Origin of the sequence: Pantoea sp. UBA5035, assembly GCF_002415245.1 — a bacterium.
Lineage (GTDB): Bacteria > Pseudomonadota > Gammaproteobacteria > Enterobacterales > Enterobacteriaceae > Pantoea > Pantoea septica.
Genome location: NZ_DICD01000027.1, coordinates 1 through 225,739 on the forward strand (window position 1 = coordinate 1; position 225,739 = coordinate 225,739).

Below are 225,739 nucleotides of genomic sequence, written 5' to 3' on the forward strand. Positions count from 1 at the left end.
TGGATCAGACCGCCGCGCCGGACGCTGCCGCCGCACAGCCTGCGGATCAGTCTGCAACGCCCGACGCTGCCGCCGCGCAGCCTGCGGCTCAGTCCGCGACGCCTGATGCGGCGGCAGTGCAGCAGCCCGCAGAGGGGAGCGCGCCCTCGGACGCGGCCGCTCAGCCCGCCGATCAGCCAACTGTGGCAGGCGCTGCCGCCGATGCGCAATCCCAGGCGCAGACACCCGTGGCGGATGCCGCTGCCCAGCAGGCCAGCGCGCCGGCTGTTAGCGCTGCTGTTCAGGAAACGGCGCCCGTAGCCGATTCCGGCAGCGCTGCGCCTGCTGTGCCGTCGTCCACTCAGCCCGCCGGGAATGAGGAGCAAAGCGACTTCAGCGCAGGGGTAAAAGATTTCGGCGCCGCTTTTGATTTTGTACAGCAAGGGATTGAGCACCTGGGCACGGCGGCCAGAAAGGAGCTGTTCGAACTGGCGCGTAAATATCTCTAATGACTGAGCAGATAAGGCACTAAAAGGGGACAACGCGTCCCCTGTTTTTTATCACACGGGCGCTTCTGGCGGTGTAGCCTAAACGCTGCGCTAAAGAAGAGAAGGCGTATAAGCCAGATATCGAGAGGGTCAGGCACTACTTCCGAATATTCTTAAGGCGGCTTCGTTATATTCCACTACCTTTAATCATTCACGCGAGATATTTATTGGTTAAAACAGCAAAAGGAAAAACAGCATGAGTGATTCAGTGGAAACGAAAAGCAAAACTGACTACCTGCGCGATGTGACCTCGCAGCTGAAAGAGATGCGCCACTATGCGCAAACCAATACCGAGACGCTCTCCAGCCACTGGCTCGCGTTCGATGCCGGCGAATATAAAGATCCCGAGTTTGCCGGACGCATTGATGCGCTGCTAAACAAACAGGGCACGCTGCTGGATGATTTAGACGCCGCGATTCAGGATATCGAAATCGCCATTAACCACAGCGAGCAGGAGAAGTAATCCTGCTCTATCGGTGGTCGGCGCTTAGTCGGCCACCAGCCACATTTCCGCTTCGTCAAACATCTCTTCGACAATGCGCGCCACCGTAGCCTTATCGTTCTTGCTCAAATCGGTTTCGATGGCGTTTCGCTCCATCGGCTTTACGCGCACCTCAATTTCAGGGAAGACGCGCTGCACGCGCTTTTCCAGCTCCCGTAAAATCATCTCGCGCGCGCCTGGCAGGCCGGCTACGTTACGCTTATCGTAAATCAATTCCACAAACATACTGGTATTCCATACAGGGAAGAAATTCGCTGGCACATCATACTGTAAATCCAACCAGTGACAAGCCTCTCAGGCGCATTGAGCGCTTTTTTTTCGGCGTGATACGCAAATTCGTCTCAGATAACAAAACCGGGAAGATCAAGGGGGAGCAAGAAGGCGAAGAGAGCGAGAAAAAATCAAACCTCTGGAGGTGGAAATCCAGCAACACCTCCAGAGGCGGTGCAAGCGCACCATTCGTTCAAGGACAATCACGACCGAAGTCGTGCAGTAAAGTTATACAAGTTTTATCTGCTTGTACAATTTAATCCTGATTTATTTTACTGGTTGGAGGTGTTACCGCGATCGACCGCTTAAAGCTCGTTCTTAATACAGAACTCTTCCCAGGTCATCCCCAGCGATTCAGCATGCGATTTAAGATAGTTTTCAATGGCTTCGGCGGCCACCGCTTTATCTGGCTCGGCAAGCTGGATAGAGAAGATCATGCCGTCGAGATTTTTCTGGCGCAGGAAGGCGGCGTAAATACGTTCTGCATGCCATTCGCGCAGCTGGCGCAGCGACATATTGGCGTGGCGCGCGTCGCTCTCCGTTAGTTCATCGAGCGCGGCCTGAAAATCGGCATGGGCGGTAAAAAACATCTCGCGCGCCTGCGCGTAGTAGGCTTCTGGCGTTTTCATAAGGTTTCCTGAAAGATTAATTGCGGTGCAGCGCGCCAGTGTAACTCACCCTCCAGCCCTTGTCAGGACACCGTTAAACAGCAGCGTAGAGGAAAAAAAGTGGCCGTGCGTGGCGAAGCAGGGCGTAGATAGCTTGCGGAAAGCAGGCGAAAAATTATAACTTAGCCGCCATTGAAGCGATCTCAGGGATTAACGATGAAAAAGTGGATGCTGACGACGGCCGCGCTGGCGCTGGCCGGCTGTGCGCAAATCAACAGCTATCAGGACGCGGTGCAGACGCCGGCGCCCGCCAGCCTGCAGGGCACGTGGCAAACGGTCGGCCCGCAGAGCGGGTTGCGCAGCGATCGCGCGCTGGGCAGTCTGATCGTCAATGCGGACGGCAGTACGCTTGACTGCCGCCAGTGGATGCGCGTCATCGCCAAGCCAGGCAAGCTGACGCTGCTCAGCGGCGATTACGTTAACGTCAACCGCCAGTCGCGCGTCATGCCTTTAGAGCTGGATGGTAGTGAGCTGCGCTATGACGGGCTGACGCTGCGTAAGGTCGAGCGTCCGACGGTAGAGTGCCAGCAGGCGCTGGATGAAGTGGCGAAACAGCCGAACGCGGCCGTTATCCAGAATATCGAACCGGAAATCCTGAAGTCCGCCATCACTCAGGCGAACGAAAACAAGCAGTAATCTCGCCGCGCCTTATTCCGTCAGCTGCGATGGAATAAGGCGCGTCATGTTACTCCGCCAGCACCCAGACGCTGACGCTGCCGCCGTTGCAGCGCACTAGGACCGTGCCCTGTTCATCAGCGGTAAGGATCTCGTCGCGATGACCTAAATAGTCGCGCCACGCTTTACCGGCAAAGCCGTCGCCCATCGCCACGCTTTTCTCGCCTTCTTCGCCGTTCGACATAATGACGATGCAGCCCGGCTGCTCAGCGGTGCCGCTGCGGCTGAACGCGACGCAGTTAGGATGATCGAAATAGTCGGTTTGCGCGCCCCAGCCATAAGCCTGGCGAGCGCGGATCAGCGCTTCCAGCTCTGGAATGGCGGGCATCTCGACGCGGTGGGTTTCGCCGTCGCCGCCTTCATCTTCGTAGCTGGCGCCAAACAGGTCGGGATAAAACACCGTCGGCACCCCTTGCTCGCGCAGCAAAATTAGCGCGTAGGCGAGCGGCTTGAACCAGGCCTCGACCGGGGCCTCCAGCGACTGCAGCGGCTGCGTGTCGTGGTTGGCGACGATGGTGACCGCATGCCAGGGATCGGCCTGAACCAGCGAGTTGGCGAAGATCTGACTGAGATCGTAGTCGCTGCCCTGAGTGGAAGCCTGATGAAAATTCATATGCAGCGGCGCGTCGAACAGCAGGGTTTTGCCCTCGACCTGCTGGATATACTCCAGCAGCTTATCGGTCTCGAACGACCAGTACTCGGCGACGATAAACATCGGCTCGTCGGCGACCTCCTGAATGTGCTCGATCCACTCTTTGTAGAACCAGGCGGGAATATGCTTGACCGCATCCAGGCGGAATCCGGTGCAGGGCAGCTGTTCCCTGACCCAACGCGCCCAATATTTCAGCTCTTCGCGCACGGCGTTGTTGCGGAAGTCGATATTGGCGCCCATCAGGTAATCAAAATTGCCCAGCTCGCTATCGACCTGATCGTTCCAGCCGTCGGCGGTGTAGTCGTTAACGATCTTGAAGACGCCGTTTTCATCCGGGTTTTCGATATGGTCGACGCCGCTAAAGCATTTGTAGTCCCAGACGAATTTGGAATATTTGCCCGCGCGCGCCGGGAAGCTAAAGCGCGTCCAGGCTTCGCATTCGATGACCTCATCGCTGATTTCGTCGCGGTTGTCGGGGTTGACGCGGTTAACGCGCACGCGCTCTTTCTCGTCGGCGCCCATTTTGTGGTTCACCACCACGTCCAGCAGCACGCCGAGGTTGTGGGCGCGCAATGCCTCCACGGCCGCCAGCAGCTGTTGCTTATCGCCATATTTGGTGGCGACGCTGCCTTTCTGATCGAATTCGCCCAGGTCGAAGAGATCGTAGCTGTCGTATCCCACGGAATAGCCGCCTGATTCGCCTTTATAAGCAGGCGGCAGCCAGGTCATGGTAATGCCGATCTCGCTCAGCCAGGCCGCTTTTTCAGCGACTTCAGGCCAGAGCTGGCCGCCATCCGGGTAATACCAGTGAAAAAATTGCAATAACGTCGGGTTGTGCATCTGCTGCGCTCCAGCGGGAAGGAAAAGCAAGTATGGAGCACGGCGAAAAAAAGACGCACCGGCAGAACAAATCTTTTGTTCTTCGCGGTGCGTTTCAGAATCAGGAGAGCGGCTGGGTTTCCATCGGCACCATCACGCTGCCCTGCTTGCCGTAGGCGCTGAGCACCGATTTCTGACGGGTGTTCTGGTTAACCAGCGTGGAGAGCTCGTTCATGCGTTCCTGCAGCAGGCGCTTCACTTCACCTTCGTTATCAAGAATATGGCGCAGTACCGGACGCAGCTGCTCCTGCGCCTGCACGGAAGGCGAGGCGGCTTCGGTCGATCGCGCCAGCCGTTGCACCGCGCTGACGTAATCAACTTCCTTTTTGATCAAATCATCCCATTCGCCCTCGGCCGCAAGACGCAGCATTTGCTGGCTGAGATCGAGTAACTGCTGGTAAATGGTAATCAGTTGCGGTGCTAGTATCATTAAACGGCGTCCTGAATCAGAGGTTGAGGCTGGGCGATTTCTTTCCATGCGTCAGCGATATTGCGCAGCAGCGCTTCGACCTCGACAATGGCCTCCACGTCGTTGCGTAAGTTCGCCTGCAGGAGTCGCCGCACCATGTAGGCGTAAAGCGAAATCAAGTTGGTGGTGAGCTCGTCGCCGCTCTCTTCTGCGAGACCCTGCTTAAGCCCGTTTTCAATAATATTAATGGCCTTCGAAAGGGAAAGACCTTTCCCCTCAATGTTGCCGTCCTGCATAAACAGGCGGGCGCGCACCAGCGCGCTCAGCGCGCCGTCGAACAGCATATTGACCAGCTGATGCGGATTCGCGCTCATGACGGCGCTCTCGACGCCGATTTTTGCATAGGCCTGAATGCCGTTTGCGGTGTACATGATCACTCCTTATTAAAATCAGCTTTTGGAGCTGGAGTTCGAGGTGTCGAACTGCTGCGTCAGGTAGCTGCTGGTCTGATTAAGCGAACTCATCACCACGTCGAGCTGCGTGAACTGGGCTTTCAGACGCGTAATCGTGTCGTTGATACGATCGTTGACCGAATTGTACTGGACGGTCAGGGCGTTAAGCGTCTTGCTGACGCCGTCGGTGGCGGACTGCACGATGCCGGTGCTGGAGAGCCAGCTGGTCAGGTTGCTGGAGACGGTGGTGGCGATGCCGGTGGTTTTGCCGTCGCCGATAATCATCTCTTTCACGTCCGACATATTGTTTTTCAGGCTTTTGCTCAGCTTGTCAGAGTCGACTTCCAGCTGCCCGGTGGTCGGGTTGGAGGTCACGCCGATTTGCGCCATGGTTTTGAACGTCGAGGAGCTGGCGGCATTGGTCAGCAGGCTCTTCAGCTGGTTCTGGATGGTACGCAAGGTGCTGTCGCCCAGCAGCGCGCCGTTGCTGCTGTCCTGCGAATCGGTGCCCACATCCACCGCGGTATATTTGGTCAGGCTGGAAAAGGTGTCCTGCAGGGTGTTGTAGGCAGAGACCCAGCCGGTGATAGCGGCATTAGCTTTGGTGGTATCGGAGGCGATCGTCAGCGTCTGAGTGCCGCTGGTGACGTCGCTGAGATTCAGCGTAATGCCTTCCAGCGCGTCGCTGATAGTGTTGCTGCTGCTCTCGATAGCGACGTTATTGACCGTCAGCTTCGCATTCTGCGCCGTGACGCTTTCGGTCATCCCATTGCTGGTGGCGCTGGCGTCGTAGCCGACAATGCCCGCAAGCGTATCGTCGCCGGTGACTTTAATGGTGCTGACGGCTTTGCTTGATCCGCTCTCGTTCGCGCTGACGGAAAGGCGATAGCTGCCGTCCGAGACCTTGATAATGCTGGCGCTGACGCCCGCGTTGGCGCCGTTGATGGCGTCGCGCATGCCGGTCAGCGAGGTCTGCGCGCTGGTCAGGGTAATGTCTTTGCTGGAGCCGTCCGCCAGCGCGATGCTCAGCGTGCGGCTGCTGGCCGAGCTGTCGCCCAGCGCGGCGGTGTTGCTGCTCTGTACCGCCGAGGTCAGGGTTTGCGCCTGCGCCAGCTGCGTTACGCTAATAGTGTACTTGCCTGCCGCAACGGAACTGCCGGAGGTGGTGGCGCTGAAGGCGCTTGAAGTGCTGGTTGCCGTCGTGGCGCTAAACAGGCTGGCGTTATTCAGCGTGGTATTCGCCGTCTGAAAGGTGGTCAGCGCGCTTTTCAGCGTCGCGTAGGCGCTCAGTTTAGCGGTATAGGATGACTGCTGTTTAGAAATCGGGGTCAGCGCGGCTTTTTCCGCCGTCTGCATACTGTCTAAGATATCGCTTAAGTTAAGGCCTGAACCGACACCCAGGTTAGTGATACTTGCCATGTTTGTTTCCTTATCATGTCGACACGGAGAGTGAATACCGGGGTTATCGGCTGCGAATAAGGAAAGTTTAAAGTTATTCATCACTGCGCGATAAAGCGAATAGCGTATATAGAGAAGGGTATTTCAACGGCTAGAAAGGAAGTGATTTTCTTCTAAAGAAGTGGCGGGCGAGGGCGATAAAGATAAGCGTGACAGGTTGAAGGAAAAAAATTTCACCTGGTACTAAAAAAATTCTAAAGGTTGTTTAAGGGCAGACGATAACAACTTTGACGGCGCTGAAGCCGGCGGGTTGAAGCCCACACCTTAACCGAAAGACTTGATTAACAGGAATATTTATCATGGCCCAAGTCATTAATACCAACAGCCTCTCGCTGATCACTCAGAACAACATCAACAAGAACCAGTCTGCTCTGTCTACCTCTATCGAGCGTCTGTCTTCTGGTCTTCGTATCAACAGCGCGAAAGATGACGCTGCTGGTCAGGCGATTGCCAACCGTTTCCAGTCCAACATCAAAGGCCTGACTCAGGCTGCACGTAACGCCAACGACGGTATCTCTGCTGCGCAGACTACTGAAGGCGCGCTGTCAGAAATCAACAACAACCTGCAGCGTATCCGTGAACTGACTGTTCAGGCGCAGAACGGCACCAACTCTGATTCTGACAAATCTTCAATCCAGGACGAAATCAAATCTCGCCTGAGCGAAATCGACCGCGTATCTGGTCAGACTCAGTTCAACGGCGTGAACGTACTGGCTAAAGACGGCAAAATGTCTATCCAGGTTGGCGCGAACGATGGCGAAACCATCGACATCGACCTGAAAAAAATCGACTCTTCTACGTTGAAGCTGGACACCCTGAACGTGACTGGCCCACAGGGCGCGAAGAATGCTGCCGTTGCTGCTGACTTCCAGAAAGTCTACGGCACCACCAGTAACGTTTCTAAGGCAACCGTAGCGGAATCAGGCACAACTGACGACCTGTCAACCCGTCTGGGCCTGGCAGCTGGCGGCGCGAAATTAGATGGCACCAACGTGTACACAGACGACAACGGCAACATGTTCGCGAAAGTGACCATCAAGTCTACTTCTCCGGCAGAAACCAACAACCTGAAAGCGAACGGTTTCGACATCGCTAACGGTGCAAGCCAGGACTTCTACATCGCTGTTGATCCTCAGGCGGCAACCACCACTGCAGGCGGCAATACCGCAGCGTTCACCATCGACACCAAAAACATCAACCTGTCTGATTTGTCAACCGGTGCAACCTCTGACCCGTTATCAAAAATTGACAGCGCGATCGCCAGCGTAGACAAATTCCGTTCTTCACTGGGTGCGATTCAGAACCGTCTGGATTCAGCGGTAACTAACCTGAACAACACCACCACTAACCTGTCTGAAGCACAGTCTCGTATTCAGGATGCTGACTACGCGACCGAAGTTTCAAACATGTCTAAAGCGCAGATCATCCAGCAGGCGGGTAACTCCGTGTTGGCGAAAGCTAACCAGGTTCCGCAGCAGGTTCTGTCTCTGCTGCAGGGCTAATCGCCCTCTGGTGAAATACCTGAAAACCCCGCTTCGGCGGGGTTTTTTTATGCCTGAGAAAAAGCCAGGAAAGCCGCTGTGTTATCTGCATTGCAGTCTCTGAACTGCTGATAAGCTGGTCGCTGTCGTTGTGTTTTTGCCGTTTTAACGCCATCAGCAGGTAAGATCATGAAAGAGATTTCTGTAGTTGAACCGCTGTTTTTCAGCGAATTTAAGTGCGCCGGCAGCGCGTGCCTGGACCACTGCTGTAAAGGCTGGGATATCTATTTAGATAAGCCCACGGTCAACCGCTATTTGAAGAGCGGGGACATTGCGGTGCGCCAGCTTGCGGAAGAAAATATTATCAAAACCAAAAAAAGTTTTGATAACTGGGGCACCATGAAGTTCTCCGCGAATGGGAACTGCGCTTTCCTCGATGAGAACAGCCTTTGCAGCATCCACAAAAAAATGGGTGCAAAGGCGCTGAGCCCCACCTGTTCCAGCTACCCACGCTCGCAGAAAAAAACCAAGTATGAGATCAGGAACAGCCTGACGCTCTCCTGTCCGGAAGCGGTAAAAGGGCTGTTGGCCAGCCCTGAGGCGATGCTGCTTAATGAAAAGAAAGCGTTGCGTATTTCAGCGCTGAACGCGCCGGAAGTCGATCAGGCGTCGCGATTTATCAATCTGATGTGCAGCAATTTGCTGCTGGCCAGCGGCGCCAACATCGAGCAGGGGCTTTACGGCATTGCGATGCTGTTTCTTTTTGCCGAGAAAGCAGGCGACAGCGTGGATAACTATACCCGGCTTGAAGAGTACTTTTTCTCAGTTCTGAATCTGATCGAACAGGGAGAAATGGCAGCGAATATCGACAGCATCAAGCCTGACTACCAGCTGCAGTGGGCCTTGCTGTTGCGTCTACAGGCTTACCTGGGCAGCCACAAGGCGATTCGCGGATCGGGGACGCTTATCCACTATGTCAATAAGCTGATTTACATCCAGAGCGACCTGGCTGAGGGCAACGACGTCACGGTATCGATGAAGCGTCTGGCGGCCGTCTGGCAGGATAAGCTGAAACCCTGGCTGGCGGAGCGCCCGCATATTATGGGCAATTATCTGCAGTACCGGATGTATCACGACGGCTTCCCTTCCCACAGCGGGCAGAGCGCACTCGCTAATCTCTATCTGCTAACGGCGGAGTGGTTCCTGCTGAGATCGCTACTCTCAGCCAGCCTGGAGCTGGTGGGCACCATCAGTGAAAACGACGTTATCAATATTATTTACAGCTATCACTCCGTGACGAAACACGATCAGATTTCCGATAAAGCTTTTATGCATGAAATTGAAAAAAGCAAAGTTAACGACGATCTCTCGCTGCTTCATCTGCTGCGCTAAGTAAGGCGGGCGTACTGGTTCGCCTGGAACAGTACGCCTGACCTTCGCCGCTCCTCTCTCCTGACGCCTGCATTTGCCTGTTGCGTTACAGATCCCCGCGCGCCTGCCGATAACTCCCTACAGAACAACACACGCATCTGGTTTGAATATTTTCTGGAGTGTCTATGCGCTTCAATTATGACTTGTTACCTGGCGAGCAGCTCACCTTCGACGAGATCGCGCTGCGCTACGCGCGGCAACATCCCGACGAAAAGGCGCTGACCGTACGCGGGTTGTTAAGCCCGTCCACCAGCTATCGCGCCTTGCGTATTCGCGCGGTGTTCGCTGGGGAAGAGAGCAACAGCCCGCTGGAGGATCTGCTGTTTATCTCCGACGATAACGAGCGCAAAAACTATCTGCGCCGGTTCGAGCACTATCTGAAGTCGCAGCAGCCCTTTGCCTATTTTCGCCGCAGCGGCGAGGCGCAGCGCGATAACCTCTGGCAGGTGATGGGCGAAAGCCGCGTCTACGCCATGATCGATCCTCATTCCGCCGCCGCGCAGAACCTGCTCGCCAGCCGCGGCTATCAGCTGGCGCTGATGCGCGAGGATGAGAACGAAGCCTGGTGGCAGCTTTTCGATCCCCAGGCGCGCCCCTGTTTTCCGCTCTCGCGTCCTGTCCAGTTCATCGTGGTGCTGAGCACGCCGCAGCATAAGGCGCCCACGGCGGTGATGCCGGGCATGGAGGTGGGACGGCGGGTCAAGGAGAGCCTGTTGCAGCGCGCCAGCCAGGCGGCGTTTTTGACGGCCGTAAAAGCGCGCTACGGCGGCTGCGTTATCACCGGCACGCGCCTGACCGATCGTCCTGTCTGGCCCTGGGTTGAGGCTTGTCATATCGATACGCGGGAAAACAGCGAAGGCGGCCTTGCGGATAACAGCGTTGATAACGGACTGTTTTTGCGCAGCGATCTGCAGCGTTTGTTTCTTAACAAACTGATAAGCATCGATGGTGAATCGGGCCAGATACGCTTTCATCCCGACGCGGAAACCGGGCAAAGCATAAGCCCCTGTTACCAGGCCCTTGAAGGCCAGGTGTGCGCTTTATGGGACGCGGTACCGCCCGCCACGCGGCAGCGGCTGCGCGCGTCAGATTAAGCGGCGTGATGAGAGCGGAGCGATCCGCTCTCTGACATAACAAAAATGAAATAACCTCGCTTTTGCCCGCCTATTCAGCCAATCGATCCCCCTACAGAATTGGATAATCCTGCCGATAACTTCATTAACGCAGGGTAGTCAACGTGAACGATTTCTATACCGCCGAAGGCGTGATGGATAAACATTCGCTCTGGCAGCGCTACGTGCCGCTGGTGCGCCATGAAGCGCTGCGTCTGCAGGTTCGTCTGCCAGCCAGCGTTGAGCTTGACGATCTGCTGCAGGCCGGCGGTATTGGCTTGCTGAACGCTGTAGAGCGTTACGACGCGCTGCAGGGAACGGCATTCACCACCTACGCCGTGCAGCGCATCCGAGGCGCAATGCTGGATGAGCTTCGCAGCCGGGACTGGGCGCCGCGCAGCGTGCGACGCAACGCGCGCGAAGTGGCGGGCGCGATGCACCAGGTCGAGCAGACGATGGGGCGTGCCGCCACCGAGCAGGAGGTAGCCGATCGGCTGAATGTTTCGATGGAAGAGTACCGGCAGATCCTGCTGGATACCAACAACAGCCAGCTCTTCTCCTACGACGAGTATCGGGAAGAACACGGCGACAGCGCGGAGCTGGTCACGGAAGGGCATGAAGAGGCCAACCCGTTGCATCAGCTGCTTGAAGGGAATCTGCGTGAACGCGTCATTGAAGCGATCGAAGCTTTACCCGATCGCGAAAAAATGGTGCTGACACTGTACTACCAGGAAGAACTGAACCTGAAAGAGATTGGAGCGGTACTCGACGTGGGAGAATCACGCGTCAGCCAACTGCACAGTCAGGCGATCAAACGCCTGCGTGCCCGACTTACGGGAGCGCGCTGACGGCCTCAGTTCCTGGCGATCTAAAAATAATAAAACCGGGGACTCAGCAATGGGAGCCAAATCCAAGGCCAGACCTTTAAGCCGTTATCTTAAAGACTACAAACATAGCCAGAGCCACTGTTCACACTGTGGCAAAGTACTGGACCGCATGGCGTTGGTCTTTCGCGGTCAGATCATCAATAAAGAGGCCATTGCGCGCATGGACCAAATGATTGATGAGCAGCTGTGGCTGAAATTACAGCCAGAACTGACCGCGCTGTGCCGTTTCTGTAGTGATATTTTTTGCAATACGCATCCTAATTACTTCGACATTATGGCATTCAAGCAGTATCTGTTTGAGCAGACGGAAATGAGCCACAGCACTATCCGCGAATATGTGGTACGGCTGCGTCGTCTGGACGATATGCTTAAGGCCAAAAATTTCCCGGCTGACCGTTTAAGCGGCAACAGCTGGCACGAGTGCCTGGAGAACGATCTGCCCGATGCGGGAAATAATAACTACCGCATCGCGCTGCGCAAATATGACCAGTTTTTGGGGTGGCAGCGCAGCTAGCTGCCGAAGCGCTGGCATTCTGAATCGTTCCACTCAGGAGGAAACGAGCCAGATAACGCCAGCAGCGCGTTAACCATCCGCCGCCGCGCACTCAGCAGGCGGCGGATGGCTGTGCAGGGGCGCTAAGACGCGCCCGGCCTGCGCCTGAGAGCGAGCGATTTTACATCAGGCTATTCCACTGCCTCTTTTACGCGCGATGTCAGATGATCCTTCGCGCAACTTCTGCAACACTGTAAAGATTACCGTGACTGCCCTGGAGGCCGCATTGTCTTTACATCTTGTTCATCACTATCCGCGTCTGGAACTGCTCGGCGCGCCCACGCCGCTGGAGCACCTGCCGCGCCTCTCCGATTACGTCGGCCGCGATATCTTTATTAAACGTGACGATGTCACGCCCATCGCCCTGGGCGGCAACAAACTGCGCAAGCTGGAGTTTCTGGCGGCGGATGCGCTGCGCGAAGGCGCAGATGTCTTGCTGACGGCGGGCGCCATTCAGTCTAACCATGTGCGTCAGACCGCCGCCGTCGCCGCGAAGCTCGGCCTGAAGTGCGTCGCGCTGCTGGAAAACCCGATCAATACCCAGGCGGAAAACTACCTCAGCAACGGCAACCGGCTGCTGCTGGATCTGTTCGACTGCGAAATCGTGCTGGTGGACGCGCTGGATAATCCGGCGGCGCAGCTGGCGGAGCAGGCGGAGCGCCTTGAGGCGCAGGGCTTTCGCCCCTATGTGGTGCCGGTCGGCGGTTCGAACTGGCTCGGCGCGCTCGGCTACATCGACTGCGCGCAGGAGATTGCGCACCAGAGCGAAGGCGTGGTTGACTACGCCGCGGTAGTGGTCGCGTCCGGCAGCGCCGGCACTCACGCCGGACTGGCGGTCGGCCTTGAGCAGCTGCTGCCGGAAACAGAGGTGATCGGCGTCACCGTCTCGCGCCACGCGGAGCAGCAGCTGCCGGTAGTGGATAGCCTGCGGCAGCAGCTGATCGCCAGACTGGAGTTAACCAGCACGGCTCCTGTGACCCTGTGGGACGATTACTTCGGCCCGCGCTACGGCGAGCCGAACCAGGAAGGTATGGAGGCGGTGAAGCTGCTGGCGCGGCTGGAAGGCATCCTGCTCGATCCGGTTTACACCGGCAAAGCGATGGCGGGACTGCTCGACGGCATCAACCAGAACCGTTTCCGCCGCGAAGGGCCGCTGCTGTTCGTCCACACCGGCGGCGCGCCAGCGTTATTTGCTTATCATCCTTCGGTCTGAGCAGTTGGAAAAAAAACGTTTATACTTCGCGGGTTATTACAGCAGTACCGGGCGGCGCGCAGGCGCGGCCTGACAACACACACATCACATACTAATAAATGGGGTAGATATGATTTTTTCTCGTGTTGGTCGCCATCTGGCGATGGGCGTGATGGCGGCGGCGCTGATTGCCGGCGTTAACCTGAAGACGCACGCGGCGGAAAACCTGCTGGCGCAGGTCAAAGACAAGGGCGAGCTGCGCGTCGGCCTGGAAGGTACCTATCCGCCGTTCAGCTTTCAGGATGAGAGCGGCAAGCTGACCGGATTCGAAGTGGAGTTCGCGCAGCAGCTGGCGCAGCATCTGGGCGTGAAGGCCAAACTGCAGCCGACCAAATGGGATGGCATGCTGGCGTCGCTGGACTCAAAACGCATCGACGTGGTGATCAATCAGGTAACCATCTCCGACGAGCGCAAGAAGAAGTATGACTTCTCTACGCCGTACACCATCTCTGGCGTACAGGCGCTGACGATGAAGGCGAAAGCGGGCACCATCAGCAAGCCGGAAGATCTGGCAGGTAAGAAAGTCGGCGTCGGCCTGGGCTCGAACTATGAGCAGTGGCTGCGCGACAACGTGAAAGGCGTCGATATCCGTACCTATGACGATGACCCGACCAAATATCAGGATCTGCGCTCTGGCCGTCTTGATGCGATCCTGGTGGATCGTCTCGCCGCGCTGGATCTGGTGAAGAAAACCGGCAACACCATGGCCGTAGCAGGCGCGCCGTTCTCACGTCTTGAGTCAGGCGTCGCGCTGCGTAAAGGCAACGACGATCTGCTTAACGCCGTCAATCAGGCGATCGCCGCCATGCAGAAAGATGGTTCCCTGACCAAACTCTCTGAAAAATGGTTCGGCGCGGATGTGACTAAGTAATGCAGGAAAGTCTTCAACTGGTGCTGGATTCAGCACCTTTTTTATTAAAAGGCGCGCTCTTTACGCTACAGCTCAGTATCGGCGGCATGTTTTTCGGGCTGGTGCTGGGCTTTGTGCTGGCGCTGATGCGGCTGTCGCGTTTCTGGCCCGTTAGCCTGCTCTCCCGCTTTTACGTGTCGGTGTTTCGCGGCACGCCGCTGATTGCGCAGCTGTTTATGATTTACTACGGCCTGCCGCAGTTCGGTATCGAGCTCGATCCCATTCCCTCCGCCATGATTGGCCTGTCGCTGAATACCGCCGCCTACGCGTCGGAGTCGCTGCGCGGCGCGATTGCGGCTATTGAGCGCGGCCAGTGGGAAGCGGCGGCGAGTATCGGCATGACCCGCTGGCAGACGCTGCGCCGCGTCATTTTGCCTCAGGCGGCGCGCACGGCGCTGCCGCCGCTCGGCAACAGCTTTATCAGCCTGGTGAAAGATACGTCGCTGGCGGCAACCATTCAGGTGCCGGAGCTGTTCCGTCAGGCGCAGCTGATTACCTCGCGCACGCTGGAGGTTTTCACCATGTACCTGGCGGCGTCGCTGATCTACTGGGTCATGGCGACCGTGCTGTCGGCGCTGCAAAACCGGCTGGAAAAACGGGTTAATCGTCAGGATGAGGAGGCGAAATGAGCGCCATCGAAATCAGCAAGCTGGTGAAAACCTTCAACGGCCAGACGGTGCTGCACGGCATCGACCTTGAGGTGGCTTCCGGCGAAGTGGTGGCGATTATCGGCCCCAGCGGCTCGGGTAAAACCACGCTGCTGCGCTGCATCAACCTGCTGGAAACGCCGGACAGCGGCACCATCAAGGTAGGGGAGATCGCTATCGACGCCCGGCTGGCGCAGACAAAGCAGAAAGAGCAGGTGCGTCAGCTGCGTCAGCAGGTCGGCTTTGTGTTCCAGAACTTCAATCTGTTTCCCCACCGCTCGGTGCTGGAAAACATTATTGAAGGACCGGTGATCGTCAAAGGCGAACCGAAAGGGGAAGCCGAAGCGCGTGCGCGTGCGCTGCTGGAGAAAGTGGGGCTGCAGGGCAGAGAGAGCAGTTTCCCGCGTCGGCTCTCCGGCGGCCAGCAGCAGCGCGTCGCTATCGCTCGCGCGCTGGCGATGCGTCCGCAGGTCATCCTGTTTGACGAGCCGACGTCGGCGCTCGATCCCGAGCTGGTGGGCGAGGTGCTCAGCACCATTCGCGCGCTGGCTCAGGAGAAGCGCACCATGGTCATCGTTACCCATGAGATGAGCTTTGCCCGCGACGTAGCGGATCGGGCGATTTTTATGGATCAGGGGCGCATCGTGGAGCAGGGCGCGGCGAAAGCGCTGTTCAGCAATCCCCAGCAGGCGCGCACCCGGCAGTTCCTCGACAAATTCCTCAACCAGTAATAAATACGCCTCTTCGGAGGCGTATTCCACTTTTCTGCTGCGCGCGCGCCACACCCGCAAATTATTCTCTTATTCGCTCTACCACAATTAATTATTTATGCTTAAACGATTTGGGGCAAAATATTTAAATATTTTCGCGCGCATCGAGCATTCTCTGGTTTTACCGCTTCAGGTTTACTCCTATTTACCTGCGTAAATAACTATTGCCGGTTTGACGCCTTTTTCCTGCTTAGTCGTTAACAGCTAACTAAAAAAGCCCTGCGCAAAAGAAATGTAAAGAAAAGGCGAGGCGAGTAAAGCATTGTTAATTCAGGGCCAGCTTAATACTTTTAAGACTTTCGCTAGAGTCAGCGGCAGGGGAATGGCGAATAATCGCCAGATAATCCTAAAAGTATCATTTCGTTTTTTCTCTTTTCCTCTTCAATTTCTGACCTACACAGCAGGAGTCAAATCATGAACAACGCTAAGTCAGATGAAATATCGTGGGTCAATACCCTTAAGGGGGCCTGCATATTGCTGGTGGTGCTGTATCACACCGTGCTGCCGGGCTTTGAAGGCACGCTGAAGTATCTTTCCGCAGGCTGGATCCCGGCGGAAATGTGGGTGCAGTTTAATACCGTGCTGTCGCCGCTGCGTATGCCCGCCTTTTTCTTTGTCTCCGGCCTGCTGGCCACTAACGGCATTCTTAATCGTCCCTGGAAACAGGTTTTCACCAGCCGCATTACCAATCTCTTTTATCTCTACATTCTGTGGGGCTTTATTCAGTGGTGGTCGATTGTCGGCATCTCGACTGAAATAACCGGCCAGCGCATCTCTCAAAATCTTAACGCCGCCTATGCCGGGTCGCTGTTTGAATTTTTAAAGCTGACTTTTCTGGCGATGAGCACCTCCTGGTATCTCTACGGGCTTGGCTTATATTTTCTCTGCGCCAAAATATTTCGTCAGCATAAAGTGGCCCTGCTGGCGGTAGCCGTGCTGCTTAATTACCTTGCGGTAGAGAAAATTATTCCCTTCTGGGGCCCGCAGAGCGTGGCGCAATATTTCCTGTTCTTCCTGCTGGGCGTGTTCTGGAGCCCGATAATGCTGCGCCTGAGCGAATGGCGGCGTGAAAATATGGTGCCCTGGGCGATACTGGCGGCGCTGGCGGGCATTCACGTTATTTTCGGCCTCGATAAGAGCCTGTTTATGTGCATTATCGCGGTGCTGGGGAGCGTGGCAGCCTGCCGCTGGCTCAATCAGCATTTCAGCATGAGCTACATGAACTGGATAGGGCGCAATACGCTGCAGATTTACGTTATCCACCGTATCTTTATCGAGTTCTTCGGCATGTCGGCGATTCTGTTCGCTCAGCGGCACCACCTGTTCGAGCACGCCTGGTTCTCGTTTCTGTGGGCCTGCCTCTATCCGGTGGCGATAGTTGGTCTCTGTTCACTCTGTTCTGTCGCGGTGTGGTCGGTGACCAATCGCGGTCTGGGGCAGTCGCTGTTTATCTTCCCGACGCTGATCGGTTTGAAGCGCGCCCGTTCCGCCGCCTGAAAAAAAGCCCCGCGCAGGCGGGGCTGATTCAATGCGCGGCAGCGGGCGGCAGGCCCGCTGTGGGCTTAGCTTTTCACGCGGTTGGCGAAGCTTTTACGCAGCTTCTGCAGCTTCGGCGGAATCACCGCCATGCAGTAGCCGTTGCGCTGGCCCGCGCCTTCCCAGTAATCCTGATGATAGGCCTCGGCCGGATACCACTCTTTCAGCGGTTCAATGGTCGTGACCACCGGATCCTGATGGTCCTGCTGCGCGCGCGCAATAGCGGCGACCGCCTCTGCTTCCTGCTCCGGAGTGGCCGGGAAGATGGCGGAGCGGTACTGCGTGCCGATGTCGTTGCCCTGGCGGTTAAGCTGCGTCGGATCGTGGGTGGCGAAACTGATATCCAGCAGATCGCCGTAGCTCACTTTTTCCGGATCGAATCCGATGCGGATCGCTTCTGCATGACCGGTTGCGCCGCTGCAGACCTGCTCATAGGTCGGATTAGGACGCGCGCCGCCGGTATAGCCGCTTTCAACCGACTCCACGCCGATCACATCTTTAAAAACCGCTTCGGTACACCAGAAACAGCCGCCTGCGATCACTGCGTATTCGATTGCCATAATGCTTAACTCCTGTCGAGGTCGAGTATGAGAGAGTAGGGACGGCTGCGCGCCTTTTCAACCCGCGCAGGGCAAGATTGGCCAGCGACAGGCTAAATCAGCATCTCAGGTTTAAACTGACCGCTGCGATCCAGCACCCGGTCGCCCATAATGGTAAAGCGGCCTTCGCCGGTATAGTGCAGCGTCGGCGGGAATTCCGGCTCGTCGGCGACGTGGGCTTTAACGATCTCGAAAATAAACAGGTTGTAGTTATCCACCATCGAATCGTCATAGAGCTGGCACTCAAAGCTGGCGAAACACTCATTAATCAGCGGAGCGTTCACCACGCTGGCCGGCTCGGCGGTAAGGCCAAACGCGTCGAACTTATCCAGCTTGTCGCCGTGGCTGTTGCCAATAGCGACCACCTTATCGATCAAATCCGCCGAGGGAACGTTTAGCACGCACTGCCCGCTGTCGCGGATCAACGCGTGACTGTGGTTCATGCTGGAAATCATGCAGCCGACCAGCGACGGCGAAAACTCCAGCACCGTATGCCAGCCGAGCGTCATGATGTCGCTGCGGGTGTCGAACTGCGAGCTGAGCAGCAGCACCGGGCCGGGCTCGAGATATTTACGCGCCTTGCTGACCGGAAAGGCGGTTTTGTGCAGACGTTGACTCATGGCATCTCCTTATTTCGGGGCGATGCCTTTAAGTGTAGAAGCTACAGGTCGATCACCAGCGCTTTACTGCGACTGCGCGAGCAGCAGAGCGCGATTTGTTGAAGCGGCGCAGACTTTTCCGTTTCGGTCTGCACGGTATCGCGATGATCCGCTTCCCCTGACACCACCGGCGTGAGACAGGCGCCGCACAGCCCCATTTCGCAGGAGAGCGGTACCTCGACACCGTTCTCCAGCAGCACGCGGGCGATGGTTTTATCCGCAGGCACCGGCCAGCTGGCGCCGGAAGAGGCCAGCGTGACGATAAAGCTTTCGTCGCCTGCCTGGGTCGGCGTCGGCGCGGCGGCGCTAAAGGTTTCGGTATGCAGCTGCTCCGCTCGCCAGCCGAGCGCCTGCGCCTGCTGCTGGATATGCGTCATAAAGCCCTGCGGTCCGCAGAGATAGAGATGCGTCCCGGGCTCAGGCGCGCGCAGCGCCTCAGGCAGATGCTGACGCGGGCTCTGGCCCTCGGCGCTGCACAGGATCTCGCCGTAGCCGTGGCGGAAGGGCTGCAGCAGCTGGCGCGTCAGGGCCGCATCCTGACGTTGCTTCACATAATAGTGCAGCGAAAAGGGCACGGCGTCCGCTTCAAGCTGCGCCGCCATCGCCAGCAGCGGCGTCAGGCCGATGCCGGCGGCGATAAGCACCACGCGCTGCGCCGCCACCAGCGGAAACAGGTTGCGCGGCGCAGAAATAGTCAGCCGCTGGCCCAGCCGCAGCTGCTGATGAATATAGCGCGAGCCGCCGCGCGAATCGGCGGCCAGCCCGACGCAAATCAGATAGCGATCCTGACGCAGCGGCGAACCGGTGAGCGAATATTGCCGCATCATGCCGTTGCCCAGCTGCAGATCGATATGCGCGCCCGCCTCCCAGCGCGGCAGCGGTTGGCCGTCGTCGCGCACCAGGCTCAGCGCGACGGCGTGGCGTCCCTGACGCGACAAACCATCGATAGTTACCGTAAAAGTCGTCATCTCATCTCCTCGCTACACCAGGAAAAAGTCGCCGTAGCCCTGTTTTTTCAGGCCGCGACGGTAGGCGATAGAGCTGCGGTCGGCGGGAATATGCGCCTCCAGCGTCAGATCGAGCGGCAGGCGCTCCGGCATCTGCGTCTCCACCATCAGCCGATCTTCCTCGAATACCCGATGGTTAAAGGCGTGCACCTCCTCGACCGGAATATGCAGGTCGAAGTTACGCGCGATGGGCGCGAACATCCGCGTTTTACGCGCCGAGACCGGCGAGGCGGCGTTCATAATCACTAAGCGCGCGGCATCGGGGAAATGCACCGTCAGCGTGGCGGTAAAGGGAAGATGCATCTCAAAATGGCGCAGCCACTGGAAGCCCTCCGGCGCCTGCTGATCGGAGCCCGCCGCGAAGTTGGAAACTGAGCTCCAGTAATCCACCGCAAAGCCATACTCCGTCTCGACCGGGTTGTAGGGCGGCACCTCCTGATTGCCGGGATCGGCGAAGGTTTCGCTGTGCACCCATGCGAAATGGGCGACGTCGAGAAACCCCTCGACCTGACGTCCGGCAAAGCCGGCGACGTCGAAAGGAGGACAGGTGATCTGCTGAAAACCGGCGTCGTCCCAGTGCGGCATCTGCGGCAGCGCGGCAGGGTTATCCGCATCCGGCGCGAGGCAGACCCATACCAGCCCAAAACGCACTTCCACGGGAAAGTTAATAAGATTGAGCTTGGCGGGTACCGGCTGGTTGGGGCTGGAGGGAATACGGTTACAGCGGCCATCCTCGCCGAAGCGCAGTCCGTGGTAAGGGCAGATAATGCCGTGCTCGTCGTGAAAGCCGAGCGTCAGCGGCACGCCGCGATGCGGGCAGACATCTTTCGCAGCGACAATCTGCTCATTAATGCGGTAGATCACCAGCTGCTCATCAAGCAGCACCGCTTTCATGGGCGCGGGGCCAACGTCGCACAGGCGCGCCACGGGATGCCAGCAGCGCGCCAGCCGCAGCCAGTCGTCAGGCTCAAAGGTGCAATGGGCGGGAGGCGAAGGTTGTTTCATGGCGATTACCTGTCTGAAGCGCAAGGGAAGATGCGAACATTGTGGACAGAGGTGGGTGCAACGATCCATCATCGTTTTTTCACTAAGGTGTTGCGTTAAACAGTACAGGTCCCTCATGCTCCCTTTTTCACGGTTCTCTCACTACTTTCTCGAGCTGGCGCGCAGCGGCAGCCTGCGCAAGGCGGCGGAACGGCTGCACGTCTCCGCCTCGGCGATTAACCGGCAGATCTTGCAGGCGGAAGAGGAGCTGGGCATGCGGCTGTTCGAGAGGCTGCCGGACGGCATGCGTCTGACCAGCGCCGGCGAGCTGCTGCTGGACGACCTGCGTCGCTGGCAGCGCGAGTACCAGCGCACCCGCCAGCGCTTCGATGAGATTCAGGGACTGCGGCGCGGCCACGTCAGCCTCGGACTGATTCAGGCGCTGAACGAAGGGGCGATTGCCGATGCGCTGTCGCAGATTGCGCAGACGCACCCCTGGCTGCGGCTTGACCTCAGCGTGCACGACAGCGCGCAGATCGGCGAGCAGGTGCGGCTGGCGGAGCTGGATGCCGGACTGGTACTCGATCCGCAGGCGCAGGCCGGGCTGAGCGTGATGGCCTTCGCCGAGCTGCCGATTGGCGTGGTGCTGCCCGCCGGCCACGCGCTCAGCGGGCGCGCGACGCTCTCTACCGGCCAGCTCAGCGCGGAGCGGCATATCATTCCCGGCGCGCCGCTGGTAGTGCATGAGCGGGTCGATATGCTCTACCAGAGGCACAGCCTGCAGCCGGAGAACGTCATTACCTGTAACGACATCCGCCTGATTAAATCGCTGATTAAGCAGGGCAGCGGCATCAGCATGTTGAGCCTGCTGGACGTGATGGATGAGGTGGAGCGGGGGACGCTGAGCTTTGTGCCGCTGCGCGACCCTAACGTGCGGCCGCTGACGCTGGCATTATGCTCCGCGCCGGCGCGTCAGCTGTCGCGCGCCGCTCAGCAGGTGATTCAACATTTGACCGGCGTGATCGAGTCGCTTAACGCGTCGCGCTAAGGTGAATATTTGTCTTAAAATCAGCGGATAGCGCGCGGTGGTCGCACTTTTTGTAAATTAACGTAAAGCGGAAGCCAGCCAGGTTTAGCGCAAAGCGTAATTAGGCTATAAGTCCTCTACCACGCCAACCTGCTTAGGGTTTCACCTTACACGATGATGACTCTGCGACCTCTGCTGACGCTTGTGTTAGCTTCCGCTTTTCTGCTTGGCGGCTGCTCGCGCCATTCTACTGATACCTCCGCACAGAACGATACGCAGGTCAGCGATGGGGGCCAGGGCGATCAGGGCGATCTCATTCCGGTCGTTGCCGCACTGCACGATCAAATGCATACCTGGCACGGCACGCAATATCAGTGGGGCGGCACCGAACTTTCCGGCGTCGACTGCTCCGGCTTTGTCTGGCGCACGCTGAAAGATCGCTTTAATCTGCCGATGGATCGCGTCACCACCACCGAACTGCTGAAGATGGGCAAGCGCATCGCGCCGCGCGATCTGCAGCCGGGCGACCTGGTCTTTTTCCGCATCAAAGGCGGCATGCACGTTGGCTTCTATGATACCGACCAGCACTTTTTCCACGCTTCGGTCAGCCAGGGCGTGGTGCGCTCCGAGCTCAATAATCCTTACTGGCAAAAAGTCTTCTATCAGGCGCGACGCCTGCCGAAAGAGTACAACGCGCAGATCACCCTTAATAAAGGCAGCGGCATGACGCTGGCGCGTAAGTAAGCCTCCTCACCGATCAGAACGCTGCCTTGTTTACCTGTTGGAAACATCATCACGTTAGGCTATGATGTTTCCAACAAGGAAAACGAGAAAGCAGGATGCACATCATCTCAAGAAAAATATTCCTCGAAGCGGCTATAAAGTTCCCAGCCTGTGCCGCCTCGCTGGATGCGACTTACAGGATGCTCAATGGCGGAGAGTTTGCCGATCCAGAGGAGCTGAAATCTTTTTTCCCCTCACTTGACCGGATGAAATATCGGGCTAAATGGTGGGTAATTGATGTTGGCGGCAATAATTTGAGAGTGATGTTTTTCGCTGATTTCGTCGCTAAAAGGATTTTTATCAAGCATATCGTGACACACGCTGAGTATGACAGGCTGGTAAAGCATTATCGGGAGAACAAAGAATGATCGCAGAAGCCATCCAGGCAACGAACGATTTGATCAAAATCGTCCCTTTTTTGGGCGCAAGTCCTTCAAAAGAGGATTACAAGCAGGCGCTGGAGCTGGTGGAGTATCTGGTTGAACATGAGCCGAACAGCCCCTTAATCGACATGCTGGCTGATAAAGTGGCGAAATATGAAAATAACGCGCCTGAATTTGCCGATTTTAATACCCGTACGGCTAATCTACCGGGCGGCGTTGCATTGCTGCGCGTGCTGATGGATCAGCACGGGCTTAATCAGTCATCCTTTGCTGAGGAGATCGGCCAGCGTTCATATGTGAGTCGTATCCTGAAAGGCGATCGCCAGTTGACCGATAAGCACAAAGCCGCGTTGGCAAAACGCTTCAATCTCCCATTCGAAGCGTTTTGCGATAGTTAATGTCGATCTCGCTCAGCAAGCCCGCCTCTCGGCGGGCTTTTCAATCAGTGCCGAACGGCGCAGCCGCACTGGCCCATTTCGCCCAGCGCCGCTTTGCCCTGATGAGAGTGGCGCACCCGCAGTTCGCCGCGACGCCAGGCGCCATCCTCTTCCGCGCGATTGAGCAGCAGACGGTTTAGCGCTTCCGTTACCCGCAGCGCGCGCGGCTGCGCCCAGCTCGTCAGATGCCAGGTCGAGGCGCCTGCCTCAATGCAATCACCAAATCCCACCACGGCGATATGCGCACCCTGACCAAAGTCCCGCACCGCCTGCAGCGCGCCGAACGCCAGCCGGTCGCTGTCGCAGAAGAGCGCCTGGATGCGCTCCGAGGCGCGGGCGCGCTTCAGGTAGGCGAGCATCGCCTGATAGCCGCTGTCGCGCTCATCGCCCGCGTCAGCGGCGATGAGCGACTGATCCAGGCGTTTATCCGCCGCCGCTAAAACGCTGCAGAAACCGTCGATGCGGGCGGGATCGGCGCAGCACGACTGTTGCAGATAGCCGAAACGCTGGTGGCCCTGCGCCAGCAGCAGCCGACCCATCTCCGCGCCGGCAACAAAGCCGTCCAGATTCAGCTCATCCAGCGCGAACAGCGGAATCGGCCCGGCAGCGGCGCGAAACGCATCGCTAAACGGACCGGAAAGATGCAGCGCGCCGCTCAGCAGCGGCGCCAGCTGGCGCGCGCGTTCATCGCCGGCGTCGACCAGCAGCGCCGCGCAGCCGCGCGCGTTAAGCTGCCGGTTCACTTCCTGCAGCAGCGCCGCCGTCTGCGGATGGCTGAAATCATGGCTCAGCACGCCAATGGTTTTACAGGTGTTGTTATACATTCAGAAGACCCTGTTGAGGTGAGTAGAGGTCTCTGTACCATAAAGGATGCGGCGCGTATTTCACAATGGCTCTGCGGCTGCCAGCTGCAGTTCGCGCCTGCCCAGCGTGCGGGTCGCCAGCACCGACTGCTGGGCGTACAGGCTCGCCTGCTCAACCGCCTGGCTAAGCGATGCCCCACCCAGCAGGCGGGCGGTCAGCTCGGCGGTAAAGAGATCGCCGGTGCCTTTGGGCGGATTATCGTAGCGCGGGTGCTCGGTGACGAAGGTCTCTTTCGCGGTCACGCAAAACACCTGCATGCTGTGACGCGTCTCGTCGTGCGTGGCGCTGGTCACCACCACCCATTGGGTTTGCGCGCCGAGCAGCGAACGCGCGGCGTCGATAATCTCGGCGTCGCTCTCCAGCGGCGCGTCGCACAGACAGCCCAGCTCAAAGCGGTTCGGCGTCAGGCCGGTCGCCAGCGGCGCAAGCTGTTGCCGATAGTGGAGCGCCAGCTGCGGATCGACGTAGAAACCGCTGTCGTCATCGCCCAGAACCGGATCGATAATCACCGGCATCTGCGGGTTTTTCTCACGCATCAGCCGCAGCCAGCGCGCCAGCGACGCCGCCTTATCGGTGGATTTCAGATAGCCCAGCACCACGGCGCGCGCGGCGCTATCCAGGTTCCGCTCGGCCAGCGCGGTCAAATAGCCTTCAAACCAGGGCTGAGGGATTTCGCCGCCGTAGCAGCTGGCATAGTGGGGCGTATTGCTCAACAGCACCGTAGGGACCGCTACGACCTCCAAGCCATGGCGTCGCAGCGCGGGGACGGCGATGCTGTTGCCTACGCTGCCGTAGACTACCTGAGACTGAACAGAGATGACGTCGATGATTTCGCCATCTGAGGCGTCGGAAACCTGAAACATATTGCGCTCCTTGTTAGCACTCTTCCGCCAGTATACCGCGTGTGAGACGGTCAGCGGCAGGCGGCTCCTCATCGCGCCGCTTCCCTTAGCTCCCTTCAGCCCTTGCCGGACAAAGAGCGGCGCAGTACTAAGCGAAGCGTTAAAAGCAGGATATTGTGCTAAGAACAGGCAAATAATGCCGCGTCGACTGGCAAATATGGCCAGGCCGTCTACACTTAATCGCGACGATGTTTTCAGTCAGGTTGATATGTCTGTGAAGGTTCTAAAACGTAGTGGCGTCTTATCTGAAGTGACTTGCTGGTATCCGCAGTTTTTGCCCTGCACTTTACCCCACGTTCAGCCGTTCCGGCTGTCGCTCCCGCAGACATTCATCCTCGCTAAAACATCCTGCAATGGCGCGTTGACGAGCCAGGCCTCTGACCTGACAAGCCGCGAATCGTACGCGCCCGGATCAACTACAGGAGAAGACACGTGACCCAAGCGGCGAATGAACATGCCTCGCTTCCTGCGCTAAGCGGCGGTCTTTATGCCTTCTTTTTTGACGTAGACGGCACCCTTGCCGCTATTCAGCCGCAGCCTGATGCCGTTTTCATCCCGGAAAAGGTGCGTCAGCAGCTGCAACAGCTTGCCTCTCTGTGTCACGGCGCGCTGGCGCTGGTGTCGGGGCGACCTGTTTCACAGCTCGACGCGCTGGCCGCGCCGTTAATTGCGCCCGCTGCGGGCGTTCACGGCGCAGAGCGTCGCGACGCGCAGGGCGAACAGCACCTTATCCGCCTGGATCCCACGGTCGCCGACGCCTTGCAGCAGCAGCTGCAAGAGGCGATGGCGCGTTGGCCAGGCACGCTACTCGAGGCCAAAGGCATGGCCTTTGCGCTGCATTACCGTCAGGCGATGCAGCATGAACAGGATGTACTTAATCTGGCCGAACAGGCCGTGAAACGCTTTCCGGCGCTGGCGCTTCAGCCGGGGAAATGCGTTGTGGAGATCAAACCGCAGGGAGTCGATAAAGGCGAAGCCGTACGCGCCTTTATGCGCGAAGCGCCCTTTGCCGGTCGTATCCCGGTATTTGTCGGAGACGATCTGACGGATGAGAAAGGATTTATCGCCGTAAACGCCATGCAGGGCATTTCCGTGAAGGTTGGACAAGGTTCCAGTCAGGCGCGCTATCGACTGCCAGACGTCGAGGCGGTTTACGCGTGGCTGGAGCGATTACTATTACAAATAAAACAAGACAATGTCGGTAAGGAGTAAAGGTTATGAGTCGTTTAGTGGTCGTATCTAACCGAATCGCCATTCCTGATGGGAAAAAAGCCAGCGCAGGCGGCCTCGCCGTCGGCATTCTTGACGCGCTGAAAAGCACCGGCGGCCTGTGGTTTGGCTGGAACGGAGAGATCAGCGAATTTTCCGGAGAAGAGGAAGACGAACTGGTACAGGTAGAGCATGACGGCATCTCCTACGCCGCGCTGCCGCTGAGCCAGAACGATTACGATCTGTATTACTGCCAGTTCTCTAATACCGTTATCTGGCCCGCGTTCCACTACCGCCTCGATCTGGTTCAGTTCCAGCGCGAAGCCTGGGACGGTTACTGCCGCGTCAACGAGATGCTGGCGCAGCGCCTGAAGCCGCTGATTAAGCCGGACGACACCCTGTGGATCCACGATTATCATCTGCTGCCGTTCGCCGCCGAACTGCGCAAGCAGGGCGTGAATAACCGCATCGGCTTCTTCCTGCATATCCCGTTCCCGACCCCGGAAATTTTCAACGCGCTGCCGCCGCATCAAGAGCTGCTGGAGATGCTGTGCGAATACGATCTGCTGGGCTTCCAGACCGAATCGGATCGCGTCGCCTTCCTCGACTGCCTCAGCCAGCTGACGCAGCTGCAGAATATGGGCGACAAAAAGCATCGCGCGTTCGGCAATACCTTTATGACCGAGGTCTATCCTATCGGCATTGAGCCGGACAGCATTAAAGAGATGGCCGAAGGTCCGCTGCCGCCGAAAATGGCGGCGATGAAACGCGAGCTGGGCGATGCGAAGAACATTATCGCCTGCGAGCGCCTCGACTATTCCAAAGGGCTGCCGGAGCGATTCCTGGCCTATGAGGCGCTGCTGGAGAACTTCCCCGAGCATCGCGGCAAAATCCGCTATTCGCAGATCGCGCCGACCTCGCGCGGGGACGTGCAGGCGTATCAGGACATCCGTCATCAGCTTGAAACCGAAGCTGGCCGCATCAACGGCAAGTACGGCACGCTGGGCTGGACGCCGCTCTACTATCTGAACCAGCACTTTGACCGCCGTCTGCTGATGAAGATCTTCCGTCTGACCGACGTTGGGCTGGTGACGCCGCTGCGCGACGGTATGAACCTGGTGGCGAAAGAGTATATCGCCGCGCAGGACCCGGACGATCCGGGCGTGCTGGTGCTGTCGCGCTTTGCCGGCGCCGCCAACGAGCTGACCTCGGCGCTGATTGTTAACCCTTACGATCGTGACGAAGTGGCGGCGGCGTTGAATAAGGCGCTGACCATGCCGCGCACCGAGCGTATTTCGCGCTACAACGACATGATGGCAGTGCTGCGTAAGCATGATATCACTCACTGGCGTGAGAGCTTCCTGAAGGATTTGTGGGCTATCCCGCCGCGCAGTGAAGATCACAGCACGGTCAATAAAGTGGCGACATTCCCGAAACTCGCCTGATTTTCACGGTGGCCCGTTTTGACGGGCCGCCGTTTATCATGCTCCTCTCTCTCCTGCCTCAGTCCAGTCCCGCTAAAGCTTTGGATTGTCACCTGACAATACCGACTGATCCGATTTGCCGTTTTAAACCGCAACTGAGAAAAAAAACGCTTTTTTTATGCACGCAGGCCTAAAGTCTGGCGGCGAAATGCCGATAGTTGTAAGTCGTAAAAGTGTCAAATGCACTATTCATTCATATCTCTAATGTAACACATTGTTACATCTGCTGCTCTCTGCTTTACGCCCACCGTTAAAGGTTAACGCTTCGTTGTTAAAACGCGACGAATGTGCGCCCTCTCTCTTTACGCTTCGCTTACTCACTCCAGGAAATATTTGCCCTAAGTAATTAATTTTCCAGAGATTAACAATGCGATTTTTTAGCATATTCTGCTGCTTTGTAGTGTGTCAGCAGCGCCTTGTAGGGTGTTAAAAGCAATGTTAAAAATAATCGATCGACTTTAAGCAGCGATGAAAGATATATCGGGTCCATAAGGGGAATAAGCCCTTTGTTAGGACGAAATATAAATGAAACAAAGCGAATTTGTGCAAAAAACAGACAAAGTAAAAGCGTCACTGAAGGGTTCAGGAAAAAATTTGCCTTAAAAGTGTGACGCAGATCACACTTTATCTAAAATTTCACGGTCCTGTCGTTGTATGTGTAAATCAGACGGGATAGATTTGCGTTGTTTTAGGAATAGTCTTAAAAAATGTAAAAAGACGTCACGGAAGAGCGCAATAATTTAAAAAAGAATGGCCCTGGGGTTTTGACTAACACTGTAAATATGTCGTTCAGGACATGAGGCAGACTTCAGAGTACGTTTGGTTTTTGGCTGTAAATTTTTGCCATCTTTAGATCTAACAACCAGCAACCCGTAACGCAGAGGGTTTTTCTGCGATGCTCTCACGTCGCGTCTGTCAGGATGGAAAAAATGGGTACATCTGATTTACTAAAACATATTTATGATATCAATCTGTCGTATTTACTGCTTGCACAGCGATTAATTAACCAGGAAAAAGCTTCTGCAATGTTTCGCCTCGGAATTGATGAAGAGATGGCTAACGCATTGTCGCAATTAACTCTGCCGGAAATGGTAAAGTTAGCGGAAACCAATCAGTTGGTTTGCCAGTTTCGCTTTAACGATCACGCTATTATTAATCGCCTGACGCAGGAATCTCGCGTGGATGATTTACAACAAATCCACACCGGAATTTTATTATCTAGCCGTTTACTGCGTAATGTTTCTAAAGATGAGACGCCGGCGAAGAAGAGGGCGATGTAAATGTCGGAAAAGAGCATTGTTCAGGAAGCGCGCGATATTCAACTCGCGATGGAATTAATTACGCTCGGCGCACGTTTGCAAATGCTGGAAAGCGAAACCCAGTTAAGTCGCGGCCGCTTAATTAAGCTTTATAAAGAGCTGCGCGGCAGTCCGCCGCCGAAGGGCATGCTGCCTTTTTCGACCGACTGGTTTATGACGTGGGAGCAGAATATCCACGCTTCTATGTTCTGCAACGCCTGGCAGTTTATGCTGAAAACCGGCATGGCGACCGGCGTTGACGCGGTAATCAAAGCTTACCGCCTCTATCTCGAACAGTGTCCGCAATCGGACGAGGGCCCGCTGTTGGCGCTGACGCGCGCCTGGACCCTGGTGCGATTCGTTGAAAGTAATATGCTCGAACTGGCCGACTGCAAAAGCTGCAACGGCAGTTTCATCAACCATGCGCATCAGCCGGTCGGCAGCTTTGTCTGCAGCCTGTGCCAGCCGCCGTCGCGCGCGGTAAAAAGACGTAAACTTTCTACAGATTCTGCCGATACCTTTCCACAACTGCTGGATGAACAGGTTAAACACGCCGTTTAAGTTTGTTCGCATCGTGGAAAGTCATCCAGCAGCGGGTATCCCCCGCTGCTTTTTTTTTGCCCACGATTTGAATAGCGCCTGCGGCTCTCTGGCTTAACTTCCACCAACACGTTACGGACGTAAGGATGTTCTAGTGCTGATCTTATTGGGTTATATCATTGTTGTCGCATCCGTGTTGGGCGGATATGCGCTGGTGGGTGGTCACCTGGGCGCGCTTTACCAGCCGTCAGAGCTGTTAATTATCGGCGGGGCCGCCCTTGGCGCTTTTTTCGTCGGCAACAACGGCAAGTCAATTAAAAAGACGGTAAAAGCGCTGCCGAAGCTGATGCGCGGCTCGAAATATAATAAATCCCTTTATATGGATTTAATGGCGCTGCTCTATCGCCTGATGGCCAAGTCGCGCCAGCAGGGCATGCTGTCGCTGGAGCGCGATATTGAAGATCCGGCACAGAGCGAAATTTTTGCTAATTATCCGCGTATTCTCGCCGATAAACAGCTGGTGGATTTTATTACCGATTATCTGCGTCTGATGGTCAGCGGCAACATGAACGCCTTTGAGATCGAGGCGCTGATGGATGAAGAGATTGAAACCTACGAACATGAATGCGAAGTGCCAGCGCAAAGTTTATCCGCCGTCGGCGACGGCCTGCCAGCCTTCGGCATCGTGGCGGCGGTAATGGGCGTGGTGCACGCGCTGGCCTCAGCGGACCGTCCGGCCGCCGAGCTGGGCGCGCTGGTGGCGCACGCGATGGTAGGGACCTTCCTCGGCATCCTGCTGGCGTACGGCTTTATCTCGCCGCTGGCGTCGGTGCTGCGCCAGAAATGCGCTGAAAACACCAAGATGATGCAGTGCATCAAGGTCACGCTGCTCTCCAGCCTGAACGGTTATGCGCCGCAGATCGCGGTGGAGTTTGGCCGTAAGACCCTTTACTCCGCGGAGCGTCCGTCGTTCAGCGAACTGGAGGAGCACGTACGTAACGCGAAGAACCCGGCGAAACAGACTTCGGACGAAACTGCATGAAGAACAGCAACCGTCCCATCATCGTCGTCAAAAAGCGCAAGCATAAAGGACACGAAGGCGGTCACGGCTCCTGGAAGATCGCCTATGCCGACTTTATGACGGCGATGATGGCCTTCTTTATGGTGATGTGGCTGCTCTCAATCTCCAGCCCGCAGGAGCTGGTGCAGATCGCCGAATATTTTAAAACGCCGCTGAAGGTCGCGATGACCGGCGGCAAACGCAGCAGCGACAGCGAAAGCCCGATTCCAGGCGGCGGCGACGACGCGACGCGCATAAAAGGCGAAGTGAAAAAGGTCGTCAATATGGATGAGCAGAAGCGCAAGCTCGACGAGATTCGCCTGAATCGCCTGCGCGAAAAGCTGGACCAGCTGATCGAAGCGGATCCTCGTCTGAAAACGCTGCGTCCGCATCTGATCATCAACATGGTGGAAGAGGGGTTGCGCATCCAGATTATCGACAGTCAGAACCGGCCGATGTTTAAAACCGGCAGCGCTGAAGTCGAGCCCTATATGCGCGATATCCTGCGCGGCATTGCGCCGCTGCTTAACGATATTCCAAACCGCATCAGCCTGGCGGGCCATACCGACGACTTTCAGTACGCGAATGGCGATCGCGGCTATAGCAACTGGGAGCTTTCCGCCGATCGCGCCAACGCCTCGCGTCGCGAGCTGGTAATGGGCGGGCTCGACGGCGGCAAAATACTGCGCGTGGTCGGCATGGCCGACACCATGAAACTGAAAAATCGCGTCGGTAACGATGCCGTAAACCGCCGCATTAGCCTGCTGGTGTTGAACCATGACACCGAAGCGGCGATTGAAAAAGAGAACGCCGAGAGCGACGCCGTACAGGTGAGCGATCCGGCGGCCATAGAAAAGATTACCGCGCCGCCTGTGCCGCAAGGCAGCAGCCCGGTAACCACAACAGCCCCCTCACAGCCGAGGTGATCCCGTGAGCATGGACATCAGCGATTTTTACCAGACGTTTTTCGATGAGGCCGATGAGCTGTTAGCTGATATGGAGCAGCATCTGCTGGGGCTCGATCCCCAGGAGCCAGACTCCGAGCAGCTAAATGCCATTTTCCGCGCCGCCCATTCGATAAAAGGCGGAGCCGGAACCTTTGGTTTTACGGTTTTGCAGGAAACTACCCACATTCTGGAAAATATTCTGGATGGTGCTCGTCGCGGCGAGATGCAGCTCAGCACCGACATCATCAACCTGTTTTTGGAAACCAAAGATATTATGCAGGAACAGCTCGATGCCTATAAAACCGCGCAGGAGCCTAACGCGGAAAGCTTTAACTACATCTGCGAAGCGCTGCGTCAGCTGGCGTTAGAAGCGAAAGGCCTGCCGGTCGCCGCACCGGCTGTTGCCGCCGCCGCGCCAGCCGTGCAGAGCGCGCCAGCCAGCAGCGGCCTGCGCGTGAAGCTGGTCGACCTGAAAGAGAAAGAGATCGATCTGATGCTGGAGGAGCTGGGCAATCTCGGCAGCCTGAGCAACGTGGTTAAAGGCAGCGATTTCCTTGAGGCGAGCATCGACGGCGTCAGCAAAGACGACATCGTGGCGGTGCTTTGCTTCGTGATCGAAGAGGCGCAGATCCGCTTCCCGGATGCTGACGCCGCGCCGGTCGCGGAGGTGGTGCCGGTCGCCGCGCCTGCGCCGGTCGCAGAAGCCGCGCCAGTGCAGAGCGCCAGCGTCAGCGAACTGCCGGTGGCGAAGCGTGAAGGCAAACGTGCCGCCGCGCCGGCTAAAACCAGCGAATCAAGCAGCATCCGCGTCGCGGTAGAGAAGGTCGATCAGCTGATCAACCTGGTCGGCGAACTGGTGATTACCCAGTCGATGCTGGCGCAGCGCTCGGGCGAACTTGATCCGGTGGCGCACGGCGACCTGCTGAATAGTATGGGCCAACTGGAGCGCAACGCGCGCGATCTGCAGGAATCGGTGATGTCGATCCGTATGATGCCGATGGAGTATGTCTTCAGCCGCTTCCCGCGCCTGGTGCGCGACCTGGCGAGCAAGCTGGGCAAAGAGGTGGAGCTGACGCTGCTCGGCAGCTCTACCGAACTCGACAAGAGCCTGATCGAACGCATTATCGATCCGTTAACGCATCTGGTGCGCAACAGCCTGGATCACGGCATCGAAGCGCCGGAAAAACGCCTGGCGGCGGGCAAGGTCGCCACCGGCAACCTGACGCTGTCGGCGGAACATCAGGGCGGCAACATCTGCATCGAAGTCTCTGACGACGGCGCCGGTCTGAACCGCGAGCGCATTCTCGCCAAAGCGCTCTCGTCCGGCCTGCCGGTCAGCGAAAACATGAGCGACGAAGAGGTCGGCATGCTGATCTTCGCCCCCGGCTTTTCCACCGCTGAGCAGGTCACCGACGTGTCGGGCCGCGGCGTTGGCATGGATGTGGTTAAGCGAAACATCCAGGAGATGGGCGGCCATGTGGAGATCGCCTCGAAGCAGGGCAAAGGCACCACTATCCGTATTCTGCTGCCGCTGACGCTGGCAATCCTCGACGGCATGTCGGTGCGCGTGGCGGACGAAGTCTTTATTCTGCCGCTTAACGCGGTGATGGAATCCCTGCAGCCGCGCGGCGAAGAGCTGAAGCCGCTGGCGGGCGGCGAATGCGTGCTGGAAGTGCGCGGCGAATACCTGCCGCTGGTCGAGCTGTGGAACGTGTTTGACGTGCAGGGCGCGAAAACCGAGGCGACGCAGGGCATCGTGGTGATCCTGCAGAGCGCCGGCAAACGCTACGCGCTGTTGGTCGATCAGCTTATTGGCCAGCATCAGGTGGTGGTGAAAAACCTCGAGAGCAACTATCGCAAGGTGCCTGGCATCTCTGCCGCCACCATCCTCGGCGACGGCAGCGTCGCGCTGATCGTTGACGTGTCGGCGCTGCAATCGCTCAACCGTGAAAAACGTGTGGCCGGCGCGGCCGCCTGACTGATAACAAAAGGGTAGAAACATGACTGGAATGGCAACCGTGACCAAAATCGCCGGCGAAACCGTCGGCCAGGAGTTCCTGGTATTTACGCTGGGAGACGAAGAGTACGGTATCGATATTCTTAAGGTGCAGGAGATCCGCGGCTACGATCAGGTCACGCGCATCGCCAACACGCCGGAGTTTATCAAGGGCGTTACCAATCTGCGCGGCGTCATCGTGCCGATTATCGATCTGCGCGTGAAGTTTTCCCAGCCGGATGTCGAGTACAACGACAACACCGTGGTGATCGTGCTGAATCTGGAGCATCGCGTGGTCGGCATCGTGGTGGACGGCGTCTCTGACGTGCTGTCGCTGACGCAGGATCAGATCCGTCCTTCGCCGGAATTCGCCGTGACCATGTCGACCGAGTACCTGACCGGTCTCGGCGCGCTCGGCGAGCGCATGCTGATTCTGGTGGACATCGAGAAGCTGCTGAGCAGCGAAGAGATGGCGCTGATGGATACGCTGCGCAGCGCGTAAGCCGCTTTTTCACGAGCCGGGATCAAGCCGGCTCGTTATTATTTGTTTTAAAAACAACAATATGCGCATTTTATTTATCCCGCCTTGCGCTAAATATATCCCGTGTTCTGCCGATACCTTTACTGCTTGATCTCCTACTTCTCCAGGGCTTCCTTATGCTAACCAAAATTCGTGTCGTCACCAGCTTGCTGCTGGTGTTATTGATGTTCGGCCTGTTCCAGGCATTCTCAGGGGCAGTGTTCTTCTCTGCATTGAGCGATGATAAAACCAGCTTCAACGTATCGCAGCTCGCCAGTAAAAATCTGCAGGCGCTTAACGACGCCTATATGAGCCTCAACCAGAGCCGCGTCGTGCTGACGCGTATTCAGCTGCGCATCGCCAACAGTAAGGTGGATGGCAGCACGCCGGATATCGCCTCGCTGTTTACCGACAGCCAGCATTTCCAGCAGGTTGCGGCGACCAATTTCGATCTGTTTAAAACCACGCCGGACACCCCGGGACAAGACGCGGCGCTCAACAACCGTCTGATGGACGCCTACGGCGCCTATGCGACCGCGCTGACCCAGCTGCAAGCCGCGCTGCAGGTTAACAATCTCGTCGAGGCGGGCAAGGCGCCGGTGGCGCCGAACCAGAACGCCTTCCTGCAGATCTATACCGACTGGCGCGCCAACCAGGCGCACCTTTCTGAACTGGGCGTGGAGAAAAACGCCAGCGCCTACACGCGCATGCTCTGGATCCTCGGCACCATCATGGCGCTGGTGGTGGTAGTTATCGCGCTCTGCTGGATTGGCCTGCGCCGCGTGCTGATCAATCCGCTGAACGCCAATATCGCCCACATCCAGCAGATTGCGCAGGGCGACCTGACGCAGCGGATCCACGCGGAAGGACGCAATGAGATGAGTCAGCTGGCCGCCAGCCTGCACGAGATGCAGCAGGCGCTGGTGCATACCGTCAGCAACGTGCGCGACGGCTCAGACGCCATCTTTACCGGCGCCAGCGAAATCTCCGCAGGCAACAACGATCTTTCCGCCCGCACTGAAGAGCAGGCGGCGTCGCTGGAGCAGACCGCCGCCAGCATGGAGCAGCTTACCGCCACGGTGAAACAGAACGCCGAGAACGCCCGCCAGGCGTCGCAGCTGGCGCTGAGCGCCTCGGAAACGGCGCAGAAAGGCGGCAGCGTGGTGGACGGGGTGGTGAAAACCATGAGCGACATCGCGGGCAGTTCGAAGAAGATCGCCGATATCACCAGCGTCATCGACGGCATCGCCTTCCAGACCAACATTCTGGCGCTGAACGCGGCGGTGGAAGCGGCGCGCGCGGGCGAACAGGGCCGCGGTTTCGCCGTGGTGGCGGGCGAAGTACGCAGCCTGGCGCAGCGCAGCGCGCAGGCGGCGAAAGAGATCAAATCGCTGATCGAAGACTCGGTAAACCGCGTCAATGCCGGCTCGCAGCTGGTGGGCACCGCGGGCGACACCATGAGCGAGATCGTCAGCGCGGTCACGCGCGTCACCGACATCATGGGCGAGATCGCCTCGGCGTCGGACGAGCAGAGCCGCGGCATCGACCAGGTCGGTCAGGCAGTGACGGAGATGGATCGCGTCACCCAGCAGAACGCCTCGCTGGTAGAGGAGTCCGCCGCCGCCGCCGCCTCGCTGGAGTCGCAGGCGAGCCGTCTGAGCCAGTCGGTGGCGGTCTTCAAGATCCCGCGCGCGGCGGCAGCGGCTGCTGGCACCCGACACGCCCAGATCGCGGCACCTGCGCTCAGCCCGGCCGCCGCGCCGCGCAAAGCGCTGGCCGCGCCAGGCAGCGACGCCAACTGGGAAACCTTCTGATCGGATACTCCGCTTAATATGCCGGGCAGCCGCCCGGCTTGTTACACCCTTCTACATTAAACCGCGCTTTAAAAACCTACATAACTGTAAAAACCGTTAAAGAGGCTCAGATCTGATGGCCGCGCGCCGATAGAGAGCCTGCACGTTTTTTTTATGACTCCCGGGAAAATATATGTTGAAACGAATCAAAGTGGTGACCAGCCTGATCGCCGTGCTGGCTATCTTTAGCCTGCTGCAGCTGACGTCGGGCGGGCTCTTCTGGTCCGCGCTGCAGAAAGATAAAGAGGCCTTCGCGCTGGCGCAGGTCTCCACCAGCAACGTCACGGCGATGACCGACGCCTGGATCGCGCTGAATCAGACGCGCATTACCCTCAACCGCGCCATGCTGCGGCTGCAGAGCAGCACGGCGGCCCAGATGAACGGCGGCCCGTTAGACGAGCTGGTGAAGCAGACCGAGCAGCAGCTGGCGCAGGCCGATCGCCATTTCAAAGTCTATTACGATCTTCCGTCGACGCCGGGTCTTGAGGTGGCGTTGCGCGACCGTCTTGAAGCGCAGTACGCCAGCTATCACGACGGCCTGGCCGGAATGCTGGAGCGCCTGAAGGCGCGCGATCTGCAGGGCATGTTCCGCTTCAATATCGAACAGACCCAGAACACGATGCAGGCGGCCTATGGCGAATGGCGCGCGAGGCAGACCACGCTCGCCGCCCAGGGCGCAGAGCAGAACCAGCGCGCCTTTACCCAGATGATGTGGCTGCTGGCGGCGGTAGCACTGCTGGTGATCGGCGTGGTCGTCGCCTGCTGGTTCGGCCTGCGTCACGTGCTGATCCAGCCGCTGCGCCAGCTGCTGATCCATATCCGTACCATTGCGGCGGGCGATCTCACCCAGCCAATTGCGGTGGAAGGGCGCAACGAGATGAGCCAGCTGGCGAATGGCCTGCAGGAGATGCAGCAGGCGCTGGTCAGCACCGTCAGCAACGTGCGCGACGGCTCCGACGCCATTCTGAGCGGCGCCAGCGAAATCGCGGCGGGCAACAACGATCTCTCCGCTCGCACCGAACAGCAGGCGGCGTCGCTGGAGCAGACCGCCGCCAGCATGGAGCAGCTTACCGCCACGGTGAAACAGAACGCCGAGAACGCGCGCCAGGCGTCCCAGCTGGCGCTGAGCGCCTCGGAAACCGCGCGCAAAGGCGGCAACGTGGTGGATGGCGTGGTGAAAACCATGAGCGACATCGCCGGCAGCTCGAAGAAGATCGCCGATATCACCGGCGTTATCGACGGCATCGCCTTCCAGACCAATATCCTGGCGCTGAACGCGGCGGTGGAAGCGGCGCGCGCGGGCGAGCAGGGCCGCGGCTTCGCCGTGGTGGCGGGCGAAGTGCGCAGCCTGGCGCAGCGCAGCGCCCAGGCGGCGAAAGAGATTAAATCGCTGATCGAAGACTCGGTGAACCGCGTCAATGCCGGCTCGCAGCTGGTGGGCACCGCAGGCGATACCATGAGCGAAATCGTCGGCGCGGTGACGCGCGTCACCGACATCATGGGTGAAATCGCCTCGGCGTCGGACGAGCAGAGCCGCGGCATCGACCAGGTCGGGCAGGCGGTGACGGAGATGGATCGCGTCACGCAGCAGAACGCCTCGCTGGTAGAGGAGTCCGCCTCGGCGGCCGCCTCGCTGGAAGATCAGGCGAGCCGCCTCAGCCAGTCGGTGGCGGTGTTTAACATTCCACGCGCTGCGCAGACGGTTCGCGCGGCGTCGCGCGCGGTGCCGGCTGCGCCGGTACGCAAGGCGCTGACCGCGCCAGCGAGCGGCGATAACTGGGAAACCTTTTAACCCGCAACACACTGCCCGCAGGGAAGCGGGCCTCTTCGATCCCGCCTGTTGCCGCGCCCATTTTCATTTTCACTCCAGCTGGTCCAACCCCGCGCTTCCTGCATAAAGATCCCCTCGCTGAGGCCGATAACTGGTGAGATCCGCCAACCAATGAGGTGTTTATGTTTAATCGAGTACGCGTTATCTCCGGGCTGCTGGGTGTGCTGGCGCTGTTTGTTCTGCTCCAGCTGGTTTCCGGAAGCGCTTTTTTCAATACGGTAAAAGCTGACAAAGAGAATTTTGCTTATAACCAGCGTCTCGCGACGCTACAGCAGGCGATGGGCACCTCATGGGTTTCCCTGGTACAGGCGCGCAACACCCTGAACCGGGCTGGCATCCGCTACCTGCTGGACAGCCAGCAGGCCGGCTCCGGCGCGACGGTGCAGGATCTGGTGGCGCTGGCCAACCAGGAGCTGAAGGTCGCCGATCAGGGCTTCGCCGACTTTAACGCCAACCTGTCGGAAAAGGGGAAAACCGCCGAGAACGTGCTGACGCTGCAGGCGAACTATAAAGCCTACCGCGACGCGCTGACCGAGCTGACCGGCTTCCTTGCCGCCGGTAACTTCAAGGGCTTTGTCGACCAGCCGACTCAGGGTTTTCAGGATAAGTTTGAAAACGATTACAACGCCTGGCAGAGCCATAACCAGCTGCTGGCGAAGCAGGGCATCGACGCCAATAACGCCGCTTACAATCACGCCATTCTCATGGCGATCGGCCTGGTGATCGCCTCGCTGCTGATCAGCCTGCTGGTCTGGACGGTCATGCGCGGCGCGCTGATCGGTCCGCTGAAGCTGAGCATCGAGCATATCCGCCATATCGCACGCGGCGACCTGACGCAGCCGATTACCTACAGCGTTCGTAACGAGCTGGGCGACCTGCTTGAGGCCCTGCAGGAGATGCAGCAGGAGCTGGCGCGCACCGTTTCCACCGTGCGCGACGGCGCGGACGCCATCTACACCGGCGCCAGCGAAATCGCCATCGGCAATAACGATCTCTCGTCCCGCACCGAAGAGCAGGCGGCGTCGCTGGAGCAGACCGCCGCCAGCATGGAGCAGCTTACCGCCACGGTGAAGCAGAACGCCGAGAACGCCCGTCAGGCGTCGCAGCTGGCGCTGAGCGCCTCGGAAACCGCGCAGAAGGGCGGCAAAGTGGTGGACGGCGTGGTGAAAACCATGAGCGACATCGCCGGCAGCTCGAAGAAAATCGCCGATATCACCAGCGTTATCGACGGCATCGCCTTCCAGACCAACATTCTGGCGCTGAACGCGGCGGTGGAAGCGGCGCGCGCGGGCGAGCAGGGCCGCGGATTCGCCGTGGTGGCGGGCGAAGTGCGCAGTCTGGCGCAGCGCAGCGCGCAGGCGGCGAAAGAGATTAAAGCGCTGATCGAGGACTCCGTGGCGCGCGTCGATACCGGCTCGGTGCTGGTAGAGAGCGCAGGCGAGACCATGCATGACATCGTCAGCGCGGTGACGCGCGTCACCGACATCATGGGCGAGATCGCCTCGGCGTCGGACGAGCAGAGCCGCGGCATCGATCAGGTCGGCCTCGCGGTGACGGAGATGGATCGCGTTACTCAGCAGAACGCCGCGCTGGTGGAAGAGTCCGCTTCGGCGGCCGCCTCGCTGGAAGATCAGGCCAGCCGACTGAAACAGGCGGTTTCTGTGTTCAATATTGGTAAAGAATTTGTCGCCCAGGCCGTTAACAGAACTACGGCGTCGAAAAGTTTACGACTGGACGCGCCGGCTGCGGCCTCCCGCGCGCCGGCTGTTCGCAGCGACGACAACTGGGAAACCTTTTAATCGCCTGGATGGTCGGGCCGGCGGCAACGCCGCCCGACATAGCAGCAGAATTTAATGAATTAAGTACAGTGCCAGGTGACCTGAAATGAAGAAATCGACGTTACTGGATCAAACCGAAGCGACCACGCTGCTCTCGCAGATGGTGCAGCGTCTGCCGCTTTCGGATACACACTTTCGTCGTATCAGCCAGCTGATCTATCAGCGCGCTGGCATTGTGCTGGCCGACCACAAGCGCGAAATGGTTTACAACCGCCTGGTGCGTCGTCTGCGCACGCTGAACATCGATGACTTCGGCCGCTATCTGGCGCTGCTGGAGAACGACGTCAACAGCGCAGAGTGGCAGGCCTTTATCAACGCGTTGACCACCAACCTGACGGCGTTTTTCCGCGAGGCGCACCACTTCCCCATTCTGGCGGAACACGCGCGCAAGCGCGCGGGCAGCTTCAACGTCTGGTGCGCCGCCGCCTCGACCGGTGAGGAGCCTTACTCGATCGCCATGACGCTGGCGGAAACGCTTGGCGCCGGACCGGGCAAGTTCCAGGTGCACGCCAGCGATATCGATACCCAGGTGCTGGAGAAGGCGATTTCCGGCGTCTATCGCCAGGAAGAGCTGCGTACGCTGTCGCAACAGCAGATGCAGCGCTTTTTCCTGCGCGGCACCGGCCCGCATGACGGCATGGTGCGAGTGCGTCCGGAACTGGCGAACAGCGTCAACTTCGCCCAGCTTAACCTGCTGGCGAACGAGTGGGCGCTGCCGGGGCCCTTCGATGCGATCTTCTGCCGCAACGTAATGATCTATTTCGATAAAGAGACGCAGGAAAAGATCCTGCGCCGTTTTGTTCCCCTGCTGAAGCCGGGCGGACTGCTGTTTGCCGGTCATTCAGAGAACTTTAGTCAGATCAGCAAAGAGTTCTGGCTGCGTGGACAAACCGTCTATGGACTGACGAAGGAAAGATGATGAGCAAAATCACCGTAATGTGCGTGGACGACTCCGCGCTGATGCGCCAGTTGATGACCGAAATCATCAACAGTCATCCCGATATGGAGATGGTGGCGACAGCGCCCGATCCGCTGGTCGCCCGCGATTTAATCAAGCAGTACAACCCGCAGGTGCTGACGCTGGATGTGGAGATGCCGCGCATGGACGGCCTCGACTTTCTCGAGAAGCTGATGCGTCTGCGTCCGATGCCGGTGGTGATGGTGTCGTCGCTGACCGGCAAAGGCTCGGAGATCACCCTGCGCGCGCTGGAGCTCGGGGCGGTGGATTTCGTCACCAAGCCGCAGCTCGGCATCCGCGAAGGGATGCTGGCCTACAGCCAGATGATCGCCGACAAGATCCGCGCGGCGGCGCGCGCGCAGCTGCACGCCCGTCCGATGATGCCGGCGCCGGTGACCCTAAAGGCTGGGCCGCTGCTGAGCAGCGAAAAGCTGATCGCCATCGGCTCTTCCACTGGCGGCACCGAAGCGATTCGCCACGTGCTGCAGCCGCTGCCGCCGACCAGTCCGGCGCTGATGATCACCCAGCATATGCCGCCGGGCTTTACCAAATCCTTCGCCGATCGCCTGAACAAGCTCTGTCAGATCACGGTGAAAGAGGCGGAGGACGGCGAGCGCATCCTGCCTGGTCACGCCTACATCGCCCCTGGCGCGATGCATATGGAGCTGGCGCGCAGCGGCGCCAACTATGTAGTGAAACTGAATGAAGGCCCGCCGGTGAACCGCCACAAACCCTCTGTGGACGTGCTGTTCAAATCGGTGGCCATCAACGCCGGACGTAACGCGGTGGGCGTCATCCTCACCGGCATGGGCAACGACGGCGCGGCGGGCATGCTGGAAATGCATCGCGCCGGCGCCTGGACCATCGCGCAGAGCGAAGCCTCCTGCGTGGTCTTTGGAATGCCGCGAGAAGCCATCGCCAGCGGCGGTGTGAGCGAAGTCGTGGATTTAGGCAACATCAGCCAGCATATGCTGGCAAAAATTAGCGCCGGACAGGCACTGCGTATTTAACAGGCCCGTCCTGCCGGGCGAGATAACACAGGAGTAATTATGGCTGATAAAAACATGCGCTTTTTGGTGGTGGACGACTTCAACACGATGCGTCGTATTGTGCGTAACCTGCTGAAAGAGCTGGGTTTCAATAACGTCGAAGAAGCGGAAGATGGCGTAGACGCTCTCGGCAAGCTGAAAGCGGGCGGTTTCGACTTCGTGATCTCCGACTGGAACATGCCGAACATGGATGGCCTGCAGCTGCTGCAGACCATTCGCGCCGACGCCGCGCTGGGCAAGCTGCCGGTGCTGATGGTGACCGCGGAAGCGAAGAAAGAGAACATTATCGCCGCCGCACAGGCTGGCGCCAGCGGCTACGTGGTGAAGCCTTTCACCGCTGCCACGCTGGAAGAGAAGTTAGGCAAGATCTTCGAAAAACTGGGCATGTAAGGAGATGTGATGAGCGACCTTCCGAAACCAACTGAGGATGCCTCGGCACACGATATCATTTCTCGCATTGGCTCTCTGACGCGCATGCTGCGCGACAGTTTGCGCGAGCTGGGGCTGGATAAAGCCATCGCCGATGCGGCTGAAGCCATTCCCGATGCGCGCGATCGTCTGGATTATGTGGTGCAGATGACGGCGCAGGCCGCCGACCGTGCGCTGAACTGCGTCGAAGCGGCGCAACCGCATCAGGATAAAATGGAAGCCGGGGCAACCCAGCTGAAAGGGCGTTGGGACCAATGGTTTGAAAACCCGATTGAACTGGCCGATGCGCGGGAGTTGGTGACGGATACGCGCGAATTCCTCAGCGAAGTGCCAGAGCATACCGCCTTTACCAACAAGCAGCTGCTTGAAATCATGATGGCGCAGGATTTCCAGGACCTGACCGGTCAGGTTATCAAGCGCATGATGGATGTGATCCAGGAGATTGAGCGCCAGCTGTTGATGGTGCTGCTGGAGAACATGCCGGAAGTCAGCGCCGAGAAGCGTCAGGAGGGCACCAGCCTGCTGAATGGTCCGCAGATTCACGCCGATGCGCCGGGCGTGGTGGCGAACCAGGATCAGGTTGACGACCTGCTGGATAGCTTAGGGTTCTGACCCTGCGTCGCCAGCCGCCAGGCTGGCGGCCTCTTGTGATAAGCGGGACCGCCCTCCAGCGGTCTCGTTCCCCTTTCCCAAACTCATCCGCCAAAGAACGCCTCTTTTCCCCGTTTTATCTTCGCTTTAACCAAAGCCAAATTTGGCATTCTATGCTCAGAATTCCTACCCACTGAGGTTTGTCGTGGCTGAAGAGAGCGACGAGGACAAAACAGAATCGCCCACACCCCACCGACTTGAAAAAGCGCGTGAAGAGGGGCAGATTCCGCGTTCGCGCGAGCTGACGTCGGTGCTGATGCTGCTGGCGGGACTGATGATCCTCTGGCTGGGCGGCACGCTGATGGCGCGCCAGCTGGCGGCGATGGTCGCCTCCGGGCTGCGTTTCGACCACAGCATGGTGAACGACAGCAAGCTGATTATCGGCCATATCAGCAGCCTGATCGGCCAGGCGGTTATGGCGCTGCTGCCGCTAATGGGCGGGCTGGTGCTGGTGGCGATCGCCGCGCCGATGCTGCTGGGCGGCATTGTCATCAGCGGCAAATCGATCAAGATGGACTTTAAAAAGCTCAATCCGCTGCCTGGCTTCGCCCGCATGTTCGCCGCGCAGGCCTGGACCGAGCTCTTCAAGGGCATCCTGAAGGCGATTCTGGTGGGCAGCGTCGGCGGCTGGTACATCTGGTCGCACTGGCCAGAGATGCTGCGGCTGATCAGCCAGTCTCCCACCAATGCGCTGATGCACGGGCTGGGGATGATCGCCGCCTGCTGCGCGCTGGTGATCCTCGGCCTGATCCCGATGGTGGGCTATGACGTTTTCTGGCAGCTCTACAGCTACTACAAAAAGCTGCGCATGTCGCGCCAGGAGATCCGCGACGAATTCAAACAGCAGGAAGGCGACCCGCACGTCAAAGGACGCATTCGCCAGGCGATGCGCGCCGCCGCGCGCCGCCGCATGATGTCCGATGTGCCTAAGGCGGACGTGATCGTGACCAACCCGACGCACTACTCGGTGGCGCTGCAGTACAACGAGAACAAGATGAGCGCGCCGAAAGTGGTGGCGAAAGGGGCGGGCGAGGTGGCGTTGAAGATCCGCGAAATCGCCGCAGAGCATCGCATTCCGCTGCTAGAGGCGCCGCCGCTGGCGCGCGCCCTCTACCGGCATACTGAAATCGGCCAGCAGATCCCCGGCGCGCTTTACGCGGCGGTAGCGGAAGTGCTGGCCTGGGTCTGGCAGCTGCGTCGCTGGAAGCGCGAAGGCGGCCTGATACCGAACAAACCGAAAAACCTGCCGGTCCCGGCAGAGATGGACTTTGCAGGAGAGAAGCGAAACGATGGCTAACCTGGCCGCAAAACTGCGTTTACCGAACAATCTGAAAGATACACAGTGGCAGGTGCTTGCCGGTCCCGTGTTGATCATGATGATCCTGTCGATGATGGTGCTGCCGTTGCCCGCCTTCATCCTCGATCTGCTGTTCACCTTTAATATCGCGCTCTCGATTATGGTGCTGCTGGTGGCGATGTTCACCCAGCGCACGCTGGAGTTCGCCGCCTTCCCGACCATTCTGCTCTTCTCGACGCTGCTGCGCCTGGCGCTGAACGTCGCCTCGACGCGTATCATTTTAATGGAAGGCCACACCGGCGCGGGCGCGGCGGGACGGGTGGTCGAGGCGTTCGGCCACTTCCTCGTCGGCGGCAACTTCGCCATCGGCATCGTGGTGTTCGTTATCCTGGTGGTGATCAACTTCATGGTTATCACCAAAGGCGCAGGGCGTATCGCGGAAGTGGGCGCGCGCTTCGTGCTTGACGGCATGCCGGGCAAACAGATGGCGATCGACGCCGACCTGAACGCCGGCCTGATCGGCGAACAGGAGGCGAAAACGCGCCGTAGCGAAGTGACGCAGGAAGCGGACTTCTACGGTTCGATGGACGGCGCCAGTAAGTTCGTGCGCGGCGACGCCATCGCCGGCATTCTCATTATGGTGATTAACGTGATCGGCGGGCTGCTGGTCGGCGTGGTGCAGCACGGCATGGACATTGGCCACGCCGCCGAGACCTATACGCTGCTGACCATCGGCGACGGTCTGGTGGCGCAGATCCCGGCTCTGGTGATCTCAACCGCGGCGGGCGTGATCGTCACCCGCGTCGGCACCGATCAGGATGTCGGCGAGCAGATGGTGGGGCAGCTGTTCAATAACCCGCGCGTCATGCTGCTCAGCGCCGGCGTGCTTGGCCTGCTTGGCATGGTGCCCGGCATGCCGAACTTCGTGTTTTTGCTGTTTACCGGCGCGCTGCTCGGCCTGGCCTGGTGGATGCGCGGCCGCGAGATGGAGGCGAAGAAGAATCCGGAAGCCGCCAGCAGCGCGGTGATGAAAGCGTCCGACACGCCAGCCAATACCGAAGCCTCGTGGACCGACGTGCAGCTGGAGGACACGCTGGGCATGGAGGTCGGCTATCGCCTGATCCCGATGGTGGACAGCACCCAGAACGGCGAGCTGCTGGGCCGTATCCGCAGCATCCGTAAAAAGGTGGCGCAGGATGTCGGCTTTCTGCCGCCGGTGGTGCATATCCGCGACAACATGGAGCTGCCGCCGGCGCGCTACCGCATTCTGATGAAAGGGGTCGAGATCGGCAGCGGCGATGCCTATCCAGGCCGCTGGATGGCGATCAACCCAGGCACGGCGGCGGGCACGCTGCCGGGCGAGGCGACGGTCGATCCGGCGTTCGGCCTGGCGGCCATCTGGATCGACAGCGCGCTGAAAGAGCAGGCGCAGATTCAGGGCTTTACCGTGGTTGAGGCGAGCACCGTGGTGGCGACGCATCTTAACCACCTGATTGGCCAGTACGCCAGCGAGCTGTTTGGTCGTCAGGAGGCGCAGCAGCTGCTCGATCGCGTCAGCCAGGAGATGCCGAAGCTGACGGAAGATCTGGTGCCAGGCGTTATCACCCTGACGACGCTGCACAAGGTGCTGCAAAACCTGCTGATCGAGCGCGTCTCGATCCGCGATATGCGCACCATTATCGAAACGCTGGCGGAACACGCGCCGGTGCAGAACGATCCGCAGGAGTTGACCAGCGTGGTCCGCGTAGCGCTGGGCCGCGCCATTACCCAGCAGTGGTTCCCGGGCAATGACGAAGTGCAGGTGATCGGCCTCGATACTACACTGGAGCGTCTGCTGCTGCAGGCGCTGCAGGGCGGAGGCGGGCTGGAGCCGGGCCTGGCCGACCGACTGCTGGAGCAGGCGCAGGCCGCGCTCCAGCGTCAGGAGATGCTGGGCGCGCCGCCGGTGCTGCTGGTCAATCATCCGCTGCGCGCGCTGCTGGCGCGTTTCCTGCGCCGCAATCTGCCGCAGCTGGTGGTGCTCTCTAATATGGAGCTGACCGACAATCGCCATATCCGTATGACCGCCACCATCGGAGGCAAATAATGCGTTACGGGCTGTGGGGACTGGCGCTGCTGTCGCTGACGGCGCTGCCGCTTTACGCCGCGTCGGGCGCGTGGCACGCCAGCGTTAGCGGTCCGCCGCTGAGCAACCGCGGCGCCTGGGTGAAGTCAAAGCCGCTGCGTGCGCCGCCGGGCGTTTCCGGCACGGTGAATCTGATTAACTGGCGCTATCAGCTTACCGGCGCGGCGCCGTCGGGATTGCAGGTGAAGCTCTGCGGCGCGCAGCGCTGCGCCTCGCTGGAGGGCGGCAGCGGCGCGACGCGCGAACTGGCCTCGCTGGACGCCAGCGAAACGCTCTATATGGTGTTCGGCGTGGCGGGCAGGGGAGCATTGCCGCCGGGTTTGCAGGTGCTGAGCAGCGAAGTGATGGTGAATTACCAGAATTAAAAAACCCCGCCGCGGCGGGGTTTTTTGTGGCTAAGGTGCAAACGCGGATAGCGTGGTCCGATCGCAAAGTCGCTCAAGGCATCCCTGCGCGCTCGGCCCGCGTGAATACGCACCTCATCCCTGAGGTGCGCCCGTAAACAGGCCAACGCGGTGCGTTGTTCAAAAACGCTCCCAGCGTTTTTGTCCATGTCGCGGGACGCTTTGCTCTTCGGTCCACGCTATCCACTCGTCAAGTCCGCTAGCCGTTTATTACATACGCTCGACGGTCTTGATGCCGAGGGTATCCAGACCCTGCTTGAGCGTCTTCGCCGTCAGCGCGGCCAGCTGCAGGCGGCTCTGGCGCGTCGCCTCGTCCTCTGCGCTGAGGATCGGGCAGTGCTCGTAGAAGCCGGAGAACAGACCCGCCAGATCGTAAAGATAGGCGCACATCACGTGCGGCGTGCCGTCGCGCGCCACCTGGGTAATGGTTTCTTCGAACTGCAGCAGGCGCGTCGCCAGCTGCGCTTCGCGATCCTCAGTAATCGCCAGCGGCGCGTCGATGCTGTCGACGTCGACGCCCGCTTTACGAAACACAGAGAGCACGCGGGTGTATGCGTACTGCATATAGGGCGCTGTATTGCCCTCGAACGCCAGCATATTGTCCCAGTCGAAAATGTAATCGGTGGTGCGGCTCTTCGACAGATCGGCATACTTCACCGCGCCGATGCCGACCACTTCCGCCAGCTGCTGCAGCTCCGCTTCGCTCATCTCCGGGTTCTTCTCGCGCACCAGCGCCAGCGCGCGATCGTGCGCCTCTTCCAGCAGATCGGCGAGCTTGATGGTGCCGCCGCTGCGGGTTTTGAACGGACGGCCGTCTTTGCCCAGCATCATGCCGAAGGCGTGATGCTCCAGCGGAACGGATTCCGGCACGTAGCCCGCTTTGCGCACGATAGTCCACGCCTGCTGCAGATGCTGATGCTGGCGTGAATCGATGTAGTAGAGCACGCGATCGGCCTTCAGCGTCTCATAACGATATTTGGCGCAGGCGATATCAGTGGTGGTGTAAAGGTAGCCGCCATCTTTCTTCTGGATGATGACCCCCATCGGTTCGCCTTCTTTATTTTTGAACTCGTCGAGGAACACCACGGTCGCGCCTTCGCTGGTCACCGCCAGCCCTTTGGCGCGCAGATCGTCGACGATGCCCGGCAGCATGTCGTTATAGAGGCTTTCTCCCATCACATCTTTGCGCGTCAGGGTCACGTTAAGGCGGTCGTAAATCAGCTGATTCTGGCCCATAGTGATATCGACCAGCTTCTTCCACATGGTGCGGCAATATTCGTCGCCGCCCTGCAGCTTGACCACATAGGCGCGCGCGCGCTCGGCGAAGGCTTCGTCTTCGTCGTAGGTGCGTTTCGCTTCGCGATAGAAGGCTTCGAGGTCGGCGAGCGCGATCTCTTCATGATGCTCGTTCTGTTGCTTTTCAAGATAGGCGATCAGCATGCCGAACTGCGTGCCCCAGTCGCCCACATGGTTAGCGCGGATCACGTTGTGGCCCAGAAACGACAGGGTGCGCACCGCGGCGTCGCCGATAATGGTGGAGCGGACGTGGCCGACATGCATCTCTTTCGCCACGTTCGGCGCGGAGTAGTCGACGACGATGGTTTGCGGCTCAACGGCGGCGACGCCCAGGCGCGGCTGCGTCAGCGCCTGCTTCGCCTGTGCGGCCAGCCAGTCGCGATCGAGAAAAATATTGATGAAGCCTGGCCCGGCGATCTCTGCCCTGCTGGCGATGCCTTTCAGGTCAAGATGCGTCATCACGCTTTCAGCCAGCTGTCGCGGCGCCTGACCCAGCTTTTTCGCGACGGCCATAATGCCGTTCGCCTGATAATCCCCAAACTGAACCTTGGCGGACTGGCGAACCTGGGGTTCACAGTCGGCCGGCGCACCGGCTAAAATCATCGCCTGACTGACTTTTTCGGAAAGAAGAGCCTGAATATTCACCGCATTACCTTCATGTGCTAAAAGGCTCGTCTGCCGTGCAGAGAGCCGTTGTCCTCACTCTGCCGACGCGCCCTGAGGCCGCGCAGAATGGAAAAAAGAAGAGGGGAAGTATACGTGAAATGTCACGTTGCGTCAGCAGCCGCCGCGCAAGAGAGCGTGCGGGGAAACGGCGTCAGGCCGGTTTCCCGAAACAGAGAGATTAGCGACGGCGAAGAGGGCGACGAGGATTTTTGACGCTTTTGTCTTCACGCACCTTCCAGTGGCGGGAAATTGCAAATCCCATCAGTGCGATCAGGACTGCGACAACAATGAGCATGAACATAGAGCCATTCCTTGTAGTTGTGTTAGGTCAAATTTATAAGAAAGGCGGTTTGGCTGCAATTGTTTGGCTGGCAAATAAGAGTTATCTTATTGTATAAATGAATATCATATTTTTCATGAAGTTAACTAACTTTCATCCAGCAACTGCTGGACCTGAAGAGGGGATAAATCCGAATTAAAAGGGTAATTTACGTGGTTTTCCGGCAAAATTACGGCCAAATCGGATGATTCCTAACATTTTATCGCGCCTGAAGCAGTGCTGGCGGGACTTTCCATTTATTAAAAAGCTTAAACTAACTGAGATGTTTTATGACTTCTTCCCCGATATTTCCCTCTGAATTACAGGACTTAGAGAGCGATCTGACGCGCTTCAGCGCGTCGCTGCAACAATTCGCCGATCGCCTCGGATTAAACTTAGCGGCGCTTGAGGCCGACCATATCGCGGTGCGCTGTCATCAGAACAGCACGGCGGAGCGCTGGAAGCAGGGACTATTGAAGATCGGGATGCAATTCTCTGAAGCGATCATCAACGGGCGTCCCATCTGCCTGTTTAAGCTGCATCAGCCTCTGCAACTAAACGGCTGGGCGCTGGACGTTATTGAACTTCCCTGGCCAGGAGAGAAGCGTTATCGCCATGAGGGCTTTGAGCATGTAGAAATCGTGCTGCGCGGCGATCATCAGACGCTGGGCATGCGCGCCATGGCGCTGCTCAGCGACGACGCGCTGGCGCAGCCGGGCATTTCGTTCAAAACCAGCTCGCCACAGGGCGAAAACGAGCGGCTGCCCAATCCGACGCTGGCCGTGACCGACGGGCAGACCACGATAAAATTTCATCCGTGGCGACTGGAGGAGATCGTCGCCAGCGAGGCGAGCTAAGCGCGCGCGGCGACGGCAGCGCGCAGCCGGTCAAGCGCCTCTTCCAGCGTGGCGTGGGTGCAGCCGAAATTAAAGCGCACAAAGCGATCGTCGCCGAAATCGCGTCCGGGCGAAAAGCCTAATCCCCGGTTTTCAAAATAGAGCGCCGGGCTGGCGACATCCAGCCCGCTGCAGTCTATCCAGCCCAGGTAGGTCGCTTCCGGGCTGGCCATCGACAGGCCCGGCAGCGCGTTAACGGCGGCGTGCAGACGATCGCGGCTGACGCGCAGATAGGCGAGCAGCGCCTCCAGCCACGCGTCGCCGCCGCGCCAGGCCGCTTCGGCGGCGACCAGCGCCAGAATATCGACCTCGGGCACGATACCGTAGCGCGCCTGCTTAAAGCGCGCCCGAAGTTCCGCGTTGGGAATAATCGCCAGCGACGCGCCGAGTCCGGCGATGTTGAAGGTTTTGGACGGCGAAATCAGGGTGACGCTGCGCTGGGCGGCATCTTCGCTCAGGCTGGCAAAGGGAATATGCCGGACGCCAGGCTCAAGCAGCAGATCGCAGTGGATCTCGTCGGAACAGACGATCAAATCGTGCTGGCGGGCAAAGGCCAGCTGCGCTTCCAGCTCGTCGCGGCGATAGACGGTGCCGCCGGGATTTTGCGGGTTGCAGAGCATCAACAGCTTCTCTTTGCCGCTAAGCAGGGCAGCGGCCTCGCTGAGGTCGACGACCCAGCGTCCCGACTGGAGCCTCAGCGGCAGGGCGATCTGCTCGCGCGCCGCCAGCTTCGCCGCGCCGCGAAAAGGGGGATAGATGGGTGAAGGAGAGATTGAGCGCTCGTCAGGCGCGGTAAGCGCGCGCACCGTCAAATTAAGTCCGCTCACCACGCCGGGCAGCACGACAATCCACTCCGGCTCTACTTTCCACTGGTAGCGCTGCTCGAAGCGCGCGATGGCGGCGTCGATCAATCCTGTCGGGCGGTCGCCGTAACCAAAAACGCCATGCCCGGCGCGGGTTTTTATCGCGTCGATAACGCAATCAGGCGAGCGAAAATCGGTGTCCGCGACCCATAAAGGAAGGACGTCTCGGTCACTATATTTGTTCCATTTGAGGCTATCGGTGTGACGACGGTCTATCCGTTGGTCAAAATTGAATGCCATGCGCTGGTTTCCACGTAAACTCATTGGGTAGTCAGACTAACTTATCGCCCTGTGTCGAGCCAGACGTCATGTAAAGGAGGAAGAGATGACCACACTGGAAATTTGCTGCTACGGCGTGGATTGCGCCATGACGGCGCAGCAGGCCGGCGCCGACCGCGTTGAGCTGTGCGCCGGACCGCGCGAAGGCGGCCTGACCCCGTCGTCCGGCTCGCTGGAAGCAGCACGCCGTGAAATATCGATTCCGGTTCATCCTATCGTCCGACCGCGCGGCGGCGACTTCTGCTACACCGCGCGCGAATTCGAGATTATGAAGTCCGACGTGGCGAAAATTCGCGAAATGGGTTTTCCCGGCCTGGTGATCGGCATGCTGGATGAGGAGGCGCATATCGACCGTTCGCGTATGCGGCAAATTATGGCGCTGTGCGACGGCATGCAGGTGACCTTTCATCGCGCCTTCGATCTTTGCCACAGTCCCAATCGCGCGCTGGATGAGTTAACCGCGCTAGGCGTGGCGCGCATCCTGACATCCGGCCAGCAGCAGAGCGCGGAAAATGGAATTGCATTATTAAGGGAACTTAATGAACAGAGCGAAGGTCCAATCATTATGGCTGGTGCTGGCGTACGCCTGAGCAACCTGCAAAAGTTCCTGGACAGCGGACTTAGCGAGGTTCACAGCTCCGCCAGCCGCCTCGTGACCTCACCGATGCGTTATCGTAAAGCCGGTGTCTCCATGTGTTCCGAAGCCGAAATGGATGAGTTCAGCCGCTACTGCGTGGATAGCGATGTGGTGGAAGCCATGAAAAGCGTGATGCAGCTTAATACCGTCAGGGTAGCCTGAATCACCACAGATTTTGCCGCGCAGCACGCCTTATGACGTGATGTTTGCAAGTACCAAACCCCAGTTATCTTGCTGGGGTTCTTTTTATCCGCAGAATTTTACCAGGCCGCGCCAGATGCCGCCAATACGGTTACACTCAGGTTATTGAGATCTCTGGGAGTTACACCATGAAACGCTCTCTGATTGCGGCGCTTGCGCTGGGTTCGCTGTTCGCCTCTCCCGCGCTGTGGGCCGCCGCCTGCGCTCCGCACAGTAAAGCCGTCGCCAGCAGCAACAGCTGGATTATGCTGGGCGGCAGCGCGAAAGGCGCGGTGCGACAGGTGATCGCCGGCGAGTTCGGCAAAGATGTCGATTCGCAAAAGCGCGTGCTTGGGCAGTTCGATCCCTGCGGCATTTTGCAGGTAGCTGACGTCACCTTCGATAAAAAAGAGCACAACGTCGTGCTGAGCATGGAGCAGCATATTGCGCGCGTGCAGGGCGGCTGGGTAGCGGAGTATGCATATCTGGTGAAGGTGCTGAAAGAGGGCAAAGAGCAGGTGGTCGATAACCGTCAGGGCACTATTAGCTGGCTCACCGGCCGGCACGGCAATATCGTCACCGCTTCTGATAAATTCACCAGCATGGGCAAAAGCGGCTTTACCGACACCACCTATCGTTACGACGCGCAGCTGCGGCTGACGAAAAGCGTTTCGCGCGGCACCGACGCCCTGACCAACGGCGAAAGCAGCTGGCGCTGGAACCCGCAGGGACAGGTGGTCAGCGCGATCACGGCGCGCAGCAAAGATCTCTATACCTACGATAAAGATTTTCGCGAATGGCAGCTGCACGGCACCGCGACTACGCCGGTCAGTTCGCTGCGTTCGGTCGACGAGTGTCAGTTATGGGACGAGGTCGGCAACTGCACGTTAAGCTATCTGCATGAAACGGAAGTATTCGATAAAGGCACTATCGAGCGCCATCTCAGCGCCGCCTATAAATATCAGTATTGGGATCGGCCTGCTGAGACGGAGTAGCGCGCAGAACTAGCGCGCCCTCGTTAAAAATTTGTTAAAGTGAGCGGCGCCATTTTCAGGGAGAAAATTATGACCGCTACGCTGCTGTTCTCGTTTTTATTCGCTATTACGCTTTTGACGCTGACGCCCGGTTTCGATACCGCGCTGGTGCTGCGCACCGCCGCCGCCCAGGGCTGGCGACGCGGTAGCGCCACGGCGCTGGGCATCAACCTCGGCTGTCTGGTATGGGGCGTCGCGGTGGGATGTGGTCTGGGCGCGCTGCTGCTGGCGTCGGAAATGGCCTACAACCTGCTGAAGTGGATCGGCGCGGCCTATTTGCTCTATCTTGGCGTCAGGCTGCTGCTCAGCCCGCGCACGCAGCCGCTGCATGAAGCGGCGGCGGAAATCGCGCCGCAAAGCTATCTGAGCTGCTTCAACCGCGGCCTGTTCGGCAATCTGCTCAATCCCAAAATGGGCGTGTTTTACGTCACTTTTCTGCCGCAGTTTATTCCGGCGGGGGCGTCGGTGCCGCTCTGGTGCAGCCTGCTGGCGCTGATGCATATTGCGATTGGGCTGTTGTGGAACGCCGTCCTGATTGGCGGCAGCCACTACTTCGCCGCGCACCTGCGCCGTCCGGCGGTGCTCAAGATGATGGACCGCCTGACGGGCATGGTGTTTATCGGCTTCGCGGCGAAGCTGGCGCTTTCGCGCCGCTAAGCGTCAGGGTTTGGTGGCGACCAGCACCGCGCGCAGCGGCGCCGGGTAGCCTTCCACCGTTTTGCTGGCGTCTTGCGGGTCGAGAAACTCGGCCAGCGATTCGCTGGTCATCCAGCTGGTGCGGCGCTGCTCGTCGGTAGAGGTCACCGCATAATCGACAATTTTCACGTCGACGAAGCCGCACTTCTCCAGCCAGCTTTTCAGCGCTGCGGCCGAAGGGATAAAATAGACGTTGCGCATCTGCGCGTAGCGTTCGCCCGGCACCAGCACATCCCGCTCATCTCCCTCGATCACCAGCGTTTCCAGCACCAGCTCGCCGCCGCTCACCAGCTGGTTTTTCAGCTGCAGCAGATGATCGAGCGGCGAACGGCGATGATAAAGCACGCCCATTGAGAAAACGGTGTCGAACGCCTGTAGCGTCGGCAGCTGTTCGATACCGAGCGGCAGCAGATGGGCGCGTCGGTCATCGCCCAGCAGCTTGCGCACCGCTTCGAACTGGCAGAGAAAGAGCTGCATCGGATCGATGCCGACCACCAGCTGCGCGCCGGCGCCGACCATGCGCCACATGTGATAGCCGCTGCCGCAGCCGACGTCCAGCACGGTTCGACCCGCCAGCGAGGAGATATGCGGCGCGACGCGCTGCCACTTCCAGTCGGAACGCCATTCGGTATCGATATCGGTGCCGTAGAGCGAGTAGGGGCCTTTACGCCAGGGCATCAGATTGCGCAGCAGTTTCTCGATGCCCTGACGCTGACGATCGCTGAGATCGTCGCGCTCTGCGCTGACGCTGTGCAGCAGGTCGAGCCGCTGCGGCTGCAGCAGCGGCAGATGCTCAACTGACTTCTCCCAGTTGCGAAACAGGCCATGCAGATTCTCTTTCTGCCAGGCGGCGATCTGCGCCGGCAGCACCTCCAGCCAGCTGGCGAGCGGGCCGGTGGCGATTTGCTGATAAAAACGGCCAAACTCAATCATTTCAACGCCACCAGCGAACCAAAGTTAAAGCACTGGAACCAGAGTTCCGCGTGAGAGAAGCCCGCCTGTTTCAGGCGCGCCTTGTGCGTCTCAACGCTGTCGGTCAGCATCACATTCTCCAGCATGCTGCGTTTCTGGCTGATCTCCAGCTCGCTGTAGCCGTTAGCGCGTTTGAAATCATGGTGCATATTGAACAGCAGTTCGCCGACCTCGGCGTCCTCGAAGCTGAACTTCTCCGACAGCACCAGCGCGCCGCCGGGATTCAGCCCCCGCCAGATCTTCTCCAGCAGCAGCAGCCGCGCAGGGGGATCGAGAAACTGCAGCGTGAAGTTCAACACCACCATCGAGGCGTTTTCGATGGCAATATCGCGGATATCGGCCTCGATGACGTTCACTGGCGTCTCGGCGCGAAAGGCGTCGATATGGCGGCGGCAGCGCTCGACCATCGCCGGCGAATTATCCACGGCGATAATGGCGCAGCCGGGCGCCTTGATATTGCGGCGCACCGAGAGCGTGGCGGCGCCAAGCGAGCAGCCCAGATCGTAAACCTGGCTTTCGGGCGTGACGAAGCGCTCGGCCAGCATGCCGATCATGGAGATGATATTCGAGTAGCCGGGCACGGAGCGCTGAATCATATCGGGGAAGACTTCAGCCACGCGCTCGTCAAAGGTCCAGTCGCCCAGCTTGTCGATGGGCGCGGAAAATAGCGTATCGCGGTCAGACATAATAAATCCGGAAAGACAACGGAAAGGGCGCTATTCTGGCAGAAAGTGCGGCGGGCTGCACCCTTTACCCCCGCAGCCGGTCAATGCAGCGTCAGCACCAGCTCCCAGGGCAGATAGATAAGGTTAAAGACCGCCATGCCGCACAGGGAGAACAGCGTCAGCATCATGCCATATTTGCGCCCGGCGAGCGCGCTGCGGCGCAGCCCCTGCGCGTGCAGCACCCGGCCGGCGAAAAAAAGCAGCGCGGTCAGATGCATCATCCACATATCGGCGCCGTTCATCTCCATCATCACCAGCAGCAATAGCGCCAGCGGAATGGTTTCGACCGCGTTGCCGTGAATGCGCATCGCCACGCGCAGATCGTGAAACCCGCCGTCGCCAAAGGCGACGCGATAGTGGCGACGGTAACGCACCACGTCCAGCGCGAACTTCATCACCATCAACACGCCCAGTACCACATATAACGCGCTTACCATGCTTATCCTCTTTCATCAGACATCAGAACAGCGACGCCTGCTGCGGCCAGGCAGGGCCGCTGCCGATACCGGCGTCGATCGCCTGCAGCTGCGGCCATAAACGCTGCACCAGCGGAAACACCTCGCCCATATCGGGCGTATGAATAAAAAACAGCGGGTCGCTTTCCGTCTGCCATTGTGCCAGTTTTTCGCGCCAGACCTGAAAAAATCGATCGCTCTGGTCTACGTCGTCGCTGCCGATAAAGCGCACCATCGGCCGCTCGCCGGTGCGCACCGCGTGAGGCGGCACGCGCGGCTTTTGCTGGCGCGCGTGCAGGGCGGCGGGGCTTTGCGAGGTTGAGGCGTGCGTCGGACGGCTGTCTAAGAATTCAACATTCCAATGATACACCTTCTAAGGCGTCGCTATTTCCGGTTTTCTTGCTGGTGGAACCGTTCAAGAGCTTCGTTAAACTTTGCTCTGCAATCAGCACACATCCACATTTCCATGTCTGGCTGATAATCCCCACATTTCGCAGTTGAATATGGGCCGAGTGCTTTTCCGCAACCACTTTGCAAGGCTAACTCCGCTTTACTGTATGAACTGAGATGCCCCATTGTTAACCACCTTATTCGGATTATTTTTCTCATGCATTTCGCATTAGAAAATGTACGATGAAAAGTTCTTGAAATATCTTGACAATGTTGAGATAATTTTCCTATAAACCAGAATCACGCATGACGATACGGCAGTTATCTTAACAGTTCTTTTAAGAGTTCTGTTGACAGTCTGGTCACCTAAACAGAACGCCTCTTCGCTACGCTTACCGAGTCTTATCGGTCGCTTGCTCCCTCTCTCTCTCTGAACAGTTCCACTTTACAGAATGCTGATCAGATTTCTTTACAGACCGAGCGAGTAAGCGAGCGTCAAAGCAACGATAAGGCAAAGCCAGTTGCAATCTGAACAGAACACCTGAACAGACCCCGTTACAACATCCCACCAGCCATTGTGACCCGTTTCAAAGCCTGTCTTAACATGACATCTTACTATGTATTAAAATACCCCCACCAAATTCTCGAAATTTCTCTGTAACTAACTCTATTCATTAAACTTTTCCGACTCTTTCCGGTTACAAATAAAACCACCCTGCACAGCACCTTTCGAGGCTCTGTGGAGTTTTGTTAAGCACATATTTATAAGGTTGTCAATAGTATTTATCTTGACAAATGTAGCAGAAATGTTAATATAACTTATCAGCTTAATAATCAGGATCAGATTTATGAATGAAGCAGCCCGCTAAAGCCAAGCGCTGCGCCCACTGCAAGAAGGTTTTTAAAGCATCCCGCTCATCAGTGCGTTACTGTTCATCCTCTTGCAGAGAAGCAGCCAAACGAAAAGAGTCAGACCCCGCAAAAGAACGCCGCCAGAAGTCACTCAAGCTCGCTAAGCACCCCCTGTATATCCTGCGTCAATCGAAATTCATAACCGACCTTCTACAGCAGATTGCCAGACACGGCTCTGTAGATTGCCTGTTAGATTTCCCGATTGAGGATCTTTACAGCTTATGGAAAGCACGTGGAAGACTGGCATTTAAAACGGGTACACAGGTACATATCGCACACCTTGTACCATGCTCACAGGGTGGGGCGTATCACCCGCTTAACCTGTCTCTGTTACCAGCAACGATTAACCAGAAGCAGGGCGCTCGTTTCAGATTCCCTAAAGGTATTGGCACAAAGTGGACATCTCAGCCTATCCAGCCATTCACTGGTGACCATGAACAACTCTGGACAGAACTGGTAAAGAAACACCGAACCAAGCTCACACTGTTCGCCAAGCGTCACTCAAAGATGGCAGGGACAGAACGTGTTCGAACCGCTCAGCGTCTCCTGAAAGCGCCAGAAACAGACATCCGCTATCTATCAACCGTGATGTCTATGGCAGCCGACAACCTGTCAGCACTATGCGAACGCCTGAGTATTGCAGAGGTACGCCAGTTAACCGGGACATCCACCGAAAACGAGTCAGAGAAATGGCCTGTCGTGATTATTCACATGTCCCATATCCAGCGCCTGAAGCAGTTCTATACAGAGCGCGGTAAACAGCACACTGACCGCTTTCTTAAAGTTCTGGCTGCATTCCCGTCAGACAAGCTACCGATGGACATTGTCGAAATTGCCTGCTGTGCCAGACCGGTAGAAGCCCTGAACACTCTGCTAGTTCACATCATCGCCAACGAGCACCAGCTCCCATTTTCCTACGAGGACATTATGATGACCTTACACACTGACGAAAACCTGTTCATCACCAGCGACCGTGATGGAAGCAACACGCACTCTCAGCACGTTAACCTTGACCACCAGAAGCAATTCCAGCGTGATGAAGACCTCCCAGCAGAAATGATCGCCATCCTTGATCGTATGGAAGCTGAACTCTTCGCCAAAGCTGATAAGAATGCTCGCCTTGCTCTAGCCCGATCAAAGAAAACAGGTCAGTCACCTGTCTATATTCTCGAACAGGCTGAACAGGCATTCTCAGGCAAACCAGCGCTGTTCACTCGCTCTATGTCCCGCCTAATGGACATTCTCCACGAGTCCAACTAACTATGTATTAAAATACCCCCACGAAAATCTGCAAATTCCTCTGTAACATCATGTATTAATTCATCTTTCCCGGATCTTCGCGGTTACAAATAAAAGTACCCTGCACACAAGGTATCCCATCCAATGTACGAACTCTCACCCACACCAGAAGTGCAACACTTCTTAGCACTGATCCACTCTGGACAGACACCTTCTCAGGCTGCTAAACAGTCTGGCCTCAACCAACATGAATCAATCCTGATTCGTAAACTTGCTGGACTACCAGTCAGTAGCCATCAACAGAACATCCCTGAGAAGGTGGTTAATCTCCGCTCTCAGGGACTTTCCCATAAGCAGATTGCCCAGCAACTCGGTATCTCCCAGAGCTATGTGAACCTGTGCTTATGCCGTCATCGCAAACAATCCCGGTAACTAACCATGCAACATTTCATCTTCCATTTTCTATACGACATCGTGCCTTGTAGTGTCCTGACCGTGTTCCTTCTCAAGCTCGTTAACGATCTCACCTGCAAAGACGACTGAACAGAACCTCGCTCAATTGAATTTTGATTAACTTATTGATTATTAATCATTTAATTGGGCATATTCTTTTAGTTTTCTGTTCAGTGTTTATCGCTATTACCTCCCAGCTATCCACCTCATTTGGAAAATTTGCTTAATGTCCGAAAATAATCAACTCACACCCGCTGATGATTCAGCCACTGCACCGGCCTTGCTCCGTACCTGCATCAATCCAGCAGACATCGACCTGTTCCAGGCTGCTGTGTTCTATCGTGACCCGACACTGTTAGCACTGTTCAGCCTGACACCTGACGAGGTTCAGCTTAAAGACCAGCTTGCTGTGATGGGTAAATTCACCGCTGACCGTAATGCCCAACGCAGACACGAACAGTCTAAGGTCAACAAACAGCTTAAGGGTTTAACTGACCAGATAGCCTCAGCAGAAGTTACAACATCCACCAATACTGTGACCAAATCCCCACCAGCATCAGCTACACCAACCTTCCAACGCCACGCAGGGCTAACCAGTCAATTCGCCCCAAAAGCGGTCGCTTAATCGTTCACATAGGGTATACCTGAGTTGAAAACAGGTTTCGTGAAAAATGTTGTTCACATAGGGTTAATGTTGTTTACTCTACATAGTGTTTTCACGTAGAATATTCATATTAAAACCCAATGTGAACAACAGGCCAACCATGAAGACAACTGCCCATATCTATCTGCGTGCATCAACCTCTGACCAAGATGCAACACGTGCTCTCCAGACTGTTAATCAGTTCGCTGAAGACCACCAGCTAAAGAACGTGGTTCACTACGTTGAAAACTTCTCTGGTGCAAAGCTGGAACGTCCAGAACTCTCAAGATTGCTTAACAGCGCGAAGAAGGGCGATCTGATTCTTGTTGAAAGCATCGACCGTTTAACTCGTTTACCAGCAGCACAGTACGAAGAACTGAAAGCGATCATTGCCCAACGTGGTTTACGTGTTGTCGTGGTTGACCTACCAACTTCACACGGTGCATTGAAAGCATCAGCAGATGACAGGATCATTCAGTTGATAAACGGTCTGATGATGGATATTGCTGCTCACTATGCCCATGAAGACTACACCAAACGCCGTGAACGTCAGTCACAGGGTATTGCGAAAGCGAAAGAAGAGGGCAAATATCAAGGACGCCCAGCAGACACAGCATTACGTGACAAGATTGCTCGTTACCTGGTTAAAGGTGGCTACACATACGCAGAGATAGCAAAACTGAGTGAGTGCTCTGTGGGAATGGTGGCAAAAGTGAAGAAGCTCACGAGTGAGTAATGTTACCGATAGCTATCTATGGTCGGATCAAGTGGTTATGTGACCCGATTTGACCAGAAGCAATGAAACTTTCTCGATAAAAACCTTTAAATGCAATATTTTAAAATTCTGCCGAGAAAAGTACCGCCACGTTCTGAACCACTTAGCACCTGTACACAAACTCCACAGATATTTCCCCAGCCACTCCCCACACCCCCTGTTAATTCATCTCCCCATTTTTTCAGAAGAAAAAAAATCAAATAAGGCCCACCAGCAATGTCTACCACTCCCAAAATCTCCCAAGCAGAAATTGAATACAACCGCCGATTATCAGAAGAAGATCGTCAGCGTGAGCTACTACGGCAAAGGGCTTACCGTGATGTACGTGCACAAGCGCACCTGTTTAGAGTTCTTCCGACAGAACCTGCACATCATTACCAGAACAGCGATGGTTATAGTGTGACCTGTAACAGCTTGCCCCTATCACTTTGTTAGCCTAAATGCAACAAATATTATTGACAATTTTGTCACATTCTGTTAACATTAAAGAGTGGTCAGTAAAGCAAGTCACTCTCTGATGCTCCACCTATAGCGCGGTGTTGTTCGCCTTCACCGCCTATCTTCTCGCTGTATCCGCAAAAACTTCTTCTCTCAAAATCCTGTAGGTTCACCGCTTCTCCAACGGTTCAGATCGCAGGTGCAGAAACCACTTCTCTTCCTTGCAGGGGTAAGCGGTCTCCAAGTGGTTTTTGCGGATATTGTCTTGTCATTTCAGTATCCGATCCTGATTAGCTCGCCCCTGATAATCGGGGGCGGGTATTTTTAATGTGAGACCTTAATAATGCTCCCTGCACTCGTATTAACCCTTCTCGTTGTGCTTCTATGCCGCGCTGATTCCTACTGGAGACAACGCAATGCTTAGTACAACCGAACTACTCAAACTGATGGAATCACAGCAGCAGCAAGAATCCACCATCGACCAGCACACCCAGCACACAGAACATCTTGCTGATCTCGAATCTGAACTGGTTACTGTCAACCGCAAGCTAAGCGTGGCACGCAAGAATATCGCTCACTACCAGCAGCTCGCTGAAAATATGCTCAAGACGAATCCTGAGATGTTCGGCCCTGAGATTGCCAAGCTCCTTCGTGACATCGCCACAGCGAAAGTAATGAAAGATAAACCTGAACTGTTCGCTGAACTCCACCAGCTTGAACAGCGTGCTGAACAGATTTCTAAAGAGGTGGGTAAATGACAGACCACATTATCAAATGGCGGGATGAGTCCGATCTATCCCGTGGCTTCGTTATTGACCTAGACAACGTCCCATGCGGTCAGATCTTCAAATGCATTTATGCCGAGCCTCATTTACTCGTGAACGCATTTAGTGATGCTTTTCTCTTAATGCGCTTTCCTCCAGAAGAAGCTGAAGAACACGCCAACCAACTTTATTCAACGACACGTGACCAGATAGACCAGTTTATTGACCGGATGCGTGCAACTCCTTACCTACAAACTCCTGCAACCACGAGACCACAATAATGCTTACTCCAAGAATTGAAGACGCTGTTATTCAACAGCACATTGGCCCCGTCAGCGAATACAACGTTGAAGTACGTCAGACAAATGGAACGACCCTCATTAAGCAAAATGCCCCAAAACCTGCCGAGGTCGATGAAGCACAAGCTGATCGTCTTCAGCGTATTGCTGATGAAGAATTGCTCAAAGCCAAAGCGGATACTGTCCTAGAGGAAACAGAGAAGCAGATCGCTTTCTCTGAAATGGTTCCAACAGAGCAACGTATTCATATCGAGAAATACTGGACTCCAATTATCCAGCAACTCGCAAAAGAGCATGAAGATGCATGTAGTGTCGTGACCGATTTTGAAGATGACCAACACAACTTCCGACAAGGTCTGCAAAGAGATTACGCGTATGAACTGAAGCATCCAGCGGTGAAAACTGTCCTCTGTAACGGAGAAACACAATTCAACCAGATGCTGTCTAGCGGTTCTCTTCATATCGAAGGGTATAAGCTTGTTGAAAAGCGTTCGATGGGCAAGAAGATCCAGATGATTGCTGGTCAGGTTGTGCCAGTAGGTGATGGCCCGTCAAAGCTGGTTTACATTCCTGTTGATGTCCCGACTCTGATGCATCTTATGGATTCTGACGAGGCTAAACAGCATTCTCAGCAGCTTTATGATTCACAGTTGGAACGTCTTATCAGTCGCCGCAAGAAAGCCGCTGTAAAGCTTACAGAAGCCAAACAGCGTGCACGTGACCAACTCGCATCAATCCCAACGTTTGAACAGTTAATCTCTGACGCGGTTAAACGTGCGAAGAAATAACACACACAATCAAGACCATCTGTAAAGCTCACGTATCGCACGTGGGCTTTTTCTTTATATAAGGCCCACAAATAATGTCGAATCAAATCACAGTGGACAGTTTTGTTATCGAAATGTCTCTGCAAGAAACTGTCCTGAAAGGTCTTCAAAAACTCGAAAAGCAGATCATGCCAATTGCTACCCGAATGGAGAAAACGCTAAACAAGACGTTCTCCAAAGACTACAGCAAGGGTATGAACAAGGCGTTTACCAATATCGAAAAACGCGCACAGACAGCATCACGTAATATCAACCGTTCTCTTACAGAAGCCTTTCGCGTTGGTAATGCTGGTAATGGTCTCTTCCGTTCATATGAGCAGGATGGAAGGGCAGCAGCCAGAAACGTTGCCCGTATGATGCGTGATGCATATCAGACACAGCCTCGTGTTACTGTTCCACCAGTATCAACAGTTATCAGAAATCGCCCACCAGCATCAGCACGTGACCGGATTAATGCTATTGCTGAACGTGCCCGCACAAGCCCACTGTATGGACGTCTAAGCCTGCGCGACGATGGATCAGCCCAACGCTATAACTCGCGTTTACAGCTTCTCCAAATGCAGCATACAGCCTCTGAAAATCTCCGTGGTTTCCAGTCAAATCTTTCTCGCTTGAACTATGAGTTTTCACAGCAGCTCAGAGTGGCTTCACAAGCAAGAGCGTCACAGCGTCTCGCAGCGTTGGAATCAAGCAACCTCGGATCAGCTTTTGGCGGTATCTCATCAGCAGCAATCCCCCTTGTAGGTGCTCTGATGTCTGTACAGAAGGCTGTTCAGTTCTTTCAGGACAGTATCGAGGAAGGGGCTAAGCGTCAGCAGGCTGCAACTATGGCTCAGGTCGCATACGGTTCGAAGCAGGAAGCTCTGCGCATGACCATCAAAGCGGATGAAGTCGCTAATCAGTACGGATTGGATACCGCCACAGTCCGCCAGCAGATGGCACAGATGCGTATGACCATGCCTAAAGGGTTTGATAACGACAAACTCGCTAAGTTTTTCGCAGATGAGTCGGTTTTCGCCCATACAACAGGGATGAACAACGACGCTGTTTACCGTCTTAACTACGCTATCCAACAGATCGCGGCTTCTCCAAAATTAAACGGGCAGGATTGGTTACAAGTCGTCAATGCGAGTCCAGCATTAGTGTCAAAACTGGCTGATACACTTGGTGTAAAAGACTCTGCTGATGTGAAAGCGAAGTTGAAAACCATGAAGGGATCAGACATCGCAGAACTGATGATGAAGGCGATGCAACCAACACCCGAGCAAGTGAAGATGGCCCAGCATAATATCCTTGCTGCTCGTGGTCGCATGTACAACGCTGAAAAATATGCGATGGATAAAAATTTCCGAGGCTTCAGCTCACACCTTTCAACTCTGTATGACTCTCTTGCCAGTTCACTGAACAACTCTGGTGGACTGTTTGAACGTGGCGGTCAGGCTATCGGCTGGTTTATTGAACGTCTGAATGACATCACGAAGACACTCGATAACATCGGGATGAATGTTGACGGGTATCTCACCCTTTTTGAAGAGAAGTGGAACAGATTTTACGGCACGCTGTCGCCATCGACACAGAAAGCTTTGGATCTCGTTAAAGACCAGTTCAACACCTTCTTTGATTGGCTCATTGTGACTGCTACGGCTGCACTTGGCCTCGGTGGTCTGAAACTTGGTGGGCGTCTTCTCGGTGTCGGTCGCGCTGCTGGTGGTACTGCTGAGGCTGCTGCTTCAGGTGGTGTGACTGGCGTGATGGGCAGTGCAGCAGGTAAGGCATTTGGTATCGCTGCTGCTGCATTCATTGGCGTTGAGCTAGGTAACCTGATCTTTGATAAGTGGATTCCAGAGTTCCAGAAGTTCGCTCATGACAAATTCGGATGGGGTGGGGCAACTGGTACGGAAACGACACACGGTGGAAACGCTCTTAAGGATTCATGGGTAGACAAGGGCTGGTCATGGATCGATAGCATGTATGATCGCATCAAGTCTGCACCTGCACCAAACAACGGTGTCCCAATGCTATCGCCAAACATGCTTCAGAATCAGGCAGCATTGTTAGCACAGAGACCTATCCAGTTTGCCCCTCTGCGAATCGAGGTTGTATCAAACGGTCAGCTTAACGTGACCATGCCAGACGGGACAATGCAACGTGTAGCGCTGGATACCTACAACCAACAGCACGAACTCCAGATGATGTCTGCAACTGGCCTCGCTGGTTCATGGCAATCACCGGGGAACAACGCTGGCTGGAACCCTTCGCTGTTAAAGAAAACTAACTAACTTTGTCGTATCTAAAGGCCGCAACTTATCATTTAAAGGTAACGTAAGTTAGCGGCTACAAATAAGGTTTCAATACGGTAATCGGTTGACGACTTCGTCAGTAATAGAATACTATTACTACTGAATTATTTGGTATAGAACCCATAACCGAAACGAGGAGGTACATGTGGCGATTACAAGTAGTATGTTTGGCCGTACTATCCTGACAGGTAAAGACGCTGAACAGATGCTCAAGCAAATGAGCAACTCTAAACCTAACGAGAACGCTAAGCGCTCGTTGCAGGAAGCTCGTGCTTTACGTTCTAAGATGTCTAAGCGCGGATAATCATTATAGGGCAGGTTGTTAGTAAAATGGATGATGCATTACAGCCTGACCTTCAAATCCTTCCTCTGAATCAATTCCATACTCACAAACGGTTTAGCAGCGGTACTGAAGAGTTCCAGCCGCTAAAAACGTTTCTTCAGCAAGATGCACTGTTGTTTCAAGATGGCTGTATAGCGCAGACTTATGTTGTCATTGATGACAATATGAGAACTGATAAAAGCCAGGCACAGGAAAGCTTTGCCTACAAAATTTTAGGGTATATCACCCTCACTTGTAGCCAAGTTAACCTGAAAGAGTATGATTTGGGCGATTGTGCACGCGCTGAAAGATATGAGTTTCTGCCTGCTGTAAAGATTGCACGTTTAGCAGTCGACTCAAAGATAAGAGGCGGTGGAATTGGCTCAATGCTGTTTGGCTTCGCCTTACTAATGGCGCTGGATGACATACGTCCTATGGTAGGTTGTCGATTCTTGATAACTGACGCCAAAAGAGGCGCTATAGATTTCTACCATAAGCAGGGCATGGAATTGCTTGATACGGAAGAAAACCAAGCGGCTGAACATCCAATTATGTTCATAGACCTCTTTACCTTGCTTTCAGATTAAAGCTCGTCATCTGGTACGCTAAAACTACAGTGACCACTGAAACCAGCGTTAACGTACACGTTGTGACCGTGGCTGTCGTATACGCAGATCAGATCATTATTCTTGTCGCGGTACTTCTCTTGCAATTGTGCAGCAGCGGCAACAGCATTCACACCCACCAGCAGCAAAATCCCGATCAGTATGCTTTTCATTCTTCTGCATCCTTCACCCATTGTGGCGCATCAGCCATCAACACGTGATTTGGTGTATGGTGGTTCCCTTTCCCGAACCTGATTTCTGTGTATTCCATGACAGGCAACAATTCTAGATCCCTGGCTCCATCAATAACTCTGTCCAGTGGATAATCATGGAACACAAGCCCGTTATGAAACTCGATCTTGCAAACCTTCTTTGCTGTGTCCACTGATATGCAACGAATCATGCGCTTGATAATGATCTGCGCCTCGATCCTGTCCTTTTTCACCGTCAGATCCAGATGGCTAATCGTATCCAATTTACTTGACTGGTCGCGCTGGTGGGCCTCAGCAATAGCCTTTTCAGCTTCCTTGATCTGCTTGTTCAGCGCACGTAATTCAACAGCAATAACTTCAGTGTCCTCTGTCAACATCGCCAGCTTTACAAGCCTCTCTCGCTGCTTCTGTAGCGTTTCTAGCTCAGATTGAAGGCTACCTATTACTTTTCCGTTATCGCTGCTCAGGTTCAGCCTGCGCGCGTTATACAGCAGCCCTTGCACCAGTGCCTTGTCTGTCTGTAAGCGTGATATGCCCATAGCATCACAGCGCCCCTCATACTTCATCGAACAGCGATAGTTACCCGACCGCTTTGCAGTAACGCCACTGACAATCATGATGAAACCACACTTAGCACAGCGCATAACGCCTTTGAACAGGTTTGTCAGCAATGGCCTGTCAGATGATGGTCTACGGCCTGCACCTGTCTTCAACTGCTGGACAGCGTAAAACTGTTCTTCTGTCAGAATGGCCGGATAGTAGCCGGGTATCTCCTGCACACCTTTGACAACCATTGACTTGGACGGAACTTTGAAGCCGATCACCGCACGATTGCTTAGAAGTTCGGTAACCGTAGATTGCGACCAGACACCAGCTTGAGACCTGAACTGATTAAGTGTGACGAAGCCTTCTTCATTCATCGTTTTGGCTATCTTCGCATGAGACAGACCATCCAAACGCAACTGGAAGACACGCTGAACAGCCTTCACGTTTTCCGGTATCTGTTCGAACTGTTTACCGTCTTCGGAGACCTTGAGCCACGCAACACAGCGACGTGACATTATCTTGCCTGATTCAGCTTCCTTACGCTTGTTAGCCCATGCAGAACGGAGACGCTTCGACTTGGTTAAGGATTCCTCGTGCGCACGTTCCATCACCAGCATGGCCTTGATCATCGACAGGCTGTCTCTCAGGGATTCTTCCTTGTACCAGCTACCATCTACCAGCGTGACCACTTCAACGCCTGATCTGAGTATCTTCCTGAGTTGTTCACCTGCTTTATCAATATCCTGTCTGGAAACCCTGTCCAGTGATTCCACCAGCAACACGGAACCGGGTTCAATATAGCCAGACTCGACAGCAGCCAGAAACTCACTGAACGCACCAGATTTAGCATTGGCTCCAGAATAACCGCTGATCCCCAGATCCTGGAATCGCATGTTTTCGTCAAGATGGTATTGCGGATTGTCCTCTAACCACTTGTTGATCAGCTTGCTTTGTCGCTTGGTTGAGTCGCCAATGGTCTGGCTTTTTGTTGAAAACCGTATGTAAGAAATCGCCTTTGGCATAGTTGCCACACCTAAAAGTTACACTGTTCGAGAGTGTATCATAAGGCGGGTAACTTAAAATCACCCGGTTGACGCCGCGCGCCTGCAGCCCCTGATTCAGGGCGCGCTCCGCCTCGCCCTTGGCGAAAAAGGCGGCGTGGCGCACTTCAACGCCATAGCTGAAGCGGCGCGGCAGCCCGTCGAGAAAGCGCCAGAGATCGGCGAGCTGAGCGGGCGCAAAAGTCGCGGGCAGCTGCAGCCAGTACTGTCCGATACGGTCGGCCAGCGGGTCGAGCAGCCGCAGAAAGTCGCTCAGCAGATCGTCGGTGTGCTGCAGCTGCGCCTGATGGCTGATGGTCTGCGGAAATTTGAAGCAAAAGCGAAAGTCGTCATGCGTCATATCGCGCCAGCGCTGAACGGTGTCGGGCGCGGGTAGCGCATAAAGCGTGGTGTTGCCCTCTACGCAGTGGAACAGACGGGCATAATCAGCCAGACTTTCAATGCCCCAGCGTTTCCAGTGCGAATGCTGCCATTGCGGCAGCCCAATACGAAGCGTCACGGCCTCTCCTTTCCTGCTGGTTTTGCCCTATAGACTAGCCTGGTTGTCCGGAGGAGGAAAAACCGGCGACGAAATGGGCGGTTTGGCGCGGCTCTACTTATCCTGCCTGCCTTTTTCCATTATAATGGCCGCCTTTTTTGCGGCAGCATCTCAAAAGGTTACGCGGCCTGATGCTGCAGGCAGCAGCGGCGAAGTTAAAAGGATACGTTATGCGTACAGAATATTGCGGACAGCTCAATCTGTCTCATGTAGGTCAGCAAGTCACTCTTTGCGGCTGGGTCAACCGCCGTCGCGATCTGGGGAGCCTGATTTTTATCGACATGCGCGATCGCGAAGGCATCGTGCAGGTTTTCTTCGATCCCGATCGTCAGGAGGCTTTCCAGCTGGCGTCTGAGCTGCGCAACGAATTCTGCATCCAGATCACCGGCACCGTTCGCGCACGCGACGAGAAGAACAAAAACGCCGAGATGGCCACGGGCGAAGTCGAAGTGTTCGCGCAGGCGCTGACCATTATCAACCGCGCCGAGCCGCTGCCGCTCGACTCCAATCAGGTCAATAGCGAGGAAGCGCGTCTGAAGTACCGCTATCTCGACCTGCGCCGTCCTGAAATGGCGCAGCGCCTGAAGACCCGCGCGAAAATCTCCAGCTTCGTGCGCCGCTTTATGGACGGCGAAGGCTTCCTCGATATCGAAACGCCGATGCTGACCAAGGCGACGCCGGAAGGCGCGCGCGACTATCTGGTGCCGAGCCGCGTGCACAAAGGCAAGTTCTACGCGCTGCCGCAGTCGCCGCAGCTGTTCAAACAGCTGCTGATGATGTCCGGCTTCGATCGCTACTATCAGATCGTGAAGTGTTTCCGCGATGAAGATCTGCGCGCCGACCGCCAGCCGGAATTTACCCAGATCGATATCGAAACGTCGTTCCTGACCGCGCCGCAGGTGCGCGAGATTAACGAGCGTATGATTCGCCAGCTGTGGCAGGAAGTGAAAGGCGTCGATCTCGGCGAGTTCCCGCAGATGACCTTTGCCGAAGCGATGCGCCGCTACGGTTCCGACAAGCCCGATTTGCGTAACCCGATGGAGCTGGTAGACGTCGCCGATCTGCTGAAAAACGTCGAGTTCCAGGTGTTCGCCGGTCCGGCCAACGACGCCAAAGGCCGTGTCGCCGCGCTGCGCGTGCCGGGCGGCGCACAATTGAGCCGCAAGCAGATTGACGAATACGGCAAGTTCGTCGAGATTTATGGCGCGAAAGGTCTGGCGTGGATGAAAGTCAACGCGCGCGCCGACGGCTTCAGCGGCGTGCAGAGCCCGGTGGCTAAGTTCCTTAACGAAGAGATCGTCGAAGCGATTCTCAGCCGCACCAACGCCGCCGACGGCGACCTGATCTTCTTCGGCGCCGATCGCGCCAAAGTGGTGGCGGACGCGCTGGGCGCGCTGCGCCTGAAAGTGGGCCGCGACCTGCAGATCACTAACGAAAGCGCCTGGGCGCCGCTGTGGGTGATCGACTTCCCGATGTTCGAAGAGGACGACGAATGCGGTCTGGCAGCGATGCACCATCCGTTTACCGCGCCGAAAGAGATGTCGGCGGAAGAGCTGGCGGCCGATCCGCTGAGCGCGGTGGCGAACGCCTACGATATGGTGATCAACGGCTATGAAGTGGGCGGCGGTTCCGTGCGTATCCACAGCGGTAAAATGCAGCAGGCGGTATTCACTATTCTGGGCATTGACGAGCACGAGCAGCGCGAGAAATTCGGCTTCCTGCTCGACGCGCTGAAATATGGCACGCCGCCGCACGCGGGCCTGGCCTTCGGTCTGGATCGTCTCACCATGCTGCTGACCGGCACCGAGAATATCCGCGACGTTATCGCCTTCCCGAAAACCACCGCGGCGGCCTGTCTGATGACCGAAGCGCCGAGCGAAGCCAATCCGGCGGCGCTGGCGGATCTCGGTATTCAGATCGCGCCAAAGAAAGAAAAGTCAGAGAATAAGTAATGTATAAGCACCCGATCTCGGTTCTGGTAGTGATTTTCGCGCAGGATACCGGCCGGGTGTTAATGCTGCAGCGACGCGACGACAGCGATTTCTGGCAGTCGGTCACCGGCAGTCTGGAAGCGGGCGAAACCCCGCTTCAGGCAGCGCGGCGCGAAGTGCTGGAAGAGCTGGCCATCGACGTCGCGGGCGAGAAGCTGGCGCTGGAGGATTGCGGCAAAGAGATCGAATTCGAAATCTTTCCGCACTATCGCCATCGCTATGCGCCCGGCGTGACGCACAACCGTGAACACTGGTTCCGGCTGGCGCTGCCCGCCGAACGGCAGCCGACGCTGAGCGAGCATCTCGCCGCGCGCTGGCTCGATCCCGCCGCCGCAGCAGCCCTGACTAAGTCCTGGAGCAATCGTCAGGCGATTGAAGAATTTATTTAGCTGCTCGCCGCGTCTCTTCCGGCAGCAGCCTGGATCGTAAAAAACGGTGCAATCTAACAGAACTGCGCCTTAAAACTTAAAGCGTCGGGCGTTATCGGCGCAGCGAGGTCGGCTGCCGCCAGCGCGCAGCAACCGGAGCGTACTCCCGTACGTGAGGATTGCGAGCACTGCCGGAAGGCGAGATCGCCAGCAAGATAGCCCGTGCGATGTCAAAGATCGGAGAATAACCAAGATGGCTGGTCATAGTAAGTGGGCGAATACCAAGCACCGCAAGGCGGCGCAGGACGCCAAACGCGGTAAAATTTTCACCAAAATTATTCGTGAACTGGTCACCGCCGCTAAGCTGGGCGGCGGCGACGCCGCGTCCAACCCGCGTCTGCGCGCCGCAATGGACAAAGCGTTGTCCAACAACATGACGCGCGACACCATGAACCGCGCTATCGCGCGCGGCGTGGGCGGCGAAGATGATTCCAATATGGAAACCATCATCTATGAAGGCTATGGCCCTGGCGGCTCTGCCGTGATGGTGGAGTGCCTGAGCGACAACCGCAACCGCACCGTAGGCGAAGTGCGCCACGCCTTCACCAAAACCGGCGGCAACCTCGGCACCGACGGCTCCGTTTCTTACCTGTTCAGCAAGAAGGGCGTGATCTCCTTCGCGCCGGGCCAGGATGAGGACAGCGTGATGGAAGCGGCGCTGGAAGCGGGCGCGGAAGATGTGGTGAGCTACGACGACGGCGCGATTGACGTCTTTACCGCCTGGGAAGAGCTGGGCGCAGTGCGCGACGCGCTGGAAGCCACCGGCCTGAAAGCGGACACCGCCGAAGTCTCGATGATCCCGTCGACCAAAGCGGAACTCGATGCTGAAACGGCGCCGAAGCTGCTGCGCCTGATCGACATGCTGGAAGACTGCGACGACGTGCAGGAAGTCTACCATAACGGCGAGATCTCCGATGAGGTGGCGGAAACGCTGTAATGGCGTTCCTTTTTAGCCCGCATACCGGAGAGTCGGCATGGCGATAATTCTGGGCATCGATCCCGGCTCGCGCATAACCGGCTACGGTGTGATCCGGCAAACCGGCCGCCAGCTCAGCTATCTGGGCAGCGGCTGTATCCGCACCAATACCACCGAGCTGCCGGCGCGCCTGAAGCTGATCTATGCGGGCGTGACTGAAATCATCACCCAGTTTTCGCCAGACTACTTCGCCATCGAGCAGGTCTTTATGGCGAAGAACGCCGATTCGGCGCTTAAGCTGGGGCAGGCGCGCGGCGCGGCGATCGTCGCAGCGGTCAACCTTGACCTGCCGGTCTTTGAGTACGCCGCCCGTCAGGTGAAGCAGACCGTCACCGGCACCGGCGGCGCGGAGAAGAGCCAGGTGCAGCATATGGTGCGCACGCTGCTTAAGCTGCCCGCCAACCCGCAGGCGGACGCCGCCGATGCGCTGGCGATCGCTATTACGCACTGCCACGTCAGTCAGAACGCGACGCGCATCAGCGACAGCAAACTGCTGCTGACGCGCGGACGTTTGCGTTCAGGCTAGCGGGTCGCGCCGCGTTCCGTATCAGGCTGGATATTCATCCAGCCTTTTTTATGTTATAAATCCCGCCACATTCGTTTATTAAGGAAGCGTTCAGGTGATAGGTCGTTTACGGGGCAATATTCTGGAAAAGCAGCCGCCGCTGGTGCTGATTGAAGCGCACGGCGTGGGTTATGAAGTGCATATGCCGATGACCTGTTTTTATGAGCTGCCTGAACTGAATCACGAAGCAGTGATCTTTACCCACTTTGTGGTGCGCGAAGATGCGCAGCTGCTGTTCGGCTTCAATAACAAACAAGAGCGCGCGCTGTTTCGCGAGCTGATTAAAACCAACGGCGTCGGACCTAAGCTGGCGCTGGCGATCCTTTCCGGCATGTCGGCGCAGCAGTTCGTGACGGCGGTGGAGAAAGAGGAGATCGCCGCGCTGATCAAGCTGCCGGGCGTCGGCAAGAAAACCGCCGAGCGTCTGGTAGTTGAGATGAAAGATCGCTTTAAAGGCTTGCATGGCGACCTCTTCTCCGGCGAATCCGCCTTTACGCTCACCGCGCCGCACGCCGAGCCGGAAAGCAACGACGCTGAGGCCGAAGCGGTTGCGGCGCTGGTATCGCTGGGTTATAAACCGCAGGAAGCCAGCCGAATGATAAGCAAGGTTGGCAAGCCTGACGCAGACTGCGAAACCCTGATCCGAGAAGCTCTGCGCGCCGCTATTTGAGGTAAGTCATGATCGAAGCCGACCGTCTGGTCTCCTCCGCCAGCTATAACGAAGAAGAGAATCTCGACCGCGCTATCCGCCCTAAGCTGCTCTCGGAGTACGTGGGCCAGCCGCAGGTGCGCGAGCAGATGGAAATTTTCATCAAGGCGGCGAAACTGCGTGGCGATGCGCTGGATCACCTGCTGATTTTCGGCCCGCCGGGGCTGGGTAAAACCACGCTGGCCAATATCGTCGCCAATGAGATGGGCGTCAATCTGCGCACCACCTCCGGCCCGGTGCTGGAGAAGGCGGGCGATCTGGCGGCGATGCTGACCAATCTCGAACCGCACGACGTGCTGTTTATCGATGAGATCCATCGTCTCTCGCCGGTGGTGGAAGAGGTGCTCTATCCGGCGATGGAAGATTACCAGCTGGATATTATGATCGGCGAAGGACCGGCCGCGCGCTCCATCAAGCTCGACCTGCCGCCGTTTACGCTGATTGGCGCCACCACGCGCGCCGGCTCGCTGACTTCGCCGCTGCGCGACCGCTTCGGCATCGTGCAGCGCCTGGAGTTCTACAACGTGCCGGATCTGCAGCATATCGTCAGCCGCAGCGCCGCCTGTCTGGGACTGCCGCTGAGCGAAGAGGGCGCGCGGGAAGTGGCGCAGCGCGCGCGCGGTACGCCGCGTATCGCCAACCGCCTGCTGCGTCGTGTGCGTGACTTCGCGGAGGTGCGCGCCAACGGCGAAATGAGCGGCGACGTCGCGGCCAGCGCGCTGGATATGCTTAACGTCGACAGCGAAGGCTTCGACTATATGGATCGCAAGCTGCTGCTGGCGATTATCGACAAGTTCACCGGCGGGCCGGTAGGGCTGGATAACCTCGCAGCGGCCATTGGCGAAGAGCGGGAAACCATTGAAGATGTGATTGAGCCCTTCCTGATCCAGCAGGGCTTTATTCAGCGCACGCCGCGCGGCCGTATGGCCACGCAGCATGCTTATCGTCATTTCGGCATGGCGCGCGACGAGTAATCAGACGGCGGGTTTGCGCGCCATGCTGAGAATAAACAGCAGCGCGGCGCACAGCACCACCGACGGGCCGGCCGGGGTATCGTAGAAGGCGGAGAAGGTCAGGCCGCCTGAAACGGCGATAATGCCCACCACCACCGCCAGGCTCGCCATCTGCTCCGGCGAACGCGAAAAGCGGCGCGCCGTCGCGGCGGGGATGATCAGCAGCGAGGTGATAATCAGCGCGCCGACGAATTTCATCGCCACGCCAATGGTCAGCGCCGTCACCAGCATCAGGATCAGGCGGGTACGCTGGATATTAACGCCGTCCACCTGCGCCAGCTCCGGGCTGATGGTCATCGACAGCAGCGCGCGCCACTGCCACGCCATCACCGCCAGCACCACCGCCACGCCCGCGCCCATCACCCATAAATCCTCCGGCGTCACCGCCAGCAGATCGCCGAACAGATAGGCCATCAGATCGACGCGCACGCCCGACATCAGGCTGACCACCACCAGACCGAGCGACAGCGCGCTGTGCGCCATAATGCCCAGCAGGGTATCGATCGCCAGATGCGGGCGGCGTTCGAGAAACACCAGTCCCAGCGCCAGGCAGACGGTCACCAGGATAACGGCGTAGTAGGGATTGACGTTCAGCAGCAGGCCGAAGGCGACGCCCAGCAGCGAGGCGTGCGCCAGGGTATCGCCAAAGTAGGACATTTTGCGCCAGACCACAAAGGAACCCAGCGGACCGGCTGCCAGCGCCAGCATCACGCCGCCGAGCCAGCCCGGTAGTAACAATTCAATCATGATGGACCCTGTCCTCTGCGTAAAACGATACGTCCCTGAAGGTCGTGACGATGATTATGGTTATGGCGGTAGATCGCCAGCTGCTGCGCGCCGCGCGGGCCAAACATGGCGATAAATTCCGGATGCTGCGACACCGCTTCCGGCGTGCCGGAGCAGCAGATATGGTGATTAAGGCAGAGCACCTCGTCGGTTTTCGCCATTACCAGATGCAGATCGTGCGAAACCATCAGCACGCCGCAGTTAAGCTCGTGGCGCAGCTGGTCGATCAGATCGTAGAGCGCCACCTGACCGTTCACGTCGACGCCCTGCGTCGGCTCGTCCAGCACCAGCAGCTGCGGCTGATTGAGCAGGGCGCGCGCCAGCAGCACGCGCTGCGTTTCACCGCCCGAGAGCTTCTGCAGCGGCGCGTTGAGCAGATGACCGGCCTGCACGCGCTTCAGTGCCGGCAGCACATCGGCGCGCTTCGCGCCGCGCGTCAGCAGCATGAAACGCTCGACGGTGACCGGCAGCGTCGGGTCGATATGAAGTTTTTGCGGCACATAACCGATGCGTAAGCCCGGATCGCGTTGTATCTGACCGGAGGCTGGCGTCAGCAGCCCCAGCACGACGCGCACCAGCGTGGATTTGCCCGCGCCGTTGGGGCCGAGCAGCGTAAGTATGCGTCCAGGCATCAGCTTCAGGCTAATGCCTGAGAGCACGGGACGTCGTGCAAATTGCACGGAGATGTTTTCAAGCGTGACGAGTGAGGTCATGTTATTTACAGGTTGCACAGAATTTCGAATGTTATAATATCACATCCCATCCCCAGGTCACGATGGAATGATGCATTATGTTACACATTAAAAAGCGTACTATTTTCACCCTTTCTGCGCTGGCGTTCACCGCCTCGCTGACGCTTCCCGCGCAGGCGAATGTCGTCGCCTCGGTGAAGCCTCTCGGTTTTATCGCTGCCGCCATTGCCGACGGCGTGACGCCGGTGGATGTGCTGCTGCCGGATGGCGCCTCTGAACACGACTACTCGCTGCGTCCTTCTGACGTAAAACGTTTAAAAAACGCAGACTTAGTGGTGTGGGTCGGCCCCGAGATGGAAGCCTTTATGACGAAGCCAGCGGCTGAATTGCCCGCCGCTAAAAACCTTCAGATTGCCGATATGCAGGCGGTTAAACCCTTGTTGCTGAAGGGCGGAGACGACGACGATCATCATGGCGAAGAGGCTGCGCACCAGGGCGACAGCGGAGATGACGAAGCGGAACATCATCACCATCACGGCGAATTTAATATGCATCTGTGGTTGTCGCCGCAAATATCCAGGCTAGCGGCGGTTGCAATCCACGGAAAATTATTGGAACTTATGCCCGAAAGCAAAGCCAAACTTGACGCTAATCTCCAGCAGTTCGAACGCGAACTGGCGGTTACCGACAAGCACATTAGCGCGCAGCTCGCGCCGGTCAGCAACAAAGGGTATTTCGTTTTTCATGACGCTTACACCTATTTTGAAAAACACTACGGCCTCTCGCCCAGCGGGCATTTTACCGTAAACCCTGAAATTCAGCCGGGCGCACAGCGTCTACATCAAATACGAACACAGTTGGTTGAGCAGAAGGCCGTTTGCGTCTTTGCTGAGCCACAATTCAGGCCAGCCGTCATCGATGCGGTTGCCCGTGGAACCAACGTGCGTAAAGGCACGCTGGATCCGCTGGGGACGAATATCAGCCTTAGTCAGGACAGCTACGTGAAGTTCCTTTCACAGCTGTCAGGCCAGTATGCGAGCTGCCTGAATGGAGCATGAGGAATAGGTAAAAGTGCAGCAGATAGCCCGCTCTGTCGCCCTCGCATTTAATAATTTGCCGCGCCCCCACCGCGTTATGCTGGGGTCTTTAACCGTTGTGACGCTGGCCGTCGCCGTCTGGCGGCCCTACGTTTACCATCCCGCCGATGATGCGATGCCGATAGTCAAAAGCATCGAACTCGATAAAAATCAGCTGCGTACGCTGCTGCCAGAGGCCAGCGAACCCATCGATCAAACGACTTCCGAACCGGAAGAAGAACTGCCCGCCGACGATATCGACAGCGATGTGCCGGACGCGACGGGAACGCATGAATACACCGTCTCGTCCGGCGATACGCTCAGCAGCGCCCTGAATCAGTACGGCATCGAACTGGGCGATATCAATGCGCTGGTCAATAGCGATAAAGCGCTGCGCAACCTGCAGGTCGGCCAGCAGCTGAGCTGGACCCTGACCGACGATGGCAGCCTGCAGTCTCTCACCTGGGAGATAAACCGTCGTGAAACGCGCACCTATCAGCGCGGCAATAACGGCGCGTTTACTATGCAGTCCGAGATGCAAAAGGGCGAGTGGCAGAACCGCGTGCTGAAAGGCGAAGTGCGCGGCAGTTTCGCCGCCAGCGCCCAGCGCGCCGGCCTGACCGGCAGCGAAGCGAGCGCGGTGATCAAAGCGCTGCAGTGGCAGATGGATTTCCGCAAGCTGCGCGCCGGTGACCAGTTTAGCGTGCTGATGTCGCGCGAAATGCTCGACGGCAAAAGCGCGCAGAGCCAACTGCTTGGCGTGCGCCTGCGCTCCGGCGGCAAAGACTACTACGCGTTCCGTGCCGAAGACGGCAAGTTCTACGATCGCAACGGGTCGGGCCTGGCGCGCGGCTTTATGCGCTTCCCGACCGTGAAGCAGTATCGCGTCTCCTCTAACTTCAATCCGCGCCGTCTCAACCCCGTCACGGGCCGCATCGCGCCGCATAAAGGCGTCGATTTCGCGCTGCCGGTGGGCACGCCGGTGCTGGCGGTCGGCGACGGCGAAGTGGTGATGGCGAAAAATGGCGGCGCGGCGGGCAACTATGTGGCCATTCGTCACGGCCGCCAGTATATGACGCGCTATATGCACCTGAAGAAAGTGCTGGTGAAGCCGGGCGAGAAGGTGAAGCGCGGCGATCGCATCGCGCTGTCGGGCAATACCGGCCGCTCCACCGGGCCGCATCTGCACTTTGAAATCTGGATCAATAACCAGGCGGTCAACCCGCTGACGGCGAAGCTGCCGCGTATGGAAGGGTTGACCGGCAAAGAGCGCAGCGATTATATGGCGCAGGTGAAAACCAACCTGCCGCTGCTGCGCTTCGAGTAGTCCGCGCGACGCGCCACAAGACCGACGCTTTACGCGTCGGTTTTTTTTCACGCCGCGCCGGGGATTGCAAATTTACCTGTCGCCACTATCATTAGCGCGTCATTGATTGAGGCGAGTGCATGGAAACCCCGAAAAAAAAGAATATTGAATTTATTCCCGTTTTTGAACGTTCTTTCCTGAAACCAAAATACTGGGGCAGCTGGCTGGCGATCGGCGCACTGGCGGGCATGGCGCTGCTGCCGGCGAAAGTACGCGATCCGCTGCTCGGACGGCTGGGGAGAATGGCGGGGAAACTGGCTAAAGGCGCTCGCCGCCGCGCGCTAATCAATCTGTACTACTGCCTGCCGGAGCTGAGCGAAACGCAGCGCAGCCATATCGTCGATGAGATGTTCGCCACCGCGCCGCAGGCAATGGCGATGATGGCCGAACTGGGCATGCGCGATCCGGCGCGCGTGCGCCAGCGCGTCGACTGGCACGGCCGTGAAATCATCGATCGGCTGCAGGCGGAGAAGCAGAACGTTATTTTCCTCGTGCCGCACGGCTGGGCGGTGGATATCCCCGCGATGCTGCTCGCCTCGGAAGGACAGATGATGGCGGCGATGTTCCATAACCAGAGCGATCCGCTGCTCGACTACGTCTGGAACAGAGCGCGTCGCCGCTTCGGCGGCCGTATGCACGCCCGCAACGACGGCATCAAGCCGTTTATCAGTTCGGTGCGTCAGGGCTACTGGGGCTACTATCTGCCCGATCAGGATCACGGCGCCGAACACAGTGAGTTTGTCGATTTCTTCGCGACCTACAAGGCGACGCTGCCGGCGCTTGGCCGCCTGATGAAGGTGTGCCGCGCGCGCGTGGTGCCGCTGTTCCCGGTTTACAACAGCGAGACGCATCGGCTGGAGATTTTCGTCCGTCCGCCGATGGACGATCTGCTGGACGCTGACGATCGCACGCTGGCGCGCCGCATGAATGAAGAGGTTGAGGTCTTCGTGCGTCCCCATCCCGAACAGTACACCTGGATTTTGAAGCTGCTGAAGACGCGCAAAGAGGGCGATATCGAGCCCTATAAGCGCAAAGAGCTTTATCCGCGTAAATAATCGTGCCGCAACGGCTGGTTAGCCGGATATGCGTGCAGCATGGGCCGAAGAGCAAAGCGTCCCGCGACAGGGACGTCGCGGGCCGAGCGCGCAGGGATGCCTTGAGCGACTTTGCGATCGGACCTTGCTGCACGCATCTGCACCTTTACTATGATAACGCCGTCACCTGTGCGCGCCGCTTGCGTTCGCGCAGAAACAGCGTCACCAGCACAAACCAGAGCACGCCGCTGACGAAATTGATCAGGCTAAACCAGGGCGTGCCGCCGCTAAAATAACCGCTTTTCGCCAGCTCGATGCCGATTGCCAGCGTCAGGATGCTGATCATCCCCAGCATCGCCGCGACGCTGCCTTTGCCCGCGTCGCTGGCGTAGAGCGTCAGGCGATAGAGCCCGGCGTTGACCATGCCCGCGCCGAAGGCGTAAAGGCTCAGTCCGGCGGTCAGAAAGAGATAGCTGTGGCTGTCCAGCAGGTTCGCCAGCAGCGCGATGCCCAGGCCCGAGAGAATCGGCCAGGCGGCGAACTTCACCGGCTGCTCGATCGGCACGCGTCCGGCCAGCTTGCCCAGCGTAATATTCCCGGCGATCATCGCCAGAAACACCGGCAGCTGCAGCAGCGCATAGTGCATGCGCGACAATTGCTCCTCATGCATCAGGATCACGGGCGAGAGCGCCACCCAGGTCAGGATGGGAATAAACACCAGCCCGATAGCGAAAGAGCCCAGCATCACCATTCGGTCGCGCGCCAGCTTGCGGTAGGTGCGCGCCAGCTGCGGCAGCGCGATGGAGTGGCTGCGGTCACCCGCGGTTTCAGGCATCACGCGCCATAAAATAATAAAGGCGAGGGCGCTCAGCAGGGCGAACAGCCAGAACATGCTGCGCCAGCTCGCCACTGTCAGCCAGGCGGCGCCTGCCAGCGGACCCGCCAGCGGCGCCAGCAGCGCGACGTTCGCCATCAGCGCCATCACGCGTACCGCCAGCGCCTCGTCAAAAGCTTCCTGAATCGCGGCATAGCTCACCGCGCCGATAAAGCAGAGGCTGATGCCCTGAATAAAGCGCAGCGCGACGAACTCTTTGATCGAGCTAACCCAAGTGGTTAGCACGCAGGCCAGAATAAAAAAGAGAATGCCGCCCAGCATCACCGGACGACGGCCGAATTTATCGGAGAGCGGGCCGAGTAGCCATTGCAGCACCACGCCGCCCAGCAGATAGGCGGTCAGCGACGTTGAGACCCACTCCGGGCCGACGCTGAACTCCTGCGTCACCAGCAGCATGCCGGGCTGGATCATGTCGTGCGCGATATAGGTGGCGAACTCAAACAGCACCAGCGCCAGCGGAAACAGCAGCAAGCCTGCTGTCAGTTTGCTGACGGGTTGATAGCGGGGCATCCAGACTCCTTTTAAGAAAAATAAAACGCGACCGCCAGGCAGTCGCGTTGTTTACAGCGTTACTACAGCGGGACGCGGTTAGTCGACGCGCAGCACCCGGCTGGTGTTGGTGGTGCCGGTCGCGCCCATCACGTCGCCCTGGGTGACGATAACCAGATCGCCAGAGACGAGGAAGCCCTTGTCGCGCAGCAGATTGATCGCATCGTGCGCCGCGACCACGCCGTCGTTGTCGCTGTTGAAAAAGACCGGCGTCACGCCGCGATAGAGCGCGGTCAGGTTCAGGGTGCGCTCATGACGCGACATCGCGAAAATCGGCAGGCCGGAGGTAATGCGCGACGTCATCAGCGGCGTACGGCCGGACTCGGTCATGGTAATAATCGCGGTGACCCCCTGCAAATGGTTCGCCGCATACATCGCCGACATGGCGATCGCCTCTTCGATATTGTCGAAGGTGACTTCCAGACGGTGCTTGGAGACGTTGACGCTTGGGATCTTCTCCGCGCCCAGGCAGACCTTCGCCATCGCGGAAACGGTTTCAGCCGGATACTGGCCAGCGGCGGTTTCCGCCGACAGCATCACGGCGTCGGTGCCGTCGAGCACGGCGTTAGCGACGTCCATCACTTCGGCGCGCGTCGGCATCGGGTTGGTGATCATTGACTCCATCATCTGCGTGGCGGTAATGATGGTGCGGTTCAGCTGGCGCGCGCGACGGATCAGCGCTTTCTGAATGCCGACCAGCTCAGGATCGCCGATTTCAACGCCCAGGTCGCCGCGCGCCACCATCACCACGTCAGAGGCGAGAATGATATCGTCCATCGCCTCCTGTGTCGCGACCGCTTCGGCGCGTTCGACTTTCGCCACCAGCTGCGCCTCGCAGCCCGCTTCGCGCGCAAGGCGACGGGCGTAATTCATATCTTCGCCGCTGCGCGGAAAGGAGACCGCCAGATAATCGACGCCGATTTTCGCGGCGGTAATAATGTCCGCTTTGTCTTTCTCGGTCAGCGCTTCCGCCGACAGGCCGCCGCCGAGCTTGTTGATGCCTTTGTTGTTAGAGAGCGGACCGCCGACGGTCACTTCGGTAAACACCTTCATGCCCTGAACTTCCAGCACTTTCAGCTGCACGCGTCCATCGTCGAGCAGCAGGATATCGCCTGGCACCACATCTTCCGGCAGGCCTTTATAGTCGATGCCGACTTTCTCTTTATCACCTTCGCCTTTGCTCAGGCTGGCGTCCAGCAGGAAGCGATCGCCGACGTTGAGGAACACTTTGCCCTCTTTAAAGGTCGACACGCGAATTTTCGGTCCCTGCAGGTCGCCCAGAATCGCGACGTGACGACCCAGCTTCGCGGCAATTTCGCGCACTTTGTTCGCGCGCAGCTGATGATCTTCCGGGGTGCCGTGAGAGAAGTTGAGTCGCACAACGTTTGCGCCTGCGGCGATGATTTTTTCCAGATTATTATCGCGGTCTGTTGCCGGGCCGAGGGTTGTAACGATCTTGGTTCTTCTGAGACGTCTTGACATGAAGGACTCCGTTGACAAATTTGCGTATCCCCTAAAGTGGACAGGGCGTGATCATTATTCTAACTGAAGGAGAGCCTGTGATACGACTCACATTGTGAATGTGATGTTAATTTTTTTGTTGCGCTGCGTTTTCCATGGCGAAAGGCTTGTCGAAACGCGACTCTTTTAAAACCTCTTTTACTCGCTTCAGGTTTTCCCGAAACGCGGCGCCGCGCTCAAGGATAAATCCGGTCGCCAGCACGTCGATAACGGTGAGTTGCGTCAGGCGGGACACCATTGGCAGATAGACATCGGTATCTTCCGGAACATCAAGCGTGAGCGCCAGCGTGGCGACCTCTGCCAGCGGCGAAGCGGGAGACGTGATGGCTATCACGGTGGAACCGTTTACACCGGCGAGGCGAGCCAGTTCTACCATATTTTTCGTGCGGCCAGTATGCGAAATCAAAACAAAAACGTCCTCCGCGCGACTATTTATACAACTCATGCGCTGGATCACAATATCCTCTGACCAGACCACCGGGAGATCAAAGCGCAAAAATTTATTAAAGGCGTCGTGCGCCACCACCGCTGAGGCGCCCAGGCCAAAGAACGCCACTTTCTGCGCTTGCGACAGCGCCGTCACCGCCTGCTGCACGACGGCGAGATCGAGCCGATCGCGCACGCGCTGCAGCCCGGCCAGCGCCGAGTCGAAAATCTTATGGCTGTAGCCGCGGGCATCGTCATCTTCATCGACGTCATGACTGACCCAGCTTTGCCCTTGCGCCAGGCTCTGCGCCAGCTGTAATTTGAAATCGGGAAAGCCGCGCGTGCCGAGCCGATGGCAAAAGCGGTTAACGGTGGGTTCGCTGACCTCGGCGGCGCGCGCCAGCCGGGCGATGCTGGAATGGATCGCCTCCTGCGGGGCGGCCAGGATCTGCGCGGCGACCTTGCGTTCCGATTTGCTGAGCGTCGCCAGCTGCGCCTCAATTTTTTCCAGAGTATTCATAACCTGATGGCCGTTATCGCTTTTATCGATGCCAGCAATGGCTGGCAGAGGGGGCATAAAAGCGTGAATATACCCTGTTCGCCTTGACTGCGCGCAAGTACGGATAAGTCGGCACGAGAAATTTTTGTCATAATTTGACCCGGATTCGATTTTGCCGCCCCTCGGCCGCCAGGCGAGAGTGGGCTAAAGCGCACGCGCTATCACATCGGCATGCCTTATTCCGTTCAGAGTGAACGCTGCGGATCAGCATAGAGTCGGTTTACCTGACTCCCTGAAATAAGTACATTGTGCTGAAAGAAAATTACAACATGGACCCGATGGATGAGGATGCAAAGGCCAACGGGATCATCCTGCAACGAGGAGAGGAAAATGGCGGTAACACAAACAGCCCAGGCATGCGATCTGGTGATATTCGGTGCCAAAGGCGATCTTGCGCGCCGGAAACTGTTGCCTTCACTGTATCAGCTGGAAAAAGCGGGACAGATCCACGAGGAAACCCGCATCATCGGCGTGGGACGCGCCGACTGGGACAAAGCAGCCTATACCAAAGTGGTGCGTGAAGCGCTGGAAACCTTTATGAAGGAGAAGATCGACGAAGCGCTGTGGGACAAACTCAGCAGCCGTCTCGACTTCTGCAACCTCGACGTCAACGACACCACCCATTTTCCCAAACTGGGCAAAATGCTCGATCAGGCAAAACGCACCACCATCAACTATTTCGCGATGCCGCCAAGCACCTTCGGCGCCATCTGCAAAGGCCTGGGCGCGGCGAAGCTGAACGCTAAACCGGCGCGCGTAGTGATGGAGAAGCCGCTCGGCACCTCGCTGGAGACCTCAAAAGAGATCAACGACGCGGTAGGCGAGTTCTTTGACGAAAGCCAGGTGTTCCGCATCGACCACTATCTCGGCAAAGAGACGGTGCTTAACCTGCTGGCGCTGCGCTTCGCCAACTCTATCTTCGTCAACAACTGGGACAACCGCACCATCGATCACGTGCAGATCACCGTGGCCGAAGAGGTCGGCATCGAAGGACGCTGGGGCTATTTTGACCAGGCTGGCCAGATGCGCGACATGATCCAGAACCACCTTCTGCAGGTGCTGACCATGATCGCTATGGCGCCGCCGTCCGACCTCAGCGCCGACGCCATTCGCGACGAGAAAGTGAAGGTACTGCGCTCGCTGCGCCGTATCGATCAGACCAACGTGCGCGAAAAAACGGTGCGCGGCCAGTACACCGCCGGCTTCGTGCAGGGTAAAAAAGTGCCGGGCTATCTGGAAGAAGAGGGCGCCAACAAGTCCAGCTCGACGGAAACCTTCGTCGCCATTCGCGTCGATATCGACAACTGGCGCTGGGCGGGCGTGCCGTTCTACCTGCGTACCGGCAAGCGTCTGCCGACCAAATGCTCCGAAGTGGTGGTCTACTTCAAGAACCCGGAGATGAACCTGTTCAAGGATTCCTACTCGGAACTGCCGCAGAACAAGCTCACTATTCGTCTGCAGCCGGACGAGGGCGTCGATATCGAGATCCTGAACAAAGTGCCGGGCCTCGATCACAAGCACAAGCTGCAGACCACGAAGCTGGATCTGAGCTACTCCGAGACCTTTAATCAGTCGCATCTGGCTGACGCCTACGAGCGTCTGCTGCTGGAGAGCATGCGCGGCATTCAGGCGCTGTTCGTGCGTCGCGACGAAGTGGAAGCGGCGTGGACCTACGTCGACTCCATTATCGACGCCTGGGCCGCCGACGGCGACTCCTCCAAGCCTTATCAGGCAGGCACCTGGGGGCCGGTGGCGTCCGTGGCGATGATCACGCGAGACGGCCGTTCCTGGAACGAGTTCGAATAATCCTGAAAGTAGCCCGCCGCGTGCGGGCTTTTTTGTGCCTTGCCGCAGGAAACTGAACCGCAGTTTCAAAAATAGCGTCGGGTGGATAGACGATGCGGAAGGCGATCCTGTATGGTAGTGACGCATTGATGGCGCGCCGCGCGGCTGGCGCCGGTATGGATAAGCAAGGGGAACTGATGAAGAACTGGAAGACGAGTGCGGAAAAGATTCTGACCACTGGACCTGTGGTGCCGGTGATCGTAGTGAACAAGCTGGAACATGCGGTGCCGATGGCGAAAGCGCTGGTGGCTGGCGGCGTTCGGGTGCTGGAAGTCACGCTGCGCACGCCGGTGGCGATGGAAGCACTGCGCCTGATGATTAAAGAGGTGCCGGACGCTATCGTCGGCGCAGGCACGGTCATCAACACCCAGCAGCTGCAGGAAGTCACCGAAGCGGGCGCGCAGTTCGTTATCAGCCCGGGCATTACCGAGCCGCTGTTGAAGGCCGCGGTAGAAGGTCCGGTGCCGCTGATTCCCGGCATTAGCACCGTTTCCGAACTGATGACCGGCATGGATTACGGCCTGCGCGAATTTAAATTCTTCCCGGCGGAAGCGAACGGCGGCGTCAAGGCGCTGCAGGCGATTGGCGGACCTTTCCCGCAGGTACGCTTCTGTCCCACCGGCGGCATCTCGCCCGCCAACTATCGCGACTATCTGGCGCTGAAAAGCGTGCTTTGCATTGGCGGTTCATGGCTGGTGCCGAACGACGCGCTGGAGTCAGGCGACTGGGATCGCATTACGCGTCTGGCGCGCGAAGCGGTAGAAGGCGCGAAATAAGCATTAGCGGTGAGCAGGGCGCTCACCGCATCATGAATCATCCGCGGTTTTATTACTCTTCGACGTTTACCGCCGCTGCGCTGGCGATCGCCCGCGCGACAGCGTCATCAACGCTCTCGCCGCTGGCCAGCGCAACGCCAAGACGGCGCGAACCCGCGATTTCCGGCTTGCCGAACAGGCGCAGCTGCAGACCCGCGCCCAGCGCCGCTTCCACGTTGACGAACCGCACGTTCTGGCTGTGCAGCTGCGGCAGGATCACCGCCGATGCCGACGGGCCGTACTGGCGCACGCCGCCGATCGGCAGGCCGAGAAAGGCGCGCACGTGCAGGGCGAACTCCGAAAGATCCTGCGAAATCAGCGTCACCATGCCGGTGTCGTGCGGGCGCGGCGACACTTCGCTGAAGATGACGTCGTCGCCGCAGACAAACAGCTCAACGCCGAACAGGCCGTAGCCGCCCAGCGCTTTCACCACCTCGCCGGCGATCGCCTGCGCGCGCTGCAGCGCGACATCGCTCATCTGCTGCGGCTGCCAGGATTCGCGGTAGTCGCCATCTTCCTGGCGGTGGCCGATCGGCGCGCAGAAGTGAAGGCCGTCGACCGCGCTCACGGTCAGCAGCGTAATTTCAAAATCGAATTTAACCACGCCTTCGACAATCACGCGGCCTGCGCCGGCGCGTCCGCCCTGCTGCGCGTACTCCCAGGCGCTGCCGAGCTGGCTGGCGTCGCGAATAAAGCTCTGGCCTTTGCCTGACGAACTCATCACCGGCTTGACGATGCAGGGGAAGCCGATCTCCGCCGCCGCCGCCTCAAAGCTCGCCTGGCTGTCGGCGAAACGGTAGCTGGAGGTCGGCAGCGACAGCTCTTCCGCCGCCAGACGGCGAATACCTTCGCGGTTCATGGTCAGGCGCGCGGCGCGTGCGGTCGGCACCACGCGCTGACCCTGCTGCTCAAGCTCAAGCAGCTTATCCGTGGCGATCGCTTCGATTTCAGGCACCACATAATCGGGCTTTTCCTGCGCAATCAGCGCGGCCAGCGCCTCGCCGTCAAGCATGTTCACCACATGGCTGCGATGCGCCACATGCATCGCGGGCGCGTCGGCATAGCGGTCTACGGCAATCACTTCCACACCCAGTCGCTGGCACTCCAGCGCCACTTCTTTACCCAGTTCACCCGAGCCTAACAGCATGACACGCGTCGCAGCCGGACGCAGCGCAGTTCCAAGAGTCGTCATAATTTCACCTGTGAGTCAAAACGCGCGCAGTATAAACGAAAACGTTTGCGTTCTCATCCCCTGCTGCTTTGCCTCTCTTTTCTCACCTTGACGTTAACTGACGCCCGGTCGGGCAGAGTAGAGCCCTTATCGCTGAAAAAGAGGTGAATGATGAACAACCTGTTGCAACAGCTTCAGTCGCTGCTGACGAAGAAAGGGCACAGCGGCGGCAACGGAGGTTTAAACGATATGCTGGCACCCGGCGCGCTGGGCGGACTGGCGGGCTTGCTGATCGCCAGCAAAAAGTCGCGCAAGCTGTTAACCGAGTATGGCGGCAAAGCGCTGATTATCGGCGGCGGCGCGGCGGCTGGCGCGGTGTTGTGGAACAAATATAAACAGCGCGTGCGCGACACGCACCAGGCCGATCCCGGCTTCGGCGAACTGCAGACGCCCGCCGATCAGCGCGCCGAGCGCCTGGTGACGGCGCTGGTGTTCGCCGCGAAAAGCGACGGCCATATCGACGATCGCGAGCGCGCCGCCATCGAGCGCAGCATCCATGAGGCGGGCTATGGTCAGGAGGCAGAAGCACTGATCCAGAAAGCGATCAATCGGCCGCTCGATCCCGCCTGGCTGGCCGCCGACGTGAAAAACGAGGATGAAGCGCTGGAACTCTACTTCCTCAGCTGCGCCGCCATCGACGTGGATCACTTTATGGTGCGCAGCTATCTCACTGCGCTCGGCGACGCGCTGAAGATCCCGCAGGACGTGCGCGACGGCATTGAAAACGACCTGCGCGAACAAAAAGCGCGCATTCCGGCAGAATAAACCCGCCGCGACCGCGCTGCGCGGTCGCAATAACAACGCGTTAGCGACAAAAATTTGGCTTCCCCGCCACCTGATGCCACCCTTAAAGGATATTAATAACAGGGAGACGGAGCATGCAGGCCCCCATCGCAAAAAAAATTCCTCATGAAATGACCCTCCACGGCGAAACGCGCGTGGATGATTACTACTGGCTGCGCGACGACAAGCGCGAGAATGAAGAGGTGCTGGATTATCTGCGCGCCGAAAACAACTACGGCAAGCAGATCATGGCGACACAGCAGCCGCTGCAGAACCGTATTTTAAAAGAGATCGTCGATCGCCTGCCGCCGCAGGATCATTCGGTTCCCTACGTACATAATGGCTATCGCTATCAGAGCCGCTATGAGAGCGGCAACGAATATGCCGCCTACTACCGCCAGCCTACCGAGTGCGCCGTGACCGATGAGTGGACGCTGCTGCTGGACGCCAATCAGCGCGCCTCGCACAGCGAGTTCTACACTATGGGATCGCTCAACATCAGCCCTGACAACAAGGTGATGGCGCTGGCGGAAGATTTTCTCTCCCGGCGACAGTACGGCATTCGCTTTCGCTGCCTGGAGAAGGGGAGCTGGTATCCGGAGGTGCTCAACAACGCCTCCTCCAGCTTCGCCTGGGCGAACGATTCACGCACGCTCTATTACGTGCGCAAGCATGAACAAACGCTGTTGCCCTATCAGGTCTGGCGCCATGAGCTCGGCACGCCGCAAAGCGACGATCGGCTGGTGTATGAAGAGCAGGATGACACCTATCATCTCAGCGTGCATAAAACCACTTCCGAGCACTTTATCCTGATCGCGCTGTTCAGCACCAACAGTAGCGAGATCCAGCTGATCGATGCCGGTTTTCCCGACGCCACGCCGCAGATCTTCCTGCCGCGCCGCAAGGATCATGAATACAGCCTGGATCACTATGAGCATCAGTTTTATATCCGCTCTAACCGCGAGGGGAAAAACTTCGGCCTCTACCGCACGCGCTGGCTGGACGAGTCGCGCTGGGAAACGCTGATCAAGCCGCGCGATCATGTGGTGATGGAAGATTTTCAGCTGTTCCGCGACTGGCTGGTGGTCGAGGAGCGGCAGCGCGGCCTGACCAGTCTGCGCCAGATCCACTGGGAAACCGGCGAGGTAACCGGCATCGCCTTCGACGATCCGACCTATGTCACCTGGCTGGCGTTCAACCCTTCGCCGGAAACCAGCAAGCTGCGCTACGGCTACGGCTCGATGACCACGCCGACCACGCTGTTCGAACTCGATATGGACACCGGTGAGCGGCGTATTCTCAAGCAGAGCGCGGTCGGCAACTTCGACCCCGACAACTACAAAAGCGAGCATCACTGGATTACGGCGCGCGACGGCACCGAAGTACCGGTGTCGCTGGTCTATCACCGCAAACACTATCAGCCGGGTAAAAATCCGCTGCTGGTTTACGGCTATGGCGCCTACGGCAGCAATATGGAGGCGGACTTCAGCGTCAGCCGGCTTAGCCTGCTCGATCGCGGATTCGTCTACGCGTTGATTAACGTGCGCGGCGGCGGCGAGCTGGGACAAAGCTGGTATGACGGCGGCCGCCTGTTTAACAAGATGAACAGCTTCACCGATTTTATCGACGTTACCCAGGCGCTGGTGAAAAAGGGCTTCGGCCAGCCTGGACAGCTCTATGCCATGGGCGGCAGCGCAGGCGGGCTGCTAATGGGCGGGGTGATTAATATGGCGCCGGCGTTGTTCAACGGCGTGGTGGCGCAGGTGCCCTTCGTCGATGTGGTCACCACGATGCTGGATGAGTCGATTCCGCTTACCACCGGCGAGTACGACGAGTGGGGCAACCCAAACGACGCCGACTATTATGGCTATATGCGTCAGTACAGCCCCTACGACAATGTCGAGGCGAAGGCCTATCCGCATATGCTGGTGACGACCGGGCTGCATGACTCGCAGGTGCAGTACTGGGAGCCGGCGAAGTGGGTGGCGAAACTGCGCGCGCTGAAGACCGACAATCATCTGCTGATGCTCTGTACGGATATGGATGCCGGTCACGGCGGCAAGTCGGGGCGCTATAAATCTTATGAGGGCATCGCGCTGGAGCTGACGTTCCTGATCGCGCTGGCGCAGGGCAGCCTGCCGCCGCAGCGCGATTACTGATCGTCGCTCAGGTATTTACGCAGCGCCTGCCGCAGCGGCGGGCGCAGATCGCGCACGTTTTCCAGCACCCAGCGCAAATAGCGCGGATCTTTTCGCGCAATCGAGGCGACGCTCTGGCCGCGATATTTCCCGAAGGGCAGCACGTCGCCCGTTACGCTGGCGGGCTGGCAGTGCTGCGCCATCTGCCCGGCATCCCAGCCGGAAATCTCCATAATGCGGATCAGCAGCGCGGCGGTTACGTAACAGTCGTACAGCGCGCGGTGCGCGTGCAGATTGGCGGGCGGCGTTACCTCCAGCTTAAGGCTATGGCGCAGCGCCTGGTTGCCGTACTTGATGCCGGGCCATAGCTTGCGCGCCAGCGTCATGGTGCAGATCCAGTCGCCGTGCATCTCCGGCAGCATGCGGCGATCGAAGCTGGCGTTATGGGCGACATAGAAAGGACTGCCGTGATAGCGGCCAATCGCCTCCTCAATCGTAGGTTTGCCCACCACCATCGCTTCGGTAATGCGGTGTACGGCCATTGCCTGGCGGCTGATGGGGCGGTCCGGCAGGATCAGGTCGCTCATCGGATTAACGATCTCACCGTTGATCACGTCGACCGACGCCACTTCCACTACGCCGCCCTGGAGCCCGCAGGTTTCGGTATCAATTACGCGTAACATCATTTACTTCAGCTTGGGTTCGTAGGGCAGGCGCGAGAAGTTCAGCGACGCCTGGCGATAGTGCATCAGGCGCTGACGAAACCAGTCGCGCAGCGCAGGCGGCTGCTCATATTCAACCATTTCGGCCACGACCGGCATATTGTAGCGCTCTTTGAACGCCACGCCCGCAGCGGCCAGTTCAACGTTGACTTTATCTTTCTCTTCCTGAGAAAGCAGGGCGAGGTTTTGACTCATGGGGATCTCCTGAAGACAGGGGGCAAAAATAATGCTTATCCCGGCCTGAATCAAGGGCAAAGGATAGCATTGCTGGCCCTCGACACCTGAAAAGCCTCAGCGTATCCTTGCCCACGTTTGCCGCTAATGCGATGGCTAAAAGGATGATCCCATGCAGAAAACAACGATTTTATCAGGCGTTGCCGTCTCGCTGTTGTTAGTGAGCCAGGCGGCGCTGGCGCATGCCCACCTTAAATCGTCCCAACCGGCCGCCGACGCCGCGCTCGCCGCCGCGCCGCAGGCGCTGACCCTGAGCTTTACCGAAGATATTGAGCCCGCGTTTAGCGGCGTAACGCTGCTGGACGGCAGGCAAAAGCCTGTCGCCAGCGAGAAGGTACAACAGGATGCGCAGCAGCACAGCCGGCTGATCCTGCCGCTGAAGAAGCCGCTGGCAGCGGGCGACTATCAGGTTAAGTGGCATGTGCTTTCGGTTGACGGGCATAAGACCCAGGGCAGCTACCGCTTTAGCGTGAAGTAAGTCGTGACCTCGCTGTGGATCCTGCTGCGCGCGTTCCATTTCGCCAGCGTGATGCTGCTGGCGGGCAGCGCGTTTTATACCGTGCTGTTAGCCCCAGCGCGCTACCGCCGCGCGCTGGGGCGGCGACTTAACGCATTAATGCGCGGTTGCGTCTGGCTGGCGTTCGTCACTGCATTGCTGATGCTGGCGACCCAGCTGACGCTGATGAGCGGCGACTGGCGCAACCTCGGCGACAGTGAGATCTGGCGCGCGGTGCTGAGCACGCGTTTCGGCACGGTGTGGCAGTGGGAAACAGGGCTGGCTGGCCTTACGCTGCTGGCGAGTCTGTTGAGAAACAGAGAGCGACAGCAGGCGTGGCTGATCGGCGCTTTGCTGCAGCTGGGCTGTATGGCGTTAATCGGACATGCGGCGATGCGCGAAGGGGTTACGGGCGCGCTGCAGCAGATAAACCATGCGCTACACCTTGTCGGTGCGGCCTTCTGGGCGGGCGGTTTGCTGCCGCTGCTGCTCCTGATGGGCGAGGCGCGGCAGATCGATCGCCGCAGCGACGCCATTCGCGCCATGATGCGCTTTTCGCGCTACGGACATCTGGCCGTCGCGGTAACATTATGCACTGGCATTGTGAATGGGCTGCTGATTGCCGGCTCGCCTCGCCAGTGGCACGGCAGCCTGTATAGCGAGCTGTTAGTGGCTAAGGCGGCGCTGGTGGCATTTATGGTTGCTATCGCGCTGTTCAATCGTTACGTGCTGGTGCCGCGCTTTCGCCTGGCGGGCAAGGGCGCGCAACAACATTTTATTCGTATGACGCAGCTAGAACTGCTGCTGGCATGCGCAGTGGTTGGTCTGGTCAGCGTCTTCGCCACGCTGTCGCCAGCCTGAGTGTGACCCGTTTTGACTGAGTAAAAAGGTAGGCTATTTTGCTGAAGAAAGTGATCCCCGCAATGCTGTTGTTATCTCTCGGTGGCCAGGCGCTGGCGTCAGAAATTATTACCGTCAGCCGTTTCGAAGTAGGTAAGACGTCATGGCCCTTCAGCCGTGAAGAGGTGATGCTGAGCTGCGAGAAAGATGGCTCGCTGTTCGCTATCAACCCCAGCACGCTGATGCAGTATCCGCTTAACGATAAAGCGGAAGCGCGCGTAAAAGCAGGGCAGGTGAAGGCACAACCCATCTCCGTCATTCAGGCGGAAGATAAAGCGCACCCGGGGCAGATGATGAGCCTTCAGCCGATTATCGAGCGTACTCAGGCGCTGTGCGATAAATAATCCTGCCGAGGCGCGAGCGCTTTTCGCGCCTGATTTCGCTGATTCTGCCGTCAGGATCACAATCTGATCCTGCGGATCGCCTCTGCCCGGCCGTTCGCTGGCATTTCCACAGACGTGGGCTAACCTTAAATTGCAAGGCGTCATCGCCTGCATTAATGCCAACTTTTAGCGCACGGCTCTCAAAGAGCCATTTCCCTGGACCGAATACAGGAATCGTGTTCGGTCTTTTTTTATTAATCTGCTTTCAGCCCTGTCGCGCTAAGTCAGTAAATTGAATTCTTTCATATACAGTTGCCCGCCAGCGAACAGGCAACCGCTGCGCCTGTATTTTTCTTCGAGTTGCTAAGGTTTAATCTGCGCTAAAAACTCCGACACGATCTGTGTCACAGATTTGGGCTGCTCCCGGTTGCTGATATGTCCCGCATTCGGGATTTCTATAAAACGGCAGCTCATTAGCTCGGCCATTAACGCGCCCTCTGTCGGTGGACGTGGCATATCGAGCTCCCCCGTGGCGACCAGTGCGGGGCAGGTAATCGTTGACAAAATTTCTTTGCGATCGGGTCGTCCAAAGATCATTTTCCCAATGGGAACAATACTTTCACGAAGATTATTCGTAGTCAGACGGCTCAGATGCATAAGCAGATTTTCAAAATCAGATTTTATGGCATATTTTGAATAAAACTGAGACGCGATATATTCAAGCAGCGGCGAGTTAATTCTGCCGGCGGCATATACCGCATCGAGCATCGCAGAATATTGCTGCTCTTTTTCGTCTGTTTCGCTACCGAGATAGGTATCAAACAGCATCAGACCATTTACACGATCGGGCGCTAAAGCTGCCAGCTCTGCGCCCCACATGCCGCCGACGGAGAGGCCGACCACCGTAAATCTGTCTATGCCAAGACTATCCATCAAACGCAGATGATCTCTGGCGAGATCGACCATAGACGTCGAGCGCGCTGGCAAAGCGGGGGATTTGCCGTGACCCCATAAATCGGGAGCGATAATGCGATAGTGTTTTGAGAGCGTCGGTATCTGAGGCTGCCACATCGTGTGATCAAAAAGATAGCTGTGTCCCAGCAGAACGGGCATGCCAGCGCCAGTATCTAAAAATGACATCTTTTTTTCAGTATTCATATTGCCCTCATGAATGGATTTGAGTAAATAGTTTCTGACGACGTTGCCTTAACGAGCAGGCTTGCTGTTTATTCAGCGTGATTTCAGGATCGTGAACAATTCAATAGAATATTTAGCGAGCGGGCTGACTATCTCATACTCCCTTAAACGGCTCAAAATATTCTTTCTTCATTAAAATTTGCCTGATGAGAAAATTTTGGTGAAACAAAGAGTAACGTTCAGTTTGCTGTTTTTTTATGAAGCTGTTGCATTTCCACCTGACGCAAGAAATAATTGCCACAGATGTGCTATGTATTAACAAAATCGCAAACTAAGCTCCAAAATTATTATTTAATATATTGCACTGTTCGATATTTAAACAGGCAGCACCAGATATCAGTTGCGCCCCCGAAGTCAAGCGAGTAAAGTGCGCGTGATAGTTACGAAAATTTACTCAACGATTTAAGATAACATGACAGTCAGGACAGATTCTTTGCAACAGCTGCTGCGCTATTGGCATGCAGAAGTTATCGGACTCAATAAACGTTTCAGCTTTATACGTCTCTATACTCGCATGAAAAATAAACCTGGCCTGAAATATGTTTTTTGGTGGCGGCTGGCAAACTTTTTTTATGGCAAGGGATATAAGAGGATCGCTTATCGTATTCACAGTCGACTTAAAAAAAATTTTGGCTGCGACATTATGCTGGGTGCAACGATTGGCGAAGGACTGACTATTGCGCATCACACAGGTATAGTGATCTCTAAACGCGTCGTAGCAGGAAGAAACATGAAGCTAACGCAAAACTGCGTGATCGGCAGCGTGGGGAAAAACAACAGAGGAAAGATCTCTATTGGAGATAATTTCTTTCTGGGTTCTAACAGCTGCGTTATAGCTGATGAGCTGCATATTGGTGATAATGTGACCGTTGGGGCCATGAGTTTCGTTAATAAAGATATTAGAAGTAATTGCACCGTATATAGCGAGAAAATTAATCATCTTATCGAGAAGCGTAGCTGATTAGCTCACGGCTGGAGTGGCATTAGCTCATCACATAAATTCCTTACAAAGATCATGGTCAGTAGTCATTTTCTAACCAGAGGGTAGTCTTAGTGTTAATATTTTTTCATCGCTAACTAATTAATATTCCTCAAGGCTGCGCTTTTCTGCCGCTTATATTCCCTGCCAATCTTTACGGGCGCGCTTTCATTTTTCGCCAACCTCTTCCAGGCTTGTCTGGCTTATTCTTTTCAACAAGCCAGGAGATATTTATGTTTCATCATTCTTCAAAGCTTCAATACCCAGTACGCGTCGACAAAGCCGATCCGGAATTCGCCATGCTACTGCAGCAGGCGATCGGCGGCGTGGAAGGGGAGATCCGCGTGGCGATGCAGTACTTCTTCCAGGCGATGGGCGCGCGCGGCGATGCGCGAATCCGCGATTTGCTGATTTCGACCGCAACCGAAGAGCTGGCGCATATCGAAATGCTGGCGCATGCCGTTGCACTGAACCTGGAAGGCGCGCCGCTCTCCTATCAGGAAGCGTCGGCCAAAGATCCGGTGGTCAACGCGGTACTGGGCGGTATGAACCCGCGCCACATCCTCTCGTCAGGCCTGGCGGCGCTGCCGGTCAACGCCAACGGCGTGCCTTTCGATATGAGCCATATCTACGCGTCTGGCAACGTGGCGGCGGATATGCTAGCCAACGTCACGGCGGAAGCGACAGGACGCGTACTGGCGACCCGCCTCTATAATCTCACTGAAGATACCGGCATGAAGGATTTTCTCTCCTTCCTGATCGCCCGCGACACCATGCATCAACAGCAGTGGCTTGCGGTGATTGAAGAGATGGGCGGACTTAACGCTTCGCTGCCGATACCGAACAGCTTCCCGCAAAGCGAAGAAGCCAGCGAACATTCTTACTATGTGCTTAACACTTCGCTGGATAAACCGCTGCCGAAAGGCCGCTGGTGCGAAGGCCCGTCATTTGACGGCAAAGCGCAGTTTACCGCGAAAGAGAAACCTGAGCTTCTGGGCGATGAGCCGCTGTTGGGCCATGCCCGTCCGGGCTCGGGCGCTCAAAGCGAACAGGAGCTATCGGGCACCGTTCCGCCAGCGTTAAAACCCTGATCGCACTCTGTCCAGGGAGGGGTACGCGTACTATAGAGATTCGGCGCGTCTGACGCGCCGTCTTATGCTTGCCAAAAAATGAACTATCACCTCAGCGGCGGCAACTGCTCTCGTACCAGCCTAAAACAGAGCGGCGAAAAATATTTTTTTCGACCTCACCTGAAAAGCCGCTTTTAGCCCGCTGCGGCGCCAAAAATGAAAAACCCCAGCCTGCGCCGGGGTTAACTGAATCACTTATTTAGTATCCAGAACCTGCTGCAGCCAGACCAGTTCGTCATCGAAACCGGATTCGCGTAACAGCTGGAAATAGGATTGCTGAATATCTGTTGAAACCGACGCCAACAGCATGCCCAGCATTCCTTTGGTTTTACAGATTTCTAGTGCTGCGTTTTCGAGAGAATCAAGGTTAAAACTTACGTTATCAAGCGTTTCAGCGACCATTCTTATTCTCCTGACCGGAGGTAATCAGCCATCCCTCCTTTGCTGTGTGTATCTGCTCCACATCGTGGACGGGCTGAGATCTCACACTAACGCAGTTTCGTCTGTCGGAAACATCCTGATATCTGAACAGTAATCGCCATTTGCTGGCGCTTTTACCGATGAAGCGTACGGAAAATCTGAGTAGAGGTCAGAAAGCATCGCCTTCAGCCTTTCAGCCAACAAACAGCAGATGCACGAGACGCGCCAGCGATTCCAGCAGCAGCAGGCTGCCGAGGAAGATAAGCACTAACACGCTGATAAATTGTTTCCGGCTATTCATCACGCCTCCCTGAAGATGTGACCGGCTATACTTTAACCCGCAATAAGTAAACCTGTTGTTAACAAGCGGAATCAAAATGCACTACCAGTATCTCAACGGTGAAAACTGGCAAAATATCTGGATTGTCGGCGATCTACACGGCTGTCGGCGACAGCTAGACGCACTGCTGCTGGAAAAAGCTTTTGATAAGCAAAGCGATCTGCTGATCTCCGTCGGCGATTTAATCGATCGCGGGCCTGACAGTCCTGGCTGTTTAGAGCTGCTTGACGCGCCATGGTTCCGCTGCGTACGGGGAAATCATGAAGAAATGGCGCTGCGTGCGTTACAGTGTCACGAATCGCCAGGCTGGATAATGAACGGCGGCGACTGGTTCTATAAGCTGACGGGTGCCAGGCTAATTGCGGCGCGCCACGCGCTAAGAAGGCTAGAGAGCCTGCCGCTGATTCTGCACCTGCAGCTGGCTGATCGTATTGTTGTCGTGGCGCACGCAGACTATCCGGCGGAGCGCTACGCGTGGGAGCAGCCGCTGGACTGGGAGAAAGTGGTGTGGAATCGCGAACGCATCGCCCGACTGCAATCGGGCGAAGCGGGAAAAATCGCGGGCGCAGACGCTTTTTACTTCGGCCATACGCCGCTGCAGCATCCGCTGGAATCAGGCAACCTGCACTATATCGATACCGGCGCGGTGTTCGGCAACCGGCTGACGCTGATTCAGCTGCAGTAAGGCTCAGCGGAACAGACGGCCGTCACGCACCAGCTCGCGCGGATAGCTGTTCTTAATGCGGCTGCCGACGCGTTTCGCCAGGCCAATCGGCTGCTGCTGGTAGGTTACAATCACTTCATCGCGCTGCGGCGGCGTATCAGGGAAAATATCCCGGCCGCGATACCACTCCAGCGCCTCATCGGCGCTCAGCTCAAACGCTCGTTCCGCGTCCGGCTGCGCCAGCGCGATCACCGCTTCATGCTGCCAGCGATAGCCTTTGGCAAAGGTTTCAGCCAGCTTAATGCCGATACGAGAAAAGCGAACGCTGCCGAGCAGCGGCGTAATCGCCTCGGGAAACAGCCAAATCTCTTTGTCGCGCTGCCACAGCGTCAGGTCGTCGCTCCACTTCAGGCATACCGACGCCGCAGCCTGAGCCACCTCCGCCGCCGCCTTTTTATTCAGCGGCGTAAAAGGCAGCTTGCCCAGCTTGTAGCCGGGCTGCGGCAGCGGCGGCACCGAGTCGGTTTTACGCAGGCGCGCCACAAAGAAGCCTTCGCTGTCGAAAAGCTGCGGGAAAACGTGCAGATATCCTTCCGGCGTCAACGCCTGCCCGGCGCCCGCGAAGAGCGCGTCGAGTGGAATGACCTCAACCGCCTGCGGATAGCGCGCCAGCAGCCAGGCAATAACCTGCTGGTTTTCAATCTGGTTAAGGGTGCAGGTGGAATAGACCAGCATGCCGCCAGGCTTCAGAGCATGAAACGCGCTCTCCAGCAGGTCCCGCTGGGTGGCGGCGATAGTCTCGGTGCTGCTCAGCGACCAGTTTTTCAGCGCGTCGGCATCTTTGCGGATAACGCCTTCGCCCGAACAGGGCGCATCCAGCAGCACGGCGTCGAAGCGCTCCGGCAGCGCTGGGCCAAAGACGCGCGCGTCAAAATGGGTCAGCGCCACGTTGCTGACGCCGCAGCGGCTGACGTTAGCGTGCAGCACCTTAACGCGGCTGGAGGAGAACTCGTTAGCGAGGATGGCGCCGCGGTTGTTCATATGCGCCGCTATCTGCGTGGTTTTCGAACCCGGCGCCGCCGCCATATCCATCACCGTTTGCGCCTCAGGCGCGCCATCGAACAGCGCGCTGACCGGCAGCATCGAGCTCGCTTCCTGAATATAAAACAGGCCGCTGAGATGCTCCGCCACGCTGCCAAGCGGCAGGCTCTCGTCATCTCGCTCAATCCAGAAGCCTTCCGCGCACCAGGGCACCGGCGCCAGCCGCCAGCCATAGTCAGCCGTCTGGGCGAGGAAATCCGCCACGCTGATTTTAAGGGTATTGATGCGGATAGAGCGGCGCAGCGGCTGCTGGCTAATGGCGATAAAGCGCTGCAGTTCAGCATCGTCGGGCAGCGCGGCGCGCATCAGATCAAGGAAGTCAGAGGGGAAAAGGTCGGCCACGGCAGGTTCCAGGTAAGGCGTTGAGGTCAAAAAACAGGGCGGCAGTGTAGCACGAAAATGGTGGTGGGACGCTTCGCGCTTCGGTCGATAACGCCCACACATTAATTACTCAGCCGTCTGAAAGTGGTTTCAGACGGCTAACGAGATTACTGCTGCGGCTCGGGGATCGCCGTCCCCCAGCTGCGCCAGTTTTTCGGCGCTTCATCCTGCAGCAGGAAGTGCTTGTCTGCGCCCGCCTGCGGCGCCAGCGGCACCGTCGGCGGGGTGGCGAACTGAATGCCGCCGCGAATAAACTGCTGGAAGGTGCCGGTTTTCACTACGCCGCCGATCAGGCCGAAGTCGAGGTTATAGCCTGACGCCAGCCAGAACACCGAGTTGTTGCGCACCAGATGCTGATACTTCTTGCTGATGCGCAGCGCAATCTGCACGCGATCCGCCATATTGCCCAGCGAGGTCCCGGTAACGGTGCCCACCTCGACGCCGCGGAACAGCACCGGCGTGCCGATAGAGAGCGAGCCCGCCTCGGCGGCATCGACATAAATCGTCAGTCCGTTCAGGTAGCGCGAATCGGTAATGGTGCTCTCCTGCAGCTCAAAAATCCGCGCCGGACGCCCCTTGCCGGGATCGACGTTGACGTAGGGCTGCAGCAGCGTCTCCAGATGGTTGACGCCCGCCGGAGAGATTTCAGGCGATACCACCGAGAAGTGGCTGCCGCTGCGCGCGAAGTCCTGCACATACTCTGGATAGAGCACCGCCTTCGCCACCACCTGATTGTTATCCGGGCTGAGCGACAGCGACTCGACCTGGCCGATATTGATGCCCAGATAGCGAATCGGCATGCCTTGCGACAGCTTGCTGGCGTCATAGGTATGCAGCGTAATCTGGCTGCCGACCGCGCGCGCCGCCGTCTCGGAAGGATAGAGCGTGCGCTTGCTGCCTTTGGCGTTCGCCGCGCCGCTCATATTGTCGAAGCTGATGGCGCCGCGCAGCGCGCGGTTCAGCGGCGACGCCTGAACGGTCAGGCCGCTGCCGTTAAGCTGCACACGCGCGCCGCCTTCCGCCCAGAACACGCTCTCGCTGGTCAGAAGCTTGCGGTACTCCGGCTTAATATGCACGGCGATATCGAAGGCGCTGGCGCGCGGCGTGACGTCGACGATTTCGCCCACTTCATATTTGCGGTAAAGCACCACCGAACCGGCCTGCACGTCCGGCAGGCTGTTGGCGGTCAGCGTCAGCGTCGTTGAAGGGCGATCGCCGATAATGCCTTCCTCCGCCTTTTCGGCGTCGGCAAACAGCGGGTAGGCGGATTTCACCGCGCCCTGGTTGCCGGGCTCCAGCCGAATGCCGCCGTCGACCCATTCGCGCGCGCTGGCGCCCAGCACCTTCATGCCGTCGAGGCCGAATTTCACGTCGAGTCGGCTGTTGACGATAAACTTGCTGTCGCCGTGCACCAGGTTGCGATAGGCCGGCTCAATCGCCGCCACGAACTGAATGCCTTTCTCATTCAGCTCACGCGAAATCACCTGGCCGATCTTCATGCCGTGCAGCATAACCGGCTGACCGGCGTCGATGCCGTAACTCTCCGGCGCGCTGAGCTTCACCGTCAGCACGTCAGGCTTCTGCAGCAGCGACTCGTTGGCGGGCAGCACGGTAAAGTGGCTTTGCGGCTCGCCGTCGCCCGGCACCAGCTCCAGCGTATTGCCGGTCAGCAGGCTGCTGAGGTTGGTATCGGTAAGACTCACTTTCGGACTGCGCATCTCAATGCGCGTGCCGCTGCGCATCAGGCTCACCACAGACGGATCAAGGGTCAGCTCGCCCGTGACTTTGCCGCCGCTCAGCAGGTTGAGTTTGGTCAGGCTGCCGACCTCCAGACCCTGATAGATCAGCGGCGTGCGGCCCGCTTTCAGGTTGTTGCCGTCGGGCAGATCGAGCGTAACCACCACGCCGCGCTGGCTGCGCGCCAGATCGGGATAGAGTTTGTAGTTCTGGTCAGTTTTCGCCTGCGGCGAATCTTCCGGCGAGTCGAAGGCGATAGCGCCGTTGACCAGCGCCGCCAGGCTCTCCAGCTCCACCTTCGCACCGCTCAGGCTAACGTCGGCGCTCAGCCCCGACACGTTCCAGAAGCGGCTGTTGGTCTTGACCAGATTATTAAAGCGGCGTTCGATCAGCACGTCGATGGTGACGCCATCCGTCTTGCTGTTGATGCTGTAGTCATAAACGCGTCCCACCGGGATCTTGCGGTAGTAAACCAGCGATCCGGAGTTGAGCGCGCCGAGATCGGGCGCGTGCAGATGGATCAGCAGCTCGCCGGTATTGACGCGATACTTAGGCTGGGTATCCTGCGCGACGAAGTTTTCGCGCGGCTTGCCGCTGCCCGGCATCATGCCGATATAGTTGCCGCCCACCAGCGCGTCGAGGCCCGAAACGCCCGCCAGCGACGCTTTCGGCGTCACCAGCCAGAACTGGGTGTTTTCGCGCAGCGCCTCTTTCATGTCGCTCTTGATGCTCGCCTTGATCTGAATGGTGCGGTAGTCGTCGCTCAGATTGATGCCCTGCACGGTGCCGACCTCCACGCCCTGATAGCGGACAGGCGTGCGGCCCGGCACGATGCCGTCCGCCGACTGGAAGTTAATGGTGATCACCGTGCCGCGCTCTTCGTAGTTGGTCCAGAGCAGCCAGCCGGCGATCAGCATGGCGATGATCGGCAGAAGCCAGAATGGAGAAACCTTACGTTTGCTGCGCAGCGTCGCGTTAGTCGATGTAGTCGGCGTTTCCTGTTGCATGTGCATCCCAAAGCAGGCGGCTGTCGAGCCACTCAACGGCCATAATGGTCAGGATCACCGCCGCGCCGAAGTAAAACGCGGCGGGTCCCATGGTAAAAGCCAGCAGCTGATCGCGATTGACCAGCGACATGGTTAATGAAATCACAAAGAGGTCCAGCATCGACCAGCGGCCGACCCAGGTCACCACCCGCAGCAGGCGAATGCGGGTTTTCAGCCCCTGTTCGCAGCGGAAGTGAATGCTGAGCAGCAGCGTCAGCATCACCAGCACCTTGGTGAAAGGCACCAGAATACTGGCGATAAACACCACCGCCGCGACCGGAATATTGCCGGAGGCCAGGCCGAGGATGCCGGAAAAAATAGTGTCCTCGCGCCGCGAACCGTTCAGATAGACCACAGAAATCGGCAACAGGTTGGCGGGGATCAGCAGCACGATCGAGGCGATCAGCGCCGCCCAGGATTTTTGCAGGCTGTGGCGACGGCGGAAGTCGAGCGGCGTATGGCAGCGCGGACAGCGGCCGCGCGCGTCCGGCTCACCGGTATTGTGGCAGTTCAGGCAGACCTGCAGCCTGTCGCGTGCGGTCGTATTCTGCTTCTGCGGATAGAAATGTTCCCACAGCTGCTCGACGTTAAGGTGGATCAGGGTCAGCAGGCTCAGCAGCGTCAGCGTCAGGTAGGCGGCCAGCCCGTAGCCGACCTCCAGCGAGGCGTAGTCCTGCACTTTAATCGACGCCACCGCGATGCCCACCAGGTAGATGTCGAGCATCACCCACTCTTTAACCTTCTCCAGCATCAGCAGCACCGGACGCAGGTTCATCCCTAGCCGATGGCCGAGGGTCAGGTAGCCGATACCAGCCACCAGCGCGACCGGCGCGCCGATGGTGCAGAACGCCACCATCGAGGCGGTCAGCACGTTACCCTGTTCCGCCATCTGAATTACGCCGCCCAGCAGGCTGGCGTTAATGCGCATGCCGAGCAGGCGAATATCCACCAGCGGCAGGGTAAAGGCGAAAGGCATCAGCACCATAATCATCGCGGCCATGACCGTCAGCCGCGTCATCGACCAGTCGCGCCCGCTGATAATTTGCGCATGGCAGCGTGGACAATAGGCAGACTGATGCGATTTCACATCCGGTAAGGAAAAAAGGGTATCGCATTGCGGACAACGCTGATAACGTGCGTGGGGCAATGGCTGGCTGATAGCGTGAATTTTCATAGGGTGATGCAGGTTTCGCCCAGATATTTGTCGCTGTGACCGGATGCGGTCGTGGGGCAAAAAAACGTTTTTACGTTTCCGGCATCCCCGCAAGGGGCCCACGTTTCGATCCACAAAAATCTAAGGTTATAGCAACTAACGCTATGATTCACCTTGTGGCGGTGGATATTTAGTGCTTATTTTAACGGGCGGTTAATTAAAGCCGCTCTGTTGTTAATGTTAATGGTTAAACAATGAACAAAACTGCCTTTTACGATGATTTGAATCGCGACATGCGCGCATTGCTCGCGGGGGAGAAATCGTTTCTCGCCGCACTGGGCAATTTCAGCGCGCTGCTGTATGAACGCCTCGAGGGCGTTAACTGGGCGGGCTTCTACCTGCTGACGGAAGCCGACACGCTGGTGCTGGGGCCTTTTCAGGGCAAAATCGCCTGCGTGCGCATCCCGGTAGGCAAAGGCGTCTGCGGCACGGCGATAGCGCAGGATAAAGTGCAGCGCGTCGACGACGTGCACGCCTTTCCCGGCCATATCGCCTGCGACGCTGCCAGCAACGCCGAGATCGTGATTCCTCTGAAAGTAAACGGCGCGCTGGTAGGCGTTCTGGATATCGACAGCACGGTGTTCAATCGCTTCGACAGCGAGGATGAGACAGGGCTGGTTGCACTGACTGATGGGCTTTGCGACGTGCTGGCGGACAGCGATATCGAAAAATTTTTGCAGCTGACGCGTAGCTAATCGACTGGATCGCATGGTATTTGGCAATGTTGTCATTATAATGTCGCCTGTTCATGCCTGCTCTGGTCGGCAAATCCGTTGTAATCAGGAAATTTCATGGAAAATCAACCTAAGTTGAATAGCAGTAAAGAAGTGATCGCCTTTCTGGCGGAACGTTTTCCAAACTGCTTTAGCGCCGAAGGTGAGGCGCGTCCGCTCAAAATCGGCATCTTTCAGGATCTGGTCGAGCGCGTTCAGGGCGAAATGGGTCTGAGCAAGACTCAGCTGCGTTCGGCGCTGCGTCTCTATACCTCTAGCTGGCGTTATCTCTACGGCATCAAAGCCGGCGCGACGCGCGTCGATCTCGACGGCAACGCCTGCGGCGTGCTCGACGAGCAGCACGTGCAGCATGCGCGTCAGCAGCTGGAAGAGGCGAAAGCGCGCGTTCAGGCGCAGCGTGAGCAGCAGAAAGCCGCGAAGCGCGAAGCAGGCGAAGAGGGTGCCGAACCCCGTCGTCCGCGTCGTCCGGCCGCACGCAAGCCAGCCGAAGGCGAAGCGCCGCGTAAAGCGCGTCCTCAGTCGCCGCGTCCGGCCGCTCAGGATCGCAAACCGGCTCCGCGCCCTGCAGCGCAGGCGAAACCCATCACCGATACCTCAACTTTGCAACCTGGCCAGAATATCAAAGTCAAAGCAGGCAAAAGTGCGATGGACGCCACCGTTCTTGAAGTGTCAAAAGACGGCGTTCGGGTACAGCTCGCTTCCGGCATGGCAATGATTGTGCGCGCAGAACACTTGCAGTTCTGAAACGGAGGCTGACCCCGGCATGAACACCCTGTTAAAAATCGGTATGATTGCGGGCCTGCTACTGGCAGGCCCTTCATTTGGCGCAGAGAATATCACCCGCGTCGATCAGATCCCCCAGCTTCACGAAGATCCGCAGGATGCTACCGTCAGTGAACGGGTGACCTCTCGCTTTACCCGCTCTCACTATCGCCAGTTCGATCTCGATCAGGCCTTTTCGGCGAAAATTTTCGACCGCTACCTGAACATGCTCGACTACAACCACAACGTGTTGCTGGCATCGGACGTGGCGCAGTTCGCCGACAAGAAAAGCACGCTCGGCGACGAGCTGCGCAGCGGCAAGCTGGATGTTTTCTACGATCTCTATAATCTGGCGCAGAAACGCCGCTTCGAGCGCTATCAGTATGCGCTCGACGTGCTGAACCGCCCGATGAACTTTACCGGCAACGACACCATCGATATCGATCGCGCTAAAGCGCCCTGGCCGAAAGATCAGGCGGAGCTGAATGCGTTGTGGGACGCCAAGGTAAAGTATGACCAGCTCAGCCTGAAGCTGACTGGCAAAGATGAAAAAGAAATTCGCGATGTGCTGACTAAACGCTACAACTTCGCCATTCGCCGCCTGGCGCAGAGCAACAGCGAAGATGTGTTCCAGCTGGCGATGAACGCCTTCGCGCATGAAATCGACCCGCACACCAACTACCTGTCGCCGCGCAACACCGAACAGTTCAACACCGAAATGAGCCTGTCGCTGGAAGGTATCGGCGCGGTGCTGCAAATGGATGACGACTACACGGTGATCAACTCGATGGTCGCAGGCGGTCCTGCGGCGAAGAGCAAAGCGATCAGCGTCGGCGACCGCATTGTCGGCGTCGGTCAGCCGGGCAAACCGATGGAAGATGTGATCGGCTGGCGTCTCGACGACGTGGTAGCCAAAATCAAGGGGCCGAAAGGCAGCAAAGTGCGTCTTGAAGTGCTGCCTGCGGGCAAGGGCACCAAAACCCGCACCGTGACCCTGACGCGCGAGAAGATCCGCCTTGAAGACCGCGCGGTGAAGATGAGCGTGCACAACGTCGGCAAACAGAAAGTCGGCGTGCTGGATATTCCAGGCTTTTATGTCGGTCTGACCGATGACGTCAAGGTGCAGCTGCAGAAACTGCAGAAGCAGAACGTCGACAGCGTGGTGATCGATCTGCGCACTAACGGCGGCGGCGCGCTGACCGAAGCGGTTTCGCTCTCCGGCTTGTTTATCCCCAGCGGTCCGGTGGTGCAGGTGCGCGACAACAACGGTCGCGTGCGTGAAGACAGCGACAACGACGGCGTCGTCTACTACAAAGGCCCGCTGGTAGTGCTGGTGGACCGCTTCAGCGCTTCGGCGTCGGAAATCTTCGCGGCGGCGATGCAGGACTACGGCCGCGCGCTGATCGTCGGCGAACCGACCTTCGGCAAAGGCACCGTGCAGCAGTATCGCTCGCTGAACCGCATCTACGATCAGATGCTGCGTCCGGAGTGGCCTGCGCTTGGTTCCGTGCAGTACACCATCCAGAAGTTCTACCGCATCAACGGCGGCAGCACCCAGCGTAAAGGCGTCACGCCGGATCTGCTGATGCCGACCGGCGTAGAAGCGGCGGAAACCGGCGAGAAGTTCGAAGATAACGCGCTGCCGTGGGACAGCATCAACGCGGCGAGCTACACCAAAACCGGCGACGTCAAGCCGCTGGTGGCGCAGCTGACCAAACAGCACGAAGCGCGTATCGCCGAGGATCGCGAGTTCCAGTACATCATGAAAGATATCGCCCGCTTCAATGCGATGAAGGACAAGCGCAATATCGTGTCGCTCAATCTCGCCCAGCGCGAAAAAGAGAACCACGAAGAGGATGCGCTGCGTCTGGAGCGGATTAACGCGCGCTATCAGGCGGAAGGCAAAAAGCCGCTGAAGAGCCTGGACGATCTGCCGAAAGATTATAAAGAGCCCGATCCTTATCTCGACGAGACGGTGAGAATCGCCAACGATCTGGCGCAGCTGGATAAGTCCCAGCCCGCGTCAACGGCCCCCGCCGCGCAGTAAGCGCAGGGGAGTGAAAAGCACCGCGACGCGGTGCTTTTTTTTTGCCTGGAAGGGGGAAACGACCCGCGCAAACCTGGCCGTGCAGCGAAAGCATGACTAAATGTAAAGTTATGTCTTTTTAGGCACTTAAAGGTTAAGGTCGCTTGAAATGCGCTGCGATGACCCTAGGATAAGGATCCGCGCAGTCAGCGCATGAACAACTGAGGAAGATTAACTTTTATGATGCGTATTGCTCTTTTCCTGGTGACCAACTTAGCTGTGATGTTGGTCTTTGGGCTGATCCTCAGCCTGACAGGGATCCAGTCAAGCAGTGTTCAGGGCCTGATGATCATGGCAGGCCTGTTTGGCTTTGGCGGTGCGTTTGTTTCACTGCTGATGTCGAAGTGGATGGCGTTGCGTTCGGTCGGCGGTGAGGTGATTGAACAACCCCGGAATGAAACGGAGCGCTGGCTGATGCAGACCGTTGGGCGTCAGGCGCAGCAGGCGGGCATCGCAATGCCGCAGGTCGCTATCTACCATGCGCCCGACATCAACGCCTTCGCCACTGGCGCGCGCCGCGACGCCTCGCTGGTCGCCGTCTCTACCGGACTGCTGCAGAACATGAGCCGCGACGAAGCGGAAGCGGTGCTGGCGCACGAGATCGCGCATATCGCCAACGGCGACATGGTGACCATGACGCTGATTCAGGGCATCGTGAACACCTTCGTCATCTTTATCTCGCGCATTATCGCGCAGGTGGCGTCGGGCTTCCTCTCCGGCAACCGCGACGGCGAGGAGAGCAGTAACGGCAATCCGCTGGTCTACTTTGCCGTGGCGACGGTGCTGGAGCTGGTGTTCGGTATTCTGGCCAGCATCATCACCATGTGGTTTTCGCGCCACCGCGAATTCCACGCTGACGCCGGTTCTGCGAAGCTGGTAGGGCGCGAGAAGATGATCGCCGCGCTGCAGCGTCTGAAAACCAGCTACGAACCGCAGGAGCCGAGCAGCATGATGGCGTTCTGCATCAACGGCAAAAACAAGTCGCTGAGCGAGCTATTTATGTCGCACCCGCCGCTGGATAAGCGTATCGAAGCGCTGCGCAGCGGTCAGTATCTGAAGTAACCGCTCAGGCGATAAAAAGGCGACTCCCTGGAGTCGCCTTTTTTATGGCCGTCACTGCGCCGCGGCGCGTTTCTGCGACAGGCGCGACAGGCTAAAGAGTGCGGCGACGCTCGAGAAGAGCCCGGCGAGGATCAACGAAGCGTGCGTGCCGCCCTGATCGAACAGGGTGAACATCAGCGCCACCAGCGCTGCGCCGCTGCTCTGACCCAGCAGACGCGCCGTGCCCAGCATGCCGCTGGCGCCGCCGCTGCGGTTGCGCGGGGCGGAAGAGATAATGGTGTGGTTGTTGGGCGACTGGAACAGGCCGAATCCGGCGCCGCACAGCGCCATGCGCCAGATAATATCCCAGTCCTGCGGCTGCGCAGGCAGCAGCGCCAGCAGAAACAATCCCGCCGCGAACAGCGCCAGGCCGATGCCGCCAAGCAGCCCGGCGTGAATATGCTCAATCAGGCGTCCGGCAATCGGCGCCAGCACCATGGTCGCCAGCGGCCAGGGCGTCAGCAGCAGGCCGGTTGCGACCTCATCGCGTCCCAGCACGTTTTGCAGGAAAAAGGGCAGCGACACCATCGCCAGCATCTGCGCGCAGAAAGAGCAAATGGAGGTGCAGATAGAGAGGCTGAACAGCGGAATGCGCAGCAGATCCACCGGCAGCAGCGGCACCGCCAGACGCTGCTGTCGACGCACGAAGAACCAGCCGAGCACCGCCAGCACCGCCACTTCTGCCAGCGCCAGCGCCCGGCTGCCGCCCTGGGCGAAACCGGTCAGCGCATAGATGAGCAGACCGAAAAACAGCGCGTTCATCAGCGCGCTCGGCACGTCGAACTTCTGCGCCTTCGCTTTCTGGCTGTTCTCCGGCAGGAAGCGCAGCGCCAGCCACAGCGCAATCACGCCCAGCGGCACGTTAATCAGGAACAGCCACTTCCAGCTGGCGAACGACAGAATTGCCGCCGCCACCGTCGGCCCGGCAGCGCTTGAGACCGCCACCACCAGCGAGTTAATTGCCATGCCGCGCCCCAGGTGACGCTGCGGATAGATAATGCGGATCAGCGCGGTGTTAACGCTCATCAGCGCCGCACCGCCAAAGCCCTGCAGCACGCGCGCCAGCGTCAGCATCGATAGGGACGAAGAGAGGGCGCAAAAGGCTGAGGTGAGGATAAACAGGCCGAGCCCGACCTGATAGACCCGGCGATAGCCGAGCATATCGCCGAGAAAAGAGAGCGACAGCAGCGAAGCGACGATAGCGATTTGATAGGCGTTGACGATCCAGACCGACTGCGCCGGGCTGGCGTGCAGGTCGCGCGCGATGGTCGGCAGCGCCACGTTGGCGATTGCGCCATCCAGCACCGCCATCATAATACCCAGTGCAATGGTAAAAATAGCGCCATACCGCTGCGGAGCGGGCAGGCCATCCTGAAAAGGTGTCGGGGACATAGAGAGAAAAATAAAGTGGGTGAATATCACCATGCTAATGAATCTGCTGCTGAAACGCACCGTCTTTAGCGCAAAAAGCGGGGTTAAAGTATGTCGTGCGGTGACAGCTGAGGGGTTGGCGCGCTATATTGGTCATCTGTTCCGATTTTATTAAAACAATTTTAAAAAAGGGTGCGTGATGGCCGTCAGTGAAAATGATAAACAACCCGATGCCGTATCCTCCGTTATGAAGGTGTTCGGTATTCTGCAGGCGCTGGGTGAAGAGCGCGATCACGGCATTACTGAACTGGCGCAGCGCGTGATGATGTCGAAGAGTACCGTTTACCGCTTCCTGCAGACCATGAAGACGCTGGGTTATGTAACGCAGGAAGGAGAGAGCGAAAAATACTCTCTGACGCTAAAGCTATTCGAGCTGGGCGCGAAGGCGTTGCAGAATGTCGATCTGATCCGCAGCGCCGACGTGCAGATGCGCGAGCTTTCACGACTGACCAAAGAGACGATTCACCTCGGGGCGCTGGAAGAGGACAGCATCGTCTACATCCATAAAATCGACTCGCTCTATAATTTGCGTATGTATTCGCGCATCGGACGGCGCAATCCGCTGCATACCACGGCGATCGGCAAAGTGCTGCTTGCGTGGCGCGACCGCGCAGAGGTGAATGAGATCCTGAAAGAGGTCGAGTTCAAGCGCAGCACCGCTAACACCATCGTCACGCGCGAAGCGTTAATCGAGGTGCTGGATCAGGTAAAAGTGCAGGGCTTCGGCGAAGATAACGAGGAGCAGGAAGAGGGGCTGCGCTGTATCGCCGTGCCGGTGTTCGACCGCTTCGGCGTGGTTATCGCCGGTCTGAGCATCTCTTTCCCGACTATCCGCTTCTCGGAAGAGGCGAAAAGCGACTATGTCGCCATGCTGCACCGTGCGGCGCGCGCGCTCTCAGCCGAGATGGGCTATCACCACTACGATTTCTGATAAAAAAGCGGGCAAACGCCCGCCTGGCCTTTCAATGAATAGTCAGTGCGGCTCAGTTGGCCGCGCGCCGCTTAATTGTCGATCACCTCTCCGCTCTTCTTCAGCAGCGGGCAGTCGCTCACGCCGATAACGCCGCTGTCGGTATGCAGATACTGGGCGGTAATCAGACCGCGCGCGGTAAGGTAGTTGCACTGCAGGCCCAGACCCGCTGCGTTTTTAGCGCTGCCGGTCAGCACGCCATAGCCGGTAAACAGCATGGCGACCCAGATAACGGCGAGCAGAACGATCGCCCGAATAAAGAGTTTCATTTTTTCTCCTTGTGATACATAACGCAGCTGTCCACCTTGTGCTGCCGCCCGTAATATTAACAGCTTGCCTCGCTTTGTCTGCCGAAGCGATCGGAGATTGCTGAAAGCGAGGCGTCAGGGAATTCTGCATTCAGGCGCATAGCCTGGTCAGCCGCGTGCGCAGCAGGTAGAATCGACGCCATCGATATTTTTCCGTTTTTGAGGCAGTTATGAACGAATTAGCCGCAACCACCGATCCGCTGTTCAGCTATGGCGTACTGGCGGTCACTATCATTGTGGCGTTTATCGCCTGGTTTTTCGTTAACCGGGCCAGCGTGCGCGCCAGCGAACAGATCCAGCTGCTGAGCCAGCTGCTGGAAGAGCAGAAAAAACAGAACGCGCTGCTGCGTCGCCTGGTGGAAAGCCAGAGCGTAGAGCAGGAAAAGCCGGAGACAGAAGAGCCGCGCGAATTTATCCGCATGATCCCGGAACGCTAAGGTCCCTTAGCCCGGCAAGGAGGCGACATGCCCTGGCAAAACCCCTGGTACGACGCCAGCAAAGCGCACCACACCCCTGAAGGCTTCCGCAATCCCGAGCCGGATCTGCGCCAGCCAGGCGATCTCGACCGCTGGCGCAAAGAGCGCAAAGCGGCAGGATTGCCCTTCCCGCCGCAGGCGGGCTATGACCAGTTCAGGACGCGCTGGTGGCAGCCCGCCGATCTGGCTGGTGTGGACGATCGCGTCTGGTGGTTAGGCCATGCGGCGATGCTGCTGCGCCTGAATCAGCGCTATCTGCTGATCGATCCGGCGCTTTCGACGCGCGCCTCGCCGCTGCCCTTTGCCGGACCGAAACGCAAAACCCCGCCGCCGCTGCGCATCCAGGATCTGCCGCGTCTCGACTATGTGCTGATTTCCCATAATCACTACGATCATCTCGACTCCGCCACCATCAGGCGCATTCTCCGCCGTTTCCCTGAGGTCATCTTTCTGGTCCCGCTGGGGCTGGAAGGCTGGTTTAAACGGCGCGGCGCGCGCCACGTGCGCCAGCTCGACTGGTGGCAGAGCCGGCAGGAAGCGGATTTGACCCTGACCGCCGTCCCGGCGCGTCACTGGAGCATGCGCACGCCCTACGATCGCAACCGCTCGCTGTGGTGCGGTTGGGTGGTGCGCAGCAGGACGCTTAATTTCTGGTTTTCCGGCGACAGCGGTTTTTCTGACCATCTGGCGGAGATCCCACGCCGGCTCGGCCCTTTTAATCTGGCCGCTTTACCGGTCGGCGCCTATGCACCGAAATGGTTCATGCAGAGTAGCCACATGGATCCCGATCATGCGGTTTCATTATGGCGGCTAACGGGTGAGCCGCTAACCTTACCGATCCACTGGGGCGTCTTCGAACTGGCTGACGAATCGCTGGATGAGCCTCCGGCGGAATTAATGCGCGCCATTCAGCGCAGCGGAGAGGATAATGACCGCTTTGCGCCGTGGAGAATAGGGGAGAGTCGCAGCCTGGAGAATATAAACCAGGAAAATTCCTAAATAACGGCGCTTATCCCCAGGCGGGTATTGGGTTTTAAGAGAACAATTATTCAGGATCAAAGAATAAATGGTAATAAGAAATAAGTGTTGCTCTGCTTTTAATTGGGGCAACGCCTGTTTTTATTTTCCTGATTTTGGTGCAAAAGCATTTATTATCTGCGCCAGCAAAAATGAGAGCCCGCTATCGTTAAAGACAAAAACAGCGGCGCATTTTAGTTTTACGGTTTCGCTTAAGAAAAACGAATGCCATAATACTGCAATAATCTATCTGTAAATTAATCCGTTACGGTGAACAAGGTTGGACGAAGACGCGGTTATCCGCTAAAGTTATTCGCATCTTCGACGGGTTGATGGATATCGCTTTTTCGGCTACAAGCTGGGCAAGTTATGTACCAAAATGAACAAAGCGTGTCGCTGCTTTGCAAATTTTGTGCGGCGCGTCCATGGTCGATTAAAAATGCCTTGCCATTAATTTGCGGATATGTGATAACAATTCGTGGGTCAAACGAGGTACAGTTCTGTTTATGTATGGCATCTTCAGTAAAGAAGTTACGAGTAAAAACGTTGACGTTGAATACCGCTTCCTTGCCGAACCTTATTAGTGCCTCATTCAGTAACGTCTCTGGTTTCTCTGTAGGTCTGCCTTCGGGCAAAATAAACACTCTAAGGAATTTGCAAAATGGCAAAGATTAAAGGTCAGGTTAAGTGGTTCAACGAGTCTAAAGGTTTTGGTTTTATTACTCCTGCTGACGGTAGCAAAGATGTGTTCGTACACTTCTCCGCTATCCAGGGCAACGGTTTCAAAACCCTGGCTGAAGGCCAAAGCGTTGAGTTCGAAATTCAGGACGGCCAGAAAGGCCCGGCTGCAGTCAACGTAACCGCTATCTGATTTCGTGCCAGCTCGGTGCCATGCACCACTGAAAACGAATCCTGTAAAGCCCTGGTCATCTGACCGGGGCTTTTTCTTTGCGCTTTCGATACGACAGCGAACGGAGTACACTGCGGCGCTCTTGTTAATGGAGTTCGTATGTTGCTGATTTGCCCCCTCTGTCATCTCCCTTTGCAGCCTGAAAACCGCAGCTGGCGCTGTGAAAACCGTCATCAGTTCGACCAGGCGAAAGAGGGCTACCTCAATTTGCTGCCCGTTCAGCATAAAGGCTCGCGCGAACCTGGCGACAGCCCGGAGATGATGCAGGCGCGGCGCGAGTTTCTGCAGGCGGGCTACTATCAGCCGCTGCGCGACGGCGTGGTGGCGCTGCTGCGCGAAAAGCTGCCGGACGCGGGCGCGCTGCTCGATATCGGCTGCGGCGAAGGCTATTACACTTCGGCGCTCAGCGCGCTGGGCGGCGAGGTATACGGGCTGGATATCGCCAAAAACGCCATTCGTCTGGCGGCGAAGCGCTATCCTGACGTGCAGTTTTGCGTCGCTTCTAGCCAGCGCCTGCCCTTTGCCGACGCTTCGCTGGATGGCGTCGTGCGTATCTACGCGCCCTGCAACGAGGCGGAGCTGACGCGCGTCGTCAGGCCTGGCGGCGTATTGCTGACCGTCACGCCCGGAGCGCACCATCTGCAACAGTTCAAGGCGCTGATCTATCGCGAGGTGCAGCTCCATGCGCCGGAAGAGAAGTGCTACAGCGGCTTTAGCGAAGAGAGCCAGCAGTCGCTGCGCTACGCGATGCACCTGAGCGGCGACGCGGCGGCCACGCTGCTGCAGATGACGCCTTTCGCCTGGCGCGCGAAGCCGTCGGTGTGGGGGGAGCTGCAGGCGTCGAAAACCTTCGAATGCGACGCCGACTTCCGTCTGACGCTATGGCGGCGCGATTAGCGCGCCTCCACCAGCGTATGGTAAATGCGTTCCAGATCGTCGAGCTGCTGCACGGCGATCAGCAGGCGACGCTGCTCCAGCTGCATCACCAGAATGCCGTCCTCGGAGAGATTAATGCTCTGAATGCGTTCATAGGCTATCCAGACGCTGCCGTAAAACAGCCCGTCGCGCTTCATCAGCAGAACTGGGCGGCGCAGCCAGAAGAGCCAGAAAGCGAGAAATAGGAGCACCATCAGCAGGGTGGTGGTGAGCTGCGGCCCCTGATGCGTCACATTATTCCAGAGTAAAATCGCCAGCAGCCCGATAAATATCAGGCTGTCGATCTTGTGCCTGCGCCGCAGCGCCACGCTTAAGCGCGTCGGGCCTTTGCGGCGCGGCAGAATAAAGTCGTTGTAGAGAGAAAAAAGCAGCAGCGCGGCGATGCAGAGCGCGATGAGGCCGTCCGTTAGTGTCATCACATTCTCCTGAGGCGATACGGCGAAAAAGCGGGGAAGAGGCCGGGCGCGGCGCGCCCGGCGAGAGTACTACAGGCCAAGCAGGCCGATCCAGTAGCCGAAAATCCCGATAACGAAGAAACCGACGATAATCCACAGCGCGTTGACCTTGCGGCGCAGCAGCCACATACAGGCGAAGGTCAGCAGCAGCGGCACGATGCCCGGCATCAGCTGATCGAGGATGGTCTGAACCGTGGTGACGGTGGTCTTCCCGGTCTGGTCGGTAATGCGCGACACCACCAGCGGAATATTAACGTGCGTCCACTTGTTCACCAGCGCGCCCATGACAAACAGGCCGAGAATCGACGCCCCCTCCGTCAGCTTCTGCAGGAAACCGCCGCCCATGTCGCTGACGATATCGATCCCTTTGCGGTAGCCGTACGCCACGCCGTAATAGCGGGTCAGCAGGCGCGCCAGATTGAACAGCACAAAGAAGAGCAGCGGACCCAGCAGGCTGCCGCTCATGGCGATGCCTGCGCCGAGCGCGGCGAAGACCGGACGCACGGTGCCCCAGAAAATCGGGTCGCCGACGCCCGCCAGCGGGCCCATCAGGCCGACTTTAATGCCGTTGATGGCGGCGTCGTCGATCGCTGCGCCGTTTGCGCGCTGCTCTTCCATCGCCATGGTCACCCCCAGTACCGGCGCGGCTACGTAGGGATGGGTATTAAAGAACTCCAGGTGGCGCTTGATCGCCTGACGGCGCGCCTCGTTATTTTCCGGATAAAGGCGGCGGATCACCGGCACCATTGAGAAACAGAAGCCCAGCGCCTGCATACGCTCGAAGTTCCACGACCCCTGGAACAGGTTCGACCGCAAAAACACGCCGCGGATGTCGCCTGGGGTGAGTTTCTTTTGCGTTGTAGTTGTATCTACCATGTTGTCACCTGTTCCTTAGTCAAGTTCGTTATCGAGATCGTTATTTGCCGGACCCGCTGCAGGCGCGCCCGCCACGCGGTTATATTTTGGCGCCAGCTGGATATAGAGCACTGCCATGACCACGCCGATGACGCCCAGCGCGACCAGGTTGAAGCTGGTGAAGGCCGCAGTAACGAAGCCGAGGTAGAAGAAGGGCATCAGATAGCCTGCGCGCATCATATTGATGACCATCGCGTAACCGACCACCACGATCATGCCGCCGGCGATGTTCAGGCCGTTGGTGACCACTTCAGGGATGGAGCTAAGCAGGGAGTGAACCGCGCTGGTGCCGACGGAGATCGCCACGATCAGCGCCGGAATGGCGATACGCATTGCCTGCAACACCAGCGCCGAGACGTGGATCCACGAAATCGCCGTCAGGTTGCCTTTCTCCGCCGCCTTATCGGCCGCGTGCTGGAAGGCCACGGTGATGGTGCGCACGATAATCGTCAGCACCTGGCCCGCCGCCGCCAGCGGAATCGCCAGCGCAATGCCCGCGCCGACGCTCTGACCGCCGGCGATAACCAGAATGGTGGAGATAATTGAGGCAAGAGCCGCATCGGGCGCCACGGCGGCGCCGATGTTCATCCAGCCCAGCGCGATCATCTCCAGCGTGCCGCCGATGATGATGCCGGTTTTCATATCGCCGAGCACCGCCCCAATCAGGGTACAGGCCACCAGCGGACGGTGAAACTGAAACTCATCCAGAATCGAACCCATACCCGCAATACAGGCCACGATAAATATCAGGATGATTTGTAGCGAGGTTATTTCCATCATATCCCTTCTCCTCAGCAGGATAGCGTTAACTGGCCCGCAGGCGCAGCTGCCGGCGTTTTACGCATTGACCTTCGCAATCAGGTCCATCATTTTCAGTTTTTGATCGCTGGAGACCTTACGGACTTCCAGCTCGATATTGCGTTCATTGAGCTTACGGAACGCGGCGATATCTTTGTCATCGACCGAGACGGCGTTATTGACCTGGGTTTTACCCTGGCGAAACGCCATGCCGCCGATATTGACCGACTTAATGTCGACGCCCTGTTCCACAACGCGCAGCACGTCGGTGGGATTGGTGAACAGCAGCATCACGCGGTCGCGACCATATTTTGGGTTATTCCAGACGCGCACCATCTTGTCGACGTCCACCACGTGCGCGGTCACGCCGGGCGGCGCTACCTGCGTCAGCAGGGTTTTGCGCACGTGATCTTTTGCGACTTCGTCGCTGACCACGATAATGCGCGAGACGTTGGTCTCTTTGGTCCAGCGCGTCGCCACCTGGCCGTGGATCAGGCGGTCGTCGATGCGCGCCAGCCCGATTTTCATATGTTCACCCGGCGCCAGCGGCTGCGCTGGGGCAGGCGGCGCTTTAGCGGCAGGGGCGGCGGCTGGGGCAGGCGGCGCGGCAAGCTCGGTTTTCTGCGCCTTAACGCCTTCGCGACCCGTTTCCACCGCGATGCCAACCAGTTCGGTAAAGCTGGGGTCGTCGTCGCGCGCCATCAGCGTTTCCACCAGCATGGGAATATTGACCCCGGCGATGACATCGTAATTTTCTTTATCCAGCACCACGCGGCTGGCGGCGTTGAATGGACTTCCGCCCCAGGTATCGACCAAAAACAGCGCCCCTTTCGAGGTATCCAGCTTTGCCAGCTGCGCCTGATATTTTTCAATAAGCGTTTCTGCATTTTCGCCGGGCACAAAGTCGATCCATCCGACGTTCTCCTGCTCGCCCAACAGCATCTCTGCGGTTTTCAGCAGTTGCTCGGCTGCCCAGCCGTGTGTACCAATCACTATCGCAATGGTCACTTGCTACCTCCGTTCGCTAAAGAAATTCGTCTGGAGTCGACGAATCGTTATGAGTTATCGCTACGGTTATCTGGCGACAAACGTAGTTAAAACATCTGAATTAATGAATCATTCTCCGGGCGTCTTAAATGAATCGGTGAGTCGCGATTTATTTTAGTGCGCGAAAAAATAATTTATGTGACGGTCGTCAGTAATCAGACGGCTGAACTCGCCTTAAACAAGGTTTATTAGCGAATCACCGCTGAATCATTTGTAAATGAAAGAAAATTTTTTGACGTACATTACTGGCCTGTTACATTAACGATCTGTTTATTACTCAGGAGTAACGGGTTTCAGCCCACCTTTATGGATCGTCACCGACGTCGCTTAACCACTTTGATGCGCGCATCCGCGCCTTCCCTCACGCCTGACGGCGTACCTGCAGTTCACCCGATTGTCTTTCTGTCACGTCACCACACGACGCTGGCACGATATCGTTCAGTCTGTCTCTCGTTCAGGAGTCAATGATGGAATTTCTCTTCGACCCCTCAATCTGGGCCGGTTTGCTCACGCTTGTCGTACTGGAAATCGTGCTTGGTATCGATAACCTGGTGTTTATTGCCATTCTTGCCGACAAGCTGCCGCCGAAGCAGCGCGATAAGGCGCGTCTGATCGGCCTGTCGCTGGCGCTGGTGATGCGTCTGGGCCTGCTGTCGCTGATCTCCTGGATGGTGACGCTGACGCGCCCGTTATTTAGCGTAGGCGAGTTTAGCTTTGCAGGGCGTGATTTGATTCTGCTGGTGGGCGGGGTGTTTCTCTTGTTCAAGGCGACGATGGAGCTGCATGAGCGGCTGGAGAACCGTCAGCTCGAGCATCAGGGAAACCGCAGCTACGCCAGCTTCTGGGCGGTGGTAACGCAGATTGTGGTGCTGGACGCGGTCTTCTCGCTGGATGCGGTGATCACGGCGGTGGGCATGGTGAACCATCTGCCGATCATGATGACGGCGGTTGTGATTGCCATGGGCGTCATGCTGCTGGCCTCGAAGCCGCTGACCAACTTCGTCAACGCGCATCCTACCGTGGTGGTGCTCTGCCTGAGCTTCCTGCTGATGATCGGCCTGTCGCTGGTGGCGGAAGGTTTCGGCTTCCATATCCCGAAAGGGTATCTCTACGCGGCGATCGGCTTCTCTATCCTGATCGAACTGTTTAACCAGATTGCGCGCCGCAACTTTATGCGCCATCAGGCGCATCGTCCAATGCGCGAGCGCACCGCTGAGGCGATCTTGCGCCTGATGGGCGGTCGTCAGCGTCCTGCCCAGCCTGCGGTGAACGAAGAATCGCCTCTGACGCAGGCGATGCCGCAGGAAGCCTTTAAGGATGAAGAGCGCTATATGATCAACGGCGTGCTGACGCTGGCGTCGCGCTCTATCCGCAGCATTATGACGCCGCGCGGCGAAATCTCCTGGGTTGACGCCGAGCGTCCAATGGACGAGATCCGTATTCAGCTGCTCGACACGCCGCACAGCTTGTTCCCGGTGTGCCGCGGCGAACTGGATGAGATTATCGGCGTGGTACGCGCCAAAGAGCTGCTGGTGGCAATCGAACACGGTATGGATGTGGCGACCTTTGCCGCCGCGTCACCCGCTATCGTGGTGCCGGAAACGCTGGATCCGATTAATCTGCTGGGCGTGCTGCGCCGCGCCAAAGGCAGTTTCGTTATCGTTACCAACGAGTTCGGCGTAGTGCAGGGGCTGATTACGCCGCTGGACGTGCTGGAAGCGATCGCCGGCGAATTCCCGGACGAGGATGAAACGCCAGACATTATCGCCGACGGCGACGGCTGGATTGTTAAGGGCGGTACCGACCTGCATTCGCTCCAGCAGCTGTTTGACGTCAACGACCTGGTCGACCCGGATGAAGATCACGCCTCGCTGGCGGGTCTGCTGATTGGTCAGAAAGGCCAGCTGCCGCTTCCGGGCGAAGTGATCGATTTGCCGCCGCTGCACTTTACTATCCTTCAGGCGACCGACTATCGCGTCGATCTGGTGCGCGTCACCAAAGATAAGCCGCACGAGGATGAGGAAGAGGAGCAGTAATCAATCTAAATCTGTAGCGGGTTTATCGAACAGACGATGATGCTGTTCAACGCGTGGGTGAGAGGGGCCGCAGAGCAAAGCGTCCCGCAACAGGGACAAAAACGCCGGGAGCGTTTTTGAACAACGCGGTGCGTTGGCCCGTTTACGGGCGCACCTCAGGGAAGAGGTGCGTATCTGCGGGCCGAGCGAGCAAGGATGCGTAAAGCGACTTTGCGATCCGGCCCCCTCATCCACGCAGGCATCCGCTCTTACAGGCAAGCTAAACGGCGCATATGCGCCGTTTTTTACGGGGTCAGCTGCGCCTGATGCTGCGTCAGCCAGGCGGGAAAATCTTCAATCGGCATCGGCCGCGCGTAGAAATAACCCTGCAGCAGATCTACCCCGCGCTCGCGCAAATAGGCGGCCTGCTCGGCGGTTTCGACCCCCTCGGCCACCAGGCTAATGTTTAAACGCTGCGCCAGCGAAATCACCATATCAGTCACCGTGGCGTTAATGGCGTCGGTGCCGATCGCCGCGGTGAAAATCTTGTCGATCTTCAGCACGTCGGGCTGTAAATCCTTCAGATAGGAGAGCGAGCTGTGTCCGGTGCCGAAGTCATCGATAGCCAGGCGCACGCCGATGCTGTGCAGCTGCGAAATCACCTTCTGATCCACCACCGGCAATGCGTCGCGCTCCGTCAGCTCCACCACCAGCTTCGGCAGCGGATTCGCCGGCCACCACAGCTGTTGCAGATCCTCGACGATGGCGCGATCGCGAAAGTGGCTGGCGGCCACGTTAATGGCGATATGAAACGACGGACAGCGCGGCAGATTCGGCAGCTGCGCCACCGCTTTGTCGATCACAAAGCGCGTCAGCGGCGCGATAAGATTTTGCCGCTCGGCCAGCGGAATAAACACATCCGGCGGGATCCAGCCCTGGCGCGCGTTATGCCAGCGCAGCAGCAGTTCGATGCCGTCCCACTCGCCGCTCTGGGCGTTAATCAGCGGCTGGCAGTAGACCATAAATTCATTGGCGGTAATGCCATAGCTGATCTGCCAGCTCAGGCTCATGCGGTTCGCCGTCGCCAGCCAGACGATATAGCCGATCAGCAGGCTCAGCAGCAGCGCCAGCGGCAGCTGCGACGGCAGCGACGCCATCGCCAGGCGCGCCGGCGGTGGACCATAGAGCGTAATGGAAAAAGGATAGCGCAGCGAACCCTGATCGTAGCTGACCTCATCCTCTGACGGCATCGTCGGCTCAATCAGCGGATTGCCGTATTCCAGACTCTCGCCGCCGACGCTGAAAATAGCGCGCTCTACCCAGGGACGCTGCGGCTCCAGCAGATAGGTGCTCATCAGCTCGATATTAATCGCCTGCAAAATGCCGGAGCGGTTATCGAGCGACTTAGGCGTCCACAGCAGCAGGATCGGTGAACCCTTCAGCAGGTAATTGTCGGTCGTCAGCATCATGCGCTGATTATTAATCGCCAGCTCGGGATAGGTCTGACTAAAAGGTATGGCGCGCGGTCCGTAAATGCTGGAGCAATAAATGGTGTCGTTTTCCACCAGCAGCATGGCGCGTACGGTTTGCAGCGCGGAAATTTTCTCAATAAGCGGGAAGCGCACATCCTGGCAGGGCACGCCGACCAGCCCCAGCGTATTATTCGCCGAAACGTCGAGCGGCGAAAACATGCGGTCGAAGCGCTGAATGGCGTTGTCAGCGAAATTGAGCGACTGCTTTTCGATACGCGATTTCTCTTCAAAAAAGCGCAAAGCCAGCGTCAATATTAAAACCACAGCGGCGATCACCAACGCGATAAAGAGTCGCTTACGGCGAAACTGTCCAACATATTGCTGGGCCAAAAGCATCAGTAACCACCTTCCACACACTAAATTAAAGCAGGATAACGGGGAGATTATCGGCAAGGCGCAAATAAGGTTTAGCCATGCTTGATAAAAAAAGCGGTACTGAAATAACCGCGCGACCTGAGAAGGTCGCGCGAATCATTACTCTATCGTTAATCAGAGCGATGAGGTAGGGCCAGACGCGCAATTCATGATGACTGCGCGAAAAACAACCGACGGCGGGACATTAGTCGCACTGAACTTTTATCGCCAGGCCGCCGCGCGAGGTCTCGCGATATTTGGCGTTCATATCTTTGCCGGTTTCATACATGGTTTCGATAACCTTATCCAGCGAAACGCGCGGCTCGCTGGTGCGGCGCAGCGCCATGCGGGCGGCGTTGATCGCCTTTACCGAGGCGATGGCGTTGCGCTCGATGCAGGGCACCTGCACCTGGCCCGCCACCGGGTCGCAGGTCAGGCCGAGGTTATGCTCCATGCCGATCTCGGCCGCGACGCAGACCTGTTCCGGGCTGCCGCCCAGCAGTTCGGTCAGGCCGGCGGCCGCCATGGAACAGGCCACGCCCACTTCGCCCTGACAGCCCACCTCCGCGCCGGAAATCGAGGCGTTCATTTTATACAGGATGCCGATGGCGCCCGACGCGAGGAAATAGCGGGTGAAAATATCGGGCGTCACGGGTTCGATAAAGTGATCGTAATAGGCGAGCACCGCCGGAACGATGCCGCAGGCGCCGTTGGTCGGCGCAGTAACGACGCGGCCGCCGGCGGCGTTCTCTTCGTTGACCGCCAGCGCGAACATATTGATCCAGTCGATGACGTTCATCGGATCGTTGGAGTGTTTGGACGACGAGGTCAGCAGACGGCGCAGCGAGGCGGCACGGCGCGGCACGCGCAGCGGACCCGGCAGCACGCCTTCGGTATTCAGCCCGCGATCGATACAGGCCTGCATCGTCTGCCAGACATCGGTAAAGTAGTCGCGGATCTCGTCGCGCGAGTGCAGCGCCAGTTCGTTCTTCATCACCAGACCAGAGAGCGACAGGCCGGTTTCGCGACAGTGCGCCAGCAGCTCTTTCGCCGAGTGGAAAGGCCAAGGCACGCTCACTTCATCCAGCGCCGACTGGCCGAAATGCTCTTCATCGACGATAAAGCCGCCGCCGACCGAATAGTAGGTTTTGCTTAAAATCAGCAGATCGCCCGCAAAGGCGAGCAGGCGCATGCCGTTTTCATGCAGCGACAGATTCTCGCTGCGGAACACCATGCCGCCTTCGCGCGGGAAGTCTACCTCATGCGCGCCGTTGGCCAGCAGCAGCCGTTCGCGCTGCTCGACATCTTTAATAAAGGCGGGAATGCTGTCGATATCCACCGTGGCCGGGGAGGCGCCCGCCAGCCCCATAATAATGGCGATATCGGTGTGGTGGCCCTTGCCGGTTAGCGAGAGCGAGCCGTAAACGTCGACGGCGACGCGCGTCACCTCCTGAAGTTTTCCCTGTTCAACCAGCAGGTCGACAAACTCCTTGCCTGCTTTCATCGGCCCCACGGTATGGGAACTCGACGGGCCAATGCCCACTTTGAACATGTCAAAAACGCTAATCACAGGCGACACTCCTCACAAATAATTTTTATCTCTGCCGGGGCAGTTTATGGCGCTAATAGTAATCGTCGACCCGGGTAAACGAACGCCTTTTCGCATGAAATAAACTAATCGTTCAGGCGAGAAATAGTTATGCTGCGCAGTAGAGCGCAACAGATTGTTTATGAAGGATAAAAGAGAACGAAGCGGGGGTCAGAACGCAATTTGCTGGCTCAGAGAACGGATTATGCCGGCCGTCATGCCCCATACCAGATACTCCTCATAGACCGAGAGCCAGACCGGATGACGCAGGCCGGCATGCTGCACCTCCAGCGAAGCGTAGCGGTTAAGCCGCAGCGCCTCTTCCAGCGGCATCTCGAAGGCGCTTTCCACCTCGTCGGGATTGATGTGCAGCGCAATCTGCGGCGAAATGATGCCGACCACCGGCGTCACGCGAAAGCCGGTACTGCTGGTAACGGGGGCGAGCTGGCCGATAACCTTTACTTCGCCAGGATCGATGCCCACCTCTTCCTGCGCCTCGCGCAGCGCGGTCGCCACCAGCGAGGCGTCGTCGTCGTCCTGCATGCCGCCGGGAAAGGCGACCTGACCGGCGTGCTTACGCAGCTCGCGCGAACGGCGCGTCAGCAGCAGGCCCGGCGCGTCGCGCGCGACGATCGGCACCAGCACCGCGGCCTGGCGACCAGCGGGACGCTGCTGGGACTTTTCCGGCTGATGCAGCATAAAGCGGGTAATAAAGGCGTCGAGCGTAAGCGGCTTCATTGGTCGTCTCCAGACAGCGCAGGCAAAATGCGGCTGACTTTGTGTAGCGTTTCCTGATATTCGGCATCCAGCTCGCTGTCAGCGACCACGCCGCCGCCTGCCGCGCAGAACAGCTGCTGCCGTTCGGCGATCAGCGTGCGGATGGCGATGCTGGTGTCCATGCGTCCGCACAGGCTGAGATAGCCGATGCTGCCGCACCAGGCGTTGCGGCGATGCGGCTCCAGCTCGTCGATAATCTCCATCGCGCGGATTTTGGGCGCGCCGGTAATCGAGCCGCCGGGAAAACAGGCGCGCAGCAGATCGCTGGCGTGCAGCGAGGCGGGCAGGCGCGCCCGTATGGTGCTGACCAGATGGTGCACCGCCGGAAAAGGCTCGACCTCGAACAGCGCCGGCACGCTGACGGAGCCTGGCACGGCGACGCGGCCGATATCGTTGCGCAACAGATCGACAATCATCAGATTCTCGGCGCGATCCTTTTCCGACTGCGCCAGCGCCAGCGCTTCACGACGATCGAGGTCGGGATCGGCCGCGCGCGGCCGCGTGCCCTTAATCGGCCGGGTTTCGATCTCATCACCCTTCAGCGATAAAAAACGCTCCGGCGACAGGCTGAGGATGGCGCTGTCGGGCAGGCGTAGAAAAGCGCTGAAAGGGGCGCGGTTAGCGGCGTTGAGGCGGCAAAACGCCTGCCACTCATCGCCCTGATAGCGCGCCTGGAAGCGCTGCGCCAGATTGACCTGATAACAGTCGCCCGCCTGAATATAGGCCTGCACCGCGTGAAAACGTTCGGCGTAGTCGCGGTAGCTCAGGTTAGATTGCCAGCCGCTGGTGAGCAAGAAGGGCGCCGCCTCGCGCGGCGGCCACTGGAGCAGCCAGCGCAGCCGCGCCTGCGCATCTCCCAGCGACACCAGCGTCAGGCGCTGCAGATGGTGGTCGGCGATCAGCGCCCAGTCGTAGATGCCGATCGCCATATCGGGCGTGGTCAGATCGTCCGCTGCCTGCTGCGGCAGGCGCTCGAAGCGGCGGCCGAGATCGTAGCCGAACAGACCGAGCGCGCCGCCCTGAAACGGCAGGTCGTCACGGCGATCGGGAAGCGCGCCCAGCGCCTCGCACTGCCGCTGCACCAGCAGCAGCGGATCCTCAGCGCGCTGGCTGACGGCGCCGTCTGCGCTAATCGCTGTCAGGTCGTCGTGGGTCACCAGCGTGGCGCGCGGATCGGCGGTCAGCATATCGAAGCGGTTATCCGCATGATCGGCATGACCTGAGGTGAGCAGCATCGCCCAGGGAAGATGCGAAATCCTGGCGAAATGCGCGCTGAGCGCATCCTGCGTATAGTGTAGACTGAGCGTTGAGACCATTTTTCGGCAAAAATCAGACATCGATGAGGGCGTTAGCCTGACATATTTTTTCCCGGCTGGCACCTGTTTGTTCCGCACGGAACCGTGCCCGCCTCGCAACAGGAGTGAATGATGTTTAAGGGTTTACCGGCACTCTCCCACGAGCAGCAGCAGCAGGCGGTGGAGCGTATTCAGGAGCTGATGGCTGGCGGCATGTCCAGCGGAGAGGCGATTACTCAGGTCGCGCAGGAGATCCGCCAGACCCATACGGGCGAGCGGATCCTGGCGCGCTTCGAAGATGACGAGGATGAAGAGTAGCGTCCGGCGCGGCAGCCTATAGCGCCGCGACGATTTTGATCTCTACTTTATACTTCGGATTCATCAGCCCGGCCTGAACGGTGCAGCGCACCGGCGCGTTGCCGGGCGACACCCACGCGTCCCAGGCGCGGTTCATCGCCGCGAAATCGCTTTTTTCCACCAGAAAAATCGTGGCGTCGAGGATCTTGCTCTTGTCCGAACCGACGCGCGTCAGCAGGGCGTCAATCACCGCCAGGGCGTTGGCGGTCTGCGCCTCGGCGTCGGCGTCGAGGTTTTCCGGCACGCTGGTGTAATAAACCGTCTGATCGTGGATAACGGCTTCCGACATGCGGTGTTCGGGATCGATACGGGTAATGGTCATTGTTTCTCCTTACTTTTCCAGTTGATAGCCTGGCATAGTCCAGGGGCCGCTGTCATCAGTTGTGGAGCGGCCGGCGGAATACTGACATAATTACAGTGTTTTTGCCGAAACGGGTGAGGAAGTGTGGCGGACGATTTTGCAGTAGATGGCGCGCTGGCGCAGGCGATTGCCGGCTTTAAGCCGCGCGAGGCGCAGCGTGAAATGGCGCAGGCAGTAGAAGAGGCCGTGAAGGCCGGCGGCGAACTGGTAGTTGAGGCGGGAACGGGCACGGGGAAAACCTACGCCTATCTGGCGCCTGCGCTGCGCGCCGGAAAAAAAGTGATTGTTTCAACCGGCTCGAAGGCGCTGCAGGATCAGCTTTACGGCCGCGATCTGCCGACCATCGCGAAGGCGTTAAATTTCACCGGTAAAACCGCCTTGCTGAAAGGACGCTCTAACTACCTCTGTCTGGAGCGGCTGGAGCAGCAGTCGATGGCGGGCGGCGATCTTAACGCCCAGGCGCTGGGCGATCTGGTCACGCTGCGCGGCTGGTCGTCGCAAACCGTTGACGGCGATATCAGCAGCTGCGGCGGCGTCACCGAAGACAGCCCCATCTGGCCGCTGGTGACCAGCACCAACGATAACTGCCTCGGCAGCGACTGTCCGCTCTACAAAGATTGCTTTGTGGTCAAAGCGCGCAAACGCGCGATGGATGCCGACGTGGTGGTGGTTAACCACCATCTGTTTCTCGCCGATCTGGTGGTCAAAGAGAGCGGCTTCGCGGAGCTGATCCCGGAAGCGGACGTGATGATCTTCGATGAGGCACACCAGATCCCCGATATCGCCAGCCAGTACTTCGGCCAGCAGCTCTCCAGCCGTCAGCTGCTCGACCTGGCGAAAGACATCAATATTGCCTACCGCACCGAAGTGCGCGACGTGCAGCAGCTGCAGAAGTCGGCGGACCGCCTGGCGCAGTGCGCGCAGGATTTTCGCCTGACGCTGGGCGATCCGGGCTACCGCGGCAATCTGCGCGAACTTTTCGCCGACAACAACGTGCAGCGCATGTTTACGCTGCTCGACGACGCGCTTGAGCTTTGCTACGACGTCATAAAAATGTCGCTGGGACGCTCGGCGCTGCTGGACGCGGCCTTCGAGCGCGCCGCGCTCTACCGTGGACGCCTCAAGCGGCTGCGCGCCATCAACGAGCCCGGCTACAGCTACTGGTACGAGTGCACCTCGCGCCATTTTATCCTCGCCCTGACGCCGCTCTCGGTCTCGGAACGCTTCCGCGAAGTGATGGACGCGCGCAAGGCGGCGTGGATATTCACCTCCGCGACGCTGGCGGTCAATGAAGAGATGCACCATTTCGCCGACCGTCTGGGGGTCAGCAGCGCAAAGACCCTGATCCTCAACAGCCCGTTCGACTTCAGCCGTCAGGCGCTGCTCTGCGTGCCGCGCAATCTGCCGGAGCCGAACCGCCCCGGCGGCGCGCGTCAGCTGGCGCGCATGATGAAGCCGCTGATCGACGCCAATAAAGGACGCTGCTTCTTTCTCTGTACCTCGCACCTGATGATGCGCGAACTGGCGGCGGAGTTTCGCGCCAGCATGACGCTGCCGGTGCTGGTGCAGGGCGAAACCAGCAAAGGCCAGCTGCTGCGCCAGTTTATCGAGGCGGGCAACGCGCTGCTGGTGGCAACCAGCAGCTTCTGGGAGGGCGTCGACGTGCGCGGCGATGCGCTGTCGCTGGTGATTATCGACAAGCTGCCCTTTACCTCGCCGGAAGATCCGCTGCTGAAGGCGCGTATGGAAGATTGTCGCCTGCGCGGCGGCGATCCCTTTAGCGACGTGCAGCTGCCGGACGCGGTGATTACCCTGAAGCAGGGCGTAGGGCGTCTGATCCGCGACACGGACGATCGCGGCGTGCTGGTGATTTGCGATCAGCGGCTGGTGTCGCGTCCCTACGGCGCGCTGTTTCTCAACAGCCTGCCGCCGACGCCGCGCACTCGCGATCTGGCGCGCGCCATCGCCTTCACGCAGCAAGCGAAACAGTAATTTTCCTTTGGCTGTGCTAACATGCGCGCCGTTTTAGATGACCCGAGGTTGTTATGTCTTCCCGAATCCTGGCGCTGGACACTGCGACAGAAGCCTGTTCAGCCGCGCTGCTTAATCAGCAGCAGATCGATGCCCGTTTTGAAATCGCGCCGCGCGACCATACGCAGCGTATTCTGCCGCTGATCGAAGCGCTGCTGCAGGCGCAGCAGCTGGAGCTGACGGCGCTCGACGCGCTGGCGTTCGGCCGCGGTCCCGGCAGCTTTACCGGCGTGCGCATCGGCATCGGCATCGCGCAGGGCCTCGCGCTCGGCGCCATGCTGCCGATGATCGGCATCTCGACGCTGGCGACGCTGGCGCAGGGCGCGTATCGCCAGCAGGGCGCGACGCGCGTGCTGGCGGCGATCGACGCGCGCATGGGCGAGGTTTACTGGGCCGAATATCAGCGCGACGAAGACGGCGTCTGGCAGGGTGAAGCAAGTGAAAGCGTGCTGTCGCCGGATGCGGCGCTGGCGCGCATGCAGGCGCTGGAAGGCGAGTGGTTTACCGCCGGCACCGGCTGGCAGGCCTGGCCGCAGCTGCAGCAGGGCCACGCTTTAACCCTCAGAGAGAGCGGCGTCGAACTGCCTGCAGCGGAAGATATGCTGCCGCTGGCGCAGCAGGCATGGCAGCGCGGCGCAACCGTTCAGCCTGAGCACGCCGAACCGACCTATTTGCGTAACGAAGTGGCGTGGAAAAAATTGCCGGGTCGCTGAGAACCTGCGGCGCAACTTATTGCGACAGCGCCAGTCTAACAAACATCTTTTAGGAGAATGCTTATGTCAGTATGTCATAAAGGAATGTCCGGTGTTTTGTTAGCCTGCGCGCTGCTGCTCAGCGGGTGCGTCACGGTGCCGGATGCGATTAAAGGAAGTTCCGAGCTTCCCCAGCAGGATCTGGTTCGCGTCATGAACGATCCGTCGCTCTATGTCGGTCAGGAGTCCCGCTTCGGCGGCAAAGTGGTGAAGGTGACCAACCTTAACGGCAAAACCCGACTGGAGATCGCCACGCAGCCGCTGGACGACAGCGCGCGTCCGCGTTTAGGTGCCGCTTCCGTCGGGCGTATTTATGCCGATATCAATAACTTCGTCGATCCCACCGACGTGAATAACCAGTACGTAACCGTACTGGGCACTATCAAGGGAACGGAGAAGGGCACCATCGGCGCGGCCAGCTACAACTTTGTCGTGGTCGATGTGCGCGGCTATCAGCGCTGGCATCTGACGCAGCAGATCAACACGCCGCCGCAGCCGATCGATCCCTGGATCTGGTACGGCCCGTCGCGTCGTCATCCCGGCTACTGGGGACCCAATCCTTACTGGGGCATGAACAGCGGTCCCGCGCAGGTGGAAACGATTCTGACGGAATAAGCGTTTTAGGCAAGATTTCAGGCCCGGCCGCGCCTGCCGCGACCGGGCTTTTTATTGCCGCTGAAAAGCGGGATGAAAATTAGTGATGCGCTTCGCAACCTCAGCAGGCCGAATCCGGCAAACTGGTACAATGAGTTAAAATATTGTTAATTGGCTGGGTGTTGAGGGTGCAATGGAACAACAACATATAAATCGAGGTGAACCCTTGAATAAGGTCTGGCTGAAACGCTATCCGGCAGATGTGCCCGCCGAAATTAACGCGGATCGTTATACCTCTTTGGTCGATTTAGTTGAACAGGCTACACAGCGCTACGCCGATCAAACCGCCTTTATCAATATGGGGCAGCCGCTGAGCTATCGGCAGCTGGAACAAAAGAGCCGCGCGTTCGCCGCTTACCTGCAGTCCGGGCTGGGCCTGAAAAAAGGCGATCGCGTCGCGCTGATGATGCCGAATCTGCTGCAGTATCCGGTGGCGCTGTTCGGCGTGCTGCGCGCCGGCATGGTGGTGGTCAACGTTAATCCGCTCTATACGCCGCGCGAGCTCAAGCACCAGCTCAACGACAGCGGCGCCAGCGCCATCGTTATCGTCTCGAACTTCGCGCATACGCTGGAGAAGGTGGTGGCGGAAACGGCGGTGAAGCACGTTATCCTGACGCGCCTCGGCGACCAGCTCAGGCCGGTAAAGGCTACGCTGGTGAACTTCGTCGTGAAATATATCAAAAAGATGGTGCCGAAATACCATCTGCCCGGCGCGGTGAGCTTTCGTCATGCGCTGCAGCAGGGCGAAGCGCTCGCCTATCAGCGTCCCAGCGTCGCCAATGACGATCTGGCGTTTTTGCAGTACACCGGCGGTACCACCGGCATCGCCAAAGGGGCAATGCTGACCCACCGCAACATGCAGGCCAACCTCGAACAGACCAAAGCGACCTACGGCAAACTGCTGCGCGACGGCAAAGAGAATGTGGTGACCGCGCTACCGCTCTACCATATTTTCGCGCTAACGGTGAACTGCCTGCTGTTTCTCGAACTGGGCGGTCAGAACCTGCTGATCACCAATCCGCGCGATATACCCGGCTTTGTAAAGTCGCTGTCGAAGTTTCCCTTCACGGCGATTACCGGCGTCAACACGCTGTTTAACGCGCTGCTCAACGACGCGCAGTTTAATAAACTCGACTTTTCCACGCTGCGCCTTTCGGCGGGCGGCGGCATGGCGGTGCAGAAAGCGGTGGCGGAGCGCTGGGAAAAGCTCACCGGCCACTATCTGCTGGAAGGATATGGCCTGACGGAGTGTTCGCCGCTGGTGTCGGTTAACCCCTATGACATTACCGAACATACCGGCAGTATCGGTTTGCCGGTGCCTTCGACCGACGTGCGCGTGGTGGACGATCAGGGCAACGATGTCGAACCTGGCGCGCCGGGCGAGCTCTGGATCCGCGGCCCGCAGGTGATGGCGGGCTACTGGCAGCGGCCGGACGCCACGGAAGAGGTACTGAAAAATGGCTGGCTCCTCAGCGGCGATATTGTTACCGTTGACCCGCAAGGCTTTATCCGCATCGTGGACCGCAAAAAAGATATGATCCTCGTCTCAGGTTTTAACGTCTATCCCAATGAGATTGAAGATGTCTTGATGCAGCATCCCAAAGTGCGGGAAGCGGCGGCGATCGGCGTGCCGAGCGATCTCTCGGGCGAAGCGGTTAAAGTCTGCATCGTGAAGAAAGAGGCGTCGCTGACCAAAGAAGAGCTGCTCGACCACTGTCGGCGTCAGCTGACGGGCTATAAGGTCCCGAAAATTATCGAGTTCCGCGACGAGTTGCCGAAAAGCAACGTAGGGAAAATCCTGCGGCGCGAACTGCGTGATGAGGCCCGACCCAGCGCAAGCTGACGTCAGGCAAGATTTCTGGTTGAACGCCGGCGAAGCCCGGCGTTTTTATTGATGATGAGATGGAGCGCCGCGCGCAGTCTGTCGCGGTGAAAACGAGATTTGAATTATTCCCTGATCGACCAAAATGAGCAGCTGGCCGTTGTCTGCCAGAAGGCCCGCCAGCATGCGGCCGTCGCGCTCGACACCGAATTCGTCCGCACCCGCACCTATTATCCCCAGCTGGGACTGATTCAGCTGTTCGACGGCGAACAGCTGGTGCTGATCGATCCGCTGACCATCAGCGACTGGACGCCGTTTATTGCGCTGCTGAGCGACACGCAGGTGAAAAAGTTTCTGCACGCGGGCGGCGAAGATCTCGAAGTCTTTCTGCACCGTTTCGGCGTGCTGCCGCAGCCGATGATCGATACACAGATTCTGGCGGCCTTCAGCGGCCAGCCGCTCTCGTGGGGCTTTGCCGCGATGGTAGCGCATTTCACCCAGGTCACGCTGGATAAGAGCGAATCGCGCACCGACTGGCTGGCGCGCCCGCTGACGCAGCGTCAGTGCGACTACGCTGCGGCGGACGTGCACTATCTGCTGCCGATCGCGCAGCAGCTAATGACCCTGACCGAGGCGGCGGGCAATATGGCCGCGGCGCTCAGCGAATGCGACCAGCTCTGCCAGCGACGTCTCGACGTCCTGCAGCCACAGGAGGCCTGGCGCGACATCACCAACGCCTGGCAGCTGCGTCCGCGCCAGCTGGCGGCGCTGCAGCTGCTGGCGGCGTGGCGTCTGAATGTGGCGCGCGAAAAAGATATGGCGGTGAACTTCGTGGTGCGCGAAGAGAACCTGTGGAAAGTGGCGCGCTTTATGCCGGGCTCAATGGGCGAGCTGGATCACCTTGGCCTGTCAGGCCATGAAATCCGCTTCCACGGCAAAACCCTGGTGGCGCTGGTGGCCGACGCGCAGGCGCTGCCTGAAGAGGCGCTGCCGCCGCCGCTGGGCAATCTGGTGGATCATCCACACTATAAGAATGTATTCAAGGCGATCAAGGCGCTGGTGCAGGAAGTGAGCGAGGAGACCGGCTTTAGCCAGGAGCTGCTGGCGTCGCGCCGTCAGATCAATCAGGTATTGAGCCAGTACTGGGGACTCAAGCCGCAAACGCGCGTGCCGGAACTGCTGGCAGGCTGGCGCGGCGATCTGTTTAAAACCCGCATTGAGGCGATTCTGGCGCAGTACTGACAGAAAAACATTCCCCTGCTAAACAGCAGGGGAATATCAGGAAACCGACACCGTCATTTGGCCGCTTCTTCCGTTTCAGGCAGCGTCACGTTCAGTTCCAGAATGGAGATATCATCGCCTTTCTGGTCAAGCTGGACGGTGACCATATCTGGATCGATCTTCACATATTTGCAAATCACTTCCAGAATGTCGCGCTTAAGCTGCGGAAGATAGTGGGGCTCACTGTCGCCCCTTCTGCGTTCTGCCACGATAATCTGCAGCCTTTCCTTGGCTATGTTGGCAGTGTTCTTCTTCCGGGATAAAAAGAAATCGAGTAATGCCATGGTTTATCCCCCGAACAGGCGTTTCAGGAAACCCTTCTTCTCTTCTTCAATAAAGCGGAAGGGACGTTCTTCGCCGAGTAACCGATCTACGGTATCAGCATAGGCTTTGCCGGCATCGGAATTCGTGTCGAGGATCACTGGTTCGCCCTGGTTAGAGGCGCGCAGCACCGACTGGTCTTCCGGGATGACGCCCACCAGAGGAATGCGCAGGATCTCAAGCACGTCTTCCATGCTCAGCATGTCGCCACGATTAACGCGGCCAGGGTTATAACGGGTCAGCAACAGGTGCTCTTTAACGGGCTCCTGACTGTTTTCGGCGCGGCGAGATTTAGAGGCGATAATACCGAGAATGCGGTCGGAGTCACGCACCGACGAAACTTCCGGGTTGGTGGTGATAATCGCTTCGTCGGCAAAGTAGAGCGCCATCAGCGCGCCGGTCTCAATGCCTGCCGGGGAGTCGCAGACGATAAAGTCGAAATCCATCGCTGCCAGATCGTTAAGCACTTTTTCCACGCCTTCGCGAGTCAGCGCGTCTTTATCGCGCGTCTGGGAGGCGGGTAGGATATGCAGCATCTCGGTGCGCTTGTCTTTGATCAGCGCCTGGTTCAGCGTGGCATCGCCCTGGATAACGTTAACGAAGTCGTAAACCACGCGGCGTTCGCAGCCCATGATCAGGTCCAGGTTACGCAGGCCAATATCGAAATCGATGACGACCGTTTTTTTGCCTTTTTGCGCTAAACCGGTGGCGATGGCCGCGCTTGACGTGGTCTTGCCAACGCCCCCTTTACCGGATGTAACTACAATAATGCGTGCCATAAATATTGATTTCCTTAACAGAAGAAAAGGGGCCTAATTAAGTGTCTGGATAGTCAGCGCGCCCTCTTCGAGGCTGAGGCGCGCGGCTTTACCAAAAAATTCCGCCGGGATTTGATCCATGATCCAGTATTCGCCGGCGATGGAGACCAACTCTGCTGCCAGGTTGGTGCAGAAAATCTGGCTGTTGCGATCGCCGCCGGCGCCCGCCAGCGCGCGTCCTCGCATCATGCCGTAAATATGAATGTTGCCGTCGGCGACCAGTTCGGCGCCGGCGCTCACGCTGTTGGTGACGATCAGATCGGCGTTACGCGCGTAAATCTGCTGCCCGGAACGCACCGGCGTGGTGATGATGCGCGTTTTGCTCGCCACCGGCTCTGCGGGGGCGACAGGCTGCGCCGCTGGCGCTGGCGCTGGCGCTGGCGCTTCGTTGCGCCGCACGCTCTCTTTGCCTTCCGCCAGAACCGGCAGGCCGGCGCGGGCGATCATGCGTTTCAGCGCCTCGTCTTTACAGCCGCTGACGCCGACGATGCGCAATCCGGTCGCGGCGATCGCCTGCTGCAGCTGTTTCCAGTTGACGTTGCCGTTAAGCGCCGCCACGTTGAGTACCACCGGCGCGTTTTTTAAGAAATCCGGCGCCTGATCGATTTTGTCCTGAAGCGCCTTACGAATCACTTCAGGTTCGGGATGGTGCAGATGAACAACAGACAGGGTAAAACTGCTACCTTTGAATTCGATTGGCGTTTGTGACATCTGTCCCACTCAGTCCTGTTTTCTCATCCGGCGAACAAACGTCGATAAAATCATCATTTCAGTCCATCCGGTGAATATTCGAAGTTCTGCAAGCATGTTATAGTTACTGTTATTTCCAGGCAAGCCACCATCCAGGTTTATTCGAGTAAAAAATATGTTTTGTGTGATCTACCGAAGCCCGACCCGTGACCAGACTTATCTTTATGTTGAAAAAAAGGACGATTTCTCCCGCGTGCCTGACGAGCTGCTTCGCGGCTTCGGCAAGCCGCAGCTGGCAATGGTGCTGAAGCTGGACGGACGCGATCGTCTGGCCAACGCCGACATCAATAAAGTTAAACAGGCGCTTATCGATCAGGGCTATTATTTACAAATCCCGCCGCCGGTTGAAAGTTTGCTGAAAGTTCATCTTGAGTCGGCAAAAAAAGATTAATTCAGATTCATCTGTAAATATAATCAGTGCTTCCTGCTTCTTCAGCATAATTATATATAACGATTTCCAGCAAAATAATGGCGCGATTACCGCGCCTTTTACTGTTCATTATTCTTTATTGCCCGCTTGCTGGCGATAAATTCACCGCCTCGGCAGCATATATTCACGCTTTTTTGACAATTTACGCACACTAATCTTTGCTAAAGCATCTTATTATGGCCGTTACAGCGGGCTAAAGATCCGCTGAACCGCAAACATCAACGTGCCGGCGTCGCTGGCAACACATAAACCAGAGCAGGGGATTAGCATGTATCAGCATCGTAACTGGCAGGGCGCCTTGTTGGATTTTCCGGTTAACAAAGTAGTCTGCGTCGGCAGCAACTATGCGAAACACATTAAGGAAATGGGCAGCGCCACGCCAGCTGAGCCGGTGGTGTTTATCAAACCGGAAACCGCCATCTGCGATCTGCGTCAGCCGCTCTCTCTTCCCTCCGCCTTTGGTGAAGTGCATCACGAGGTCGAACTGGCCGTGTTGATCGGCGCCACGCTTAAGCAGGCGGGCGAGGAGCACGTGGCCAAAGCGATTGCCGGTTACGGCGTGGCGCTGGATTTGACGCTGCGCGATCTGCAGGCGGGATTCAAAAAGGCGGGCCAGCCGTGGGAAAAATCGAAAGGCTTCGATAATTCCTGTCCGCTCTCCGGCTTTATTCCCTCCGCGGAGTTTCCAGGGGATCCGCAGGATACCGAGCTTAAGCTGGTGGTGAACGGCGAGGTGCGTCAGCTTGGCAGAACGTCCGATATGATCCATAAAATTCTGCCGCTTATCGCCCATATGAGCCAGTATTTCACCCTGCGCGCGGGCGATGTGGTACTGACCGGCACGCCGGAAGGGGTTGGCCCGCTGCGCTCGGGCGATACGCTGGAAGTGTCGCTGGCCGGCCACGGCATCAGCACGCGCGTGCTGTAAAGCTTGCAACGCCGCGCCTGACCCGATATAAGGTGCGGTTTTGTGATTAACCCGGACGCAGCCATCATGAGTGAACTTCCTTTCTGGCAGACAAAACGCCTCGATCAAATGAACGACGACGAGTGGGAATCCTTGTGCGATGGTTGCGGCCAGTGCTGCCTGAATAAGCTGCAGGACGCCGATACCGACGAGATTTACTTTACCAACGTCGCCTGCAACCAGCTCAATATCAAAACCTGCCAGTGCCGCAACTATGAGCGCCGCTTCGAATATGAAGAGGACTGCATTAAGCTAACGCGTGAGAACCTGACGCAGTTTAACTGGCTGCCGCGCACCTGCGCCTATCGCCTGCTGGGCGAGGGAAAAGGATTGCCGGCGTGGCATCCGCTGGTGAGCGGATCAAAGTCGGCGATGCACGCGCAACGTATTTCGGTGCGCTATATCGCAGTGCGGGAAAGCGAAGTGCGCGACTGGGAAGACCATATTATCGATCGTCCCGACCGCAACGGATAAGCGATAAAAAGGCTGCCAGGGCAGCCTTTTTTTTAGCGGGAGAAAATATCGCGGCGTTTCGGTTTCAACGGCTGCGCAATCACTGCTGCGATGGCCACGATCAGATAGGCGGCGAACACCACAATCATCCACTGCGGCATGCTCAGCGTCAGGAAGGTCCAGCTGCGCTCGGCGCAGTCCCCGCTAGCGACGAACACCGACGGCAGCCACTTGTCCAGCGGCAGCCAGGTCGGAAAACGCGCGGCGAAATCGCAGGTGGTAAAAGGATTGGGATGAAGCTGGATCATCGTATGTTCATACGAGAGGCGCAGTCCCTCCCAGGCGCTGTAGATCCAGATAGCCAGCCCGGCCCAGCGCAGCGGCGATTTAGGCGCGATGGCACCGACGATGCCCGCGCCCATGACGCCAAACAGCGCGCAGCGTTCATAAATGCACATGACGCATGGCTTCAGGCCCATCACATGCTGGAACCATAACGCCGTCAGCTCCAGCGCCAGCGCTGTTAACGCCAGCAGCAGCCAGGCGGCGCGACCGCGAGAACATTGATTCAGATATCGCAACATCTTGCTTTCCCTGTAAACGGTAGTGCCACGCAGTGTAAACCAAAAGCGCGCCGGTGCCAGCCAGGCGCTGGCGAAAATCCTGGTCAATTTGGGCTTTAGCTGATCCAGTTCAGGCATTTACATCGGCGGCGTCGCTATCCATCCCCACAGCTGCAAAATGTCCGTGACCGGCTCCAGCAGCCAGTGAAGAGAGACAAAGCCGACCAGCGACATCACGATAGTGAAGGGCAGCGCCATCCACACCATACGTCCATACGAGAGGCGGATCAGCGGCGCCAGCGCGGAGGTTAGCAGGAACAGAAACGCCGCCTGACCATTAGGCGTCGCCACCGACGGCAGATTGGTTCCGGTATTGGTCGCTACCGCCAGCAGTTCATATTGCCGCAGATCGATCGCGCCGTGCGCAAACGCCTGTTTTGCCTCGTTGATAAACACCGATCCAACAAAAACGTTGTCAGATATCGATGAGAGCAAACCGTTGAAGATGTAATACCAGCTTAGCTGGGCGTGCGGCTCAGCCTGCAGCACAAAAGCGATCAGCGGGCTGAACAGCTGCTGCTCGACAATCACCGCCACCACGGCGAAAAACACCGTCAGCAGCGCGGTGAAGGGCAGCGCTTCGGTAAAGGCCTGGCCAATGGTGTGCTCGTCCGTGACGCCGCACAGCGCGGTGGCGAGCACGATCACCGACAGGCCAATCAGGCCGACCTCCGCCAGATGCAGCGCCAGCGCAACGATAAGCCACAGGCCAATAGCCGCCTGAATCCACAGTTTCAGCCGATCCTGGCGCGTGCGCTGCGCCTTCTCCTCGCGATCGCTCTGCAGCAGAATGACGCGTACCGCGTCCGGCAGCGTGGCGCCGTAGCCGAACAGGCGAAAGCGCTCGACCAGCAGGCTGGTGAGAATGCCGCCCAGCAGCACCGGCACCGTAACCGGCGCCATACGCAGGAAGAAGCTGGCGAAATCCCAGCCGGCCGCATGAGCGATAATCAGGTTCTGCGGCTCGCCTACCATGGTCATCACGCCGCCCAGCGCGGTACCGACGCCAGCCTGCATCATCAGGCTGCGCAGAAAGGCGCGAAACTGCTCCAGCGTGGCGCGCTGATCGGGATCCGCTGCGGCGTAGTCAGGGTCGGAAGAGACGCGATGGTAGATCTGATAGAAGCCGACGGCGACGCTGATGACGACGGCGACCACGGTCAGCGCATCAAGAAAGGCGGAGAGAAACGCGGCCGCCAGGCAGAAGGTGAGGCTAAGCAGCACCTTCGACCGCAGCGACAGCAGCAGCCGCGTAAAGACGAACAGCAGCAGTTGTTTCATGAAAAAGATGCCGGCGACCATAAAGATCAGCAGCAGCAGCACTTCAAGGTTATCCGCCAGCTGCTGCTTAACCTGTTCGGCGCTGGCCATCCCGATGGCGATCGCTTCCAGCGTCAGCAGGCCGCCGGGCAGCAGCGGGTGGCATTTCAGCGCCATGCCGAGCGTAAAGATAAATTCGGCAATCAGCAGCCAGCCGGCAAGAAACGGGCTGACGAAAAAGAACAACAGCGGATTGATGACCAGAAACGCCAGCAGCAGCTTTTTGTACCAGTCAGGCGACTGGCCGAGAAAGTTGCGATGCAGCGCCTGGCCCCAGGTGATTTCCATGGCGTAAAGTCCTGTATGAAAAAAGATGGGCAAAGGGTAATCAGCGAATCAGCGAGGCGCAATCTTCCCTTGCCGGATTGCGCGCGGCTGCCGATTTTTGCGCCAGCCCGCGCTTTTAATCCCTGCTCAGTCTATACACGCCCAGGACGTCTGGTATGATGAGTGCCATTTCGACAAAGAAAGCAACGAGAACATATCGCTATGGTCATTAAGGCGCAGAGCCCTGCGGGATTTGCTGAAGAGTATATTATTGAAAGCATCTGGAACAGCCGCTTTCCTCCTGGGTCAATCCTTCCCGCTGAACGTGAGCTTTCTGAACTTATCGGCGTCACCCGCACCACGCTGCGTGAAGTGTTGCAGCGTCTGGCGCGCGACGGATGGCTGACGATCCAGCACGGCAAACCGACACGCGTAAATGACTTCTGGGAAACCTCCGGACTGAATATTCTGGAGACGCTGGCGCGTCTGGATCACGATAGCGTGCCGGTGCTGATCGATAACCTGCTGTCGGTGCGCACCAATATCGCCTCGATCTTTATCAGCCGCGCGCTGCGTCACCATCCCGACAAGGCGCGCGCGGTGCTGGAGAGCGTCGCCGGCATTGAGGATCAGGCCGATGCCTATACCGAACTCGACTACCGCGTGTTCCGTGGTCTGGCGTTCGCTTCCGGCAATCCTATTTACGGTTTGATTCTCAACGGCCTGAAAGGGCTCTATACCCGCGTGGGCCGCTACTATTTTTCTAATCCAGAGGCCCGCGAGCTGGCGCGCAATTTCTATTCGCGACTCGAAGCGCTGTGCGTTAAAGAGCCGTCGCAGGATCAGATTGTCGATGCGGTACGCGAGTATGGTCGTCGCAGCGGCGAGATCTGGCACAGCATGCAGAAAAGCATGCCGGAAGATCTCGGCAGCAAGCGCTAACAGCGGAAAACCGGACTACGTCCGGTTTTTTTTTGCCTGTAAGTCAGGCGCGGTCGCGGGCAGCATGAACAGATCGCAAAGTCGCTCAAGGCGTCCCTGCGCGCTCGTCCCGCGGCTTCCCTGCCGCGGGACGCTTTGCTCTTCTTTTCATGCTACCCGCTTCCTGAACAGCGGTGCAGCCTGAAAAAAAAACCGGACAGCGTCCGGTTTTTTCTTTTTACTAATCTCTCAAAGCGCGCTGCCGCGCGTCGGACAGCGGTCCAGCAGCTCGACGCTGCCATCTTCGTTCTGCTGTTCGAGGATCACATCAAACCCCCACAGGCGATGAACGTGCTTCATCACCTCGCGGCGGCTCTTGTCGAGCGGCGTGCGGCTTTGCGGTACGTAGCGCAGCGTCAGCGAGCGGTCGCCGCGCAGGTCGACGTTGTAGACCTGAATATTGGGTTCCAGATTGCTCAGGTTGTACTGTGCGGAAAGCTGCTGACGAATGGCGCGGTAGCCCGCTTCATCATGGATGGCGGCGATCTCGAGATAGTTGTTGCGGTCGTCGTCCAGTACGGTAAACAGGCGGAAATCACGCATCACCTTGGGCGACAGGAACTGGCTGATAAAGCTCTCATCCTTGAATTCGCGCATGGCGAAGTGCAGGGTCTCCAGCCAGTCGGAACCGGCGATATCCGGGAACCAGTAGCGATCCTCCTCCGTCGGCGACTGACAGATGCGCTTAATATCCTGGAACATTGCGAAGCCGAGCGCGTAAGGGTTAATGCCGTTATACCAGGGGCTGTTGTAAGGCGGCTGGAACACTACGTTGGTATGGCTGTGCAGGAACTCGATCATAAAGCGATCCGAGACTTTGCCCTCATCATAGAGATGATTGAGGATGGTGTAGTGCCAGAAGGTCGCCCAGCCTTCATTCATCACCTGCGTCTGCTTCTGCGGATAGAAATACTGGCTCACCTTGCGCACGATGCGCAGGATCTCGCGCTGCCACGGCTCCAGCAGCGGCGCGTTCTTCTCCATAAAGTAGAGCAGGTTCTCCTGCGGCTCAGAGGGATAGCGCGCCGCCTCGACCTGCACCGCCTCTTTCTCACGACGCGGCAGGGTGCGCCACAGGGTATTCACCTGGCTTTGCAGATACTCTTCGCGACTCTTCTGCCGCGCTTTCTCTTCCTGTAAGGAGATCTTCTGCGGACGTTTATAGCGATCCACGCCGTAGTTCATCAGCGCGTGGCAGGAGTCGAGCAGCCGTTCGACCTCTTCGACGCCGTAGCGCTCTTCGCAGTCGGAGATATATTTCTTCGCAAACAGCAGATAGTCGACGATAGAGCTGGCGTCGGTCCAGCTGCGGAACAGGTAGTTATTTTTGAAAAACGAGTTGTGGCCGTAGCAGGCGTGCGCCATCACCAGCGCCTGCATAGTCATGGTGTTCTCTTCCATCAGATAGGCGATACAGGGATTGGAGTTGATCACAATCTCATACGCCAGTCCTTGCTGCCCGTGCTTATAACGCTGCTCGGTTTCGATGAACTTTTTGCCGAACGACCAGTGAGCGTAGTTGATTGGCATACCGACGCTGGAGTAGGCGTCCATCATCTGCTCGGAGGTGATGACTTCAATCTGATGGGGATAGGTGTCGAGTCGGTAGAGTTTGGCTACGCGGTCAATTTCCGCAAGGTAGACATCGAGCAAATCAAATGTCCAGTCCGGTCCATCGCTGAGTCGTTTGCTGTCCTTAATCGGATCGTCAAAGATTGTCGTCATAGCGCACCTCTGTTTTGCAAACAGGCCTGCCCGCTGCGAGCAGCCGGTTTCGGTAATTTCAAGGCTCATCCCTAAGAAAGAGAACCCCAAAAACAGGCGAACACTTCAATGATAGCCCACTGTCACCTATCTGATCGCGGAACTCAACTGAATTATTCGGCACAAAATCATCCTAAAAAGGGCGCAAAAGCATTTGATGAACGCTTGTCAGTCTAAATGGCGAAAAGTCGGGATAAAATGCTGTTTATAAGTGGATTGTATGGCGTCGGCTTATTCTCCTGAAATAAGTGAATATTGCCGCATACGCTATTATTAACTGCTAAGAAGCGGTAAAAAGGCGCATAAGTTACTGATTTTGTCCTTGAGCTACGATTTTAGTGTTCGAAAAAGTGAAAAACATGTGAAATAAGTTAATGAGGTAAGGGCTGTTACCGGCAGGTGTGAATGCGCTGGTATTGCCCTGTAGTCTAGTGAATTATGCTTTTGAATTTGCCGGTGGGGGCGATATGCACGTAGTGATTCTCGGTAGTGGTGTGGTTGGCGTGGCGAGCGCCTGGTATCTGGCGCGCGCGGGCCATCAGGTGACGGTGCTCGATCGCCAGCCTGATGCTGCGCTGGAGACCAGCGCAGGCAACGCAGGGCAGATCTCGCCCGGCTATGCGGCGCCCTGGGCCGCGCCGGGCGTACCGCTGAAGGCGGTTAAATGGATGTTCCAGCGTCACGCGCCGCTGGCTATCCGCCTGGACGGCAGCAGCTTTCAGCTGGAATGGATGTGGAACATGCTGCGCAACTGCGACATGCAGCACTATCAGCAGAATAAAAGCCGCATGGTGCGTATCGCCGAATACAGCCGCGACTGCCTGAAGGCGCTGCGCGAAGAGACCGGCATCGCCTATGAAGGCCGGCAGGGCGGCACGCTGCAGCTGTTCCGCACCCAGCAGCAGTTCGACAGCGCCAGTAAAGATATCGACGTGCTGCGCGAGGCAGGCGTGCCTTACGAACTGCTGCACGCTCATGAGCTGGCGCGCGTCGAGCCGGCGCTGGCGACCACGCAGCACAAGCTGACCGGCGGACTGCGCCTGCCCAACGATGAAACCGGCGACTGTCAGCTCTTTACGCAAAAGCTGGCGAAAATGGCGCAGGAGGCGGGCGTCGTGTTTCGCTTTAATACGCCGGTCGAGCAGCTGCTGCGCGAAGGCAACCGCATTTACGGCGTGAAGTGCGGCGACGAAGTGATCAAAGGCGACAGCTACGTAGTGGCGTTTGGTTCCTACTCTACCGCGCTGCTGAAGCATATCCTCGATATTCCGGTCTACCCGCTAAAGGGCTACTCCCTGACTATTCCGGTGAAAAATCCAGAGGCTGCGCCGGTCTCTACGATCCTCGACGAAACCTACAAGGTGGCGGTTACCCGCTTTGACAACCGCATCCGCGTTGGCGGCATGGCGGAAATCGTTGGTTTTAACAACAAACTCTTGCCTGCGCGGCGGGAAACGCTGGAGATGGTGGTGCGGGATCTTTATCCTGAAGGCGGTCATATCGAACAGGCCAGCTTCTGGAGCGGTCTGCGCCCTATGACGCCAGACGGAACGCCGATTGTCGGACCGACGCCGCTCAGCAATCTCTATCTGAATACCGGACACGGCACGCTCGGCTGGACGATGGCCTGCGGCTCCGGTCAGCTGCTGGCCGATCTTATCAGCGGCAAAACCCCGGCGATCGCCGCCGACGATCTGTCGGTGTTCCGCTATTTGCCGGGTTTTACCCCGTCATCGTCACCATTACGCAACGCGAACGCCACGCGTTAACAGTCAGGGAGAGGGAGTATGTCACGTCCAGTTTTCGCCACCATCGATCAGCAGGCGCTGCGGCATAACCTGGCGATAGTGCGCCAGGCGGCGCCCGATGCGCGCGTCTGGTCGGTGGTCAAAGCCAATGCTTACGGCCACGGCCTGGCCCGCGTCTGGGAGAGCCTGGCGCAGACCGACGGCTTCGCCCTGCTGAATATGGAAGAGGCGATCCTGCTGCGCGACAGCGGCTGGCGTAAACCGATCCTGCTGCTGGAGGGCTTTTTCCATGCCGACGATCTGCAGCTCATCGATCGCTACCGCCAGACCACCAGCGTGCACAGCAACTGGCAGATCAAAGCGCTGGCGGAGGCGCGGCTCTCCGCGCCGGTGGATATCTATCTGAAGGTCAACAGCGGCATGAACCGCCTCGGCTTCCGGCCTGAGCAGGCGCACGGCGCGTATCAAAAGCTGCGCGCGCTGGAAAACGTCGGCGACATTACGCTGATGGCGCACTTTGCCGATGCGGAAAACCCGGAAGGGCTGATCGCGCCGCTGCAGCGCATTGAACGCGCCGCCGAAGGGCTCGCGATTCCCCGTTCGCTCTCCAATTCCGCCTGCACGCTCTGGCATCCTGAAGCGCACTACGACTGGGTGCGGCCTGGCATCATTCTTTACGGCGCGTCGCCCAGCGGCGACTGGCAGGATATCGCCAGCACCGGCCTGAAGCCGGTAATGACGCTCAACAGTGAAATCATCGGCATCCAGCAGCTGAGCCGCGGCGACGGCGTCGGCTACGGCTATCGCTACCATGCGCAGCAGGAGCAGCGTATAGGCGTGGTGGCGTGCGGCTATGCCGACGGCTATCCGCGCCACGCGCCCAGCGGCACGCCGGTGTGCGTAGATGGCGTAATGACCCAGGTGGTCGGCGCGGTCTCGATGGATATGATCACCGTCGACCTGACGCCCTGTCCGCAGGCGGGCATCGGTTCAACGGTCGAGCTGTGGGGCGAGCAGGTGAAAATCGATCAGGTGGCGAAAGCGGCCGGCACGGTCGGCTATGAGCTGATGTGCGCGCTCGCGCCGCGCGTGCCGGTCAAAGTTATTTAAGCGCGGTCAGCGAGCCGCGCATCTTCTTACTGCAGCGCCAGGCGATAAGTGCCAGCGCTGCACCCGCCAGCATCATCAGCGCCAGCGCGCTCTTTTCCGCCACGGGCAGCATGGCAATCAGCAGGCTGCCCGCCGCGCCGCCCGCCATCTGAATAAATCCCTGCAGCGCCGCCGCTACGCCAGCCTGCTGCTGGTAGGGCTCCAGCGCATAGCTGGTGGCGGGGCCGACGGTAAAGGCCAGGCCCGCGACCGAAACGGCGACCGGCAGCATATAGAGCGCCCAGTGGCTCTGCGCGCCCTGCGGCAGCAGATACATGCCGGCAAACAGCAGCAGCGCGCCCGCCAGCATGGTAACGAAGCCCATCGCCAGACAAAACGGCCGTCCCGCCTTGCGGATCGCTTTATTGACGAAGGCGCTCACCAGCATGATCCAGAAGCCGTTAGCGCCAAAGGCGAACGAAAACTGCAGCGGCGTCAGGCCGCCTTCCGTCATCAGCACGTGCGGCGCCAGCGAAACATAGGTCAGCACCATGCCGAGCGCGCCCGCGTTGGCGAAAGCGAAGGCGAGAAAGCGCGGCTGACGCAGAATAGCGCCATACTGCGCCAGCGGCAGTCCCTTTACCCGCAGCGTATTGGCGGGGCGTGTCTCCGGCAGTCCGACGAGCACGATAACCGCGATAAGCAGGCCGTAGGCGCACAGGAACCAGAAGGGCGCGCGCCAGTCGAAGGCGCTGGCGAGCAGGCCGCCCAGTAACGGCGCCAGCGCAGGCACGATATTCAGCGCGCCGTTCAGAAAGCCGTAGGCGCGCGCCGCGTCGTCGCCGCTCAGGCGATCGCGCACGCCGCTAAAGGCGACGACGGCGCTACAGCAGACCGCGCAGCCCTGAATCAGGCGCGCCGACAGAAACATCGGCCAGCTGGTGGCGGTCGCCGCTACCGCGCTGCCCGCCACGTAAAGCGCCAGGCCCAACAGCGCGATCGGCTTGCGGCCGTAGTTATCCACCAGCGGGCCGGTCACCAACTGCCCTAAGCCCATCACCAGCAGAAAGATGGGAATAGTGGTCTGGATCAGGCTGACCGGCGTATTCAGGCCGACGGCGATATCAGGCAGGGTTGGCAGATAGAGATCGATGCCCAGCGGCGCCAGCAGCACCAGGCTTAACAGCATCAGGGTAAATTTTTGCATAAAAACCAGAAGGTGAACGTCTTGTTAAAACAAGCGGGAAGGGTAATGAGTTGAGGGCGAAAAGAAAAGGAGAAAATAGGGTGCCCGCGTAAAGCGGGCATCCTGAACGCGTTTAGTAGGCGCCGTCGCGGCGCAGCACCACGCCGGCGGTTTTAAACAGAATGGCGATATCGGTCCACAGCGCCCAGTTCTTCACATACCAGGAGTCGAAGTAAACGCGCGTATCGTAGTCGATATCGTTGCGGCCGCTGACCTGCCACAGGCCGGTCATGCCCGGTTTCGCCATCAGATAGTAGTCGACGTCGCCCGCATAGCGCTCCAGCTCCGCTTCGATAACCGGACGCGGACCCACCAGGCTCATCTCGCCGCGGATAACATTCCACAGCTGCGGCAGCTCATCAAGGCTGGTTTTGCGCAGGAAGCCGCCAATGCTGGTGATGCGCGGATCCTTTTTCAGCTTAAAGTCTTTGTCCCATTCGGCGCGCGCCTCTGCGCTGGTGGCCAGCAGCTGCTCCAGCACCTCTTTCGAGTTGGTCACCATCGAGCGGAACTTCAGGCATTTAAACTTCTCGCCGTTCTGACCGATACGCTCGTGACCGTAGATGGCGTTGCCGCCGTCGCGTTTCACCATATAGCAGAGCAGACCGAAAACCGGCGCAAGGAACAGCAGCAGCAGCGAGGCGACCACGATATCGAAGCAGCGCTTCAGGAAGCGCGAAGAGCGCTTGGCGAGGCTGTTGCTGACGCGCAGGATCATCACTTCATGGCTGAAGATAAATGACATATCGGTGCCGTAGAGCGGCACGCCGCGCAGCGTCGGGATGACGGAGATAGAGCGGCAGTTCATTTTCGACAGGAATTTCAGCCAGGTGTCGCGCACTACCTGCTGTTCAAATTCGGTGGCGACGATAAACTGCACGTTGTCGCGGTCAATGGTCTGCCAGTTAATGTCCTGCTGTTTGATAACTGGCACGCCGTTAACAGACGGCGGATTATTTTCGTCGTCGGTGCTGATAAACGCCTGCACGTTATAGCCGAGGATCTCTTCGCTCTGCAGTGCCGCGTAAGCTTCCATAGCGTTTTTGCCCGACCCGATAATAATGGTCTCTTTTTGCCACTGGCCTGCGCGATTAATGGCGCGCTTGACGGCGGCGCGCATCAGCGGCAGCAGCAGTAGCGCGTAGCTCCAGCTAAACAGCCAGACCATGCGCGAAAAGTCCCACTTGGAAAAGGCGATCAGCGCCAGATCCAGCAGCGAAAACACGAACAGCGTTTTAACGACTTCTTTAAGTTCAAACCAAAAGGGTTTGCGGTAGGTGTAGTGACGCATGCGCATCCAGAAATAAGCGGTGCACAAAACGGAAAGCGCAAATTGCGCAATAAAACGGTATTCAATTTGATGAGGCGGAATAAACCCATCCAGGTCACCCCAGATTCCCTGAATTGTGGCGGCGGATAAAAACAGCGCCAGATTAAGGGCAACCAGATCGGAAAAGCTTAACGCCAGCTTTGCGATGATATTTTTTCGCGTTCCGCTCCATGAGCGGCTCGCATCATTCATTACCAGTGTACTTGCCATAACACCTGCTCTCTTTTTTCTTAAGTAAAAGATGGCCTGACCAGAATCAAGTACGCGCTCAGGAGTGGACAACCGAAAAACCAGAACAATTGTTTTCAGTTCATTACAGTCGTTAGAGCCATACAGGCTGCAGTGAAGAGATAAAATAATTACGTGATTTTTGTCACGGAAATCTGCAGCAGCGATTAAGAGTATGCAGGAGATATTTGACAGAGTTAATACGGAACAAATCCTAAAAACCTTTTTTTGCCTAAAGTTTTTTATATCTAAGTTATTGATTTTAGGGCTTAAAAGGATGAATGGGCGGGAAATAACCAAATATTTCAGACAACTTTTTCGGAATTACCGCCAGGCGTGTTCGCTGGCGGCGAAATGCGCGGTCAGGCAGGTTTTTTTAACACCCACTGGTCTTGCTGTTTATCGTAATGCCCAATTTGTAAATCCACTGGTTCGCCATCAATCCAGGCCGGCACGCTGGTGTCGTGGTCCCAGCCGTCGAGTTGATAACTCAGGTCGGGATTGGTTTGACAGGGAATACTGACGGTCTGCAGATTATCGCTGTCGAGTTCGGCATCAATAATCTCATAACGACCAATTTTAACGACGTGTCCCATAACTCTCTCCCGTTTGCTGGACCAAATAATGAGCATAGCCGTTTCTGCTGGAATATCGAGCCGCAGCGCCTCGGATTATTCTCGCTCTTCAGCGACGCGCACCCCAATTTTAACGATGCGGTTATCTTCTTTTTCCGCCACCGTCCAGGTAATGTGATTCCACTCAACGTGATCGCCGACCACCGGCGTACCGCCAAGCATGCTCATTACCAGCTGGCCAAGCGACTGCAGGTCGTTGGTCTCTTCGCCCAGCTCCAGCCCGTAAATCTGCGCCACGTCGCGCAGGCGCGCCTCGGCGTCGAGTATGAAGTCGCCGAAAAAGCGCTGATCCAGCGAGACGGGCGGCGACTGGCTGAACATTTTGCCCAGCGCGGGCAGATCGCGTTCGCGACCGATAACGCAGATTACGTCACCTTCCTTTAGCCGGGTATTGGCGTTCGGGTGCATCAGCGCGTTGTCGCGGAACAGCGCGGCGATGCGGGTTTCGCGCGGCATCTGCAGATCGCGCAGCGCCGCGCCGACGCACCATTTGTCCGCACTAAGCTGATAGACGAACTGCTCCCAGGGATTTTCCGGGTGAATATCCAGCCCGACGCGGCTGATAGGCGACGCCGTGGGCGGCACCACGACGCGCGCTTTCTTTGCCGCAAAGCCGAGCGACGTGCCCTGCAGCATCAGCGACACCAGCACCACGAAGAAGGCGATATTAAAGTAGAGCGAGGCATTCTCCAGTCCCGCCATCATCGGAAAGACCGCAAGAATAATCGGCACCGCGCCGCGCAGGCCGACCCAGCTGATAAAGATGCGCTCGCGGCCGGTAAAGCCGCGGAACGGCAGCAGCCCCACCAGAATCGACAGCGGACGCGCCACCAGAATCAGCCACAGCGACAGGATCATCGCCGGCACCGCGATATGCCACAGATCGGACGGCGTCACCAGCAGGCCAAGCACGATAAACATGCCGATCTGGCTGAGCCAGGCCATGCCGTCAAAGGTCTGCAGAATGCCGTGACGGTTGCGGATCGGCCTGTTGCCGAGCAGAAAGCCGCAGAGATAGACCGCGAGAATGCCGCTGCCCTCCAGCATCGTGGTGAGCGCGAACACCAGTATGCCGCCGCTCAGCGCCAGCAGCGGGTAGAGGCCGGTGGCCAGGCTGATGCGGTTGATCAGCTGCTGCAGCGCCCAGCCGCCGCCCAGTCCCAGCACGATACCCAGACCGAACTGCTGCACCAGATGCACCAGGAACATCCAGTCGAGCCCGGTTTCGCCTTTCTGGATCATCTCAATCAGGGTGATGGTTAAAAACACCGCCATAGGATCATTGCTGCCCGACTCAATCTCCAGCGTAGAGCTGACGCGCTCGTTCAGGCCTTTGTCGCCCAGCAGCGAAAAGACCGCCGCGGCATCGGTAGAGCCGATGATGGCGCCGATAAGAAAGCCCTGCATCAAATCGAGCCGGAACAGCCAGGCGGCCGCCAGACCGGTCAGCCCGGCGGTAATCATTACCCCGACCGTCGCCAGCGAGAGCGCCGGTCCCAGCGCTACCTTAAAAGAGCTGGCTTTGGTGCGCATGCCGCCGTCGAGCAGGATCACCGCCAGCGCCAGGTTGGAGATCAGATAGGCGGCGGGGTAGTTGTCAAAGGCGATGCCGCCAATGCCGTCGACGCCGGTTAGCATGCCTAAAGCCAGAAAGATCACCAGGATAGGAATGCCGAGGCGCGAAGAGAAAGAACTGAGTAAGATGCTTGACGCAACCAGCACAGAACCGATGATAAAAAGGCTGTAGACAATGTTGTGGTTCAATGTGCTCTCCTGCGGTTACGACAATCATAAGAAGGCTGGTGCGGGGAATGGCCGTGCATCTGAAAAAGAAGATGCGTAATCAGTAAGTTGTCAGCGCGTAATCTCTAATTATACGAATTGATTTTTCTGTTTGAGCTAAGGCTTAATGTGCAAAAAAAAGGCCTTGTTCGTCAAGAGGATTAATGGCGGGTATTTTAGCAGGTATTCGCGGGATTAAATAAAAAAGCCGGTCAGCGACCGGCTCAGAGCATCAGGCTTCCGCTGCCTGTTTGTGAAACAGCTCGCGAAACACCGGATAAATATCTTCCGGCTCGCGGATATGCTGGATGGCGAAATTATCGAACATCGCCTGCAGATGTTCATATTCGCGCCACAGCGTCTGGTGCGCACGTCGGGTTATCTCGATGTAGCTGTAGTAACGCACCACCGGCAGAATGTTCTTCGCCAGAATCTCGTGGCAGAGCGGCGAATCGTCCGCCCAGTTATCGCCGTCCGACGCCTGGGCCGCATAGATGTTCCACTGCGACGGGTCGTAGCGCTCTTTGACCACCTCGTCCATCAGCTTCAGGGCGCTGGAGACGATGGTGCCGCCGGTTTCCTGCGAATAGAAAAACTCCTGCTCATCGACCTCTTTCGCCTGCGTATGGTGGCGGATATAGACCACGTCCACGTTTTTATAGGTCCGGCTCAGGAACAGGTAGAGCAGAATATAGAAACGCTTCGCCATATCCTTCGTCGCCTGATCCATTGAGCCGGAGACATCCATCAGGCAGAACATCACCGCCTGGCTGGAGGGCTCAGGCCGTTTTTCGAAGTTCTTATAGCGCAGGTCAAAGGTATCGATAAAGGGCACGCGCTCGATGCGCGCGCGCAGTTCAGCAATCTCTTTGCGCAGGCGCTCCTCTTCCAGCAGTTGCGCCGGCTCCGCTTTCTCAATCGCCGTCAGCGCCTCCTCCAGCTCATGCATCATGCGGCGCTTACCGGCGGTCATCGCGGTGCGTCTTGCCAGCGAATTTTGCAGCGACCGTACCACGCTAATATTGGCGGGCACGCCGTTAGAGGTAAAACCGGCGCGGTGAGTTTTATATTCATTCAGCTGGCGATGCTGGTTTTTACGCAGATTCGGCAGTGCCAGATCTTCGAACAAGAGGTCGAGATACTCATCTTTAGAGATCTGAAAAACGAACTCATCCTGGCCTTCACCATCCTGACTGGCGTTGCCCTGGCCGCTGCCTCCGCCGCCTCCGCCGCCCTGAGGCCGCTCAATACGGTCGTTCTGCACGAAGTGGTCGTTGCCGGGGTGGACGCGATGGCGGCTGCCGCCGCGGCCCTGATGGAAAATCGGTTCGTTAATATCGTCGACTGGAATGGAAACGGACTCGCCACTTTCAACGTCGGTTACCGAACGCTTATTGATGGCCTCCGAGATAGACTGTTTGATTTGCGACTTATAACGGCGCAAAAAGCGCTGTCTGTTGACTGCGCTTTTATTCTTGCCGTTGAGTCGCCGATCGATGAAGTAGGCCATAAAACTCCCCCAAACGTTGTAAGCAGGTCGGGCAGTGGCCCGACCTTATGGGTATTAATGCCAGCGCATCAACGTGCTTACGCGTTGTGATTAGGACGATTTACGCACGCGCAGATACCATTCACACAGCAGACGCACCTGCTTGCGGGTATAGCCTTTCTCCATCATGCGCTCGACGAAATCGTCATGTTTCTTCTGTTCATCCGTGGAGGTTTTGGTATTGAACGAGATAACCGGCAGCAGCTCCTCGGTGTTCGAGAACATTTTTTTCTCGATCACGGTGCGCAGCTTCTCGTAACTGGTCCAGTTGGGATTGCGACCGTTATTTTGCGCGCGAGCGCGCAGCACGAAGTTGACAATCTCGTTGCGGAAATCTTTCGGGTTGCTGATCCCGGCCGGTTTCTCAATTTTTTCCAGTTCCGCATTCAGCGACTCGCGGTCGAACAGCTGTCCGGTATCGGGATCGCGGTACTCCTGATCCTGAATCCAGAAATCGGCGTAGGTCACATAGCGGTCAAAGATATTTTGGCCATATTCAGAGTAGGACTCCAGATAGGCGGTCTGAATCTCTTTGCCGATAAACTCGGCATATTTGGGGATCAGATAGCCTTTCAGGTGCTCCAGATACTTCTCTGCCTGATCCTGCGGGAACTGCTCGCGTTCAATCTGCTGCTCCAGCACATAGAAAAGGTGCACCGGGTTCGCCGCTACTTCGTTGTGATCGAAGTTAAACACGCGCGACAGGATTTTAAACGCGAAACGGGTAGAGAGGCCGTTCATGCCTTCGTCAACGCCGGAGTAGTCGTGATACTCCTGCCAGGATTTCGCTTTCGGGTCGGTATCCTTCAGGCTTTCGCCGTCATAAACGCGCATTTTTGAATAGATGCTGGAGTTTTCCGGCTCTTTCAGGCGCGACAGGATAGAGAACCGGGCCAGGGTTTCCAGCGTGCCGGGCGCGCAGGGCGCGGTAGCCAGTTCGCTGTGGTTAAGCAGTTTCTCGTAGATTTTGATCTCTTCGGAAACGCGCAGGCAGTAAGGCACCTTGACGATATAGACACGGTCAAGAAACGCCTCGTTATTTTTGTTGTTGCGGAAGGTCACCCATTCCGATTCGTTGGAGTGCGCCAGGATAATGCCGTTGAACGGCAGCGCAGAGATCCCCTCCGTACCGTTATAGTTCCCTTCCTGCGTCGCGGTCAGCAGAGGATGCAGCACCTTAATCGGCGCTTTAAACATCTCGACGAATTCCATAATCCCCTGGTTAGCGCGGCACAGCGCGCCGGAATAACCGTAGGCGTCGGGATCGTTTTGCGCGTGATTCTCCAGCTTGCGGATATCGACTTTACCCACCAGCGCGGAGATGTCCTGGTTATTCTCGTCGCCAGGCTCGGTTTTGGCGATCGCCAGCTGTTCCAGAATCGACGGCCAGACTTTCACGACTTTGAAGCGGGTGATATCGCCGCCGAATTCATGCAGGCGTTTCGCCGCCCAGGGCGACATAATGGTGCCGAGGTAGCGACGCGGCACGTTGTACTCTTTTTCTAGAATGTTGGCGTCTTCCTGCGGATTGAACAGGCAGAGCGGATGGTCGTTGACCGGGCTGCGTTCGCCGTCGGCGCTCAACACGTAGATAGGCACGCGCTGCATCAGCGCTTTCAAACGCTCTGCCAGCGAGGATTTACCGCCGCCGACCGGCCCCAGCAGGTACAGGATCTGTTTTCTCTCCTCCAGACCCTGCGCGGCATGTTTCAGATAGGAAACGATCTGCTCTATGGCCTCTTCCATGCCATAGAACTCTTCGAAGGCCGGATAGCGGCCAATCACACGGTTGGAGAATATTCTGGAAAGGCGTGGCTCCTGGGCAGTATCGACCATTACTGGCTCACCTATAGCCATTAACAGTCGCTCTGCGGCGTTGGCGTATGCACTGCGATCCTGCTTACAGATGGCAAGAAATTCCTGCAGTGTGAACTCTTCGTCCTTGGCAGCTTCATAACGCTGACGATAGTGATCGAATATATTCATAGCGATGCCCGTCCTTTCGTTTTTAGCACAGGTAAAGGAGCGTAATTAAAGGCTCATGCAGCTCCCGGAAGATATTCTCATTTGAGTACAGCAACCCTTATGCCAACCTGATGTATTGTTATCGGGGTACACACTTCTTATGGTCACTCTGCTCGTACTAAGACTCACGGCTTACTTTTAACTGTAGAAGGCATTTAGGAAATTTCCTCCGCATAATTTTACTATTTGGCGATATATCAATAACAAAGTCAGATTGTTGCAAAGCCAGCTTTGCGTCAACCAAAGGGAAAAGAGAGTAGAATCCGGCAGATGTGCCGCTTTCAGCCGCTCTGTTAAAGAGCACCTCAGATAATGGTTAAACCGGCGAGCAAAAATCGTTAAACTTCGTAGTGATTTTTATATTTATGGAAGAAATAAATTGTGAACCAATTCAAACTTAAAGCGCCTGGCGCGATTATTTGTGCTCTTTTTTTCGCTAATACCGCTGCTGCTGAATCCCTGTCGCTTGGCGCATCAGTGATTTACGCGCAGTCTCCCTACCGTGGCGGACAGGATCGCTATTTGCCGGTTCCCGTCATCAATTACGAGGGCGATAATTTCTGGTTCCATACCCTGCAGGGCGGTTATTACCTGTGGAAAGATCCGCAAAATCAGCTCTCTCTGACGCTGCTCGGTTCGCCGCAGCAGTACGATCCGGGCGACAACGATCTCGGCGACATGAAAGGCCTTGATAAGCGCCGTATGACCTTAATGGGTGGCGCCACCTATAACCATATGGCGGAGTGGGGCATCCTGCGCACGGCGCTGCTGGGCGATGTGCTTAACAACAGCAACGGCATCATCTGGGATATGACCTACCTCTATCGCTTCAACTTCGGTGATTTCAGCCTGACGCCAGGCGTCGGCGCGATGTGGACCAGCGCCAATCAGAACCGCTATTACTATGGCGTCTCCAGCCATGAGTCGGCGCGAACCGGTATTGACCGCTATCAGCCTGACGACAGCTGGTCTCCCTACGTCGAGCTGAGCGCCAGCTATCAGATCACGCCGCAGTGGAACGCCAGCCTGGTCGGACGCTACACCCGCTTCGACAGCGAGATTAAAGACAGCCCGATGATCGACAAGAGCGGACAGACCACGCTCTGGACCGGCATCAGCTACAGCTTCTAATCGGCGCCGTCGCGGGGCAAATTCTTAACCAGGCACCAAAAGGGTGCCCTGATTTGATGCAGGAGCAAACGGATGGACAAAGCGATCGCTTTTGATGACCACACGCGACTACCCGCGATAGGTCAGGGCACCTGGTATATGGGCGAAGAAGCCGCGCGACGCCGTGAAGAGGTCGCCGCGCTGCAGGCGGGACTCGATGCGGGCCTGACGCTGATTGACACCGCCGAAATGTATGCGGACGGCGGCGCGGAAGAGGTGGTCGGCGAGGCGCTGCGCGGACGACGCGACAGCGCATTTCTCGTCTCGAAGGTTTACCCCTGGAACGCGGGCGAAACGGATGCTATCGACGCCTGCGAGCGCAGCCTGAGGCGGCTCGATACCGATCGACTGGATCTCTATCTGCTGCACTGGCGCGGCAACGTGCCGCTTGAAGAGACCATTCGCGCAATGGAAACCCTTCAGAAGCAGGGCAAAATCCTGCGCTGGGGCGTCTCTAATTTTGACGTGGACGATCTGCAAGAGCTGCTGGAAGAACCCGGCGGCGCACGCTGCGCCACCAATCAGGTGCTGTATCATCTCGCGTCGCGCGGCATTGAGTTCGATCTGCTGCCCGCCTGCCAACAGCATCAGATGCCGGTCATGGCCTACTGCCCGCTGGCGCAGGCCGGAAGGCTGCGACAGGCGCTCTTTTCCGACGCGACGCTGGTGGAGATTGCACAACAGAAGGGCATTAGCGTCGCGCAGCTGCTGCTGGCGTGGGTTATCCGCAAAGAGGGCGTGATGGCAATCCCTAAGGCGAGCTCGCAGGCGCACGTGAAAGAGAACGCCGCGGCGCTGCAGATCCGGCTGAGCGACGATGAGCTGGCGCGAATCAACCAGGCGTTTCCGCCGCCGCAGCACAAGATGGCGCTGGATGTCGTCTAAAGATAAAGCTATGCCAGCGTTCTGCTGGTGCGGCGCGGTGGCGAGTGACGCGGAGCGTTAGCCAGTCGTTTGCACTGCTGGCGCGGGACGCATGGCTCTGCGTTCCGTGTCACCCTCTTCTTAAATCAGACTCTTGCCTGACCTCTTTTACACTTTCTGCCGCAGACGGAAGGTGGTCGCCAGCCGCGCCGGTTTTTCGCCCGCGCTGCGCATCGGTTTAGAGATGCGCGCCGTCTCCACGCAAACCATGGTTTTATAGCCGTCGTTGGCCATATCCGCCATGCTGCATGAAAGCTCAACGCCTGGGTTCCAGGTCACCACGTCGCTGTGATGATGGTGATAGACCTCAATGACGCGCTGCCCCTGCTTATCCTGAATCAGCGAACAATCCTCCGGCTGGGTGAAGACGCGGTCAATGCGGCCCGGATAGCTCTGTTTGCCGCTGGAGGTTTGCTCGCTGTTGTTGTCGACCTTGTCGATAAAGTGCGAACCCAGCCCGCTGACCTCTACGCCGGCGATATCGGCCACCTGGAAGTAGCTATGCAGCGCGCCGGTCGCGGTAAAGTCACCGTGCGCCTCCAGTTCAATTTCGCAGTGCTTGCCGAGGCGGAAACGGGCGAACAGGGTAAAGTCATGCGGCCATAATTTTTTCGTCTGCGCCGTACTTTCCAGCACGAAGGTCAGCATTACGTTCTCTTCGTTCTCATCGTGCGCCGACAGCGTCCAGGGCTGATTACGGGCGAAACCGTGCGCCGGTTCGCCTTCTGGCCCAAACCACGGCCAGCAGATGGGCACGCCGCCGCGAATGGCTTTGCCGGCAGCAAAAAGCGACTTTTCGCTCAGCCAGATAACCGGCTGTTCTCCGCTCGGCTGCCAGGCGATAAGATGCGCGCCCTGAAGCGTAATCGCAGCACGCACCTGAGGATGGCTCACCACAATCACCGGCAGATCGCCCAGCTGACGCTGCGAGAGGTAAGGGGAGATCTGCTTCACCACGGGCAGCGAGAAAATTTTATCTTGCATAACCGAATCCTTCCTGTTGCTACGAAAAAAAAGGGCGACCGAAGTCGCCCTTGTTGTCTGTCGTGACCGGTCTGCTTATTTAGCAACCAGCGCGATCAGGTCGAGAACTTTGTTTGAGTAGCCGGTTTCGTTGTCGTACCAGGAAACCAGTTTCACGAAGTTGTCGTTCAGCGCGATGCCGGCTTTGGCGTCGAACACAGAAGTCAGCACTTCGCCGTTGAAGTCGGTAGAAACCACGTCGTCTTCAACGTAGCCCAGCACGTCTTTCATTTCGCCTTCTGCAGCGGCTTTGATCGCTGCACAAATTTCTTTGTAAGAAGCCGCTTTTTCCAGACGTACGGTCAGGTCAACAACAGAAACGTTCGGAGTCGGTACGCGGAACGCCATACCGGTCAGTTTACCGTTCAGCTCCGGCAGGACTTTGCCCACGGCTTTCGCTGCGCCAGTAGAAGACGGGATGATGTTCTGAGATGCGCCGCGGCCGCCGCGCCAGTCTTTGTGAGACGGGCCGTCAACGGTTTTCTGCGTGGCGGTGGTCGCGTGAACGGTGGTCATCAGACCTTCGACGATGCCGAATTTGTCGTTGATGACTTTCGCCAGCGGTGCCAGGCAGTTGGTGGTGCAGGAAGCGTTAGAAACGATGTCCTGGCCAGCATATTTGTCGAAGTTAGCGCCGCGAACGAACATCGGGGTGTCGTCTTTAGACGGACCGGTCAGCACGACTTTTTTCGCGCCGGCAGTGATGTGTTTACGTGCGGTTTCGTCAGTCAGGAAGATGCCGGTCGCTTCAGCAACAACGTCAACGCCTGCTTCGTCCCACTTCAGGTTAGCCGGGTCTCTCTCAGAGGTAACGCGGATTTTTTTGCCGTTAACGATCAGCGCGCCGTCCTGTACTTCAACGGTACCGTCGAAGCGGCCGTGCGTTGAGTCGTACTTCAGCATGTAAGCCATGTAGTCCGCGTCTAACAGGTCGTTGATCGCAACGATTTCGATGTCAGAACGCTGCTGAGCAGCACGGAAAACGATACGGCCGATACGACCAAAACCGTTGATACCTACTTTGATAGTCATATATTCCACCAGCTATTTGTTAGTGAATAAAAGGTTGGCTGTAAAATTACAAAAACCTTACCAGGCGTCAAGCGGAATCGTGTCAATAGTTGCGACAGGTCAATCCGTTCGACAGGAATAATTTGCTGCGCAACCGCTTGCGCAACAAGCGTGTTGAGATGATGCCGAAACCCGATTGCTGAATATAAAGGGATAGCGTTAGCAAAAGGTGATCGAGGTCACAAATCTACGCTGCGAAAGGGAAGTATGGTCGCTAAGCACGAAAAAAAACCCGGTAATGTTATTCGTTTGTTAGAATAGTAGACGATTTTTTCAGAATGACACTCTCCGGAACCACTCAAATGGCTAAAGAAACCGCACCTGAAGCAAAAATTGCGCAATTGTCTGAAATGCAGCGCTATGTGACCCAGCAGCGCGGTACGGAACCGCCTTTCAGCGGCGCGCTTCTGCACAATAAACAGGAAGGCATCTATCACTGCCTGGTCTGCAACGCGCCGCTGTTTCTCTCGGAAACCAAGTATGACTCTGGCTGCGGCTGGCCGAGTTTCTATCAGCCGGTAAGCGACGACGCGATTCGCTATCTGGAGGATGACTCTCACGGCATGCATCGGATCGAAATTCGCTGCAATAACTGTGACGCGCATCTGGGACACGTCTTCCCGGACGGGCCGCAGCCGACCGGCGAACGCTACTGCGTTAACTCGGCGTCGCTGAGCTTTACCGACGAGCAGGGCGACGAACAGCAGGGGTGATGAATGAAACAACAGCTTGAGGCGATGGTCGACGCCATGACGCCTGAGGTCTACGAACGGCTGGCGACGGCGGTGGAAACCGGTAAATGGCCGGATGGCGTGGCGCTGTCGCAGGAGCAGCGCGACAACTGCCTGCAGCTGGTGATGCTCTATCAGGCGCGCCACAACGAGGCGCCGCAGCATATGACCATCGGCAAGGGCGGCGAAATGGTGACGAAATCGAAGCGAGAGCTGAAGGAAGAGTTCGGTATCGACGCGGAGATTACGCGCATCAACCTGCACTAAACATAAGGCCGACATTGCGTCGGCCTTACGCTATTCCGCTAAATCAGCACCGCGCCCTGCGCCTTCATCTGGGCGAACGCGATATCGCTGTCTTCCGGGCTGAGATTCACGCCGCGACAGCCTTCCTTCACCACCGTCACCTGATAGCCCAGTTCTAGCGCGTCCAGCACGCTGTACTTCACGCAGTAGTCCGTGGCGATTCCCAGCATCACGAGATGGGTAATGCCACGCGCCTGCAGCCAGCTATCCAGTTCGGTTTTGCGCCGATGGCCGTTATCGAAAAAGGCGCTGTAGCTGTCGACGTCGACATCCTGTCCCTTGTGAAATACCGCGTCGATCAGGCTGCGATCGAGGCCAGGATGAAGCTCGGCGCCAGCGGAACCCTGAATGCCGTGATCCGGCCACCAGATCTGCGCCAGCCCGTTGAGTTCGCCCAGCGTGTAGACCGGTTCGCCGGATACCGAGGCGAAGCTGCCGTGGTTAGCCGGATGCCAGTCCTGCAGCGCCAGCACGCACTCGCCGCGCGCGCGGAATTCGCGCGCATAGCGGTTGGCGACCGGCACGGTCATATCGCCTTCATGCACGGCCATGGGGCCGCCGGGACAAAAATCGTTTTGAATATCTATGATGATGAGGGCCTGCTTCATAACAGGTGGCTCCGTAATTAGTCTTCGGTCAGTTCACCGCGCAAATTTTGCTGCATCCTGGCGCGGATCTCATCGCAGGAGAGCGACTGACTCAGTAAAAAGTGGAGCTTGGTCAGCGCGGCTTCCACCGTTAAATCAAATCCGCTTATTACGCCCGCATGCTCAAGAGCATTGCCGGTGGCGTAACCGCCCATGTTCACCTTGCCGGAAATACACTGGGTCAGGTTAACCACGACAATGCCGCGCTCGCTGGCCTGCTGCAGCTCGGCGAGAAACTCGGCGTTCTGCGGCGCGTTGCCAACGCCGTAGGAGCGCAGGATCAGCGCTTTTACCGGCTGGCGTAAAAAGTTGCGCACCACATCCGCCGAGATGCCTGGATAGATGGTGACGACGCCGATAGGCTGCGGCGTAATGGTATGCACCTTCAGCGGCCCCTGACCCTGCGGCGCGGGCGGCGTATTCAGCCGGCGAATATGGATGCCGGCCTCCAGCAGCGCGGAAAGGTTCGGCGATGCAAAAGCGTTAAAGCCGTCCGCATGCGCTTTCGTGGTGCGGTTGCCGCGATAGAGCTGGTTGTTGAAAAACAGCGAGACTTCATTCACGGGATAGTTCGCCGCCACGTAGAGCGCATTCAGCAGGTTTTGCTGGCCATCGGAGCGCAGCTCCGCCAGCGGGATCTGCGAGCCGGTCACGATAACGGGCTTCGCCAGGTTCTCCAGCATAAACGACAGCGCCGAAGCGGTGAAGGCCATGGTATCGGTTCCATGCAGGATAACAAATCCATCGTAGCGATCATAATTTTGTCGAATATCTTCCGCGATAGCCTGCCAGTCTTCGGGCGTCATATCGGAAGAGTCGATCAGCGGATCGTATTCATGGATAGTGAAATCCGGCATCTCAGGGCGGTGAAACTCCGGCATATTCGCCAGCTGTTGCTGCAGGTGACCTGAAACCGGAATATAGCCCTGCGCGGAGCGCTGCATGCCGATAGTGCCGCCGGTATAGGCGACATAGATGTTTTTCTTTTGCATCAGAAACTCAGACTTGCTGTAAAACGCGCAGTATAAGGGGAAAGCGGGGGAAAAGCAGCCCGGTCAGGGACCGGGCTGCGAGCTTCATCGCACTTCGCCGCAGTTCAGGCAGAACGCATAGCGATTTTGCGGATCGTTAAGATTATTCAGCAGGCCGGGCTGCTGTTTCATGGCGCTCATCACGTCCAGCATCGGCGCGGGCAGCCAGGCCTTCAGCGTGGTCGGCAGCACCGCCTGCGCCGAGGCGGTGACCTGGCTGAGCAGCATATCGAACATGCCCGGCTGATCCTGATACCAGCTGAGCTGCGGCTTCGCAATCTTAGCCAGTTCGCCCGCTTTCTTCACCGCATCGTCAAAGTCGCCCAGCGCATCTACCAGGCCGTTGGCTTTAGCGTCGCTGCCGGTCCAGACGTGGCCCTGCGCGATAGCGTCGATTTGTTCCGGCGTTTTATGGCGCGAAGCGGCGACCAGACCGACGAAGTTGCGGTAGCCGTTTTCAATCGTCAGCTGCATCAGCTGCTGCACTTCGGTCGGCAGCGCTTTGGTGGAGGCCACGTCCGCCAGCGGTGAGGTGGCGACGCCGTCCGTGTGCACGCCGATGCTATCCAGACTGTTCTCCAGCGTATTGATGACGCCGAAAATGCCGATGGAGCCGGTCAGGGTGCTCGGGTTGGCGACGATATAGTCCGCCGGCGTCGAGATCCAGTAGCCGCCTGAAGCCGCCATGCCGCCCATAGAAACCACGACGGGCTTACCGGCAGCATGCGCCGCCGCCAGCTCTTCACGGATCGCTTCGGACGCCGTAACGCTGCCGCCTGGGCTGTTGACGCGCAGGATAATCGCCTTGATTTTAGGATCGAGGCGCGCATCGCGGATCTGCGCGGCGGTGGTATCGCCGCCGACGTTGCCGGGGGTCTCCTCGCCGTCCATAATCGCGCCGCTCGCCATCACTACTGCGATATTGCCATCCTGCTGGGTCGGCTGTTTCACGTTGTAGTCATAGATGCTGACGCTGTGGTAGTCGTTGCTGGCTTTATCCCAGCCGAAGGTTTTTACCAGCTCCTGATCGGCCGCCGCGCGGCTGTCCAGCACATCCACCAGCTTGTTGTTGAGCGCATATTTGGCGGTATCGCCGTTTACCGCCTCAAGACCGGCGATTACCGCCGCCGCCCCTGGGAACAGCTGATCCGGCGTAATCTGACGGTTGCCCGCCACGGTATTCAGGTAGTTCTGCCACAGCTGACCGACCCAGCGGCTGTCGGCGTCGCGCGCCGCCTGGGACATGTCGTCACGTAGGAAAGGTTCGACCGCCGATTTGTAAGTGCCGACGCGGAAGACGTGGGAGTTGACCTTCAGCTTATCCAGCAGCGTCTTATAGTAGAGGCCGTTGGTGGCGAAACCGTGCAGATCGACCGTGCCCTGCGGCGAGAGATAGATTTTGCTGGCGTAGCTGGCGAGATAGTACTGCGCCTGGCTATAGCTGTCGCCCAGCGCAAAAATGGGCTTGCCGCTGTCGCGGAATTCGCGCAGCGCTTTGCCGACGTATTGCAGAGAGGGCTGATCGCCGCCGGCGAAATCGCGCAGATCCAGCACCATGCCAGTGATATTTTTGTCGCTTTTGGCCTGACGGATGGCGTCCACCACGTCGAACAGCGAGTTCTCCTGCAGGCGATCGCTGCTTGCGCCCAGCAGCTGACGACCCAGTTTGCTCAGCTTGTTGCTGACCGAGGGTTTATCCACCAGTACGCCGGTGAGATCGACTTTCAACGCGCCTTGCTGCACCGGCGTTGATCCGCTGCCGGAACCGCTGACCTGCAGCCAGATGCCGACGCCGACCAGAATTAAAAAGATCAGGAACAGATTGAGAACAAACTCCCTGATAAAATTCAGCACTCGCCATGTCCATCGGAACAGACCGGCAATAATTCGCCACAATGTGCGCATCAGACTCTCCATTTTCGCTAGCGGAAAGCGGTCGCCGCGCGGCTCCGCCTTCCATGACGCCCTCATCCTAAAGAGCGGCGTGGAAAATGTCAGCAGGAAATCGCGGCGGACTGTTACAAAAGATCAGGCTGTGCCAGGATTAGCCAACGCGTTATGACATCAGGAGAAAATCATGGATGCACTTGAATTACTGATTAATCGTCGCTCGGCCTCGCGGCTGACCGAACCGGCGCCCGCTGGCGAAAGCCTGCAGAACATTATCCGCGCCGGCATGCGCGCGCCGGATCATAAGTCGCTGCAGCCGTGGCGCTTCGTTATCGTCGAGAATGAAGGGCGCGATCGGCTGAGCGCGCTGCTGGAAGAGGCGGCGCGCGAGGCGCAACTGGAGGAGAAGGCGATCGATAAAGCGGCGCGTTCGCCGTTCCGTGCGCCGATGATCATTACCGTTATCGCCCACTGCGAAGAGCATCCCAAAGTGCCACGCTGGGAGCAGGTGGTATCAGCGGGCTGCGCGGTAATGGCGATGCAGATGGCGGCGGCAGCGCAGGGCTTTAACGGCATCTGGCGCAGCGGTCCCTGGACCGACAACGCGCGCGTGCGCAGCGCCTTCAACTGCCGCGAACAGGACGCTATCGTCGGTTTCCTCTATCTCGGCACGCCGCAGCTAAAATCGAGCACCACCGTGGTTCATCCCGACACCGCGCCTTTCGTCAGCTATTTCTAGCGCACGCCGTCTCTCTTTCCGTGCAGCGTAGCGGGTTGCGCGGATCCTGCGCGACCGATCCAGAAGTGACCCGCCAGAGCTTACCTCCTAATCAGGAAACGTCTAAGATAGCGCTGCGCCTCTGTCGCGTTAGCCGAATGGCCCTCATACCCTGAAGTAAAGGATCTTGCTGACTCATGCGTTTGTTTATTGCGGAAAAACCGAGCCTTGGCCGCGCGATTGCCGATGTGTTGCCCCAGCCCCATCGTCGCGGAGAGGGTTTTATCGCCTGCGGCGACGATCAGGTCGTCACCTGGTGCGTCGGGCACCTGCTGGAGCAGGCGCAGCCGGACAGCTACGACAGCCGCTACGCGCGCTGGTCGCTGGCCGACCTGCCGATCATCCCGCAAAAATGGCAGCTGCAGCCGCGTCCCTCGGTGGCGAAGCAGCTTAAAGTCATTGAGAAGCTGCTGAAGCAGGCCAGCGAAGTGGTGCATGCGGGCGACCCCGATCGAGAAGGTCAGCTGCTGGTGGACGAAGTGCTCGACTATCTGCAGCTGCCGCCGGAAAAACGCAGCCGGGTTCAGCGCTGCCTGATCAACGACCTGAACCCGCAGGCGGTGCAGCGGGCGGTGAGCCGCCTGCGCGAAAACCGCGAATTTATTCCGCTCTGCGTCTCGGCGCTGGCGCGCGCGCGCGCCGACTGGCTTTACGGCATCAATATGACCCGCGCCTGGACGCTGCTGGGGCGCAACGCGGGCTATGACGGCGTGCTGTCGGTGGGTCGCGTGCAGACGCCGGTGCTGGGTCTGGTGGTGCGCCGCGACGAAGAGATCGAAAACTTCGTCCCCAAAGATTATTTCGAAGTCAAAGCCCATATCGTCACGCCGGACCAGCAGCGCTTTATCGCCAGCTGGGTGCCCAGCGACGCCTGCGAACCCTGGCAGGATGAAGAAGGGCGGCTGCTGCATCGCGCGCTGGCGGATCACGTGGTCGCCCGCATCGCGGGCCAGCCTGCATTGGTCACCAGCTACAACGATAAGCGCGAAGGCGAGGGCGCGCCGCTGCCTTTCTCGCTCTCCAGTCTGCAGATCGAGGCGGCGAAGCGCTACGGACTGAGCGCGCAAACGGTGCTGGACATCTGCCAGAAGCTCTATGAAACCCATAAGCTGATCACCTATCCACGTTCCGACTGCCGCTATCTGCCGGAAGAGCACTTCGCCGGCCGCCATGCGGTGCTGAAGGCGATTCAGACGCACGCGGGCGCCATGACGCCGCCGGAAGACTTTAGCGCCGATCGCCGCAACCGCTGCTGGGATGACAAGAAGGTTGACGCGCACCACGCCATTATCCCTACCGCGCGCGCCAGCGCGGTGCGGCTGACGGAGAACGAGCAGAACGTTTACGCCTTGATTGCCCGACAGTATCTGATGCAGTTCTGTCCCGACGCCATTTTTCGCAAATGCGTTATCGAGCTGGATATCGCGGGCGGCAAATTCGTCGCCAAAGCGCGTTTTCTTGCCGAAGCGGGCTGGCGCGCGCTGCTGGGCAGCAAAGAGCGCGACGAGGAAAACGACGGTACGCCGCTGCCGGTGGTCGCGAAGGATGACGAACTGCTGTGCGAGCGGGGCGAGGTGCTGTCGAAGCAGACGCAGCCGCCGCGTCCGTTTACCGATGCGACGCTGCTCTCCGCCATGACCGGTATCGCCCGTTTTGTGCAGGATAAAGAATTAAAGAAAGTGCTGCGCGCGACCGATGGTTTAGGAACAGAGGCCACGCGCGCCGGGATTATCGAGCTGCTGTTCCGCCGCGCCTTTCTGGTGAAAAACGGACGCTATATCAACGCGACGCCTGCGGGGCGAGCGTTGATCCACTCGCTGCCGGAACTGGCGGCGCGGCCCGATATGACGGCGCAGTGGGAGTCGACCCTGACGCGCATCAGCGAAAAGGCGTGCCGCTATGAGGAGTTTATGCAGCCGCTGGTCGGCACGCTGACCGAGCTGATCCATCAGGCGCGCCAGCAGCCCAGCGCGATGGCCTTTCGCGGACTGCCCGCTTCAGGGCAGAAGAAGCGTCCTAAACGAACGGCGAAACGAAAAGTGAAGGAGAGCGAATAATGCGTTATGGCGCAGGTTTATGCTTTATCGCGGCGCTGGTGAGCGGCGGCGCCGCTGCCAGCCCCTCGCATGGGCATCAGCAGGAGTACAGCGCGGGTGGCAATGCGGATGTGGTGGTGGATATGCCGCCTGAAGTCTGGACGCAAAATCAAAGCGGCGCGCCCAGCTGTCAGCAGTGCTGTATTTTCGAGAATCGTAACTACAGCGAGGGCGCGGTGGTGAAATCGGAAGGGGTGCTGCTGCAGTGCGCCCGAGACGAAAAGGTGCTCGGCACCAATCCGCTGATCTGGAAAATCGTGAAGTAAGCGGCGTGGCGCTTTGCCACTCCGTCGTATCAGAACGCGAAGGTCGACCAGACCGGCGCGTGGTCAGAGGGTTTTTCCATGCTGCGGATGTCGTAGTCGATTCCCGTCTCCACGCAGCGGGCGGCCAGCGGCTGGCTGGCCAGCAGCAGATCGATGCGCAGTCCGCGATTGTCGTCGAACCCCTTTGAGCGGTAGTCGAACCAGGAGAAACGATCGCTCACCTCAGGATTTTTTTCGCGGAAGGTGTCCACCAGTCCCCACTTCAGCAGGCGATCCATCCATTCGCGCTCTTCCGGCAGGAAAGAGCATTTGCCGGTGCGCAGCCAGCGTTTGCGGCTCTCTTCGCCGATGCCGATATCGAGATCGGTGCTGCTAATATTCATGTCGCCCATAATCAGCACGGGTTTATCCGCCAGCAGGCTCTGCTCAAGATAGGTTTGCAGATCGCGATAGAACTTCTCTTTCGCCGGAAATTTAGTCGGATGGTCGCGGCTCTCGCCCTGCGGGAAATAGCCGTTGATAACCGTGATATCGCCTATCGGGCTCGGGATCTCCGCCATAATCAGGCGGCGCTGCGCTTCTTCATCGTCGCCGGGAAAGCCGCGTCGCACCGAAACGGGCTGCACTTTGGTCATCAGCGCCACGCCGTAGTGGCCTTTCTGGCCGTGATAGAAGACGTTATAGCCGAGCTTCGCCACCTCTTCGAGCGGAAACATATCGTCATGGACTTTGGTTTCCTGCAGGCCGATAACATCAGGCTGATGCTGTTCGACGAGCGCTTCAAGCTGATGGGGGCGGGCGCGCAACCCGTTGATGTTAAATGAAACAAATTTCATGGCGTGGACCAGTGTGCTGAGAATGTTGCGCCGGATGGTAGCGATTTTTTAGCAAAAAGTCATGGGGATGCGTGCGGTACCTGTCGGGAGAATCAGGAAAGCGCGTTTGATACGGGAGAGTTTGCAAGGATGGTGGTGGGAGAAGGATTCGAACCTTCGAAGTCTGTGACGGCAGATTTACAGTCTGCTCCCTTTGGCCGCTCGGGAATCCCACCTGGGAAATGCTGATAATGACCGGTAAGGCGAAGAAACGATTCAGATGGTGGTGGGAGAAGGATTCGAACCTTCGAAGTCTGTGACGGCAGATTTACAGTCTGCTCCCTTTGGCCGCTCGGGAATCCCACCACTGGCCTGAATCATTGTGCCTTAAAGCGGGGCGCATCATACCAAATGCGGTCAGCGTGTAAAGCGCCCAACTGAAAAATGTGAACCGTTTGCCCACTTTTTGCCCGTGGCGCTGAATTCACAAACAATTCAGCGCCCGATGCGCTTAAAGAATAATCGTGCGGTTGCCGTAAACAAATACGCGCTGCCCCAACACTTTATAGAGCGCGCGGCTTAACACGTTTTTCTCTACGTCGCGTCCGGCGCGCATCATCTCTTCGGCCGTATAGCTGTGATCGACGTTAATCACGTCCTGCATGATGATCGGACCTTCGTCCAGATTATCGTTCACGTAGTGCGCCGTTGCGCCGATGATCTTCACACCGCGCTCGTAGGCCTGATGATATGGACGCGCGCCGATAAACGCCGGCAGGAACGAGTGGTGGATATTAATAATCTGGTTTGGATAGCGCTGCACAAAGGCCGGCGTCAGCACGCGCATATATTTCGCCAGCACCACGTAATCGGGCTGGTAGCGGTCGATCTCGTCTGCCATCAGGTTGTCATGCTCTTCGCGCGACAGCCCTTCATGGCTGACCAGCACGAAAGGAATATCGAAACGCTCAACCAGCGAACGCAGCGTGTCATGGTTGCCGATAACCGCGGCAATCTCCATATCTAGCCCGCCGAACGCGCTCTTCATCAGCAGATCGCCCAGGCAGTGCGCCTCTTTGGTGACCAGCACCACTACGCGACGGCGGCCAGCGCTGTTCAGCTCGCGCGTCGATCCGGTCGGCAGCGCGCTGTCTAAATCCGCCAGCAGCGTATTATCGTTGAAAATGCCCTCAAGTTCGGTGCGCATAAAAAAGCGGCCGGTGCGATGATCAACGAATTCATTGTTTTGCACGATATTCAGCTCGTGCTTGTAGCAAATATTGGTGATTTTAGCGATCAGACCTTTCGCGTCAGGGCAAATGGTACGTAAAACTTTTCGTTGCATAGTTTGCGCTTGCATCTCGATCAGAGTCCTGTCAAAGCGATTGGGTAAAACCGTTGGGCCGTATGCTGTTCAGCCGCAACATTTCTTGTATTTTTTATCGGAGCCACAAGGACAGCGATCGTTGCGCCCTACGGCGGGCGCCGTTCCATCAACATAGTACCAGCGATGATCCTCGCGAAGAAAGCGAGAACGCTCGTGGATTGCGCTTATCTGCGAATTTTCGCGGTAACGCGCAAAAAAAGTGACGAAAGCTTCATTATCATGGCTTCCATGATTACAACAGGTTACATTCAGGCTAAGCCACTCGGTACCGGCGAAACTTTCGGATAATCGCTGCGCCATATCGGGCAGACGCTTGTCGGGATGCCAGCTGGCGACCAGCCAGTCGCTGTTTTGCCTGGCGTAGGCGGTATAGCGCGAGCGCATTAACTGTTCAGCCGATTCAGGCAGCCGTTCGCCCGTCAGAAAGGGCGCGCAACATAAGCTATACTGCTTCCCGCTGCAGCAAGGACAGGGTTCGGACACAATAACTCCTGTGAGCGATAAATTAAGATGACGCCATATGGTAGCCGACCTGGCGCAGTGAAGCTATGCACAGTCGTTGGCGACAGAGGGTAAATGAGAAAGGTTAAAATCGGACTGGCGTTAGGGTCAGGCGCAGCCAAAGGATGGGCGCATATCGGCGTCATCAACGCCCTGACGCGAGCAGGGGTCGAAATCGACGTGGTAGCAGGCTGTTCCGTCGGCGCGCTGGTCGGCGCGGCTTATGTCAACGACCGCCTGCCTCAGATGGAAAAATGGGTCAGCGCCTTTCGCTACTGGGATGTTATACGTCTGATGGACCTCTCATGGCAGCGCGGCGGTTTGCTGCGCGGCGAGCGCGTCTTCAACCATGTGCGCCAGCTGATTACTCAATCTGATCTTGAGCGCTGCGGCAAGCCGTTCGGCGTGGTGGCGACCAACCTCAGCACCGGCCGGGAATTATGGCTGACCGAGGGCGATCTGCATCAGGCTGTGCGCGCATCCTGTAGTATGCCAGGCTTATTGCCGCCCGTCGGCTACAATGGTTACTGGCTGGTGGACGGCGCGGTGGTGAATCCCGTACCCGTTTCGCTTACGCGCGCCCTTGGTGCGGATATCGTTATCGCTGTTGATCTTCAGCATGACGCGCATCTGATGCAGCAGGATCTCCTGTCTGTTACGCCGCAGAACAGCGACGAAGCGGTTTCGGCCGCCGCCCTGAGTTGGGCTAAAAAAATACGTCAGCGGCTGGTGGGATTGACCCATCGCCGCACCACACAAACGCCGGGTGCGATGGAGATAATGTCGACATCCATCCAGGTGCTGGAAAATCGCCTGAAGCGTAACCGTATGGCAGGCGATCCTCCCGATGTGCTGATTCAGCCGTTTTGTCCGCAGATTTCGACGCTGGACTTTCACCGCGCAGAAGAGGCTATCGAGGCAGGCAAGGCCGCCGTTGAGAAAAAAATGGATGAACTATTACCGCTGGTGCGAAACAGATAATCAGGTTGTTCATTCACAGGTGTTACTTCGGCTAATTCTGAAAGGCGCAACTGCGTTTTATGAACCACTATTGATTGATCTGGTACGCAGGGGGAAAGAATGGAGAAACCACTAATCGGCAAAAAGATACTCATTGTCGAAGATGAGGTCGTTTTCCGTTCTCTGGTAAACAACTTCTTGCTGGCGCTCGGCGCCAGTACGTTTGAAGCCGGCGACGGCATTGATGGCATTGGCTATCTGCAGCAGCACGATGTGGATCTGGTGATCTGCGATCTCGAAATGCCGCGTATGAACGGCATTCAGTTTGTCGAGCATATTCGTACGCGCGGCAACAGCGTGCCGATTCTGATTATCTCGGCGACGGAAAATATGGCGGATATCGCCCATGTTCTGCGCCTCGGCGTGCAGGACGTGCTGCTTAAACCGCTGAAAAATTTCGAGCGCTTCCGCGAAGCGGTCTATGAATGTCTCTATCCTTCGATGTTCACCTCTAAGGTGGAAGAGGACGAGCAGCTGTTTCAGGACTGGGACGCGCTGGTGCGCGATCCGGCCGCCGCCGCGAAGCTGCTTAAACAGCTTCAGCCGCCGGTGCAGCAGACGGTGGCCAATTGCCGCGTCAACTACCGACAGCTCACGATGGCCGAACAGCCTGGGCTGGTGCTGGATATCGCGGCGCTCTCCGACAACGATCTCGCTTTTTACTGTCTTGACGTCACGCGCGCTGGCGATAACGGCGTGCTGGCCGCGCTGCTGCTGCGCGCGTTGTTCAACGGTCTGCTGCAGGAGCAGCTTTCCGGCCAAAAACAGCGGCTGCCGGAGTTAAACGGCTTGCTGCGTCAGGTGAATCTGCTGTTGCGTCAGGCCAATCTGAGCGGGCAGTTTCCGCTGCTGGTCGGCTATTATCACCGCACCTTTCAAAACCTGATTTTGGTTTCTGCTGGATTAAACGCCACGCTTCATGTTCACGCCCACCAAATTCAACTCAGTAACGGCGTTCCCCTTGGCACTATGGGAAGCACCCATCTTAACCAAATCAGCCAGCGCGCCGACAGCTGGCAATGCCACGTCTGGGGCGCTGGAGGCAGGATCCGCCTGATGTTATCGGCTGATGAATAGGCGAAAAAATTTAATTTCGCCGGGGTCTGAAGACAGGTCCAGAGGTTAGCTTTACACTTGGGTAATAGTCTTAAATTCTGCGGATTGACTCCTTCCAGGATAAATCCGTTCGATGGTAACTGATATACTCATTCCCGAATTTCAACCGACATATCAAGTATTAACTTGAACGGCCTATAAGAGAGGTATCTTGATGTCTGCCTATAAGTCCAAAGTAAAAAAAGCGGTAATCCCTGTAGCAGGTTTGGGCACCCGTATGCTCCCTGCGACAAAAGCGATTCCGAAAGAGATGTTACCGCTGGTCGATAAGCCGTTAATTCAGTATGTCGTTAACGAGTGCATCGCAGCAGGAATTAACGAAATTGTGCTGGTTACGCACTCTTCTAAAAACTCCATTGAAAACCACTTCGATACCAGTTTTGAGCTGGAAGCGATGCTGGAAAAACGCGTTAAGCGTCAGCTGCTGGACGAAATCCAGTCCATCTGTCCGCCGCACGTCACCATCATGCAGGTACGTCAGGGCATCGCGAAAGGCCTGGGCCACGCCGTTATGTGCGCGCATCCGCTGATTGGCGACGAGCCGGTTGCGGTGATCCTGCCGGACGTGATTATCGACGAGTACGAATCCAACCCGACCAAAGACAACCTGGCCGAAATGCTGAGCCGTTTCGACGAGTCAGGCCGCAGCCAGATTATGGTTGAGCCGGTCGCAGACGTGACTGCTTACGGCGTAGTTGACTGCCAGGGCGCAGAACTGCAGCCGGGCGACAGCGCACCGATGGTTGGCGTGGTTGAGAAGCCGAAAGCCACCGAAGCGCCGTCTAACCTCGCGGTCGTTGGCCGTTACGTTCTCTCTGCGGACATCTGGCCTCTGCTGGCGAAAACCCCTCCGGGCGCAGGCGGCGAAGTACAGCTGACCGACTCTATCGCTATGCTGATGGAGAAAGAGACAGTAGAAGCTTACCACCTGAAAGGCGTAAGCCATGACTGCGGTAACAAACTCGGTTATATGCAGGCATTCGTTGAGTACGGTGTTCGCCATCCAGTGCTGGGCAAAGATTTTTCTCAGTGGCTCGATAGCGCAGTTGGCAATAAAAAGTAATTCATAAACACAGGATAACTCAATGAAAGTCACTGTATTTGGTATCGGCTATGTCGGTCTGGTTCAGGCTGCGGTGTTGGCCGAAGTCGGACATGACGTTCTCTGCATTGATGTCGACGCGAAAAAAGTCGAAAACCTGAAAAAAGGCATCATCCCCATTTTCGAACCCGGCCTTACGCCGCTGGTTATGTCGAACTATGAGGCGGGTCGCCTTAAGTTCAGCACAGATGCGGAAGAAGGCGTCAATCACGGCGTAATGCAGTTTATCGCCGTGGGCACGCCGCCAGATGAGGACGGTTCGGCTGACCTTAAATATGTGACCGCCGTTGCTCGTACCATTGCGCAGCACATGAAGGATCACAAGGTTGTGCTTGATAAATCCACCGTTCCGGTCGGAACAGCGGATAAAGTGCGTCGCGTGATGGAAGAGACCCTGCGCGATCGCGGCGTCAGCCTGACGTTTGACGTGGTATCCAACCCGGAGTTTCTCAAGGAAGGCGCAGCCGTCAACGACTGCATGCGTCCTGAGCGCATCGTGGTAGGGACCGACAATGAGGAAGTTGAAGAGCTGTTGCGCGAACTCTATGAGCCGTTCAACCGCAATCACGACCGAATGATTGTTATGGATATCCGCAGCGCGGAGCTGACCAAGTATGCGGCAAACTGCATGCTGGCGACCAAAATCAGCTTCATGAACGAGATCTCCAACCTGGCCGAACGCCTGGGTGCGGACGTCGAGAAAGTGCGTCAGGGCATTGGTTCTGACTCACGTATCGGCTACCACTTCATCTACCCTGGCTGCGGCTACGGCGGTTCCTGCTTCCCGAAAGACGTGCAGGCGCTGATCCGTACCGCTGAGTCGATCGGCTATAAGCCGCGTCTGCTGCAGGCGGTGGAAGATGTTAACGACAGCCAGAAAACCAAGCTGCCCGCTTTTATCAAACGCCACTTCGGCGAAGATCTGAGCGGTAAAACCTTTGCTGTCTGGGGTCTGTCGTTCAAGCCTAACACCGACGATATGCGTGAAGCCTCCAGCCGCGTGCTGATGGAATCGCTGTGGGAAGCTGGCGCAAGCGTTCAGGCGTTCGATCCGGAAGCGATGGACGAAGCGCAGCGCATCTATGGTCACCGCAGCGATCTGAAGCTGATGGGCACCAAAGAAGCAGCGCTGCAGGGCGCAGATGGCCTGGTCATCTGCACCGAGTGGCAAAACTTCCGTGCGCCGGACTTTGACGTAATTAAAAATTCCCTTAAAGAACCCGTGATTTTTGATGGTCGCAACCTGTATGATCCAGAGCGTATCAGCAAACGCGGTTTCGTTTATTATGCAATCGGCCGCGGAGCGTCTATTCAAATTGCGTAATTAACGAGGGAAGTATGAACATTCTGGTCACCGGCGCCGCAGGCTTTATTGGATTCCACGTCACTCAACGCTTGCTGGCCGCCGGTCACCAGATTGTCGGCATCGATAATCTTAATGACTATTATGATGTCGGCCTGAAACAATCTCGTCTTGATTTAATCGCACAGCACCCCAGCTTCAGGTTTATTAAAATGGAGCTGGCGGATCGCGCTGCCATGGCCTCGTTATTCGAACAACATGCGTTTCAACGCGTCATTCATCTGGGCGCGCAGGCGGGTGTGCGCTATTCTATCGATAATCCTCACGCCTATGCCGACGCCAACCTGATTGGTCATTTAAATATTCTTGAAGGATGCCGTCATCATAAAATCGAGCATCTGCTCTACGCATCCTCCAGTTCTGTTTATGGACTGAATCGTAAAATGCCATTTTCGACGGACGACAGCGTCGATCATCCGGTTTCGCTTTACGCAGCGACGAAAAAAGCCAATGAGCTAATGTCGCATACCTATTCGCATCTTTATAACCTGCCGACGACCGGCCTGCGTTTTTTCACCGTATATGGTCCATGGGGCCGTCCGGATATGGCGCTGTTTAAATTTACCCGCGCCATGATCGCCGGCGACGCGATCGACGTCTATAACCGCGGCGAAATGAAGCGCGACTTTACCTATATCGACGATATTGCCGAAGCCATTGTGCGCCTGCAGGATGTTATTCCGCAGCGCGATGAAAGCTGGACGGTGGAAACGGGCTCGCCTGCCACCAGTTCTGCGCCGTACCGCGTATATAACATCGGAAACAGTCAGCCGACCAGTCTGATTAAATATATTGAGGCAATTGAAAAAGCGTTGGGCGTGACGGCAAAGAAAAATCTGCTGCCGATGCAGCCGGGCGACGTGCTGGAAACCAGCGCAGATACCGAGGCGCTATATCAGGCGATTGGCTTTAAACCGCAGACCGGCGTAGAAGAGGGCGTAGCGCGCTTTGTCAGCTGGTATCGTGAATTTTATAACGTCTGATAAAAAAGGAAGCCTGCGCTTCCTTTCCCTGATTTATCCAGGGTCACCTAACCAGAGTGACCCAAATGATTGAAGCACTATCAGTTATTACAGCAGAAAGCTGTCCAGCTGTTTACCTTCTTCTTCGATCGCTTTTTTGATTACCGCAGGCGTACGACCCTGACCGGTCCAGGTGCGGGTTTCGCCGTTTTCATCGACATATTGATATTTAGCCGGACGCGCAGCGCGTTTAGTTTTACCTGGCGCTTTAGTTTCAGCAATTGTGCTTAACAGCTCATTGGGATCGATTCCATCCGCCAGCAGCATTTCTCTGTATTGCTCAAGTTTGCGCGTGCGTTCTTCACTTTCCGCTTTAGCATGCGTCTCTTCCTCGCGGCGCTCATTAACCACGACTTCGAGTTTTTCCAGCATTTCTTCCAGCGTTTCCAGTGAACACTCTCGAGCCTGCGCGCGTAATGTACGGATATTATTAAGAATTTTTAGTGCTTCGCTCATTGTCCTGATCTCTGAATATATTAATGAAGAGGTGTTCTGCCAGCTAATAATAGTGGCGGCAAAAAATTACTGCAATAGTAAAATAAGTGGAACGGTAAAGAATGATAATTAAATTTCCCGCTGAGGTTTAATCAAATGAAACGATAAGGCGGTTGATATTCGCGTGTCGGCACGTTATGAAAAATCTGAAACGTTAAAGTGAGCAGCGTTTTCAGAGTGACGTAAGGCCAGAGCCGGCGTGGCAAAGTGCCGCTTTACAATAAAGTTCAGGTACAAATGATTAAAAAAAAAGGCAAAGACGAAGCGCGTTTTTTTCTCTTGCTGGCGAACTTGTAAACAGCCGGCACGAAATAATCACCGCCATAATTTGCGTTTATCTGTGATAGAATTCTGCCCATTCTGTTTGCAATGCTTTGAGAAACCACGCTAATGGCTCAGCTCTATTTTTATTATTCCGCAATGAATGCAGGGAAATCCACCGCGCTATTACAGTCGTCTTACAATTATCAGGAACGCGGCATGAGAACTCTGGTCTATACCGCTGAAATTGACGATCGTTTCGGCGCGGGCAAGGTCAGCTCGCGTATTGGTCTTTCTTCGCCAGCAGCGCTGTTTAACGCGCAAACGCAGCTGGATGCGGAGATCGCGGCGGAACATGCGCGCCAGCCGGTGCACTGCGTACTGGTAGATGAATGCCAGTTTCTGACGCGCGATCAGGTCAAGGCGCTCTCTGACGTCGTGGACAATATGGATATCCCGGTGCTCTGCTACGGGCTGCGCACCGACTTTCGCGGCGAACTCTTTGGCGGCAGCCAGTATTTGCTTGCCTGGGCCGACAAGCTGGTGGAACTGAAAACCGTCTGTCACTGCGGGCGCAAGGCGGGTATGGTATTGCGGCTCGACGCCGAAGGCCGTCCGTACAGCGAGGGCGAGCAGGTGGTGATCGGCGGCAACGAGCGTTATATCTCGGTATGCCGCAAGCACTACAAACAGGCGATTGAGCAGGGGTCGCTGGCCGCCATCTACGGTCAGCACAAACCCGCCTGACGCCAGTTCCCGATAGTCATAAAAAAACCCGCCGAAGCGGGTTTTTTCTTACTGGCCGATCATCAGGCTTTTTTCGCTTTCTTCTCGGCTTTCTCCAGCTTCACCGGCTGTGCGGCCTGGGCCTGCGCTACGTCAGCGAAGGGCTCAGCGTATTCGCGGCCGTAGAAGGTATCCATCATAATCTGTTTCAGCTCGGCAATCAGCGGATAGCGTGGGTTAGCGCCGGTGCACTGATCGTCGAAGGCGTCTTCGGCCAGCTTGTCGACTTTCGCCAGGAAGTCCGCTTCCTGTACGCCGGCTTCACGGATAGAGGTGGGAATACCCAGCTGGGTTTTCATCTCATCCAGCCATGCCAGCAGCTTCTCGATTTTCTGCGCGGTGCGGTCGCCAGGAGCCGACACACCTAAATGGTCTGCGATTTCCGCGTAGCGACGGCGCGCCTGCGGACGGTCATACTGGCTGAACGCTGTCTGCTTAGTCGGGTTATCGTTAGCGTTATAGCGGATAACGTTGCAAATCAGCAGGGCGTTGGCCAGACCGTGCGGGATATGGAACTCAGAACCCAGCTTGTGCGCCATGGAGTGACAAACGCCAAGGAAGGCGTTCGCGAAAGCGATACCGGCGATAGTGGCGGCGTTATGCACGCGTTCACGCGCGACCGGGTTTTTCGCCCCTTCCTGATAGCTGGCCGGCAGGTTCTCTTTCAGCAGTTTCAGCGCCTGCAGCGCCTGGCCGTCGGAATATTCGTTAGCCAGCACCGAAACATAGGCTTCCAGCGCGTGCGTTACCGCATCCAGACCGCCGAAGGCGCAGAGCGAACGCGGCATTTCCATCACCAGGTTGGCGTCGACAATCGCCATGTCCGGGGTCAGAGCATAGTCCGCCAGCGGATATTTCTGACCGGTGGCGTCATCCGTCACGACGGCAAACGGCGTTACTTCCGAACCGGTACCTGAGGTGGTGGTGATGGCGATCATGCGCGCTTTCACGCCCATTTTCGGAAATTTATAGATACGTTTGCGGATATCCATGAAGCGCAGCGCCAGCTCTTCGAAGTGGGTTTCAGGATGTTCGTACATCACCCACATGATTTTCGCCGCATCCATCGGGGAGCCGCCGCCCAGCGCGATAATCACGTCAGGTTTAAAGCTGTTCATCTGCTCGGCGCCTTTACGCACGATGCTCAGCGTCGGGTCAGCCTCAACTTCAAAGAAGACTTCGGTTTCGATACCGTGCGATTTCAGCACGCGCGTCACCTGATCGGCGTAGCCGTTGTTGAACAGGAAGCGGTCGGTGACGATAAAGGCGCGTTTCGCACCGTCGGCGGCCACCTCTTCCAGCGCAATCGGCAGCGAGCCGCGGCGGAAGTAGATGGATTTCGGAAGTTTATGCCACAACATGTTTTCTGCTCGCTTAGCCACGGTTTTCTTGTTGATAAGGTGTTTCGGTCCCACGTTTTCAGAGATGGAGTTACCGCCCCAGGAGCCGCAGCCCAGCGTCAGCGAAGGCGCCAGCTTGAAGTTGTAGAGGTCGCCGATACCGCCCTGCGAAGCCGGGGTATTAATCAGAATACGCGCAGTTTTCATGCGGTCGCCGAAGAAGTTCACGCGCGCTTTCTGGTTGTCCTGGTCGGTATAGAGGCAGGAGGTGTGGCCGATACCGCCCATCGCCACCAGTTTTTCCGCTTTCGCTACGGCGTCTTCGAAATCGCTGGCGCGGTACATCGCCAGCGTCGGCGAGAGTTTTTCATGGGCAAAGGGTTCTGATTCGTCTACCAGCTTCACTTCGCCAATCAGAATCTTGGTGCTGCTCGGCACGCTGATGCCGGCCATTTCGGCGATTTTGTACGCTGGCTGGCCAACGATGGCGGCGTTAAGCGCGCCGTTTTTCAAGATAACGTTCTGAACCGCTTTCAGCTCCTCGCCCTGCAGCAGATAGCCGCCGTGGCTGGCGAAGCGTTCGCGCACCGCATCATACACGGCGTCAACCACGATAACCGACTGCTCGGAGGCGCAAATCACGCCGTTATCGAAGGTTTTGGACATCAGGATAGAGGCGACGGCGCGTTTGATATCGGCCGTTTCGTCAATCACTACCGGCGTATTGCCCGCGCCGACGCCGATCGCCGGTTTACCGGAGCTGTAAGCGGCTTTCACCATGCCGGGACCGCCGGTCGCCAGAATAAGGTTGATGTCAGGATGGTGCATCAGCTGATTAGAGAGTTCGACAGACGGCGCGTCGATCCAGCCGATAATATCTTTTGGCGCGCCGGCGGCGATGGCGGCCTGCAGCACGATATCCGCCGCTTTATTGGTGGCTTCTTTAGCGCGCGGATGCGGCGAGAAGATAATGCCGTTACGCGTTTTCAGGCTGATCAGCGCCTTGAAAATCGCCGTTGAGGTCGGGTTGGTGGTGGGAACGATACCGCAAATCAGGCCGATAGGCTCAGCGATAGTGATGGTGCCGAACGTATCGTCGGTATCCAGCACGCCGCAGGTCTTTTCGTCTTTATAGGCGTTATAGATATATTCTGAGGCAAAGTGGTTTTTGATAACTTTATCTTCGACGATGCCCATGCCGGATTCGGCGACCGCCATTTTGGCGAGAGGGATACGGGCGTCAGCGGCGGCGAGGGCGGCAGCGCGGAAGATGGCGTCAACCTGTTCTTGAGTGAAGTTGGCGTATTCACGCTGTGCTTGTTTTACGCGTTCTACCAGTGCGTTAAGTTCAGCGACATTAGTAACGGCCATGGTGCTCTCCTGAAGGAAGTTAAACTCTGTTAGTAAACCTGCCTGGAGTCCTGATTATAGCCATGCTGCGCTAATATTTTGGCCTAAGCCAAAAAGCCAGAATTTTCGTTGGCTTACTGAAAGAGTTTTCGCACGGGTCAAACAACTTTGCTAATCACTTTCGATGGGAAAAGATTACCTGGAATGGGGTAGATCAATATTGATTCAGATCAATTTAAGCCCAAGCTGACACCTTTCAGCAGCCATTTTTGTCAAAGACTGGCAGGCGGCGTGCGTTGGCCGGTTTTATTCCTGCCCGGCGCGCCGCACCGGCGTAGCAGGCTCTCTGTTTTGCCCTGACGCAGCAGAATTTTCTGTTTAGCTGACTGGTTTACGCGGCAGTTTTTGCGTAAATTAAGCGCGATTTCTTTTCCCTCATCGGAGCGAACCGTGAACCCTGCTTTGCTTGATCTTTCGGGCTATATCAAATTCTTTGTTGGCCTGTTCGCGCTGGTGAACCCAGTCGGCATTATTCCCGTCTTTATCAGCATGACCAGCTATCAGGCGGCGGCTGAGCGTAATAAAACCAATATGACCGCAAACCTGGCGGTCGCCATTATTCTCTGGACCTCGCTGTTTCTCGGCGACGCCATCCTGCATATTTTCGGCATCTCCATCGACTCCTTCCGCATCGCGGGCGGCATTCTGGTGGTCACCATCGCCATGTCGATGATCAGCGGCAAGCTGGGTGAAGATAAACAGAACAAGCAGGAGAAATCGGAAACCGCCATTCGCGAGAGTATCGGCGTGGTGCCGCTCGCGCTGCCGCTGATGGCCGGACCTGGCGCTATCAGCTCGACCATTGTCTGGAGCACGCGCTACCACAGCTGGCAAAACCTGCTGGGCTTTAGCGTGGCGATTGCGCTCTTCGCCTTTTGCTGCTGGCTGCTGTTCCGCGCCGCCCCGCTTATGGTGCGCGTACTCGGCCAGACCGGCATTAACGTGATTACGCGTATTATGGGCCTGCTGCTGATGGCGCTCGGCATCGAGTTCGTGGTTACCGGCATCAAAGCGTTATTTCCTGGGCTGGTGAATTAAGACGGCTTAATTTCCAGCGCAAACGCTGTTATGTCTCTTAATGGTGCAATTGCACATTTTATTGCACCGTTATAATGCAATTATTCCTGCGGCTTAATCCGCTGCAAAAATTATTAAGCAAATTACTTGCCTGCCTGTCGCGCCAGACGCGATCTCTTCCCGCTGTGACTATTTTCACACCATAAAATGTCAGCGCTCGCTGAAATGGCATCATAAACTGGCATGAAAGCTGCAATTATCTGCTTTTTGTTTTCACAATGACGAAAAAGGCAGAAGGGTTGCGCATTCTTGCGGGTACAAAAGAGTGAAAGCGCGAGTTGAGGCGGGAAAACAGGTAAACTGCTGTATAAACAGGGTGATAACCATTATTTTCGCGCAAAAATTAACGCTATCCTCCTGCATGCAGACGTGATAAAAGAGAATCAGGTAACATTTTTGTTATTTTTACTTTGTCGGCAGAGGCGGCGTTCTGCTAATTTTCGGCGCAATAGTTTTTCATTTGGTCTCAAAGTGAGAACGCTTCTTGCTTATGAGCTAAAGGGCTTATGAAGAAGGGTTAACTTTTTTGATGAAATGGAAGATTACGCCGCTGTCACTCAGCTTAATGATACTCTCCGGCGCCGCGCACGCCGCTACTGTTCCCCCAGGCACCGAACTCGCCGCTACGCAAAATATCGTGATCAATAACGGTACAGAGGTCTCTTCGCTCGATCCGCAAAAGACGGAGGGCGTGCCGGAATCGCGCATTATCTCCAACCTGCTGGAAGGGCTGGTGACCACCGACAATACCGGCGCTATCGTGCCGGGGGTGGCGCAGTCGTGGCAAAACGAGGGCGGAAAGGTCTGGACCTTCACCCTGCGCGACAACGCGAAATGGAGCAACGGCGCGCCGGTTACCGCACACGATTTCGTTTACAGCTGGCGACGTCTGGCCGATCCCAAAACCGCCTCGCCCTATGCCAGCTATCTGCAGGCGGCGCACCTCGGCAATATCGACGAGATCATGGCCGGTAAAGCCGCGCCTGACAGCCTCGGCGTCAGGGCGCTGGACGACCGTCATTTGCAGGTCACCCTGAGCGAACCCGTGCCCTATTTTATCTCAATGCTGGCCAACACCGCGCTGTCGCCGGTCAATGCGGCGACGGTAGAGAAGTGGGGCGATGCCTGGACTCGCCCCGAGCACTATGTCGGCAACGGCGCCTATTTGCTGAGCGAGTGGGTGATCAACGAGAAGCTGGTGCTGAAGCGCAATCCCGCCTACTGGGATAACGCCCACACGGTAATCGAGCAGGGCACCTTTCTGCCGATCGAGTCGGACCATAACGACGTCAACCGCTATCGCAGCGGCAACACCGATATGACCAATAGCGTGGTGCCGCCCGAGCTGTTCCGCAAGCTGCAGGGCGAACTGGGCGATCAGGTGAAGGTCAGCCCGTTGCTCTGCACCTTTTACTACGAGATCAACAATAAAAAACCGCCGTTTAACGACGTGCGCGTTCGTACCGCCATCAAGCTGACGCTGGATCGCGATATCATCACGCAGAAAATCATGGGGCAGGGCCAGATCCCGGCTTATAGCCTGACGCCGCCTGCGACGGCGGGCGTGACGCTGACGCCGCCGGCCTGGTTCACCTGGAGCCAGGCGCAACGCAACGCGGCCGCTAAAAAACTGCTGGCCGAGGCGGGCTATAACGCCCAGCATCCGCTGCGCTTTACGCTGCTCTACAACACCTCCGATCAAAACAAAAAGCAGGCGATCGCCGCCGCCTCGATGTGGCAAAAGAACCTCGGCGCGCAGGTCAGCCTGCAGAATCAGGAGTGGAAAACCCTGCTGGAGACGCGCCATCAGGCGCAGTATGACGTGGTGCGTGCCACCTGGTGCGCCGACTACAACGAACCCTCTACCTTTCTGAATATGCTGATCGGCAACGCCTCAATTAACACGGCGTATTACCACAGCGAAAAATATGATCGTCTGCTGGCGCAAACCTTATCCGCCAGCAGCGACACGGCGCGCGCCGCGCTCTACCAGCAGGCTGAAGCACAGCTCGACAACGACTCGGCGATTGTGCCAGTTTATTACCGCGTCAGCGTGCGGCTGGTAAAACCCTGGACAGGCGGTTTTACCGGCAAAGACCCGCTCGATATGACCGATTTGAAATATTACTTTATTAAAAAGCACTGAGGCTGACCCGGCAACATAAGCCGGGAAGCCCGCGCGGTGCTGAAGCCTTTCGGGGCAAACAACTATCCTCAGCCAAAATGAGGAACCCGCTAACGGGGGACGCCGAGACGGCTTGCCGTGTCGGTGAAGATAAAAAACTGGAGTGTAATAATGAACCACATCACGAAAAAAAGTCTGATTGCTGCAGGCGTTCTGGCAGCAATGGGCGCCCTGGCAGGGAATGCACTGGCGGCAAACGTTCCGGCAGGCGTCGAACTTGCGGCGAAACAGGAGCTGGTGCGCGGCAACGGCGATGAAGTGCAGTCGCTGGACCCGCACAAAATTGAAGGCGTGCCGGAAGACAACGTCGCGCGCGACCTCTATGAGGGGCTGCTGGTTAGCGATAGCGATGGCCACCCGGTGCCGGGCGTCGCGGAAAGTTACGAAAACAAAGATTTTAAAGTGTGGACTTTCCACTTACGCAAAAATGCCAAATGGTCAAACGGCGAGCCGGTGACCGCGCAGGACTTCGTCTACAGCTGGCAGCGCCTGGTTGATCCCAAAACCGCCTCTCCTTACGCCAGCTATCCGCAGTATGGCCATATCCTGAATGTTGATGAGATTATTGCCGGTAAAAAACCGACTTCAGAGCTGGGTGTAAAAGCCATTGATGACCATACGCTGGAAGTCACGCTGAGCGAGCCGGTTCCCTATTTTAACAAGCTGCTGATCAACTCCGTGATGTCGCCGGTCTATAAGCCGGCGATTGAAAAATTTGGCGATCAGTGGACGCAGCCGCAGAACTGGGTCGGCAACGGCGCATTCAAGCTGGAAGCCCACGTTATTAACGAACGTATTACGCTGGTGCGTAACCCCCAGTACTGGGATAACGAGCATACCGTGCTTAACAAGGTCACCTTCCTGCCGATTAACTCTGAAGTCAGCGACGTTAACCGCTACTTCTCGGAAAACGGCAGCGACATGACCTATAACAACATGCCGATCGAGCTGTTCAAAAAGCTGCAGCGCGAAAATCCGAAAGAACTGCACGTCGATCCTTATCTCTGCACCTATTACTACGAAATCAACAACCAGAAAGCGCCGTTTACCGATCCGCGCGTGCGCGCCGCGCTCAAGCTGGGTCTGGACCGCGATATTATGGTGAACAAAGTGCTGGCGCAGGGCCAGATGCCAGCCTATAGCTACACTCCGCCAGCGACTGACGGTATGGATATCCTGCCGCCAGACTGGTTCAAGTGGTCGCAGGACAAGCGTAACGAAGAGGCGAAAAAGCTGCTGGCCGAAGCGGGCTACACGGCTGACAAACCGCTGACCTTCAATCTGCTCTACAACACCTCGGATCTGCATAAGAAGCTGGCGATCGCCGCCTCGTCGATCTGGAAGAAAAATATCGGTGTTAACATCAAGCTGGAAAACCAGGAGTGGAAAACCTTCCTGGACACGCGTCATCAGGGCAACTTTGACGTCGCGCGCGCCGCCTGGTGCGCGGACTATAACGAACCGACATCCTTCCTGAATACCATGCTCTCTGACAGCAGCAGTAACACCGCGCACTATAAGAGCGCCGAATTCGATAAAGTGATCCACGATGCGATCAAGGCGGCAGACGACAAGGCGCGTGCGGCGGATTATGCCAAAGCAGAGCAAATTATGGATAAGGACAGCACCATCGTACCGGTTTACTACTACGTAAACGCGCGCCTGGTGAAACCTTACCTGGGCGGTTATACCGGCAAAGATCCGCTGGATAAAACCCTGAGCAAGAACTTCTATATCATCAAACACTAATAGCAAACAGGCTATCGGCAAGGGCGGCGCGCTGTGCGCCGCCTTTATGTACTTTGTACGCTTTGTGAAGCAATAAGCCTGGTAGGTACGGCAATGTTAAAATTTATCCTGCGTCGACTGCTCGAAGCGATCCCCACGCTCTTCGTGCTGATCACTATCTCATTCTTTATGATGCGCCTCGCACCCGGCAGTCCTTTTACCGGCGAACGCACGCTGGCGCCGGAAGTGATGGCGAACATCGAAGCGAAGTACCACCTGAACGATCCCATCGGCAAACAGTATCTGGATTATCTGATCCAGCTGGCGCACGGCGACTTCGGCCCTTCGTTTAAATATAAAGACTATACGGTTAACTATCTGGTCTCTCATGCTTTCCCGGTTTCGGCCAAGCTGGGTCTGGCGGCCTTCGTGCTGGCGCTGATCCTCGGCGTGACGGCGGGCGTCATCGCGGCGCTCAAGCAGAACAGCCTGTGGGATTATGCGGTGATGGGGGTCGCCATGACCGGCGTGGTGATACCCAGCTTCGTGGTGGCGCCGCTGCTGGTGCTGCTGTTCGCCATCACCCTGAAATGGCTGCCTGGCGGCGGCTGGAACGGCGGGCAGCTGCGCTATATGGTGCTGCCGATGGTGGCGCTGTCGCTGGCCTATATCGCCAGTATCGCGCGTATTACCCGCGGCTCGATGATTGAGGTGATGCACTCTAACTTCATCCGCACCGCGCGCGCCAAAGGACTGCCGCTGCGCCGCATCGTGCTGCGCCATGCGCTCAAGCCCGCACTGCTGCCGGTGCTCTCCTATCTCGGCCCGGCGTTTGTTGGCATCATCACCGGTTCAATGGTCATCGAGTCGATTTACGGCCTGCCCGGCATCGGCCAGCTGTTCGTTAACGGCGCGCTGAACCGCGACTACTCGCTGGTGATGAGCCTGACCATACTGGTCGGCCTGCTGACCATTATTTTTAACGCGATCGTCGACGTGCTCTACGCCGTGATCGATCCGAAAATCCGTTACTAACGCTGGAGCTCGCAATGATGTTGAGTAAGAAAAACAGCGAAGCTCTCGACGCCTTCAGCGAAAAGCTGGAGGTAGAAGGGCGCAGCCTGTGGCAGGATGCGCGTCGCCGTTTTATCCATAACCGTGCCGCGCTGATCAGCCTGCTGGTGCTGGTGCTGATTACGCTATTTGTTATTTTCGCCCCGATGTTCGCGCAGTTTAACTATGACGACACCGACTGGGGCATGATGTCCGCCGCGCCGGACACCACGTCCGGTCACTGGTTCGGCACCGACTCCTCCGGGCGCGATCTGCTGGTGCGCGTCGCCATCGGCGGGCGCATCTCGCTGATGGTAGGCGTCGCGTCGGCGCTGATCGCGGTCATTGTCGGCACCCTGTACGGCTCTGTCGCCGGCTATCTCGGCGGCAAAACCGACTCGGTGATGATGCGTATCCTGGAGATCCTGAACTCCTTCCCGTTTATGTTCTTCGTGATCCTGCTGGTGACCTTTTTCGGCCGCAATATCCTGCTGATCTTCGCCGCTATCGGCATGGTCTCCTGGCTCGACATGGCGCGTATCGTGCGCGGTCAGACGCTGGGGCTGAAGCGTAAAGAGTTTATCGAAGCGGCCCACGTCGGCGGCGTCTCTACCCCCAGCATTGTACTGCGCCATATCGTGCCGAACGTGCTGGGCGTGGTGGTGGTTTACGCCTCGCTGCTGGTGCCGAGCATGATCCTGTTCGAATCCTTTCTGAGCTTCCTTGGCCTCGGCACGCAAGAGCCGCTGAGTAGCTGGGGCGCGCTGCTGAGCGACGGCGCCAACTCGATGGAGGTGTCGCCGTGGCTGCTGCTGTTCCCGGCCGGTTTTCTGGTGGTGACGCTGTTCTGTTTCAACTTTATCGGCGATGGTTTGCGTGACGCCCTCGACCCGAAAGATCGCTAAGGAGTTTCCCGATGACTATTCATGAATTTCAGCCGGCGATGGCCGCCCGCGCGGGAAGCGACCTGTTACTGGAAGTCAAAGATCTGCGCGTCACCTTCCAGACGCATGATGGCGACGTGACGGCGGTCAACGACCTGAATTTCTCGCTGCGCGCCGGCGAAACCCTGGGCATCGTCGGCGAGTCGGGTTCCGGCAAGTCGCAGACGGCGTTCGCCCTGATGGGGCTGCTGGCGAAGAACGGCCGCATCGGCGGCACGGCGCTGTTCAACGGCAAAGAGATCCTCAACCTGCCGGAGAAGGCGCTGAACAAGCTGCGCGCCGAGCAGATAGCGATGATTTTCCAGGATCCGATGACCTCGCTTAATCCCTATATGCGCGTCGGCGACCAGCTGATGGAAGTGCTGAAGCTGCACAAGGGGCTGAGCGGCGCGCAGGCGTTCGAAGAGTCGGTACGCATGCTCGACGCGGTGAAAATGCCGGAAGCGCGCAAGCGCATGAAGATGTTCCCGCATGAGTTTTCCGGCGGTATGCGCCAGCGCGTGATGATCGCCATGGCGCTGCTCTGCCGGCCTAAGCTGCTGATCGCTGACGAACCGACCACGGCGCTCGACGTCACCGTTCAGGCGCAGATCATGACGCTGCTGAATGAGCTGAAGCGCGAGTTCAATACCGCAATCATCATGATCACTCACGATCTGGGCGTGGTAGCGGGCATCTGCGACAAGGTGCTGGTGATGTATGCCGGCCGCACCATGGAATATGGCCGCGCGCGCGACGTCTTCTACCAGCCGGCGCATCCCTATTCGATCGGGCTGCTGAGCGCGGTGCCGCGCCTGGACGCCGAGGGCGAAAGCCTGACCACCATTCCCGGCAACCCGCCCAACCTGCTGCGTCTGCCGCAGGGCTGCCCGTTTCAGCCGCGCTGTCCGCATGCGATGCCGATCTGCACCCAGGCGCCGCCGCTGCTGCCGTTTGGCGAAGGGCGCCTGCGCGCCTGCTTTAAGCCGGTGGAGGAGTTAGTATGAGTACCGTCGCTGAGAAAAAAGTGCTGCTGGAAATCGCCGATCTCAAGGTGCATTTCGACATTAAAGATGGTCGCCAGTGGTTCTGGCAGCCGCCGAAATCGCTCAAGGCGGTGGACGGCGTCAGCCTGCGCCTCTACGAGGGCGAAACCTTAGGCGTGGTCGGCGAGTCCGGCTGCGGCAAATCGACGCTGGCGCGCGCTATCATCGGCCTGGTGAAGGCTACCGACGGACGCGTCGCCTGGCTGGGTCGCGATCTGCTTGGGCAGAGCGAAGAGGAGTGGCGCAAGGCGCGCAGCGATATCCAGATGATTTTCCAGGATCCGCTGGCCTCGCTTAACCCGCGCATGACCATCGGCGATATTATCGCCGAGCCGCTGCGCACCTATCATCCGAAAATGCCGCGTCAGGAAGTGAAAGACCGCGTCAAAAACATGATGATGAAAGTGGGCCTGCTGCCGAACCTGATCAACCGCTATCCCCATGAGTTCTCTGGCGGCCAGTGTCAGCGTATCGGCATCGCGCGCGCGCTGATCCTCGAGCCGAAGCTGATTATCTGCGATGAGCCGGTCTCGGCGCTCGACGTCTCGATTCAGGCGCAGGTGGTGAATCTGCTGCAGCAGCTGCAGCGTGAGATGGGGCTGTCGCTGATCTTTATCGCGCACGATCTGGCGGTGGTGAAACACATTTCCGACCGCGTGCTGGTGATGTATCTCGGCCACGCCGTCGAGCTGGGCACCTACGACGCGGTCTACAACAACCCGCAGCATCCCTACACGCGGGCGCTGATGTCGGCGGTGCCGATCCCCGATCCGGATTTAGAGAAGAACAAGCAGATCCAGCTGCTGGAAGGGGAGCTGCCGTCGCCGATCAACCCGCCATCAGGCTGCGTGTTCCGCACCCGCTGTCCGATCGCCGGCCCAGAGTGCGCGAAAACGCGTCCGCTGCTGGAGGGGAGTTTCCGCCATGCGGTCTCCTGCCTGAAGGTGGATCCGCTGTAATAAAAAACGCCGGGCAGTCGCCCGGCGTTCTTCAAAGTATTGATCAAGCCCGCAAGCGGCTCAGATCGCTTATTCGCGCCAGAGAATATGACACAGCTTGTGGTCTTTCTCGCGGCACAGCAGCACGCGCGCGAACACGTCGGTAATCGGCTCGCCGTCCGCTTCGCCCAGCCCAATCACGACTTCAGAGAAGAAGTCTGGGTTAAGATCGAAATCGACGTGCTCCTTCCAGTCTTCCGAGGGATCGAACAGCTCTGCGCCGCCGCGCTCTTCAAACTGCAGGTTGAAAAGAATAATATCCGCCGGATCGAGGTTGTCGCCTGCCAGTTCAAGAAAAATGTCGTAGGCCTGTTCCAGCGTTTCGTCTTCGGTAAGGCGATTATTTAAATCCATGATCGATCCTGTCTGCCCTGAGGCGCGTTGCAATTTCCGCTCGTTTTACAGTAAAGGGCTAAAGAAGTAAAACAGTCGTTCAACGATGCGCTGCCACCAGGCACGTTTTGACCATCGTTTCCCGTCCAGCAAACGCGAGCGCGCGATATAGTCGTCCTGCACGCAGGCCAGATCGCTGCCGAAGCCGGCGTCGTCCACCACCAGCGTAATTTCAAAGTTTAGCCACAGGCTGCGCATGTCGAGATTCACCGTGCCGACCAGGCTGAGCTGCCCGTCGACCAGCACGCTCTTGGTGTGCAGCAAACCGTCCTCAAACTGATAGATCCTGACGCCCGCCTCCAGCAGTTCGCTGAAAAAAGCGCGGCTCGCCCAGCCGACCAGCAGCGAATCGTTATGGCGCGGCACGATAATGCTCACCTCGACGCCGCGCAGCGCCGCCGTGCAGATAGCATGCAGCAGATCGTCGCTCGGCACAAAGTAGGGCGTGGTCATAATCAGCTGCTCGCGCGCCGAATAGACGGCGGTCAGCAGCGCCTGATGGATCATATCCTCCGGGAAGCCCGGCCCGGAGGCGATCACCTGCACCGTATGCCCGCTCTCGCGTTCAAACGGCATTATGTTGCCGTCTGGCGGCGGCGGCAGAATACGCTTGCCCGTTTCAATCTCCCAGTCGCAGCTGTAGACGATGCCCATGGTGGTGGCGACCGGGCCTTCCATACGCGCCATCAGGTCGACCCACTGACCAACGCCCGCGTCCTGCTTGAAATAGCGCGGATCTACCAGGTTCATGCTGCCGGTATAGGCGATATAGTTGTCAATCAAGACCACTTTACGGTGCTGGCGCAGATCCATGCGGCGCAGAAACACGCGCAGCAGGCTGACCTGCAGCGCCTCCACCACGTCAATGCCGGCATTGCGCATCATGCCGACCCACGGGCTGCGAAAAAAGGTGACGCTGCCCGCCGAGTCGAGCATCAGACGGCAATGTACGCCGCGCCGCGACGCCGCCATCAGAGATTCGGCCACCTCGTCCGCCAGTCCGCCGGGATGCCAGATATAGAACACCATCTCAATATTGTGGCGCGCCAGCTGGATATCGCGGATAAGCGCCTGCATCACGTCGTCCGAACTGGTGAGCAGCTGCAGCTGATTGCCTTTAACGCCGGCGATGCCCTGGCGATTCTCGCAGAGCTGGAACAGCGAACGCGCCACGTCGCTGTGTTCGGTGGCGAAAATATGGCTGCGCTGTCTCAGATCGCTCAGCCATTTTGCGGTGGCGGGCCACATGGTGCGCGCGCGCTCCGCGCGGCGCTTGCCCAGATGAAGCTCGCCGAAAGAGAGGTAAGCGATAATACCCACCAGTGGAAGGATATAGATAATCAACAGCCAGGCCATGGCGGAAGTGACCGTGCGGCGCTTCATTAATATACGTAGCGTGACGCCGGCAATCAGCAACCAGTAGCCAAACAGCAGCAACCAACTGATTAGAGTGTAAAAGGTGGTCATTAAGTGGACATCCCGTTCGCGCTTGGTTAGAGAAGTTTACGTGCTGGCCGACGACAACGAAACCCCCAATCGCCGCCGGGATCGATAAGAGATCCGAGTTGGCATTAGCGTGGAGATCTTTATAATGCGGCCGCGTGATGTCGAAGCAGGAGAGAAGGTGATGAGAAAAAGCAGAAATGAAGTAGCGCGCTGGAGAATGTTGCGGCAGGCGCATCGCCGTCGCGCCCGCTGGCTGGAAGGCCAGTCGCGTCGCTACAGCCGCATCCATGCGATTCGCCATCAGCTGGCGCAGCAGCAGCGCCGTTCGATTCTGTTTATCACGCAGAATACCTGACCAGAGCCGCCCCAGAGGCGGCTTTTTAATGGCCTCTGGCGACCAGCACTACATTCACCAGCTGCGCCGCCGCAGCGATGACAATCAGCATCACGATAAGCTGTTTTTTCTGTTTCCAGCCGTCACGCCGCCAGATCAGCAGCGCCTTGACGATCAACCCGAGGGCCAGCGCCAGCAGCGCAATCACCAGCCATTGCATCGCGTTCACTCCATGCGAAAGAAATAAAAATGGCTTCGGCGCGGACGCGGAAGCCATCGTGGCAACATTGGTCTGAGGATCAGAAAACGCGTTTAAAGGGTTTTACCGCGACATTTTTGTAAACGCCGGCCGCGATATAGGGATCGGCTTCTGCCCAGGCCTGCGCGGCTTCCTGCGAGCTGAACTCCGCGATAATCGCTGAACCGGTAAAACCGGCGACGCCAGGATCGTTGCTGTCGACAGCCGGCATCGGCCCGGCGACGATCAGACGGCCTTCATCCTGCAGCAGCTGCAGGCGCGCCAGATGGGCAGGGCGCACCGAGGTGCGTTTTTCCAGAGAATCAGCGTTGTCTTCGGCGTAGATGATGTACAGCACTTGAAAGCCCCCATTGGCTCATCATATTTTCGCAACACGGTAAGGGATCGGAAATAAGAGTGCAAACGAAAGATGGCGTAATGCAGAAGGGGCAGCAGGTCAGGTTAAAAAACGGCAATATCTGACCATTTTTCAGCAGTTATTGAAACTGATTGCTATTTGCATTTAAAATCGTGGCTTCATTCTCTTACTGCGACTGCTATGACCACGTTGACGATGCCCATTTTAAAACGTACGCCTGTTTCCGTGCTGCTCTCCGTTGTCCTGCACGGTTCAGTTATCGCCGGCATTCTCTATGCCTCGTTTCATCAGGTAATCAACGTTCCTAAGGTATCGCAGCCGATTAGCGTCAGCCTCGTCGCGCCGGAAGTGCAGCCTGAGCCCGCACCTGTCGTGGAGCAGCCGGCGCCTCAGCCAGAGCCCGTACCGGAACCGCAGCCGGTGCCGGAACCGCCCAAAGCCGAGCCGGTGCCGATTCCGGTGCCGCAGCCCAAACCCAGGCCTAAACCTAAACCCAAACCGAAGGTAGAGCACAAGCGCGAGGTGAAGCCGCGTCAGGAGGCGAAGCCGCAGGAGAATCCGTTCAAGCAGGACGCGCCGGCCACCCAGACGAAACCGACAACCGCGCCGAAATCGACGCCGTCGCCATCGCCGTCGCAGTCGACCTCGCAGGGACCGAAGGCGCTCAGCGTGTCGAAACCGGGGTATCCCGCGCGCGCGCAGGCGCTGCGTATTGAGGGACGCGTGCAGGTACAGTTTGACGTCGGCGACGACGGGCGCGTGGAAAACATCGCTATTCTCTCCGCGCAGCCGCGCAATATGTTCGAGCGCGAGGTGAAGCAGGCGATGAAGCAGTGGCGCTATCAGCCAGGCCGTCCCGGCAAAAACCTGAAGATGACGATCGTCTTCAGAATCAACGGCGGCTCCAGCATCGAATAAAAAAAAGCGGTCATCTGACCGCTTTTTCGCTACTCCGCCGGTTCGAGATTCGCGCGTCCCGGCGGCAGCGGGCGCGATTTGCCCTCATTATCCACGGCGACATAGATAAACACCGCTTCGGTGGCGCAGTAGGTCTGACCGATAGGTTCCGATGAAACCTTTTTGATCCACACTTCCACATTGATGGTCATTGAGCTGTTGCCGGTGCGGATGCAGCGCGCGTGGCAGCTCACCACATCGCCGACCGCGACCGGCTTGAGAAACGACATGCCGTCGACCCGCACCGTTACCACGCGTCCTTCTGCAATCTCTTTCGCCAGAATGGCGCCGCCCATATCCATCTGCGACATCAGCCAGCCGCCGAAGATATCGCCATTGGCGTTGGTGTCCGCCGGCATCGCCAGAGTACGCAACACCATTTCGCCTTGCGGCAACTTATGTCTTTCGCCCATTGCTCGACTTCTTATGCAGGTGAAGGCGCGCTGCGCCCGTAAGGCCCGGTCTGGCCGGGTCGCTTTTATTTTTCTTCTTGTTGCGGCATCTGTCGCCAGATGTAGAGTCCGCTAATCAGGGTAAACAGCAGGGTAAGCGCGGTCAGACCGAATACTTTAAAGTTAACCCAAAAGGCTTCAGGCAACCAAAACGCGACGTAAATATTCGCCAGGCCGCAGGCGAGAAAGAAAATCGCCCAGGCGACATTGAGGCGGCGCCAGCTGCGTTCCGGCAGCTGGATCTCTTTGCCCAGCAGGCTTTTGATCAGCGGCTGCGCCATAAAGAACTGGCTGTAGAGCAGCGCCAGCGCGAACAGGCTGTAGATCACCGTGACTTTCCATTTAATAAACTCATCGTTATGGAAAACCAGCGTCAGGGTGCCGAAGATCGCCACCAGGGCGAAGGTGAAAATGGTCATCTTCTCCAGCTTGCGGTAGAGCACCCAGCTCACCACCAGCGCAAGGCCGGTGGCGACAATTAGCGCGCCAGACGCGACGAAAATGTCGTAAAGCTTATAGAAAATAAAGAAGACCACTAAGGGAAGGAAATCGAGTAACTGCTTCATAGTCATTCCAGTTCAGCGAAAACAACACAAAGCCGCGCGCCCCGCAGGGCGCAGCGCGCTTAACGAACCAGCATATAGAGCCGGAAAAGGTAGATAACCAGCAGAGCGGAGATCAGATTGCCGATAGCGGTGATGGCGATGGCCAGCACGTTATCAGGCAGCGCCGTCAGCGAGGAAGAGGCGAACAGCAGCGCCATTTTCGCCAGCAGCCAGAGAATAATCGCCGGCGCGATCAGCCTGACGTTTCTCCATGCCAGACGCGAGCTGGCGCGCATCGCGGCGAAGATGCCGCTTTTTTCGCTCGCCAGGATCACCGGGGAGAGCGACAGCAGAATCGCCAGAATAATGCCAGGCACCATCAGCACCATAAAGCCCAGCTGCACTACCAGGGTGATAAGAAAGGTCTGCAGCAGCAGCTTTGGCAGCAGGGGGGCGGAGGCGCCGATAGCGCGCAGCGCGCTGATGCGCTGTCCGGCGGAGACCATCGGGATCAGGCAGAGCATGCCGCCCAGCAGCAGCGTATTGCCGATCAGCGCGGAGAAGGTGCCGGCCGCAGAGGCGCGCAGCAGAATGCGCTGTTGCTCAGGCGACATATTTTGCACCAGCTCAAACAGCGAAGAGGCGCTGCTATCGCCCTGCTGAAGCTGAGCCAGCTGATCGCCGCCTGGGGTAAAGGCGTGCACCAGAATGACCGTGATAAAGGCTGTCAGCAACGACATCAGCACAATGGTCAGCAGCTGGTGGCGGAAAAAATTTCCTGTGTCACGGTATAACGAGCTTGCCGTGATAGACATGTACTCTCCTTGGTGGAACCGGGTTGATTAACCTGGCGATTGTACATGGTCTGGCCCGGCGCTGGCACCCGCAGCGCGATAACTTTCTGTCATGGAAGGTAAATATGTGAGTTCGTTTTCCTTACATTTTCCTTTAATTCCCAACTGTTTCTGGAGATCACGCCCAAGCAGGGCAAACTGTAAAAAAATGCGGTCTAATTTGGATATACTATTCCTCAATGTTCCTGTGGATTTCCTTTTCTTCCTCTTTTTTCGTGTACATACTCGTGTACATATTTCCAGACTATGTACCAACAATGGCTCTATCAGATGCAGCCCTGCGTGCGATGCTGGGCAAAAAATCCGACAAAGTGCAGGTGAAAACCGACCGCGATGGCCTTTCTGCACGTATTTCCTGCAAGGGCAAAATCACCTTTCAGTTGCGCTACCGCTGGAACGGCAAAGGCGAACGCGTGGACATCGGCACTTACCCGGCCACGTCATTAAAAGAGGCACGCGACGAAGCGATCCGGCTGCGCGGCGAACTTGAGCAGAACCGCAACCCCCGATTGCTGAAGCGGCTGGAGCGCGCCGACGCTTTCGAGGCGATGACTGTGGAGGGGCTGATCAGGACGTGGATAGAAAAATACTGCGTCGAGAACAAAAAAGACCACCACGACATTTTGCGCTCGTTTGAAATCCATGTTTTCCCAACCCTGGGCAAGATCCCGCACGACGACGCGACTATTCACATCTGGCTGAACATGCTGGAACCGCTGGCGCGCAAATCTCCGTCTGTGGCGGTGCGCGTGCTGACTAACGCAAAGCAGGCCCACAAATGGGCATTGCGCCGTAGGCTGACCACCAGCGCGCCGCTGGCCGACCTGAAGCTGGCCGATCTGAACATCGTTAAGACGCCTCGCGAGCGCGTGCTGTCCCCTGGCGAAATCGTGACCATATTTCGGGCTATGGACGCTAGCCGCATCGCCCCGAAATTCCAGCTACTGGTAAAACTGTGCCTGCTGTTCGGCTGCCGCGTAGGCGAGCTAGCGAACGCAGAAAAGGCGCACTTTGATTTCGATAAAAAGCTGTGGACGATCCCGGCAACGCACCACAAAGGAGGGAAGCGCACCCGGAAAGCGCTGGTGCGCCCGATCATCCCCGAAGCCGAAGAAATGCTGCGGGAACTGTTCGACTACGCCCCGCGCAGCCGGTACGCCATGACCCACGGCAGGCGCGACGCGCCGCAGGGCCGGGCAACGCTCACAGACATTTCGCCGGGGATCCAGCAGGTGGCGCGGCGGCATCTGGGCGTAGAAATGGAAAACTGGACGATTCACGATCTGCGCCGGACGGCGCGCACGAACTTTTCAGAACTGGCTGAACCGCACGTTGCAGAGATAATGCTGGGGCATAAGCTGCCGGGCGTCTGGCAGGTGTACGACCGGCACAGCTATATAGAAGAACAGCGGTGCGCCTACGCTTTATGGTGGGCGCGCGTCACTGCATGGGTTTACGGCGAGGGTAAAGTGTCCGTGCTGGCGCGATCTTCGTGATAGCGCAACACGTCGCATGTGCGGAACGTCAGACGGCTACGGCGCACCGGCTGCGGAAACACCGGGTTATATGGGCGCTGCGTGCGCCCGTTCACTGATACCCACTTACGTATCGTCTGCGGCGCTACGCGCAGCAGCAGGGCAGTTTCGGCCAGATTCAGGTAGGGCATCTGCATTAGAGTTTTTACGTCAATATCCTGATTTTTCATTGTCGTTTCTCCGGTGCTGCTGCCAGCATGGCGCGTATACGGTTAACAATTTCCTGCGCCTCGTCAGGGTCATTCTGCCCAAAAATCTCCGCCGCAGTCAGGCAAACTTTATCGATAAAGGCTTCATCAGGCACTGCTGGCGCGGCAACGGGCGGCGTGGTGTAGAGAACCCTGCCTGTTAATCCTTCCTGTAAACAACGTTCATAAACCTCGCGCGTTGAGTCACGCCACACGCTGCCCAGAACCTGAAAAACAGGCTCAGCCGTCAGCGCCGCCAAGGCGATTCGGGCTGATGAAACCATCAGGCGCACCTCGTCCGGCCAGCCTGACTCCGGCGCTGCGTAAGCTTCATGCTGCGCAATAATGGCGCGGTTGAATTGCACCAGTTCCGCGCGCTGCTCTTCAGTATATGCCTGCATTACTTATCCCCCTCGATCGTCCGGATGCTGCCCAGCACCAGTCGCGTTTTTACGCCCGCGGCGCCGCCGCGCCGGCCAGTCTCTTTAAAATAATATTCTTTACCGCTCACTACCCACGTCGTCGGGTTCTCGTGCAGCTTCACGCGCTTTTCTCCGGTGCGCGTGATCACCGTTCCTGTATGCGTTTTAATTGTCATTTCTCATCAACCTTACTGGCGCCGGCGCGCAGCTCCGCGGCGGATTCATCAGTGCCCAGCGCGCGCTTCAGCACGTCCCAGTATTTTTCTTTCCCGCCGTTGTATCGCCAGGCATCCTCTTCTGCACAAATCAGCGTCCAGAGCCCCGGTGCGATCGCCGACTCGATGGCCGCGCGCAGTCGATCGTTCTCCTGCTGCAGGGCGTCATAATCAGCCGCCAGGGTATATTTGCCCTTGGCTGCCGGCACGATCGCCGCCGCGGCGACGGCGTTAAATCTCTGAATGGTCATAGTCATGTTCCTGCCGGCGGCCACGCGGGCCGCCGGAATTGCTCAGACAAAAATGTCCTGCAGCGCGATCGTGAAGCGCTGATATTCATCATCCGGCAGAACGTTTTTGCGGTTTTCAATAAGGGTTTTCAGCTGCTGATGTGCCTGCTCGTCTGGCTCGGTTACAGCGTCAAATGCATCGCTGATTTCCCGTATAGCCCGAAAGCCGCTACGCTTTTTCTGCGCCTTTCCCTTCAGATTGAAGAGAAGCGAGCTACCCAGGTCTGCTTTGTGTGCAGCGATTCGCTCCTCCACCTTCAACGCCTCATCGGGAGTGGTGGCCTCGTCCAGGGCCGCGCCGAGTTCCGCCGCGAGTTCTTCAGCGCTGATAGTCGCGCCGGCAGAATCTGACTCATCTGCGGGAGTGGCGCTGACCACTGCCGCGATCGGATCAGCGACTGGCGTAATATCCTTTTCAGTGCGGGGCTCAGTTTCGCCGAGTTCGTCAGCGGTATACACGCCGGCCAACACGTCCGGGCAGTAAAGGCGGGTCCAGCGCTTGATGCCCAGATATGCCAGTTGCTGGCGGGGATCGCTGGCCCACAGCGTGGAGTTGCGCACCTGGGCTTGGCTGAGGAAAAGCTCGAGCACGCGCGGCTCGTTTTCCCCCTTGAGTGTTGCCCACACTCGAATGCCTACCCCTTTCTCATCTGCCAGAGACCAGCCCGGGGCGATGTACTTATTGCCTTTGCCAGAGGTCTTTTCGACAAATTTGCCGATGACGTTTTCCCAAGGGCCAAACCACTCGTAGTGCAGGCGGTCTTTCGTCGGCGCCATTCGGTTAATGACAGAGTTAACCAGCTGAGCCTCATACCCCATCGTGTCGCCGACAATGTGCGTTTTCTGGGCCACAACAAACGGATCCATTCCCCAGCGCGCTGCCTGCATCACGATCGCCATGCAGGCGTCAGGCTTACCTCGAAAATGCGCAGGCACCACCATGCCGGAGTTGGCCATCACTCTTGATACGACCATCATGCGATCGAACAGCTCACCGTTCGTAAGGATGGAGATGCTGTCGATGCTGTCAGTATTGCCGTTCGTGTTTAACCGGGTCAGTTCGTTGCTCATGAGGTAGCTCCGTTTTCCATCATTGCTTTCAATCGGTCATACTCATGCTCAGTGAGCATGTCGTAGATTTTCTCCGTAACCGGCGCTGGCCAGACGCCGGTGTCCATCGCCAGACGAATGGCGGCGAGCTGCTGGCGGTATTCCGCGCGGCCGAGCGCCAGCTGGTCTTCTGAGGCCTCAACCACCGCAACCCAGTGATAGCCGGGCTCTTTATTGACGAAGATCCAGAAGAAGCGGTCGAACATGGCCACGTCGCAGTACATGGCAGCACTGAGGTGATAATCGCGCTCCATGATTTCGCGGTGCAGGCGATAAGTGAGATTGCTCTGTTTTACGCGCGGCATGCTGACGGTCTTGATGTCAAACGCCAGCCGCTCGCGGCCATCGTCGATTTCAAGGTCAGGGCGCACGCGCACGTCGAGGCCTGTTTCTTCGTCCAGTCCGAAATAGCTGACTTCGGTGCGCCGCTGCGGGTGAGTCAGCCAGCCAGATGCGTTCGGATCACTGAGGAGGGCGGCCTGCATCGCGGTGGCCAGAGCGTACTGCTCAGCGCTGATAAGCGTTCTGCCGGTGTTCTCTTCTACCCATTGCGCGCGCAGCTCGTCGGCAAATACAGCGTCCGGGTCTATCTGGCGACAGACTGTCGCCAGCTCATCTTTGCTCCCGCTGGTGTTAAATGGCTGAGGCTTTTTACGTTCTGCGATCGCAACGTCTGGGGCAATTTTTTCCAGTTCCGCCAGCAGCGCATCGCGGCTGCCGCTGGTTTTAAGCGGTGCGGGTAAGGAGGCGTTATATTCTTTGATGCAGGCGCGCATAGCTGTAGCGGTCGGTTTCTGCACTTCCTCGATGCGCTGAAACTTTTCAGGCAGGCAGGAGTAGAGATAGCCGGTTTCTTCCGAGCTGCTACCCAGGGTGTAGGGCTTAGGCAGTTTGCTGTTATGCGTCTCAATCAGCGCCTTGATATCTTCGGCGCTCATCGCCGGCGACAGGGCTGCGTTGAATTTTTCAATGATCGTCTTCATCTCCGCGGTGGTGCTGATCGCGCCCGCGGGCAAAGAGAAGAGGGTAGAAAACTCTTTATCGAAGTTTTCCGGCTCCAGCGCCAGCGTATGCACCAGCGTGCCAAGCGTGAGGGCGTCGCTGGTTTCACGCGGGATCGTGCCGGTGATATGGCGGCCGTGGTAATACATTAGTGAGATGCGCGCATCTTTGATCATGCTGCTGCTGATGCCGTTTGCAGCGTGATATACGTCGTTAGGAATGCCCTCATATCGTCCATAGTCGAACACTGCAGGAAAGGCTGCCGCCGTCGCACTGGTTTCCGCTGGCGCCAGCGTTACCGCTTCATTCTTTTCATCCTCAGTCACGTCTTCCGGCGCCACAAGCGCATCGATGCTGAATACGCCCGGCGCAGTTTGTACGATTTTGGCCTTGTTGATGTTCGCCGCCAGCTGCTCCTCGTGCGCGGCGCCGTGCGCAGGCTCCGTTTTATCGGCGCCAGCTTCGCCAGCGGCCGGCGCGTTTTTCAGCTGCTGATATTCATCCTTCGAAATCTCGATGAAGCCCTGGTCGAGCAGCTGCGCCAGCGCCTTCTGTTTGTTGCAGCGCTTAATTTCCCCGGCCTCGTTGCGAACATAGAACGGCCCCGCGCGTTCCGCTGTTACAGGTGGTTGCTCCGCCACGCCCGGCGCTGCGCCATCCTGCTGTCCTGAATCCGTCTCCACTGCGCCAGCTGGCTGCGCTGCATCAGCCAGTACGTGTTCTTTGCCTGCCTGATCCTGTTTGGCTTCATCATTTTGCTCTTCTCCATTAGCGGCCGGCCGGCGACCGCAGGCAATCTCGATAATTTCTGGTGCGGGGTGCTCGTGATCGGTTTCAACCAGGCTACGCACAATGTGAGCCTGCATCGCACCGGGAATGGTGTACACGTCGTCCGGCGCCGTGCGGATGCATGCCATAATTTCGGCGCGGGATGCATCGAGTACGCCGGGAGTGCTGCACAGCATCTGATGCCAGGCTGACCAGTTTTTTTCTTTCCTGGCGATCATCTCCTTCGCACGCTGCACAACTGAAAAAGGGATTTCATAAATTTCGAATGCAGGCTCGACCAGCGCCGCGGCAATTTCGATGCCCAAGGTTTCAAAATTATGCTTAAGATCCGGTGAACGATCGGTAGGGGTGCCGCCGCCGGCGAGGGCGCCAGAAGGGGTGCGAAGAGGCTCTGCAGGGGACGGCTCTTTATCTTCTTTGCGTGCGGCCTGACGGTCTTTAAGCCATTTCTCGTTGAACGCCTTCATCTGCGGCCAGTTGTCGCCGGCGTCAAAGTTGTAGCCGAGATCGCTGATAAGCTCGAGCACAACTTCCGGGTACATGGCCGCTAGACCAGGCGTCCGGAGCAGGGATTCAACAATGTGACCTTCCAAGGAGTCGCGTTCGTCGGTCAGCAGCTGCAGCGCGTCTTTAAGCTGTTCGCTGTTGATGTCGGTTGCGCCATGGCGGACCAGCACAGCCATTTTTTGCTCGGCGGACAGGGCGTCGTAGCTCACCGGTTTACTGGACGCCGGTTCACGCTCTGCGAATACCTGGTTCTCCTCATCCCAGCAGCAGGTTTTCAAAAAATTGGTGCTGAGCACGTTTACGGCCGGGCGGGGCAGGCCGGGACGATCCTCGCACACCAGCGGCTCGGCATATTGATCTGCCGATTCCGGGGCTTGCTCCTCGAGCATCGCCATGGCCTGTGATTTTGCCAGCCATGCCGCGCGCGCCTGGACGCACGTTGCGTACTCCGGCAGCCCGGACGCCGGATCCTCCGGGCGTAGATAGATAGAAAATGTCTGCATAACGTCTCCTTTTAAGCTTTGTAAAACGCACGTTCGGTGCGCTTTAAAAAGCCCCGCTATACCGGCGGGGAAGGACTACACACAGCAAAATGGCTCGTATTGCGGTGGCCGGATTTGAACCGGCGACCTCCCGTACTGCTGAACCACCAGCCGGGCGCTCTTCCGCTGAGCTACGCCGCAACCGCCTGGGCACTGAAAAATGCACACGCGGTTGCAGTGCCCCGCGAACGGGGCAGCTGTAAATCAATGAATCGGGCGTGATAGCGAAATAACGTTGATTTCAATGGTGGCGCGGCGGCGATCGCACGGTTGCAAATCGCCTGACCTTTCGTGAAATTTGATCAGGGATTCGAGCGCGCATTTAAAACAGCGAGTTTCATCAAGTAGGCCAGCGCAGGTAAATGGGGTGAACGTGGCAGAGGCCTTGCCTCCCTCCGCGGTCTCTTCAACCATGAGGTAGCCTAGATCTTCACCGTTACGGAATAACTGAAGAATTGTTTTCAGGGGGATTTTAATTACGAGTTCAAGCGAAGTTTCATTAAATTGTTTCATTGCAGTTTCCTTTATTTAGATTGAGTGAGTCCCTGCCGCAATGCGGCATATTTTCTTTTGTTGCTAAAAAATTAATTAATGGTGTTTTGCCCGACCGCCGATTGCATAAAAATACGATCGCAGCGCCTCTTTCCGCATAACCGGGTCATTAAGGAATTTGGCAATCGTAGCTTTGCTGCGGGCGGCAATTAATGCCTGATAGTTGGTCATTTTTTTTCCTTCTTGCCCCCGGCTGCTTGCGCAAGTCCCACAGCCAAGAGGGTCAGACTTGATCCAATAAAACAACCGAGCAGGCCAATTAGTCCGTATAACCACATATTTCCTCCATGGATCAGAGTATTAATGTGCCGGTTACGGTTACGGTTCCGGCGACGCCTCGGCGCCCGTATTGCCCTGGTGCAGGCGAAATTAAGCGGGGGTTTTACCCATAATGACGGCTACGCGTCGAGATAGTGCTGTCTGTACTTTTCGAAAATGCGTAGCCTGCTTATCCATTTCCAGCGCTTCGGCGTGCGCCCACTCAACCATTTTCTGCTGAAATGGTTTGGTTTTGCATTCGAAGGCGATCTGCGCATCGTATGCCGCGTTATTTTTCAACGCTTCAGCGTGAGCTGCTTCTACTGCTGCGCGGCGCGCTGCGTAATCCATACCACCAAAGAATTCAGCTTCGCATTGACGTAAGGTGATCAAGTTTTCCATAACGTAATCCTCTTGTTTGTTGCCCTGGCGCCGGGCCGGCGGAACGTTTTCGAGTAACCACTGTGTGGTTTATGAAGGTGATATTAGCTATGGCTAACAAAACAGGCAAGCAGAATTTGGTAGCCAAGGCTAACAAATTTGCTATTAAGGGATATGTGGTTGTATTGGCGAGCTATTTTTTTGAAGCGCGTTGACGAGCCTTCAGCAGCTCCTCAAAAAGTTTGTTGAAGTTCTGAACACGGGCACGCATTTCAGACAACTGAGCATCCTGCTCAGATTCGGGTAGTGCATCGAAAAGCTCAAGTAATTCTTTCTGCCGTTCGTCCAGCACCAGCTCCGCTTCGCGTGGCTCTTCTGGCTGCTGGCTATCGTCTCCAAATAGTATCCAAGTGGGCGAGCACTGCAAAACTTTTGATAAGGCGAAGAGATTCTTCCCGGTCGGATCGCTATCGTCGCGCTCCCACTGAGAAACTGATACATGCGATATTTTCAGAGCCTTAGCGAGTGAGCGTTGGGTAAAATCCAGCTCCTTTCTTCGGGCCCTTATTCTTTCGCCAATTGTTAGTTTTTTCATGTCCATAGTTAGCTAATGCTAAATCCAATTGACTCTGCTATTGTTAACATATAGATTGTTAGCCATGGCTAACTGTAGTGAGGATTTTATGTATACAAAGGATGCCCTGAATTTTTTCGGGGGAAGTAAAAGCCGCTTAGCCGCGGCGGCCGGAGTGAGAACTCCGTCAGTCTATAAATGGGGCCTTTTGGTTCCTGAGGCCCATGCGGCAAGGCTTCAGTCTGCATCAGACGGTGAGCTGACATACGACACCCGCATTTACGACGCTCATCGTAAAGCTAAACGGAACGGAGATCCGAATCATGAAAATCAAACACCAGCACATTCGTGAGGCGCTGCTCGCCTGGGCGCGCGCTGCGGACGGACGAAAAGTCGCAGCGAACGCCATTGCTGATGCGTATTTCAGGCTGGGGATGTCCGGTCTGCTTTACAGCAGTGATCATCCCCGGGCGCAAAGCAACAACGTCCAGAGAATTTTCCGCTGGGCAGAGAGTGATTCACTGGCCAGCCAGCGCAAGCTGCAGGCACTGTTACCAGCGATCGAAAAGGCAATGCCGATTTTCTTGGTGGCGCGGATGCGCAGTCATTCCTCGGAAGCCTGCCGTGATCTGATCCTTAGAAAGGCGCGAATCGACAGCGAAATGGAGGCCATGATTGGCGCCATTATCGCGCTGTCCGATCGCGTGGACGGCAGCGGGCCGGCAGGTAATTTTCTGGCCCCGTGAGGTAGTAAATCAAAGCTGGCAGGGCTGCTGGTTATAACGTTTTTAAGCGCTGGGCGCTGCTCCGGCGGCGACCTGATTTTATTGCCCCAGGCGACACCGCAATTATGCGGGGGTGGCGATATAGCGCGCGAGTTGTATGAGGTTTTAATGAGTCTCGATGCAATGCGGTGGGCCAAAAAGGTCAAGACCGGCAGATCATCGGCTAAAGCCGTACTGACATGGCTGGCGGATATGTGCGGGTCAGACCTGACAGCATATCCCTCGATCACTGCGCTGGCTGAAGCCACCGAGCTGGACAAAAAAACTGTTCAGTCGTGCCTTCAGTATCTCATTGCCCAGGGGTTTATCGAAGATACCGGCGAGCGGCGAGGGCGAACAAAGCAGATCCCCGTCTATCGTCTGACAGGCGTGGAGGAGAGCATCGCTGATGCGGAACGCACCCAAAAACGGGACTGTTTAAACGATCCCAAAATCGGGAGTGTTAAACCAAACAACCCCAAAAGTGGGTGCGTTAAAAACAACCAAACGATCCCGTTTTTTCCGTCAAACGATCCCAAAAACGGGATCCGGAATCCCCCAGAGGAACCTAAAGATCTAAACCCCATATATAGCCAGGCCAAAATTTCGCCAGGAGAGATTCTGCCCGAAATAGCGGTCCTCGAATATCCAGGACGGCCGGGAGTTTTATTTTCGGCATCACCACCAGCGGGAAAATTCGCGATGCATCCCAACTGGGACGTGTCACCAGATTTTGAGCAGCGCGCCGCTCTCTGGGGACGGGCAGTGCCTGCACGCATGAATCGCCAAAGCTGGCAGCCGGTTTTACACAGCTTCATCGCCTACTGGCAGGCGGAGGGCAAATTTTTCCATCAGGTTCAGTGGGAACAAAAATTCGCAACACAGCTGCAGCGTGCGGCTGCGGAAAATCTCAAAACACGAGGTATCAGGCATGCAGAACCAGATTCAACATCAACCGCAAACGTCGCCGTTCAGCAGATCCGGGCAGCCCGAGCACAGCAACAGCGAGTTCGAGGACAGGGCATGGGCATTCTGGGAGACCATGGGGGAAATTTACTCCAGCCGGTGGACGACAAAAAACGGGTCAGCCCCGTCCGATCTCTGGATTGCTCAGGTCGGGAATTTGACCAGTACCCAGATGACAACAATCTGTAATGCGATGGTCGCGCGGTGTGCCGCCGGCAACTCATGGCCGCCTGATCTGGCTGAGTTTGTGACGCTGGTGGCCGAGAACTGCGAGACAGCGCTGGGCCTCAAGCCCGCCGATGTGATGAACGAATACTGGCGCTGGCGCCGTGAAACCTATCGCTATGACTCAGCTGAGCAATTCCCCTGGCGACACGATGTTTTATACCAAATTTGCACCGAGATGCGCCGCATGGGTACAGAGCGGCAGATGACGGAGCGCGAGCTTGAGGGGCTGGCAGGGCGGCTGCTGGCGAAGTGGGAAAAGCATGTCAGTAAAGGGTTCTCGATTCCGCCGGTTCGCAAGCAGCTGGACAAGCCGCGGCATCCCACAGGGCCAACCCCGGCACAGATTCTGATGGAGCAGTACAACCGACAAAAGGCCGCCCAGGCTAACAGGAGCAATTCATGAAAGAAAATTTAAAAATCACCGCCGCGCAGCTGGCGAAAATCATTCAGGGCAAGATGCTGACAGTGCCGGAGATGCACGAGCTGGTGGGGGGTGTTTATCCAGGTTATGAGCAGGAAAGCCTCTGGGTTGCCCTGAGAACGCTGCGAACCTCACCCAATTGCCATATTGAAACGGTAATTCGCGGAAAGCACCGCGCGTATCACCTGCGCAGTGCCAGTGAGCGGTTTTTTGCCCGCTCGGCCGCCGTGTGCAGCCGGCGGGAAAGAGGCGATCGCCGGGCCAACCATTTCACTGATGACGAGATGAGATTTATCCAACGCGCCTCTGAGTTTGATCGGCTACTGCGCACCGCGCGGGCATAAGAAAGGGAAATTTCATGAAAACCATCACTGACGTTTTGAGCAAGGTTGGCAAGGCAAGCACGAGGGAAATCGCCGCGATCCTCGACATCGATGTCCGGGATATGTTGGCGCTGCTGCGTGAGCAGGAAGAAGAGGGGCTGATCGTAGGCATCAACGGTCACTGGCAGCTGGCAGTGACAGACGCTGAGTCAGAGAACGCTTATACCCAAGTGCCAGCACCAGCGCCGGCGATACCGCCTTTAGCAGTCATCTGGTCAGCACCGCAGGACGTGCAGGAATTCCCGACCCTGGCATGGGTACGCCAGCGGCGCCGGGAGCTTAAAAACGAAATGCGCTGGTTGTCTCAGATCGAAAATATTGCTCGCCAGATAGAGCGTAAAAAGGCGGCTGTGGCGTATTTCCGGGAATGGGGATGAGTGTATAAGGCCAACGGGCCCCTGAGGTTAGCTTTTGGCGCCCGTCTCATTTTTTTTTGGCAAAAACCGCTTAACAATCCCCTTGTGTTTTTAGACATCAAGTCAAATATTTCTATGCGGATTACAATTAATTAATTCGTGTTCAGCAAAAGAATCTCTTTTTTATAGCCACTTTTATTGCTTGCTTAATATCAATTAACAAAAATAGAGTATACCTCAAAAGAGGTAGAGTAATTCCGACGGAATTTTCTTCAATTTGCACGGATGCCAGCCTGAGGCGATCTGGACGATCCTTCTCGGAGCTCAACTTCTGTAAAGGTAATGATGAGCAAGTTGAAGGGTTCGAAGCCCATATATTTGGAAATGCGCTTATTTTCATTGTGTGTGGGGGTGAGCTATGCACATCCCTGAACATCTGATCCCGGAATTTAACGAAAGCACTCGCCCGGTAATTATTTATCGCAACAGCGACGGAACATTCGCAGAGGGATTCGTCCTGCGCGATGATGAGTTTGTTGCCAGCCTGGATATGATAAAAGCGGCTATGAACTGCGCGGGCATTCCTGTAATAGACGCAGATAAATAGCCCTCGTATAATACCCGCGGGCCTGAACAGCCCGAGTAATCACTGTGCCACCGGAGGACTGATGGCACAGATTCAATTTTTAAAATCCGCATCCCAGATCCTGACTCCGGCTACGCCCGAAGCCAGCGAATTTTTACAGCGCATTAAAACCGGCGAGTGGGTGTCTGCCGAATTCCGGCGCGTCCGCAACTACCAGTTTCACAAACGCTTCTTCAAACTCCTGCAGCTCGGCTTCGACTACTGGACGCCGGCCGGCGGCGCGCTGACGGCAGGCGAGCTCGAGCTGGTCGATCGCTTCGTCTCTTACCAAATAAAGATGGCCGGCAACGCGCATGGTGCGACGCTGCGGGCGTTTGCTGATGAGTTTATCCTCCTCGAAGGCCAGCTGCGCACTCGCGAGGTGGCGTTGCTCAAATCCTTCGAACCCTACCGTGAGTGGGTGACCGTCCAGGCCGGTTACTACGATGACGTGATCCTGCCTGACGGAACCCGCCGGCGCCTTGCAAAATCCATCAGCTTTGCACGCATGGACGAAGACACTTTCCAGGCCTTCTACAAGGCCGCCTTCAACGTTCTCTGGAACCACATTCTGTTCCGCAAGTTCCGCTCTCAGCAGGAAGCGGAGAGCGTGGCCATGCAGCTGCTGGAGTTCGCATCATGACTAAAGCGGAACGACAGCACCTGCAGCGCGTTGCCGATCTCGGCTGCATCGTCTGCCGGCAGCACTTCAGCGTGTTCAGCCCGGCAGAAGTGCATCACCTGCGCGCTGGCTGCGGAGCAGGGCAGCGCGCCAGCCATTATCGAACAATCCCACTTTGTCCACCCCACCACCGAACTGGCGGGTACGGCGTGGCCATCCACGCTGGACAGAAGATGTGGGAAAAAAATTACGGTACAGAAGAAAGCCTGCTGGCGCAGGCGTATGAGCTATTAAAAGGAGAGTAAGACGTTGCGCGATATCTATGACGTATTGGAAGAATGGGGCGCCTGGGCAGCTTCTGATAACAGTGGTGTAGACTGGCAGCCCATAGCGGCAGGCTTCAAGGGCTTATTACCTCATGGTAAGAAATCGCGAATTCAGTGTGATGACGATACAGGGATTCTGATAGATGGATGTGTAGCGCGATTGAAAAAATTGAAGCCAGAAGAGTACGAGCTGATTATTGCGCATTTTGTGGTTGGCATTTCTTTGCGTTCTATTGCTAAGAGACGTAAGTGCTCTGATGGTAAAATAAGAAAGGAATTACAGTCAGCCATCGGATTTATAGAGGGTGTCTTAAATATTCTAGCCAATTAGCTTGAACAACGTTATAAGGGCGCCAGCGGAAACTGGCGCCCACGCGGCTATCAGTAAAAACCATAAAACCCTAGAGCAAAAGATCTCATTTTTGGATAAGTTGTCTAGGGCTTCAGTAATCCTCACCTTTAAATCGTTACTTTCCTCAAAACGATTTTTATTATCTTCTATTTTCTTGTTCATTGATTCAAAAACTATACTTTTGGCGTGTCTGATTCTGTAAAATTGGTTTTGTTGAGATAAAATTGTAAGGTGCATAATCAAAGAAGTTAAAAATAAACCGGCGAGTGCAATTATAATTTCTGTTTTATCTGACAGTTTAAGTAGACCAATTGCCCCAACTAAAGAAATTGGTATGGCTAAAACCTTGCTAGACAAGTCTAGTAACGTTTTAGAAGTTTTTTCAGCAAAGTCAATTTCAGCGTCAGCTATTTCTTTTCTGGATTTATGGAAAGAGAATGCAGACATATAAACGGCAAGGTTGTTTGTATATAATCTATTTACAGAGTCCCAGCTAACGATTAAATCTGTAAAGTTAGCTTTATTATCATTAATGTATTCTATTAGGGTGTTTCTGAATGTATTTATTTTTTCATCATAATGTGCGTCGGTTAACGGATTAATAGAAACTAAATTATTAATCAAATCAATATTAAAATTCTCAACGAGTAAAATTTCCTTACTTAAAGAAGTTTCAATTACGGCTGAGGTGGATTTAGACTCGGAATGCATCACAAATACTAAGCGATAAAAACTACTGCTACCTTCACTTTTGATATCATGATAATGAGCAATCTTGGCTAATGAAGATATTAAGGATAGGGTTTTTTCTAATGTTCCAATAAATGATGGCTTGTGTTTATCTTCAGAATAAAAGTCATCTTCTACAATATAATATTCTTTTGGAAACAATCCTTTTGATAAGCAGCTTGCAGAAATAAACTCATCACTATTTTTGTAAAATTTATCCGCAGTGCTTTGATTAATAATAAAAGCATATTTACTTTCACTCCACACCTCAGGAAGATCATCTAGGTCGTCTACAAAACCCCCATCAACTTCAAGCTCATCAAAGCGTCCGGCAGGGAAGTGTCCAGTTAAAATATCAACCAAAGTTTGATGAGTTTTTTTTGAATAAGAAATAGTGCCTTTAATCATAACTCCATCAAAGAGTGGATCTTTAGAGTTTTTGAATAATTGCACTATTTTTAGTAGGTCGGTCATTTTATCAGATTACTCTAATTTATTATCTATCTTTTTGATTAAAGCCTGCTTTCTTTCTTTAATTGCTGATTCAATTTTCGATTTGGCTTCTGCTGGTAAGTTGTTGAAAACTAAACTTCCTTTTGATTGATCATAAAAGATCATAGCATCACTGGTTTCGCCTAGCAATTCCTTATCAAAGTTAAAGCTATATAATTTGTCTTTAAAAGAAACGTTCTTTATTTTATCAAGCGTAGGTTTATTAATTACAAATTCAGAAGGAATGCGGGTTTTTTCATTGTTGAGGTGCTTCATAAATCCTTCAACTAATGAATCTCTTTCATCTTCAGCTAAAGTTGTTAAATGAGCAGATGCTAAATCCGCTATGTCGGCAAGCTTCGCCGGATTCTTGCTTTCATTTTTTTCATCAAGATATCTAATAACTTTATTCCTAAAGCTTTCAGCTAACCGCTTTGTTCTTTCATCGCTTTTAAAATAATTTCGTGCTTCTCTAGGCAATGCTCGGGTAGCTCCGGAAGAAGCTATACCCTTATCACAACCTAAAGCTGCGATAAAATAAGCTGAAGCTGATTGGCCTTTAGTCTTACTGACAAAGCTCAAATAACTTAGTTCTGATTTAGTAGAATCATCTGCTTTGATATATTTATCGTACAAATGGAAATTTATCTTCGCGGCTTGATTTATATTGCTTAAGTCAAGATGCACTAATTCCTGAGGTTCGAGAGCATCACTTATACTCATGCCGCCTTTTTTCTTTAACATGGTGATTAACAAGAAGCGTATATTTTCTGAAATGTAATCAGTGAAGACAATATAACCTCCTGAAGGCCAGGTTTGTCCCTTAGCTTCTTCAAAAAATTGCTTCATAATAGAGTTTGAAAAATCAATAAATTCACTTGAATTGAAGTTGGGAAGAGAAAAGTATTTGTGAAATTTATCCGGAATTGGCCCTATACCCTTAGGGTTAGACTCTTTATCATTAATGGTCTTAAATACGCCATAGTGAGCTGTATTACCACGTGAGCCATATAATTTTATTACATCTTCTACAAGCTTATTGACGATTACGTTATTTTTATCAAGCTCTGTTTTTCGCAAGTTATATGGTTTTGAATGATCAAAATCCTTTCCGCTTTCTTTGATCAATTCATGCACTATTACATGTTTAAGTATAGGTTTATTCATTTTTCATCCAATCCAAATGGGAGAATTAAGGTTTGTATCATAAAGAAACACTAACGCGTACGCAAAATGTACAGTAATCTGCTATGGGTTGTCACTATGCACTGACACATAACATTCAAAACCTCGCCACCTCGCGAGGTTTTTTGCTTTCTGCACCACAGAGAGCGTTCTCAGTGACACTGGATCTAGCGGGTAGAATGGCTCACATGAAGGGGCACAAGGAAAAGCTTCTTTGTGGAAAATGAGCAGGCTTGTTGGCATTAGGCTAGTGCCGAAGGTAGAACTAGTCGCGATGACTGATTTGCTGGGTTGGCTGAGATGTCATAGCAACTGATTGTAATCAGCGGATCGTAGATTCTATACATGCAGCCAACCCCAGATAGTTACACGAAAGCAACACTTCTAGGCTCGCTTCGGCGGGCCTTATTTATACCCAAAGGCGCCACCAGCACCCACCGCGCACCCTGTGTATGGCTGGAGCGCGGCTTTTTCTTTTAACTTCATCAGCCGCCCGCTACGGGAGGGCAGAGCATGCAACGTATGGAATCAACATCTCAGCAAATGCCGTACTGGTGGTCAGCGTGCCTGGCGTTCTTCTCAACACTCAGTCTCTACGATTACGTTTTTTGCGTCGGCGCGGCGATCTCCGCATTTTTCACGATCAAAACGTATTACGCAGCTCGACGTGAGAAGCGGCAGCAGCTGACGGAAGAGCGCGCGCGCACTGAGATGCTGCGTCGTTACTTAGAGGGCGTGATGTCTGTCCCGGAAGGCGAGCGGCCGGCGGATGTTGAGGTCGTAGCGAACGCGATCAGAATGGCAGGGGGTGCAGATGCCAGCGCTGAATAAAAAAAGTAGCGCCGCCGGCGCAGTATGTGCGGTCTCAGCGATTATCGCGATTTTACTTTCGAACGGGCAGGTTCGCACGAACCAGCGCGGCCTGGAGTTAATCGGCAACGCCGAGGGCTGCAGGCGTGAGCCGTACATCTGCCCGGCAGGCATAGCAACAGACGGCATCGGCAATACGCACGGCGTGGCGACGGGAAGACGGAAAACGGATCAGCAGATCGCCAACGACTGGCAGCGCAATATCCTCGACGCTGAGACGTGCGTGAATCGTTATGCCGGCGGCGCCAGGTTGCCGGATAACACATTTTCCGCTGCGGCCTCGATCGCGTTCAACGCTGGCTGCCCGACGATGCAGAAAAGCACCATGTTTCGCTATTTCCGCCAGGGGCAGCTGGTGGCCGGCTGCAATGAGTTTCCACGCTGGGTGTACGCAGGCGGTAAAAAACTGCCGGGTCTGGTTATCCGCCGGCAGGCAGAAAAGCAGCTGTGCCTTGAGGGTGTGAAGTGATGCGGTACTTACTTCTGTGTCTCAGCCTGGTTGCATTTGGGGCAGTGCTGCTTGCCAGCCATTATCATGGTAAAGCCACAGAGTGGCGCGCTGTGGCACAGCAGTCGCAGCAGCTGCTTAAGCAGCAGGAAGACGCTATAAACGAAATGCAGAAGCGACAGCGTGCCGTTGCTGCGCTCGATGCAAAATACACGAAGGATTTAGTCGATGCTCAGACGACTATCGATAAGCTGCAGCGCGATGTTGCTTCTGGCCGCAAGCGGCTGCAGCTCAACGCGGCCTGTACGAAGCAATCCGCCACCGGAACCGCCAGCCTGGATGATGCAGCCCGCGCCCGACTTTCTGACACCGCTGAACGGGATTATTTCATCCTCAGAAGTCGAATCGAGCTCGCCGGAGAGCAAATCGCAGGGTTGCAGCATTACATACAAGAGCTGTGCCTAAAGTAAGGCTTGCATTACAAGATATTTTTTTAATGGCCTTGAATTAATAGTTGTTAGGGGTATTGTATTGACTTCTTTATTTCAAAGGGATCAGTATGAAAGACCTAACAGATGCTGTTCAACAGGCTTTAAAGGATAATAATTATTTTTCAGCAATGTTTATTGCTTTGTCCTTGCCAGATATATGTGGAAGTCTTGAAACACCTAAAGAAAAAAATGGAGCTAGAGCAAAAAGGTGGTTCAAAGAAAATTTGGGACCTAAGTATATGCCGAACAATCGTTATGAAGTCATGCTAAATTTTAGACCGGATGGTATAGCCACGCTTCCTCCTAGGGAAGCTGAGAAGTTGAAAAAAGAACCAGCTACAGTTAGGTTTACTCCTGAAATGTTCTGGTCGCTTAGAAATGCTTTCTTACACGAAGCTTCAGATAAAAATAAGTCAGTGAAGTTTCATATAACGCACTCAAGAACACCAATGATGATGATTAATGGCGCTTTGCAATTGAGCTCAATTGAATTCTGCAAAGACATGTGTAATGCAGTAACAAGATGGATTACAAAAATGCAAAGTAATGCCATTGTTACTAAAAGAATCACCGAAAGAGCGAAAATTACCAATTACATAAATGATGGCATGTATATCATCCTATAATTTACTACGAATACTACCGCCTGCGGGCGGTTTTTTTACGCCTGATGAAAGGATGGTTAATATACAAATTTTAACTTTTGAAAAGGACTAATGCGGAGTGGAAATCAGCACAATCCCAGCGATCGGTGGTAGTAGCAGTAAAGGCATATTTACTGAGCGGCAGATCATTGGTGCGGATGACGTTGGCGAACCGTTATTGATTGATCTCACAGCTGACGCGCTGGATCCGCGTATCACTTTCACGGGCCCGGCCCATTTCTATTACACAAAATCCGGCGCGCTGGCGTTATGCGCTGAGAATGAGTGGCCGCTCGAGTACCAGAACGGGCAGGCCGTAGGCCGGCACGCGCCGGAGCCTGAAGCCACAAATTTACAGCCGTACAGCCGCGCGACGACGATTTCGGACTATCTGGTCAAAAGCGATGATCTGGAATTAATTGTTGATGCCACCGGCGCACCGGATGGCGGCGCCATTGGCCGAATTCCGGAAGCGTGTGAATCGTATCTGGTGTCGCAGGACGTGGAGAGTGCGGTCCTGGTACCGCAGACGCGTTATGCGTTAACCAGCGGATGGCAGCGACTGACATACGCAGTGACGGTAACAAGGCGTTCGCGCGTTCGGCTGCGCTACGGTCAACACGGGGTTTCAACTCCGTCGATATGGCTGACGCAAAACCCAGACTATGGCAAATGGCTGCCCGCCGGCGACTACGCGATCAGCTGGTTTGTAAAAGCCGGCGATGGCTCAACATTTCCTGCTGGCTTTGCGCAAATAGAGTCCGGAAGCATATGCACATCGCCTGTCGTTAATGAAACCGCAGCAACAGCATCTCGCGCTGCATCTACGGTCACTATCGACACCAAGGGCTTTCGGATGATCACTGTGCGCTACACGGGCAACTACGGCGAAAGCTTCAGCGCCCTCGGCAACGTCTCAACGCTGCGAGTCGCACAGCGTGCGCACTGGGGAACGCGGTACATCCGACAAATTCTACTGAGCAGGTAAAAATTATGCCGACAAAAATGGTAACGCTGACGCGCACGCCGCAGCTGGTCTGCGACGGCACATCAAATTTCAGCGTAAACACGAAAGGCGCCAGCGTTTATTTTGCTGAAAGCGAGGACCAGCCGACCGATTTGACGGTTCACGACGAGTTGACCGGGCGGCTGGGATTCGGCCCGAACGTCATGATCTGGATGTGGGTCGATACTGATTATGGTCCCACCATCCCGGTGATCAGCTGGTACGAATAACGGAGAAGAGGTATGGCAAAACCGGACTGGGGAGCGCTGCAGGTTCTGTTCCTCGCCGAGCATGCCAAAACGGGTATATCACCCAAAGAATGGTGCGAGGCGCGGGGGCTGAATTATTCATCTGCGCGCCGGTATATAAAAAAGCCTGCTGCGCAGAAATCTGTGCGCGCTGGCCAGCGCAACATTCAGTCTGCGCAGCGCAGCAACAGCGAAAGTGCGCAGCCCGTTGCGCAAGAGTTTGATCTGCGCAGCTATGGTCTCAATGATATGCAGATTCGGTTTGTTGAAGAATATCTCATCGACCTGAACCGGACAGCTGCATATAAGCGGGCGGGTTATAAAGGTGAGGGCAATACGGCTTACGTCAACGCCTCACGCATGCTCAGAAATGCTAAGGTCGCGGTTGCAGTTCGTGATGCGATGGATGCGCGCGCGCGCCGCACCCAGATTACACAGGATGCCGTGCTGCAGTGGTGGTGGGATATCGCTACCGCTGACGCAACGCAGCTCACGGAACTGCACCGCTACTGCTGCCGATACTGCTGGGGATTCGGTCACAACTACCAGTGGCGCGACGCGGTGGAGTTTGAAGAAAAGCGCCGCGACGCGCTGGCGCGCAAGCAGCGCGAGCCGAGCGATGAAGGCGGGTACGGTTACGACGCGCAGATTGATCCTAACCCCGAGTGCCCGCGCTGCAACGGTCTGGGCCTGAGTCGCCCCGTTTTTCACGATACCCGTGATTTAACTGGCGCCGCGCGCCGTTTGTTCGCTGGCGTGAAAGAGGGGAAATTTGGGCTGGAAATCGTCATGCGCAATCAGGATGACGCTTTGAAAATGGTTGCACAGCACATCGGCATGGTGAAAACGAAAACTGAGATCAGCGGACCGGATGGCGGCCCAATCCAGTCAGAACAGGTTTCTCTGACACCGGATCAGGCAGCCGACCTCTACCGCAAAATGATGGGGTAATATCCGTCTGAACGGCTAGGCAGCATCTGATTTTCTGTGTATGCGCCCAAGTGCTTTGATGGCCGCAATTTTAATTTCATGATCTATATCGTCAGTTAATTCCAGTAGACGATTAACTACGGCAGATGAACGGTTCCCTCCTTCTCCTAACGCATAAATAGCAGCAAGCTGTATATGTTTTTGAGTAGCTTCAGTAAAAGACAACAGCTTTTTGGTTACAGTCGAATTCATAAAACCTCCTGTTTAATTATTCCGCAAAACAATATCGGATTTTATGCTTTTAAAATCAAGGAGGGATGTTTTATATGCCCATTCCCTTTCCGTTCGATTTCAAAAACCCTGACTACACGCAGGTGTTCGAGTGGCGCATTGAGCGGCTGCAGCGCATCCGGCAAAACCCTGGCATGCTGCCGGCGCTGAAAGCGTTCTACCGTGACAATCCTGCGCAATTCATTATCGACTGGGGCATGACGACAGACCCGCGCAACCTCGACTACGGCCTGCCCGTAACCATCCCGTTCCTGCTGTTCCCACGGCAGGAAGAGTGGATCCACTGGATCATGGACCGCCGGCGCAACCTGGAAAACGGCATCACGGAGAAAAGCCGCGAGATGGGGCTGAGCTGGACGTCGATCGGGCTGGCGTGCTCGCTGTGCCTGTTCAGCAAAGAGATGGTGATCGGGTTCGGCTCGCGCAAAGAGGAATACGTGGACAGCACCGGCGACCCAAAAGCGCTCTTCTGGAAAGCCCGGAAATTCGTCGAGATGCTGCCGGTTGAGTTTCGCGGCACCTGGAACGAGAAGAAGCACGCGCCGTATATGCGCGTTGAGTTCCCGGACACTGGCGCAGTGCTGAAAGGCGAAGCGGGCGACAACATCGGCCGCGGCGACCGCACTACGCTCTATTTCGTCGACGAAGCCGCATTCCTGCAGCGCCCGCTGCTGATAGATGCGGCGCTGTCCCAGACGACGCGCTGCCGCATCGACCTGAGTTCGGTCAACGGCATGGCCAACCCGTTCGCACAAAAGCGGCACGGCGGCAAAATACCCGTTTTCACCTTTCACTGGCGAAGCGATCCGCGCAAAGACGAGGAGTGGTATCGCCGCGAATGCGAGAAAATCGACAACCCGGTCGTGGTGGCGCAGGAGCTTGATCTTAATTACAGCGCATCAGCTGAAGGCGTTCTCATCCCGTCCGAGTGGGTGCAGGCCGCCGTCGACGCGCACATCAAGCTGGGTATTAAACCTACCGGCAAGCGCCTCGGGGCGATGGACGTGGCCGACGAAGGGCGCGATAAAAACGCCTTTTCTACGCGCCATGGCTTCCTGCTGGAGAATATTCGCGAATGGTCTGGCGTGGGCAGCGACATTTACGGATCCGTCGAGAAGGTTTTCGGCTACTGCGAGGAGGACAACCTCGAAGAATTCCGCTTCGATGAAGATGGTCTCGGCGCCGGCGTGCGCGGTGATGCGCGCGCCATCAACGAAATGCGTAAAGCGGCCCGGCGCCCAACGATCCTCGCGACGCCGTTCCGCGGTAGCGGCGCGGTATTCGATCCCGACGCCGAGGCTGTGCGCGGCGACAACGGGCAAAAGGCGCGGCTGAACAAAGATTTTTTTGCGAATGCCAAGGCGCAAAGCTGGTGGCATCTCCGCAAAAGATTCCAGAACACGTACCGCGCCGTAAAAGAAGGATTGGACTACAACCCGGACGAAATCATCTCGATCAGCAGCGCGATGGCGAGCAAAGACAAACTCATCATCGAACTGTCGCAGCCGACCTACTCCATTAACGGCGTAGGGAAAATCATCGTCGATAAACAGCCAGACGGCACCAGGTCGCCGAACCTCGCCGACTCGGTGATGATCAGCTACGCACCTATGAACACCTCACTCGATATTTGGGCAATGCTCGGAGCTTGATATGTCCCGTAAAAAACGCCGTAACGGCGCACAAAGGCCCGTTGCGACTGCTGACGGGTACAACAATTTCACGGCCAAATTAGGCACGGCCACATCGAACATTCAGACCGGCGGGACACATCTGCCGGACTACCTGACGCGCAACCGCGTTAAGCTGGAATTTGCATACCGTTCATCGTTTCTGGTCGGCGCCGCCATCGATGCGGTCGCGGACGACATGACACGAAAAGGCGTGACTATCACGTCGCGGCTGGAGCCGGGGCACAAAGGCAAGGTTGACACGTTCTGGGATGAGGCGGGCATCTGGGATGGCCTGAACGACACGCTCAAGTGGTCCCGACTTTACGGCGGCGCGCTGCTGGTGGTGCTGATAGACGGGCAGGATATGTCGACACCGCTCCGGCTCGATCGCATCAGGGAGGGGCAATTTAAAGGCGTGCTTTCGCTCGACCGCTGGATGGTCACGCCGTCCTATTACGACCTGGTGACTGATTACGGCCCACACTTCGGCAAGCCAAAATTTTACAAGGTGGTGACTAATCAGAAAGGCATACCGTCATGGAAAATCCACTACAGCCGGCTGATCCGCCTGGACGGTGAAACTCTGCCATTCCAGCAGGCCCAGACGGAAAACGGCTGGGGGATGTCAGTAGTAGAGCGCATTTTTGAGCGCATCGAGGCGTTCGATACTGCGACGGTTGGCACAACGCAGCTGATCCACAAAGCCCATCTCCGCACGTACAGCATCGATAAACTGCGTCAAATTCTGGCAACAGGTGGCGATCTCGAAGCGGCATTAATGAAGCACATGGACATGATCCGCCAGTTTCAAACCATCGAGGGCATGACCCTCATGGATGCCAGCGACAAATTTGAAACGCACAGCTACTCGTTCGCTGGCGTTGCCGACGTCATGCTGCGGTTTGCTGAGCAGGTCTCCGGGGCGACCGGTATTCCGCTGGTCCGCCTTTTCGGCCAGTCGCCGGCCGGATTCAGCACCGGCGACGGCGACCTCGAAAACTACTATAGCCGGATCAACTCACAACAGGAGCGGCGCCTGCGCCGGCATATACGCTGGCTGATGGACATCACCTGGCGTTCTGAATTTGGCGAAGAGCTGCCCGATGATTTCACGTTCGAGTTCAACAAGCTGTGGGAAATGTCAGACGGCGACCGGGCGACGATGGCAAACAATATCGCGACGGCGCTGGGCGCGCTGGCGGACCGGGGCATTATGCCGCGCCACGCGGCCATGACGGACCTGCGCAATATCTCCGAGGTGATTGGCATCGGCGGGGCAATCACTGACAAGGATATCGAGGATGCGAAGAAAGAGCTGGAGGAGTCTGAATCTGAAAACAGCGCTCCGCCGTCGTTCAGAGAAAACGTACCGACAAAGCCTGTTGGCGATAGTCAGCCAGATAAACGAAATCGTAACTGGTTCATACGATGGTTCCCAGAGCAGCGCTAACCTCGTCATAACCGACCTGACCGGCTATTCACAAATTATCGACGACTGGGCGGAAATGGTCGGGCGCCGGATGTTCAGCCAGGTCGAAGAGGAGGAGTGGCGCCAGTGGCGCAGCGTCTCCGAAGAAATTTCAGAGGGACTTCGGCAGGTCGTCGGCAACACGCCAGTGGGGCACGTTGCCCAGGATATCGTCTACCGGCAAATCCAGCTGATGAAATCGCTGCCGCTTGAGGCAGCCGATCGCGTCAGGGAGATACAGTCCCGCGCCATCGATGCCGTCGTTAAGGGTGAACGACCGGATGCCCTGTACGAGATGATCATGCAGTCCGGCGACGTTGCCGCCAGCAGGGCGCGCATGATAGCGCGGACAGAAATCAGCCGGGCAACCGGCGCACTGACGCAGGCCCGCGCGCTGGCGGTTGGCTCGGAGGGCTACTGGTGGCGCATTAAAGGATCGGGCACGCGGCCATCACACAAAAAGATGCGCGATGTGTTCGTGCGCTGGGATAACCCGCCCACGCTCGACGGCATGACAGGGCACGCCGGATGCCTGCCGAATTGCCAGTGCTGGGCCGAGGTACAAATTCCCGAACCAAGATACTGAATATACAGGCCGCCACGAGCGGCCTTTTTTATTGAGGTGCACGAATGATACGCATCAATTTTATCGATGCTGATAAATGGGTCACCGTCCACCCCAACGGGCATAACAATAAAGGGTCGCCAGTGCTGGTGGGCTCAGGTGGTGAAATCAAGGGCGGCATGGGCGGCAAGTTTAATGGCGAGAAGCTCAGCGAAGTGGGGAAAAAGTTCACTGACCCCAAAACACCAAAAGGCGGCGTCAAAGAGCAACCTAAATCCGAGTCCAAACCCAAGGGAGAAAGCAGCGCATTTCAAACGCGACGCCTGGATCACGGCGAACTCTCTATTCCCCGCAGGCTGAACAATATCAACCGCGATCTGGACCGCTATAAGGCGGAGCAGGCAAAGCAGCAACGTCGCGATCTCGATGATCGGAAATTTCTCCATGAAGAAGCCGAGCGCAGGAAGGCCGAAGCCCTGAAGAAGGGCATGAGCGAAGAGGACAAAAAGACATTCAGAAAGGAGCTCATAAGCCGCTATGCAAAGGCTTTTCAGAAGGCCCACGGCTGGAGTGCATCAACTGCGAGAGAACAGGCCAGAATAGAGGTTGATCACCTGTTCAAAAATAAAGCCGACAAAGTTTTGGAGGCCTGGCACAAATTTCAGGCATCCAGCAAACAGACTGGTGATGCCGACACGGTGCAGCATACGATGAAATATTTTTTCACCGCCCGGCTGGGCGAAACCCGCTTTCTGCAGGCGGATGGTTCGCTGCTCTGCAAAGACGTTCCGATCGCGCGCACGGGGCAGCAGATTTACCTGCCCGATGAGATTGGGCTGGAGCCTGACGAGTCAGGCACAGTCACCGTATGGCGCACAGAAGACGAGGTGTTTTCCCCCGAGACAATGGCATCGTTCGAGGGCGTTGCCGTCACGCTGGGCCATCCCGAGGACGATGACGGCGGAATTCTGTTCGTTAACCCTGGTAACTACTCGGAGCTGGCGCATGGGCATATTCAGAACGTGCGCCGCGGCACGGGCGATAAATCTGACCTGCTGATCGCTGACGTGCTGATTAAGCGTCAGGAGGCGATCGACGCGGTTAATTCCGGCCTCACTGATGTCAGCTGTGGCTATGACGCCAGCTACAAGCAGCTGGCGCCCGGAAAGGGCAAGCAATATCAAATCACCGGAAATCATCTCGCGGTCGGCATTGACCGCGGGCGCGCTGGTGGTCGCTGTGCAATCGGGGATTCAGCCCCATTACCCAAAAAGGAGAGGCCAATGTCATGGCTGAAAAAACTGGCTACGGCCATTAAGACGAAAGATGAGGACGCGCTAAACCAGCTCATTGAATCCGCGCCCGAAATCCCGTCCGACGGGATGGGCTCTATTCCGGGCTCGACAATCAACATCAATATCCCGTCGCAGGCCACCTCGCTGCCGGCCGAGAACCGCACGACGACAGATGAGCAGGAAGAGGAGGCGAAAAAAGAGGAGGAGAAGACCGGCGACGACGGCGATATCGCGGCCGCTCTGCAGGCGATCCTGGCGCGCCTCGACAAGCTGGAGGGTAAAACCGGCGATTCTGATCCGGGCGACGACAAGCCGACAGGGGATGAAGATGCAGAAGAGGATAAAAAGGTCACCGCCGACGCTGCGTATAAGCGCGGCATTATCGCTGACGCGGAAATCATCTGCCCCGGCTTCCAGCCCACTGGCGATAAAGGGCTCAAACGCCAGGTGCTCAGCCAGGCGCTCCGCACCGGCGACAGCCTGAAGGCGTTCGGCGTCAGTGATTTTGATAAGGCACCGAAGGCCACCGTCGATGCGGTGTTCACTGCCGCAGTAGCAATGAGCAAGGCTCAAAATCACCTGAAACCGCTCGGTTTCAAAACCGGCGACGCCGCATCAACAAAACGCATCACGCCTGCTCAGCTGAATCAGCTGAACAAGGAATTCTGGAACAAACACAAATAAGGTAACTCCTCATGGCAGGAACTGCATATCTGACCCGCATGCCTCTGGGCATCGCGGGCGCCGTAACTCGTCCGCGGGATCTGACCGCCGAGCCGGTGTCGCTCGATCCCAATAAGATTTTTTCAAAGTATGGTCTGGCCGGTAAATGGTCCGGCAATGACTTCGTTCCGCTGGAGGAGGGCGACACGATTGACGATGTCGCGGGCATTCTGATCCGTCCGTATCCGACGCACTCGCAGCCAGATATGGCGGCGCTGGGCATCAGTTCCGGCGTGACGGGCGACAGGCTCGCGCGCGGCTATATCTGTGTGACCGTTCCGCAGGATCAGGCGGCAACAGCCAAAAAAGGCGCGCCGGTTTACGTGCGCATTGCTGGCGCAACGGCAGACAGCCCGCTCGGCTCGCTGGTGCTGACGCCTGACGCGACTGCCGCGAATACCCCGCAGCTGACTGCAGCGCGCGCGATGGGTCCGGGCGATGGCGCCGCCGGCGCCGGCCTCGGTCACGTTGAAATCGCCTACAATATTTAAGGAAACCCATGTTTACTATCGACAAAAAGACCGTTGACCAGGCCGGCGCGTTCCTTATCGGCGAACTGGAGCGCCTGGACCAGACGCTCAACCTGCCGCTGGTTTCGTACAAATGGTCGCGCGACATGCCGCTGCGCAGCGACGTGTCTATCGCGGACGAAATTTCATCGTTCACTAACACTGATTTTGCCGCGGCGGGCGGTGTAAATCCGAACGGTAAAAACTGGATCGGTAAAAACTCCACTGCGATCGCGAAAACCAACCTCTACATTGAAAAAACAGCGCAGCCGCTCACGCTCTGGGGCATGGAGCTGGGCTGGACCCTGCCAGAGCTGGCGTCTGCACAGCAGCTCGGACGCCCGATCGACACGCAGATGTACGACGCCATGCAGATGAAATGGAATATGGACATTGATGAGCAGGTCTATATCGGCGACGAGGGCATGGGCGTAACCGGTCTGCTGAACCTCAGCAACGTTGTTCCGCTGGCCGCCGCGGGCGCATGGACGGCGACAACTGATCCAGACATCATCTCGCAGGACATTAACCTGGTCCTCACCGACGCGTGGCTGAAATCAGGCTATGCCGTCTGCCCGTCTAAAATCGGCATTGCGCCAGAGCTGTTCGGCCTGCTGTCAAACAAGAAGGTCAGCTCAGCCGGTAACATCTCGCTCCTCGAGTACGTGAAGATCAACACCATTGCGTTTCAGGAGAACGGCGAGCCGCTGGAAATTGTCTCCATGAAATGGGCGTCAAACCGTGGCGTGGGCGGATCTCACCGCATTGTGGCCTACACCCAGGACGAGAAATACGTGCGATTCCCGCTCGTGCCGTTGCTGAATACTCCGCTCGAGTATCGCGGCATCCACCAGCTGACGACCTATTACGGCCGCCTCGGCCAGGTAGAAACGCCGTACAGCAACACCATCTCCTATCTCGACGTTCCGGCGTCATAACCAACCTGGCGGGGCAACCCGCCTTTTTTCTGGAGAGCATCCATGAAACTAATTGCAGCTAACGCCGCGACGCTGAGCCTTGCTGACGGTTCAAAATTTAAAATCGAGCCCGGTATTCACGACGACAAAGATTTTCCCGACGCCGTCAAAAAGCACTGGGCATTCAGCTCATACGTAAAGCCGATCGACGACTCAGAGAATGAGCAGGGCGATAGTGATTCGTCAGTGCAGATTGGCAGGCTGCAGGCCGAAGTCGACAGCCTGAAAAAGACCGTTTCGGAACAGGAAGATCTGGTCGAGAGCCTGACGGGTCAGATTGAAGAGCGGGAGGCGGCGATCGGCGAACTGCAGGGCAAGGTTGATGACCTGACGGCGCAGCTGGTGGCGCAGAACCAATCCGATACCGGGCAGAGCAACGATGCACCTGTCAGTGAGGTCAACGACAGCGACGGCGGTAAAAATGCCAAAAAACAGCAAGCTTCCAGGTAAAGAGCAGTTCCGCACCGACTTCCCCGAATTTTCCGACACCACGCGCTATCCCGACCCCTCTGTTGATTTCTACCTGGGCATGGCCGACACGCTGCTGAATCAGGACGTGCACGGCGACAAGTTCGTCTATCTCGCTGAGCTGTTCACCGCGCACTACGTCGAGCTGCGCGGGCGTGCGCTGGCGGTCGTCGGCGCAGGCGGCGGGGTCAATTCTGCCGGCGGCGGCGTGATGACGTCGAAATCCGTGGATAAGGTCAGCGCGAGCTATGACGTGTCGGGGATCATCAATCCTGACGCGGGATTCTGGAACAGCACGGCATACGGCCGGGAATTTTTCTGGTGGTGGTCGATGTTCGGCACCGGCGGTCGCCAGCTGCTATGAGCGGGCTCACTGTTCGCGCTGATAATGCCGCCGCCGTGCTGGAATCGCTCCGCCAGCTCACCGGCATGGACGTGCTGGTCGGCATTCCGACAGAGCGGGCCGCGCGCGAGGGCTCGCCCATTAACAACGCCGAGATCGGCTATCTCCAGTCGACCGGGGCAACAGTCGAAATCGATGGGGAGACCATCACGCTGCCGCCGCGGCCGTTTCTGGACATGGGGATTGAGGACACGAAGCCGCGCACCACGGCGCATCTTGAGGCGGCGGCACGGGCAGCCCTGGGCGGCAACATTGAGGGCGCGCTGCTGGAGCTGGAAAGCGCAGGACAAATTGCGCGGGACGGCGCTAAAGCGGTTATCGGATCGGGCGATCGTCTGCATCCCCTGTCTGAGAAAACGCTTAAACGCCGAGAACGTGAAGGTATTACGGGCGATAAACCGCTGTATGCGCATGGCCACCTGCTGAACTCAATCACCTACGTTGTGAGGAAAAAATAATGCCGTTTCTCGACGTGACAGACGTGCTGCTGGATCCGGACTTCGCTGATAACTCGCTGGTTTGCCATCGGCAAATTCAGACGGCGGATGAGGATAATTTCCCGACCAACACGTCGCAGGCTATTCCGTTTTCCGGCGTGGTGACGGTGGATCGATCGCTGGAGGCGCGCCGGATGGCTGCCGGGCAAAACATCAGCGGTGCAATTCTCATCGTGACGCAGTTTCGACTTACACAGGGCCAGCCCGCCGGCGCTGGCACACCGCGGCTGGATGCCGACATCGTGACGTATAACGGCCGCAACTACCGTGTGACGTTTGTTGATCCGTACACCAGCTACGGCGCCGGGTTCGTTCAGGCACATTGTGAGCTGGTGGAATTTGACGGAGGGATCCCGGCATGAGCAATGACAGCACCGCGGCGGGCTACATCACGCCTGCAGGCGACGGTCCCGCTTATGACGAGGCGCTGGAGCGCCAGATTAGCAGGTGGATCCGCGGCGTTTCCGGTCTGCCGGCAGAGCGCGTCTTCCCGCGCTGGACCGACCCGCAATCCTCGATACCGGCAAAAAACATCACCTGGTGTGCGTTTGGCATCACCACCGCGGCATTGCCCGGAATGCCGGCAAATATCCAGATTAGCGACAGCGAGTCGGAGCAGTGGGCGTGGGAGCAGCTGACCGTCATTTGTTGCTTTTACGGCCCGGGCGGAGCCGCGCTGGCCACTGCATTCAGGGCGGGGTTGTTCATTGAACAAAACAACACCGAGCTGAATCGCGACGGCCTCTCGCTGGTGGAGGTGGGGACGATCTACAACCTGCCTGAGCTCATCAATAACCAGTGGGTACGGCGCTATGACATCACCGTCACGCTTTCACGAAAAACCATCCGCACCTACAACATCAATTCCATCGTCGACGCTAACGTCGCGATAATTACCGGAGACTAATCTCATGGCCAAGGGGTTGCCTTTAAACCGCGTCACAAACGTAACGGTGACGCTCTCAGCGCGCGCGGCGCAGGGCCGAAATTTTGGCTCGATGCTGCTGCTGGGCGCTTCCACTGTTATTCCCGTTGCTGAACGTCTGCGCCTTTATTCCAGCCCGGACGATATCGGCACAGATTTTGGCGTAGAGAGCGAAGAATATAAGGCCGCTGTTGTGTGGTTCTCACAGTCGCCGCGCCCCACCCAAATCTATGTCGGCCGCTGGGCGAAGACGCTGGACGCGGCAGAGGCTGGTCAGCCTGAAACACTACTGCAGGCCGTAAACGCGCTGCTCGATTACAACAGCTGGTATGGGCTGCATCTCGCTGTTGATGCAGAAATTTACCCGGATGACGAGGATTTGCTTCAGGTTTGTGATGCCGTGGAATCAGCAACCACATCTCGCATTCTAGCTATCACGTCTGACGACGCCGATATTCTGGATTCAGCCGTCAAAACCGATCTGGCGACGAAACTTAAAGCCGCGATCTACAGCCGCTGCTTTATCCAGTATTCGTCCACCAGCCGTTATGCCGCGATCTCAGCGTTCGCGCGCGCGTTTACTGTCAACTTCACGGGCAGCAATACGACTATCACGCTGAAGTTCAAGCAGTTGCCCGGCATCACCTACGAAACCCTGAGCACCCCCCAGGCCAACGCGCTGGAGGCGAAAAACTGCAACGTTTACGTCTATTACGAAAACGATACGGCGATTCTGGAGCAAGGCGTAATGTCTAACGGCGATTTCTTCGACGAGCGCCACGGGCTGGACTGGCTGCAGAACGCAGTGCAGACCGCTGACTACAACACGCTCTACACCAGCACAACGAAGATCCCGCAAACCGACGCAGGCACAACTACCCGCATGGCCAACATCGAAAAGGTACTGGATCAGGCGCTGAATAACGGCCTCTTTGCGCCGGGGATCTGGACGGGTGGTCCGATGGGGCAATTAAGCACGGGCGATACCCTGACGAAAGGGTATTACACCTGGGCTGACACAGTAGACAACCAGCTGCAGTCTGACCGGGAAGCCCGTAAAGGCGTACCCATTCAGGTGGCCGCGAAGCTGGCCGGCGCCGTTCATTACGGCGATGTTGCAATTACCGTAGTTCGTTAAGGAGCGATAATGGCTACCTATTCTTTTCTAGATGTCTCTGGTTCGCTGTCGGGGCCAACGGGCTCAGTAGACCTGGGCGCAGGCTCAGCGAACGCTGAAGAGGGCATCACAATTGCCATGACTGAGGCGAAAAACACCATGACGATCGGCGCGGATGGGGAGTCGATGCACAGCCTGCACGCGGGCAACAGCGGCACGTTGACCGTCTCACTGCTTAAAACTTCCCCGATCAATAAAAAGCTGCAGCTGATGTACAACGCCCAGCGCCTGTCCTCCTCTACGTGGGGAAACAACGTAATTGTTGTGCGCAACAAGGCTTCTGGCGATTTCTTTACCGCGCGATCCTGCGCGTTTCAAAAAGTGCCTGACTGGACCAATGGCAAGGTGGCCGGGACCGTGGCATGGGTTTTTGACTGCGGCAAAGTTGACGGCTTGCTCGGGGAGTTTTAACCGATGGAATTTGAAATCAAAGGTATTCAGTATCGTGTCGCTAAGCTCAGCGTCTTCGATCAGCTGAAAGTATCCCGCAAACTTCTGCCGGTGCTGGCGGGTCTGCTGGGAGATTTCCAGAACATTCAGGCGGCAACAAAGGGCGGCGACATCTACAAGGCGATGGAAACGACGCTGCCAAAAATTGCCGATGCGCTGGCGGCCCTGAGCGAAGATGACACGAATGCGATCCTGTTTCCGTGCCTGAGCGTCGTTGCGCGTAAAAACGGAACGACATGGGCGCCGGTTATGTCCCAGGGCGTCATGATGTTTGACGACATCGATCTGATGAGCCTGTTGCAAATTGTCGGTCGCGTGGTGGTCGACAGTCTCGGAAATTTTTTGCCAGAACCTCCTATGAGCGAGACGCCGGACCAGCCGCAGGCCAGACGTTAAACAGCCTGCCTGACGGGCTGTCATACCTCCTCGACCCGGTTGACGCCGGGTTAATTCCCTATACCGCGCTGAAAGATGGATCGGTTGATCTGTGTGACATCGCGCTGATGAATGACCACCTCGCTGTTAAGGCAGACAACCAGCGCCGCATCGCACAGTGGAGAGAAGAGAATGAGCGCTGAAACTATCAAAGACTTTTTGGTCTCCCTGGGCTTCAACATCGATGAAGCTGGCGCGCGTAAATTCGGGGCTGTTCTGGCCTCGACTACTACACAGGCTGTCAGGGCAGGGGCAGCAATAGAGGCGGCAGCGCTGTCAGTCGTGGCTTACACCGCGAAAGTCGCCAGCAGCCTCGATAACCTGTACTGGATGTCGCAGCGCACCGGCGCGACGGTGAACGGCATCAAACAGATCGGTTATGCGGTCGGGCAGATGGGCGGTTCGGTAGATGCCGCGCGGAGCTCGATCGAAAATCTGGCGCGCTTTGTGCGCAACAACCCCGGCGCAGAGGGATTCCTCAACCGGCTGGGCGTGCAGACCCGCGACGCCGGCGGTAAAGCGCGCGACATGGCGGGCATTTTTACCAGCGTTGGCCAGCGGCTCAGCAGCATGCCGTATTACCGCGCAAATCAGTACGCGCAGATGCTCGGCATTGACGAAAACACGCTGATGGCAATGCGCCGCGGGCTGGGGCAGTTCAGTGCGCAATACAGCCAGATGACGAAAGCGATCGGCTTCAATGCAGATCAGGCTGCGGTGAGCTCGAACCGGTTCATGACGTCGCTTAAGGCGTTCGGCGAAATGGCCGGCATGGCGCGTGACAAAATCGGCTCTAACCTGGCTGAAGGTCTGGCTGGCTCGATCGATACGCTGCGCAAGCGGATCCTCGATAACTTCCCCAGAATTGAACAGACCATTACCACCGGCATCAAGGGCATTCTCTGGCTGGCCGACGCGATCGGGCGCGTGGTGTTTCGTCTGATTCAGGCGGGCGGCGACCTCATCGAATGGTGGAAACATCTGGATTCCGGCACAAAAAACCTGATCGCCACATTCGGCGCGCTGCTGGTGGCGTGGCGCGTGCTGAACAGCGCTTTCCTTGCTTCTCCTATAGGAATAATCCTCTCGCTGGCTGGCGCGCTGGTGCTCCTCTATGACGATTACAAAACGTGGAAGGAGGGCGGAAAATCCCTTATCGACTGGGGCAAGTGGGAGCCCGACATTAAGCTGGCCGTCAAAAACATCGAGGGCATGGTCGACAGCATCAAAAAGCTGGCGAGAGAAGCAGCGAAACTGTTCGGTATCGATCCGAAAGCCTGGAGCCTGAAATGGGAATTTTCGGACCTGATGCGAAACCTCGGCGATCTGGGGAAAATGCTCAGCCTCATTGGCGACCTGCTAAGCGCTATCAACGAGCGGCGCTGGTCTGATGCCGTCAGCATCGGAAAGCAGTTGCTGGCGCAGGGCAGCGAACGACCCGATGCCCTGCCCGGCGTTACTAAAAGCGCCCAGGAAACCCGAAGCGCGGCGATCGACTGGTACAAGACCAGTAACGCGCAGCTTAACCGTTTTTTACCGACATGGATGGGCGGCTCGTCGGGATCGCAGGCTGTAGAGGGCACCCCTGATGCTGCGCTCGATATTCCCGGCAATCTCAAGCGAGGCGAGCGAAACAATAACCCCGGCAACCTGAATTTCGCCGGGCAGCGCGGCGCGGCGCTGGAACGCCCGGGCGGTCGGTTTGCCCGGTTCGAGTCGGCATTCGACGGGCTGCGCGCGCTGTCGCGCCAGCTCATGCTGTACGCCGGGCGCGGTATTAACAGCGTCGAAAAAATTATCTCGACGTGGGCGCCGGCCGGCGACGGCAACAACACCGCGGCGTATATCAAAGCCGTAGCTGGGAGGCTGGGCGTTAATCCGCGGGCCGCGCTGAACATGAGCGATCCGCAGACTATGTCAATGCTGATGAGCAGCATCATCACGCATGAGAACGGCCGGAATATCTATTCGCGTGACCTCATCAGTAAAGCGGCAGTGGCCGGGATCGGTGGCAATGCGGCGCAGATCAGCCAGCAGAACACCTATCACATCTACGGCGGCGGTGATGCGCGGCAGGTTGGTTCTGAAGTTGAGCGCCGCCAGCTGTCAGCGAACACCCGGGCGATGCGCGGAAACCAGACCAGAGTGGGCTAATGGACATTTTATCAACGCTGTTCCACCAGCAGAGCCGAAAAATCGGGATCATCGTACCCAGCGTTGTCGTCTCTGAAAAACACAGCGACACGCTCGAAATTACAGAGCATCCCGTCGAAACCGGCGCGGCCGTTGCGGACCACGCCTATAAAAAACCGAGCGAACTGGTGATGGAGGTCGGTTTTGCCGGCGGTGGTTCGCTGCTGGACTTTGCCAGCAGCCTCACCGCTACGCGCGTGCTTGAGCTCAGCCCGCAGGAATCCTACCAGAACCTGTTGGATCTCCAGCTGAGCCGCGTCCCGTTCGACGTAGTGACCGGGAAGCGGGTTTATAAAAATATGCTGATCCGCGCGCTGGAAGTTACCACGGACAGGACAACAGAAAATGTGCTGTCTGCCGTGCTGACCCTGCGCGAGGTGCTTATCTCGCAAACGCAGCAGATATCGGTCGCTGACAAGGCGAATATGACGGGCGGCGTGAGCACCTCGGCAGTGATTAACACCGGCACCAAATCACCCAGGCCGCCAGAATCTTCATTACTCACCCAAGCCGCAACATTTCTGGGGATCGGATAATGGCAATTCAGGAAATCCCGCTGACGGCGGATAACCAGCAGTTCAGCATCAGCATCGCCGGCACAACGTACCAGGTAGGCATCATCTGGCGGGATACGTGCTGGGTTATGGATCTGCAGCGCGCCGGCGGCGACGTGCAGATTAATGGCATCCCGCTGGTAACGGGTGTGGATCTGCTCGCCCAGCACGCGTATCTGGGGCTGGGTTTTTCGCTGTACGTGATATGCGACGTCAGCGCGCAGGACTACCCAACACAGACCGATCTGGGCTCACGCAGTCATTTACTGGTTTTAACGGAGCAGGCATAGGTATGTCACAGAACTGGATGAGACATTTTGAGCTGCAGCTCGTCGATGAGCAGGGAAAGGGGATCGAACTCAGCGACTTCAGGGTCACTTTTAACATCGACTGGTTCAACATCAGCAGCGCGTCGCGGATCGGGACATTCAAAATTTATAATCTGTCGGCGCCCACGATAAACCGTATCACGGGCGCCGAGTTCACGCGTATTCGCGTTATCGCCGGTTATGACGGCATTGCGCCGGACGTATCCGCCAGCGATGTCGGTGTGGCGCGCGACGTCGCTGCAGCGGATGTCGGGCAGAGCCGCGGGCAGAACTGGGGC

232 protein-coding genes, 3 tRNA genes and 4 pseudogenes (1 of these 239 cut by a window edge) are annotated in these 225,739 nt (G+C 57.0%); 148 read left to right on the top strand and 91 right to left on the bottom strand.

The genetic code is table 11. From position 1 onward, the window contains the following. Positions 1-488: pseudogene (locus tag B3229_RS16700) on the top strand (hypothetical protein); the annotation flags it as partial. A gap of 235 nt (positions 489-723) precedes the next feature. Continuing rightward, positions 724-990: a hypothetical protein gene (locus B3229_RS16705; protein ID WP_033749795.1), complete on the top strand. Its 267-nt coding sequence runs from the start codon at positions 724-726 to the stop codon at positions 988-990. Positions 991-1,014: 24 nt separating this feature from the next. On the opposite strand, the gene B3229_RS16710 is transcribed toward B3229_RS16705, so the two are convergent. Both B3229_RS16710 and B3229_RS16715 read right to left on the bottom strand, forming a co-directional pair. Continuing rightward, complete coding sequence (locus tag B3229_RS16710) at positions 1,015-1,254, bottom strand: DinI-like family protein (RefSeq protein WP_033749793.1); 240 nt, start codon at positions 1,252-1,254, stop codon at positions 1,015-1,017. A 350-nt stretch (positions 1,255-1,604) separates the two neighbouring features. After that, positions 1,605-1,928: a DUF6388 family protein gene (locus B3229_RS16715; RefSeq protein WP_033749791.1), complete on the bottom strand. Its 324-nt coding sequence runs from the start codon at positions 1,926-1,928 to the stop codon at positions 1,605-1,607. Between the two features lie 195 nt (positions 1,929-2,123). Here B3229_RS16715 and yedD point away from each other — a divergent pair, with 195 nt between their 5' ends. After that, complete coding sequence (gene yedD / locus B3229_RS16720) at positions 2,124-2,603, top strand: lipoprotein YedD (protein ID WP_048781198.1); 480 nt, start codon at positions 2,124-2,126, stop codon at positions 2,601-2,603. A gap of 49 nt (positions 2,604-2,652) precedes the next feature. Here yedD and amyA read toward each other — a convergent pair whose 3' ends face one another. From amyA to fliD, 4 genes are all read right to left on the bottom strand, one after another. Beyond that, a complete protein-coding gene (amyA, locus tag B3229_RS16725) occupies positions 2,653-4,134 on the bottom strand; it encodes an alpha-amylase (protein ID WP_286872606.1) in 1,482 nt (493 codons plus the stop codon). A gap of 100 nt (positions 4,135-4,234) precedes the next feature. Further along, the gene (gene fliT / locus B3229_RS16730) at positions 4,235-4,603 is read right to left on the bottom strand and encodes a flagella biosynthesis regulatory protein FliT (protein WP_048781200.1); all 369 of its coding nucleotides are present in this window, start codon (positions 4,601-4,603) and stop codon (positions 4,235-4,237) included. Beyond that, positions 4,603-5,013: a flagellar export chaperone FliS gene (gene fliS / locus B3229_RS16735; RefSeq protein WP_033749785.1), complete on the bottom strand. Its 411-nt coding sequence runs from the start codon at positions 5,011-5,013 to the stop codon at positions 4,603-4,605. The genes fliT and fliS overlap by 1 nt, the downstream gene beginning before the upstream one ends. 18 nt (positions 5,014-5,031) lie before the next feature. Then, entirely contained in the window at positions 5,032-6,453 is a 1,422-nt protein-coding gene (gene fliD, locus B3229_RS16740; protein ID WP_277269240.1) for a flagellar filament capping protein FliD, read from the bottom strand. A gap of 338 nt (positions 6,454-6,791) precedes the next feature. Here fliD and B3229_RS16745 point away from each other — a divergent pair, with 338 nt between their 5' ends. From B3229_RS16745 to B3229_RS16790, 10 genes are all read left to right on the top strand, one after another. Continuing rightward, on the top strand, positions 6,792-7,994 hold the full coding sequence (locus tag B3229_RS16745) for a FliC/FljB family flagellin (RefSeq protein WP_286872611.1): 1,203 nt from the start codon (positions 6,792-6,794) through the stop codon (positions 7,992-7,994). Between the two features lie 168 nt (positions 7,995-8,162). Beyond that, positions 8,163-9,365 carry a flagellin lysine-N-methylase gene (gene fliB, locus B3229_RS16750; RefSeq protein WP_286872614.1) on the top strand — a complete coding sequence of 401 codons (1,203 nt, stop codon included), beginning with the start codon at positions 8,163-8,165 and terminating at the stop codon, positions 9,363-9,365. A 164-nt stretch (positions 9,366-9,529) separates the two neighbouring features. After that, on the top strand, positions 9,530-10,498 hold the full coding sequence (locus B3229_RS16755; RefSeq protein ID WP_286872617.1) for an HNH endonuclease signature motif containing protein: 969 nt from the start codon (positions 9,530-9,532) through the stop codon (positions 10,496-10,498). A 143-nt stretch (positions 10,499-10,641) separates the two neighbouring features. Next, positions 10,642-11,364: an RNA polymerase sigma factor FliA gene (locus tag B3229_RS16760; protein ID WP_033749775.1), complete on the top strand. Its 723-nt coding sequence runs from the start codon at positions 10,642-10,644 to the stop codon at positions 11,362-11,364. 49 nt (positions 11,365-11,413) lie between these two features. Next, positions 11,414-11,917, top strand: a complete 504-nt coding sequence (fliZ, locus tag B3229_RS16765) for a flagella biosynthesis regulatory protein FliZ (protein ID WP_048785856.1) — start codon at positions 11,414-11,416, stop codon at positions 11,915-11,917. 265 nt (positions 11,918-12,182) lie between these two features. Continuing rightward, positions 12,183-13,169 (top strand): D-cysteine desulfhydrase, encoded by a 987-nt coding sequence (locus tag B3229_RS16770; protein ID WP_286872620.1) that lies wholly within the window; start codon positions 12,183-12,185, stop codon positions 13,167-13,169. 109 nt (positions 13,170-13,278) lie between these two features. Beyond that, complete coding sequence (tcyJ, locus tag B3229_RS16775; RefSeq protein ID WP_048785858.1) at positions 13,279-14,079, top strand: cystine ABC transporter substrate-binding protein; 801 nt, start codon at positions 13,279-13,281, stop codon at positions 14,077-14,079. Continuing rightward, positions 14,079-14,747, top strand: a complete 669-nt coding sequence (gene tcyL / locus B3229_RS16780; RefSeq protein WP_048785860.1) for a cystine ABC transporter permease — start codon at positions 14,079-14,081, stop codon at positions 14,745-14,747. Before tcyJ ends, tcyL begins: the two co-directional genes overlap by 1 nt. Continuing rightward, positions 14,744-15,496: an L-cystine ABC transporter ATP-binding protein TcyN gene (tcyN, locus tag B3229_RS16785; RefSeq protein ID WP_048785862.1), complete on the top strand. Its 753-nt coding sequence runs from the start codon at positions 14,744-14,746 to the stop codon at positions 15,494-15,496. The genes tcyL and tcyN overlap by 4 nt, the downstream gene beginning before the upstream one ends. Before the next feature lie 453 nt (positions 15,497-15,949). After that, positions 15,950-17,032, top strand: coding sequence for an acyltransferase family protein (locus tag B3229_RS16790; RefSeq protein ID WP_286872628.1), 1,083 nt, complete (start codon positions 15,950-15,952; stop codon positions 17,030-17,032). 65 nt (positions 17,033-17,097) lie between these two features. Here the strand turns inward: B3229_RS16790 and msrA are convergent, their stop codons facing one another. The 4 genes from msrA to hpxD form a co-directional block, all read right to left on the bottom strand. Then, positions 17,098-17,631: a peptide-methionine (S)-S-oxide reductase MsrA gene (gene msrA, locus B3229_RS16795; RefSeq protein ID WP_033749765.1), complete on the bottom strand. Its 534-nt coding sequence runs from the start codon at positions 17,629-17,631 to the stop codon at positions 17,098-17,100. Positions 17,632-17,723: 92 nt separating this feature from the next. After that, on the bottom strand, positions 17,724-18,290 hold the full coding sequence (locus B3229_RS16800; protein WP_286872631.1) for a flavin reductase family protein: 567 nt from the start codon (positions 18,288-18,290) through the stop codon (positions 17,724-17,726). Positions 18,291-18,331: 41 nt separating this feature from the next. After that, positions 18,332-19,297: a PDR/VanB family oxidoreductase gene (locus B3229_RS16805; RefSeq protein WP_286872634.1), complete on the bottom strand. Its 966-nt coding sequence runs from the start codon at positions 19,295-19,297 to the stop codon at positions 18,332-18,334. Positions 19,298-19,309: 12 nt separating this feature from the next. Continuing rightward, positions 19,310-20,341: a molybdenum cofactor-independent xanthine hydroxylase subunit HpxD gene (gene hpxD / locus B3229_RS16810; protein WP_286872638.1), complete on the bottom strand. Its 1,032-nt coding sequence runs from the start codon at positions 20,339-20,341 to the stop codon at positions 19,310-19,312. A 115-nt stretch (positions 20,342-20,456) separates the two neighbouring features. Here hpxD and B3229_RS16815 point away from each other — a divergent pair, with 115 nt between their 5' ends. The 4 genes from B3229_RS16815 to B3229_RS16830 all read left to right on the top strand — a co-directional run bounded on the left by B3229_RS16815 (position 20,457) and on the right by B3229_RS16830 (position 22,911). Then, on the top strand, positions 20,457-21,368 hold the full coding sequence (locus tag B3229_RS16815; RefSeq protein WP_286872641.1) for a LysR family transcriptional regulator: 912 nt from the start codon (positions 20,457-20,459) through the stop codon (positions 21,366-21,368). 162 nt (positions 21,369-21,530) lie between these two features. Continuing rightward, on the top strand, positions 21,531-22,091 hold the full coding sequence (locus tag B3229_RS16820) for an NlpC/P60 family protein (RefSeq protein ID WP_286873507.1): 561 nt from the start codon (positions 21,531-21,533) through the stop codon (positions 22,089-22,091). A 95-nt stretch (positions 22,092-22,186) separates the two neighbouring features. Further along, positions 22,187-22,498, top strand: coding sequence for a type II toxin-antitoxin system HigB family toxin (locus B3229_RS16825; protein ID WP_286872644.1), 312 nt, complete (start codon positions 22,187-22,189; stop codon positions 22,496-22,498). Further along, on the top strand, positions 22,495-22,911 hold the full coding sequence (locus tag B3229_RS16830) for a helix-turn-helix domain-containing protein (protein WP_286872645.1): 417 nt from the start codon (positions 22,495-22,497) through the stop codon (positions 22,909-22,911). Before B3229_RS16825 ends, B3229_RS16830 begins: the two co-directional genes overlap by 4 nt. A gap of 44 nt (positions 22,912-22,955) precedes the next feature. Here B3229_RS16830 and B3229_RS16835 read toward each other — a convergent pair whose 3' ends face one another. Further along, the gene (locus tag B3229_RS16835) at positions 22,956-23,774 is read right to left on the bottom strand and encodes a substrate-binding domain-containing protein (protein ID WP_286872648.1); all 819 of its coding nucleotides are present in this window, start codon (positions 23,772-23,774) and stop codon (positions 22,956-22,958) included. A 60-nt stretch (positions 23,775-23,834) separates the two neighbouring features. Continuing rightward, on the bottom strand, positions 23,835-24,677 hold the full coding sequence (pdxK, locus tag B3229_RS16840) for a pyridoxine/pyridoxal/pyridoxamine kinase (protein WP_286872650.1): 843 nt from the start codon (positions 24,675-24,677) through the stop codon (positions 23,835-23,837). A 471-nt stretch (positions 24,678-25,148) separates the two neighbouring features. On the opposite strand from pdxK, the gene otsB reads away from it, so the two are divergent. The 18 genes from otsB to flhE all read left to right on the top strand — a co-directional run bounded on the left by otsB (position 25,149) and on the right by flhE (position 46,166). After that, complete coding sequence (gene otsB / locus B3229_RS16845) at positions 25,149-25,928, top strand: trehalose-phosphatase (RefSeq protein WP_286872653.1); 780 nt, start codon at positions 25,149-25,151, stop codon at positions 25,926-25,928. A 5-nt stretch (positions 25,929-25,933) separates the two neighbouring features. Next, positions 25,934-27,370, top strand: a complete 1,437-nt coding sequence (gene otsA / locus B3229_RS16850; protein WP_048785878.1) for an alpha,alpha-trehalose-phosphate synthase — start codon at positions 25,934-25,936, stop codon at positions 27,368-27,370. A 968-nt stretch (positions 27,371-28,338) separates the two neighbouring features. Continuing rightward, the gene (gene flhD / locus B3229_RS16855) at positions 28,339-28,689 is read left to right on the top strand and encodes a flagellar transcriptional regulator FlhD (protein WP_033749748.1); all 351 of its coding nucleotides are present in this window, start codon (positions 28,339-28,341) and stop codon (positions 28,687-28,689) included. Beyond that, a complete protein-coding gene (flhC, locus tag B3229_RS16860; RefSeq protein WP_286872656.1) occupies positions 28,690-29,268 on the top strand; it encodes a flagellar transcriptional regulator FlhC in 579 nt (192 codons plus the stop codon). 133 nt (positions 29,269-29,401) lie between these two features. Then, positions 29,402-30,289 (top strand): flagellar motor stator protein MotA, encoded by an 888-nt coding sequence (gene motA, locus B3229_RS16865; RefSeq protein WP_048785880.1) that lies wholly within the window; start codon positions 29,402-29,404, stop codon positions 30,287-30,289. After that, positions 30,286-31,233 (top strand): flagellar motor protein MotB, encoded by a 948-nt coding sequence (gene motB / locus B3229_RS16870; RefSeq protein ID WP_048785882.1) that lies wholly within the window; start codon positions 30,286-30,288, stop codon positions 31,231-31,233. Before motA ends, motB begins: the two co-directional genes overlap by 4 nt. A gap of 10 nt (positions 31,234-31,243) precedes the next feature. Next, positions 31,244-33,232, top strand: coding sequence for a chemotaxis protein CheA (gene cheA, locus B3229_RS16875; protein ID WP_286872660.1), 1,989 nt, complete (start codon positions 31,244-31,246; stop codon positions 33,230-33,232). A gap of 22 nt (positions 33,233-33,254) precedes the next feature. Next, positions 33,255-33,752: a chemotaxis protein CheW gene (gene cheW, locus B3229_RS16880; protein WP_033749739.1), complete on the top strand. Its 498-nt coding sequence runs from the start codon at positions 33,255-33,257 to the stop codon at positions 33,750-33,752. A 155-nt stretch (positions 33,753-33,907) separates the two neighbouring features. After that, entirely contained in the window at positions 33,908-35,584 is a 1,677-nt protein-coding gene (locus B3229_RS16885; RefSeq protein WP_286872664.1) for a methyl-accepting chemotaxis protein, read from the top strand. 172 nt (positions 35,585-35,756) lie between these two features. Further along, a complete protein-coding gene (locus B3229_RS16890; RefSeq protein WP_286872667.1) occupies positions 35,757-37,415 on the top strand; it encodes a methyl-accepting chemotaxis protein in 1,659 nt (552 codons plus the stop codon). 161 nt (positions 37,416-37,576) lie between these two features. Further along, a complete protein-coding gene (locus B3229_RS16895) occupies positions 37,577-39,253 on the top strand; it encodes a methyl-accepting chemotaxis protein (RefSeq protein ID WP_286872670.1) in 1,677 nt (558 codons plus the stop codon). A gap of 85 nt (positions 39,254-39,338) precedes the next feature. After that, positions 39,339-40,211, top strand: coding sequence for a protein-glutamate O-methyltransferase CheR (gene cheR / locus B3229_RS16900; RefSeq protein ID WP_033749731.1), 873 nt, complete (start codon positions 39,339-39,341; stop codon positions 40,209-40,211). Then, the gene (locus B3229_RS16905) at positions 40,211-41,260 is read left to right on the top strand and encodes a protein-glutamate methylesterase/protein-glutamine glutaminase (protein ID WP_033749729.1); all 1,050 of its coding nucleotides are present in this window, start codon (positions 40,211-40,213) and stop codon (positions 41,258-41,260) included. The genes cheR and B3229_RS16905 overlap by 1 nt, the downstream gene beginning before the upstream one ends. Before the next feature lie 39 nt (positions 41,261-41,299). Next, a complete protein-coding gene (gene cheY, locus B3229_RS16910; RefSeq protein ID WP_033749727.1) occupies positions 41,300-41,689 on the top strand; it encodes a chemotaxis response regulator CheY in 390 nt (129 codons plus the stop codon). 9 nt (positions 41,690-41,698) lie between these two features. Then, positions 41,699-42,340 (top strand): protein phosphatase CheZ, encoded by a 642-nt coding sequence (gene cheZ / locus B3229_RS16915; protein WP_048783144.1) that lies wholly within the window; start codon positions 41,699-41,701, stop codon positions 42,338-42,340. Positions 42,341-42,524: 184 nt separating this feature from the next. Beyond that, positions 42,525-43,676, top strand: a complete 1,152-nt coding sequence (gene flhB, locus B3229_RS16920) for a flagellar biosynthesis protein FlhB (RefSeq protein ID WP_048783142.1) — start codon at positions 42,525-42,527, stop codon at positions 43,674-43,676. Further along, complete coding sequence (gene flhA, locus B3229_RS16925) at positions 43,669-45,762, top strand: flagellar biosynthesis protein FlhA (RefSeq protein WP_048783140.1); 2,094 nt, start codon at positions 43,669-43,671, stop codon at positions 45,760-45,762. Before flhB ends, flhA begins: the two co-directional genes overlap by 8 nt. Beyond that, positions 45,762-46,166, top strand: coding sequence for a flagellar protein FlhE (gene flhE / locus B3229_RS16930; RefSeq protein ID WP_048783138.1), 405 nt, complete (start codon positions 45,762-45,764; stop codon positions 46,164-46,166). Before flhA ends, flhE begins: the two co-directional genes overlap by 1 nt. A gap of 249 nt (positions 46,167-46,415) precedes the next feature. On the opposite strand, the gene argS is transcribed toward flhE, so the two are convergent. Both argS and B3229_RS16940 read right to left on the bottom strand, forming a co-directional pair. After that, on the bottom strand, positions 46,416-48,146 hold the full coding sequence (argS, locus tag B3229_RS16935) for an arginine--tRNA ligase (protein WP_286872679.1): 1,731 nt from the start codon (positions 48,144-48,146) through the stop codon (positions 46,416-46,418). A 199-nt stretch (positions 48,147-48,345) separates the two neighbouring features. Next, entirely contained in the window at positions 48,346-48,468 is a 123-nt protein-coding gene (locus tag B3229_RS16940; RefSeq protein WP_255351572.1) for a hypothetical protein, read from the bottom strand. A gap of 308 nt (positions 48,469-48,776) precedes the next feature. On the opposite strand from B3229_RS16940, the gene B3229_RS16945 reads away from it, so the two are divergent. After that, positions 48,777-49,343 carry a VOC family protein gene (locus B3229_RS16945; protein ID WP_286872682.1) on the top strand — a complete coding sequence of 189 codons (567 nt, stop codon included), beginning with the start codon at positions 48,777-48,779 and terminating at the stop codon, positions 49,341-49,343. On the opposite strand, the gene B3229_RS16950 is transcribed toward B3229_RS16945, so the two are convergent. Then, complete coding sequence (locus tag B3229_RS16950) at positions 49,340-50,485, bottom strand: MalY/PatB family protein (RefSeq protein ID WP_286872685.1); 1,146 nt, start codon at positions 50,483-50,485, stop codon at positions 49,340-49,342. The two genes, B3229_RS16945 and B3229_RS16950, sit on opposite strands and share 4 nt — an antisense overlap. 85 nt (positions 50,486-50,570) lie before the next feature. Here B3229_RS16950 and cutC point away from each other — a divergent pair, with 85 nt between their 5' ends. The 3 genes from cutC (at position 50,571) to B3229_RS16965 (ending at position 53,032) form a co-directional block, all read left to right on the top strand. After that, entirely contained in the window at positions 50,571-51,323 is a 753-nt protein-coding gene (cutC, locus tag B3229_RS16955) for a copper homeostasis protein CutC (protein WP_033749711.1), read from the top strand. A gap of 167 nt (positions 51,324-51,490) precedes the next feature. Next, positions 51,491-52,336, top strand: coding sequence for a hypothetical protein (locus B3229_RS16960; RefSeq protein ID WP_048781324.1), 846 nt, complete (start codon positions 51,491-51,493; stop codon positions 52,334-52,336). Positions 52,337-52,405: 69 nt separating this feature from the next. Further along, on the top strand, positions 52,406-53,032 hold the full coding sequence (locus tag B3229_RS16965; protein ID WP_286872690.1) for a LysE family translocator: 627 nt from the start codon (positions 52,406-52,408) through the stop codon (positions 53,030-53,032). A gap of 3 nt (positions 53,033-53,035) precedes the next feature. Here the strand turns inward: B3229_RS16965 and cmoB are convergent, their stop codons facing one another. The 4 genes and pseudogenes from cmoB to B3229_RS16985 form a co-directional block, all read right to left on the bottom strand. Next, a complete protein-coding gene (gene cmoB, locus B3229_RS16970) occupies positions 53,036-54,004 on the bottom strand; it encodes a tRNA 5-methoxyuridine(34)/uridine 5-oxyacetic acid(34) synthase CmoB (protein ID WP_286872693.1) in 969 nt (322 codons plus the stop codon). After that, positions 54,001-54,729, bottom strand: a complete 729-nt coding sequence (cmoA, locus tag B3229_RS16975; protein ID WP_286872696.1) for a carboxy-S-adenosyl-L-methionine synthase CmoA — start codon at positions 54,727-54,729, stop codon at positions 54,001-54,003. Before cmoA ends, cmoB begins: the two co-directional genes overlap by 4 nt. Positions 54,730-54,809: 80 nt before the next feature. Beyond that, a complete protein-coding gene (locus B3229_RS16980) occupies positions 54,810-55,205 on the bottom strand; it encodes an MAPEG family protein (protein WP_286872698.1) in 396 nt (131 codons plus the stop codon). Between the two features lie 22 nt (positions 55,206-55,227). Then, positions 55,228-55,581, bottom strand: a pseudogene (locus B3229_RS16985) (DUF72 domain-containing protein); the annotation flags it as partial. Between the two features lie 884 nt (positions 55,582-56,465). Between B3229_RS16985 and B3229_RS16990 the strand changes: the two are divergent. The 8 genes from B3229_RS16990 to B3229_RS17025 all read left to right on the top strand — a co-directional run bounded on the left by B3229_RS16990 (position 56,466) and on the right by B3229_RS17025 (position 65,172). Continuing rightward, the gene (locus B3229_RS16990; RefSeq protein WP_286872701.1) at positions 56,466-57,785 is read left to right on the top strand and encodes a hypothetical protein; all 1,320 of its coding nucleotides are present in this window, start codon (positions 56,466-56,468) and stop codon (positions 57,783-57,785) included. 658 nt (positions 57,786-58,443) lie between these two features. Next, positions 58,444-58,842, top strand: a complete 399-nt coding sequence (locus tag B3229_RS16995) for a hypothetical protein (RefSeq protein WP_286872704.1) — start codon at positions 58,444-58,446, stop codon at positions 58,840-58,842. A gap of 139 nt (positions 58,843-58,981) precedes the next feature. Beyond that, entirely contained in the window at positions 58,982-59,596 is a 615-nt protein-coding gene (locus tag B3229_RS17000; protein ID WP_286872706.1) for a recombinase family protein, read from the top strand. 893 nt (positions 59,597-60,489) lie between these two features. Then, positions 60,490-60,831 carry a hypothetical protein gene (locus tag B3229_RS17005; RefSeq protein ID WP_038625619.1) on the top strand — a complete coding sequence of 114 codons (342 nt, stop codon included), beginning with the start codon at positions 60,490-60,492 and terminating at the stop codon, positions 60,829-60,831. Beyond that, positions 60,828-61,118, top strand: a complete 291-nt coding sequence (locus tag B3229_RS17010) for a hypothetical protein (protein WP_286872711.1) — start codon at positions 60,828-60,830, stop codon at positions 61,116-61,118. The genes B3229_RS17005 and B3229_RS17010 overlap by 4 nt, the downstream gene beginning before the upstream one ends. Then, a complete protein-coding gene (locus B3229_RS17015; RefSeq protein ID WP_286872714.1) occupies positions 61,118-61,924 on the top strand; it encodes a hypothetical protein in 807 nt (268 codons plus the stop codon). The genes B3229_RS17010 and B3229_RS17015 overlap by 1 nt, the downstream gene beginning before the upstream one ends. Before the next feature lie 74 nt (positions 61,925-61,998). Beyond that, positions 61,999-64,242, top strand: coding sequence for a tape measure protein (locus tag B3229_RS17020; protein ID WP_286872717.1), 2,244 nt, complete (start codon positions 61,999-62,001; stop codon positions 64,240-64,242). Between the two features lie 351 nt (positions 64,243-64,593). Then, on the top strand, positions 64,594-65,172 hold the full coding sequence (locus B3229_RS17025; RefSeq protein WP_286872720.1) for a GNAT family N-acetyltransferase: 579 nt from the start codon (positions 64,594-64,596) through the stop codon (positions 65,170-65,172). Here B3229_RS17025 and B3229_RS17030 read toward each other — a convergent pair. The 3 genes and pseudogenes from B3229_RS17030 to B3229_RS17040 all read right to left on the bottom strand — a co-directional run. After that, positions 65,169-65,363, bottom strand: a complete 195-nt coding sequence (locus tag B3229_RS17030; RefSeq protein ID WP_286872721.1) for a hypothetical protein — start codon at positions 65,361-65,363, stop codon at positions 65,169-65,171. The genes B3229_RS17025 and B3229_RS17030 overlap by 4 nt on opposite strands. After that, positions 65,360-66,970, bottom strand: coding sequence for a recombinase family protein (locus B3229_RS17035; protein ID WP_349679589.1), 1,611 nt, complete (start codon positions 66,968-66,970; stop codon positions 65,360-65,362). The genes B3229_RS17030 and B3229_RS17035 overlap by 4 nt, the downstream gene beginning before the upstream one ends. After that, positions 66,963-67,508 (bottom strand): annotated as a pseudogene (locus tag B3229_RS17040) (DUF72 domain-containing protein); the annotation flags it as partial. The gene B3229_RS17035 and the pseudogene B3229_RS17040, both read right to left, overlap by 8 nt. Before the next feature lie 209 nt (positions 67,509-67,717). Between B3229_RS17040 and aspS the strand changes: the two are divergent. The 6 genes from aspS to ruvB all read left to right on the top strand — a co-directional run bounded on the left by aspS (position 67,718) and on the right by ruvB (position 73,190). Then, the gene (gene aspS / locus B3229_RS17045) at positions 67,718-69,499 is read left to right on the top strand and encodes an aspartate--tRNA ligase (protein ID WP_286872725.1); all 1,782 of its coding nucleotides are present in this window, start codon (positions 67,718-67,720) and stop codon (positions 69,497-69,499) included. Further along, on the top strand, positions 69,499-69,927 hold the full coding sequence (nudB, locus tag B3229_RS17050) for a dihydroneopterin triphosphate diphosphatase (RefSeq protein ID WP_048781317.1): 429 nt from the start codon (positions 69,499-69,501) through the stop codon (positions 69,925-69,927). Before aspS ends, nudB begins: the two co-directional genes overlap by 1 nt. Before the next feature lie 232 nt (positions 69,928-70,159). After that, the gene (locus tag B3229_RS17055; RefSeq protein WP_033746507.1) at positions 70,160-70,903 is read left to right on the top strand and encodes a YebC/PmpR family DNA-binding transcriptional regulator; all 744 of its coding nucleotides are present in this window, start codon (positions 70,160-70,162) and stop codon (positions 70,901-70,903) included. Between the two features lie 37 nt (positions 70,904-70,940). After that, complete coding sequence (gene ruvC, locus B3229_RS17060) at positions 70,941-71,468, top strand: crossover junction endodeoxyribonuclease RuvC (protein WP_033746508.1); 528 nt, start codon at positions 70,941-70,943, stop codon at positions 71,466-71,468. A 94-nt stretch (positions 71,469-71,562) separates the two neighbouring features. Further along, positions 71,563-72,177 carry a Holliday junction branch migration protein RuvA gene (gene ruvA, locus B3229_RS17065; protein ID WP_033746510.1) on the top strand — a complete coding sequence of 205 codons (615 nt, stop codon included), beginning with the start codon at positions 71,563-71,565 and terminating at the stop codon, positions 72,175-72,177. A gap of 8 nt (positions 72,178-72,185) precedes the next feature. After that, positions 72,186-73,190, top strand: a complete 1,005-nt coding sequence (gene ruvB / locus B3229_RS17070; RefSeq protein ID WP_048781316.1) for a Holliday junction branch migration DNA helicase RuvB — start codon at positions 72,186-72,188, stop codon at positions 73,188-73,190. Here the strand turns inward: ruvB and znuB are convergent, their stop codons facing one another. Both znuB and znuC read right to left on the bottom strand, forming a co-directional pair. Beyond that, the gene (gene znuB / locus B3229_RS17075) at positions 73,191-73,976 is read right to left on the bottom strand and encodes a zinc ABC transporter permease subunit ZnuB (RefSeq protein WP_033746516.1); all 786 of its coding nucleotides are present in this window, start codon (positions 73,974-73,976) and stop codon (positions 73,191-73,193) included. Beyond that, positions 73,973-74,728 carry a zinc ABC transporter ATP-binding protein ZnuC gene (gene znuC / locus B3229_RS17080; protein ID WP_033746519.1) on the bottom strand — a complete coding sequence of 252 codons (756 nt, stop codon included), beginning with the start codon at positions 74,726-74,728 and terminating at the stop codon, positions 73,973-73,975. Before znuC ends, znuB begins: the two co-directional genes overlap by 4 nt. A 77-nt stretch (positions 74,729-74,805) precedes the next feature. On the opposite strand from znuC, the gene znuA reads away from it, so the two are divergent. The 3 genes from znuA to lpxM all read left to right on the top strand — a co-directional run bounded on the left by znuA (position 74,806) and on the right by lpxM (position 78,204). After that, positions 74,806-75,765, top strand: coding sequence for a zinc ABC transporter substrate-binding protein ZnuA (gene znuA, locus B3229_RS17085; protein WP_048781314.1), 960 nt, complete (start codon positions 74,806-74,808; stop codon positions 75,763-75,765). 13 nt (positions 75,766-75,778) lie between these two features. Then, positions 75,779-77,110, top strand: a complete 1,332-nt coding sequence (gene mepM / locus B3229_RS17090; protein ID WP_033746525.1) for a murein DD-endopeptidase MepM — start codon at positions 75,779-75,781, stop codon at positions 77,108-77,110. A gap of 119 nt (positions 77,111-77,229) precedes the next feature. After that, on the top strand, positions 77,230-78,204 hold the full coding sequence (gene lpxM, locus B3229_RS17095; RefSeq protein ID WP_286872739.1) for a lauroyl-Kdo(2)-lipid IV(A) myristoyltransferase: 975 nt from the start codon (positions 77,230-77,232) through the stop codon (positions 78,202-78,204). Between the two features lie 148 nt (positions 78,205-78,352). Here the strand turns inward: lpxM and B3229_RS17100 are convergent, their stop codons facing one another. The 3 genes from B3229_RS17100 to hexR form a co-directional block, all read right to left on the bottom strand. Next, positions 78,353-79,588, bottom strand: a complete 1,236-nt coding sequence (locus B3229_RS17100; protein ID WP_286872741.1) for an MFS transporter — start codon at positions 79,586-79,588, stop codon at positions 78,353-78,355. A gap of 78 nt (positions 79,589-79,666) precedes the next feature. Next, positions 79,667-81,109, bottom strand: coding sequence for a pyruvate kinase (gene pyk, locus B3229_RS17105; RefSeq protein ID WP_033791280.1), 1,443 nt, complete (start codon positions 81,107-81,109; stop codon positions 79,667-79,669). 106 nt (positions 81,110-81,215) lie between these two features. Further along, positions 81,216-82,094, bottom strand: a complete 879-nt coding sequence (gene hexR, locus B3229_RS17110; RefSeq protein ID WP_048781325.1) for a transcriptional regulator HexR — start codon at positions 82,092-82,094, stop codon at positions 81,216-81,218. A gap of 369 nt (positions 82,095-82,463) precedes the next feature. Between hexR and zwf the strand changes: the two genes are divergently transcribed. Further along, a complete protein-coding gene (gene zwf, locus B3229_RS17115; RefSeq protein ID WP_033746536.1) occupies positions 82,464-83,939 on the top strand; it encodes a glucose-6-phosphate dehydrogenase in 1,476 nt (491 codons plus the stop codon). Between the two features lie 176 nt (positions 83,940-84,115). Continuing rightward, the gene (locus B3229_RS17120; RefSeq protein WP_033747926.1) at positions 84,116-84,754 is read left to right on the top strand and encodes a bifunctional 4-hydroxy-2-oxoglutarate aldolase/2-dehydro-3-deoxy-phosphogluconate aldolase; all 639 of its coding nucleotides are present in this window, start codon (positions 84,116-84,118) and stop codon (positions 84,752-84,754) included. A gap of 52 nt (positions 84,755-84,806) precedes the next feature. On the opposite strand, the gene purT is transcribed toward B3229_RS17120, so the two are convergent. Next, positions 84,807-85,985: a formate-dependent phosphoribosylglycinamide formyltransferase gene (gene purT, locus B3229_RS17125; RefSeq protein ID WP_286872745.1), complete on the bottom strand. Its 1,179-nt coding sequence runs from the start codon at positions 85,983-85,985 to the stop codon at positions 84,807-84,809. Between the two features lie 150 nt (positions 85,986-86,135). Between purT and B3229_RS17130 the strand changes: the two genes are divergently transcribed. Continuing rightward, complete coding sequence (locus tag B3229_RS17130) at positions 86,136-86,789, top strand: tellurite resistance TerB family protein (protein WP_286873513.1); 654 nt, start codon at positions 86,136-86,138, stop codon at positions 86,787-86,789. 113 nt (positions 86,790-86,902) lie between these two features. Next, positions 86,903-88,966 carry a prolyl oligopeptidase family serine peptidase gene (locus tag B3229_RS17135; RefSeq protein WP_286872748.1) on the top strand — a complete coding sequence of 688 codons (2,064 nt, stop codon included), beginning with the start codon at positions 86,903-86,905 and terminating at the stop codon, positions 88,964-88,966. On the opposite strand, the gene exoX is transcribed toward B3229_RS17135, so the two are convergent. Together exoX and B3229_RS17145 are read right to left on the bottom strand one after the other, a co-directional pair. Beyond that, the gene (gene exoX / locus B3229_RS17140) at positions 88,960-89,628 is read right to left on the bottom strand and encodes an exodeoxyribonuclease X (RefSeq protein WP_286873516.1); all 669 of its coding nucleotides are present in this window, start codon (positions 89,626-89,628) and stop codon (positions 88,960-88,962) included. The two genes, B3229_RS17135 and exoX, sit on opposite strands and share 7 nt — an antisense overlap. 3 nt (positions 89,629-89,631) lie before the next feature. Continuing rightward, positions 89,632-89,862 carry a DNA polymerase III subunit theta gene (locus B3229_RS17145; protein WP_033791267.1) on the bottom strand — a complete coding sequence of 77 codons (231 nt, stop codon included), beginning with the start codon at positions 89,860-89,862 and terminating at the stop codon, positions 89,632-89,634. Between the two features lie 151 nt (positions 89,863-90,013). Between B3229_RS17145 and copC the strand changes: the two genes are divergently transcribed. The 3 genes from copC to B3229_RS17160 are packed head-to-tail and all read left to right on the top strand — an operon-like array spanning position 90,014 to position 91,641. Then, a complete protein-coding gene (copC, locus tag B3229_RS17150; RefSeq protein WP_048780764.1) occupies positions 90,014-90,379 on the top strand; it encodes a copper homeostasis periplasmic binding protein CopC in 366 nt (121 codons plus the stop codon). Between the two features lie 3 nt (positions 90,380-90,382). Further along, a complete protein-coding gene (gene copD, locus B3229_RS17155) occupies positions 90,383-91,258 on the top strand; it encodes a copper homeostasis membrane protein CopD (RefSeq protein WP_286872753.1) in 876 nt (291 codons plus the stop codon). A gap of 35 nt (positions 91,259-91,293) precedes the next feature. Next, positions 91,294-91,641: a YebY family protein gene (locus B3229_RS17160; RefSeq protein WP_286873519.1), complete on the top strand. Its 348-nt coding sequence runs from the start codon at positions 91,294-91,296 to the stop codon at positions 91,639-91,641. 342 nt (positions 91,642-91,983) lie between these two features. Here the strand turns inward: B3229_RS17160 and B3229_RS17165 are convergent, their stop codons facing one another. Continuing rightward, a complete protein-coding gene (locus B3229_RS17165; RefSeq protein ID WP_286872756.1) occupies positions 91,984-92,778 on the bottom strand; it encodes an alpha/beta fold hydrolase in 795 nt (264 codons plus the stop codon). A 472-nt stretch (positions 92,779-93,250) separates the two neighbouring features. Between B3229_RS17165 and B3229_RS17170 the strand changes: the two genes are divergently transcribed. Together B3229_RS17170 and B3229_RS17175 are read left to right on the top strand one after the other, a co-directional pair. Continuing rightward, complete coding sequence (locus B3229_RS17170; RefSeq protein ID WP_286872759.1) at positions 93,251-93,778, top strand: serine acetyltransferase; 528 nt, start codon at positions 93,251-93,253, stop codon at positions 93,776-93,778. Between the two features lie 251 nt (positions 93,779-94,029). After that, positions 94,030-94,887: a manganese catalase family protein gene (locus B3229_RS17175; protein ID WP_033746559.1), complete on the top strand. Its 858-nt coding sequence runs from the start codon at positions 94,030-94,032 to the stop codon at positions 94,885-94,887. A gap of 234 nt (positions 94,888-95,121) precedes the next feature. Here B3229_RS17175 and B3229_RS17180 read toward each other — a convergent pair whose 3' ends face one another. Beyond that, positions 95,122-95,328 (bottom strand): hypothetical protein, encoded by a 207-nt coding sequence (locus B3229_RS17180; protein ID WP_033746561.1) that lies wholly within the window; start codon positions 95,326-95,328, stop codon positions 95,122-95,124. A gap of 395 nt (positions 95,329-95,723) precedes the next feature. Between B3229_RS17180 and B3229_RS17185 the strand changes: the two genes are divergently transcribed. After that, positions 95,724-96,371 (top strand): metallophosphoesterase, encoded by a 648-nt coding sequence (locus tag B3229_RS17185; RefSeq protein WP_286872765.1) that lies wholly within the window; start codon positions 95,724-95,726, stop codon positions 96,369-96,371. Positions 96,372-96,374: 3 nt separating this feature from the next. Here B3229_RS17185 and rsmF read toward each other — a convergent pair whose 3' ends face one another. The 3 genes from rsmF to yebS form a co-directional block, all read right to left on the bottom strand. Then, the gene (rsmF, locus tag B3229_RS17190; RefSeq protein WP_286872767.1) at positions 96,375-97,793 is read right to left on the bottom strand and encodes a 16S rRNA (cytosine(1407)-C(5))-methyltransferase RsmF; all 1,419 of its coding nucleotides are present in this window, start codon (positions 97,791-97,793) and stop codon (positions 96,375-96,377) included. A 146-nt stretch (positions 97,794-97,939) separates the two neighbouring features. Next, positions 97,940-100,576, bottom strand: coding sequence for a PqiB family protein (locus B3229_RS17195; RefSeq protein WP_286872770.1), 2,637 nt, complete (start codon positions 100,574-100,576; stop codon positions 97,940-97,942). Next, on the bottom strand, positions 100,545-101,789 hold the full coding sequence (gene yebS / locus B3229_RS17200) for a membrane integrity lipid transport subunit YebS (protein ID WP_033746568.1): 1,245 nt from the start codon (positions 101,787-101,789) through the stop codon (positions 100,545-100,547). The genes B3229_RS17195 and yebS overlap by 32 nt, the downstream gene beginning before the upstream one ends. 233 nt (positions 101,790-102,022) lie before the next feature. On the opposite strand from yebS, the gene B3229_RS17205 reads away from it, so the two are divergent. The 4 genes from B3229_RS17205 to htpX all read left to right on the top strand — a co-directional run bounded on the left by B3229_RS17205 (position 102,023) and on the right by htpX (position 106,472). Next, positions 102,023-102,523, top strand: a complete 501-nt coding sequence (locus B3229_RS17205; RefSeq protein WP_286872773.1) for a GAF domain-containing protein — start codon at positions 102,023-102,025, stop codon at positions 102,521-102,523. A 96-nt stretch (positions 102,524-102,619) separates the two neighbouring features. Then, complete coding sequence (proQ, locus tag B3229_RS17210) at positions 102,620-103,306, top strand: RNA chaperone ProQ (RefSeq protein ID WP_033746573.1); 687 nt, start codon at positions 102,620-102,622, stop codon at positions 103,304-103,306. 19 nt (positions 103,307-103,325) lie between these two features. Next, positions 103,326-105,371, top strand: coding sequence for a carboxy terminal-processing peptidase (gene prc, locus B3229_RS17215; protein WP_048780767.1), 2,046 nt, complete (start codon positions 103,326-103,328; stop codon positions 105,369-105,371). Between the two features lie 219 nt (positions 105,372-105,590). Beyond that, positions 105,591-106,472, top strand: coding sequence for a protease HtpX (gene htpX, locus B3229_RS17220; RefSeq protein WP_033746579.1), 882 nt, complete (start codon positions 105,591-105,593; stop codon positions 106,470-106,472). A 51-nt stretch (positions 106,473-106,523) separates the two neighbouring features. Here htpX and B3229_RS17225 read toward each other — a convergent pair whose 3' ends face one another. Continuing rightward, positions 106,524-107,903 carry an MFS transporter gene (locus B3229_RS17225; protein ID WP_286873522.1) on the bottom strand — a complete coding sequence of 460 codons (1,380 nt, stop codon included), beginning with the start codon at positions 107,901-107,903 and terminating at the stop codon, positions 106,524-106,526. A gap of 178 nt (positions 107,904-108,081) precedes the next feature. On the opposite strand from B3229_RS17225, the gene kdgR reads away from it, so the two are divergent. After that, complete coding sequence (gene kdgR, locus B3229_RS17230) at positions 108,082-108,873, top strand: DNA-binding transcriptional regulator KdgR (RefSeq protein ID WP_048780768.1); 792 nt, start codon at positions 108,082-108,084, stop codon at positions 108,871-108,873. A gap of 71 nt (positions 108,874-108,944) precedes the next feature. Here the strand turns inward: kdgR and B3229_RS17235 are convergent, their stop codons facing one another. Continuing rightward, on the bottom strand, positions 108,945-109,181 hold the full coding sequence (locus B3229_RS17235; protein WP_033746584.1) for a YobH family protein: 237 nt from the start codon (positions 109,179-109,181) through the stop codon (positions 108,945-108,947). A gap of 209 nt (positions 109,182-109,390) precedes the next feature. Between B3229_RS17235 and B3229_RS17240 the strand changes: the two genes are divergently transcribed. From B3229_RS17240 to rlmA, 5 genes and pseudogenes are all read left to right on the top strand, one after another. Next, positions 109,391-109,657, top strand: coding sequence for a YebO family protein (locus B3229_RS17240; RefSeq protein WP_286872781.1), 267 nt, complete (start codon positions 109,391-109,393; stop codon positions 109,655-109,657). Between the two features lie 27 nt (positions 109,658-109,684). Next, positions 109,685-110,695, top strand: a complete 1,011-nt coding sequence (locus B3229_RS17245) for an MBL fold metallo-hydrolase (protein ID WP_286872783.1) — start codon at positions 109,685-109,687, stop codon at positions 110,693-110,695. Between the two features lie 524 nt (positions 110,696-111,219). Beyond that, positions 111,220-111,353, top strand: a pseudogene (locus B3229_RS17250) (DUF2627 domain-containing protein). A gap of 21 nt (positions 111,354-111,374) precedes the next feature. Continuing rightward, positions 111,375-111,584, top strand: coding sequence for a transcription antiterminator/RNA stability regulator CspE (gene cspE, locus B3229_RS17255; protein WP_003852684.1), 210 nt, complete (start codon positions 111,375-111,377; stop codon positions 111,582-111,584). Between the two features lie 138 nt (positions 111,585-111,722). Further along, positions 111,723-112,520, top strand: a complete 798-nt coding sequence (rlmA, locus tag B3229_RS17260) for a 23S rRNA (guanine(745)-N(1))-methyltransferase (protein WP_048780771.1) — start codon at positions 111,723-111,725, stop codon at positions 112,518-112,520. On the opposite strand, the gene B3229_RS17265 is transcribed toward rlmA, so the two are convergent. The 4 genes from B3229_RS17265 to manX form a co-directional block, all read right to left on the bottom strand. After that, complete coding sequence (locus B3229_RS17265; RefSeq protein ID WP_033746597.1) at positions 112,517-112,975, bottom strand: DUF986 family protein; 459 nt, start codon at positions 112,973-112,975, stop codon at positions 112,517-112,519. The two genes, rlmA and B3229_RS17265, sit on opposite strands and share 4 nt — an antisense overlap. A 69-nt stretch (positions 112,976-113,044) precedes the next feature. Beyond that, on the bottom strand, positions 113,045-113,890 hold the full coding sequence (locus B3229_RS17270; protein WP_033746599.1) for a PTS mannose transporter subunit IID: 846 nt from the start codon (positions 113,888-113,890) through the stop codon (positions 113,045-113,047). A gap of 15 nt (positions 113,891-113,905) precedes the next feature. Next, positions 113,906-114,706 carry a PTS mannose/fructose/sorbose transporter subunit IIC gene (locus B3229_RS17275; protein WP_033747932.1) on the bottom strand — a complete coding sequence of 267 codons (801 nt, stop codon included), beginning with the start codon at positions 114,704-114,706 and terminating at the stop codon, positions 113,906-113,908. 60 nt (positions 114,707-114,766) lie between these two features. Next, on the bottom strand, positions 114,767-115,735 hold the full coding sequence (gene manX / locus B3229_RS17280) for a PTS mannose transporter subunit IIAB (protein WP_033746601.1): 969 nt from the start codon (positions 115,733-115,735) through the stop codon (positions 114,767-114,769). A 506-nt stretch (positions 115,736-116,241) separates the two neighbouring features. Between manX and B3229_RS17285 the strand changes: the two genes are divergently transcribed. After that, entirely contained in the window at positions 116,242-117,810 is a 1,569-nt protein-coding gene (locus tag B3229_RS17285; protein WP_033746603.1) for a TerC family protein, read from the top strand. 284 nt (positions 117,811-118,094) lie between these two features. On the opposite strand, the gene B3229_RS17290 is transcribed toward B3229_RS17285, so the two are convergent. The 4 genes from B3229_RS17290 to pabB form a co-directional block, all read right to left on the bottom strand. Beyond that, complete coding sequence (locus B3229_RS17290; protein WP_286872789.1) at positions 118,095-119,657, bottom strand: EAL domain-containing protein; 1,563 nt, start codon at positions 119,655-119,657, stop codon at positions 118,095-118,097. A gap of 223 nt (positions 119,658-119,880) precedes the next feature. Next, entirely contained in the window at positions 119,881-121,245 is a 1,365-nt protein-coding gene (sdaA, locus tag B3229_RS17295) for an L-serine ammonia-lyase (protein WP_286872792.1), read from the bottom strand. Positions 121,246-121,434: 189 nt separating this feature from the next. Beyond that, complete coding sequence (locus B3229_RS17300) at positions 121,435-122,001, bottom strand: CoA pyrophosphatase (protein WP_286872795.1); 567 nt, start codon at positions 121,999-122,001, stop codon at positions 121,435-121,437. Beyond that, positions 121,998-123,377 carry an aminodeoxychorismate synthase component 1 gene (pabB, locus tag B3229_RS17305; protein WP_239670413.1) on the bottom strand — a complete coding sequence of 460 codons (1,380 nt, stop codon included), beginning with the start codon at positions 123,375-123,377 and terminating at the stop codon, positions 121,998-122,000. The genes B3229_RS17300 and pabB overlap by 4 nt, the downstream gene beginning before the upstream one ends. Positions 123,378-123,467: 90 nt before the next feature. Between pabB and B3229_RS17310 the strand changes: the two genes are divergently transcribed. Continuing rightward, a complete protein-coding gene (locus tag B3229_RS17310) occupies positions 123,468-123,653 on the top strand; it encodes a YoaH family protein (protein ID WP_048784507.1) in 186 nt (61 codons plus the stop codon). Between the two features lie 16 nt (positions 123,654-123,669). On the opposite strand, the gene B3229_RS17315 is transcribed toward B3229_RS17310, so the two are convergent. After that, complete coding sequence (locus B3229_RS17315) at positions 123,670-124,014, bottom strand: RidA family protein (RefSeq protein ID WP_033746617.1); 345 nt, start codon at positions 124,012-124,014, stop codon at positions 123,670-123,672. Between the two features lie 123 nt (positions 124,015-124,137). On the opposite strand from B3229_RS17315, the gene B3229_RS17320 reads away from it, so the two are divergent. The 5 genes from B3229_RS17320 (at position 124,138) to rnd (ending at position 130,554) form a co-directional block, all read left to right on the top strand. After that, a complete protein-coding gene (locus tag B3229_RS17320; RefSeq protein ID WP_048784508.1) occupies positions 124,138-126,045 on the top strand; it encodes an ATP-dependent DNA helicase in 1,908 nt (635 codons plus the stop codon). 53 nt (positions 126,046-126,098) lie between these two features. Then, positions 126,099-126,797 (top strand): tRNA (adenosine(37)-N6)-threonylcarbamoyltransferase complex dimerization subunit type 1 TsaB, encoded by a 699-nt coding sequence (gene tsaB, locus B3229_RS17325; protein WP_048784509.1) that lies wholly within the window; start codon positions 126,099-126,101, stop codon positions 126,795-126,797. 63 nt (positions 126,798-126,860) lie between these two features. Then, positions 126,861-127,451, top strand: coding sequence for a Slp family lipoprotein (locus B3229_RS17330; protein WP_048784510.1), 591 nt, complete (start codon positions 126,861-126,863; stop codon positions 127,449-127,451). Positions 127,452-127,656: 205 nt separating this feature from the next. Continuing rightward, on the top strand, positions 127,657-129,333 hold the full coding sequence (gene fadD, locus B3229_RS17335; protein ID WP_286872803.1) for a long-chain-fatty-acid--CoA ligase FadD: 1,677 nt from the start codon (positions 127,657-127,659) through the stop codon (positions 129,331-129,333). A 99-nt stretch (positions 129,334-129,432) separates the two neighbouring features. Beyond that, positions 129,433-130,554: a ribonuclease D gene (gene rnd / locus B3229_RS17340; protein WP_048784512.1), complete on the top strand. Its 1,122-nt coding sequence runs from the start codon at positions 129,433-129,435 to the stop codon at positions 130,552-130,554. A 53-nt stretch (positions 130,555-130,607) separates the two neighbouring features. Here the strand turns inward: rnd and minE are convergent, their stop codons facing one another. Genes minE through minC form a run of 3 tightly spaced genes read right to left on the bottom strand, consistent with a single transcriptional unit; the run spans position 130,608 to position 132,443 of the window. Continuing rightward, a complete protein-coding gene (gene minE, locus B3229_RS17345; protein ID WP_033746630.1) occupies positions 130,608-130,877 on the bottom strand; it encodes a cell division topological specificity factor MinE in 270 nt (89 codons plus the stop codon). 3 nt (positions 130,878-130,880) lie between these two features. Continuing rightward, positions 130,881-131,693: a septum site-determining protein MinD gene (minD, locus tag B3229_RS17350; protein WP_033746633.1), complete on the bottom strand. Its 813-nt coding sequence runs from the start codon at positions 131,691-131,693 to the stop codon at positions 130,881-130,883. 33 nt (positions 131,694-131,726) lie between these two features. Then, positions 131,727-132,443, bottom strand: a complete 717-nt coding sequence (minC, locus tag B3229_RS17355) for a septum site-determining protein MinC (protein WP_286872808.1) — start codon at positions 132,441-132,443, stop codon at positions 131,727-131,729. A gap of 154 nt (positions 132,444-132,597) precedes the next feature. Between minC and B3229_RS17360 the strand changes: the two genes are divergently transcribed. The 3 genes from B3229_RS17360 (at position 132,598) to B3229_RS17370 (ending at position 134,353) form a co-directional block, all read left to right on the top strand. Next, complete coding sequence (locus B3229_RS17360) at positions 132,598-132,873, top strand: YcgL domain-containing protein (protein ID WP_033746638.1); 276 nt, start codon at positions 132,598-132,600, stop codon at positions 132,871-132,873. A gap of 307 nt (positions 132,874-133,180) precedes the next feature. After that, positions 133,181-133,840: a fumarylacetoacetate hydrolase family protein gene (locus tag B3229_RS17365; protein WP_033746640.1), complete on the top strand. Its 660-nt coding sequence runs from the start codon at positions 133,181-133,183 to the stop codon at positions 133,838-133,840. A 66-nt stretch (positions 133,841-133,906) separates the two neighbouring features. Further along, the gene (locus tag B3229_RS17370) at positions 133,907-134,353 is read left to right on the top strand and encodes a YcgN family cysteine cluster protein (protein ID WP_033747936.1); all 447 of its coding nucleotides are present in this window, start codon (positions 133,907-133,909) and stop codon (positions 134,351-134,353) included. Positions 134,354-134,385: 32 nt separating this feature from the next. Here the strand turns inward: B3229_RS17370 and dsbB are convergent, their stop codons facing one another. Both dsbB and nhaB read right to left on the bottom strand, forming a co-directional pair. Next, positions 134,386-134,916 carry a disulfide bond formation protein DsbB gene (gene dsbB / locus B3229_RS17375; RefSeq protein WP_286872815.1) on the bottom strand — a complete coding sequence of 177 codons (531 nt, stop codon included), beginning with the start codon at positions 134,914-134,916 and terminating at the stop codon, positions 134,386-134,388. Between the two features lie 117 nt (positions 134,917-135,033). After that, positions 135,034-136,563 carry a sodium/proton antiporter NhaB gene (gene nhaB / locus B3229_RS17380; RefSeq protein WP_286872817.1) on the bottom strand — a complete coding sequence of 510 codons (1,530 nt, stop codon included), beginning with the start codon at positions 136,561-136,563 and terminating at the stop codon, positions 135,034-135,036. Between the two features lie 201 nt (positions 136,564-136,764). On the opposite strand from nhaB, the gene fadR reads away from it, so the two are divergent. Further along, a complete protein-coding gene (gene fadR, locus B3229_RS17385; RefSeq protein ID WP_033746644.1) occupies positions 136,765-137,484 on the top strand; it encodes a fatty acid metabolism transcriptional regulator FadR in 720 nt (239 codons plus the stop codon). Positions 137,485-137,712: 228 nt separating this feature from the next. Here fadR and B3229_RS17390 read toward each other — a convergent pair whose 3' ends face one another. Next, positions 137,713-139,248 carry a SpoVR family protein gene (locus B3229_RS17390; RefSeq protein ID WP_048784516.1) on the bottom strand — a complete coding sequence of 512 codons (1,536 nt, stop codon included), beginning with the start codon at positions 139,246-139,248 and terminating at the stop codon, positions 137,713-137,715. A 506-nt stretch (positions 139,249-139,754) separates the two neighbouring features. Here B3229_RS17390 and B3229_RS17395 point away from each other — a divergent pair. Both B3229_RS17395 and dadX read left to right on the top strand, forming a co-directional pair. After that, the gene (locus B3229_RS17395; protein WP_286872820.1) at positions 139,755-141,056 is read left to right on the top strand and encodes a D-amino acid dehydrogenase; all 1,302 of its coding nucleotides are present in this window, start codon (positions 139,755-139,757) and stop codon (positions 141,054-141,056) included. 18 nt (positions 141,057-141,074) lie between these two features. Then, a complete protein-coding gene (gene dadX / locus B3229_RS17400) occupies positions 141,075-142,145 on the top strand; it encodes a catabolic alanine racemase DadX (protein ID WP_286872822.1) in 1,071 nt (356 codons plus the stop codon). On the opposite strand, the gene B3229_RS17405 is transcribed toward dadX, so the two are convergent. The 6 genes from B3229_RS17405 to yeaG form a co-directional block, all read right to left on the bottom strand. Further along, entirely contained in the window at positions 142,138-143,331 is a 1,194-nt protein-coding gene (locus tag B3229_RS17405) for a multidrug effflux MFS transporter (RefSeq protein ID WP_286872825.1), read from the bottom strand. The genes dadX and B3229_RS17405 overlap by 8 nt on opposite strands. A 112-nt stretch (positions 143,332-143,443) precedes the next feature. Further along, the gene (wbaP, locus tag B3229_RS17410; RefSeq protein ID WP_048784519.1) at positions 143,444-144,910 is read right to left on the bottom strand and encodes an undecaprenyl-phosphate galactose phosphotransferase WbaP; all 1,467 of its coding nucleotides are present in this window, start codon (positions 144,908-144,910) and stop codon (positions 143,444-143,446) included. A 380-nt stretch (positions 144,911-145,290) separates the two neighbouring features. Beyond that, positions 145,291-145,524, bottom strand: a complete 234-nt coding sequence (locus B3229_RS17415; protein ID WP_048784520.1) for a DUF1480 family protein — start codon at positions 145,522-145,524, stop codon at positions 145,291-145,293. A 75-nt stretch (positions 145,525-145,599) separates the two neighbouring features. Further along, on the bottom strand, positions 145,600-147,327 hold the full coding sequence (locus tag B3229_RS17420) for a potassium/proton antiporter (protein ID WP_033746665.1): 1,728 nt from the start codon (positions 147,325-147,327) through the stop codon (positions 145,600-145,602). A gap of 250 nt (positions 147,328-147,577) precedes the next feature. Then, positions 147,578-148,855: a YeaH/YhbH family protein gene (locus tag B3229_RS17425; protein WP_033791200.1), complete on the bottom strand. Its 1,278-nt coding sequence runs from the start codon at positions 148,853-148,855 to the stop codon at positions 147,578-147,580. 90 nt (positions 148,856-148,945) lie between these two features. Further along, the gene (gene yeaG / locus B3229_RS17430) at positions 148,946-150,880 is read right to left on the bottom strand and encodes a protein kinase YeaG (RefSeq protein WP_033746670.1); all 1,935 of its coding nucleotides are present in this window, start codon (positions 150,878-150,880) and stop codon (positions 148,946-148,948) included. Between the two features lie 420 nt (positions 150,881-151,300). Here yeaG and B3229_RS17435 point away from each other — a divergent pair, with 420 nt between their 5' ends. Continuing rightward, entirely contained in the window at positions 151,301-152,050 is a 750-nt protein-coding gene (locus tag B3229_RS17435) for a MipA/OmpV family protein (RefSeq protein WP_286872832.1), read from the top strand. A gap of 72 nt (positions 152,051-152,122) precedes the next feature. Beyond that, a complete protein-coding gene (locus tag B3229_RS17440) occupies positions 152,123-152,974 on the top strand; it encodes an aldo/keto reductase (protein ID WP_048784522.1) in 852 nt (283 codons plus the stop codon). Between the two features lie 147 nt (positions 152,975-153,121). On the opposite strand, the gene B3229_RS17445 is transcribed toward B3229_RS17440, so the two are convergent. Together B3229_RS17445 and gapA are read right to left on the bottom strand one after the other, a co-directional pair. Next, positions 153,122-153,997 carry a D-hexose-6-phosphate mutarotase gene (locus B3229_RS17445; protein ID WP_048784523.1) on the bottom strand — a complete coding sequence of 292 codons (876 nt, stop codon included), beginning with the start codon at positions 153,995-153,997 and terminating at the stop codon, positions 153,122-153,124. A gap of 75 nt (positions 153,998-154,072) precedes the next feature. Further along, the gene (gene gapA, locus B3229_RS17450) at positions 154,073-155,068 is read right to left on the bottom strand and encodes a glyceraldehyde-3-phosphate dehydrogenase (RefSeq protein WP_033746678.1); all 996 of its coding nucleotides are present in this window, start codon (positions 155,066-155,068) and stop codon (positions 154,073-154,075) included. 341 nt (positions 155,069-155,409) lie between these two features. Here gapA and msrB point away from each other — a divergent pair, with 341 nt between their 5' ends. Then, the gene (msrB, locus tag B3229_RS17455; protein WP_048784524.1) at positions 155,410-155,820 is read left to right on the top strand and encodes a peptide-methionine (R)-S-oxide reductase MsrB; all 411 of its coding nucleotides are present in this window, start codon (positions 155,410-155,412) and stop codon (positions 155,818-155,820) included. Positions 155,821-155,823: 3 nt separating this feature from the next. Next, positions 155,824-156,105 carry a YeaC family protein gene (locus tag B3229_RS17460; RefSeq protein ID WP_033746684.1) on the top strand — a complete coding sequence of 94 codons (282 nt, stop codon included), beginning with the start codon at positions 155,824-155,826 and terminating at the stop codon, positions 156,103-156,105. A gap of 38 nt (positions 156,106-156,143) precedes the next feature. Here B3229_RS17460 and pncA read toward each other — a convergent pair whose 3' ends face one another. The 3 genes from pncA to sppA form a co-directional block, all read right to left on the bottom strand. Beyond that, positions 156,144-156,752, bottom strand: a complete 609-nt coding sequence (gene pncA / locus B3229_RS17465) for a bifunctional nicotinamidase/pyrazinamidase (protein ID WP_033746687.1) — start codon at positions 156,750-156,752, stop codon at positions 156,144-156,146. Positions 156,753-156,769: 17 nt separating this feature from the next. After that, complete coding sequence (ansA, locus tag B3229_RS17470) at positions 156,770-157,783, bottom strand: asparaginase (protein ID WP_033791185.1); 1,014 nt, start codon at positions 157,781-157,783, stop codon at positions 156,770-156,772. An 84-nt stretch (positions 157,784-157,867) separates the two neighbouring features. Then, the gene (gene sppA, locus B3229_RS17475; protein ID WP_286872843.1) at positions 157,868-159,727 is read right to left on the bottom strand and encodes a signal peptide peptidase SppA; all 1,860 of its coding nucleotides are present in this window, start codon (positions 159,725-159,727) and stop codon (positions 157,868-157,870) included. Between the two features lie 172 nt (positions 159,728-159,899). Between sppA and B3229_RS17480 the strand changes: the two genes are divergently transcribed. The 3 genes from B3229_RS17480 (at position 159,900) to B3229_RS17490 (ending at position 162,852) form a co-directional block, all read left to right on the top strand. Next, on the top strand, positions 159,900-160,451 hold the full coding sequence (locus B3229_RS17480) for an NAD(P)H nitroreductase (protein WP_048784527.1): 552 nt from the start codon (positions 159,900-159,902) through the stop codon (positions 160,449-160,451). 176 nt (positions 160,452-160,627) lie between these two features. After that, positions 160,628-162,547 (top strand): DNA topoisomerase III, encoded by a 1,920-nt coding sequence (locus tag B3229_RS17485; protein ID WP_286872846.1) that lies wholly within the window; start codon positions 160,628-160,630, stop codon positions 162,545-162,547. Then, positions 162,547-162,852: a YnjH family protein gene (locus tag B3229_RS17490; RefSeq protein ID WP_286872849.1), complete on the top strand. Its 306-nt coding sequence runs from the start codon at positions 162,547-162,549 to the stop codon at positions 162,850-162,852. Before B3229_RS17485 ends, B3229_RS17490 begins: the two co-directional genes overlap by 1 nt. 29 nt (positions 162,853-162,881) lie before the next feature. On the opposite strand, the gene xthA is transcribed toward B3229_RS17490, so the two are convergent. The 5 genes from xthA to B3229_RS17515 all read right to left on the bottom strand — a co-directional run bounded on the left by xthA (position 162,882) and on the right by B3229_RS17515 (position 165,537). Then, on the bottom strand, positions 162,882-163,688 hold the full coding sequence (gene xthA, locus B3229_RS17495; protein WP_286872852.1) for an exodeoxyribonuclease III: 807 nt from the start codon (positions 163,686-163,688) through the stop codon (positions 162,882-162,884). 130 nt (positions 163,689-163,818) lie between these two features. Further along, positions 163,819-163,903 (bottom strand) — tRNA-Tyr (locus tag B3229_RS17500). A 45-nt stretch (positions 163,904-163,948) separates the two neighbouring features. Continuing rightward, positions 163,949-164,033, bottom strand: a tRNA-Tyr gene (locus B3229_RS17505). Positions 164,034-164,178: 145 nt separating this feature from the next. Continuing rightward, a complete protein-coding gene (gene purU, locus B3229_RS17510) occupies positions 164,179-165,027 on the bottom strand; it encodes a formyltetrahydrofolate deformylase (protein ID WP_033791175.1) in 849 nt (282 codons plus the stop codon). A gap of 54 nt (positions 165,028-165,081) precedes the next feature. After that, positions 165,082-165,537: a YchJ family protein gene (locus B3229_RS17515; protein WP_033746705.1), complete on the bottom strand. Its 456-nt coding sequence runs from the start codon at positions 165,535-165,537 to the stop codon at positions 165,082-165,084. Between the two features lie 93 nt (positions 165,538-165,630). Between B3229_RS17515 and rssA the strand changes: the two genes are divergently transcribed. From rssA to B3229_RS17540, 5 genes are all read left to right on the top strand, one after another. Further along, positions 165,631-166,536, top strand: a complete 906-nt coding sequence (gene rssA, locus B3229_RS17520; protein WP_048781936.1) for a patatin-like phospholipase RssA — start codon at positions 165,631-165,633, stop codon at positions 166,534-166,536. A 99-nt stretch (positions 166,537-166,635) separates the two neighbouring features. After that, positions 166,636-167,652: a two-component system response regulator RssB gene (gene rssB, locus B3229_RS17525; protein WP_033746709.1), complete on the top strand. Its 1,017-nt coding sequence runs from the start codon at positions 166,636-166,638 to the stop codon at positions 167,650-167,652. A 193-nt stretch (positions 167,653-167,845) separates the two neighbouring features. Next, on the top strand, positions 167,846-168,754 hold the full coding sequence (gene galU / locus B3229_RS17530; RefSeq protein ID WP_033746712.1) for a UTP--glucose-1-phosphate uridylyltransferase GalU: 909 nt from the start codon (positions 167,846-167,848) through the stop codon (positions 168,752-168,754). 22 nt (positions 168,755-168,776) lie between these two features. Beyond that, on the top strand, positions 168,777-170,117 hold the full coding sequence (locus tag B3229_RS17535) for a UDP-glucose dehydrogenase family protein (protein WP_033746713.1): 1,341 nt from the start codon (positions 168,777-168,779) through the stop codon (positions 170,115-170,117). Positions 170,118-170,131: 14 nt separating this feature from the next. Next, on the top strand, positions 170,132-171,139 hold the full coding sequence (locus B3229_RS17540) for an NAD-dependent epimerase (RefSeq protein ID WP_277268734.1): 1,008 nt from the start codon (positions 170,132-170,134) through the stop codon (positions 171,137-171,139). Positions 171,140-171,226: 87 nt separating this feature from the next. Here B3229_RS17540 and hns read toward each other — a convergent pair whose 3' ends face one another. Continuing rightward, on the bottom strand, positions 171,227-171,634 hold the full coding sequence (hns, locus tag B3229_RS17545; RefSeq protein WP_033746720.1) for a histone-like nucleoid-structuring protein H-NS: 408 nt from the start codon (positions 171,632-171,634) through the stop codon (positions 171,227-171,229). Positions 171,635-172,063: 429 nt separating this feature from the next. Between hns and tdk the strand changes: the two genes are divergently transcribed. Continuing rightward, on the top strand, positions 172,064-172,681 hold the full coding sequence (tdk, locus tag B3229_RS17550; protein WP_048781932.1) for a thymidine kinase: 618 nt from the start codon (positions 172,064-172,066) through the stop codon (positions 172,679-172,681). A gap of 62 nt (positions 172,682-172,743) precedes the next feature. Here the strand turns inward: tdk and adhE are convergent, their stop codons facing one another. Further along, positions 172,744-175,431: a bifunctional acetaldehyde-CoA/alcohol dehydrogenase gene (gene adhE / locus B3229_RS17555; RefSeq protein WP_286872864.1), complete on the bottom strand. Its 2,688-nt coding sequence runs from the start codon at positions 175,429-175,431 to the stop codon at positions 172,744-172,746. A 429-nt stretch (positions 175,432-175,860) separates the two neighbouring features. Between adhE and B3229_RS17560 the strand changes: the two genes are divergently transcribed. The 7 genes from B3229_RS17560 to oppF all read left to right on the top strand — a co-directional run bounded on the left by B3229_RS17560 (position 175,861) and on the right by oppF (position 184,441). Then, complete coding sequence (locus tag B3229_RS17560; RefSeq protein ID WP_033747940.1) at positions 175,861-176,508, top strand: YchE family NAAT transporter; 648 nt, start codon at positions 175,861-175,863, stop codon at positions 176,506-176,508. Between the two features lie 568 nt (positions 176,509-177,076). Then, the gene (locus tag B3229_RS17565; protein WP_277268732.1) at positions 177,077-178,693 is read left to right on the top strand and encodes an ABC transporter substrate-binding protein; all 1,617 of its coding nucleotides are present in this window, start codon (positions 177,077-177,079) and stop codon (positions 178,691-178,693) included. Positions 178,694-178,843: 150 nt separating this feature from the next. Continuing rightward, positions 178,844-180,481, top strand: a complete 1,638-nt coding sequence (oppA, locus tag B3229_RS17570; RefSeq protein WP_048781925.1) for an oligopeptide ABC transporter substrate-binding protein OppA — start codon at positions 178,844-178,846, stop codon at positions 180,479-180,481. Between the two features lie 93 nt (positions 180,482-180,574). Next, positions 180,575-181,495, top strand: coding sequence for an oligopeptide ABC transporter permease OppB (oppB, locus tag B3229_RS17575; RefSeq protein ID WP_048781924.1), 921 nt, complete (start codon positions 180,575-180,577; stop codon positions 181,493-181,495). 14 nt (positions 181,496-181,509) lie between these two features. Then, the gene (oppC, locus tag B3229_RS17580) at positions 181,510-182,418 is read left to right on the top strand and encodes an oligopeptide ABC transporter permease OppC (RefSeq protein ID WP_048781922.1); all 909 of its coding nucleotides are present in this window, start codon (positions 181,510-181,512) and stop codon (positions 182,416-182,418) included. Positions 182,419-182,429: 11 nt separating this feature from the next. Beyond that, complete coding sequence (locus B3229_RS17585; protein WP_048781920.1) at positions 182,430-183,443, top strand: ABC transporter ATP-binding protein; 1,014 nt, start codon at positions 182,430-182,432, stop codon at positions 183,441-183,443. After that, positions 183,440-184,441, top strand: a complete 1,002-nt coding sequence (oppF, locus tag B3229_RS17590) for a murein tripeptide/oligopeptide ABC transporter ATP binding protein OppF (RefSeq protein ID WP_033746742.1) — start codon at positions 183,440-183,442, stop codon at positions 184,439-184,441. The genes B3229_RS17585 and oppF overlap by 4 nt, the downstream gene beginning before the upstream one ends. Before the next feature lie 69 nt (positions 184,442-184,510). Here oppF and B3229_RS17595 read toward each other — a convergent pair whose 3' ends face one another. Both B3229_RS17595 and cls read right to left on the bottom strand, forming a co-directional pair. Beyond that, the gene (locus B3229_RS17595; RefSeq protein WP_033746744.1) at positions 184,511-184,834 is read right to left on the bottom strand and encodes an HI1450 family dsDNA-mimic protein; all 324 of its coding nucleotides are present in this window, start codon (positions 184,832-184,834) and stop codon (positions 184,511-184,513) included. A gap of 45 nt (positions 184,835-184,879) precedes the next feature. Next, entirely contained in the window at positions 184,880-186,340 is a 1,461-nt protein-coding gene (gene cls, locus B3229_RS17600; protein WP_033790366.1) for a cardiolipin synthase, read from the bottom strand. 160 nt (positions 186,341-186,500) lie between these two features. Here cls and B3229_RS17605 point away from each other — a divergent pair, with 160 nt between their 5' ends. Continuing rightward, positions 186,501-186,674: a YciY family protein gene (locus B3229_RS17605; RefSeq protein ID WP_096073261.1), complete on the top strand. Its 174-nt coding sequence runs from the start codon at positions 186,501-186,503 to the stop codon at positions 186,672-186,674. A 25-nt stretch (positions 186,675-186,699) separates the two neighbouring features. Here B3229_RS17605 and B3229_RS17610 read toward each other — a convergent pair whose 3' ends face one another. Both B3229_RS17610 and B3229_RS17615 read right to left on the bottom strand, forming a co-directional pair. Beyond that, positions 186,700-186,873, bottom strand: coding sequence for a hypothetical protein (locus B3229_RS17610; protein WP_167626702.1), 174 nt, complete (start codon positions 186,871-186,873; stop codon positions 186,700-186,702). Between the two features lie 79 nt (positions 186,874-186,952). Then, complete coding sequence (locus B3229_RS17615) at positions 186,953-187,249, bottom strand: YciI family protein (RefSeq protein WP_033746748.1); 297 nt, start codon at positions 187,247-187,249, stop codon at positions 186,953-186,955. Between the two features lie 201 nt (positions 187,250-187,450). Between B3229_RS17615 and tonB the strand changes: the two genes are divergently transcribed. Then, on the top strand, positions 187,451-188,188 hold the full coding sequence (tonB, locus tag B3229_RS17620) for a TonB system transport protein TonB (protein ID WP_286872880.1): 738 nt from the start codon (positions 187,451-187,453) through the stop codon (positions 188,186-188,188). A gap of 29 nt (positions 188,189-188,217) precedes the next feature. On the opposite strand, the gene yciA is transcribed toward tonB, so the two are convergent. From yciA to B3229_RS17635, 3 genes are all read right to left on the bottom strand, one after another. Further along, positions 188,218-188,640, bottom strand: coding sequence for an acyl-CoA thioester hydrolase YciA (gene yciA, locus B3229_RS17625; protein WP_048781915.1), 423 nt, complete (start codon positions 188,638-188,640; stop codon positions 188,218-188,220). A gap of 65 nt (positions 188,641-188,705) precedes the next feature. Then, positions 188,706-189,245, bottom strand: a complete 540-nt coding sequence (locus B3229_RS17630) for a septation protein A (RefSeq protein WP_286872885.1) — start codon at positions 189,243-189,245, stop codon at positions 188,706-188,708. Positions 189,246-189,304: 59 nt separating this feature from the next. After that, complete coding sequence (locus B3229_RS17635) at positions 189,305-190,039, bottom strand: YciC family protein (RefSeq protein ID WP_048781913.1); 735 nt, start codon at positions 190,037-190,039, stop codon at positions 189,305-189,307. 296 nt (positions 190,040-190,335) lie between these two features. On the opposite strand from B3229_RS17635, the gene B3229_RS17640 reads away from it, so the two are divergent. Next, positions 190,336-191,574 (top strand): tyrosine-type recombinase/integrase, encoded by a 1,239-nt coding sequence (locus B3229_RS17640; RefSeq protein ID WP_286873526.1) that lies wholly within the window; start codon positions 190,336-190,338, stop codon positions 191,572-191,574. Here the strand turns inward: B3229_RS17640 and B3229_RS17645 are convergent. From B3229_RS17645 to B3229_RS17695, 11 genes are all read right to left on the bottom strand, one after another. After that, positions 191,532-191,783, bottom strand: a complete 252-nt coding sequence (locus tag B3229_RS17645; RefSeq protein ID WP_286872889.1) for a hypothetical protein — start codon at positions 191,781-191,783, stop codon at positions 191,532-191,534. The genes B3229_RS17640 and B3229_RS17645 overlap by 43 nt on opposite strands. Beyond that, positions 191,780-192,166 carry a hypothetical protein gene (locus tag B3229_RS17650; RefSeq protein ID WP_286872891.1) on the bottom strand — a complete coding sequence of 129 codons (387 nt, stop codon included), beginning with the start codon at positions 192,164-192,166 and terminating at the stop codon, positions 191,780-191,782. The genes B3229_RS17645 and B3229_RS17650 overlap by 4 nt, the downstream gene beginning before the upstream one ends. 35 nt (positions 192,167-192,201) lie before the next feature. After that, the gene (locus B3229_RS17655; RefSeq protein ID WP_286872894.1) at positions 192,202-192,399 is read right to left on the bottom strand and encodes a hypothetical protein; all 198 of its coding nucleotides are present in this window, start codon (positions 192,397-192,399) and stop codon (positions 192,202-192,204) included. Further along, a complete protein-coding gene (locus B3229_RS17660) occupies positions 192,396-192,689 on the bottom strand; it encodes a hypothetical protein (RefSeq protein WP_286872895.1) in 294 nt (97 codons plus the stop codon). Before B3229_RS17660 ends, B3229_RS17655 begins: the two co-directional genes overlap by 4 nt. Before the next feature lie 42 nt (positions 192,690-192,731). Further along, the gene (locus B3229_RS17665) at positions 192,732-193,703 is read right to left on the bottom strand and encodes a RecT family recombinase (protein ID WP_410477770.1); all 972 of its coding nucleotides are present in this window, start codon (positions 193,701-193,703) and stop codon (positions 192,732-192,734) included. Between the two features lie 92 nt (positions 193,704-193,795). After that, positions 193,796-196,639, bottom strand: coding sequence for a PD-(D/E)XK nuclease-like domain-containing protein (locus B3229_RS17670; protein WP_286872901.1), 2,844 nt, complete (start codon positions 196,637-196,639; stop codon positions 193,796-193,798). A 99-nt stretch (positions 196,640-196,738) separates the two neighbouring features. Further along, positions 196,739-196,819, bottom strand: a tRNA-OTHER gene (locus tag B3229_RS17675). A 63-nt stretch (positions 196,820-196,882) separates the two neighbouring features. Further along, positions 196,883-197,191, bottom strand: coding sequence for a hypothetical protein (locus B3229_RS17680; RefSeq protein WP_286872904.1), 309 nt, complete (start codon positions 197,189-197,191; stop codon positions 196,883-196,885). 75 nt (positions 197,192-197,266) lie between these two features. Beyond that, a complete protein-coding gene (locus B3229_RS17685) occupies positions 197,267-197,401 on the bottom strand; it encodes a hypothetical protein (RefSeq protein ID WP_286872907.1) in 135 nt (44 codons plus the stop codon). A gap of 198 nt (positions 197,402-197,599) precedes the next feature. After that, positions 197,600-197,890, bottom strand: a complete 291-nt coding sequence (locus B3229_RS17690) for a hypothetical protein (protein ID WP_286872910.1) — start codon at positions 197,888-197,890, stop codon at positions 197,600-197,602. A 172-nt stretch (positions 197,891-198,062) separates the two neighbouring features. After that, positions 198,063-198,470 carry a helix-turn-helix domain-containing protein gene (locus tag B3229_RS17695; RefSeq protein WP_286872913.1) on the bottom strand — a complete coding sequence of 136 codons (408 nt, stop codon included), beginning with the start codon at positions 198,468-198,470 and terminating at the stop codon, positions 198,063-198,065. 82 nt (positions 198,471-198,552) lie between these two features. On the opposite strand from B3229_RS17695, the gene B3229_RS17700 reads away from it, so the two are divergent. From B3229_RS17700 to B3229_RS17745, 10 genes are all read left to right on the top strand, one after another. After that, the gene (locus B3229_RS17700; RefSeq protein ID WP_286872916.1) at positions 198,553-198,795 is read left to right on the top strand and encodes a Cro/CI family transcriptional regulator; all 243 of its coding nucleotides are present in this window, start codon (positions 198,553-198,555) and stop codon (positions 198,793-198,795) included. Further along, entirely contained in the window at positions 198,767-199,189 is a 423-nt protein-coding gene (locus B3229_RS17705) for a toxin YdaT family protein (protein WP_286872919.1), read from the top strand. Before B3229_RS17700 ends, B3229_RS17705 begins: the two co-directional genes overlap by 29 nt. Positions 199,190-199,336: 147 nt before the next feature. Then, on the top strand, positions 199,337-200,362 hold the full coding sequence (locus B3229_RS17710) for a DnaT-like ssDNA-binding domain-containing protein (RefSeq protein ID WP_286872921.1): 1,026 nt from the start codon (positions 199,337-199,339) through the stop codon (positions 200,360-200,362). Then, positions 200,331-200,804: a replication protein P gene (locus B3229_RS17715; RefSeq protein WP_286872923.1), complete on the top strand. Its 474-nt coding sequence runs from the start codon at positions 200,331-200,333 to the stop codon at positions 200,802-200,804. The genes B3229_RS17710 and B3229_RS17715 overlap by 32 nt, the downstream gene beginning before the upstream one ends. Next, entirely contained in the window at positions 200,801-201,166 is a 366-nt protein-coding gene (locus B3229_RS17720; protein ID WP_286872926.1) for a hypothetical protein, read from the top strand. The genes B3229_RS17715 and B3229_RS17720 overlap by 4 nt, the downstream gene beginning before the upstream one ends. 14 nt (positions 201,167-201,180) lie before the next feature. Next, the gene (locus tag B3229_RS17725; RefSeq protein ID WP_286872929.1) at positions 201,181-201,582 is read left to right on the top strand and encodes a hypothetical protein; all 402 of its coding nucleotides are present in this window, start codon (positions 201,181-201,183) and stop codon (positions 201,580-201,582) included. Between the two features lie 397 nt (positions 201,583-201,979). Then, a complete protein-coding gene (locus B3229_RS17730; protein ID WP_286872931.1) occupies positions 201,980-202,168 on the top strand; it encodes a hypothetical protein in 189 nt (62 codons plus the stop codon). 61 nt (positions 202,169-202,229) lie between these two features. Continuing rightward, on the top strand, positions 202,230-202,829 hold the full coding sequence (locus B3229_RS17735; RefSeq protein ID WP_286872934.1) for a DUF1367 family protein: 600 nt from the start codon (positions 202,230-202,232) through the stop codon (positions 202,827-202,829). Then, positions 202,826-203,113 carry a Ref family recombination enhancement nuclease gene (locus B3229_RS17740; RefSeq protein ID WP_286872937.1) on the top strand — a complete coding sequence of 96 codons (288 nt, stop codon included), beginning with the start codon at positions 202,826-202,828 and terminating at the stop codon, positions 203,111-203,113. Before B3229_RS17735 ends, B3229_RS17740 begins: the two co-directional genes overlap by 4 nt. A gap of 4 nt (positions 203,114-203,117) precedes the next feature. After that, the gene (locus B3229_RS17745; RefSeq protein WP_286872940.1) at positions 203,118-203,465 is read left to right on the top strand and encodes an antiterminator Q family protein; all 348 of its coding nucleotides are present in this window, start codon (positions 203,118-203,120) and stop codon (positions 203,463-203,465) included. Here the strand turns inward: B3229_RS17745 and B3229_RS17750 are convergent. Beyond that, on the bottom strand, positions 203,454-204,623 hold the full coding sequence (locus B3229_RS17750; RefSeq protein ID WP_286872943.1) for a hypothetical protein: 1,170 nt from the start codon (positions 204,621-204,623) through the stop codon (positions 203,454-203,456). The genes B3229_RS17745 and B3229_RS17750 overlap by 12 nt on opposite strands. A gap of 75 nt (positions 204,624-204,698) precedes the next feature. Beyond that, on the bottom strand, positions 204,699-205,874 hold the full coding sequence (locus B3229_RS17755) for a nucleoid-associated protein (protein WP_286872946.1): 1,176 nt from the start codon (positions 205,872-205,874) through the stop codon (positions 204,699-204,701). Positions 205,875-206,405: 531 nt separating this feature from the next. Between B3229_RS17755 and B3229_RS17760 the strand changes: the two genes are divergently transcribed. The 7 genes from B3229_RS17760 to B3229_RS17795 all read left to right on the top strand — a co-directional run bounded on the left by B3229_RS17760 (position 206,406) and on the right by B3229_RS17795 (position 210,550). Next, positions 206,406-206,723, top strand: coding sequence for a hypothetical protein (locus B3229_RS17760; RefSeq protein ID WP_286872949.1), 318 nt, complete (start codon positions 206,406-206,408; stop codon positions 206,721-206,723). After that, positions 206,707-207,231 carry a lysozyme gene (locus B3229_RS17765; RefSeq protein ID WP_286872952.1) on the top strand — a complete coding sequence of 175 codons (525 nt, stop codon included), beginning with the start codon at positions 206,707-206,709 and terminating at the stop codon, positions 207,229-207,231. Before B3229_RS17760 ends, B3229_RS17765 begins: the two co-directional genes overlap by 17 nt. After that, a complete protein-coding gene (locus B3229_RS17770; RefSeq protein ID WP_422662152.1) occupies positions 207,231-207,680 on the top strand; it encodes a lysis protein in 450 nt (149 codons plus the stop codon). The genes B3229_RS17765 and B3229_RS17770 overlap by 1 nt, the downstream gene beginning before the upstream one ends. 89 nt (positions 207,681-207,769) lie before the next feature. Beyond that, entirely contained in the window at positions 207,770-208,327 is a 558-nt protein-coding gene (locus B3229_RS17780; protein WP_286872955.1) for a hypothetical protein, read from the top strand. A 97-nt stretch (positions 208,328-208,424) separates the two neighbouring features. Next, positions 208,425-209,333: a hypothetical protein gene (locus B3229_RS17785; protein WP_286872957.1), complete on the top strand. Its 909-nt coding sequence runs from the start codon at positions 208,425-208,427 to the stop codon at positions 209,331-209,333. 5 nt (positions 209,334-209,338) lie between these two features. Then, the gene (locus tag B3229_RS17790; RefSeq protein WP_286872960.1) at positions 209,339-209,581 is read left to right on the top strand and encodes a hypothetical protein; all 243 of its coding nucleotides are present in this window, start codon (positions 209,339-209,341) and stop codon (positions 209,579-209,581) included. Between the two features lie 12 nt (positions 209,582-209,593). Beyond that, positions 209,594-210,550: a terminase small subunit gene (locus B3229_RS17795; RefSeq protein ID WP_286872963.1), complete on the top strand. Its 957-nt coding sequence runs from the start codon at positions 209,594-209,596 to the stop codon at positions 210,548-210,550. Positions 210,551-210,565: 15 nt separating this feature from the next. Here B3229_RS17795 and B3229_RS17800 read toward each other — a convergent pair whose 3' ends face one another. Beyond that, positions 210,566-210,781: a HEAT repeat domain-containing protein gene (locus B3229_RS17800; protein WP_286872966.1), complete on the bottom strand. Its 216-nt coding sequence runs from the start codon at positions 210,779-210,781 to the stop codon at positions 210,566-210,568. 74 nt (positions 210,782-210,855) lie between these two features. Between B3229_RS17800 and B3229_RS17805 the strand changes: the two genes are divergently transcribed. The 19 genes from B3229_RS17805 to B3229_RS17895 all read left to right on the top strand — a co-directional run. Beyond that, the gene (locus B3229_RS17805) at positions 210,856-212,472 is read left to right on the top strand and encodes a TerL protein (RefSeq protein ID WP_286872969.1); all 1,617 of its coding nucleotides are present in this window, start codon (positions 210,856-210,858) and stop codon (positions 212,470-212,472) included. A gap of 1 nt (position 212,473) precedes the next feature. Next, positions 212,474-213,943 (top strand): DUF1073 domain-containing protein, encoded by a 1,470-nt coding sequence (locus tag B3229_RS17810; protein WP_286872972.1) that lies wholly within the window; start codon positions 212,474-212,476, stop codon positions 213,941-213,943. 55 nt (positions 213,944-213,998) lie between these two features. Beyond that, complete coding sequence (locus B3229_RS17815) at positions 213,999-214,547, top strand: phage minor head protein (RefSeq protein WP_286873532.1); 549 nt, start codon at positions 213,999-214,001, stop codon at positions 214,545-214,547. Between the two features lie 689 nt (positions 214,548-215,236). After that, positions 215,237-216,505 (top strand): DUF2213 domain-containing protein, encoded by a 1,269-nt coding sequence (locus B3229_RS17820; RefSeq protein ID WP_414692779.1) that lies wholly within the window; start codon positions 215,237-215,239, stop codon positions 216,503-216,505. A gap of 11 nt (positions 216,506-216,516) precedes the next feature. Next, complete coding sequence (locus B3229_RS17825) at positions 216,517-217,035, top strand: structural cement protein Gp24 (RefSeq protein ID WP_286872976.1); 519 nt, start codon at positions 216,517-216,519, stop codon at positions 217,033-217,035. A gap of 8 nt (positions 217,036-217,043) precedes the next feature. After that, positions 217,044-217,991 carry a DUF2184 domain-containing protein gene (locus B3229_RS17830; RefSeq protein ID WP_286872979.1) on the top strand — a complete coding sequence of 316 codons (948 nt, stop codon included), beginning with the start codon at positions 217,044-217,046 and terminating at the stop codon, positions 217,989-217,991. Positions 217,992-218,033: 42 nt separating this feature from the next. Continuing rightward, on the top strand, positions 218,034-218,480 hold the full coding sequence (locus B3229_RS17835) for a hypothetical protein (RefSeq protein WP_286872981.1): 447 nt from the start codon (positions 218,034-218,036) through the stop codon (positions 218,478-218,480). Then, positions 218,452-218,862: a DUF4054 domain-containing protein gene (locus B3229_RS17840; RefSeq protein ID WP_286872984.1), complete on the top strand. Its 411-nt coding sequence runs from the start codon at positions 218,452-218,454 to the stop codon at positions 218,860-218,862. Before B3229_RS17835 ends, B3229_RS17840 begins: the two co-directional genes overlap by 29 nt. Continuing rightward, the gene (locus B3229_RS17845) at positions 218,859-219,359 is read left to right on the top strand and encodes a hypothetical protein (protein ID WP_286872987.1); all 501 of its coding nucleotides are present in this window, start codon (positions 218,859-218,861) and stop codon (positions 219,357-219,359) included. Before B3229_RS17840 ends, B3229_RS17845 begins: the two co-directional genes overlap by 4 nt. Beyond that, positions 219,359-219,760 carry a head-tail adaptor gene (locus B3229_RS17850; RefSeq protein WP_286872988.1) on the top strand — a complete coding sequence of 134 codons (402 nt, stop codon included), beginning with the start codon at positions 219,359-219,361 and terminating at the stop codon, positions 219,758-219,760. The genes B3229_RS17845 and B3229_RS17850 overlap by 1 nt, the downstream gene beginning before the upstream one ends. Further along, positions 219,757-220,305, top strand: a complete 549-nt coding sequence (locus B3229_RS17855) for a phage neck terminator protein (protein WP_286872990.1) — start codon at positions 219,757-219,759, stop codon at positions 220,303-220,305. Before B3229_RS17850 ends, B3229_RS17855 begins: the two co-directional genes overlap by 4 nt. Positions 220,306-220,309: 4 nt before the next feature. Next, complete coding sequence (locus B3229_RS17860) at positions 220,310-221,461, top strand: DUF3383 family protein (RefSeq protein WP_286872993.1); 1,152 nt, start codon at positions 220,310-220,312, stop codon at positions 221,459-221,461. A 9-nt stretch (positions 221,462-221,470) separates the two neighbouring features. Next, complete coding sequence (locus B3229_RS17865; protein ID WP_286872996.1) at positions 221,471-221,911, top strand: phage structural protein; 441 nt, start codon at positions 221,471-221,473, stop codon at positions 221,909-221,911. Positions 221,912-221,914: 3 nt separating this feature from the next. Continuing rightward, positions 221,915-222,346, top strand: coding sequence for a phage tail assembly chaperone (locus tag B3229_RS17870; RefSeq protein ID WP_286872999.1), 432 nt, complete (start codon positions 221,915-221,917; stop codon positions 222,344-222,346). 17 nt (positions 222,347-222,363) lie between these two features. Then, positions 222,364-222,528, top strand: a complete 165-nt coding sequence (locus tag B3229_RS17875; RefSeq protein ID WP_376747175.1) for a DUF6889 family protein — start codon at positions 222,364-222,366, stop codon at positions 222,526-222,528. Then, positions 222,518-224,539, top strand: coding sequence for a lytic transglycosylase (locus B3229_RS17880; RefSeq protein WP_286873002.1), 2,022 nt, complete (start codon positions 222,518-222,520; stop codon positions 224,537-224,539). Before B3229_RS17875 ends, B3229_RS17880 begins: the two co-directional genes overlap by 11 nt. Then, positions 224,539-225,114: a phage baseplate protein gene (locus B3229_RS17885; protein ID WP_286873005.1), complete on the top strand. Its 576-nt coding sequence runs from the start codon at positions 224,539-224,541 to the stop codon at positions 225,112-225,114. The genes B3229_RS17880 and B3229_RS17885 overlap by 1 nt, the downstream gene beginning before the upstream one ends. Beyond that, entirely contained in the window at positions 225,114-225,422 is a 309-nt protein-coding gene (locus B3229_RS17890; protein ID WP_286873008.1) for a phage baseplate plug family protein, read from the top strand. Before B3229_RS17885 ends, B3229_RS17890 begins: the two co-directional genes overlap by 1 nt. 2 nt (positions 225,423-225,424) lie before the next feature. After that, a protein-coding gene (locus B3229_RS17895) for a hypothetical protein (RefSeq protein WP_286873010.1) crosses the window boundary here: on the top strand, positions 225,425-225,739 show its start. It continues 747 nt past the right edge of the window; the window shows 315 of its 1,062 coding nt (coding positions 1-315); the start codon lies at positions 225,425-225,427; its stop codon lies off the right edge, out of view.

Excerpts from the sequence above, each read along its gene's own strand:
- msrB (WP_048784524.1), top strand. The coding sequence starts at position 155,410 with ATGGCTAAAGAAACCGCACCTGAAGCAAAAATTGCGCAATTGTCTGAA.
- B3229_RS17405 (WP_286872825.1), bottom strand. The coding sequence starts at position 143,331 with ATGCAAAAATTTACCCTGATGCTGTTAAGCCTGGTGCTGCTGGCGCCG.
- B3229_RS16815 (WP_286872641.1), top strand. The coding sequence starts at position 20,457 with ATGCTCCCTTTTTCACGGTTCTCTCACTACTTTCTCGAGCTGGCGCGC.
- purU (WP_033791175.1), bottom strand. The coding sequence starts at position 165,027 with ATGCAAGCGCAAACTATGCAACGAAAAGTTTTACGTACCATTTGCCCT.
- B3229_RS17810 (WP_286872972.1), top strand. The coding sequence starts at position 212,474 with ATGTCCCGTAAAAAACGCCGTAACGGCGCACAAAGGCCCGTTGCGACT.
- B3229_RS17300 (WP_286872795.1), bottom strand. The coding sequence starts at position 122,001 with ATGAAGCCGCTTACGCTCGACGCCTTTATTACCCGCTTTATGCTGCAT.
- B3229_RS17890 (WP_286873008.1), top strand. The coding sequence starts at position 225,114 with ATGGCAATTCAGGAAATCCCGCTGACGGCGGATAACCAGCAGTTCAGC.
- oppF (WP_033746742.1), top strand. The coding sequence starts at position 183,440 with ATGAGTACCGTCGCTGAGAAAAAAGTGCTGCTGGAAATCGCCGATCTC.
- fadR (WP_033746644.1), top strand. The coding sequence starts at position 136,765 with ATGGTCATTAAGGCGCAGAGCCCTGCGGGATTTGCTGAAGAGTATATT.
- B3229_RS17240 (WP_286872781.1), top strand. The coding sequence starts at position 109,391 with ATGAACGAATTAGCCGCAACCACCGATCCGCTGTTCAGCTATGGCGTA.
- B3229_RS17015 (WP_286872714.1), top strand. The coding sequence starts at position 61,118 with ATGCTTACTCCAAGAATTGAAGACGCTGTTATTCAACAGCACATTGGC.
- B3229_RS17360 (WP_033746638.1), top strand. The coding sequence starts at position 132,598 with ATGTTTTGTGTGATCTACCGAAGCCCGACCCGTGACCAGACTTATCTT.
- zwf (WP_033746536.1), top strand. The coding sequence starts at position 82,464 with ATGGCGGTAACACAAACAGCCCAGGCATGCGATCTGGTGATATTCGGT.
- B3229_RS17485 (WP_286872846.1), top strand. The coding sequence starts at position 160,628 with ATGCGTTTGTTTATTGCGGAAAAACCGAGCCTTGGCCGCGCGATTGCC.
- B3229_RS17880 (WP_286873002.1), top strand. The coding sequence starts at position 222,518 with ATGAGCGCTGAAACTATCAAAGACTTTTTGGTCTCCCTGGGCTTCAAC.
- tdk (WP_048781932.1), top strand. The coding sequence starts at position 172,064 with ATGGCTCAGCTCTATTTTTATTATTCCGCAATGAATGCAGGGAAATCC.
- oppC (WP_048781922.1), top strand. The coding sequence starts at position 181,510 with ATGATGTTGAGTAAGAAAAACAGCGAAGCTCTCGACGCCTTCAGCGAA.
- B3229_RS16745 (WP_286872611.1), top strand. The coding sequence starts at position 6,792 with ATGGCCCAAGTCATTAATACCAACAGCCTCTCGCTGATCACTCAGAAC.
- B3229_RS17855 (WP_286872990.1), top strand. The coding sequence starts at position 219,757 with ATGAGCAATGACAGCACCGCGGCGGGCTACATCACGCCTGCAGGCGAC.
- B3229_RS17185 (WP_286872765.1), top strand. The coding sequence starts at position 95,724 with ATGCACTACCAGTATCTCAACGGTGAAAACTGGCAAAATATCTGGATT.
- B3229_RS17655 (WP_286872894.1), bottom strand. The coding sequence starts at position 192,399 with ATGACAATTAAAACGCATACAGGAACGGTGATCACGCGCACCGGAGAA.
- tsaB (WP_048784509.1), top strand. The coding sequence starts at position 126,099 with ATGTCTTCCCGAATCCTGGCGCTGGACACTGCGACAGAAGCCTGTTCA.
- znuB (WP_033746516.1), bottom strand. The coding sequence starts at position 73,976 with ATGATTGAATTGTTACTACCGGGCTGGCTCGGCGGCGTGATGCTGGCG.
- rssB (WP_033746709.1), top strand. The coding sequence starts at position 166,636 with ATGGAGAAACCACTAATCGGCAAAAAGATACTCATTGTCGAAGATGAG.
- B3229_RS16800 (WP_286872631.1), bottom strand. The coding sequence starts at position 18,290 with ATGAGTCAACGTCTGCACAAAACCGCCTTTCCGGTCAGCAAGGCGCGT.
- B3229_RS17695 (WP_286872913.1), bottom strand. The coding sequence starts at position 198,470 with ATGGACATGAAAAAACTAACAATTGGCGAAAGAATAAGGGCCCGAAGA.
- yciA (WP_048781915.1), bottom strand. The coding sequence starts at position 188,640 with ATGGGCGAAAGACATAAGTTGCCGCAAGGCGAAATGGTGTTGCGTACT.
- ruvB (WP_048781316.1), top strand. The coding sequence starts at position 72,186 with ATGATCGAAGCCGACCGTCTGGTCTCCTCCGCCAGCTATAACGAAGAA.
- B3229_RS17665 (WP_410477770.1), bottom strand. The coding sequence starts at position 193,703 with ATGGTCGTATCAAGAGTGATGGCCAACTCCGGCATGGTGGTGCCTGCG.
- B3229_RS17710 (WP_286872921.1), top strand. The coding sequence starts at position 199,337 with ATGAGTCTCGATGCAATGCGGTGGGCCAAAAAGGTCAAGACCGGCAGA.
- B3229_RS17310 (WP_048784507.1), top strand. The coding sequence starts at position 123,468 with ATGTTTAAGGGTTTACCGGCACTCTCCCACGAGCAGCAGCAGCAGGCG.
- B3229_RS16885 (WP_286872664.1), top strand. The coding sequence starts at position 33,908 with ATGCTAACCAAAATTCGTGTCGTCACCAGCTTGCTGCTGGTGTTATTG.
- rssA (WP_048781936.1), top strand. The coding sequence starts at position 165,631 with ATGAGAAAGGTTAAAATCGGACTGGCGTTAGGGTCAGGCGCAGCCAAA.
- tonB (WP_286872880.1), top strand. The coding sequence starts at position 187,451 with ATGACCACGTTGACGATGCCCATTTTAAAACGTACGCCTGTTTCCGTG.
- B3229_RS17755 (WP_286872946.1), bottom strand. The coding sequence starts at position 205,874 with ATGAATAAACCTATACTTAAACATGTAATAGTGCATGAATTGATCAAA.
- B3229_RS17395 (WP_286872820.1), top strand. The coding sequence starts at position 139,755 with ATGCACGTAGTGATTCTCGGTAGTGGTGTGGTTGGCGTGGCGAGCGCC.
- B3229_RS16980 (WP_286872698.1), bottom strand. The coding sequence starts at position 55,205 with ATGGTAAGCGCGTTATATGTGGTACTGGGCGTGTTGATGGTGATGAAG.
- B3229_RS17275 (WP_033747932.1), bottom strand. The coding sequence starts at position 114,706 with ATGGAAATAACCTCGCTACAAATCATCCTGATATTTATCGTGGCCTGT.
- B3229_RS17610 (WP_167626702.1), bottom strand. The coding sequence starts at position 186,873 with ATGCAATGGCTGGTGATTGCGCTGCTGGCGCTGGCCCTCGGGTTGATC.
- tcyJ (WP_048785858.1), top strand. The coding sequence starts at position 13,279 with ATGATTTTTTCTCGTGTTGGTCGCCATCTGGCGATGGGCGTGATGGCG.
- yeaG (WP_033746670.1), bottom strand. The coding sequence starts at position 150,880 with ATGAATATATTCGATCACTATCGTCAGCGTTATGAAGCTGCCAAGGAC.
- B3229_RS17845 (WP_286872987.1), top strand. The coding sequence starts at position 218,859 with ATGAGCGGGCTCACTGTTCGCGCTGATAATGCCGCCGCCGTGCTGGAA.
- B3229_RS17100 (WP_286872741.1), bottom strand. The coding sequence starts at position 79,588 with ATGCCCCGCTATCAACCCGTCAGCAAACTGACAGCAGGCTTGCTGCTG.
- B3229_RS17180 (WP_033746561.1), bottom strand. The coding sequence starts at position 95,328 with ATGGTCGCTGAAACGCTTGATAACGTAAGTTTTAACCTTGATTCTCTC.
- msrA (WP_033749765.1), bottom strand. The coding sequence starts at position 17,631 with ATGGCAATCGAATACGCAGTGATCGCAGGCGGCTGTTTCTGGTGTACC.
- cheA (WP_286872660.1), top strand. The coding sequence starts at position 31,244 with ATGGACATCAGCGATTTTTACCAGACGTTTTTCGATGAGGCCGATGAG.
- minC (WP_286872808.1), bottom strand. The coding sequence starts at position 132,443 with ATGTCACAAACGCCAATCGAATTCAAAGGTAGCAGTTTTACCCTGTCT.
- B3229_RS17205 (WP_286872773.1), top strand. The coding sequence starts at position 102,023 with ATGAACAAAACTGCCTTTTACGATGATTTGAATCGCGACATGCGCGCA.
- B3229_RS16755 (WP_286872617.1), top strand. The coding sequence starts at position 9,530 with ATGCGCTTCAATTATGACTTGTTACCTGGCGAGCAGCTCACCTTCGAC.
- B3229_RS17425 (WP_033791200.1), bottom strand. The coding sequence starts at position 148,855 with ATGGCCTACTTCATCGATCGGCGACTCAACGGCAAGAATAAAAGCGCA.
- B3229_RS17645 (WP_286872889.1), bottom strand. The coding sequence starts at position 191,783 with ATGAAAAATCAGGATATTGACGTAAAAACTCTAATGCAGATGCCCTAC.
- B3229_RS17000 (WP_286872706.1), top strand. The coding sequence starts at position 58,982 with ATGAAGACAACTGCCCATATCTATCTGCGTGCATCAACCTCTGACCAA.
- B3229_RS17705 (WP_286872919.1), top strand. The coding sequence starts at position 198,767 with ATGAAAATCAAACACCAGCACATTCGTGAGGCGCTGCTCGCCTGGGCG.
- B3229_RS17035 (WP_349679589.1), bottom strand. The coding sequence starts at position 66,970 with ATGCCAAAGGCGATTTCTTACATACGGTTTTCAACAAAAAGCCAGACC.
- rlmA (WP_048780771.1), top strand. The coding sequence starts at position 111,723 with ATGTTGCTGATTTGCCCCCTCTGTCATCTCCCTTTGCAGCCTGAAAAC.
- B3229_RS17735 (WP_286872934.1), top strand. The coding sequence starts at position 202,230 with ATGGCACAGATTCAATTTTTAAAATCCGCATCCCAGATCCTGACTCCG.
- B3229_RS17760 (WP_286872949.1), top strand. The coding sequence starts at position 206,406 with ATGCAACGTATGGAATCAACATCTCAGCAAATGCCGTACTGGTGGTCA.
- B3229_RS16830 (WP_286872645.1), top strand. The coding sequence starts at position 22,495 with ATGATCGCAGAAGCCATCCAGGCAACGAACGATTTGATCAAAATCGTC.
- fliS (WP_033749785.1), bottom strand. The coding sequence starts at position 5,013 with ATGTACACCGCAAACGGCATTCAGGCCTATGCAAAAATCGGCGTCGAG.
- B3229_RS17690 (WP_286872910.1), bottom strand. The coding sequence starts at position 197,890 with ATGGAAAACTTGATCACCTTACGTCAATGCGAAGCTGAATTCTTTGGT.
- B3229_RS17830 (WP_286872979.1), top strand. The coding sequence starts at position 217,044 with ATGTTTACTATCGACAAAAAGACCGTTGACCAGGCCGGCGCGTTCCTT.
- B3229_RS17195 (WP_286872770.1), bottom strand. The coding sequence starts at position 100,576 with ATGCAACAGGAAACGCCGACTACATCGACTAACGCGACGCTGCGCAGC.
- B3229_RS17585 (WP_048781920.1), top strand. The coding sequence starts at position 182,430 with ATGACTATTCATGAATTTCAGCCGGCGATGGCCGCCCGCGCGGGAAGC.
- oppB (WP_048781924.1), top strand. The coding sequence starts at position 180,575 with ATGTTAAAATTTATCCTGCGTCGACTGCTCGAAGCGATCCCCACGCTC.
- B3229_RS17540 (WP_277268734.1), top strand. The coding sequence starts at position 170,132 with ATGAACATTCTGGTCACCGGCGCCGCAGGCTTTATTGGATTCCACGTC.
- wbaP (WP_048784519.1), bottom strand. The coding sequence starts at position 144,910 with ATGGCAAGTACACTGGTAATGAATGATGCGAGCCGCTCATGGAGCGGA.
- B3229_RS17670 (WP_286872901.1), bottom strand. The coding sequence starts at position 196,639 with ATGCAGACATTTTCTATCTATCTACGCCCGGAGGATCCGGCGTCCGGG.
- flhE (WP_048783138.1), top strand. The coding sequence starts at position 45,762 with ATGCGTTACGGGCTGTGGGGACTGGCGCTGCTGTCGCTGACGGCGCTG.
- B3229_RS16895 (WP_286872670.1), top strand. The coding sequence starts at position 37,577 with ATGTTTAATCGAGTACGCGTTATCTCCGGGCTGCTGGGTGTGCTGGCG.
- B3229_RS17750 (WP_286872943.1), bottom strand. The coding sequence starts at position 204,623 with ATGATTAAAGGCACTATTTCTTATTCAAAAAAAACTCATCAAACTTTG.
- B3229_RS16950 (WP_286872685.1), bottom strand. The coding sequence starts at position 50,485 with ATGGCATTCAATTTTGACCAACGGATAGACCGTCGTCACACCGATAGC.
- B3229_RS17565 (WP_277268732.1), top strand. The coding sequence starts at position 177,077 with ATGAAATGGAAGATTACGCCGCTGTCACTCAGCTTAATGATACTCTCC.
- flhC (WP_286872656.1), top strand. The coding sequence starts at position 28,690 with ATGTCGGAAAAGAGCATTGTTCAGGAAGCGCGCGATATTCAACTCGCG.
- B3229_RS17870 (WP_286872999.1), top strand. The coding sequence starts at position 221,915 with ATGGAATTTGAAATCAAAGGTATTCAGTATCGTGTCGCTAAGCTCAGC.
- dsbB (WP_286872815.1), bottom strand. The coding sequence starts at position 134,916 with ATGTTGCGATATCTGAATCAATGTTCTCGCGGTCGCGCCGCCTGGCTG.
- B3229_RS17020 (WP_286872717.1), top strand. The coding sequence starts at position 61,999 with ATGTCGAATCAAATCACAGTGGACAGTTTTGTTATCGAAATGTCTCTG.
- minE (WP_033746630.1), bottom strand. The coding sequence starts at position 130,877 with ATGGCATTACTCGATTTCTTTTTATCCCGGAAGAAGAACACTGCCAAC.
- cls (WP_033790366.1), bottom strand. The coding sequence starts at position 186,340 with ATGACCACCTTTTACACTCTAATCAGTTGGTTGCTGCTGTTTGGCTAC.
- pabB (WP_239670413.1), bottom strand. The coding sequence starts at position 123,377 with ATGTCTGATTTTTGCCGAAAAATGGTCTCAACGCTCAGTCTACACTAT.
- B3229_RS17370 (WP_033747936.1), top strand. The coding sequence starts at position 133,907 with ATGAGTGAACTTCCTTTCTGGCAGACAAAACGCCTCGATCAAATGAAC.
- B3229_RS17790 (WP_286872960.1), top strand. The coding sequence starts at position 209,339 with ATGCCGACAAAAATGGTAACGCTGACGCGCACGCCGCAGCTGGTCTGC.
- purT (WP_286872745.1), bottom strand. The coding sequence starts at position 85,985 with ATGACGACTCTTGGAACTGCGCTGCGTCCGGCTGCGACGCGTGTCATG.
- B3229_RS16965 (WP_286872690.1), top strand. The coding sequence starts at position 52,406 with ATGACCGCTACGCTGCTGTTCTCGTTTTTATTCGCTATTACGCTTTTG.
- cmoA (WP_286872696.1), bottom strand. The coding sequence starts at position 54,729 with ATGTCTGACCGCGATACGCTATTTTCCGCGCCCATCGACAAGCTGGGC.
- pncA (WP_033746687.1), bottom strand. The coding sequence starts at position 156,752 with ATGAAGCAGGCCCTCATCATCATAGATATTCAAAACGATTTTTGTCCC.
- xthA (WP_286872852.1), bottom strand. The coding sequence starts at position 163,688 with ATGAAATTTGTTTCATTTAACATCAACGGGTTGCGCGCCCGCCCCCAT.
- minD (WP_033746633.1), bottom strand. The coding sequence starts at position 131,693 with ATGGCACGCATTATTGTAGTTACATCCGGTAAAGGGGGCGTTGGCAAG.
- B3229_RS17660 (WP_286872895.1), bottom strand. The coding sequence starts at position 192,689 with ATGACCATTCAGAGATTTAACGCCGTCGCCGCGGCGGCGATCGTGCCG.
- copC (WP_048780764.1), top strand. The coding sequence starts at position 90,014 with ATGCAGAAAACAACGATTTTATCAGGCGTTGCCGTCTCGCTGTTGTTA.
- exoX (WP_286873516.1), bottom strand. The coding sequence starts at position 89,628 with ATGTTACGCGTAATTGATACCGAAACCTGCGGGCTCCAGGGCGGCGTA.
- B3229_RS17630 (WP_286872885.1), bottom strand. The coding sequence starts at position 189,245 with ATGAAGCAGTTACTCGATTTCCTTCCCTTAGTGGTCTTCTTTATTTTC.
- B3229_RS17440 (WP_048784522.1), top strand. The coding sequence starts at position 152,123 with ATGGACAAAGCGATCGCTTTTGATGACCACACGCGACTACCCGCGATA.
- B3229_RS16890 (WP_286872667.1), top strand. The coding sequence starts at position 35,757 with ATGTTGAAACGAATCAAAGTGGTGACCAGCCTGATCGCCGTGCTGGCT.
- B3229_RS17815 (WP_286873532.1), top strand. The coding sequence starts at position 213,999 with ATGGTCGGGCGCCGGATGTTCAGCCAGGTCGAAGAGGAGGAGTGGCGC.
- cmoB (WP_286872693.1), bottom strand. The coding sequence starts at position 54,004 with ATGATTGAGTTTGGCCGTTTTTATCAGCAAATCGCCACCGGCCCGCTC.
- B3229_RS17120 (WP_033747926.1), top strand. The coding sequence starts at position 84,116 with ATGAAGAACTGGAAGACGAGTGCGGAAAAGATTCTGACCACTGGACCT.
- B3229_RS17480 (WP_048784527.1), top strand. The coding sequence starts at position 159,900 with ATGGATGCACTTGAATTACTGATTAATCGTCGCTCGGCCTCGCGGCTG.
- B3229_RS17730 (WP_286872931.1), top strand. The coding sequence starts at position 201,980 with ATGCACATCCCTGAACATCTGATCCCGGAATTTAACGAAAGCACTCGC.
- prc (WP_048780767.1), top strand. The coding sequence starts at position 103,326 with ATGAACACCCTGTTAAAAATCGGTATGATTGCGGGCCTGCTACTGGCA.
- B3229_RS17030 (WP_286872721.1), bottom strand. The coding sequence starts at position 65,363 with ATGAAAAGCATACTGATCGGGATTTTGCTGCTGGTGGGTGTGAATGCT.
- B3229_RS17820 (WP_414692779.1), top strand. The coding sequence starts at position 215,237 with ATGAAATATTTTTTCACCGCCCGGCTGGGCGAAACCCGCTTTCTGCAG.
- B3229_RS16905 (WP_033749729.1), top strand. The coding sequence starts at position 40,211 with ATGAGCAAAATCACCGTAATGTGCGTGGACGACTCCGCGCTGATGCGC.
- B3229_RS17720 (WP_286872926.1), top strand. The coding sequence starts at position 200,801 with ATGAAAGAAAATTTAAAAATCACCGCCGCGCAGCTGGCGAAAATCATT.
- nudB (WP_048781317.1), top strand. The coding sequence starts at position 69,499 with ATGTATAAGCACCCGATCTCGGTTCTGGTAGTGATTTTCGCGCAGGAT.
- B3229_RS17225 (WP_286873522.1), bottom strand. The coding sequence starts at position 107,903 with ATGTCCCCGACACCTTTTCAGGATGGCCTGCCCGCTCCGCAGCGGTAT.
- B3229_RS17010 (WP_286872711.1), top strand. The coding sequence starts at position 60,828 with ATGACAGACCACATTATCAAATGGCGGGATGAGTCCGATCTATCCCGT.
- ansA (WP_033791185.1), bottom strand. The coding sequence starts at position 157,783 with ATGCAAAAGAAAAACATCTATGTCGCCTATACCGGCGGCACTATCGGC.
- B3229_RS17885 (WP_286873005.1), top strand. The coding sequence starts at position 224,539 with ATGGACATTTTATCAACGCTGTTCCACCAGCAGAGCCGAAAAATCGGG.
- B3229_RS17700 (WP_286872916.1), top strand. The coding sequence starts at position 198,553 with ATGTATACAAAGGATGCCCTGAATTTTTTCGGGGGAAGTAAAAGCCGC.
- fliD (WP_277269240.1), bottom strand. The coding sequence starts at position 6,453 with ATGGCAAGTATCACTAACCTGGGTGTCGGTTCAGGCCTTAACTTAAGC.
- B3229_RS17740 (WP_286872937.1), top strand. The coding sequence starts at position 202,826 with ATGACTAAAGCGGAACGACAGCACCTGCAGCGCGTTGCCGATCTCGGC.
- amyA (WP_286872606.1), bottom strand. The coding sequence starts at position 4,134 with ATGCACAACCCGACGTTATTGCAATTTTTTCACTGGTATTACCCGGAT.
- flhA (WP_048783140.1), top strand. The coding sequence starts at position 43,669 with ATGGCTAACCTGGCCGCAAAACTGCGTTTACCGAACAATCTGAAAGAT.
- flhD (WP_033749748.1), top strand. The coding sequence starts at position 28,339 with ATGGGTACATCTGATTTACTAAAACATATTTATGATATCAATCTGTCG.
- lpxM (WP_286872739.1), top strand. The coding sequence starts at position 77,230 with ATGGAAACCCCGAAAAAAAAGAATATTGAATTTATTCCCGTTTTTGAA.
- B3229_RS17130 (WP_286873513.1), top strand. The coding sequence starts at position 86,136 with ATGAACAACCTGTTGCAACAGCTTCAGTCGCTGCTGACGAAGAAAGGG.
- fliZ (WP_048785856.1), top strand. The coding sequence starts at position 11,414 with ATGGGAGCCAAATCCAAGGCCAGACCTTTAAGCCGTTATCTTAAAGAC.
- B3229_RS17770 (WP_422662152.1), top strand. The coding sequence starts at position 207,231 with ATGCGGTACTTACTTCTGTGTCTCAGCCTGGTTGCATTTGGGGCAGTG.
- B3229_RS17685 (WP_286872907.1), bottom strand. The coding sequence starts at position 197,401 with ATGACCAACTATCAGGCATTAATTGCCGCCCGCAGCAAAGCTACGATT.
- B3229_RS17865 (WP_286872996.1), top strand. The coding sequence starts at position 221,471 with ATGGCTACCTATTCTTTTCTAGATGTCTCTGGTTCGCTGTCGGGGCCA.
- cheY (WP_033749727.1), top strand. The coding sequence starts at position 41,300 with ATGGCTGATAAAAACATGCGCTTTTTGGTGGTGGACGACTTCAACACG.
- B3229_RS17330 (WP_048784510.1), top strand. The coding sequence starts at position 126,861 with ATGTCAGTATGTCATAAAGGAATGTCCGGTGTTTTGTTAGCCTGCGCG.
- B3229_RS16705 (WP_033749795.1), top strand. The coding sequence starts at position 724 with ATGAGTGATTCAGTGGAAACGAAAAGCAAAACTGACTACCTGCGCGAT.
- B3229_RS17445 (WP_048784523.1), bottom strand. The coding sequence starts at position 153,997 with ATGCAAGATAAAATTTTCTCGCTGCCCGTGGTGAAGCAGATCTCCCCT.
- B3229_RS17460 (WP_033746684.1), top strand. The coding sequence starts at position 155,824 with ATGAAACAACAGCTTGAGGCGATGGTCGACGCCATGACGCCTGAGGTC.
- adhE (WP_286872864.1), bottom strand. The coding sequence starts at position 175,431 with ATGGCCGTTACTAATGTCGCTGAACTTAACGCACTGGTAGAACGCGTA.
- B3229_RS17270 (WP_033746599.1), bottom strand. The coding sequence starts at position 113,890 with ATGGTAGATACAACTACAACGCAAAAGAAACTCACCCCAGGCGACATC.
- fliB (WP_286872614.1), top strand. The coding sequence starts at position 8,163 with ATGAAAGAGATTTCTGTAGTTGAACCGCTGTTTTTCAGCGAATTTAAG.
- B3229_RS17535 (WP_033746713.1), top strand. The coding sequence starts at position 168,777 with ATGAAAGTCACTGTATTTGGTATCGGCTATGTCGGTCTGGTTCAGGCT.
- B3229_RS17640 (WP_286873526.1), top strand. The coding sequence starts at position 190,336 with ATGGCTCTATCAGATGCAGCCCTGCGTGCGATGCTGGGCAAAAAATCC.
- yebS (WP_033746568.1), bottom strand. The coding sequence starts at position 101,789 with ATGAAAATTCACGCTATCAGCCAGCCATTGCCCCACGCACGTTATCAG.
- B3229_RS16835 (WP_286872648.1), bottom strand. The coding sequence starts at position 23,774 with ATGTATAACAACACCTGTAAAACCATTGGCGTGCTGAGCCATGATTTC.
- nhaB (WP_286872817.1), bottom strand. The coding sequence starts at position 136,563 with ATGGAAATCACCTGGGGCCAGGCGCTGCATCGCAACTTTCTCGGCCAG.
- oppA (WP_048781925.1), top strand. The coding sequence starts at position 178,844 with ATGAACCACATCACGAAAAAAAGTCTGATTGCTGCAGGCGTTCTGGCA.
- B3229_RS17780 (WP_286872955.1), top strand. The coding sequence starts at position 207,770 with ATGAAAGACCTAACAGATGCTGTTCAACAGGCTTTAAAGGATAATAAT.
- hexR (WP_048781325.1), bottom strand. The coding sequence starts at position 82,094 with ATGAATACTCTGGAAAAAATTGAGGCGCAGCTGGCGACGCTCAGCAAA.
- tcyN (WP_048785862.1), top strand. The coding sequence starts at position 14,744 with ATGAGCGCCATCGAAATCAGCAAGCTGGTGAAAACCTTCAACGGCCAG.
- motB (WP_048785882.1), top strand. The coding sequence starts at position 30,286 with ATGAAGAACAGCAACCGTCCCATCATCGTCGTCAAAAAGCGCAAGCAT.
- hpxD (WP_286872638.1), bottom strand. The coding sequence starts at position 20,341 with ATGAAACAACCTTCGCCTCCCGCCCATTGCACCTTTGAGCCTGACGAC.
- hns (WP_033746720.1), bottom strand. The coding sequence starts at position 171,634 with ATGAGCGAAGCACTAAAAATTCTTAATAATATCCGTACATTACGCGCG.
- B3229_RS16790 (WP_286872628.1), top strand. The coding sequence starts at position 15,950 with ATGAACAACGCTAAGTCAGATGAAATATCGTGGGTCAATACCCTTAAG.
- B3229_RS17595 (WP_033746744.1), bottom strand. The coding sequence starts at position 184,834 with ATGGATTTAAATAATCGCCTTACCGAAGACGAAACGCTGGAACAGGCC.
- B3229_RS17605 (WP_096073261.1), top strand. The coding sequence starts at position 186,501 with ATGAGAAAAAGCAGAAATGAAGTAGCGCGCTGGAGAATGTTGCGGCAG.
- B3229_RS17835 (WP_286872981.1), top strand. The coding sequence starts at position 218,034 with ATGAAACTAATTGCAGCTAACGCCGCGACGCTGAGCCTTGCTGACGGT.
- B3229_RS17135 (WP_286872748.1), top strand. The coding sequence starts at position 86,903 with ATGCAGGCCCCCATCGCAAAAAAAATTCCTCATGAAATGACCCTCCAC.
- znuA (WP_048781314.1), top strand. The coding sequence starts at position 74,806 with ATGTTACACATTAAAAAGCGTACTATTTTCACCCTTTCTGCGCTGGCG.
- B3229_RS17795 (WP_286872963.1), top strand. The coding sequence starts at position 209,594 with ATGGCAAAACCGGACTGGGGAGCGCTGCAGGTTCTGTTCCTCGCCGAG.
- B3229_RS17165 (WP_286872756.1), bottom strand. The coding sequence starts at position 92,778 with ATGAATACTGAAAAAAAGATGTCATTTTTAGATACTGGCGCTGGCATG.
- B3229_RS17025 (WP_286872720.1), top strand. The coding sequence starts at position 64,594 with ATGGATGATGCATTACAGCCTGACCTTCAAATCCTTCCTCTGAATCAA.
- B3229_RS17825 (WP_286872976.1), top strand. The coding sequence starts at position 216,517 with ATGGCAGGAACTGCATATCTGACCCGCATGCCTCTGGGCATCGCGGGC.
- cheW (WP_033749739.1), top strand. The coding sequence starts at position 33,255 with ATGACTGGAATGGCAACCGTGACCAAAATCGCCGGCGAAACCGTCGGC.
- znuC (WP_033746519.1), bottom strand. The coding sequence starts at position 74,728 with ATGACCTCACTCGTCACGCTTGAAAACATCTCCGTGCAATTTGCACGA.
- B3229_RS17145 (WP_033791267.1), bottom strand. The coding sequence starts at position 89,862 with ATGAGTCAAAACCTCGCCCTGCTTTCTCAGGAAGAGAAAGATAAAGTC.
- B3229_RS17415 (WP_048784520.1), bottom strand. The coding sequence starts at position 145,524 with ATGGGACACGTCGTTAAAATTGGTCGTTATGAGATTATTGATGCCGAA.
- tcyL (WP_048785860.1), top strand. The coding sequence starts at position 14,079 with ATGCAGGAAAGTCTTCAACTGGTGCTGGATTCAGCACCTTTTTTATTA.
- B3229_RS16805 (WP_286872634.1), bottom strand. The coding sequence starts at position 19,297 with ATGACGACTTTTACGGTAACTATCGATGGTTTGTCGCGTCAGGGACGC.
- B3229_RS17490 (WP_286872849.1), top strand. The coding sequence starts at position 162,547 with ATGCGTTATGGCGCAGGTTTATGCTTTATCGCGGCGCTGGTGAGCGGC.
- B3229_RS17285 (WP_033746603.1), top strand. The coding sequence starts at position 116,242 with ATGGAATTTCTCTTCGACCCCTCAATCTGGGCCGGTTTGCTCACGCTT.
- B3229_RS17805 (WP_286872969.1), top strand. The coding sequence starts at position 210,856 with ATGCCCATTCCCTTTCCGTTCGATTTCAAAAACCCTGACTACACGCAG.
- B3229_RS17265 (WP_033746597.1), bottom strand. The coding sequence starts at position 112,975 with ATGACACTAACGGACGGCCTCATCGCGCTCTGCATCGCCGCGCTGCTG.
- B3229_RS17365 (WP_033746640.1), top strand. The coding sequence starts at position 133,181 with ATGTATCAGCATCGTAACTGGCAGGGCGCCTTGTTGGATTTTCCGGTT.
- B3229_RS16940 (WP_255351572.1), bottom strand. The coding sequence starts at position 48,468 with ATGTTCATGCTCATTGTTGTCGCAGTCCTGATCGCACTGATGGGATTT.
- fliT (WP_048781200.1), bottom strand. The coding sequence starts at position 4,603 with ATGATACTAGCACCGCAACTGATTACCATTTACCAGCAGTTACTCGAT.
- B3229_RS17235 (WP_033746584.1), bottom strand. The coding sequence starts at position 109,181 with ATGAAACTCTTTATTCGGGCGATCGTTCTGCTCGCCGTTATCTGGGTC.
- B3229_RS17245 (WP_286872783.1), top strand. The coding sequence starts at position 109,685 with ATGCCCTGGCAAAACCCCTGGTACGACGCCAGCAAAGCGCACCACACC.
- B3229_RS16715 (WP_033749791.1), bottom strand. The coding sequence starts at position 1,928 with ATGAAAACGCCAGAAGCCTACTACGCGCAGGCGCGCGAGATGTTTTTT.
- B3229_RS17390 (WP_048784516.1), bottom strand. The coding sequence starts at position 139,248 with ATGACGACAATCTTTGACGATCCGATTAAGGACAGCAAACGACTCAGC.
- B3229_RS16990 (WP_286872701.1), top strand. The coding sequence starts at position 56,466 with ATGAAGCAGCCCGCTAAAGCCAAGCGCTGCGCCCACTGCAAGAAGGTT.
- cutC (WP_033749711.1), top strand. The coding sequence starts at position 50,571 with ATGACCACACTGGAAATTTGCTGCTACGGCGTGGATTGCGCCATGACG.
- cspE (WP_003852684.1), top strand. The coding sequence starts at position 111,375 with ATGGCAAAGATTAAAGGTCAGGTTAAGTGGTTCAACGAGTCTAAAGGT.
- B3229_RS17725 (WP_286872929.1), top strand. The coding sequence starts at position 201,181 with ATGAAAACCATCACTGACGTTTTGAGCAAGGTTGGCAAGGCAAGCACG.
- B3229_RS17680 (WP_286872904.1), bottom strand. The coding sequence starts at position 197,191 with ATGAAACAATTTAATGAAACTTCGCTTGAACTCGTAATTAAAATCCCC.
- yedD (WP_048781198.1), top strand. The coding sequence starts at position 2,124 with ATGAAAAAGTGGATGCTGACGACGGCCGCGCTGGCGCTGGCCGGCTGT.
- proQ (WP_033746573.1), top strand. The coding sequence starts at position 102,620 with ATGGAAAATCAACCTAAGTTGAATAGCAGTAAAGAAGTGATCGCCTTT.
- dadX (WP_286872822.1), top strand. The coding sequence starts at position 141,075 with ATGTCACGTCCAGTTTTCGCCACCATCGATCAGCAGGCGCTGCGGCAT.
- B3229_RS17290 (WP_286872789.1), bottom strand. The coding sequence starts at position 119,657 with ATGCTTTTGGCCCAGCAATATGTTGGACAGTTTCGCCGTAAGCGACTC.
- cheZ (WP_048783144.1), top strand. The coding sequence starts at position 41,699 with ATGAGCGACCTTCCGAAACCAACTGAGGATGCCTCGGCACACGATATC.
- htpX (WP_033746579.1), top strand. The coding sequence starts at position 105,591 with ATGATGCGTATTGCTCTTTTCCTGGTGACCAACTTAGCTGTGATGTTG.
- B3229_RS17765 (WP_286872952.1), top strand. The coding sequence starts at position 206,707 with ATGCCAGCGCTGAATAAAAAAAGTAGCGCCGCCGGCGCAGTATGTGCG.
- B3229_RS17800 (WP_286872966.1), bottom strand. The coding sequence starts at position 210,781 with ATGAATTCGACTGTAACCAAAAAGCTGTTGTCTTTTACTGAAGCTACT.
- B3229_RS16945 (WP_286872682.1), top strand. The coding sequence starts at position 48,777 with ATGACTTCTTCCCCGATATTTCCCTCTGAATTACAGGACTTAGAGAGC.
- B3229_RS16825 (WP_286872644.1), top strand. The coding sequence starts at position 22,187 with ATGCACATCATCTCAAGAAAAATATTCCTCGAAGCGGCTATAAAGTTC.
- sppA (WP_286872843.1), bottom strand. The coding sequence starts at position 159,727 with ATGCGCACATTGTGGCGAATTATTGCCGGTCTGTTCCGATGGACATGG.
- B3229_RS17315 (WP_033746617.1), bottom strand. The coding sequence starts at position 124,014 with ATGACCATTACCCGTATCGATCCCGAACACCGCATGTCGGAAGCCGTT.
- pdxK (WP_286872650.1), bottom strand. The coding sequence starts at position 24,677 with ATGTTTCAGGTTTCCGACGCCTCAGATGGCGAAATCATCGACGTCATC.
- kdgR (WP_048780768.1), top strand. The coding sequence starts at position 108,082 with ATGGCCGTCAGTGAAAATGATAAACAACCCGATGCCGTATCCTCCGTT.
- B3229_RS17055 (WP_033746507.1), top strand. The coding sequence starts at position 70,160 with ATGGCTGGTCATAGTAAGTGGGCGAATACCAAGCACCGCAAGGCGGCG.
- galU (WP_033746712.1), top strand. The coding sequence starts at position 167,846 with ATGTCTGCCTATAAGTCCAAAGTAAAAAAAGCGGTAATCCCTGTAGCA.
- B3229_RS17005 (WP_038625619.1), top strand. The coding sequence starts at position 60,490 with ATGCTTAGTACAACCGAACTACTCAAACTGATGGAATCACAGCAGCAG.
- ruvC (WP_033746508.1), top strand. The coding sequence starts at position 70,941 with ATGGCGATAATTCTGGGCATCGATCCCGGCTCGCGCATAACCGGCTAC.
- B3229_RS16960 (WP_048781324.1), top strand. The coding sequence starts at position 51,491 with ATGAAACGCTCTCTGATTGCGGCGCTTGCGCTGGGTTCGCTGTTCGCC.
- aspS (WP_286872725.1), top strand. The coding sequence starts at position 67,718 with ATGCGTACAGAATATTGCGGACAGCTCAATCTGTCTCATGTAGGTCAG.
- B3229_RS16995 (WP_286872704.1), top strand. The coding sequence starts at position 58,444 with ATGTCCGAAAATAATCAACTCACACCCGCTGATGATTCAGCCACTGCA.
- gapA (WP_033746678.1), bottom strand. The coding sequence starts at position 155,068 with ATGACTATCAAAGTAGGTATCAACGGTTTTGGTCGTATCGGCCGTATC.
- pyk (WP_033791280.1), bottom strand. The coding sequence starts at position 81,109 with ATGTCAAGACGTCTCAGAAGAACCAAGATCGTTACAACCCTCGGCCCG.
- B3229_RS17850 (WP_286872988.1), top strand. The coding sequence starts at position 219,359 with ATGCCGTTTCTCGACGTGACAGACGTGCTGCTGGATCCGGACTTCGCT.
- B3229_RS16710 (WP_033749793.1), bottom strand. The coding sequence starts at position 1,254 with ATGTTTGTGGAATTGATTTACGATAAGCGTAACGTAGCCGGCCTGCCA.
- otsA (WP_048785878.1), top strand. The coding sequence starts at position 25,934 with ATGAGTCGTTTAGTGGTCGTATCTAACCGAATCGCCATTCCTGATGGG.
- B3229_RS17635 (WP_048781913.1), bottom strand. The coding sequence starts at position 190,039 with ATGTCTATCACGGCAAGCTCGTTATACCGTGACACAGGAAATTTTTTC.
- cheR (WP_033749731.1), top strand. The coding sequence starts at position 39,339 with ATGAAGAAATCGACGTTACTGGATCAAACCGAAGCGACCACGCTGCTC.
- B3229_RS17175 (WP_033746559.1), top strand. The coding sequence starts at position 94,030 with ATGTTTCATCATTCTTCAAAGCTTCAATACCCAGTACGCGTCGACAAA.
- B3229_RS17860 (WP_286872993.1), top strand. The coding sequence starts at position 220,310 with ATGGCCAAGGGGTTGCCTTTAAACCGCGTCACAAACGTAACGGTGACG.
- B3229_RS17840 (WP_286872984.1), top strand. The coding sequence starts at position 218,452 with ATGCCAAAAAACAGCAAGCTTCCAGGTAAAGAGCAGTTCCGCACCGAC.